Annotated in this window: 197 protein-coding genes (2 of these 197 only partly in view); 83 read left to right on the top strand and 114 right to left on the bottom strand. The window is 35.0% G+C overall.

What is annotated here, in order from left to right; translation table 11 throughout:
• The 5 genes from ybeY to VB798_RS10805 form a co-directional block, all read right to left on the bottom strand.
• A protein-coding gene (gene ybeY / locus VB798_RS10825) for an rRNA maturation RNase YbeY (protein ID WP_184136284.1) crosses the window boundary here: on the bottom strand, nucleotides 1-204 show its 5' portion. 216 nt of this gene lie to the left of the window's left edge; 204 of the gene's 420 nt are visible here — the first part of the coding sequence; its start codon is at nucleotides 202-204; its stop codon lies off the left edge, out of view.
• Between the two features lie 168 nt (nucleotides 205-372).
• The gene (locus tag VB798_RS10820; RefSeq protein ID WP_323258487.1) at nucleotides 373-3,723 is read right to left on the bottom strand and encodes a DUF4175 family protein; all 3,351 of its coding nucleotides are present in this window, start codon (nucleotides 3,721-3,723) and stop codon (nucleotides 373-375) included.
• A 166-nt stretch (nucleotides 3,724-3,889) separates the two neighbouring features.
• A complete protein-coding gene (locus VB798_RS10815) occupies nucleotides 3,890-4,654 on the bottom strand; it encodes an exodeoxyribonuclease III (RefSeq protein WP_323258486.1) in 765 nt (254 codons plus the stop codon).
• Nucleotides 4,651-4,998, bottom strand: a complete 348-nt coding sequence (locus VB798_RS10810) for a hypothetical protein (RefSeq protein WP_184136290.1) — start codon at nucleotides 4,996-4,998, stop codon at nucleotides 4,651-4,653. The genes VB798_RS10815 and VB798_RS10810 overlap by 4 nt, the downstream gene beginning before the upstream one ends.
• A 192-nt stretch (nucleotides 4,999-5,190) precedes the next feature.
• Nucleotides 5,191-5,535 (bottom strand): carboxymuconolactone decarboxylase family protein, encoded by a 345-nt coding sequence (locus VB798_RS10805; RefSeq protein ID WP_323258485.1) that lies wholly within the window; start codon nucleotides 5,533-5,535, stop codon nucleotides 5,191-5,193.
• Nucleotides 5,536-5,623: 88 nt separating this feature from the next.
• Between VB798_RS10805 and VB798_RS10800 the strand changes: the two genes are divergently transcribed.
• Entirely contained in the window at nucleotides 5,624-6,301 is a 678-nt protein-coding gene (locus VB798_RS10800; protein ID WP_323258484.1) for a ComF family protein, read from the top strand.
• Nucleotides 6,302-6,350: 49 nt separating this feature from the next.
• On the opposite strand, the gene gldJ is transcribed toward VB798_RS10800, so the two are convergent.
• From gldJ to VB798_RS10780, 4 genes are all read right to left on the bottom strand, one after another.
• Complete coding sequence (gldJ, locus tag VB798_RS10795; protein ID WP_456319143.1) at nucleotides 6,351-7,577, bottom strand: gliding motility lipoprotein GldJ; 1,227 nt, start codon at nucleotides 7,575-7,577, stop codon at nucleotides 6,351-6,353.
• Nucleotides 7,578-7,784: 207 nt separating this feature from the next.
• Nucleotides 7,785-11,144, bottom strand: a complete 3,360-nt coding sequence (mfd, locus tag VB798_RS10790; RefSeq protein WP_323258482.1) for a transcription-repair coupling factor — start codon at nucleotides 11,142-11,144, stop codon at nucleotides 7,785-7,787.
• 897 nt (nucleotides 11,145-12,041) lie between these two features.
• Nucleotides 12,042-13,691, bottom strand: a complete 1,650-nt coding sequence (locus VB798_RS10785) for an OmpA family protein (RefSeq protein ID WP_323258481.1) — start codon at nucleotides 13,689-13,691, stop codon at nucleotides 12,042-12,044.
• A gap of 58 nt (nucleotides 13,692-13,749) precedes the next feature.
• On the bottom strand, nucleotides 13,750-14,331 hold the full coding sequence (locus VB798_RS10780; protein WP_323258480.1) for an LOG family protein: 582 nt from the start codon (nucleotides 14,329-14,331) through the stop codon (nucleotides 13,750-13,752).
• A gap of 222 nt (nucleotides 14,332-14,553) precedes the next feature.
• On the opposite strand from VB798_RS10780, the gene VB798_RS10775 reads away from it, so the two are divergent.
• Nucleotides 14,554-15,630 carry an acyltransferase gene (locus VB798_RS10775; protein WP_323258479.1) on the top strand — a complete coding sequence of 359 codons (1,077 nt, stop codon included), beginning with the start codon at nucleotides 14,554-14,556 and terminating at the stop codon, nucleotides 15,628-15,630.
• A gap of 1 nt (nucleotide 15,631) precedes the next feature.
• Here VB798_RS10775 and VB798_RS10770 read toward each other — a convergent pair whose 3' ends face one another.
• Nucleotides 15,632-17,023 (bottom strand): tetratricopeptide repeat protein, encoded by a 1,392-nt coding sequence (locus VB798_RS10770; protein ID WP_323258478.1) that lies wholly within the window; start codon nucleotides 17,021-17,023, stop codon nucleotides 15,632-15,634.
• A gap of 332 nt (nucleotides 17,024-17,355) precedes the next feature.
• Nucleotides 17,356-18,261, bottom strand: a complete 906-nt coding sequence (locus tag VB798_RS10765; RefSeq protein ID WP_323258477.1) for a TIGR01777 family oxidoreductase — start codon at nucleotides 18,259-18,261, stop codon at nucleotides 17,356-17,358.
• Nucleotides 18,262-18,457: 196 nt separating this feature from the next.
• Between VB798_RS10765 and VB798_RS10760 the strand changes: the two genes are divergently transcribed.
• On the top strand, nucleotides 18,458-19,264 hold the full coding sequence (locus VB798_RS10760) for a lysophospholipid acyltransferase family protein (RefSeq protein ID WP_323258476.1): 807 nt from the start codon (nucleotides 18,458-18,460) through the stop codon (nucleotides 19,262-19,264).
• A 4-nt stretch (nucleotides 19,265-19,268) separates the two neighbouring features.
• The gene (gene recO / locus VB798_RS10755; protein ID WP_323258475.1) at nucleotides 19,269-19,970 is read left to right on the top strand and encodes a DNA repair protein RecO; all 702 of its coding nucleotides are present in this window, start codon (nucleotides 19,269-19,271) and stop codon (nucleotides 19,968-19,970) included.
• 15 nt (nucleotides 19,971-19,985) lie between these two features.
• Here the strand turns inward: recO and VB798_RS10750 are convergent, their stop codons facing one another.
• From VB798_RS10750 to VB798_RS10730, 5 genes are all read right to left on the bottom strand, one after another.
• Entirely contained in the window at nucleotides 19,986-20,354 is a 369-nt protein-coding gene (locus VB798_RS10750; protein WP_323258474.1) for a type II toxin-antitoxin system VapC family toxin, read from the bottom strand.
• A 5-nt stretch (nucleotides 20,355-20,359) separates the two neighbouring features.
• Nucleotides 20,360-20,593 carry a hypothetical protein gene (locus tag VB798_RS10745; RefSeq protein WP_323258473.1) on the bottom strand — a complete coding sequence of 78 codons (234 nt, stop codon included), beginning with the start codon at nucleotides 20,591-20,593 and terminating at the stop codon, nucleotides 20,360-20,362.
• A gap of 37 nt (nucleotides 20,594-20,630) precedes the next feature.
• Nucleotides 20,631-21,362 (bottom strand): LPS export ABC transporter ATP-binding protein, encoded by a 732-nt coding sequence (lptB, locus tag VB798_RS10740; RefSeq protein WP_323258472.1) that lies wholly within the window; start codon nucleotides 21,360-21,362, stop codon nucleotides 20,631-20,633.
• 84 nt (nucleotides 21,363-21,446) lie between these two features.
• A complete protein-coding gene (gene recJ / locus VB798_RS10735; RefSeq protein WP_323258471.1) occupies nucleotides 21,447-23,171 on the bottom strand; it encodes a single-stranded-DNA-specific exonuclease RecJ in 1,725 nt (574 codons plus the stop codon).
• A gap of 88 nt (nucleotides 23,172-23,259) precedes the next feature.
• Nucleotides 23,260-23,850, bottom strand: coding sequence for a NifU family protein (locus VB798_RS10730; protein ID WP_407654144.1), 591 nt, complete (start codon nucleotides 23,848-23,850; stop codon nucleotides 23,260-23,262).
• A gap of 121 nt (nucleotides 23,851-23,971) precedes the next feature.
• Here VB798_RS10730 and VB798_RS10725 point away from each other — a divergent pair, with 121 nt between their 5' ends.
• The 5 genes from VB798_RS10725 (at nucleotide 23,972) to VB798_RS10705 (ending at nucleotide 30,419) form a co-directional block, all read left to right on the top strand.
• Nucleotides 23,972-25,351, top strand: a complete 1,380-nt coding sequence (locus tag VB798_RS10725; RefSeq protein WP_323258470.1) for a hypothetical protein — start codon at nucleotides 23,972-23,974, stop codon at nucleotides 25,349-25,351.
• Nucleotides 25,352-25,449: 98 nt separating this feature from the next.
• Nucleotides 25,450-27,342, top strand: coding sequence for a DNA mismatch repair endonuclease MutL (mutL, locus tag VB798_RS10720; RefSeq protein WP_323258469.1), 1,893 nt, complete (start codon nucleotides 25,450-25,452; stop codon nucleotides 27,340-27,342).
• A 35-nt stretch (nucleotides 27,343-27,377) separates the two neighbouring features.
• Nucleotides 27,378-28,388 carry a M28 family peptidase gene (locus tag VB798_RS10715; RefSeq protein ID WP_323258468.1) on the top strand — a complete coding sequence of 337 codons (1,011 nt, stop codon included), beginning with the start codon at nucleotides 27,378-27,380 and terminating at the stop codon, nucleotides 28,386-28,388.
• A gap of 202 nt (nucleotides 28,389-28,590) precedes the next feature.
• Nucleotides 28,591-29,688 (top strand): glycine cleavage system aminomethyltransferase GcvT, encoded by a 1,098-nt coding sequence (gene gcvT, locus VB798_RS10710; RefSeq protein WP_323258467.1) that lies wholly within the window; start codon nucleotides 28,591-28,593, stop codon nucleotides 29,686-29,688.
• Nucleotides 29,689-29,714: 26 nt separating this feature from the next.
• Entirely contained in the window at nucleotides 29,715-30,419 is a 705-nt protein-coding gene (locus VB798_RS10705; RefSeq protein ID WP_323258466.1) for a 2-phosphosulfolactate phosphatase, read from the top strand.
• Nucleotides 30,420-30,509: 90 nt separating this feature from the next.
• Here VB798_RS10705 and VB798_RS10700 read toward each other — a convergent pair whose 3' ends face one another.
• Nucleotides 30,510-31,205: a DsbA family oxidoreductase gene (locus VB798_RS10700; RefSeq protein ID WP_323258465.1), complete on the bottom strand. Its 696-nt coding sequence runs from the start codon at nucleotides 31,203-31,205 to the stop codon at nucleotides 30,510-30,512.
• Between the two features lie 268 nt (nucleotides 31,206-31,473).
• Here VB798_RS10700 and VB798_RS10695 point away from each other — a divergent pair, with 268 nt between their 5' ends.
• The gene (locus tag VB798_RS10695; RefSeq protein ID WP_323258464.1) at nucleotides 31,474-32,058 is read left to right on the top strand and encodes a DUF4136 domain-containing protein; all 585 of its coding nucleotides are present in this window, start codon (nucleotides 31,474-31,476) and stop codon (nucleotides 32,056-32,058) included.
• A 20-nt stretch (nucleotides 32,059-32,078) separates the two neighbouring features.
• Here VB798_RS10695 and VB798_RS10690 read toward each other — a convergent pair whose 3' ends face one another.
• The 3 genes from VB798_RS10690 to parS are packed head-to-tail and all read right to left on the bottom strand — an operon-like array spanning nucleotide 32,079 to nucleotide 33,493.
• Nucleotides 32,079-32,588 carry a cupin domain-containing protein gene (locus tag VB798_RS10690; protein WP_323258463.1) on the bottom strand — a complete coding sequence of 170 codons (510 nt, stop codon included), beginning with the start codon at nucleotides 32,586-32,588 and terminating at the stop codon, nucleotides 32,079-32,081.
• Nucleotides 32,575-33,042, bottom strand: a complete 468-nt coding sequence (locus VB798_RS10685) for an RES family NAD+ phosphorylase (protein ID WP_323258462.1) — start codon at nucleotides 33,040-33,042, stop codon at nucleotides 32,575-32,577. Before VB798_RS10685 ends, VB798_RS10690 begins: the two co-directional genes overlap by 14 nt.
• A 1-nt stretch (nucleotide 33,043) precedes the next feature.
• Complete coding sequence (gene parS / locus VB798_RS10680; protein ID WP_323258461.1) at nucleotides 33,044-33,493, bottom strand: type II RES/Xre toxin-antitoxin system antitoxin; 450 nt, start codon at nucleotides 33,491-33,493, stop codon at nucleotides 33,044-33,046.
• A gap of 237 nt (nucleotides 33,494-33,730) precedes the next feature.
• Here parS and VB798_RS10675 point away from each other — a divergent pair, with 237 nt between their 5' ends.
• From VB798_RS10675 to VB798_RS10665, 3 genes are read left to right on the top strand one after another with little or no spacing between them, the layout of a single operon-like run.
• The gene (locus tag VB798_RS10675; protein WP_323258460.1) at nucleotides 33,731-34,294 is read left to right on the top strand and encodes an RNA polymerase sigma factor; all 564 of its coding nucleotides are present in this window, start codon (nucleotides 33,731-33,733) and stop codon (nucleotides 34,292-34,294) included.
• A gap of 41 nt (nucleotides 34,295-34,335) precedes the next feature.
• The gene (locus VB798_RS10670; protein WP_323258459.1) at nucleotides 34,336-34,911 is read left to right on the top strand and encodes a hypothetical protein; all 576 of its coding nucleotides are present in this window, start codon (nucleotides 34,336-34,338) and stop codon (nucleotides 34,909-34,911) included.
• Between the two features lie 26 nt (nucleotides 34,912-34,937).
• Entirely contained in the window at nucleotides 34,938-36,245 is a 1,308-nt protein-coding gene (locus VB798_RS10665; protein WP_323258458.1) for a hypothetical protein, read from the top strand.
• A gap of 27 nt (nucleotides 36,246-36,272) precedes the next feature.
• Here the strand turns inward: VB798_RS10665 and recF are convergent, their stop codons facing one another.
• Entirely contained in the window at nucleotides 36,273-37,358 is a 1,086-nt protein-coding gene (recF, locus tag VB798_RS10660) for a DNA replication/repair protein RecF (RefSeq protein ID WP_323258457.1), read from the bottom strand.
• Between the two features lie 257 nt (nucleotides 37,359-37,615).
• On the opposite strand from recF, the gene pdhA reads away from it, so the two are divergent.
• Nucleotides 37,616-38,623: a pyruvate dehydrogenase (acetyl-transferring) E1 component subunit alpha gene (gene pdhA / locus VB798_RS10655; RefSeq protein ID WP_323258456.1), complete on the top strand. Its 1,008-nt coding sequence runs from the start codon at nucleotides 37,616-37,618 to the stop codon at nucleotides 38,621-38,623.
• Nucleotides 38,624-38,674: 51 nt separating this feature from the next.
• On the opposite strand, the gene VB798_RS10650 is transcribed toward pdhA, so the two are convergent.
• The 3 genes from VB798_RS10650 to rplU all read right to left on the bottom strand — a co-directional run bounded on the left by VB798_RS10650 (nucleotide 38,675) and on the right by rplU (nucleotide 39,921).
• A complete protein-coding gene (locus VB798_RS10650; protein WP_323258455.1) occupies nucleotides 38,675-38,824 on the bottom strand; it encodes a hypothetical protein in 150 nt (49 codons plus the stop codon).
• A 451-nt stretch (nucleotides 38,825-39,275) separates the two neighbouring features.
• On the bottom strand, nucleotides 39,276-39,530 hold the full coding sequence (gene rpmA / locus VB798_RS10645) for a 50S ribosomal protein L27 (RefSeq protein WP_184136168.1): 255 nt from the start codon (nucleotides 39,528-39,530) through the stop codon (nucleotides 39,276-39,278).
• Nucleotides 39,531-39,609: 79 nt separating this feature from the next.
• Complete coding sequence (gene rplU, locus VB798_RS10640) at nucleotides 39,610-39,921, bottom strand: 50S ribosomal protein L21 (protein WP_184136166.1); 312 nt, start codon at nucleotides 39,919-39,921, stop codon at nucleotides 39,610-39,612.
• A 355-nt stretch (nucleotides 39,922-40,276) separates the two neighbouring features.
• On the opposite strand from rplU, the gene VB798_RS10635 reads away from it, so the two are divergent.
• Complete coding sequence (locus VB798_RS10635; RefSeq protein ID WP_323258454.1) at nucleotides 40,277-40,711, top strand: TlpA disulfide reductase family protein; 435 nt, start codon at nucleotides 40,277-40,279, stop codon at nucleotides 40,709-40,711.
• Nucleotides 40,712-40,803: 92 nt separating this feature from the next.
• A complete protein-coding gene (locus VB798_RS10630) occupies nucleotides 40,804-41,457 on the top strand; it encodes a thioredoxin family protein (protein WP_323258453.1) in 654 nt (217 codons plus the stop codon).
• Between the two features lie 102 nt (nucleotides 41,458-41,559).
• On the opposite strand, the gene VB798_RS10625 is transcribed toward VB798_RS10630, so the two are convergent.
• The 5 genes from VB798_RS10625 to VB798_RS10605 form a co-directional block, all read right to left on the bottom strand.
• Complete coding sequence (locus VB798_RS10625; protein WP_323258452.1) at nucleotides 41,560-44,934, bottom strand: ThuA domain-containing protein; 3,375 nt, start codon at nucleotides 44,932-44,934, stop codon at nucleotides 41,560-41,562.
• Between the two features lie 260 nt (nucleotides 44,935-45,194).
• Nucleotides 45,195-46,367, bottom strand: a complete 1,173-nt coding sequence (locus tag VB798_RS10620; RefSeq protein WP_323258451.1) for a glycoside hydrolase family 88 protein — start codon at nucleotides 46,365-46,367, stop codon at nucleotides 45,195-45,197.
• Between the two features lie 28 nt (nucleotides 46,368-46,395).
• Nucleotides 46,396-47,226 (bottom strand): 5-dehydro-4-deoxy-D-glucuronate isomerase, encoded by an 831-nt coding sequence (gene kduI, locus VB798_RS10615; RefSeq protein WP_323258450.1) that lies wholly within the window; start codon nucleotides 47,224-47,226, stop codon nucleotides 46,396-46,398.
• A gap of 178 nt (nucleotides 47,227-47,404) precedes the next feature.
• The gene (locus tag VB798_RS10610) at nucleotides 47,405-47,992 is read right to left on the bottom strand and encodes a hypothetical protein (protein ID WP_323258449.1); all 588 of its coding nucleotides are present in this window, start codon (nucleotides 47,990-47,992) and stop codon (nucleotides 47,405-47,407) included.
• Nucleotides 47,993-48,249: 257 nt separating this feature from the next.
• Entirely contained in the window at nucleotides 48,250-48,648 is a 399-nt protein-coding gene (locus tag VB798_RS10605) for a hypothetical protein (RefSeq protein WP_323258448.1), read from the bottom strand.
• Between the two features lie 598 nt (nucleotides 48,649-49,246).
• Here VB798_RS10605 and VB798_RS10600 point away from each other — a divergent pair.
• From VB798_RS10600 to VB798_RS10580, 5 genes are all read left to right on the top strand, one after another.
• Nucleotides 49,247-49,921, top strand: coding sequence for a hypothetical protein (locus VB798_RS10600; protein WP_323258447.1), 675 nt, complete (start codon nucleotides 49,247-49,249; stop codon nucleotides 49,919-49,921).
• Nucleotides 49,922-49,964: 43 nt separating this feature from the next.
• On the top strand, nucleotides 49,965-50,966 hold the full coding sequence (locus VB798_RS10595) for a hypothetical protein (protein WP_323258446.1): 1,002 nt from the start codon (nucleotides 49,965-49,967) through the stop codon (nucleotides 50,964-50,966).
• Nucleotides 50,967-51,114: 148 nt separating this feature from the next.
• On the top strand, nucleotides 51,115-52,485 hold the full coding sequence (locus tag VB798_RS10590) for a DEAD/DEAH box helicase (RefSeq protein WP_323258445.1): 1,371 nt from the start codon (nucleotides 51,115-51,117) through the stop codon (nucleotides 52,483-52,485).
• Nucleotides 52,457-53,203 carry a hypothetical protein gene (locus VB798_RS10585; RefSeq protein WP_323258444.1) on the top strand — a complete coding sequence of 249 codons (747 nt, stop codon included), beginning with the start codon at nucleotides 52,457-52,459 and terminating at the stop codon, nucleotides 53,201-53,203. Before VB798_RS10590 ends, VB798_RS10585 begins: the two co-directional genes overlap by 29 nt.
• Complete coding sequence (locus VB798_RS10580; RefSeq protein WP_323258443.1) at nucleotides 53,163-53,861, top strand: DNA alkylation repair protein; 699 nt, start codon at nucleotides 53,163-53,165, stop codon at nucleotides 53,859-53,861. The genes VB798_RS10585 and VB798_RS10580 overlap by 41 nt, the downstream gene beginning before the upstream one ends.
• Here VB798_RS10580 and VB798_RS10575 read toward each other — a convergent pair whose 3' ends face one another.
• The 4 genes from VB798_RS10575 to nirB form a co-directional block, all read right to left on the bottom strand.
• Nucleotides 53,862-54,506: a response regulator transcription factor gene (locus VB798_RS10575; RefSeq protein WP_323258442.1), complete on the bottom strand. Its 645-nt coding sequence runs from the start codon at nucleotides 54,504-54,506 to the stop codon at nucleotides 53,862-53,864.
• A 112-nt stretch (nucleotides 54,507-54,618) separates the two neighbouring features.
• Nucleotides 54,619-56,097 carry an ATP-binding protein gene (locus tag VB798_RS10570; protein ID WP_323258441.1) on the bottom strand — a complete coding sequence of 493 codons (1,479 nt, stop codon included), beginning with the start codon at nucleotides 56,095-56,097 and terminating at the stop codon, nucleotides 54,619-54,621.
• Nucleotides 56,098-56,261: 164 nt separating this feature from the next.
• Complete coding sequence (nirD, locus tag VB798_RS10565) at nucleotides 56,262-56,609, bottom strand: nitrite reductase small subunit NirD (RefSeq protein WP_323258440.1); 348 nt, start codon at nucleotides 56,607-56,609, stop codon at nucleotides 56,262-56,264.
• A 78-nt stretch (nucleotides 56,610-56,687) separates the two neighbouring features.
• The gene (gene nirB, locus VB798_RS10560; protein WP_323258439.1) at nucleotides 56,688-59,195 is read right to left on the bottom strand and encodes a nitrite reductase large subunit NirB; all 2,508 of its coding nucleotides are present in this window, start codon (nucleotides 59,193-59,195) and stop codon (nucleotides 56,688-56,690) included.
• Between the two features lie 386 nt (nucleotides 59,196-59,581).
• Between nirB and cobA the strand changes: the two genes are divergently transcribed.
• The 7 genes from cobA (at nucleotide 59,582) to VB798_RS10525 (ending at nucleotide 70,821) form a co-directional block, all read left to right on the top strand.
• Nucleotides 59,582-60,349, top strand: coding sequence for a uroporphyrinogen-III C-methyltransferase (gene cobA, locus VB798_RS10555; RefSeq protein WP_323258438.1), 768 nt, complete (start codon nucleotides 59,582-59,584; stop codon nucleotides 60,347-60,349).
• A gap of 222 nt (nucleotides 60,350-60,571) precedes the next feature.
• Nucleotides 60,572-61,801, top strand: coding sequence for an MFS transporter (locus VB798_RS10550; protein ID WP_323258437.1), 1,230 nt, complete (start codon nucleotides 60,572-60,574; stop codon nucleotides 61,799-61,801).
• Nucleotides 61,802-62,035: 234 nt separating this feature from the next.
• Nucleotides 62,036-63,655 carry an alginate export family protein gene (locus VB798_RS10545; protein ID WP_323258436.1) on the top strand — a complete coding sequence of 540 codons (1,620 nt, stop codon included), beginning with the start codon at nucleotides 62,036-62,038 and terminating at the stop codon, nucleotides 63,653-63,655.
• 159 nt (nucleotides 63,656-63,814) lie between these two features.
• The gene (locus VB798_RS10540; RefSeq protein ID WP_323258435.1) at nucleotides 63,815-65,023 is read left to right on the top strand and encodes a CmpA/NrtA family ABC transporter substrate-binding protein; all 1,209 of its coding nucleotides are present in this window, start codon (nucleotides 63,815-63,817) and stop codon (nucleotides 65,021-65,023) included.
• Between the two features lie 67 nt (nucleotides 65,024-65,090).
• A complete protein-coding gene (gene ntrB / locus VB798_RS10535) occupies nucleotides 65,091-65,879 on the top strand; it encodes a nitrate ABC transporter permease (protein ID WP_323258434.1) in 789 nt (262 codons plus the stop codon).
• 54 nt (nucleotides 65,880-65,933) lie between these two features.
• Complete coding sequence (locus VB798_RS10530) at nucleotides 65,934-66,791, top strand: ABC transporter ATP-binding protein (protein ID WP_323258433.1); 858 nt, start codon at nucleotides 65,934-65,936, stop codon at nucleotides 66,789-66,791.
• A gap of 487 nt (nucleotides 66,792-67,278) precedes the next feature.
• Entirely contained in the window at nucleotides 67,279-70,821 is a 3,543-nt protein-coding gene (locus VB798_RS10525; RefSeq protein WP_323258432.1) for a molybdopterin-dependent oxidoreductase, read from the top strand.
• Between the two features lie 107 nt (nucleotides 70,822-70,928).
• On the opposite strand, the gene VB798_RS10520 is transcribed toward VB798_RS10525, so the two are convergent.
• Nucleotides 70,929-71,327 (bottom strand): hypothetical protein, encoded by a 399-nt coding sequence (locus tag VB798_RS10520; protein ID WP_323258431.1) that lies wholly within the window; start codon nucleotides 71,325-71,327, stop codon nucleotides 70,929-70,931.
• A 458-nt stretch (nucleotides 71,328-71,785) separates the two neighbouring features.
• On the opposite strand from VB798_RS10520, the gene VB798_RS10515 reads away from it, so the two are divergent.
• A complete protein-coding gene (locus VB798_RS10515; RefSeq protein ID WP_323258430.1) occupies nucleotides 71,786-73,237 on the top strand; it encodes a rubredoxin in 1,452 nt (483 codons plus the stop codon).
• Between the two features lie 76 nt (nucleotides 73,238-73,313).
• Here VB798_RS10515 and VB798_RS10510 read toward each other — a convergent pair whose 3' ends face one another.
• Nucleotides 73,314-73,793: a hypothetical protein gene (locus VB798_RS10510; protein WP_323258429.1), complete on the bottom strand. Its 480-nt coding sequence runs from the start codon at nucleotides 73,791-73,793 to the stop codon at nucleotides 73,314-73,316.
• A gap of 26 nt (nucleotides 73,794-73,819) precedes the next feature.
• Nucleotides 73,820-74,407 carry an RNA polymerase sigma factor gene (locus tag VB798_RS10505; RefSeq protein ID WP_323258428.1) on the bottom strand — a complete coding sequence of 196 codons (588 nt, stop codon included), beginning with the start codon at nucleotides 74,405-74,407 and terminating at the stop codon, nucleotides 73,820-73,822.
• A gap of 126 nt (nucleotides 74,408-74,533) precedes the next feature.
• Here VB798_RS10505 and VB798_RS10500 point away from each other — a divergent pair, with 126 nt between their 5' ends.
• The 4 genes from VB798_RS10500 (at nucleotide 74,534) to trpB (ending at nucleotide 77,745) form a co-directional block, all read left to right on the top strand.
• Complete coding sequence (locus tag VB798_RS10500; protein ID WP_323258427.1) at nucleotides 74,534-74,917, top strand: DUF6249 domain-containing protein; 384 nt, start codon at nucleotides 74,534-74,536, stop codon at nucleotides 74,915-74,917.
• A 319-nt stretch (nucleotides 74,918-75,236) separates the two neighbouring features.
• Nucleotides 75,237-75,695: a MaoC family dehydratase gene (locus VB798_RS10495; RefSeq protein ID WP_323258426.1), complete on the top strand. Its 459-nt coding sequence runs from the start codon at nucleotides 75,237-75,239 to the stop codon at nucleotides 75,693-75,695.
• 215 nt (nucleotides 75,696-75,910) lie between these two features.
• Nucleotides 75,911-76,558 (top strand): phosphoribosylanthranilate isomerase, encoded by a 648-nt coding sequence (locus VB798_RS10490; RefSeq protein WP_323258425.1) that lies wholly within the window; start codon nucleotides 75,911-75,913, stop codon nucleotides 76,556-76,558.
• A complete protein-coding gene (trpB, locus tag VB798_RS10485; protein ID WP_323258424.1) occupies nucleotides 76,555-77,745 on the top strand; it encodes a tryptophan synthase subunit beta in 1,191 nt (396 codons plus the stop codon). The genes VB798_RS10490 and trpB overlap by 4 nt, the downstream gene beginning before the upstream one ends.
• Nucleotides 77,746-77,857: 112 nt before the next feature.
• Here trpB and VB798_RS10480 read toward each other — a convergent pair whose 3' ends face one another.
• Together VB798_RS10480 and VB798_RS10475 are read right to left on the bottom strand one after the other, a co-directional pair.
• On the bottom strand, nucleotides 77,858-78,367 hold the full coding sequence (locus VB798_RS10480) for a KdsC family phosphatase (RefSeq protein WP_323258423.1): 510 nt from the start codon (nucleotides 78,365-78,367) through the stop codon (nucleotides 77,858-77,860).
• Nucleotides 78,364-79,161 carry a Rossmann-like and DUF2520 domain-containing protein gene (locus VB798_RS10475; protein ID WP_323258422.1) on the bottom strand — a complete coding sequence of 266 codons (798 nt, stop codon included), beginning with the start codon at nucleotides 79,159-79,161 and terminating at the stop codon, nucleotides 78,364-78,366. The genes VB798_RS10480 and VB798_RS10475 overlap by 4 nt, the downstream gene beginning before the upstream one ends.
• A 135-nt stretch (nucleotides 79,162-79,296) precedes the next feature.
• Between VB798_RS10475 and VB798_RS10470 the strand changes: the two genes are divergently transcribed.
• The 3 genes from VB798_RS10470 to VB798_RS10460 all read left to right on the top strand — a co-directional run bounded on the left by VB798_RS10470 (nucleotide 79,297) and on the right by VB798_RS10460 (nucleotide 83,370).
• Nucleotides 79,297-79,983: a glycosyltransferase family 2 protein gene (locus VB798_RS10470; RefSeq protein ID WP_323258421.1), complete on the top strand. Its 687-nt coding sequence runs from the start codon at nucleotides 79,297-79,299 to the stop codon at nucleotides 79,981-79,983.
• A gap of 95 nt (nucleotides 79,984-80,078) precedes the next feature.
• Nucleotides 80,079-81,443 carry a cellulose synthase family protein gene (locus VB798_RS10465; RefSeq protein ID WP_323258420.1) on the top strand — a complete coding sequence of 455 codons (1,365 nt, stop codon included), beginning with the start codon at nucleotides 80,079-80,081 and terminating at the stop codon, nucleotides 81,441-81,443.
• Between the two features lie 505 nt (nucleotides 81,444-81,948).
• Entirely contained in the window at nucleotides 81,949-83,370 is a 1,422-nt protein-coding gene (locus tag VB798_RS10460) for a glycoside hydrolase family 125 protein (RefSeq protein WP_323258419.1), read from the top strand.
• Between the two features lie 257 nt (nucleotides 83,371-83,627).
• On the opposite strand, the gene VB798_RS10455 is transcribed toward VB798_RS10460, so the two are convergent.
• The 3 genes from VB798_RS10455 to VB798_RS10445 all read right to left on the bottom strand — a co-directional run bounded on the left by VB798_RS10455 (nucleotide 83,628) and on the right by VB798_RS10445 (nucleotide 89,249).
• The gene (locus VB798_RS10455) at nucleotides 83,628-84,944 is read right to left on the bottom strand and encodes a TolC family protein (RefSeq protein WP_323258418.1); all 1,317 of its coding nucleotides are present in this window, start codon (nucleotides 84,942-84,944) and stop codon (nucleotides 83,628-83,630) included.
• 68 nt (nucleotides 84,945-85,012) lie between these two features.
• A complete protein-coding gene (locus VB798_RS10450) occupies nucleotides 85,013-88,099 on the bottom strand; it encodes an efflux RND transporter permease subunit (RefSeq protein ID WP_323258417.1) in 3,087 nt (1,028 codons plus the stop codon).
• A gap of 97 nt (nucleotides 88,100-88,196) precedes the next feature.
• Nucleotides 88,197-89,249 (bottom strand): efflux RND transporter periplasmic adaptor subunit, encoded by a 1,053-nt coding sequence (locus VB798_RS10445; protein ID WP_323258416.1) that lies wholly within the window; start codon nucleotides 89,247-89,249, stop codon nucleotides 88,197-88,199.
• 477 nt (nucleotides 89,250-89,726) lie between these two features.
• Between VB798_RS10445 and VB798_RS10440 the strand changes: the two genes are divergently transcribed.
• Both VB798_RS10440 and VB798_RS10435 read left to right on the top strand, forming a co-directional pair.
• A complete protein-coding gene (locus tag VB798_RS10440) occupies nucleotides 89,727-90,776 on the top strand; it encodes an outer membrane protein assembly factor BamB family protein (RefSeq protein ID WP_323258415.1) in 1,050 nt (349 codons plus the stop codon).
• Nucleotides 90,777-90,939: 163 nt separating this feature from the next.
• A complete protein-coding gene (locus VB798_RS10435) occupies nucleotides 90,940-91,461 on the top strand; it encodes a transposase (RefSeq protein ID WP_323258414.1) in 522 nt (173 codons plus the stop codon).
• A gap of 61 nt (nucleotides 91,462-91,522) precedes the next feature.
• On the opposite strand, the gene VB798_RS10430 is transcribed toward VB798_RS10435, so the two are convergent.
• A complete protein-coding gene (locus VB798_RS10430) occupies nucleotides 91,523-91,657 on the bottom strand; it encodes a hypothetical protein (protein WP_323258413.1) in 135 nt (44 codons plus the stop codon).
• Between the two features lie 46 nt (nucleotides 91,658-91,703).
• On the opposite strand from VB798_RS10430, the gene VB798_RS10425 reads away from it, so the two are divergent.
• Nucleotides 91,704-93,590: an SPFH domain-containing protein gene (locus tag VB798_RS10425; RefSeq protein WP_323258412.1), complete on the top strand. Its 1,887-nt coding sequence runs from the start codon at nucleotides 91,704-91,706 to the stop codon at nucleotides 93,588-93,590.
• Between the two features lie 320 nt (nucleotides 93,591-93,910).
• On the opposite strand, the gene VB798_RS10420 is transcribed toward VB798_RS10425, so the two are convergent.
• A complete protein-coding gene (locus VB798_RS10420) occupies nucleotides 93,911-94,606 on the bottom strand; it encodes a hypothetical protein (RefSeq protein WP_323258411.1) in 696 nt (231 codons plus the stop codon).
• A gap of 601 nt (nucleotides 94,607-95,207) precedes the next feature.
• On the opposite strand from VB798_RS10420, the gene VB798_RS10415 reads away from it, so the two are divergent.
• Entirely contained in the window at nucleotides 95,208-95,684 is a 477-nt protein-coding gene (locus VB798_RS10415) for a cytidine deaminase (protein WP_323258410.1), read from the top strand.
• Nucleotides 95,685-95,724: 40 nt separating this feature from the next.
• Nucleotides 95,725-96,405: a TVP38/TMEM64 family protein gene (locus tag VB798_RS10410; RefSeq protein WP_323258409.1), complete on the top strand. Its 681-nt coding sequence runs from the start codon at nucleotides 95,725-95,727 to the stop codon at nucleotides 96,403-96,405.
• 74 nt (nucleotides 96,406-96,479) lie between these two features.
• Here the strand turns inward: VB798_RS10410 and VB798_RS10405 are convergent, their stop codons facing one another.
• From VB798_RS10405 to VB798_RS10390, 4 genes are all read right to left on the bottom strand, one after another.
• Nucleotides 96,480-97,157 (bottom strand): DUF2306 domain-containing protein, encoded by a 678-nt coding sequence (locus VB798_RS10405; protein WP_323258408.1) that lies wholly within the window; start codon nucleotides 97,155-97,157, stop codon nucleotides 96,480-96,482.
• 433 nt (nucleotides 97,158-97,590) lie between these two features.
• Nucleotides 97,591-98,487, bottom strand: a complete 897-nt coding sequence (locus VB798_RS10400) for a metallophosphoesterase family protein (protein WP_323258407.1) — start codon at nucleotides 98,485-98,487, stop codon at nucleotides 97,591-97,593.
• 221 nt (nucleotides 98,488-98,708) lie between these two features.
• On the bottom strand, nucleotides 98,709-99,092 hold the full coding sequence (locus VB798_RS10395) for a hypothetical protein (RefSeq protein ID WP_323258406.1): 384 nt from the start codon (nucleotides 99,090-99,092) through the stop codon (nucleotides 98,709-98,711).
• A 25-nt stretch (nucleotides 99,093-99,117) separates the two neighbouring features.
• Nucleotides 99,118-100,566 (bottom strand): Gfo/Idh/MocA family protein, encoded by a 1,449-nt coding sequence (locus VB798_RS10390; RefSeq protein ID WP_323258405.1) that lies wholly within the window; start codon nucleotides 100,564-100,566, stop codon nucleotides 99,118-99,120.
• Between the two features lie 211 nt (nucleotides 100,567-100,777).
• Between VB798_RS10390 and VB798_RS10385 the strand changes: the two genes are divergently transcribed.
• Together VB798_RS10385 and VB798_RS10380 are read left to right on the top strand one after the other, a co-directional pair.
• Nucleotides 100,778-101,899, top strand: coding sequence for a trans-sulfuration enzyme family protein (locus VB798_RS10385; RefSeq protein WP_323258404.1), 1,122 nt, complete (start codon nucleotides 100,778-100,780; stop codon nucleotides 101,897-101,899).
• Nucleotides 101,900-102,072: 173 nt separating this feature from the next.
• Entirely contained in the window at nucleotides 102,073-103,212 is a 1,140-nt protein-coding gene (locus tag VB798_RS10380; protein ID WP_456319144.1) for an acyl-CoA dehydrogenase, read from the top strand.
• 31 nt (nucleotides 103,213-103,243) lie between these two features.
• On the opposite strand, the gene VB798_RS10375 is transcribed toward VB798_RS10380, so the two are convergent.
• The 3 genes from VB798_RS10375 to VB798_RS10365 all read right to left on the bottom strand — a co-directional run bounded on the left by VB798_RS10375 (nucleotide 103,244) and on the right by VB798_RS10365 (nucleotide 110,689).
• The gene (locus VB798_RS10375) at nucleotides 103,244-106,429 is read right to left on the bottom strand and encodes a PAS domain S-box protein (protein ID WP_323258402.1); all 3,186 of its coding nucleotides are present in this window, start codon (nucleotides 106,427-106,429) and stop codon (nucleotides 103,244-103,246) included.
• Between the two features lie 338 nt (nucleotides 106,430-106,767).
• Nucleotides 106,768-109,602, bottom strand: a complete 2,835-nt coding sequence (locus tag VB798_RS10370) for a PAS domain S-box protein (protein ID WP_323258401.1) — start codon at nucleotides 109,600-109,602, stop codon at nucleotides 106,768-106,770.
• Between the two features lie 382 nt (nucleotides 109,603-109,984).
• Nucleotides 109,985-110,689: an MIP/aquaporin family protein gene (locus VB798_RS10365; protein WP_323258400.1), complete on the bottom strand. Its 705-nt coding sequence runs from the start codon at nucleotides 110,687-110,689 to the stop codon at nucleotides 109,985-109,987.
• A 234-nt stretch (nucleotides 110,690-110,923) separates the two neighbouring features.
• Between VB798_RS10365 and ruvB the strand changes: the two genes are divergently transcribed.
• Nucleotides 110,924-111,949, top strand: a complete 1,026-nt coding sequence (gene ruvB / locus VB798_RS10360) for a Holliday junction branch migration DNA helicase RuvB (protein WP_323258399.1) — start codon at nucleotides 110,924-110,926, stop codon at nucleotides 111,947-111,949.
• A gap of 49 nt (nucleotides 111,950-111,998) precedes the next feature.
• On the opposite strand, the gene trpC is transcribed toward ruvB, so the two are convergent.
• The 4 genes from trpC to VB798_RS10340 form a co-directional block, all read right to left on the bottom strand.
• Entirely contained in the window at nucleotides 111,999-112,793 is a 795-nt protein-coding gene (trpC, locus tag VB798_RS10355; RefSeq protein ID WP_323258398.1) for an indole-3-glycerol phosphate synthase TrpC, read from the bottom strand.
• A gap of 15 nt (nucleotides 112,794-112,808) precedes the next feature.
• Nucleotides 112,809-113,795 (bottom strand): anthranilate phosphoribosyltransferase, encoded by a 987-nt coding sequence (trpD, locus tag VB798_RS10350; RefSeq protein WP_323258397.1) that lies wholly within the window; start codon nucleotides 113,793-113,795, stop codon nucleotides 112,809-112,811.
• A gap of 32 nt (nucleotides 113,796-113,827) precedes the next feature.
• A complete protein-coding gene (locus VB798_RS10345) occupies nucleotides 113,828-114,394 on the bottom strand; it encodes an anthranilate synthase component II (RefSeq protein ID WP_323258396.1) in 567 nt (188 codons plus the stop codon).
• Nucleotides 114,395-114,505: 111 nt separating this feature from the next.
• On the bottom strand, nucleotides 114,506-115,930 hold the full coding sequence (locus tag VB798_RS10340) for an anthranilate synthase component I family protein (protein WP_323258395.1): 1,425 nt from the start codon (nucleotides 115,928-115,930) through the stop codon (nucleotides 114,506-114,508).
• An 846-nt stretch (nucleotides 115,931-116,776) separates the two neighbouring features.
• Between VB798_RS10340 and VB798_RS10335 the strand changes: the two genes are divergently transcribed.
• Together VB798_RS10335 and VB798_RS10330 are read left to right on the top strand one after the other, a co-directional pair.
• Entirely contained in the window at nucleotides 116,777-117,544 is a 768-nt protein-coding gene (locus VB798_RS10335) for a hypothetical protein (protein ID WP_323258394.1), read from the top strand.
• 119 nt (nucleotides 117,545-117,663) lie between these two features.
• The gene (locus VB798_RS10330) at nucleotides 117,664-118,407 is read left to right on the top strand and encodes a class I SAM-dependent methyltransferase (protein ID WP_323258393.1); all 744 of its coding nucleotides are present in this window, start codon (nucleotides 117,664-117,666) and stop codon (nucleotides 118,405-118,407) included.
• Nucleotides 118,408-118,495: 88 nt separating this feature from the next.
• Here VB798_RS10330 and VB798_RS10325 read toward each other — a convergent pair whose 3' ends face one another.
• Nucleotides 118,496-120,286: a MutS-related protein gene (locus VB798_RS10325; RefSeq protein WP_323258392.1), complete on the bottom strand. Its 1,791-nt coding sequence runs from the start codon at nucleotides 120,284-120,286 to the stop codon at nucleotides 118,496-118,498.
• A 53-nt stretch (nucleotides 120,287-120,339) separates the two neighbouring features.
• Nucleotides 120,340-120,984 (bottom strand): oxidoreductase, encoded by a 645-nt coding sequence (locus tag VB798_RS10320; RefSeq protein ID WP_323258391.1) that lies wholly within the window; start codon nucleotides 120,982-120,984, stop codon nucleotides 120,340-120,342.
• Nucleotides 120,985-121,040: 56 nt separating this feature from the next.
• On the opposite strand from VB798_RS10320, the gene VB798_RS10315 reads away from it, so the two are divergent.
• The 3 genes from VB798_RS10315 (at nucleotide 121,041) to VB798_RS10305 (ending at nucleotide 127,531) form a co-directional block, all read left to right on the top strand.
• Nucleotides 121,041-125,036, top strand: a complete 3,996-nt coding sequence (locus VB798_RS10315; protein ID WP_323258390.1) for an AAA domain-containing protein — start codon at nucleotides 121,041-121,043, stop codon at nucleotides 125,034-125,036.
• Nucleotides 125,037-125,204: 168 nt separating this feature from the next.
• Nucleotides 125,205-126,074: a UbiA family prenyltransferase gene (locus tag VB798_RS10310; protein WP_323258389.1), complete on the top strand. Its 870-nt coding sequence runs from the start codon at nucleotides 125,205-125,207 to the stop codon at nucleotides 126,072-126,074.
• Nucleotides 126,075-126,154: 80 nt separating this feature from the next.
• Nucleotides 126,155-127,531 (top strand): L-serine ammonia-lyase, encoded by a 1,377-nt coding sequence (locus VB798_RS10305; RefSeq protein WP_323258388.1) that lies wholly within the window; start codon nucleotides 126,155-126,157, stop codon nucleotides 127,529-127,531.
• 7 nt (nucleotides 127,532-127,538) lie between these two features.
• On the opposite strand, the gene VB798_RS10300 is transcribed toward VB798_RS10305, so the two are convergent.
• On the bottom strand, nucleotides 127,539-128,228 hold the full coding sequence (locus VB798_RS10300; protein WP_323258387.1) for an outer membrane beta-barrel protein: 690 nt from the start codon (nucleotides 128,226-128,228) through the stop codon (nucleotides 127,539-127,541).
• A gap of 75 nt (nucleotides 128,229-128,303) precedes the next feature.
• Nucleotides 128,304-129,158 (bottom strand): hydroxymethylglutaryl-CoA lyase, encoded by an 855-nt coding sequence (locus tag VB798_RS10295; protein ID WP_323258386.1) that lies wholly within the window; start codon nucleotides 129,156-129,158, stop codon nucleotides 128,304-128,306.
• Nucleotides 129,159-129,769: 611 nt separating this feature from the next.
• On the opposite strand from VB798_RS10295, the gene lon reads away from it, so the two are divergent.
• Nucleotides 129,770-132,256, top strand: a complete 2,487-nt coding sequence (gene lon, locus VB798_RS10290) for an endopeptidase La (RefSeq protein ID WP_323258385.1) — start codon at nucleotides 129,770-129,772, stop codon at nucleotides 132,254-132,256.
• Nucleotides 132,257-132,312: 56 nt separating this feature from the next.
• Here the strand turns inward: lon and VB798_RS10285 are convergent, their stop codons facing one another.
• Complete coding sequence (locus tag VB798_RS10285; RefSeq protein WP_323258384.1) at nucleotides 132,313-134,301, bottom strand: OmpA family protein; 1,989 nt, start codon at nucleotides 134,299-134,301, stop codon at nucleotides 132,313-132,315.
• A 524-nt stretch (nucleotides 134,302-134,825) separates the two neighbouring features.
• On the opposite strand from VB798_RS10285, the gene VB798_RS10280 reads away from it, so the two are divergent.
• A complete protein-coding gene (locus tag VB798_RS10280; protein WP_323258383.1) occupies nucleotides 134,826-136,895 on the top strand; it encodes a pseudouridine synthase in 2,070 nt (689 codons plus the stop codon).
• Between the two features lie 264 nt (nucleotides 136,896-137,159).
• Here the strand turns inward: VB798_RS10280 and VB798_RS10275 are convergent, their stop codons facing one another.
• Nucleotides 137,160-138,086, bottom strand: coding sequence for a helix-turn-helix domain-containing protein (locus tag VB798_RS10275; RefSeq protein WP_323258382.1), 927 nt, complete (start codon nucleotides 138,084-138,086; stop codon nucleotides 137,160-137,162).
• Between the two features lie 539 nt (nucleotides 138,087-138,625).
• The gene (locus tag VB798_RS10270) at nucleotides 138,626-139,402 is read right to left on the bottom strand and encodes an enoyl-CoA hydratase/isomerase family protein (protein ID WP_323258381.1); all 777 of its coding nucleotides are present in this window, start codon (nucleotides 139,400-139,402) and stop codon (nucleotides 138,626-138,628) included.
• 181 nt (nucleotides 139,403-139,583) lie between these two features.
• On the opposite strand from VB798_RS10270, the gene VB798_RS10265 reads away from it, so the two are divergent.
• Together VB798_RS10265 and VB798_RS10260 are read left to right on the top strand one after the other, a co-directional pair.
• A complete protein-coding gene (locus VB798_RS10265; RefSeq protein ID WP_323258380.1) occupies nucleotides 139,584-140,732 on the top strand; it encodes an acyl-CoA dehydrogenase family protein in 1,149 nt (382 codons plus the stop codon).
• 136 nt (nucleotides 140,733-140,868) lie between these two features.
• Complete coding sequence (locus VB798_RS10260) at nucleotides 140,869-141,717, top strand: LytR/AlgR family response regulator transcription factor (protein ID WP_323258379.1); 849 nt, start codon at nucleotides 140,869-140,871, stop codon at nucleotides 141,715-141,717.
• Here VB798_RS10260 and dacB read toward each other — a convergent pair whose 3' ends face one another.
• Nucleotides 141,718-143,022, bottom strand: a complete 1,305-nt coding sequence (gene dacB / locus VB798_RS10255; RefSeq protein WP_323258378.1) for a D-alanyl-D-alanine carboxypeptidase/D-alanyl-D-alanine endopeptidase — start codon at nucleotides 143,020-143,022, stop codon at nucleotides 141,718-141,720.
• A gap of 250 nt (nucleotides 143,023-143,272) precedes the next feature.
• On the opposite strand from dacB, the gene VB798_RS10250 reads away from it, so the two are divergent.
• The gene (locus tag VB798_RS10250; RefSeq protein ID WP_323258377.1) at nucleotides 143,273-144,334 is read left to right on the top strand and encodes a ferredoxin--NADP reductase; all 1,062 of its coding nucleotides are present in this window, start codon (nucleotides 143,273-143,275) and stop codon (nucleotides 144,332-144,334) included.
• Between the two features lie 167 nt (nucleotides 144,335-144,501).
• On the opposite strand, the gene VB798_RS10245 is transcribed toward VB798_RS10250, so the two are convergent.
• The 3 genes from VB798_RS10245 to VB798_RS10235 all read right to left on the bottom strand — a co-directional run bounded on the left by VB798_RS10245 (nucleotide 144,502) and on the right by VB798_RS10235 (nucleotide 146,938).
• Nucleotides 144,502-145,839: a dihydroorotase gene (locus VB798_RS10245; RefSeq protein WP_323258376.1), complete on the bottom strand. Its 1,338-nt coding sequence runs from the start codon at nucleotides 145,837-145,839 to the stop codon at nucleotides 144,502-144,504.
• Between the two features lie 20 nt (nucleotides 145,840-145,859).
• Complete coding sequence (locus VB798_RS10240) at nucleotides 145,860-146,369, bottom strand: CvpA family protein (RefSeq protein WP_323258375.1); 510 nt, start codon at nucleotides 146,367-146,369, stop codon at nucleotides 145,860-145,862.
• A 116-nt stretch (nucleotides 146,370-146,485) separates the two neighbouring features.
• Nucleotides 146,486-146,938: a GatB/YqeY domain-containing protein gene (locus tag VB798_RS10235; protein WP_323258374.1), complete on the bottom strand. Its 453-nt coding sequence runs from the start codon at nucleotides 146,936-146,938 to the stop codon at nucleotides 146,486-146,488.
• Nucleotides 146,939-147,146: 208 nt separating this feature from the next.
• Here VB798_RS10235 and VB798_RS10230 point away from each other — a divergent pair, with 208 nt between their 5' ends.
• On the top strand, nucleotides 147,147-147,872 hold the full coding sequence (locus VB798_RS10230; protein WP_323258504.1) for a pyridoxine 5'-phosphate synthase: 726 nt from the start codon (nucleotides 147,147-147,149) through the stop codon (nucleotides 147,870-147,872).
• 78 nt (nucleotides 147,873-147,950) lie between these two features.
• Here the strand turns inward: VB798_RS10230 and VB798_RS10225 are convergent, their stop codons facing one another.
• The 19 genes from VB798_RS10225 to VB798_RS10135 form a co-directional block, all read right to left on the bottom strand.
• Nucleotides 147,951-149,684, bottom strand: a complete 1,734-nt coding sequence (locus VB798_RS10225; RefSeq protein ID WP_323258373.1) for a hypothetical protein — start codon at nucleotides 149,682-149,684, stop codon at nucleotides 147,951-147,953.
• Between the two features lie 1,018 nt (nucleotides 149,685-150,702).
• A complete protein-coding gene (locus tag VB798_RS10220; protein WP_323258372.1) occupies nucleotides 150,703-152,388 on the bottom strand; it encodes a hypothetical protein in 1,686 nt (561 codons plus the stop codon).
• A 33-nt stretch (nucleotides 152,389-152,421) separates the two neighbouring features.
• On the bottom strand, nucleotides 152,422-153,114 hold the full coding sequence (locus VB798_RS10215) for a hypothetical protein (RefSeq protein WP_323258371.1): 693 nt from the start codon (nucleotides 153,112-153,114) through the stop codon (nucleotides 152,422-152,424).
• Between the two features lie 493 nt (nucleotides 153,115-153,607).
• A complete protein-coding gene (locus tag VB798_RS10210) occupies nucleotides 153,608-155,248 on the bottom strand; it encodes a helix-turn-helix transcriptional regulator (protein WP_323258370.1) in 1,641 nt (546 codons plus the stop codon).
• 439 nt (nucleotides 155,249-155,687) lie between these two features.
• Nucleotides 155,688-157,370 carry an astroprincin family protein gene (locus VB798_RS10205; protein ID WP_323258369.1) on the bottom strand — a complete coding sequence of 561 codons (1,683 nt, stop codon included), beginning with the start codon at nucleotides 157,368-157,370 and terminating at the stop codon, nucleotides 155,688-155,690.
• Between the two features lie 70 nt (nucleotides 157,371-157,440).
• Entirely contained in the window at nucleotides 157,441-158,142 is a 702-nt protein-coding gene (locus VB798_RS10200; protein WP_323258368.1) for a hypothetical protein, read from the bottom strand.
• A 130-nt stretch (nucleotides 158,143-158,272) separates the two neighbouring features.
• Entirely contained in the window at nucleotides 158,273-160,390 is a 2,118-nt protein-coding gene (locus VB798_RS10195; RefSeq protein WP_323258367.1) for a bi-domain-containing oxidoreductase, read from the bottom strand.
• 157 nt (nucleotides 160,391-160,547) lie between these two features.
• Nucleotides 160,548-161,651 (bottom strand): non-hydrolyzing UDP-N-acetylglucosamine 2-epimerase, encoded by a 1,104-nt coding sequence (gene wecB / locus VB798_RS10190; protein ID WP_323258366.1) that lies wholly within the window; start codon nucleotides 161,649-161,651, stop codon nucleotides 160,548-160,550.
• 192 nt (nucleotides 161,652-161,843) lie between these two features.
• Nucleotides 161,844-162,956: a glycosyltransferase family 4 protein gene (locus tag VB798_RS10185; protein ID WP_323258365.1), complete on the bottom strand. Its 1,113-nt coding sequence runs from the start codon at nucleotides 162,954-162,956 to the stop codon at nucleotides 161,844-161,846.
• The gene (locus tag VB798_RS10180) at nucleotides 162,953-164,086 is read right to left on the bottom strand and encodes a glycosyltransferase family 4 protein (protein WP_323258364.1); all 1,134 of its coding nucleotides are present in this window, start codon (nucleotides 164,084-164,086) and stop codon (nucleotides 162,953-162,955) included. The genes VB798_RS10185 and VB798_RS10180 overlap by 4 nt, the downstream gene beginning before the upstream one ends.
• Complete coding sequence (locus tag VB798_RS10175; protein WP_323258363.1) at nucleotides 164,031-165,377, bottom strand: O-antigen polymerase; 1,347 nt, start codon at nucleotides 165,375-165,377, stop codon at nucleotides 164,031-164,033. Before VB798_RS10175 ends, VB798_RS10180 begins: the two co-directional genes overlap by 56 nt.
• Complete coding sequence (locus VB798_RS10170) at nucleotides 165,367-166,638, bottom strand: lipopolysaccharide biosynthesis protein (RefSeq protein ID WP_323258362.1); 1,272 nt, start codon at nucleotides 166,636-166,638, stop codon at nucleotides 165,367-165,369. The genes VB798_RS10175 and VB798_RS10170 overlap by 11 nt, the downstream gene beginning before the upstream one ends.
• A 4-nt stretch (nucleotides 166,639-166,642) precedes the next feature.
• Entirely contained in the window at nucleotides 166,643-167,503 is an 861-nt protein-coding gene (locus VB798_RS10165) for an alpha-1,2-fucosyltransferase (RefSeq protein WP_323258361.1), read from the bottom strand.
• 156 nt (nucleotides 167,504-167,659) lie between these two features.
• Nucleotides 167,660-168,637 carry an AAA family ATPase gene (locus tag VB798_RS10160; protein WP_323258360.1) on the bottom strand — a complete coding sequence of 326 codons (978 nt, stop codon included), beginning with the start codon at nucleotides 168,635-168,637 and terminating at the stop codon, nucleotides 167,660-167,662.
• 177 nt (nucleotides 168,638-168,814) lie between these two features.
• On the bottom strand, nucleotides 168,815-170,071 hold the full coding sequence (locus tag VB798_RS10155; protein WP_323258359.1) for a DUF4350 domain-containing protein: 1,257 nt from the start codon (nucleotides 170,069-170,071) through the stop codon (nucleotides 168,815-168,817).
• 2 nt (nucleotides 170,072-170,073) lie between these two features.
• A complete protein-coding gene (locus tag VB798_RS10150; RefSeq protein ID WP_323258358.1) occupies nucleotides 170,074-170,631 on the bottom strand; it encodes a hypothetical protein in 558 nt (185 codons plus the stop codon).
• Between the two features lie 32 nt (nucleotides 170,632-170,663).
• Nucleotides 170,664-171,368, bottom strand: coding sequence for a DUF4129 domain-containing protein (locus VB798_RS10145; protein WP_323258357.1), 705 nt, complete (start codon nucleotides 171,366-171,368; stop codon nucleotides 170,664-170,666).
• On the bottom strand, nucleotides 171,355-172,365 hold the full coding sequence (locus VB798_RS10140; protein WP_323258356.1) for a hypothetical protein: 1,011 nt from the start codon (nucleotides 172,363-172,365) through the stop codon (nucleotides 171,355-171,357). The genes VB798_RS10145 and VB798_RS10140 overlap by 14 nt, the downstream gene beginning before the upstream one ends.
• Nucleotides 172,337-173,305: a stage II sporulation protein M gene (locus VB798_RS10135; protein ID WP_323258355.1), complete on the bottom strand. Its 969-nt coding sequence runs from the start codon at nucleotides 173,303-173,305 to the stop codon at nucleotides 172,337-172,339. The genes VB798_RS10140 and VB798_RS10135 overlap by 29 nt, the downstream gene beginning before the upstream one ends.
• Before the next feature lie 171 nt (nucleotides 173,306-173,476).
• On the opposite strand from VB798_RS10135, the gene VB798_RS10130 reads away from it, so the two are divergent.
• Nucleotides 173,477-174,202, top strand: coding sequence for an RDD family protein (locus VB798_RS10130; RefSeq protein WP_323258354.1), 726 nt, complete (start codon nucleotides 173,477-173,479; stop codon nucleotides 174,200-174,202).
• Here the strand turns inward: VB798_RS10130 and VB798_RS10125 are convergent.
• The 3 genes from VB798_RS10125 to VB798_RS10115 all read right to left on the bottom strand — a co-directional run bounded on the left by VB798_RS10125 (nucleotide 174,189) and on the right by VB798_RS10115 (nucleotide 175,907).
• Nucleotides 174,189-175,091, bottom strand: a complete 903-nt coding sequence (locus VB798_RS10125) for an AraC family transcriptional regulator (protein ID WP_323258353.1) — start codon at nucleotides 175,089-175,091, stop codon at nucleotides 174,189-174,191. The two genes, VB798_RS10130 and VB798_RS10125, sit on opposite strands and share 14 nt — an antisense overlap.
• Nucleotides 175,092-175,192: 101 nt before the next feature.
• The gene (locus tag VB798_RS10120) at nucleotides 175,193-175,387 is read right to left on the bottom strand and encodes a hypothetical protein (RefSeq protein ID WP_323258352.1); all 195 of its coding nucleotides are present in this window, start codon (nucleotides 175,385-175,387) and stop codon (nucleotides 175,193-175,195) included.
• A 76-nt stretch (nucleotides 175,388-175,463) separates the two neighbouring features.
• Nucleotides 175,464-175,907, bottom strand: coding sequence for a DMT family transporter (locus VB798_RS10115; RefSeq protein ID WP_323258351.1), 444 nt, complete (start codon nucleotides 175,905-175,907; stop codon nucleotides 175,464-175,466).
• Nucleotides 175,908-176,030: 123 nt separating this feature from the next.
• On the opposite strand from VB798_RS10115, the gene VB798_RS10110 reads away from it, so the two are divergent.
• The 3 genes from VB798_RS10110 to VB798_RS10100 all read left to right on the top strand — a co-directional run bounded on the left by VB798_RS10110 (nucleotide 176,031) and on the right by VB798_RS10100 (nucleotide 179,792).
• Nucleotides 176,031-177,332 (top strand): NCS2 family permease, encoded by a 1,302-nt coding sequence (locus tag VB798_RS10110; RefSeq protein ID WP_323258350.1) that lies wholly within the window; start codon nucleotides 176,031-176,033, stop codon nucleotides 177,330-177,332.
• 170 nt (nucleotides 177,333-177,502) lie between these two features.
• Nucleotides 177,503-178,288: a 5'-methylthioadenosine/adenosylhomocysteine nucleosidase gene (locus tag VB798_RS10105; protein WP_323258349.1), complete on the top strand. Its 786-nt coding sequence runs from the start codon at nucleotides 177,503-177,505 to the stop codon at nucleotides 178,286-178,288.
• 223 nt (nucleotides 178,289-178,511) lie between these two features.
• Nucleotides 178,512-179,792 (top strand): sensor histidine kinase, encoded by a 1,281-nt coding sequence (locus VB798_RS10100; protein ID WP_323258348.1) that lies wholly within the window; start codon nucleotides 178,512-178,514, stop codon nucleotides 179,790-179,792.
• A 50-nt stretch (nucleotides 179,793-179,842) separates the two neighbouring features.
• Here the strand turns inward: VB798_RS10100 and VB798_RS10095 are convergent, their stop codons facing one another.
• Nucleotides 179,843-180,598, bottom strand: a complete 756-nt coding sequence (locus tag VB798_RS10095) for a DUF6515 family protein (protein WP_323258347.1) — start codon at nucleotides 180,596-180,598, stop codon at nucleotides 179,843-179,845.
• A gap of 150 nt (nucleotides 180,599-180,748) precedes the next feature.
• Here VB798_RS10095 and VB798_RS10090 point away from each other — a divergent pair, with 150 nt between their 5' ends.
• Complete coding sequence (locus VB798_RS10090; RefSeq protein ID WP_323258346.1) at nucleotides 180,749-181,645, top strand: 3-keto-disaccharide hydrolase; 897 nt, start codon at nucleotides 180,749-180,751, stop codon at nucleotides 181,643-181,645.
• Between the two features lie 7 nt (nucleotides 181,646-181,652).
• Here VB798_RS10090 and VB798_RS10085 read toward each other — a convergent pair whose 3' ends face one another.
• The gene (locus VB798_RS10085) at nucleotides 181,653-181,934 is read right to left on the bottom strand and encodes a DUF2934 domain-containing protein (protein WP_323258345.1); all 282 of its coding nucleotides are present in this window, start codon (nucleotides 181,932-181,934) and stop codon (nucleotides 181,653-181,655) included.
• Between the two features lie 391 nt (nucleotides 181,935-182,325).
• Here VB798_RS10085 and rplK point away from each other — a divergent pair, with 391 nt between their 5' ends.
• The 4 genes from rplK (at nucleotide 182,326) to rplL (ending at nucleotide 184,625) form a co-directional block, all read left to right on the top strand.
• Nucleotides 182,326-182,763, top strand: coding sequence for a 50S ribosomal protein L11 (rplK, locus tag VB798_RS10080; protein WP_309914709.1), 438 nt, complete (start codon nucleotides 182,326-182,328; stop codon nucleotides 182,761-182,763).
• Between the two features lie 107 nt (nucleotides 182,764-182,870).
• A complete protein-coding gene (gene rplA / locus VB798_RS10075; RefSeq protein ID WP_309914707.1) occupies nucleotides 182,871-183,569 on the top strand; it encodes a 50S ribosomal protein L1 in 699 nt (232 codons plus the stop codon).
• A 2-nt stretch (nucleotides 183,570-183,571) separates the two neighbouring features.
• Nucleotides 183,572-184,105: a 50S ribosomal protein L10 gene (gene rplJ, locus VB798_RS10070; RefSeq protein WP_184129286.1), complete on the top strand. Its 534-nt coding sequence runs from the start codon at nucleotides 183,572-183,574 to the stop codon at nucleotides 184,103-184,105.
• A gap of 136 nt (nucleotides 184,106-184,241) precedes the next feature.
• The gene (gene rplL / locus VB798_RS10065; protein WP_184129288.1) at nucleotides 184,242-184,625 is read left to right on the top strand and encodes a 50S ribosomal protein L7/L12; all 384 of its coding nucleotides are present in this window, start codon (nucleotides 184,242-184,244) and stop codon (nucleotides 184,623-184,625) included.
• A gap of 302 nt (nucleotides 184,626-184,927) precedes the next feature.
• Here the strand turns inward: rplL and VB798_RS10060 are convergent, their stop codons facing one another.
• Nucleotides 184,928-186,091: an AIR synthase related protein gene (locus VB798_RS10060; protein WP_323258344.1), complete on the bottom strand. Its 1,164-nt coding sequence runs from the start codon at nucleotides 186,089-186,091 to the stop codon at nucleotides 184,928-184,930.
• A 342-nt stretch (nucleotides 186,092-186,433) separates the two neighbouring features.
• Between VB798_RS10060 and VB798_RS10055 the strand changes: the two genes are divergently transcribed.
• Nucleotides 186,434-186,952, top strand: a complete 519-nt coding sequence (locus VB798_RS10055; RefSeq protein WP_323258343.1) for an HNH endonuclease — start codon at nucleotides 186,434-186,436, stop codon at nucleotides 186,950-186,952.
• Nucleotides 186,953-187,003: 51 nt separating this feature from the next.
• On the opposite strand, the gene VB798_RS10050 is transcribed toward VB798_RS10055, so the two are convergent.
• The 5 genes from VB798_RS10050 to rpmH all read right to left on the bottom strand — a co-directional run bounded on the left by VB798_RS10050 (nucleotide 187,004) and on the right by rpmH (nucleotide 190,848).
• Entirely contained in the window at nucleotides 187,004-187,543 is a 540-nt protein-coding gene (locus VB798_RS10050) for a DUF2480 family protein (RefSeq protein ID WP_323258342.1), read from the bottom strand.
• Nucleotides 187,544-187,548: 5 nt separating this feature from the next.
• A complete protein-coding gene (gene tsaB / locus VB798_RS10045) occupies nucleotides 187,549-188,232 on the bottom strand; it encodes a tRNA (adenosine(37)-N6)-threonylcarbamoyltransferase complex dimerization subunit type 1 TsaB (RefSeq protein ID WP_323258341.1) in 684 nt (227 codons plus the stop codon).
• 107 nt (nucleotides 188,233-188,339) lie between these two features.
• Complete coding sequence (locus VB798_RS10040) at nucleotides 188,340-189,992, bottom strand: S41 family peptidase (RefSeq protein WP_323258340.1); 1,653 nt, start codon at nucleotides 189,990-189,992, stop codon at nucleotides 188,340-188,342.
• A 147-nt stretch (nucleotides 189,993-190,139) separates the two neighbouring features.
• Nucleotides 190,140-190,589 carry a ribonuclease P protein component gene (gene rnpA, locus VB798_RS10035; protein WP_323258339.1) on the bottom strand — a complete coding sequence of 150 codons (450 nt, stop codon included), beginning with the start codon at nucleotides 190,587-190,589 and terminating at the stop codon, nucleotides 190,140-190,142.
• 103 nt (nucleotides 190,590-190,692) lie between these two features.
• A complete protein-coding gene (rpmH, locus tag VB798_RS10030; protein ID WP_309921952.1) occupies nucleotides 190,693-190,848 on the bottom strand; it encodes a 50S ribosomal protein L34 in 156 nt (51 codons plus the stop codon).
• Between the two features lie 205 nt (nucleotides 190,849-191,053).
• Between rpmH and VB798_RS10025 the strand changes: the two genes are divergently transcribed.
• The 5 genes from VB798_RS10025 (at nucleotide 191,054) to VB798_RS10005 (ending at nucleotide 196,495) form a co-directional block, all read left to right on the top strand.
• Nucleotides 191,054-192,496: a M61 family metallopeptidase gene (locus tag VB798_RS10025; RefSeq protein WP_323258338.1), complete on the top strand. Its 1,443-nt coding sequence runs from the start codon at nucleotides 191,054-191,056 to the stop codon at nucleotides 192,494-192,496.
• 194 nt (nucleotides 192,497-192,690) lie between these two features.
• Nucleotides 192,691-193,872 (top strand): M20 metallopeptidase family protein, encoded by a 1,182-nt coding sequence (locus VB798_RS10020; protein ID WP_323258337.1) that lies wholly within the window; start codon nucleotides 192,691-192,693, stop codon nucleotides 193,870-193,872.
• 157 nt (nucleotides 193,873-194,029) lie between these two features.
• On the top strand, nucleotides 194,030-194,548 hold the full coding sequence (locus VB798_RS10015) for an NUDIX hydrolase (protein WP_323258336.1): 519 nt from the start codon (nucleotides 194,030-194,032) through the stop codon (nucleotides 194,546-194,548).
• 126 nt (nucleotides 194,549-194,674) lie between these two features.
• On the top strand, nucleotides 194,675-195,112 hold the full coding sequence (locus VB798_RS10010) for an FKBP-type peptidyl-prolyl cis-trans isomerase (RefSeq protein ID WP_323258335.1): 438 nt from the start codon (nucleotides 194,675-194,677) through the stop codon (nucleotides 195,110-195,112).
• 549 nt (nucleotides 195,113-195,661) lie between these two features.
• A complete protein-coding gene (locus VB798_RS10005; RefSeq protein WP_323258334.1) occupies nucleotides 195,662-196,495 on the top strand; it encodes a dienelactone hydrolase family protein in 834 nt (277 codons plus the stop codon).
• A gap of 85 nt (nucleotides 196,496-196,580) precedes the next feature.
• Here the strand turns inward: VB798_RS10005 and hemE are convergent, their stop codons facing one another.
• A complete protein-coding gene (hemE, locus tag VB798_RS10000) occupies nucleotides 196,581-197,612 on the bottom strand; it encodes a uroporphyrinogen decarboxylase (RefSeq protein WP_323258333.1) in 1,032 nt (343 codons plus the stop codon).
• Between the two features lie 297 nt (nucleotides 197,613-197,909).
• Here hemE and yihA point away from each other — a divergent pair, with 297 nt between their 5' ends.
• Both yihA and VB798_RS09990 read left to right on the top strand, forming a co-directional pair.
• The gene (gene yihA, locus VB798_RS09995) at nucleotides 197,910-198,512 is read left to right on the top strand and encodes a ribosome biogenesis GTP-binding protein YihA/YsxC (protein ID WP_323258332.1); all 603 of its coding nucleotides are present in this window, start codon (nucleotides 197,910-197,912) and stop codon (nucleotides 198,510-198,512) included.
• Nucleotides 198,513-198,602: 90 nt separating this feature from the next.
• Complete coding sequence (locus VB798_RS09990) at nucleotides 198,603-199,052, top strand: DUF5606 family protein (RefSeq protein ID WP_323258331.1); 450 nt, start codon at nucleotides 198,603-198,605, stop codon at nucleotides 199,050-199,052.
• Between the two features lie 140 nt (nucleotides 199,053-199,192).
• Here VB798_RS09990 and VB798_RS09985 read toward each other — a convergent pair whose 3' ends face one another.
• The 13 genes from VB798_RS09985 to VB798_RS09925 all read right to left on the bottom strand — a co-directional run bounded on the left by VB798_RS09985 (nucleotide 199,193) and on the right by VB798_RS09925 (nucleotide 213,312).
• Entirely contained in the window at nucleotides 199,193-199,483 is a 291-nt protein-coding gene (locus VB798_RS09985; protein WP_323258330.1) for a hypothetical protein, read from the bottom strand.
• Between the two features lie 109 nt (nucleotides 199,484-199,592).
• A complete protein-coding gene (locus VB798_RS09980; RefSeq protein WP_323258329.1) occupies nucleotides 199,593-199,934 on the bottom strand; it encodes a cytochrome C in 342 nt (113 codons plus the stop codon).
• Between the two features lie 151 nt (nucleotides 199,935-200,085).
• Nucleotides 200,086-200,916, bottom strand: a complete 831-nt coding sequence (gene murQ / locus VB798_RS09975; protein ID WP_323258328.1) for an N-acetylmuramic acid 6-phosphate etherase — start codon at nucleotides 200,914-200,916, stop codon at nucleotides 200,086-200,088.
• A 210-nt stretch (nucleotides 200,917-201,126) separates the two neighbouring features.
• Nucleotides 201,127-202,521, bottom strand: coding sequence for a dipeptidase (locus tag VB798_RS09970; protein WP_323258503.1), 1,395 nt, complete (start codon nucleotides 202,519-202,521; stop codon nucleotides 201,127-201,129).
• Nucleotides 202,522-202,602: 81 nt separating this feature from the next.
• Nucleotides 202,603-203,253: a glycerol-3-phosphate 1-O-acyltransferase PlsY gene (gene plsY, locus VB798_RS09965; protein WP_323258327.1), complete on the bottom strand. Its 651-nt coding sequence runs from the start codon at nucleotides 203,251-203,253 to the stop codon at nucleotides 202,603-202,605.
• A gap of 283 nt (nucleotides 203,254-203,536) precedes the next feature.
• Nucleotides 203,537-204,328 (bottom strand): LytTR family transcriptional regulator DNA-binding domain-containing protein, encoded by a 792-nt coding sequence (locus VB798_RS09960; RefSeq protein ID WP_323258326.1) that lies wholly within the window; start codon nucleotides 204,326-204,328, stop codon nucleotides 203,537-203,539.
• Entirely contained in the window at nucleotides 204,325-205,434 is a 1,110-nt protein-coding gene (locus tag VB798_RS09955; protein WP_323258325.1) for a sensor histidine kinase, read from the bottom strand. The genes VB798_RS09960 and VB798_RS09955 overlap by 4 nt, the downstream gene beginning before the upstream one ends.
• A gap of 473 nt (nucleotides 205,435-205,907) precedes the next feature.
• Complete coding sequence (locus VB798_RS09950) at nucleotides 205,908-208,460, bottom strand: DUF5686 and carboxypeptidase-like regulatory domain-containing protein (protein ID WP_323258324.1); 2,553 nt, start codon at nucleotides 208,458-208,460, stop codon at nucleotides 205,908-205,910.
• A 234-nt stretch (nucleotides 208,461-208,694) separates the two neighbouring features.
• On the bottom strand, nucleotides 208,695-209,267 hold the full coding sequence (locus VB798_RS09945) for a non-canonical purine NTP diphosphatase (protein ID WP_323258323.1): 573 nt from the start codon (nucleotides 209,265-209,267) through the stop codon (nucleotides 208,695-208,697).
• 62 nt (nucleotides 209,268-209,329) lie between these two features.
• Nucleotides 209,330-210,208, bottom strand: coding sequence for an FKBP-type peptidyl-prolyl cis-trans isomerase (locus VB798_RS09940; protein WP_323258322.1), 879 nt, complete (start codon nucleotides 210,206-210,208; stop codon nucleotides 209,330-209,332).
• Nucleotides 210,209-210,224: 16 nt separating this feature from the next.
• On the bottom strand, nucleotides 210,225-211,121 hold the full coding sequence (locus VB798_RS09935) for an FKBP-type peptidyl-prolyl cis-trans isomerase (protein WP_323258321.1): 897 nt from the start codon (nucleotides 211,119-211,121) through the stop codon (nucleotides 210,225-210,227).
• Between the two features lie 243 nt (nucleotides 211,122-211,364).
• Entirely contained in the window at nucleotides 211,365-212,231 is an 867-nt protein-coding gene (locus tag VB798_RS09930) for an FKBP-type peptidyl-prolyl cis-trans isomerase (protein ID WP_323258320.1), read from the bottom strand.
• 55 nt (nucleotides 212,232-212,286) lie between these two features.
• Nucleotides 212,287-213,312, bottom strand: coding sequence for a DHH family phosphoesterase (locus tag VB798_RS09925; protein WP_323258319.1), 1,026 nt, complete (start codon nucleotides 213,310-213,312; stop codon nucleotides 212,287-212,289).
• 224 nt (nucleotides 213,313-213,536) lie between these two features.
• Here VB798_RS09925 and VB798_RS09920 point away from each other — a divergent pair, with 224 nt between their 5' ends.
• On the top strand, nucleotides 213,537-213,956 hold the full coding sequence (locus tag VB798_RS09920; RefSeq protein WP_184136654.1) for a nucleoside-diphosphate kinase: 420 nt from the start codon (nucleotides 213,537-213,539) through the stop codon (nucleotides 213,954-213,956).
• Between the two features lie 51 nt (nucleotides 213,957-214,007).
• Here the strand turns inward: VB798_RS09920 and ftsA are convergent, their stop codons facing one another.
• The 3 genes from ftsA to VB798_RS09905 all read right to left on the bottom strand — a co-directional run bounded on the left by ftsA (nucleotide 214,008) and on the right by VB798_RS09905 (nucleotide 218,928).
• Nucleotides 214,008-215,384 (bottom strand): cell division protein FtsA, encoded by a 1,377-nt coding sequence (ftsA, locus tag VB798_RS09915; RefSeq protein ID WP_323258318.1) that lies wholly within the window; start codon nucleotides 215,382-215,384, stop codon nucleotides 214,008-214,010.
• Between the two features lie 132 nt (nucleotides 215,385-215,516).
• Nucleotides 215,517-216,272, bottom strand: a complete 756-nt coding sequence (locus VB798_RS09910; protein ID WP_323258317.1) for a cell division protein FtsQ/DivIB — start codon at nucleotides 216,270-216,272, stop codon at nucleotides 215,517-215,519.
• Nucleotides 216,273-216,519: 247 nt separating this feature from the next.
• Nucleotides 216,520-218,928, bottom strand: coding sequence for an alpha-ketoacid dehydrogenase subunit alpha/beta (locus tag VB798_RS09905; RefSeq protein ID WP_323258316.1), 2,409 nt, complete (start codon nucleotides 218,926-218,928; stop codon nucleotides 216,520-216,522).
• A gap of 307 nt (nucleotides 218,929-219,235) precedes the next feature.
• Between VB798_RS09905 and VB798_RS09900 the strand changes: the two genes are divergently transcribed.
• From VB798_RS09900 to VB798_RS09885, 4 genes are all read left to right on the top strand, one after another.
• Complete coding sequence (locus VB798_RS09900; protein WP_323258315.1) at nucleotides 219,236-219,667, top strand: DUF1573 domain-containing protein; 432 nt, start codon at nucleotides 219,236-219,238, stop codon at nucleotides 219,665-219,667.
• A gap of 135 nt (nucleotides 219,668-219,802) precedes the next feature.
• Nucleotides 219,803-220,348 (top strand): fasciclin domain-containing protein, encoded by a 546-nt coding sequence (locus VB798_RS09895; RefSeq protein WP_323258314.1) that lies wholly within the window; start codon nucleotides 219,803-219,805, stop codon nucleotides 220,346-220,348.
• 429 nt (nucleotides 220,349-220,777) lie between these two features.
• Entirely contained in the window at nucleotides 220,778-221,365 is a 588-nt protein-coding gene (locus VB798_RS09890; protein ID WP_323258313.1) for an RNA polymerase sigma factor, read from the top strand.
• Between the two features lie 82 nt (nucleotides 221,366-221,447).
• A complete protein-coding gene (locus VB798_RS09885) occupies nucleotides 221,448-222,272 on the top strand; it encodes an anti-sigma factor (protein WP_323258312.1) in 825 nt (274 codons plus the stop codon).
• Between the two features lie 197 nt (nucleotides 222,273-222,469).
• Here VB798_RS09885 and VB798_RS09880 read toward each other — a convergent pair whose 3' ends face one another.
• Complete coding sequence (locus VB798_RS09880) at nucleotides 222,470-223,801, bottom strand: DUF58 domain-containing protein (RefSeq protein WP_407654145.1); 1,332 nt, start codon at nucleotides 223,799-223,801, stop codon at nucleotides 222,470-222,472.
• On the bottom strand, nucleotides 223,801-224,214 hold the full coding sequence (locus tag VB798_RS09875; protein ID WP_323258310.1) for a DUF4296 domain-containing protein: 414 nt from the start codon (nucleotides 224,212-224,214) through the stop codon (nucleotides 223,801-223,803). Before VB798_RS09875 ends, VB798_RS09880 begins: the two co-directional genes overlap by 1 nt.
• A gap of 108 nt (nucleotides 224,215-224,322) precedes the next feature.
• On the opposite strand from VB798_RS09875, the gene VB798_RS09870 reads away from it, so the two are divergent.
• From VB798_RS09870 to VB798_RS09845, 6 genes are all read left to right on the top strand, one after another.
• Entirely contained in the window at nucleotides 224,323-225,189 is an 867-nt protein-coding gene (locus tag VB798_RS09870) for a DUF58 domain-containing protein (protein ID WP_323258309.1), read from the top strand.
• 322 nt (nucleotides 225,190-225,511) lie between these two features.
• Entirely contained in the window at nucleotides 225,512-226,327 is an 816-nt protein-coding gene (locus VB798_RS09865; protein ID WP_323258308.1) for a hypothetical protein, read from the top strand.
• 18 nt (nucleotides 226,328-226,345) lie between these two features.
• Nucleotides 226,346-227,338: a VWA domain-containing protein gene (locus VB798_RS09860; RefSeq protein ID WP_323258307.1), complete on the top strand. Its 993-nt coding sequence runs from the start codon at nucleotides 226,346-226,348 to the stop codon at nucleotides 227,336-227,338.
• A gap of 264 nt (nucleotides 227,339-227,602) precedes the next feature.
• Nucleotides 227,603-229,057 (top strand): inorganic phosphate transporter, encoded by a 1,455-nt coding sequence (locus VB798_RS09855; RefSeq protein WP_323258306.1) that lies wholly within the window; start codon nucleotides 227,603-227,605, stop codon nucleotides 229,055-229,057.
• 98 nt (nucleotides 229,058-229,155) lie between these two features.
• On the top strand, nucleotides 229,156-229,986 hold the full coding sequence (locus VB798_RS09850; protein ID WP_323258305.1) for a DUF2490 domain-containing protein: 831 nt from the start codon (nucleotides 229,156-229,158) through the stop codon (nucleotides 229,984-229,986).
• A gap of 91 nt (nucleotides 229,987-230,077) precedes the next feature.
• A protein-coding gene (locus VB798_RS09845) for a porin (RefSeq protein WP_323258304.1) crosses the window boundary here: on the top strand, nucleotides 230,078-230,686 show its 5' portion. It continues 603 nt past the right edge of the window; 609 of the gene's 1,212 nt are visible here — the first part of the coding sequence; the start codon lies at nucleotides 230,078-230,080; its stop codon lies off the right edge, out of view.

The following is a 230,686-nucleotide window of genomic DNA, read 5'->3' as shown; positions in this document are numbered from 1 at the left end:
ATTGTCGAAAGTAATAATGTCTGTATAAGTGTCGTGATCTAGGTACTCAAGATTGATTTTATGAAGGTACTCGTCAGAACAAAATATATAGTTGAGGTTTCTCATCTTAAAGCCCTCTGATTCAGCTACTTTTTTAAGCCAAGCTTTTAACTGGTTCTTCTGACCAAATTTGAAATCAATATCCTCGTTGAAAAAAACAATCATTGTGTAATAACATTGTTAAGTTTGAAATAATTCGTTTACAAAGATACAATATAAAATTCAGCTTGTGAATATCAACGACTTAGACTAGAATACGGAAATACCTTCAAACCAATCTACTGTACCAATAAAAATAAAATGGACTCAGATTTAAACCTGAGTCCATTTCGATTAATTGATTTGTTTGAAGTAACTATCCACTTGACGTTTGTAATATTGATTCAAGTTAGGAGGAACAGTACGAAGTAATTCAGTTTGCTTTTGTTTGTCTTTCACATATTGCTGAAATTGTGGCGGGACTTTCCTTGCTAAATCTTGTCGAGCAGATTCGGCTTTGCGTTTTTGCTCTTCTTCCTGTTCTTGCATCGCTTTTTCAGATTCCAACAAACGAGTCAATAATTCTTGCTGACGTTTCATCAAATTTGGATTCAGCCTTTTATTCACTAAATCAGTTTCGCTTTCTTCCATTTTCTTCATCAGCTCTTTTACTTCATTGCCTAAACTTTTTCCTTTGTCAGTTCCTTTATTATTATCCAAAAACTCTTGAAGCATTTTTCTGATTTGTGCTTGCTCTCTCGCCATCTTTGCCAATTGCTCAGAAATACCACCTTGTCCCTTTGCTCCTTTTTGCATCGACTGCTGCATTTGTTGATTCAAATCTTTTTGACTTTCGCTGATACTTTTTCCTTTCCCTTTACTTTTGGTTTTTCCTTTTCCAGAACTCTGCATCATCATTTGTTGATTTTGCTGCATTTGTTTCAAGACATCAGAAAGTAACAAAGCCAAATTATTTATCGAAGTCATCGCAAATTGTTGCTTTGAAGTTGTCATCGGTAATTTTCGTTCTTTAATCAACTTTGTGGCTTCTCCCATAAAACCTTTCATATTACTCATTTCACGAGTCACGAAACTTTCAATTTGTAAAACCCTTTTCGACAAAGCATATAAACTATCTTCAATCACTTTGGCATCATCTTGAATTTTTAATTGTTCTTGCGAAAGTTTAATAAAGCGAGGGTCTGATGGATTCATGCCTCTAAAGTCTTTCATTAGCTTTTCTTGGTTCAACGAAATCTTCACAAGATTTTCAAGAATGTCACGAAGGTCGTCCATATTTTCTTCGTTCTGTTTCATTTCTTGTTCTTGTTTTTCTTTCGCTAATTGTTGCGCCAAATTCTTCATTTGTTTCGCAGCTTGCTTTTGTTTTTGCGAAGCACCTTTATTATCACCTTTTTCAGATTTCTCTTCAGCTTCTTTTTGATCTTGAGAAATGTCTTCTTGCTGTTCTTTACCCATATCCATCTGTTCAGCATTTTTCATTTCTTTGTTAATCTTTTCAGCTTCTTTCAAATCTTTCTTTACTTCTTCAAAAGCCTTGCTGAGTTTTTCTTGTTCCTTTTTATTGGCATCAGCTTCTTTTTGTTTCTCAGCATCGCTTTTATTGGCTTTATCTAAAGCTTCATTTTTCTCAGCAAGTTTATCTTGTTTATCGGCTTGGTCTTCCAAATCTTTGATACTCTTATCTAATTTCTGTTCTAATTGTAATTTTTTGAAAAGCTCCTGCATGCGCTCCAATTCCTTTTCCATGTTACGCTCTTTGTTTTTGAGCTTATCCATTTGTTCAAGCATTTTATTATCATCAGGATTTTGTTCAAGCATTTTTTTCAATTCTTCATATAATTTCTGAGTTTCAGGATCCATCAAATCATTCATCATTTTTTGGAGTGCTTCCATTTTCTGTTGATTTTCAGGTTTCTGTTCATTGAATCTTTGTTGTTTATCGTTCAAATCTTTATTGGCTTCTTGTAGATTTTTGATTTCATTCATCAATTCAGCCTTCTTTTTGATGAGTTCTTCTGCCAATTTCTTGTCCTGATAATCCAGCTCTTTTTTGTTTTTCAGACGATTTTCCAAAGCAGCAATTTCCTTACGAAGTTTTTGTGCTTTCTCGAAAGTCTTTTCTAATTGAGCTTGGGTTTTATCAACAGAATTTTCAATTTCATTATCAATCGCTTGCTTGTCAGGAATGGCATAATTCATAATTTGTGAACGAGTAGATTTTGCACCATTCACGCCATCATTATCCCAAACTTGCACAAAGTATTCAATTCTATCAGAAGGATTGAGTTTTAAACTATCCAAATTCCATTGCTTATAAAAGCTTTGAATAGTTTGATTTCCTTGAATTGGCAAGCCAAAACTCGCATAACTTTGCTGATTATTTTGCCCGTTTCTAAGTACTTTATAAAAAACCGCAAGGCGACTAATGCCATAATCATCGGCGATATTTCCGCCTAAAACCATGAAATTATATAGTGTTGAATCTTTATATTGCTCTAAACTTAATTGCGGATATTTATCAGGAATAACGTTTAAATAGAAACTGATTCCATCTGAATTTGAAGCATATTTATTTTTCAGAAATACTTTATAAGTACCAGAAGCTTTTACTTTTTTAGTGAAATCGAAGCCACCTCTCAACAATTTTTTATCAGCATGATAAGTATTTTTATCACCCTCAAAAACCATTGTGATAGAATCTGTATTACTTACGTTAAAATCCCATTCAATAGAAGTACCTTCTGGAACAGTTAAATTGCCAACATTTTTTAAAGATTCATCAGGTTTATTAAGATATGAAGGATAGTTTACGTTAACATCAAAAAATGCCAAACTCGGTTTGTTGACCAATTCTACTTCATATTGACCAGATTTGAAGCCAGCAGCTTCAAATTGAAAATCGAAGCCATTTTGAACTTTAGAGAAAGTATAAGTATAATGACGTTTGTCATTCGTTTCCATTTTTAGCTTTCTATCATTATAAATCACATAAACAGCATCAGGAATAGTATTGCCTTGAAGACTTAGATTAAGGGTAAAATCTTCGTTTTTGAAAGCCTGTAAACTTTTGTTTTCAAGAAGAAAATTGAAAGGAGCTTCTTCTTGATATTCGTTTTTAAAATTGACAATTCGTTCTGTACTTTTTGAAAAGAAAGCAGGATAAATCATTAAAATACCAACTATCAAAATCGCTGGAAAAATGGCGAATTTTAAATATTTTCGATTGTCGTTTATCTTGATGGCATCAGCAAATTTGACAATTCCTAATTGCTGAGATTTCTGTTTGATAGAAGCAATAAGTAATTCATTTTGCTCTTTGTCGATATTTCTAGTCAGTTGAAGGGTATTGATAAGCTTATCGCCCACTTCTGGAAAGTACTTGCCAATTTGTTCAGCAGCTAATTCATTTGATAAAGGCTTTTGTTTTCCATAGAGAAAAATCAGCGGTTTTATCACCCAAAGAATTGATGAGATGATAAATGCCAACAGGAAAGAAAAGAACAAAATGGTGCGAAAAGTTGTACCAAAATGACCGAAATATTCAAGGACATTAAAAACCAAAAAAGCGGACAAGATAACTGCCGCTGAAAAAATACTGCCTTTGATAAGTCGATTGAGATAATACTTTCGTTTGTATTCTTCAATCCGCATGAGTAATGTTGCGATGGGTGAAGTAGTCATATTGTTAAGGTTTATTCCCGAAGATTTTCAAGTATTGATGAAACAAATTATTAACGAAAAAGAAGCTTGTAAATGTAGAATTTTGAAAGATATATTGAAAAGAATTATTAAAAAAAACGAACCATAAATCTTTCAAATTCAAAAATTTATGATTCGCTCATTAGTTTTACACAGAAATTTCAAGTAAAACAGGGCAATGATCTGAATGTTTAGCTTCTGGCAAAATAGCAGAACGAACAAGTCTATCAGTCATACTTTCGGTTGCGCAATGATAATCAATACGCCAACCCAAATTCTTTCCCCTTGCTCCTGCTCTATAACTCCACCAAGTATATTGATGTGGCTCAGCATTAAAATGCCTGAAAGTATCTACAAAGCCATTCGCAAGAAACTTCGTAACCCATGCTCTTTCTTCAGGTAAAAAACCAGAACTATTGGCATTCGATTTTGGATTATGAATATCAATTGGTTGATGACAAATATTATAATCTCCTGAAATAATCAGGTTTGGAATTGACTTTTTCAGTTCGTCTGAATAGCCATAAAAATCATCCAACCATTGCATTTTAAAACCTTGACGTTCATCGCCACTAGAGCCAGAAGGCATATAAACCGACATCAAAGAGAAAGTATCAAAATCAGTACGGAGTACTCTTCCCTCACGGTCGTAGTCTGGTAAACCACAGCCGAAATCAATGTTGTTGGGTTTTACTTTCGTGAGAATGGCAACACCGCTATAACCTTTTTTTTCGGCAGGAAACCAATAAACATGGTAACCCATATCCTCAAAAACAGCTTTGTCGATTTGGTGTTCTTCAGCTTTAATTTCTTGCAGACAAATCATGTCTGGATTGCTCGCTTTGAGCCAATCGATAAAACCTTTGTTGATGGCAGCACGGATGCCATTTACATTATAAGTGATGATTTTCATACAAATACTTCCCTTTCAAAATATTCTATAACTTGAGCTTTCAATAATTTTTCTTGTTCAATTACATTTACGAAAGGCAAAGGTTGAATCAATTTCCAATGTGGCCAACCGTCTTGATCAGTGCCTTCCAATTCATAAATACCGCTATAACTAAGTACTTTACAAATGGCAATGTGCATTAAATCTTGCTTTTGTTCTTTGGTAAAAAACTGATGTCCTTTTCCTAATTCTTGAACACCAATCAGGAAGAGTACTGCATTCAAATCAGCAGGCTTTTTCCCAAGAACTTGTTCTAATTTATCTAATAAAATGTCCCATTGCTGGGCGAGATTCTCTATTTCCATATTTTTTTTATTAGCTGTAAGCTTTCAGCTATGAGTAATGAGTGTTTTTGAAAATTTAGATGTTGACCAAAAATATTGATTCTTGGCATTTATAATTGTGAGTTTTGAGTTGTGAATGAGTGATTTTTAGTAAAGACTTATTTTTATAATCCATAAAATATTCAGCATTCACAACTCTTCATTCACAACTCCCTACTCCTCACTGCGAAGTTCTTCCCAATATTCAACAGCTCTGCGCAAATGTGGAATAACAATTGTTCCACCAATTAAAGTAGCGACAGAAAAAATCTCTTGCATTTCGGCATCGGTTACTCCTAATTCAAAACATTTTCCGAGGTGATATTTGATACAATCATCACAACGCAAAACCATTGAACAAGATAAACCCATCATTTCTTTAGTCTTTTCAGATAAAGCTCCTTCAGCGTAAGTATTGGTATCGAGATTGAAAATTCTTTTAATTACTTTATTATCAGAAGACAAAATTTTATCGTTCATTTTGCTTCTATACTCATTAAATTCTGCGACTAAACTCATGATTATTGTTTGATTGATGTTAAATTGTATGCAAAATACAAAGAAAAAATTGTAATCAGTTTCTAACCTTAACAACATTCCCGAAATCATGTTCAGCGCATTTATCGACCTCATTTTTCCAAGAATTTGTACAGCTTGTTTGGAGCCACTTCAACGCAATGAAGAAATAATTTGTACGGATTGTAGATTCGATTTACCAAAAACTAATCTGCATCTTGAAACCGAAAATACTTTAGCGCATAAATTTTTTGGAGAAGTACAATTAAAACATACTTTGAGCTATTTGAAGTTTGTAAAAGGAGGAAAAGTACAACGATTAATGCACGAATTAAAATACAAAGGCAATCAAGAAGTTGGTGAAATGCTTGGTCGTTGGTACGGAGCCGAATTAAGAGAAAGTGGTTTTGCTGATGCCTTTGATTTGATAATTCCTGTACCACTTCATCAAAAAAGATTATTGCTAAGAGGTTACAATCAATCAGATTGTTTTGCAAAAGGTTTATCCGAAAGCCTAAATATTGAATGGCGAAATGATATTTTAATCAGGGAAACAGAAACAAGTTCGCAGGTTAACAAATCAAGGTTAGAGCGTTATCAAAATATGGACAAGGTTTTCACCGTGAAGAATCCAGAACTTTTAAGAAATAAGAAAATTGTAGTTGTTGACGATACGCTAACGACAGGCGCAACGCTTGAATCTTGCGTTTTAAGCTTGCAAGCATTTGAGATAAAAGACATTTCTATACTCACCCTAGCAATGGCATAAAAAAAGGCGACAGAATCAAATTCTGCCGCCTTAATAATGGGTAAAAATATTATTTATTCGCACCTGCTCTAATCATCGCACATCTAAAACCAATGGTTGAAGTAGCAGAATCTTGGTCAATAAATCTACGTGTTCCTGGTGCTAACCAATAAGCAACATCTGCCCAAGAACCACCTTTGTAAACTCTTGCTTTGTTATCTACTAAAGAGTTATTATTTTTTCTATCGTAGTTTTTAGCGTTATCTAAATAATCGTTTCTACGAATTGGGTTTAAATCATTGAAATCTTCATAAGATAATGGACGGTACAAGTCATAAACCCACTCATTTACGTTACCAGCCATTTGGTATAATCCAAAATCATTTGGCGGATAAGTATAAACTTCAGTGGTGATAATTGCACCATCATTTGATTTACCTGCAATACCCGCATAGTCACCACGACCACGTTTGAAATTGGCTAACATTGAGCCTTTTTTCTTGCCTTGTGAAGCACGCATATTTGGTCCGTCCCAAGGATAGATTCTTTGATTGGTTTGATTTTCATCTTCATACTGAGTACCAATCATGGCTTTTGCTGCATATTCCCATTCTGCCTCAGTTGGAAGACGATATGCAGGCAATACTTTTCCGGATTCAATTGCTAAACGTTGACCAGCAGAATAAACTGGTGCTGTTCTACTTTCAGCTCCTTTTTTGCCTTTTTTCTTTTTCTTCTGACTTTTCATAGCGATATCGTTGTTAACGGCAGCGGTTCTCCAAGTACAGTAATCAGAAGCTTGTACCCAAGAAACACCCACAACTGGATACATTCTAAAGCCAGGATAACGTAAATATTGTTCTACATAAGAATCGTTAAAAGCTAATTCATCTTTCCAAACTAAAGTATCTGGCAAAGCAGATTCATAAAATTCTTGAGAAGAATCTTTCATTACAGAATTCAAATATTCAAGGTAATGAACGTTTCCAATTTCTGTTTCATCCATGTAAAATGACTGTACAGAAACTGTTCTTTCTAAGTTATCTCTAGAATTGACAACGTCTTCTTCCAAAGCTCCCATCGTAAAACGTCCGCCTTCTACAAAAACTAAGTTCGGACCTGTTGGTTGACCTTTGAAGGATTTATCAATCTGAAAACCTCCTTTTTTATTATAAGCAATACCAGTAGCAGTACTTGTTTTGCCGATTTTTACACTAGTTGACTTTTTCGATTTACAAGAACTTACCATTGCAAGACCTGCTAAAAGAATAGCCATTGATTTGAGAGACAACTTCATCTGTTAATTAATTTGATTGTCGTGAATAAGAATAATTTTAAAATCTTGTTTTTTCCTTTATTAGGAAGAGTGCAATTTACAGAAAAGACTACAAATTTATGCTAAAGAGTGTAAATTCTGCTGGCTTTCTGATAGAAGATTCTTCATCTTCATCATTATCAATGGAATATTACGAATAAATAAGTAAAAATCTGAACTGTGGAAGCTTTATAATTTTGTTATTTCTTTCAAAATCCACTTCAATTCTTCAATAGAAGTAATTTTATCGAAATACAACATCAATTTTCCTTTTACTTCTTTCAACGAACATTTTCGTGAATTTTGTTTTACATATTCAATAACCTTGCCGAAAACTGCTGATTTATAATACTTTTCATTCTCTGAGGGAACGAAGAAACACTTCAGATTATTATTTTTCAGCAATATTTTTTCCATTCCTAACGATTCTGCAATCCAACGAACCCGCACAATTTCAATCATATCAGACATTTCTGGTGGAATTGGTCCGAATCTGTCAATAATCATACTTTCAAATTTTACCAATTCTTCTTCTGTTTTCATATCATCTAATTGGGTGTAAAGCGAAAGTCTTTCAGAAATACTGCTGATGTATTTTTCAGGAATCAATACTCTTAAATCGGTTTCAATCTGACAATCAATTTTGAGTTTTTCGGCCGTTTCTGCTAAATCTTTTTCAAATAACGCTCTGAATTCATTTTCTTTTAATTCCTGAACGGCTTCATCCAAAATTTTATGATACAATTCATAACCTAAATCATTGACGAACCCACTTTGTTCAGCACCCAATAAATTTCCTGCTCCACGAATATCCAAATCTCGCATCGCTACTTTGAAACCATCGCCCAAATCAGAGAATTCTTCTAAAGCACTTAGCCTTTTTCTGGCTTCGGAAGTCAATAATGAAAGTGCTGGAGTGAGTAAATAACAGAATGCCTTTTTGTTGGAACGTCCTACTCTTCCACGCATTTGGTGTAAATCTGACAAGCCAAAATGATTGGCGTGATTAATCAAAATGGTATTCGCATTCGGAATGTCCAAACCAGCTTCGATAATATTGGTAGAAACCAATACATCAAAATGTCCTTCAATGAAATTCATCATTGCTTTTTCCAACTTATCGCCATCCATTTGTCCATGAGCCACACCTACTTTGGCATCTGGCACCATGCGTAAAATTAGATTAGCGATAGATTCCAACTCTCCCACTCGGTTATGCACAAAATATACTTGTCCGCCTCTTTTGAGTTCATAGCTTACTGCATCACGAATGAGTGTTTCACTGAAAATCTGTAATTCAGTCGTAACTGGCTGACGATTTGGCGGAGGCGTTGCGATGATAGATAAATCTCTTGCTCCCATCAAAGAAAAATGAAGTGTTCTTGGAATTGGCGTAGCCGTAAGCGTCAGTGCATCAATATTTACACGCATTTCCTTCAACCTGTCTTTTACTTTTACGCCAAATTTCTGTTCTTCGTCAATAATCATCAAGCCTAAATTCTTGAAAATTACATCTTTGTTCACAATTCTGTGTGTACCAATCAGAATATCAGTTTCGCCTGAAGCTACTCTTTTGAGTGTTTCTTTGATTTGTTTATCAGATTTAAAACGATTGATGTATTCTACACGACAAGGAAATTTCTCCAGACGATCACGGAAAGTTCTAAAATGTTGCATTGCTAAAACCGTAGTTGGTACTAAAATCGCTACTTGTTTTGAATCTGCCACAGCTTTGAAAGCCGCCCGAATCGCTACTTCTGTTTTTCCAAAACCCACATCACCACAAACTAATCTGTCCATCGGATGTGGTTTTTCCATGTCAGCTTTTACGTCAGCAGTAGATTTTGCTTGGTCTGGTGTATCTTCATACAAGAAAGAAGATTCCAGTTCTGCCTGCATAAAAGTATCTTTTGAAAAAGCAAAACCCGGCGCCATTCTACGTTTTGCATAGAGTGAAATCAATTCTTTGGCAATGTCTTTTACTTGTTTCTTTACTTTCGATTTTCGGTTTTCCCATTCTGGCGAACCTAATTTAGACATAACTGGCGGTCCGCCTTCTTTGCCTGAGTACTTCGCAATTTTATGTAATGAATGTATGGAAACCATCAACACATCATTGTCTTTATAAATCAAACGAATGGCTTCTTGTTCGGCATCGCCGACAATTACTCTGTCTAAACCTGCAAAGCGACCAATTCCATAATCAACGTGCGTAACAAAATCGCCTACTTGGAGTGAACGCAATTCTTTTAAAGTCAGCGCTTTTGATTTGGAATACTTACTTTTTTCTCTGAAACGATGAAAACGGTCGAAAATCTGATGGTCGGTATAACAAACAATTTTGGCTTGCTGGTCGATAAAACCTTCTCTCAAAGAAATATTCATTGCTTGAAAGCGAACATTTCTATCAATTTCATCGAAAATAGTTGCCAAGCGTTCAAGCTGTTTGGGCGAATCGGCAGAAATAATATTGGTATAATGAAAGCCTTGATTTTCACGAAGATTATCCGCCAATCGTTTGAAATCCTTATTGAAAGTCGGCTGTACTTTTACTTGGTATTGAATCTTTTCGTGGACAGATTTGAAGTAAAATCTTTTGCCAAATTCCACCGTCCCAAATTCTTTAATCAAATTCAGAAAACTTCTGCGAGTTTCAAATAATTGATTAGGTTCAGAAATCACTTTGATACCGCCACTTTTGGCAATGATTTCTTGAAAATTTGCTTCTACTTTTTCGAACGATTTTTCAATAATTTCCAAAGTCAATTCTACATCCTTGAACCAAAGACGAGTATTTTCTGGTAAAAAGTTAAAGAAAGGTTCACGAGTTTCCTGAATCAATCGACTTTGAACGTCGGGAATGATATTGATTCTGGAAATGGATTCTACCGAAAGTTGAGATTCTGGGTCGAATGTTCTGATACTTTCTACTTCATCACCAAAAAGGTCAATTCGGTAAGGCAAATCATTGGCATAACTAAACACATCCACAATTCCGCCACGAATAGAATATTGCCCAGCTTCGTAAACAAAATCAGTTTTCTCGAAATCATAGCTTGATAATACTTCACCCAGAAAAGCGGTATCTAATTTCTCAGAAACATTAATGGTAAAAGTATTTTTAGAAAGCGAACGCTTGTTGATTACCTTTTCGGAAAGGGCTTCGGGATAAGTAACAATCAAGAATCCTTCAGTACTGTTATTGAGTTTGTTGAGTACTTCAGCTCGCATCAGTACATTGGCGTTATCAACTTCTTCGTACTGATAAGCTCTTTTGTAAGACATCGGGAAGGAAAGTACACGCTCCTCGCCTACTAAATTTTGCAAATCGTTGATAAAGTAAGCCGCTTCTTCACGGTCGGAAAGGACAAAAAGGTGCGATTGTTTTTCGTCAAGTAAATGTAAAGCAGAAGCAACAACGGCATCCAAACTACCAATAAACCCTTTGATTTGGATATGTGGATAGTCTTTCGGCGTTTTAATTTGTTCGGCAATCATCTGTACAAAGCCGTCTTCACGATACAGAGTAAGGAAATCTTTTACGAGCATAATCTTATGATCAATAACAACAATAGCCACGAATCGCCAGATTCCTAAAAATCCGAGCAATTCGTGGCGAAAAATTCGATACAAATTTAACCTTAAAAAGAAGTATTTGGTTTAAATGAAAATTATTTTGTGTAAAGTGATTTTAAATTTAAAAACCTTGACCAAAAAGATGTGTATTTGAGTAATTGAAGAAAAACTTGTTAGAGTAAAGAAAATATTTAATATTTTAGGGAATTAGCCTGACTTGAGAAATAATCAAAGAGAATTCACAAGCTAGAATGGCATGTAATTAAATATATCAATATGAAAAAGCTTATAACACAGTTCTGGGAAATACAGAAGAAGTCTAAAAACCAAATTCTCTTATTTGTTTTTTTACCATTAAATAATCTAACGCTTTTCATTTATTATAAAGTTGTAATGGTTGGCAGTGGGCTAGTCCCATTATTAATTTTTTGGCTACTTATGTATATTCCTATGATTTTTATGATAGTTTTTCTTCGACCAATAGCCTATTTACAAAAACAAAACAGAGAGAATAAAGAGGGATAATAAATATCAAATGTTGACCAAAATGATAGTTTTTTGAAAAATAAGATACAAAAAAACCTCAGTGATTATCTACTGAGGTTTTTTGTATTTAATCTCTTTTACTACTCTTCTTTTCCTGTTTTGCCGCTCTTTTTTCCTTGAGGGTTTTTGTTGGTTCTTTTTTAACCTCTTTGATTGAGCCTTTATCCTTTGCCATTTTATGTTTTTTTTAGTTAGTTACAAGTTAGTTTAAAACCAACGATAATCTTATGCTTAACATTCTTTTAATTTTTTCTCGAAGATTTTCAAAGATAAATTTCAATGTTAAAATATGGATAAATATAATTTTGTGCCTAAAGCTTAAAATCAATTCTTCAAAACTTCAAATTCTACTCTTCGGTTAATCGCTTGGTTTTCAGGCGTGTCATTAGCTACTTTTGGTCTGGTTTTTCCATAACCTTTAGCTTTAATTCTCTCTGCTGGCACACCCTGAGTAAGCAAATAATTACGAACAACATCAGCACGTTCTTGCGATAATTTGTTGTTTACTTCATCCGTACCAACATTATCAGTATGTCCGCTTACTTCTGAAACTAGTTTTGTGTTTGTCTTAAAGAAATTGGCAATTCTATTCAGCTCTGGATATGATTCTGGCTGTAAAGCGGCTTTCCCAAATTCAAAGAAAATATTATTCATCTCCACCTTTGTACCTGCTTCGATAGGTTTAACCGTCATGTCTTTTCCTTCTACTTCCAAATATCTTCCTGAGATTTTACTCAAATCTATGTTTTGTGAAGTACCTATATAACCGTTGATTTTAGTGCTGATACCATAATTGGTACCATAAGGCAACACAATTTTGTAGATTCCAGTATTTGGGTCTGGCGTGGCGATGCCCAACTCTTTTCCAGTACTTAAATCTTCATAAATAACTTGTGCATTTTGTGGTACTTTCCCCGTTTTGCCATCAATTACTTTTCCAGAAACTAATACAACAGCATCTGATTTTGTGGGTTGAATTGGTTTCCTATCATCAGATTTTCTCGTTCCGCCACCAATTGGCGTTGTGCTTACGATTGGTTTGGTATCAGCTTCGATAGGTTTTGGAGCGTCTAACTTTAACCTAAAAATGTCTTTTTTGCCCAAAGAATTATTACTAGAAACAAAATACGCATAATCACCAGCCGCAGAAATGGTATAATAAGCATCATACTGGTCGGTATTGATGGGTTCGCCAATATTGATGGGTTCAGTCCAATGAATCCAAGTGTCGTCTTTTCTTTTACTTACCCAAATATCATTACTGCCTTTTCCGCCTTCTCTATTGCTCGAAAAATAAAGTGTTTTACCGTCTGGAGCTAAAAAAGGCGTAGTTTCGGTAAAATTGGTATTAATTTCATCCCCTAAATTCATTACTTCCGACCACGTTCCGTCATTTTCGAGAAAAGAAGCATAAATATCATCTTCGTCTGAATTCTTCTTTTCAGAAAAAGCCATTAAAAGTACTTTGCCATCGTTTGACAGAAAACCATATTCGTTTTTCCCTTTGCTGAGTCGTTCATACTTAGGAATAATTACCTTTTTAGGAATGTCCCAGCCATTTGCAGATTTTTTAGCAATCGAAAAACCACGAGTTTCGTATTGTCCGTTTACATAAGCTCCTTTCAATAAGATTGTTTGTCCATCAGGAGAAATACTGAGAATGGAATTATATTGATCACGATTCAAACTTTCAGGCATTCTTCTAGCAGCAGACCACGCACCCATCACATTTTCGGCAAACCAAATATCTTGCGAACCCGAAATTTGGTCTGTTCCAGCTACGCCATATTTATTTTGTGGGTGGCTTTTTCTTCCGAAGTATAATATTCTTCCATCAGGAGCAATGACAGGGTTTAATTCAGAATATTCAGAATTGACCGCAGCACCTAAGCTTTCAGGCTTATTTTGGGCCATCGTATCTGATAAACACAGAAATGAAAAGGAAGCAAAAAAGAAAAAAATGAGGTTTTTCATACAAAGAATAACACTATCAAGATTAGGTTTGGAACGAAAATTACACAAAAACATTGTTTTAAGCTTTATTAATCATTTTCCCAATGAGTTCGCCTTCGTAAGAATCATTTCTAAGCTTTTCTATTAAGGAATCAATGTTATCGTCGATAATTAAGAATTTAGCGTTAGCTTCTCTGACAAATCCTTCTGTGACCATTTTATTAAGCATTACAATTAAATCATCGTAAAAACCATTGGTATTTAATAAACCAATTGGCATTTTGTGTAAGCCAATTTGTCGCCAAGTTAGAATTTCAAATAATTCATCTAAAGTACCCCAACCGCCCGGTAAAGCAATAACAGCATCAGCCTTTTCAGCCATTAATTGTTTACGAACGTGCATAGAATCTACGACGATACATTCAGTTAAGCCTTTGTGTTGTACTTCCCATTTTTCCATAAATGATGGAATGATTCCCGTTACTTCACCGCCATTTTCCAAAACAGCATCCGCCACAACGCCCATTAATCCGCCACTTCCGCCACCATAAATTAATCTAAGCGACTGTTTTGCAAGGACTTCGCCAAGATTTTTGGCAGTAGATTTATAAATTTCATTTCGCCCGAAAGATGAGCCACAGTACACTAAAACGTTTTTCATGAAGTAATAATATTTATGCGTTGAGGATGAATGATTGATATTGCTAAAAATCCTACTTGATTTTTGTCTTTAATCAAAAATGTTTTGCGTTTGTAAAATATATATTCAATAAACTATGATAAAATAAAGTAAGACTAAACAATTTACTAATTTTATACCATCTATTACAAAATTCATAAAACCTTATTTATTAATAAACTACATTTTTAATAACCTATTTCAATGAAAAATCGAGAATCAAACATCGAACTATTGCGTATAGTTTTGATGATTATGATTATTGTTCACCATGTTATTGTTCATGGATACGCCTTAGAAAAAAACATCAAAGACTTTTCTCATGCCAATAGGACAGTCTATCCTGAACTCTTTATCAATAGCTTCGTCATCGTTGGAGTAAACACCTTTATTTTTATTTCGGGCTATTTTGGTATAAAGTTCAAACTAAGGAATTTGATTTCCATCATTTTTCAAGCTTTTTTCTATTCTATTTGTATTTCATTGGTATTTATTTTGACGAGTAGTTCTAAAATTGCTTTAGTGGACTTTGTCAAATCCATTCTTCCAATCTCAGGAAATGTTTGGTGGTATTTGGGGGTATATTTAGGTTTATACTTTATTTCTCCTTTTCTCAACAAAGGGGTTGAGTTTATTGATAATCGCCAACTCGTTTTTTTATTAGCAGGTTTGTTGTATTTGGATAGTTTTTCAGGATTTATCTTCAGGACAGTATCTGGTGATGGTTTTACGGTTTTTCATTTTATAACCATTTATCTTCTTGCCAGATTACTCCATAAATTTGACCTGAAAATCAAAACACCAATACGATACTTTATAGGCTTGGCATTGCTATTATTTGGAAGTACTTTGATTTTATTAGCCATTGATAAACCACAATTTGTCTGGAGGTTATTTGCATATAATAATCCACTGTTGATATTATCGGCAATAATGCTTTTCTATTCATTCAAAGAAAGAAAAATACAAAGTAATGCTATCAATTTAGTTTCTAGTTCGGTATTCGGAATTTACCTCATTCATGACCACCCATTTATCAGAAAAATCATTGTTTATTTTTTGAATCAAGGTCAAGGAAAAGATTCCATTTTTCTACTCATTATCAATATCTGCATCATCGTTATTATTATTTTCTTAATTGGAGCAAGCATTGAGTTATTGCGAAAATATATTTTTTACAAAATAGAATACAGCCTGTTTCAGTTTTGGCGAACCAATAGATGGATTGGTCGAAACAAAAAAATGTTACGTTCTCAAATTCGATTACAAATGAGCAAATAAATCATTCCTCCGAAGCATTAACTCCATCATCAAGATTTGGATTGAGGTGGTGTTTAATTCTAATTCCTTTCACCCATGTTTTTACCCTAGTTTCGGCAAAATGATGAATTGGGGAAACAATTGAAGCCAAAGTAACCAAACAAAGAAGTGTAATGATTGGCGAACGATTCGACAGTTTGGTAATGGAAGGTTCAAGGATGATATTCAGAAATTCAAATAATAAAAGAAGGGAGACTACTCCTATCCATTCTAAAATGGTAGGATTGACCTGACGTTTGTACAACACTACGCTCACCATAATGATGGTTAGGATAAAGATGGTAATACCAACGTATTGAACATGTTGTGAACGCTCTAAAGCTTGTTGTGATTGTGTTTCTCTGAGATGTTCTTGTCTGATAATTTCTAAGAAAGTATATTTTCCTATCTCCTTAAATTTATCCAAATTATACAAACTATCTTTTGCTGCACTCGCCATGATATGGTATTTCAAGGCAAGCCTTGCATCCGTTTTTTCATAAGCCTGAAACAATAATTGAGCTGTCTGATGAATCAGAGTATAAGATTTATGTTTTTGGGTTTCAGCTAAAGCTTTCTCTGCGAAGTAAATGGCAGAATCTCTTTGGTTACTTTTCCAGTAATTCTTGCCCATTTCAAGGTAAATTTCACCTGAAATCGGTAAGCGATGATTATTATTGAAAGAAAGCACCGATTGGAAGTAGCTTTTTGCTAATGGAATATTACCCATTTTATCATAGACTTGTCCCATCGCCAAAGCTGTAGCTGCCACACTTCTGATAGAATATCGTAAAGAAGATTGATAATTCTTATGAAGATAAGCCAGTGCAGAATCTAATTCGCCTAAATCTTTATACATAAAACCAATCATCAAATTGATAGGAATGGTGTTTTCTGGAATATGATATTGGTGAATTAAATCACGACTTTTAAGCATATATTCTAAGCCCTTACTATAATCTAATTTGCCATAAGCCAAGCCCAAAGCCATAAAAACCCTAGCTTGTAAAACTGGGTTGCCGAAGGTTTCGCTGATTTCATTGGTTTTGAGAAGTAATTCTATCGCTTTTCCATGTTGGTTCATTTCAATCAGAAGCGAACTTAAACTTACCCCACAAGAGATTTGCCCTTTGGTATAATTGATTTTTTGAGCCAAACGAAGCCCTTCTTGTCCGTAGGAATAAGCCTTTTCAGCATTTTCGAAATGATAAGCACGAGACAAGAAAATCAGAATATTTACTCTGTTACTATCTATCTTTTCTGTTTGCAAGGCTTTTAGTAAACTATCCTTTGGTGGAAATGGATACTTTTCATTTTGCGCAAAAGAAAACATTGATAAAAAAGTAAAGGCAGTCAAAAAGCAGAAGGTTCTCATGGATTGATAATTTGTATTTTAAGTGAATATAATTAAACTTTAACAATATTCACTAGCCAATATGGCTAAATACAAGTAATCAAATGTGGGTGATTCCTTCCTGCACGTTGCAGGAGCAAAAAGATGTGTTGAAATTTCTTCCCGCACGTTGCAGGAGCAAAAAGATGTGTTGAAATTTCTTCCTGCATGATGCAGGAGCAAAACATCAGGTGATAATTCCTTCCTGCATGTTGCAGGAGCAAAACATCGGATGATAATTCCTTCCTGCGTGTTGGAGCGACAAAAAACAAGTTGAAAAGCTCACAGCTCAAAACTCATCGCTCACAGCTAAACTACAATAAAGCCTCCAAAGCTTTTTTCACAGAAGTATATTGATATTGGAAAGATGTTTCCGAAGCAATTCTTTGATTCAAAACATAATTGCCTCCCAAAACGATATTCGCCATTTCTCCGAATACCAATTTCAACACCCAAGCAGGTACATTGGGCATAAAGAAAGGTTTTTTAAGAATCTCAGCTGAGGTTTTTGTCAATTCATAATTGCTGACAGGATTGGGAGCGACGGCATTATAAACGCCTGTCATCGAATCATCAGTAAGCGATTGAATAAATAATTCACACAAATCATCAATATGAATCCAAGATTGATACTGCTTTCCAGTTCCCAAAGCAGCACCTACACCAAAACGCACGGGCAACAATATTTTAGGCAAAGCACCACCTTTGGTACTCAGGACGATACCAGTACGTAATTTTACGGTTCTAATGCCTAATTTTTCTACTTCATCAGCCACCGCTTCCCACTGAATGCAGCAGTCAGCCACAAAATCATTCCCAGAAGAATGTTGCTCCATAATGATTTCGTCGCCAGTATCAGCCCCGTAAAAACCAATTCCAGAAGCTGAAGTAAAAGCTTGAATTTTATGAGGAAGTGTTTTTAAACTTTCCGTAATTAAATGAAGAGATTTTGTTCTACTCTCGATGATTTCCTTCTTTCTGGCATCCGTCCATTTTTCATCTGCAATTCCCGCTCCTGCCAAATGCACCAAGAAATCGGCTTCAAGCAAAGCTTTCTCGTCGATGATGCCATGTTGGATGTCCCAATGATAAATTTTTACTTTTCCAGTAGTATTGGTGGCTTTTCTGCTAAGATGTGAAACCGTAAAACCATTGGCAATCAGTATTTGTGTAAGGCGAGTACCAACTAAGCCCGAACCACCTGTGATGAGTACATTCATAAATCGCTATTGTTTGAAAAAACAGTGTTTTTAGCTGTTTGTAAGGATAACTCAAAATGCCAAGTAAGAGTTTAGAAAGCTTGAGGAAGAACAATTTTTTAAACAATATACCAAAAATTATCTATCTTCGATTTTGCAAATACTAGCAAATTGCTCTAAAAACTGGATGATAGTAGCGTAATAATAACCCGAAACGATGAATCAACACTTAAAAAAACTTTTACCAATGATGGATGTCTTTGGAATCTTTGAAAGAGATCCATTTGGCAATTCAATGTTAGTAAAAAGAATTATCATGATTGTGTTAGGTTGGATAACCTACTCTCGTTTAAGAGGCATCAATAAAACAAGAATCAGCGGAACAGAGCATTTAGAAGGCTTACCAAATGAAGGCGTACTATTCTTATCGAATCACCAAACCTATTTTATGGATGTGATTTGCCTTTACCATATTTTCTTTAGCGTAAAATGGGGTTTTCGTAACTCTGTCAACTTCCCGATTTACTTGTTAGCACCCCGTTCAAAAGTATTTTACGTGGCAGCCTCCGAAACAATGACAGAAGGAGGATTATTACCAAGAGTATTTTCGCAAGCAGGTGCTATTTTGGTGAATCGCTCTTGGCGAGAAAAAGGCAAAGATGTTAAGAAAGAAGTAGATACAGCCGCCGAAAGCAAAGTTGGTAAAGGCTTATCTTATGGTTGGGTAGTCAGTTTTCCGCAAGGAACCACGACCCCTTACGCCCCACTTCGCAAAGGAACAGCACATTTAATTAAAACGCATAACCCGATAGTTGTTCCAGTGGTAATCAATGGTTTTAGAAGAGCTTTTGATAAAAAAGGACTAAGGTTTAAGAAGAGAAATACGACGCTTTCTGTTACTTTCAAAGAACCTATTCGTTTTGATAAGGATATGCCGACCGAAGAAATAATGGATATTTTAAGAGATAAAATAGAACAGAAAATACCCGTTCAAAAACTGGTTTGGCTAAGAGATAAAGAGTAAAACTATGTTAAACAAAACAAGAGGCATAGTAATCAATTACATTCGTTACCGAGAAACGTCGGTAATTGTGAATATTTATACCGAAGAGTTTGGAATACAGACTTATATTGAAAATGGTGTAAGAAGTGCTAAATCGAAAAATAAAATAGCCTTGTTTCAGCCACTTACTTTATTGGATTTAGTGATTTACCAGAAAAGCAAAAATGCTGGAGCGAATAAACAGATTCATCGAATTGCCGAAATCAAATGCAATACTCCTTTTCATACTTTACCTTATGATATTTATAAATCTTCGATTGCACTTTTTATCACTGAAATTTTAGGGAAATCACTCAAAGAAGAAACGGGGAATCATTTCTTATTTGAGTTCTTACACAATTCAATCATTTGGTTGGATGAAGTAGAAGAACATTTTGAGAATTTCCATTTACAATTCTTATTGCAATTGGGTACTTATTTGGGTTTTTCTCCCGAAAATGCACATGAAATTTCTAATGAATTAAGGATTCATAATTTGCCAGTACTCAGTTTGGCATTAGAAAATCAATTAGACGTTTTGTTAAATACGCCATATCATCAATCGCCTAAAATTGACCGCCATTCACGCAATCAGTTATTAGAATCTATTATCTTATTTTACAGACTTCATGTAGATACTTTGGGGGAAATAAAGTCTTTAACGGTTTTGAAGGAAGTGATGAGATAGGAATGTGATGATTTATCAGTTAATAAATGGATTAATGACTGTCAGATTTTCAATCCAGCTAAAATCATTAACATTTCTAGTATAAAGCTCACAATTGTACAGTAAAGCTGTAGAGGCTATGATACTGTCACCAACAGACATTTTCTTTTTTTGTCGTAAATCTATGGCTAAATCCACTACACTTTTATCGATAGGAATTATGCTCAATAGTGAGAATAGACTCTCAAAATAGCTTTTATCAATGATGTTAATTTGATGGTAGCCCAAGACTTCTAACCTTGAAATTTCAGAAATATAACTTTCTGGTCTATTAATAATAGATCTCAAAAATTGAAATTCTATCTGAGAGGAGTAGATAATAATATTACTATCGAAAATTTTCATGAGTGTTAATCTCTAAATGGCATTTTTCTATCTTGTCGACTTAATTCAAAACTTTCCATAAAGCTTTTAAAATTCTCAATAGTTTTACCTCCCTTTTCAACAACATGCTGATGATGAGCAATTTCTGTTTCACTTAATTCATCAGCATGGTTAGAAATAATAACCCCAAGCCTTCTTAGTAAGGGAAGAAGTAGTTCCAAATCTTTATCATTAGGAATATCTAAAACTATCCTTGTCATATTGTTGATTTTTAATCAAATATAATAATTTTACACATTAAATCTTCCGCTTCAATTCAAAATGTTTACCCAAATACAAACGTCTTACTTGTTCATCGTCAGCTAATTCTTGAGGAGTACCTGCTTTTAAGATTTTTCCTTCAAAGAGTAAATACGCACGGTCGGTGATAGAAAGTGTTTCGTCCACATTGTGGTCGGTAATCAAAATCCCGATATTTCTGTACTTCAATTTAGCCACAATTCCTTGAATTTCTTCCACTGCAATAGGGTCAACTCCGGCAAAAGGCTCATCCAACAAAATAAATTTAGGGTCAACTGCTAAAGCACGAGCAATTTCTGTACGACGACGCTCACCACCAGAAAGTACTTGTCCTAAGTTTTTACGAACATGGGTTAACGAAAACTCTTCTAAAAGCGATTCCGTTTTTTCACGTTGTTCTTGTTTAGAAAGCTTAGTCATTTCGAGTACAGCTAAAATATTCTCTTCTACCGAAAGACTTCTAAAAACAGAAGCTTCTTGTGCCAAGTAGCCAATTCCCAATCTGGCACGTTTGTACATTGGAAGATTCGTTACTTCTAAATCATCCAAAAATACTTTTCCAGCATTCGGTTTTACCAAACCCGTAGCCATGTAAAAGGAAGTAGTTTTTCCCGCACCATTTGGGCCAAGAAGTCCCACAATTTCACCTTGAGCTACTTGGTAACTAACATTATCATTTACGACACGCTGTCCGTACTTTTTAACTAAATTTTCTGTTCTTAAAATCATGGTTTGAATCAGAAGGAAAACCCTCCTTTTAACTTTAATATTTTAGGCAAGCACAAAGCACAACTAATCACTATTTACCAATTACTAAACCTTAATATCCTTCAACATCAACTGAAATGATTTTCGTCCTTGCCATTCGTTGATTTCAATAGTATAACAAATTGAAAAAGGCTTGCCTTCTTGTAAGTCCTCAAAAAAATCTTCTACCATTCCAAAACCCACACAAGTATAAGCAGGAGAACCTTCTTGAAAAACATTGATTTTTAAATGCTTTTCTTTCATCTTCAATGGCTTGCCATGCAAGTAAACATTTTCGGAAACAAAAACAGGCGTCATATTTTGTGGACCAAATGGCGACATCTGCGACATGATTCTATGAAATTTATCTGAAATTTCTACTAAAGGTAATTTCAGGTCAATGTCAATCATGGGTGATAATTGTTCGGGCAATATTTTCCGATTAACAACCTCTTCAAATTTACGCCTGAAATTTTCTATCTCAGAGATTTCCAACGTTAAACCTGCAGCAAAAGTATGTCCGCCAAATTGTATCAAATGTTCTGAACATTCCTCAATGGCATCATACACATCAAAACCAGGTACAGAACGAGCCGAACCTGCAGCGTGTCCATGCGATTCTGTCAGAATAATCGTTGGGCGATGATATTTTTCGATACATCTACTCGCCACAATCCCAATGACTCCTTTGTGCCAATCATTTTTAAAAAGTACGGTACTTTTGGCAGATTTCAGGAAATCGTCTTCTTCAATAATGGCTAAAGCCTCGGCAGTAATGTTTGTGTCAAATCCTTTTCTATCAGTATTATGTTTGGCAATGATGTTGGCAAAGTCTGTAGCTTCTTCTTCGTTGTCGGTCAATAATAAATTGACGGCATCGTATGCGTGTTTAATTCTTCCTGCCGCATTAATTCTTGGTCCTAACCCAAAAACTACTTTAGTAATATCCATTTTACCCGCTAAACTAGCCGATTGCATCAAAGCTTTCAATCCCGTTCTTGGATTGGAGTTCAATTGTTGCAAACCGTAAAAAGCCATAACTCTATTTTCGCCAGTAATCGGAACAATATCGCAAGAAATAGAAGTAACGACTAAATCCAAGTAAGGAAGTAATAATTCCTGAGAAATGCCATGTGTTTGGCAATAAGCTTGTAATAATTTAAAACCAACGCCACAGCCTGTTAATTCTTTGTAAGGATATTCACAATCAGACCTTTTAGGGTCGAGTATCGCAAAGGCAGGCGGAAGGTCATTATCATCAGGACGGTGATGGTCGCACACGATAAAGTCAACGCCATGCTCTTTTGCCCAAGTAATTTTTTCTTTAGATTTAATCCCGCAGTCTAAACTCACAATCAATCCAAAACCCTCATTGGCTGCTTTCTCTACACCAGCTTGCGAAACCCCATAACCTTCGGCATAGCGGTCGGGAATATAAAATTCTAAAGGACAGCTTGCTGAATTTAGATAAACAACATTTTTCAAGAAACCATAAAAAGTTGCAACAGAAGTAGTTCCATCAACATCGTAGTCACCATAAATCATGATTTTTTCGCCAGAAGAAATGGCTTTCGTCAATCTTTCTACCGCTTTGTCCATATCTTTCATCAAGAATGGGTCGTACAGATGAGCTAAATCTGGGCGAAAAAAAGCTTTGGCTTCGTCAAAAGTATTAATATCACGCTGTGCTAAAAGCGTAGCAATTTCAGTTGAAACATTGATTGCTTCAGCGACTTGTTTTATTTTTTCTGTGGAAGGAATGGGTTTATAAATCCAACGTTTTTCTGTCATAAGGCAAAAATACAAAGACCTGCAAGGTTTAGGAAGCCTTGCAGGTCTAATCTATATAATTTAAGAAAAATTAAGTATTAACAGCGGATTAAACACCTTCTGCTACTACTTCTTTTACTTCTGGAACCATACGAGTTAAAAGATTTTCAATCCCTTGTTTCAAGGTCATCGTAGAAGACGGACAACCTGAACATGAACCTTGAAGTAATACTTTCACTGTACCTTCATTGAAAGAGTGAAAATTGATTGCTCCTCCGTCTGATTCTACGGCTGGACGAACGTACTGTTCTAAAACTGCTTTGATTTTTACTACTGTTTCAGAATCTTGCTCACCTCCTATTACATCGTTGGCAGCAATGGTTGCTTTTGTAAATACTTCTTTTTTCTCTTCAAAGAAACCTTTCAAAAATTGTTTCAAACCAAATAGTTCATCTTCCCATTTTGTGTCTTCGTCTTTTGTAACGGTTACAAAATTTGATGAAATGAATACTCGTTTGACAAAATCAAAGCCGAATAAAGCAACTGCCAAAGGTGAATTTTTGCCTTCTACTACTGCATCTGATGGTGTAGCGTAGTCGAACGATAGACCTTCAGGAGCTAACACAAAGTTCAAGACAAACTTCATTGAGTTTGGGTTTGGCGTTGATTCTGTGTAAATTAATATCTGCTGTTTTAACATGAGTTCTATTTAATTTGTATCTGGATTTGGTCGTATTTTAAAAATGCGCTGAATTGACTATAAAATTAGCAAGCAATCAGGAAACATTTAAAACACAAAATTAGTTTTCAGAAACGTATAAATGTCAGAATACCTTCAAAAAAATAGTGTTTGGCTACTTCCAATATCAATTGTTCTGTCTGCAATTGGTTATGTTTGGATATTATATTACTTGCCAAGAACCAATTTCAATGTTTTTATCAGTATTATCTCTTTACTTTTCGGCTTGTATTTTTTAATCGTAAAAAGTTCGCCGAAGTATTTCAATATAAAGTACTTATTGGGTATTGCTGTTGTTTTAAGGTTGCTGTTATTATCTGCAATCCCGAATTTATCGGATGATTTTTACAGATTTGTTTGGGACGGACGATTAATTGTTGAAGGCAAAAATCCATATTTATATTTACCCAACGAATTTCCCGAAAATCCTCTTTTTGCTTATTTAAATTCTCCGAATTATTACACAGTTTATCCCCCTTTCAATCAATTTATTTTTGGTCTTGCTTCATGGTTTTTTCCTGAAAACTTGCTTGGAAATATCGTTTTGCTAAGAATCATCATTGTATTGGCTGATGTTGGAGTAATAGTTTTACTTTATCAACTCAAAAAAGAAAAGGTATTAGTTTATGCTTTTAATCCCTTAATTATCATCGAACTGACGGGCAATTTACATTTTGAAGGATTGATGATTTTCTGGTTTCTGTTTGCCATTTATTTTTTTGTTCGTGGCAAGAAACAAGTTTCAGAACGGGATAAATTTTGGGCAATGATATGTTTTACATTGTCGGTTGCTACCAAATTAATCCCATTGATTTTTTTGCCTTTAATGATAAAAAAGATTGGCTTTAAAAACGGACTCTGGTTATCCTTTCTTTCAGGTTTTTTATTTGTACTACTTTGGCTTCCATTTTTCGACAGAGAAATAATCAGTAATTTCTTTTCAAGCATCGACCTCTACTTTCAAAGTTTTCAGTTCAATGCTTGTGTGTATTATATCATCCGAGAAATCGGTTTCTTGATACTCGGTTTCGATGTCGTTTGGTGGGTTGGTGGAATCTTAGGACTGTCGGCTTTGTCTATTATCCTGAATTTATCTTGGGGAAAATTTTGGTGGAAGCAAGACAATTTCAGCAATTTACTAAAAAATGAAGGGGAAGAAATGACAGAAAAAATGCTTGAAACTTTCTATGTAACGGCATTATTGATTGTAATGACGTATTATTTTTTCGCTACAACAGTACATCCTTGGTACATCGTTACGGTTTTTACTTTATCCTTACTTACTCCTTATCGTTTCGGAATTGTATGGTCTGGAATGGCGATGCTTTCCTACTTTGCTTATCGACAAGTTCCTGTTAATGAGTCACTTTATCTGATTGCTATCGAATATTCAGTCGTAATTGGCACGATGCTTTATGAGCTGAAAATAAGTCGTTTAGCGATTTATCCACACCAAAAGTAGATTTTTTGTTGGCATTCCCTGCTTTTATCACGAACTTAGAGGGACAATTCGGAGAACTCCACTGTCAAAAAAGCTAACCTAAAATACGTTTTCAGAAAATGTTAGATATCATCCAACTGCTCCCTGATTCCATTGCGAACCAGATTGCCGCCGGCGAAGTCGTACAACGACCAGCTTCTGTGGTGAAAGAGCTTTTGGAAAATTCCATCGACGCCCAGTCAACAAACATTCAATTAATCGTCAGAGAAGCAGGAAAAACCTTAATTCAAGTCATTGATAATGGATTAGGTATGTCTGAAACCGATGCAAGAATGTGTTTTGAACGTCATGCTACTTCCAAAATTCGTACTTCCGACGACCTCTTCAAAATCAGAACGATGGGTTTTCGGGGCGAAGCGATGGCATCCATTGCCGCAGTAGCACAAGTAGAAATGCGTACTCGCAGAACAACCGACGAATTAGGTGTTTTAATAAAAATAGAAGCTTCGGAGTTAAAAGCACAAGAAGCCATTGCTACGCCAGAAGGCACAAGTACTCAGGTGAAAAACCTGTTTTTTAATGTGCCAGCCCGTAGAAATTTCCTAAAGTCGAATCCAGTTGAAATGCGTCATATCATCGACGAATTTCAAAGAGTAGCTTTATCCAATCCTGAAATTTCATTCTCTTTACATCATAACGACACCGAAGTATATAATTTGCCTGCGGGTAAATTGAGCAGAAGAATTGTAGATTTATTCGGAAAAGGCTATCGTGAACAATTAGCTTCTTGCGAAGAAGAAACCTCTTTCGTAAGTGTTCGTGGATACGTTGGTAAACCAGAGTACGCCAAAAAAACTCGTGGCGAACAGTTCTTTTTTGCCAATAATCGTTTTATCAAAAACAGCTATTTGAATCACGCTGTGATGAGTTCTTTTGAAGGATTAATTCCAGAAGGTTCGCATCCGTTTTACGTACTTTTTATTGAAATCGACCCAATTCACATTGATATAAACGTTCATCCGACCAAAACAGAAATTAAGTTTGATGATGAACGAACGGTTTATGCCATTGTGCAAGCAGCTGTTCGAAAGTCTATGAGTCAGCATAATTTAATGCCTTCTTTGGATTTTGAAACAGATGTAAATTTTGCCAATAATATTTTTCAGTTCAACGGTTCTCCTTTTGAAAAAACAAAAGAAACGGCTGGCGTAAGTTCTTTCGCAAGAACGACAGAAGCAACCTTTAGAGAAAAAACGAATCTGACAAATTGGAACAAATTATATGAAGGGTTGAATCGTCAGCTTGATGATTTTGAAAGAAAAGAACCTGAAATAGAACAAACGAAAGTAGATTTTGGCGATACCACAGAAAGTACTTCGTTCTTATTGAAAAGTAAAGCGAATGATATTGGGAGTAATCGTCCGCAAAGAGCTTCGCAAGATTCTGAGGCTTCAACTTTTCAGATTCATAATCGCTATATTATTTCTCAGGTAAAATCTGGAATGCTTTTGATTGACCAGTGTGCGGCTTATGAAAGAATTTTATATGAAAAATTCTCTCAGAATTTACGTAAAAATGGTGGTGCGTCTCAACAATTATTATTCCCGACAAAAGTAAAACTTACGACGGCAGATTTTCATTTATTGCTAGAAATTCAAGATGAAATTAGGAATCTTGGTTTTGTCTTGAGCGTTGTAGAACATGATTCTTTCATGGTAAATGGCATTCCTGCCGATTCTCCAGAAGAAAATGAGCAACAAATGCTAGAAGGAATTCTGGAGCAATTCAAACAAAATGAATCAGAATTACATTTGGATAAAGCTGAAAATCTAGCTCGTGCTATGGCAAAACGTTCGGCTGGGCGCTATGGCAATCATGCTTTAACTGTTTTAGAAATGAATACTTTGGTAGAACAGCTTTTCGCTTCTTCAAACCCAAGCTATACGCCAAGTGGCGAAATAACGATGAAGATTGTTTCTTTATCAGATATGGCAAGTTTATTCTTGCGATAATCAACAATATTAAAAGAGTATTATAAAAATCAATAATGAAAACGAATCGAATAGCGCTACTCCTGTTAGCAATTTTTGTTTTTTCAGGTGTGGCAGTTTACTTTAAATCTTGCCAAACGACTAGCTCACAAGAAAGTGTTCCTCAAGAAGAAATCACACTCAATCCCACGCCAGATTTCAATGCCGATTCAGCGTATAGCTTTGTTGAAAAACAAGTAAGTTTGGGACCAAGAGTTCCCAATACCAAAGCACACAAAGAATGTGCAACTTGGTTGGTTACAAAACTAAAACAATTAGGCTGTGAAGTAAGTACACAAGATTTTGTAGCAACTACTTTTGATGGAAAGAAATTGAATGCAACAAATATCATTGGTTCAATCAATCCAACGGCTACGAAAAGAATTTTATTGACGGCTCATTGGGATGCACGCTCGGTAGCAGACAAAGATTCTGTGGATAAAAACAAAGCAATTGACGCTGCAAATGATGGAGGAAGTGGTGTTGGAGTATTGTTAGAATTAGCCAGAAGTATTCAGCAAGCGAAAACAAAACCTAATGTTGGTGTTGATATTATCTTTTTTGATGTGGAAGACGTGGGCGAACCAGAAGATTTTAAAGGTGAGCATGGACAAAATTCTTGGTGTTTAGGTTCGCAATATTGGGCAAGTCATAAACACAAAGAAAATTATACAGCTTATTATGGTATCAATTTAGACATGGTTGGGGCAAAAGGAGCGGTTTTCCCACACGAAGGTACTTCAATGCAATACGCACCTATGATTGTCCGTAACGTTTGGGACATAGCAAGCAGATTAGGTTATTCTAATTTATTTATTGATGCAGATGGCGGAGGTTTGGTTGATGACCACGTACCTGTAAATGATGTAGCGAAAATTCAAATGATTGATATTATTGAATTAAGACCAAACGACCCAAAAACTTTTGGGGCATATCATCATACACATCAAGATAACATGTCGGTGATTGATAAAAATACTTTAAAAGCTGTGGGACAAACTGTTTTAACTGTTTTGTATCAAGAATAGCTGTAAGCTTTGAGCTATGAGCTATCAGCTCATTGAATTACAGCACTGTAAAGTCTAAAACAAAAGCTCAAAGCTGATAGCTCATAGCTCTCAGCTTTTTAGAGTTCTCAAGATACTTTGTTACTTTTGTGAAATATATGACAAGTATATACTTACTAACCACATATTTTTTGGTTAATCTTTCAATTTCAATCAACATCCAATGGAACAAACAGAAGTTTTAAAATACGTTCATCTAAATGATGTTCATGTGTCGCTTGGGGCAAAAATGGTACCTTTTGCAGGATATTCAATGCCAGTTTTATATTCAAACCTTATTCAAGAACATATTGGTGTTCGTACTTCGGTAGGTGTTTTTGATGTATCGCACATGGGCGAGTTTGTAGTTAAAGGAGAACGTGCCACTGAATTTTTACAATATGTTACTTCTAATGATGTTTCGGTTTTGGTTGATGGAAAAGTACAGTACTCATGTTTACCAAACGATAAAGGCGGAATTGTAGATGACCTCTTGGTATATCGTTGGGACGAAAACGAATATTATTTAGTAGTAAATGCGTCAAACATTGAAAAAGATTGGAACTGGCTACAGCAAAATAATACATTCGGTGTAGAAATGGAAAACATTTCAGACAGATTGAGTCTCTTTGCTGTTCAAGGTCCAAAAGCGATTGATACGCTGAAAAAACTAACGGATTTAGATTTAGATTCGATGGAATATTATTCTTTCAAATCAGGAACAGTAGCAGGAATAGACGATGTCTTGATTTCTTCAACAGGTTATACTGGCGCTGGCGGTTTTGAAGTATATGTTTGGAACAAAGATGCCGAAGCGATGTGGAAAGCGATTTTCGAAGCAGGTGCAGAGTTTAATATCATGCCTGTAGGTTTAGGTGCAAGAGATACTTTGCGTACAGAAATGGGCTATTGTTTATACGGAAACGATATTGACGATAGTACTTCTCCAATTGAAGCAGGTTTAGGATGGATTACCAAATTCAACAAAGAATTTATCAATTCTGAATTCCATAAAAAAATTAAAGAAAACGGGCCAACTCGTAAATTAGTAGGTTTTGAAATGATTGATAGAGGTATCCCTCGTCAACATTATGAAATTATGGATGCTGCTGGTAATATCATTGGCGAAGTAACTTCTGGAACACAGTCGCCTACGCTTAGTAAAGGAATTGGAATGGGTTATATCACCAAAGAATACACCAAAGTAGGTTCGGAAGTATATATCAATATCCGTAACAAATATTTGAAGGCAGTAGTGACCAAAATGCCCTTTTTGAAGTAAAATGTGAATTAGATTTTTTTGAAATTATGCAAAAAATAGACGTTTGTATCAGTCCCGAGTTATTACATTTATATAATATCGAAAATTCGATTGTTGTCGTTGTAGATATTTTTAGAGCTACTTCTTGTATGACAACCGCTTTCGCCAATGGTGTAGAAGCAATCATTCCAGTATCAACGATTGAAGAATGTGTAAGTTATCAACAAAAAGGTTACTTAGCAGCGGCAGAACGTGATGGAAAAACACCAGAAGGTTTTGATTTCGACAATTCTCCTTTCAGTTACATGACTGAAAAAGTGAATGGTGCAACGGTTTGTGTTACTACAACCAATGGTACTTTGGCAATAAACAAATCGAAATCGGCGGTAAAAGTAATGGTAGGCTCTTTCTTGAACTTGGGGGCTTTAACGAATTATTTAAAAGAACAACAATACGATATTTTGGTATTATGTGCGGGCTGGAAAGGCAAACCGAATTTAGAAGATACGCTTTTTGCAGGAGCTTTAGTAGAGCGTTTGCAAGAAGAATTTATGGTAGAAGATGATTCTGCTTTGATGGCATTACGTCAATATGAATTAGCTAAAAATGATTTATTATCGTTTGTAGCATCTTCTTCTCACGTAAAAAGATTGCAGCGTTTAGGAATACAAAAAGACATCGCTTATTGTTTACAACAAGATTTGTACGATGTTTTACCTGTAATGCGTGGGAATACTTTAGTAAAAATGTAATTTCTGTAACACGAGTTTCCAACTCGTGGATTGAAAAAATTTAATTTCTGGAGAGACTATTCAAGTTCCTCCAGAAATTAAATAAATCTATTAACAATTTTCCCCATCTACATCACAAACCTCTCCCGAAATTGCCTGTACTTGTTTTTCTTGCGCTAATTTTTCAAAGATTTCTTTAAATACTTCCGAAGGTTGTGCGCCAGAAACAGCATATTTTTTATCGAAAATAAAGAAAGGTACTCCTGAAATTCCTTGTTGACGAAAATAGTGCATTTCTTCTTTTACTTCGTCAGAAGCTTCATCTGACTGTAGAATGCCAATTGTTTTTTCGGCAGACCAACCAAATTGATTCATTACTTCTGCCACAATGTTTTCGTCTGTTAAATCAACTCTGTCAATAAAATAAGCTTTCATCAAAGCTTCTTTTACTTCAACTTGAATCCCTTCTTGCAAAGCAATCGTAAGTATTCTGTGGAAAGCAAAAGTATTAATAGCTTTAGGAAGGTTTTCAAAATCAAAATCTAAGTCTTCCGTTTCAGCGGCTTGCTCAACTTGACGAAACTTTTGAGCGTAATTAACGCCAAAACGTCCTTCCATGTGTTCACTGAAGGGAATTCCTTCTTTTGGAACAGTTGGGTCTAGTTGAAAAGGATGATAGATAACTTGCAGAGTACAAGAACTTTGTGTATCTTGAATAGCTTTTTCTAACCTGCGTTTACCGATATAACACCAAGGACAAACAATGTCCGAAACAACATCTACACGAATAATTGGTTTTGTATTCATTTTTTTAAAATTATAATTCCTTACGAAAGTAGCACTGAGTAATAAACAGAAAGCTATCAGTCATATTATCAGATAGTTAAACAATTAGCTTTAAAATCTATTATATACACAGATTAACACACCACTAAAGAGACTATTCTCAAATTTTTACGTATTCATTATTAGAACCGCTTTTTGCGATTGAAAATTCAATTTCGATTTTAGATTAAGTAAATCAACTAAAAATCAAATAGTTATAAGTTTCAAGTTTTAAATTAATTTTTACGTTATGAAAAAAATCTATCTTTTTGCAGTGGTTGCACTCCTTGCTTTAGCGTCTTGTAATCGTAACAGTTTTCAAATTGGTTCTGCTTGTCATCGAGAAATCGAAGATGAAGTATTTAAACCCAATTATCAATCGTTCACAACCGTAGAAAAACAGTTTACGATGATTGATACCACCTACAAATTTCAGGCTGTGATTGATGAAATCGGCAATCAAATGAAATTAAGAGGCTATGAAGATTCAAAAGAACGCCCCAACTTAATTGTCTTTTATGCTCTTTTTCCTACAGATGTAAATCTTTCTGTGCTACAACGTTCTTTCAGAGGACTAGGCAAAGAAAATATGAATGAGGAACTAAGAAGAGTAAAACTCAGAAAAGGCACACTTCTTTTACAATTTGTTGAAAACGATAGTAATCGCCCTATTTGGATGGGTTATGCTGCGGGAATTGCTGCGCCAGAAACACATAATATTGATGAGAAAGCATTGAGAATAGCGACTCGTCAAATTTTTGATAATTACAGAATTTTTGCCAAAGACTACATTGCTGGAAAACCTGTTTCTGCGCAAACAATCGCATTGAAATAATGGATAGACAAGCAATATTCTTAATAAGTAAGCATTGTTACAATGTCCTCATGTTGAGGAAACATTTGTAGCAATGCTTTTCTGTCTTTCATTTCAAAATCTTCAAAGTCAAAACCAGGAGCAACAGTACAACCTACTAAGGAATAAGTATTTTCTTCGGCAGGTTTTGACCCAAACCATTTTCCTGCAGCAACCACTGCTTGGAATACTTCTCCACGGTCAGGATTATTACCGAGACGAATAATTTCTAAAGTACCATCTTCATCTAAAACATAAATATTTAAAGCCGTACCCGCATAGAAATGCCACATTTCATCAGAGGCAATGCGATGTAATGCTGAAATATGATGGCTTTCCAACAAAAAATAAATGCCTGTTGAAAATACTCTTTCTCCTTTAAAACGTGCTGGTAATGCCGTTTGGGCAATACTTTCACTCGCACGGTAGGTTTCTATAAAGTATCCACCTTCAGGATGAGTATTCATTTGATAATTTTCAATCCAAAATTGGGCAGTTTTAGTCGATGACATCTTTAAAAAATCTTTCGTCAAAAGTGAATTTTTCAATATTTTTAATCTTCACATCCTGAAAATCTGGGTGTAAGGGATTAATCAAATAATTAGTTTCTTGAGGAACAATCGCAGAAGGTACTCCTAAAGCGATAGATTGCTCTGTTTTCAGCCAATGGTCTGTAAAAGAAGCTAACACGCCAGCATCAAATATTTTAGCCCAGTCTTTAGGTAAAATGGAAGCATCCAAAGAAACAATTTGATTCTCTGGAATATCTAAAGTGATAATGGCGTAATCGTCTTCTGGGTAGTATTCTCCGATATGCACTAATACTTCTAATAAAGCCAAAGACCGATGCGAAGCCGTGTAAAGTAATGAAGTACCTCTCCTATTCCAACGCTGACCTTTTAAACTTGCTCCAAAGCCCGATAAATCTCTAGCTCTTTTAAATTTACTGATTCTAAAAACGTCCATTTTAAGAGAATAATCCGTGTTCAATATAAATTAATTCTCTTTCAATGATTTCATAGCCCAAAGAAGTATCTAGTAGTTCCGTAGGACGTTTTCCGCCCAAAGCAGGTACACGAGAGTGCATCCAGCCGTTGAAGCGTTCAAGGCTTCCAAATGTTTCCTGCCCTAATTCATATAGTTTTGCCAAGCGAATCAATTTTGCAGAAGCATCTTTGTCTAAACGTTGGTCGTCTCGATAGCGTTGAATCGTTCTTTCTGAAATATTCAATACTTCTGCCATTTCTTTGTTAGAAAACGCAATTTGCTTTGCTAAACTATCTAAAGCTTGTTTAGGTAAGCCTTCTTTGGCAATTTCTATCAGGTCAAAATCATGTCTGATTTCTCGGTTGATGATTGCTTGTCCACCCAACAATACAATTAAAGTTGGAATGGGTAATATATTTTGTGTTTTCATCTAAACCTTATCTTGTAAATATGTCGTAAATATAACGACAATTGTCGCAATTGCAAAATAACAATGGAATGATATTTTAGAGAAGTATTCCAAACGATAATTTTTTTAAAATATTTTAAGAATTTTTAACAAAATGCAACATTCGTAAATGAGCCTGTGTCATTAGTTTGAATTTAAGTTATTGGTTGTCTAATAGATGAAAACTTTTTAACTTGAAGGTTAAGAAGTTTGAACACTATGAATCCTCAACCTTTAGCACTGGAACAAACACATTACATAGACAAACATTTACCACTCGTAGAGGCTTGCCGTAGGGGCGAACGCAAGGCTCAATACGAGATTTATAGGCTTTATGCAAAGGCTATGTTCAATGTTGCTGTCCGAATTGTAAATCATGTTGGCGAAGCAGAGGACGTCCTGCAAGATGCTTTTTTGGATGCTTTTCAGAAAATTCATGATTTTAGACAAACAAGTACTTTTGGTGCTTGGTTGAAACAGATTGTCATCAATCGAGCGTTAAATCATTTACGCAATAGGAAAGTACAATTAATTGATATTGAAGAAGCAGGCGAAGTTCCAGACGAAGCAGCCTATGATGAGGAAGGAATAGAACTTAATATTCAGAGAGTACAAAATGCCATTCAACAGTTACCAGATGGTTTTAGAACAGTACTTTGTTTGTATTTATTAGAAGGTTATGACCACGAGGAAATCGCTGAGATTTTGGGTGTGGCAGAATCTACTTCTCGAACACAATACATCAGAGCCAAAAAGCGATTGTTGGAAATTTTAAAACAATAAAGACCTATTCTCTTTTTTATTGAGAGGAGGCTTAAAGCGTTATGAAAAAGACAAAAACAGAAAGATTCATTCGTGACAACCGAGAAAACTTTGATCAATTTGAAGTGCCTGCTGGTTTGTGGGATAAAATAGATAAAGGCTTAGGGAATTTAGATACCTTTCCGGGAGAAACATCCTTTGTAGAAAAGAAAAATATTATCGTTTTCAAACAAAAATATTGGGCGATGGCAGCAAGTCTTGCTTTGCTCATAGGTTGTTTCTTTGTGTATAATCTTGGTTTCAAATCACAAAATACGGATAAAATTATTGCTACAGTAAGCCCCGAATATGGTGATAAAATGGTTCAGTATGCAAGTTTGATTGAAACAAAGCGTGAAGAAATCAGGCAAATTGAAACAGAAGATCCAGTATTATATAAAGAATTTGCCGCAGAAATCGAGAATCTGAACAAAGACTATCAAAACCTGAAAGCAGAATTGCCCCAAACGCCCAATCAGGAAGAATTAGTTAAAGCCATGATTCAGAATTTACAAGTACAGTTAGATATTTTAAATAGGCAATTGTCGATTATTCAGAAAATTAAAGATTATCAGAGCAATCCGACAAGAAGCATTTGAGGTAAACAGTTTAATCGAAGCATGTCATGAAAAAGTTATTGAATATATTAGCATTAAGTGTTTTAGTCATTAATGGCACCTTTGCACAAGAAGTAAGAGTACACATAAGTGATTCAACAGAAAGTAAAACATTCGAGAATCATTTAAGAGCAAGTATTGCCACAACGAGGAATATTGCTGTTCGAACAATTAATGGTGTAACCGCAACGCTAAGAAATATCGAATGTCAACCTTTGCCACAAGCAGCACCAGACGTCCAAAATTATGCTTATGGTGAAGCCATCATTCAAGAAACAGCTACGGTAGAAAAGAAAAAAGTAATCAGTAAATCTTTCTCAGTAGATGCCAAAAACTTTTTAAACATCAATAATCAACACGGTGAAGTAAAAGTAGAACTTTGGAATAAAAACGAAATCAAAGTAGATATTACCATCATTGGTTACGGTAAATCTGACGCTGAAGCACAAATGTTGATTGATAATGTAGAAATCATTGAAAGAAAAGAAGGCGATAAAATAGCTTTTAAAACAATGATTGATACCGATGAGAAAAGCAATGGAAATGGTAATTGGAGCTGGGCGAATAGTTTAACCAATAGTTTTAACTGGAGTAGCAGTAAAAAAACGATGGAAAAACGTGGTGTAGAAATTAACTACATGATTTTTATGCCAAAATCTAATTCCTTGACGGTGGCAAATAAATATGGGAAAACAATCATTCCCCAGTTTTCAGCGCCGTTAAAGATTACTTCTAATTATGGTAGCTTTGTTTCTGATAGATTGACGGGTGGAGGAAAAGACATCTTCGTACAATATGGTTCTGGTAATATCAAACAAATGGACGATGGTGATTTGCACATTGCTTATTCAAAACTAAATATTGAAAAAGCAGATAATTTAAAACTTACCAATAATTATGGGTCGATGATTCTGGACGACATCAATCATTTAGATGGAATAATTCAGTACTCTAGTGGAAAAATCGGTAAGATTAATCAGACAGGAAAATTGTCAATCAGTTATTCAGATGGAGTTCAATTGGCAGAATTATCAAAGACATTGAAAACCTTAGATATTCGTTCTAATTACACAGCCGTAAAATTACCTGTAACGGGCGATTGCAACGCAGATTTTGAAGTGACGACAACTTATGCCAATTTTAGGTATCCAGAAAATAAATGTACTTTGACGGTGAACCCTGATAATAAAGAAGACGAAGAACGTAGAATGGGCATACAATCAACCAAAGTTTATAAAGGTAAAATTGGAAAAGGCTCTGCTACAAAAATTACGATTAAAACGAATTATGCTGGTGTAAAATTCACTGAAAAATAAATAGAAAAGCCTAACGAAATGAAAACGTTAGGCTTTTTTAATGTCAAAATATTGAATATCAACGGTTAAGTTATCCAGCAATTGTCGTGTCCTTTCAGGGCGAGCATCGGTAATAAATACTTGATTGAATGTTCCGTCAGTCATCATATTGATTAATTGTTGAATTCTTCTATCGTCAAGCTTATCGAAAATGTCATCTAAAAGTAAAATCGGAGCAAAACCTTTTGAAAGACTTAACATTTCAAATTGAGCCAATTTAAGGGCAATTACAAAAGATTTTTGTTGACCTTGCGAGCCAAATTTTCGAAGTGTAAAGCCATTAATTTCAAAAATAAAATCATCTTTATGGCTTCCCATCGTTGTGCGCTGTGCTGCTAAATCTCGCTGTCTATTTCTACGAAAAACAGTAGTGAAATCGTCACTTCCTACTTCCGATTCATAAATCATGTCAACGCTTTCTCTAGCATCAGATAATACTTCATAATGCTTTTTGAAAATGGGTAGAAACGTATTGGCAAAAGCCAAGCGAGCATCATATATCTTTATGGCTATTTCTACCAAAGGGTCGGTATAAATATCAAGTAATAAATCATCCACATAATTGCGTTCAGCAAACTGCTTCAGTAAAGAGTTTCTTTGAAGTAACAAGCGATTGTACTGCAAGAGGTTTTCTAAGTACTCAGAGTCTAATTGAGACATCACTCCGTCGAAGAATTTTCTTCTTTCTTCACTCCCATCACGAATCACATCTGTATCATTTGGCGAAAGTAATACGACAGGAAATTTACCGATGTGTTCTGATAATCTTTCGTAGGCTTTTTTATCGTGCAAAACAGCCTTTTTTTGTCCTTTTTGTAAGGCAATCGTAATTAAAGTAGATTTTATATTTTCAAAATCTCCTTCAATCATCATAAAATCAGCGTCATGATTAATGCTCAAGTTATCTTGATTAGAAATAGCACTTTTGGTTAAAGCCAAAAAGTAAATAGCATCTAACAAATTAGTTTTTCCACTTCCATTTTCGCCAACAATACAATTTATCCGAGGTGAAAACTCGAAAGAATCGTAATCGTAGCTCTTGAAATTGGTCAAACTAAGTTTTTGTAAATACATGAAAAGAAAATAAAAACGTATTGAATTGAAAATTTGAGCGTAAAAATGAGCAAAACCTGTATTTAAGTATCAATGAATAATACAAAATACTTTGTGTGTTCTTTGTTTTGTACTAATTTCGTAGTGCAAATTAAAGACTGTTTGATGGGATTGCAAATCACAGGCAGTTTAGCATCGGATTTATCTCCGAATAAGCAGTGTTAAAGTGAAGCTTACAATTCACTTATTCACAAATCACTCATTCATAATTGTAGAAAATGGCAAAGAAAGCTGAAAACAAAGTAAAATACTCGAAGGAGACCTATATGTACTGGTACGAGTCGATGGTACTTCAACGCAAATTTGAAGAGCGTGCTGGTCAGTTGTATGGACAACAAAAAATTAAAGGTTTTTGTCACCTTTACATCGGACAAGAAGCTTGTTCGTCAGGAGCAAGATCTGCATTGAAAGACGGCGACAAGTACATCACTGCATATCGTGACCACGGTATTCCTTTAGCTTTAGGTTCAGACCCTAATACGGTTATGGCTGAGTTGTTCGGAAAAGCTACTGGTATCTCTAAAGGTAAAGGTGGTTCGATGCACATTTTTGATAAATCTGTAGGTTTTGTAGGTGGACACGGAATTGTGGGTGCTCAAATTCCATTAGGAGCAGGTTTAGCTTTTGCTGAAAAATATAACAAAACAGGAAACCTTGCTATTTGTTATTTTGGTGACGGTGCTGTTCGTCAAGGAGCTTTACACGAAGCTTTCAACATGGCAATGACTTGGAAACTTCCTGCAATTTTTGTGGTAGAAAACAATGGTTATGCAATGGGTACTTCGGTTTCTCGAACTTCTAACGTAACTGACCTTTATACAATTGGTGAAGCTTATGATATGCCTTCAGAAGCAGTTGATGCAATGAGCGTTGAAGCTGTTCACGAAGCGGTTTCTCGTGCGGCTGACCGTGCTAGAGCAGGTGAAGGACCAACTTTCTTAGAATTTAAAACGTATCGTTATAGAGGTCACTCAATGTCTGACCCTCAAAAATATCGTACTAAAGAGGAGGTTGAAGCATACAAAATGCGTGACCCAATCGAACAAGTAAAACAAGCGATTTTAGAGAATGAAATTGCTACAGAAGAAGATTTAGCAGCGATTGATGCAGCGATTAAAGTAAGAGTAGAAGCTTCAGTTAAATTTGCTGAAGAATCTCCTTGGCCAGATCCAGCAGAGATTTTTACAGATGTTTATGTGGAAGAATACCCTTTCCCTGTAGAATAAGCAATTGAAATACACAAAAAAGCCGTTCCAATTTTCTTTGGGACGGCTTTTTTAGTTTATCCAGTCGAACGATACTCTATCGTGTTCAGGATGTGCAACTTCTGGAGTTTTTTTGTTATTTACATTTTTTCGATTGACGTTTCGTCTTGTCTGAAAATCTCTCCAATCGTTACGTTGGAAAATGGCTAAGCTTTGCCTCATGTTATTGTTTGTTTAAAATATTGAAATATTACTATACAAAAGTATAATCAATGTTTAAAATAAATATTAAACGATTGATTATATGATTGTTAACAAGTTTGCTCATTGAATGGGTTCAAAGAATAGTACAAAAAAACGCCATTCTTATAAAGAATGGCGTTTAATGCTAAATTCCAAATAATTTAAAGGTTTGGATTCATATTGGTGAATTTTTTAAAAGTCTCGCTATGACAAACAAAAAAACCATTGCTTATAAACAGCTAAATGTTTACAGGTCAATGGATTGATAGATTGTTTCGCCGCAAATGTAAAAGACTTTACTAAGAAAGTAATATTAAATTTTACCTTTCTACAAAACCTCTAAAAAGAAGAAGAGATTAACTTTGAATAAATTCAATCGTTAATCTCTTCTAAAGAATTATAATGGAATAACCTTAGTTATTTGCCACTATTAAGCAGGAAGAACTTCTACAAAAGAACGTCCTTTAAATCCTTTTTTAAAGTGAACAGTACCATCAATTAAAGCAAATAAAGTATGATCTTTACCAAGACCTACATTTTGACCAGGATTGTGGGCTGTACCTCTTTGACGAACAATAATGTTCCCTGAAATTGCAGGCTGACCTCCAAAAATTTTGATTCCAAGACGCTTACTATGCGACTCACGACCGTTTTTCGAACTACCCGCACCTTTTTTGTGTGCCATTGTTTTGTTAGTTTATCGATTTAACGTTTTAATTTTCGTTTTGAAGAAACTCTTAACGAATAAAATTAATCATTAAATACTAAAATGAAATTCCTTCAATTAAAACTTTAGTTAAATTCTGACGGTGACCGTTCTGTTTTTGGTATCCTTTACGACGTTTCTTTTTGAAAACAATTACTTTTTCTCCACGAACGTGAGCTAAAATTTTACCTGTTACAGTAGCACCTGCTACAGTTGGAAGACCAATTTTGATGTCTCCGTCATTATCGACAAGAAGAACCTTATCGAAAACCAGTGCAGCGCCTTCCTCGCCCGCCAAACGGTGGGTGTAGAGGAAAAGGTCTTTCTCAACTTTAAATTGCTGACCAGCGATTTCTACGATTGCGTACATTTTATTATTAGTTATAATTTTATTGGGTCGCAAAGATACGTATTTTGTTTTGAAAAGAGAAAGGATTTTTCTATATTTATTATAAATTATTTAACAAATGAGCAAGGATAATCTATTTCGTAATAATCTAATAGTAAGATAGTTATGGATAAAGCTAAAATGTGGAAGTATTCGTTTTCAACAATAATGCGCTAGAGGTACATAATTTATAAAATTATACGTTAGTTAATTAGCATCAATCTCATTTGTATAAGATAATAAAATGCGAAGTAGAAATTTAGTAATACGAATTGGAATAATTTTTGTCTGTTTAATTTATAGCTCATGTTTTAAGGCTTATAGCCAAAACAGAAAAGTGGAGATTGTAAAGTTTGAGCATCTCCAAAAAGTATTGAATCAAGTATCAGATACAACTGTTGTTTTGCATTTTTGGGCAACTTGGTGCAAACCTTGTATGGAAGAATTACCTTTTTTTGAGCAACTTAATACAGTATATAATCCGCAAAAAATAAAGTTTATCTTAGTGAGTATGGATTTTGTGAAAGATGCCGAAACAAGCCTGAAAAATGTATTAGAACGAAATAAAATTAAATCTAAAGTAGTATTATTGGATGAACCAGACTATAATTCTTGGATAGATTTGATTGATAAAGAATGGTCTGGAACGATTCCTGCAACGTTGGTTCTCAACTCAAATTTGAGGAAAAGAAAGTTTTATGAAGGGAAAGTAAATATTTCAACATTTAGTGATGAACTAAAAAAAATGTGTCCTGTTACCATACAAAACTGAATACTATAATAATTAACAAAAATTATATTTAAATATTAAAACGGAGAAAGCGTTAACTTCTAAATGATTAGATACTTAAAATATATCAGAAGATGAAAACACACATAAAGAATATAAAGACGATTTTTTTACTAGGAATCATCTTAACGAGTTTGTTGGGATTTACACAAAGTGGGGAAGAAAACAGACAGAAAGCAGATAAAGGATATGCAATTGGCGATGTTGTTACTGATTTTAAACTAAAAAATACTTCTGGCAGTTATGTTTCAATGGCAGATAATCGTTCAGTGAAAGGTTATATTATTGTTTTTACTTGTAATCACTGCCCTTTTTCTAAAGCTTATGAAAGTAGAATTATGGCTTTAGATAAAAAATTTGCGTCACAGGGTTATCCAGTAATAGCCATTAATCCAAATGACCCAAGTGCTTATGAGGAAGATTCTTTCGAGAATATGCAAGTAGTTGCTAAAGCCAAAGGATATACTTTTCCTTATTTGCAAGACGAAAGTCAGTTTACTTCAAAGGCTTTTGGTGTATCAAGAACACCTTCTGTTTATGTAGTAAAAAAAGAAGGCGATAAATTTATTTTACAATACATTGGTGGAATTGATGATAATACGCAAGATGCCAATGCAGTTACAAAACGTTATGTTGAAGATGCTGTTAATAATCTTTTAGCTGGAAGACCAGTCGTTGGAAATTTCACCAAAACGGTTGGCTGTGCTGTTAAATGGAAAGGAGTTTAACATAAATTTTTCAGAGACGATTTGAGGTTTGTTTATATACAAAAAGAGGCTACCAATTGGTAGCCTCTTTTTTGTTTGTACAGGGATTTACTTAATCCGTAATTACTTATTTGCTGTAATATCAGTTAAAGCAAATAATGGTTTTCCTTTCGCTTCTGGATTTTTGAAGACTAAGTAAAGATTATGCGAACCCAATAATGGAGTTTTTAAGGAAATATTAATAGCAGATGGTGAAGATTTACTTACTTCTCCGCTACCTATTAATTGTCCAGTTGGGCTGTCTAAACGAATTTCAATAATACCACCGACAGTACGTTCGTCGCTTGCAAAAGCGGCTAAACTGAATGCTTTAATTCCTGTAAAATCAATATTATTAAAAGAAATATATGAATTGTCTGTCGTAGCAATAACTGCTTCACCGAGTCCATCAATCGTATATTTCATTGTTTCTTTTTGCGTATCAAAAGAATTCGCTTTGAACTTTGCACTTCTCAAGGTTAGACTAGTCGCACCTGTTAAAGAGCCTAAGTTATTGCCACCTTTGTCAGTATAACTTGCCGAGAAGATATAAGTACCCGCTTTACCATTGTCTTTTGTGAGGTATTCACCTTTTACGGGCTTGCTTGCTTTTTTATCATCAGCCAATGAAAGAATGTATTTTACCATTTCTTTCGTGTCATCTTTCGTCAATTGTGGGTGAGCGGCCATTACTTGTTCTCCCCAAACGCCACCACCACCTTTGATGATTTTTTCCACTAATTCACCTAAAGCTCTGCTATTGCCTTTATACTTTTTAGCAACTTCTTTATAGCTTGGTCCGATAGATTTCTTGTCGATTGAATGGCAAGATTTGCAATCAGATAATTCGATTAAACGTTTGCCCGTTGAAACGCTTAAATTAGCTTGATGTCCTTGAGCAATAACTGTTTTGTCAAACCCTTCTAGGTAATCAATGTTTACTTGTACTTCGTCTTCTTTGATTTTTTTGTTTGCTAAAGAACCATCTTCTTTGTCTGAAACATTTACTTCATAAGCAATTTTTTCGTCGTTCCAGTAGAAAGTTTTGTTGCCTTTAACTGCTAATACTACTTTCGGAATATCGTTTCCAACTTTTACTTCAAGAGTCGTACTTGTTACATTTCCTGCCGAATCTGTTACTTTCAAAATTGGCTTATAAACGCCTGCTTTTGTGAAAGTGAAGCTAGGGTTCGCTAAGTTACTTTTAGCACCTTTAGCGAAAGTCCATTCATATTTCAGTACATCATTTTCATAATCCATTGTTCCTGCTGAAGAAAAACTTACTTTTAATGGCAGTGCACCCGCTTTTTTATCAGCATTAGCAATTACTACTGGACTACGATTTCCGGCATTGAAAGTAATGTGTGAAAGACGAGCGTCGTCGTTTTGAGCAAACCAGTTTTGTCCATATTCCAATAAATACAAAGAACCATCTTTCGCAAATTGCATGTCCATTGGATGACTGAATTTAGTGTTTGGCATAAAACGTTCCATCGAAATAAAATCTCCGTTTGGTTTCATACTTACTAAGTTAATCCAATCACGCATCCAGTCATAAGCAAAGAATTTTCCATCTAAATATTTCGGAAATTTCACTTTAGAGTTTGCATCAAAATCATCGAAGTAATATACTGGTCCACCCATCGCATTACGTCCACCTTTGCCAACAATTGCACCAAATTCTGGAGAATCAGCATAAGGATAATAAATAAATGCTTTTTGGGCTGCTGGTAATTCACGTAAACCAGTATTGTGAGGAGAATCATTGATTGGATGCGCTGCGTCAAACTTTGTCCAAGTACTGTCTTTATTGAAATCTCTTTGATTATAAGCACGGTTATCGGCTACAAAAAGTGGCCAGCCAAAGTAACCAGCTTTACGAGCTTGGTTTACTTCATCGTGTCCACGAGGACCATATTTTGTTGAATTTTCACCAGCATCTGGTCCTACTTCGCCCCAGTATAAAAATCCAGTTCTTTGGTCAACAGATATTCTGTATGGATTTCTATTGCCCATTACATATATTTCAGGACGAGTTTTATCGGTACCAACTGGAAATAAATTGCCATCAGGAATAGTATATGAACCATTAGCAGTAGGCTTAATTCTTAAAATTTTACCTCTTAAATCATTTGTATTAGAGGAAGTATAACGAGCATCCCAACCTGAACGACCAACTTTATTATCAATCGGCGCATAACCTTGTGAAGCAAAAGGATTGGTGTCGTCACCAGTAGAAAGGAATAAATTTCCTTTGCTATCCCAAGCAACTGAGCCACCAGTATGGCAACATTCAGTACGTTTTACAGGGACACGCAATACTACTATTTCGGTGCTAAGTAAAAGGGAATCTTTTACATCATCATACACAAAACGAGATAAACGATTGGCAGTATCAGTGCCTACTACTCCTACTGATGGAGAATAGAATAAGTAAATCCATTTATTTTTATTGAAATCGGGGTCGATATTTACACCCATTAAGCCATATTCAAATTTTGAATAAACACTTAAATCTGCCACTACTTTTGTCGCATTTTTCTTTGGGTCATAAACTTTTAGTAACCCTTTTCTTTCACCAAAAATTACTTTACCGTTGTCTAAAACAACCAATTCAGTAGGTTCGTCTAATTTTTCATCTAAAACAGTTTTTACAAAACGGTTTTCATCTGGAGGCAAAACACTTTTTACTTTAGAGTAATCTAAAGCTGGACCATCAGCAGCCCATTGCAAAGCACCTAGAATGTGTTTCAAAGGAATTTCTTCTGAAAAAGTCTCATGAGTATGTCCCCAGTTAGTATAAAATGCTCTTCCGCCATCAAATTCATGGTACCAAGCCATTGGGTGAAAATCTCCCATTTTACCTTCTTTGAAAGAATTTTCATCAACAGTATATAAAACATGAACGTCTGTATTGAAATTCTTGAAGCTATAAAATTCGTCTTTACGCTCTAAACTTTCAGGCATAAAATTGGTAGAAATGTGAGTGCGGTCTTTGATGATGAATTTGCCATTTTGCACATTTGATACATTTTTACCCGGATGACCATTAAAATATCCGCCAACCAATTTACCATACCAAGGCCAGTCGTATTCAGTATCCGAAGCCGCATGAATACCCAAAAAAGCACCACCTGCTTGAATATAACGTTCGAAAGCAATTTGTTGTGGTTCTGTTAATACATTGCCAGTTGTACTGTTAAATACAACAACGCTGTATTTTTTTAGATTGGCTTCGTTGAAATTGTCAGCATTTTCAGTGGTATCTACAGAAAAGCCATTATCAACACCCATTTTTTGAATCGCTTTCGTACAGAAAGGAATAGAGGAATGGCGGAAACCTGCTGTTTTGGAGAAAATAAGTACCTTTTTCCCTTTTAGAGAATTGGTATTTTGGGCAAATAAAGCACTTGTACAGAAGCACAAAAACAGTATAAATGCCTGAAATTTAAGTTTCATAAGTAAAATAAATTAGGACTGGATGAATTAAATAAAATTGAGCTTGAATCAGCGTAGAGAATACGCTTATGTATTGATAATAATTGATAAAGATAAGTTTTTGTTGGAATTTTATTATCACACCCTGTGAGGATAAACATAGACAAGTATAGAACAGTTAAGGGAAATAATAAACGATATAGATTATTTTCTTAAAGAATAATCTATATCGTTCTTGGAATCATTGCTTTTTGGAAAGGCTTATGTTTAATGACTGATATTTACTTTTTCTTTTTTGAAAGTGATTGGTATCTTAAAAGCGCTTCTAAATAATAATAATCAGCATAAACCAAAGGCACATCAATTTCTGATTTTAGAGGCTTCGCTCCTACACTGTGCTTCAAAATAAAATGATTGTTTTCTCCTAAATTAGCTTTATACTCAGGGCTTGAAAGACTCGTCAACATCGTTTCAGCAGCTTTGAAGTACTCTTTGCCTTTTTTACCTGTATAAGTCGATAATTCTAACAAAGCTGAAGCCGTAACGGCACCAGCCGAAGCATCACGTTCTTCATTTGGAATATTTGGTGCGTTGAAATCCCAATATGGAATTTTATCAGCAGGCAAGTTCGGATTGTTCAAATAGAAATTGGCAATTTTTTCAGCCATATCTAAGTACTTCTTTTGTTTGGTTTCACGGTACATTACGGTATAACCATACATTGCCCAAGCTTGTCCTCTTGCCCATGCCGAAGCATCTGAATAACCTTGGTGTGTTATTTTTGCCAAAGGTTGCCCTTTTTCATCGTAACAAATTACATGGAAACTACTGCCATCTGGTCGGAAATGATTTTTTAAAGTACTGTCTGCATGTGAAAGGCATAAATTGTACATCTCTTTATTTCCAGAAGTTTTAGCTGCCCAAAACAAAAATTCAAGGTTCATCATGTTGTCAATAATAACAGGATAGTTATACTGTTTTAATTTATTCCATGATTTAATTAAACCAACATTAGGGTCGAAACGAGTTGCTAAAGACTTCGCTCCTACTAACATGATGTCTTTGTATTCAGCATTTTTGGTAAGACGATAGCCATTTCCAAATGGACAATACAACATAAAACCCAAATCGTGCGTACCAGTATTGAACTGTTCCTTTTTTACAGCCATCGACCAATTGTGAGCAACTTCTTTCCAAAAAGGACTTTTTGTTTCTTCAAAAATATACCAAAGTGAACCGCCAAAGAAACCGCTACACCACCATTCTGTAGGCATATCTCTTGGACTACCATCTTTATTGGTTGATTGTGGCGTTTTGCTGTAATCTGGATGTGCTTTTAGCATGCCTTCATATTGTTTGGCTGCAAAAGCAAATTCTTTTTTGACATCAATTTTTGATTGAGCCGAAGCTCCAAATACACAGCAAGAGAGTAATAACAAAAGAGTTTTTTTCATAGTTGAGAGTATTAATTGAGATAAAATATTATCGTAATTCAGAAATTTGAACAAAATCCATATCAGTAAAATCTAAATTTTCGCCAGCCATTGCCCAAATAAAAGAGTAATTAGAAGTACCAGCACCAGAGTGAATAGACCAAGGTGGCGATAAAATAGCTTGATGATTTGCAACAACTAAATGACGAGTTTCCTGTGGTTGACCCATTAAATGGAATACTCTGTGTTCAGGGTTCAAATCAAAATACAAGTAAGCTTCCATTCTTCTATCATGAACGTGTGCAGGCATTGTATTCCAAACGCTACCATTTTTCAAAACGGTTAGTCCCATTACTACTTGACAACTCTGAATTCCCCCTAAATGAATATACTTATAGATGGTTCTTTCGTTGGCAGTTTCTACTGTACCTAGGGAAACGGGAGAAGCCTCTTCTTTTCCCATTTTTTGAGTAGGAAATTTTTGATGGGCAGGAGCTGATAACAAGAAAAACTGCGCAGGACTATCAGCATCATTACTTTTGAAAATGACCGATTTCACGCCTTTACCGATATAAAGAGCATCTAGTTTGGATAATTCATAGCTTACACCATCTGCTTCAATCGAACCATTTCCGCCCACATTAATGATACCGATTTCTCGTCTTTCTAAGAAATAATCCGATTTCAAATTGTCATAAGTCTGCAAAGTAAGTTCATCTGTAGTTGGCATTGCTCCGCCTAGTACTACTCTGTCGTAATGAGTATATACAAAATGTATCTCATTCGATTTAAAAATACTTTCAATTAAGAAGTTCTCTCTTAATTGCGTTGTGGTAAAGGTCTGAGCCTCTTTTTCACTAATTGCTTGATAGATTTTCATGAAAAAAATAGAATTGATGTAATGTTGAATATTATGTAAACACAAAGAGTCGAACTTTTTGGATTTATACTGTTTAATTAACATTATATTTTAAAATATTATAAAAATTAAAAACCCCAAGGATAAGTAGTTGATTACCTTATCCTTGGGGTTTTAGCTAGAATGTTATTTGTCTTGATTACCAATCTCTTCCACGGTGATGTCCGTGTCCACGTCCAAAAATCGGAACAGTTACCACAATTACTGGACGAGAAGGTCTTCTTACTCCTCTATAAACCACTCGTTCTTGATAGCGGTTACGGATATCATAAGGATTGCGAGGGTCTAAAGGATAATATCTACTTGCCCAAGCTCTTCTGCTGTCACAAAAATCAAAAGGGTCAGCATTACTGCGGAAATCAATTTCGTTCCAACGGCTATGGCGGTATGGGTCATAGACAGGGCGTGGGTCAAACGGATTACGAGGGTCATAATTAGGGCTACGAGTATCGAATGGATTACGTCTGTCAAAATCATAATTTCCATAACGATTGTTATCACATCTTGCATAAACATCGTAATTATTATTGTTACGATTATCGTATCTATCATCGTCTCTATTATCTCTGTTATCACGGTCTCGGTCAGGATAATTTTGTTGTTGATTATAATCCCTGTCACGGTTTTGGAAATCTCTATCTCTGTTAGAATAGTTACGATCTTGAGCCATTGCAGTATTTGCCAATCCAACTGTGAAAATTAGCAAGCTAAATAATTTGATAGTCATGTTCTTTACGGTTTTATGTGATTACACCAGCTTAGTTTTAGAAATACTCTTTTTACCATTTTGATGATATATTGATAAAACGCAATTATTCGAATCGCTATTTTAGGGCAACGTGTTAATGATATGTTAATGTTTTTTCGCTCTTAAATACAAAAAAGCCGTGATGCGATATTTGTTCGCATCACGGCTTGAAAGATAAATTTAAATTTAAGATTTAGATATTAAAGAGATTTAAACAGATTTGAGGTTAAACGAAATTAGTTTAATGAAATAAAACGGTCTTGATTAACAGGTTCAGGATTTTTAGTACCAATGTTTACGTTTTTCACAATTTTGCTTTCGCCATCAGTGATTTCAAAGCTATAAGCACCATCTTCCAACTCGCTCAAATCAAATTTACCATGATATTTCTGGCTGTTTTTACCTACTCTTTCTTTGTGTAACACATCCCCTTTTTCATTTTTCAATGAAATATATAAGTTCTTGCTCGTCGTTTTCTCAATCAATACGTTCATTTTCATGGTATTGATAGTTTGGTACATTCCTACAGCAAATGATTTTTTACTGTTTGCTGGCTCGTTTGTGTTAGTAGCGCTTGCTACAAATGACATTACTGATAATACTGCAATTGCGAAAGATTTAATGAAAGTTTTCATTTTTTTAAGTTGTTTAGATTTTAAAATAATTTTTATAAGAAATAAAAGTTTAGAAATTACACACTTTGATTTTTACTGATACTCATAAGATTTTTATGCCATAATTAATAAGTGTTTGTTTTTCAATTAGTTAAAAAGGTTATTAAGATTTAGAGGTGTTCGTTTTTGTTACAGTTGTTGTTCGGTTTAGTACGTTTTCAATTTTTAGAGCATTTTGTTGTTTCCTTGTTTTTGATGTGTCAAAGTTATGGGTAAAAGCCAGTACCTTGCAATACAAAATACCATAATCGGTCGTTTATCTTTGTGAATGGTAAATGCTCCTGATATTCAACAGATTTTTGGTTTAAGCGGATGCTTTAAAATTGATGAGTGTTTTAACTCAGAAAAGAACTGTTTTTCTGAATCTCAGACATAAGATGCAGGCAACAATTATAATGTTGCACGTAAGAAAAAAAATTATCATAAATTTTTATATGATTATCAAGCTCCGCAACCACTCTTACTTCTGCATAGACATTCCCAATAAAAGCGTATTAATATTGTAATAGCCTCAAACAAGAAATTTCAGAAACATTTTAATTCAAAATACATTATTCAAATGGCAGCAGAAGAAAAAAGTATCGGAAGAAAATTATTGAGTTTCTTTATTACTGAAGAAACTGCTCATCCAACAAATACAAGTAACACCGTTCCAGCTCCTCAAATAGTAAAAGAGGAGGCTGTTGTAATACCAAAATCCGTTGAAAATGGCGTAATGGATAAAAAATTTATCGACCATTTTGTGCAATTACTTGAAAATTCCAATTTAAAAGGACCAGATTATTTTGAATATATGCAAGCTTTGAAAGGTTTGTCGGGCTTGGGGCTTTCGGAAGAAAAACAATTTCAAGCCGCTTGGGCAAGTTTTAAAGCAATGGGCGGTATGACAGATGTACAAGTACTGACAAATACTGCAAATCAATACATTGGAATATTGGATGCCGACCGACAAGCTTTTTTGAAAGATGTAGAAGTGGCAATCAGCCAAAAAGTTGGCGGTTTGAAAAGCGAACTGAAAAAGACAGAAGACGAAAACGAAAATATCGCCAAACAAATCGTTGAATTACAACGAAAAATGGAAGAAAATCAATCGAAAGTAAAAAAGTTGACTGGAGATATTGAGGAACAAAGTGAAAAAATTACAATCAATAAAAGTAATTATGAAACAACTCATCGTTCTTTCGTTGAACAAATAAAAGGAGATATCGCAAAGATTGTCGCTTATTTGAAATAACACTATTCTAAATCAAACATTTAAAATTTAAACAACCAAAACAATGACAGATTTATCACAAATCGGAGGAAATCAACCGACAAAATCATTTTGGAGTAAGCCAGAAGGCATTACTTCATTATTCTTCTTGGCTGCAATTGGCGCTTTCGGCTTGTATTACTTTAATATCATTCTTGAATTCTTGATAAAAGTAACATCAAATACGCTTTACCTTGGTGGGCTTTTAGCAATATTGGGTTTCTTTATTTTTCTAATTACCAGTAAAGACGTTCGTACAGCAGTTTTCTTTTTGTTTAAAATGTTGATGCGAAACATTACAGGTATCGTCGTTCAGCTTGACCCAATTGCCATTATGAAAATCTACATTTCTGATTTACGTGAAAAACGTGAACAAATGTCGAAACAAATAGATATTCTGGCTGGTCAATTGGTGAAATTGAACAAGAAAATTGGCGAAAACAACGAAAATATTAAAGCTAAATTCGGCGAAGCGAACAAAGCAAACAGTATGACCGATAAACCTGGCATGAAAGAAGCTGCTTCTTTGGCAAGTATAGAAGCCGCAGGTTTGCAAGAAATGAATGAGAAACTTTTGCCTTTGCAACGTAACATGAAAACTATTTTAGGTTTCATGGAAAAAGTACAGTCTTCGGCAGATTATATCATCAAGGAAACTGAAATCAAAGTAAAATTGAAGGAGGCTGAATACGAGATTGTAAAAAGTAGTTCGAATGCCTTGAAAACGGCAATCAGCATTTTCAAAGGAAATCCAGATAAGAAATTCTACTTCGATGAATCCATGGAATACATTCAAGATGATATGAGTAAGAAATTGGGCGAAATGAAACGTGCGATGGATTACTCAATGGATTTTATCAATTCAGTAGATATTCAAAATGGCATATTGACAGATAAAGGTCAATCAATGTTGGATGCTTACAACAAAGGCGAATTCAGTTTGATTACTTTAGATAGTCCTTCAGATACAGGTAAAAAAGAAATAAATCCTTCAAAAGACTCTTCTTATAAAGGTTTATTAGATTAAAAAATCCTTCTCTAAATTGTAACTCAAAGTAAATCTTTGGGTTACAATTTTACATCTCATAAGTGATAAACTTTATTTTCGTACCTTTGTAAATGTTTTCAGGAAAAGCGATGTACCGCAATCCGATGACAAATAACATTTATAAATTATGACTTTCGAAGATTTTCAACTCAATCGCCAATTATATAATGCCATTGAAGAAGCTGGCTATCAAGCACCTACGCCAATTCAAGAGCAAGCCATTCCATTAGTAATGGGTGGACACGACGTACTGGGAATAGCCCAAACAGGTACAGGAAAAACCGCCGCTTATTTATTACCAATTTTGATGAAAGTAAAGTACGCACAAGGCAAAATGATGCGTGTACTTATCCTTGCTCCTACTCGTGAATTGGTGATGCAAATTGATGAAACCGTAAAACAATTAGCAAAATACACAGACCTTCGTCATATCGCTTTATTTGGTGGTTTAGGGCCTAAAACACAAATTGAAGCCTTGCAAGCGGGTGTTGATATTGTGATTGCCACCCCGGGAAGGTTTTTAGATTTATATTCTAAAGGTGAAATTGGCGTAAAAGAATTAAAAACCTTAGTGTTGGACGAAGCCGATAAAATGATGGATATGGGTTTTATGCCTCAAATCCGTAATATTTTAGAAGTAATTCCTTCGAAGAAAAGACAAAACTTATTGTTTTCGGCAACTTTCCCTCCAAGAGTAGAAAACCTTTCGCACGAATTCCTAGAGTTTCCTCATAAAGTAGAAGTAAGTCCGCAAGCCACAACAGCGGATATGGTAAAACAACGTTTGTTCGAAGTACCCAATTTCATGACCAAAATTAACCTTTTGGGAATGTTAATGCGTGACCACGAAACGTTTAACAGAACCATTATTTTCTGTAGAAGTAAAGAAATTGCCGACAATATTTTTAAATACTTAGGAAGAAAAGTCGTTGGAGAAAACAAGATTCGAGTGATTCATGCGAATAAGGGGCAAAATACCAGAATCAATTCGATGGAAGATTTCAAAGAAGGAAATATTCAAGTATTAGTAGCGACTGATGTGGCTGCTCGTGGAATAGATATTCAAATGGTAAGTCACGTAATTAATTTTGACGTGCCTTTGATTTACGAAGATTATGTTCACAGAATCGGGCGTACTGGTCGTGCTAACAACAAAGGTGAAGCCATTACCTTTATGACCGAAGCGGAGGAATATCACATCGGCAAAATTGAGAAAATTATCAAAATGCCAATTCCACGTGAGGCACTTCCTGTAGAATTAGAAGTATTACAAACACCATTTGTTGAAAAACAAATTATGTTACGTGAAATTGATGAACAGAAAAAGCGTGAAGACCCAGATTTTAAAGGTGCTTTCCACGAGAAAAAAGACCGAAAAGTAAAAGCTAAAGAAAAAGAAGTAAAGAATAAAAAACAGCACATTACAGCAGGAAAAGACGCTCGTAAAAAAACATTTGGCAAAACAAAACGTGAAGACCCAAGACGAGGAAGAAGATAATAAGAAAGATTTTGGAGTAAAATTCAATGCAATGCTTACACCACAGTCGCAAAGCTTTATAGCACATACTGAATTTGAGGAGAAGGTAAAAAAGATGTTCAAGATTTTTGAACATGATAAAACCTTGTTCTTTACAGTTAGTTATTTAATTCTTACGGCTATCGGAATGATTTTTAGTGGAGCATATTTCCTTGTGTTTGATATTAATATTCTGGATTACTCTCAAATCAGTGACTTTATTCTGATTGCCTTCAAAGACCCTTTTTACTTATTATTTAGTGTATTGACGGTCATTTTAACCATTTTGATTTACTATTTGAATAAATGGTTAATGACTAAATTTCCTAACTATTTCCTCAAACAAGAGAAAAAAAGGTGGAATAAATGGTTTAAACAAACTGGGAATTATTACTTCTGGGGCTATATGATGGTTCTTTTGGTGTATATTCCAGAGTCTGCATATTTTTATGCACGATATAAAAGCAAAGAAATAAAAACAGGAAAAGGACAAGTAGTACAGGTATATTATAATTCGGACAACAAAAGTGTTAAGCCACCTTTTCCTACTTTAGTTGGTACAACAAGCAACTTTATTTTCTTGTATCATCCCGAAACAAAAACGACGGAAATCGTCCCTTTCAATAGTGTTAGTAAAATAGTCATTGTAGATTCAAGTCATGTTAGCAAAGCTCAAACAAGCACTCCTAAACCTCGCTAAACCAGAAAGAGCTATACAAACGGCTCGTTTTTTCAAAACAGGCGAAGGGCAATACGGCGAAGGCGATATTTTTATCGGCATTACCAATCCCGAAGTAAGGACTTTGGTAAAAGAGTTTTGGAAAGTAATTACACTTGCTGATATTCAGATTTTATTAGACGATAAAATACATGAATTTAGATTTACAGGCTTGATGATTTTGGTAGAACAATTTCAAAAAGCAGATGAAGAGAAAAGAACAGCAATCGTTGAATTTTATCTGAATAACCTTCCCCAAATTAATAATTGGGATTTGGTTGATTGTTCATGCTATAAAATTTTAGGAGAATATTTACTCAATAAAGACCGACAAGTACTTTATCAATTAGCAGAAAGTAAACATTTGTGGTCAGAGAGAATCGCCGTAGTTTCTACAATGGCTTTTATCAGAAAAGGTCAGTTTTTAGATTGTTTTAAGCTTTCTGTACTTTTCCTCACTCATCCACACGACTTGATGCACAAGGCCTGTGGATGGATGTTACGTGAGATTGGGAAAAGAGATGAATTGGCTTTGGAGGAATTTTTAGAAGAAAACCTCACAAAAATGCCAAGAACGATGCTTCGTTATGCGATAGAAAAAATGGATGAAAAGAAACGGTTATCTTATTTGAAACGATAATTATCCAATCGCCATTTTTACTAAATCTGCTGTATTTTTTGCTTTAGTTTTCTTCATCATGTTCGCACGGTGATTATCAACAGTACGAATACTTAGGAATAGTTTATCCGCAATTTCTCGACTATTGTAGCCTTGTACGATATGTTCTAAGATTTGTTTTTCTTTCGGGGTGATTTTTTGGAAAATCGGTCTGCTCGTATCAGGTTGATTTCCCGTTGTTTTTGAAAGAAGTTCGTCGATAATTACTTCTGAAATTTCAGGTGGAAAATACTTTCTTCCTTCCGAAACAACATTAATCGCACGCATTAGTTCTTCTTTACCAGTATCTTTTAACAAGTAACCACTAGCACCATTTTCAACAGAATTGATGATATATTCACGGTTGTTGTGCATTGAAAAAATAAGAATGCGTACTTCAGGGTATTCTTCTGAAATAATTTTGGCAGCCTCAATGCCTGTCATTTTAGGCATGGTCAAATCCAAAATAACAACATTGGGTGACAAAGCTTTTACTTTCTCGATGGCATCTAAGCCATCAGAAGCTTCTCCGATTACTTTCACGCTTTCTTCGTCTTCCAAGAGCATCTTCATCCCTTTTCTGACAACGTCGTGATCATCTGCTAATAATACTGTAATTGGGTTCATAATTTTTGTTGATTATATACAGAGAGTAATTATAAAATACTTATGTACCAGAAATTGCTAATGCTTTTAATGTTGAATTTATTAATTTTTTTTAAGATATTCAACTTAAGTACTAGGATACTCTTTCAGTATTTTTTCTCCGCTTAGTAATTAGTTTGTTGTTTGTGGCAATCGGAATGTTAACTAAGATACTAGTCCCCTTTCCTGTTTTTGATTGAATTTTACAAGTACCATTTAATAATTCGGCTCTTGTTTGCATATTTTTTAGACCGCTACCGCCCAAAGATTTTCGGATGGCTGGCAAGTCGAAACCAATTCCATTATCAGAAATAGTTAATCGAATAGAACCCTCATTCTCTGCTATTTCTACTTTTATTTTTTCCGACTTTGAATATTTTACTGCATTATGAATCGCTTCTTGTGTGATTCTATAAAGACATACTTCTACTCCTTCTGGCAATCGTTGAATTTTCTTTTCTTGAAATTCAATACTGATACCCGACATTTTGCCTACTTGTTCCGTCAAGATTCTGATGGCTGGCGTTACGCCAAAATCACTCAGTACAGAAGGCGCTAAATTAAATGCCACAGTTCTGGTAGCTTCGATGGTTTCTTGTATCAGTTTTTGTAATTCATCAAATGATTTATCTTGTTTTGGATTGATGAATGAAAAGCTTTTTACTTTTTCTCCATGTAATCGCAAACCCGTCAACATTTGTCCGATTCCATCGTGTAATTCTCTGGCTAATCTTTTACGTTCCATTTCTTGCCCTTCCATCAAGGAGGCAGAACGTACTTTTTCTTCAGCTAATTGTAGTTTAAACTTCTCTTCTGTAGCTTGTACCAAAGCTTGCTGAGTTTTGAGAAGTGTTTCATTGGTTTGGCGCAATTCACTTTCCGAATCTGTCAATTTTTTGATGACAAGTCGAATATAATTGGCAATCGGACGGAAAATGACAAAACCTTCTAAAATAAGAATACTGAACAAAATGATGAATAAAATCAATTCAATTCGTTTCGTCGTATCAACTCTTGCTCTTGATTCAACATCGTACTGAAAAACGATTTTGTTCATCATTTTCAGAAAAAGCCTTTCGTTTACTAATACTTGATGTAATGCAGCACGCATGGTTTCGTCCTGATTACTCACAGGTTTATTGATGCGCTCACTGATTAATTTAGCATTTGATAAAATGGTTTGAAAAATAGGATCTACTTCTCGAAACATGCTATCAATTTTAGGGCTATTTCTTACGGTATAAGTTTTACCGTCGGTTTTTAAATCTTTGTTTTTTAGTCCTTCATGGCTTTGTCCCCACAAAGTGATAATTTCTTTAATATCTTCCGAATAATGCTCGGCATCGGCTTGAAAAATATCTGGACGACACAACAAAATGGCTGTTTTAGAAAGCCTTTGGCTCAACATCCTTTGGCGCCCTGCAATATTGACAACATGTGAATCATCAATCAACGAATTCAGAAATACTTGAATAATAATTTGTCCAGACATAGAAAGCAACGCCACCATCGTGAGGGCTATCACATAGAGGCGAGTAAGTCTGTGGAAAATTTGACTATCAAGTGGCTTCATAACTTGAAATATACCAAACTTTCGGAAAAAATCATTTATAGTTTTCAAGTAATTTGCTGATTGTGAGATTGTTGAAAATTTTTCTTTGAAAAATCATGTAATGGGATTTTACAAACTGATAATTCGCAAGTTTTTGTGAATATCAATTTGTAAAATCTTTCTTGCTAGACACCCACAAATACTTGCCCATCTTCTACTTTGACTGGGTAAGTCTTAATCGTGTATTCATCGCCGCTTAAACATTCTCCAGTTTGTAATGAAAATGTTTTTTTGTGGAAAGGGCAAGCTACTTTTGGTTCATTGTCCGCACCAGTCGAGCCAATCATTCCTCTCGATAACGCCATTTGTTGGCGGTGTGGGCATTGGTTTTGCGTAGCATACCATTCGCCACGACGAGTAAAATTATAAATGGCAATTTGTTCGCCTTCAATCAAAGCGCAAGCGCCTCCGTTTTCTGGAATATCTTCAACACTGCATGCTACATGCCAAGTGATTGTTTGTTCTGCTATCATTGTTGTAATTATGATTGAGTGAATTGAGAATGAACTTTTGAAGATTAATTACCCAAAAGCTCATTCAATTAAACTATTTTACTTCCATTCTGCGGCCTTGATTTGATCACGCATTGGTTCAAATTTGGCATAAGGGTCTTTCATTTTTGGAGCATTCACAAAGTGTGTGAAACGCTTACGAAGTTCTGGATTGGTTACTACTTCTTTCCATTCGCATTTGTAAGCTTCTACCAAAAACTGCATTTCTTTTTCAAATTGTTCGTTCATTCCTAAAGCATCATCAATAATTACTGATTTCAAATAATTGATGCCGCCTTCCATTTTATCTAACCAAGGGGCAGTACGAGTAAGTGGCTCTGCCGTTTTGATATAGAACATCAAGAAACGGTCGATGTACTTCAAACAAGTGGCTGAGTCAATATCAGTAGCTAATAATTCTGCGTGACGAGGTTTTACACCACCATTTCCACACACATATAAATTCCAACCTTTTTCTGTAGCGATGATACCAAAATCTTTTGATTGTGCTTCGGCACATTCACGAGTACAGCCTGAAACCGCTGATTTTAACTTGTGCGGAGAACGTAAACCACGATAACGCTCTTCAACTTCAATAGAAAACGATACAGAATCTTGTACACCAAAACGGCACCAAGTAGAACCTACGCAAGATTTTACAGTTCTTAAAGATTTTCCGTAAGCGTGACCAGACTCGAAACCTGCATTCACTAATTCTTCCCAAATGTCTGGCAAGTCGCTTACGTGTGCACCGAATAAGTCAATTCTTTGTCCGCCCGTGATTTTAGTATATAGATTATATTTCTGTGCAACCTGTCCGATAACGATTAATTTCTCAGGAGTAATTTCTCCACCCGGAATTCTTGGTACTACCGAATAAGTACCATTTTTTTGGATATTGGCTAAGTAGCGGTCGTTAGAATCTTGAACGGTAGCGTTACCTTTTTCCAAAATCATTTCGTTCCATAAACTTGCAATGATTGAAGCCACCGCAGGTTTACAAACTTCGCAACCATCTCCTTTTCCTAAATTATCTAAAGCTTCGTCATAAGTTTTGTAGCCTTTGATTTTTACTAAATCAAATAATTCCTGACGAGTATAGTCGAAGTGTTCGCAAAGGACGTTTCTTACAAAAACACCTTGCGATTTCATCGTTTCATTAATCAAATCTTTCACCATCGGCACACAACCACCACAACCAGTACCAGCCTTTGTGCATTTTTTGATGCCATCAAGTGTTGTTACTTTATTTTCGATGATTTCATGACAAATTCCACCTTTGGTTACTGCTTCACAAGAACAAATCAAGGCTTCGTCTGGTAAAGACAATACGCCAGAACTTGCATGTTCACCTCCACCTCTTGAACCCAACATCAAATCTTCTGGGTCGGCAGGTAAAAGCACTTTGTTTTTAGTGTTTTGCAACAACATATTATATTGTTCTGCATCACCAACCAAAATACCACCTAATAAGTACTTGCCATCGTTTGAAATATTGATTCTTTTGTAAATACCTTTTGCAGTATTTTCAAATACGATAGTTTGTGCATTTGGTTCTTGAATGAAAGCATCACCAAAACTTGCTACGTCGATACCAATCAATTTTAATTTGGTTGACATATCAAAAGGTTTAAACTCTTTTTCGCCACCAATGATTGAAGTTGCTACAACGTCGGCCATTTCGTAACCCGGCGCAACTAAACCATAAATCATGTGATGTGCCAATGCGCATTCACCGATTGCAAAAATATTTGGATCTGATGTTTGAAGTTTATCATTTACGATAATACCCCCACGAGAACCTACTTCTAATCCAGCAATCTTGGCAACTTCGTCACGTGGTTTAATACCAGCAGAAATTACTAACATATCTACATCAAGCTTAGAGCCATCAGCGAAACTCATTCCTTCGATGATGCCATCTCCAACAATTTCCTGAGTATTTTTATTCAGATGAATCTGTAAACCTAATGCTTCTAACTTTGTCTGAAGTGTTTTTGAACCAGCTTCATCAATTTGTCTTGGCATTAATCTTGGTGCAAATTCAATTACATGCGTTTCTTCTAATCCTAAATCTAATAAAGCTTTTGCTGCTTCTAATCCTAATAAGCCACCACCAATTACTGCCCCTTTTTTGGCAGTTTTAGCGTGTGACTGCATCAAATCTAAATCCTCAATAGTTCTATATACAAATACGCCATCTTTTTCAACACCAGGAATCGGTGGCACAAATGCCGCAGAACCTGTTGCTAATACCAAGTAATCGTAATTAAGAACGATTCCATGATGAGAGCGTACCGTTTTAGCATCTTTATCAATATCAACAACTGGGTCTGAAAGATAAAGTGTAATACCATTCTCTTTGTACCAGCTGCTTGGTGCCATTGTCAAATCGTCTGCGGTTTTACCAGCAAAGTATTCTGACAAGTGTACACGGTCGTAAGCGGGGCGAGACTCTTCGCCAAAAACGACCAGATCAAAACTTTTAGACACATCTTTTGAAATAAGTTTTTCACAAAACTTATAACCGACCATGCCGTTCCCCACTACGACAATTTTCTTTTTCATAAATGATACAAGATTATGATTGACACTTTTAATGATTAATACTTATACAAAATGACTTGATGTTTTCTAATGACTAAGTATTTATTTGAAAACCTTAAATCAGTATTTGTATTTGTATGAAAATGAGTATTTATAACTATTTTTAGAAAAAATATAAATTTTAATAATTGTACTTTAAATATAAACCACTTTTTCTTAAAAATGCGTAAAAATGCTTATTTCATGTTCAAATTTAAACCTATTTTTTGTGATTTTGCAAATTTTTTGAGAAAATTAATAATTTTTGAATCTTTTATTTTGATTATTAACAATTATGTGCCATGTTTGTATCGAAATCACAACTGAGTATTTATAATCATCATTGTTCAAGTATAAAATACTAAAATATGAATATTCCAAGATTAACTTTAATTGGTGCCGGCCCGGGAGACATAGAGCTCATCACTGTAAAAGGGATTCGTGCAATTAAGTCGGCGGATGTAGTATTGTATGATGCGCTTGCAAATGAAGAGTTATTAGAGTTTGCTCATCCAAAGGCACTTCGTATTTATGTCGGAAAACGCTTAGGAAAATATGTTTATACACAAGACGAGATTAATCAAAAGATTGTTAGTTTGGCTTTAGAGTATGGGCACGTTGTGAGATTGAAAGGTGGTGATCCATTTGTATTTGGAAGAGGTTTTGAAGAGATAGAATACGCAAGAAATTTTAATATAGAATGCGAAGTAGTGTCAGGAGTTACTTCAGCGATTGCCGCACCAGCATCTATCGGGATTCCAGTAACAACGAGAGGTTTTTCAGAAAGCTTTTGGGTAATTACAGGAACAACAAAAGCTGGGGAGTTATCAAAAGATATAACATTGGCAGTGCAATCTACAGCAACGGTGGTTATTTTGATGGGAATGAGTAAGTTGACTCAAATCTGTGAATTGTTCGCAATGAATGGAAAAAGTGAAACACCCATCGCAATTATACAAAACGGTACTCGTAATAATGTGAATTTCGCAATCGGTACGGTATCTACTATTATTCCAATTGTTAAAGAACAGCAAATTTCAAATCCTGCTGTGATTGTTATCGGTGAAGTGGTGAGTTTGCATCCTTCATTTATTGAAAAGTTTAGTGATGAATTGGCTTTGAGCAACAAGCTATAGTAAGTAAACGAATTTTATTATTAATAATTAAAATTTACACAATCAGTTTTTTTCTTCCCTTCAGCATCCGTTGAAAAAAGTCTATCGTGGGGGCGATAGATTTTAACAAATCGGAGAAATTCACAGAAGATGATTTCTCTGTTTTACAAAAAGGTTATGAAAAATATTAGTACAAACAAGCCGCTTGATTCATTGAATGTATTTTCATTCAAAGGAATTCAAATGCAAACTTTTCACATTACTTGGATTACATTCTTTTTCTGTTTCTTTGGTTGGTTTGGTATTGCGCCATTGATGAAAATCGTAAAAGACGATTTAGGCTTAACAAAAGGACAAATTGGTAACATCATCATCGCATCAGTTTCTGCAACGATTTTTGCCCGTTTAATCATCGGTCGTTTATGCGATACTTTAGGGCCAAGACTTACTTATACTTGGTTGTTGGCAATTGGTTCAATTCCAGTAATGACAATCGGTTTAGCGAATAGTTACGAATCATTTTTACTTTTCAGACTAGCAATTAGTGTAATTGGCGCATCGTTCGTTATCACGCAATATCATACTTCTGCAATGTTTGCTCCAAATATTAAAGGTACAGCCAACGCAGTAGCTGGAGGTTGGGGGAATCTTGGCGGAGGAATCACAAACATGGTAATGCCCTTGGTTTTTGCAGCTTTCGTGGGCGCTGGTTATGTAAATCATGATGCTTGGAGATATGCAATGGTAATTCCGGGTGCTATTTTATTAGTCATGTCATTTGTTTACTACAGATTTACACAAGATACTCCTGCTGGAAATTATGCTAATATTAAAAGAGAAGCCGTACAAAAAGGTTCTTTCTTTTCAGCAGCATCTGATTATCGTACTTGGATATTGTTTTTAGCTTATGGCGCTTGTTTCGGAATTGAAATTACATTTGATAATGTAGCAGCATTATATTTTACAGAAAACTTCTCTTGCGATTTGAAAACAGCAGGACTTTTAGCTGGAGCATTCGGATTCATGAATCTTTTCGCTAGAGCAATCGGAGGAATTGTTGCAGATAAAGTAGGTAAAACCTATGGTATGAAAGGAAAAGGCTGGTTATTAGCTGGTTTATTAGCGATGGAAGGCTTAGGTATCATGTTATTTGCACAAACAGGTTCAATTGGTTTTGCAGTAATGGCGATGTTAGGTTTTGCAATGTTCTTGAAAATGGCAAACGGTGCTACTTATGCTATCGTGCCTTTTATAGATTCAAAAAATGTAGGTTCAGTAGCAGGAATTGTTGGTGCAGGAGGAAATTTAGGTGGAGTACTTGCTGGATTTTTATTCAAATCAGAAACGATTACTTATGCTGAGGCATTCATGTATATTGGAATAAGTGTAGCTGTGATTGGGGGATTAACAGCACTCATTAAATTCGACAGAAAAGCATTACCAGTAACAGAACAAACGTTAGAAGTAGCTTAACACCTCTTTAGACCAAACTTTGCAAGCAGAAGTGCTTGCAAATCCATCTCAAATTTTTGAGGAAAAGTTATTTGAAATATTGTGCTATTAACCATTCTAAAATGATTAGAATTTTGAAACGATAGTGGGGGCTATCGACTGAAAAATAAAGAAAAACCCGAACGAGATGGGGGTCTCAGTTCGGGCGAAATTGCGTAAACTCTGTTAAAATTTTTCACAATCAATCACAAAAGTATGAAAAAATCTTACATTTTTAAACTTGCTTTGGTCTTATTTTTGGGTACTTCTACCCAATTCATCGCAAAAGCTCAGTTCACTTTGCAAGGGCAAATGAGAACTCGTACAGAAGTACGAAATGGTTTGGGAAATTTAGTAGTAAACGATGCTAAATCGGCTGCTTTTACTTCTCAAAGAACAAGATTAAACTTTGGTTATAAATGGGACAGAGTAACTTTTGGTGCTGCTGTTCAAGATGTTCGTGTTTGGGGACAAGATGCTTCTTCTATTTCAAATGCTGATGGAGCAAAATTGATGCTTCATGAAGGTTGGGCAGAAGTAACTTTAGCTAACAAAGCTGATACTACGATTAAATTCAAATTAGTTGATTTATTGAGTATCAAAATTGGTCGTCAAGAATTGATTTATGATGACGTTCGTTTAATTGGTAACCTTGATTGGTTACAGCAAGGTCGCCGTCATGACATGGTTTTACTAAAAGGAGTACATCATGGATGGCAATTTGATGTTGGTTTGGCTTTCAACCAAAATGCTGATGCTTTTGGTATTACTGGAACAGGTTATGTACCAGCCAATTTAAGCCCAACAACAAGAACTTCAACTGGCGTTTTAGTACCAACACCTGCAGGCATTATTCCATTGACTGTAGGCGGAGGAATTGGAGCTAATTCAGTAAAAACAGGTGGTGCTTTGGCATGGATTAACCCTCCATCAACCAATGGCGCTTCTCAAGATTATAAGTCTTTCAAAAGTGTTTATATCAGTAGAAAGTTTAACCAAACTAAATTCTCTGGTTTATTTTTCCAAGATGATTTCAGTGCTTATCGTTTAGATTCAGTTGGAAGTGCTTCTACAGGTTACGTTTATGGTAGAAGGTTCGTTGCTTCTGGTGCTACTGATGCTTTCGATTACGGACAGTCACGTAGTCGTACAACGTATGGTTTGATGATTAATCACACGATTGGGAATGCTTCAGGTTTTGGAAAAATCGCTTTACAAGGAGCTTATTACGGACAAACTGGTAAAGACCGTGAAGGAAATGACATGGATGCGTATCACTACACATTGGCTGCTACTTATCAAAAAAGTAGATGGGCATTTACTTTAGGATACGATGTGCTTTCTGGAAACGATGGTACAAGTGCGACGAACAATTACAAAGCTTCAACTGGAAAAAATAATCGCTTCGACCCACTTTACGGAACGCCACACAAACACTGGGGATATATGGATTACTTCTATGTAGGCACAAACTCGCCTGCTGGAGGTTTGAATAACGGATATTTCAAAGCAAAATATACAACAAACACTGTAACAGTTGGTGTTGATTATCATTCATTTGCATTGAACAAAGCAACAACAAAAGGTGATGGAACATTGGTAGGAACAGATTTAGGGAATGAAATAGATTTCATATTGAATTACAATATGAATAAATTCACAAACCTTGAATTGGGCTATTCTGTTATGATGGCAACCGCCAATATGCCATTTGCAAAAGGACAAGCCACTACCGATGTTGCAGCTAATAACTTTAACAAAACTGGAACCTGGTTTTATGCCATGATTAACATTCGTCCAGATTTCTTTTACGCTAAACCAGTAGCGATTAAATAATTTAGTGAGTACTAGTGTGAATTGTGAATGGTGAGGTGTGAATATTTTTTAGTAATCACTAATTCACTCAATCGCTAAATCACTCAATAATATAATATAGCTTCTCAATTCGATGGGGGTCGAAACGAGAAGTATTCTTAAATAAAAAAACAAAAAAATATGAAAACTCTGTTAAAAAACTCAATTGCTGTAATCTGTTTGATGGTATTTTCCATTGCAGTTTCAGCATCACGAATGAATCCACCAGCTAGAAAAATTAAATTAGGATTTATTCCACTTACCGACTGTGCGCCACTTGTAGCTGCAAAAGAATTAGGTCTTTTCGCAAAATATGGCGTTGATGTAGAACTTTCAAAAGAAGCCTCTTGGGCAAATATCCGTGACAAAGTATTGAATGGTGAATTAGACGGTGCACATTGTTTATTTTCGATGCCACTTTCAGTTTATACAGGTATTGGTGGAAAAGCAGGCTCAGAAATGAAAATCGCTATGGTCTTGAACAACAATGGTCAAGCCATTACACTTTCAAAAGATTTCTGTGGTTTGGTTGGTTATAAAGAAATGAACAAAGTAGCGGCAGCCATCAAAGATGTTAAAACTAAAAAAGAAGTAACATTTGCGATGACTTTCCCGGGTGGAACACATGATATTTGGTTAAGAAACTGGTTAGCAGCAGCAGGTGTAAATCAAAAGTCGGTTGGTATTATCACTATCCCACCGCCACAAATGGTTGCCAATATGCGTGTTGATAATATGGAAGGTTTTAGTGTTGGTGAACCTTGGAATGGTGTTGCGGCAGCACAAAATGTTGGTTTTACACACATTGCTTCACAAGATATTTGGCAACATCATCCTGAGAAAGCTTTGGTAGTAAATTCGAAATTTGCAGCTGAAGAAAGAGAAGATTTGAAAAAAGTAATGAAGGCGATTATCGAAGCTTGTAAATGGTTAGATAATATGGGAAATCGTAAAAAAGCAGCAAGCTGGTTAACGAAACCATATTATGTAAATGCTCCATTACAAGTAATTGAGGCCCGTTTATTAGGCTCAAGTGATTTAGGTTGTGATTTAGGCGTTCAGAAATACAAAGGAGATTACATGACTTTCTATAACAATGGTGTTGTAAATACTCCTCGTAAATCTCACGCTATGTGGTTTTTGGCACAATATGTTCGCTTTGGATATTTAAAAGCAGAACCAAGTTATAAAGCCATTGCTGAAAAATTGATTCTTGATGATTTGTTTGCAGAAGTAGCTAAAGAAATGAGTGTTCCAGTTCAAGTGGATATGAAGCCTTTCAAAACTACTTATGATGTTGTTTTCGACCCAGCTAATATTGACGATTACTTAAAAGCAACCAAAAAATAAAGTTTGTCAGCGATTATCGGTTAATATTTTTAGTGTTAACCGATAATTGATAACAAGCACCAAGATTATGAAATCAGTTTCAATTAAAGATATAGCCATCAACTTTATATATTTTGTGGCAAGCATGATAATTCTGCTAGGTATCTGGCATCTAATTTCAGTCATCACAAAAGCCGAAATTCCTAATCCAGCTTCAACTTGGATTGTCTTTAAAGAACTTATTGCAGATCCATTTTATGATTATGGACCAAACGATAAAGGAATCGGAATTCAATTATTAAGTTCATTAGGAAGAGTATCAACAGGTTTTGCTTTAGGAAGTTTAATTGCTATTCCAATGGGATTGCTAATGGGTTCAACAAAGATTGGGATGAAATTATTAAACCCAATTGTACAAATCCTTCGTCCAGTATCGCCTTTGGCTTGGTTTCCTTTAGGGTTATTAGCATTCAAAGCTTCTGATGGAGCAACGATTTTTATCATTGCTATTACGTCTTTATGGCCAACAGTGATTAATACAGCTTTTGGAGTATCAAGTATTCCAGATGATCATAAAAATGTAGGAAAAGCATTCGGCTTTTCGAAATGGAAGTATTTAACGAGAATTATGTTGCCTTTTGCTATTCCACACATCATTACTGGTTTGCGTTTATCAATCGGTATTGCTTGGGTAGTAATTGTAGCTGGCGAAATGCTTTCGGGTGGTGTAGGTATTGGTTTTTTTGTTTGGGATAGTTGGAATGGTCTTTCTTTGGAAAGAATTTTGGTCGCAATTCTTATTATCGGAACAGTTGGTTTATTGTTCGATAAAGCATTCAACGGATTACAAAATGCTTTTTCTTGGGATAAAAAATAAGCCGAAGAAATCATATTTTGAATATTCATTCAAACATCAAAATCATTATTTCCTATGACTAACATCGTAAATCCAAGTCAATTAGCTGATTCAGCTAACGACTTCCATAAAATAAATAACCGTGAAACTGCTATCGATATTAAAGACGTTACGGTAGCATTCAAAGGTTCAAAAGGTACTTTTACTGCGGTAAAAGACATTAGTTTAGAAGTAAAAAAAGGTGAAATCGTAGCCTTGATTGGTCACTCTGGTTGTGGAAAATCAACGTTGATGAATACCATTTCAGGAATGGTAACGCCATCGTCTGGTGAAGTAATTGCCAACGGGAATATCGTAAAAGGACCGGGTCCAGACAGAGGAATCGTTTTTCAAAACTACTCTTTATTGCCTTGGATGTCGGTTTACAAAAACATCTATGAAGCAGTTGATTCTGTTTTCAAAGATAAAAATTCTAAAGAGAAGCACGAGATTGTAGATCACTATATCCAAATGGTGAATTTAACACCACACAAGGATAAGTTGCCAGGTCAATTATCGGGGGGAATGAAACAGCGTGTAGCCATTGCTCGTGCTTTTGCCATCAACCCAAGTATTCTTTTGTTAGATGAACCATTCGGAGCCTTAGATGCCCTTACGAAAGGTTCAATGCACATTGAATTATTGAAACTTTGGAATTTAGATAATCGTAACAAAACAATTGTAATGGTTACGCACGATATTGAAGAAGCTATTTTCTTAGCAGATAAAGTTGTTGTAATGAACAATGGTCCAGCTGCAACTATCAAGAAAATTGTTGACATCAATTTACCAAGACCAAGAAACAAAAAAGATATTACTCATGACCCTGAGTACATCAGAGTTCATGACGAATTATTGAGCTTGTTGTTTGATAAGTTCTCTATTGAAGACTAAATAAAAAATCCCGAAGTGTTGAACTTCGGGATTTGTCCCTAAACCTTGGCGGAGGCATCTAGGTAATGAGATTTTGGAATGGTTAAGTATTTTATAAATAGCTAAATCAAATTCCAAAACAGCTTTTTCAAAGCTATATTGTATAGCGTTTTGAGATAAACGTTAAACAAATCTAAGTAACATCGACCAGTTTTACAAAGAAAAAATTTAAAAAAACGCTGATTTTTTCATAAAACTGATTTTTTAAACCGATGAGAGCTTTTTATTGATGATTGATTAAGAAAAAATGTTTGTTGTGCGGAAGAATTTGTTTTCCGAATGTTTTTACAAGGAATAAAATATAATTATAAAAATTAAAAATTTGACTATGTCGATACCTTTAAAGATAAAGTGCTTATAAATAGCGTGTTAAGCATTCTTTCCTTAGGCTTATACTGATAATAGTAAAATTGGAAATTGAAATAAATATTATAAATCGTCAAAAGAAATGAGCAGTAAATCAAATCTTAAAAAGTATAAATCTACCTGCTCGTATTGTGGGGTTGGTTGTGGTGTGGAAGTAACAGATTTAGGCAATGGTAGGCTGCATCTTGAAGGAGACAAAGATCACCCTTCAAGTAAAGGAATGTTATGTTCAAAGGGAATGAATCTGCATTATACAGTAATGGATCAATCAGATAGATTGCTGTACCCAGAAATGAGATTCAACCGAAATATGCCATTACAACGAGTATCGTGGGATACTGCCCTCGACCGTACTGCTGCCATTTTCAAAACATTTATTCAAAAATATGGTCCCGACTCTGTCGGTTTTTATGTTTCTGGGCAATGTCTTACAGAAGAATACTACGTAATCAATAAGCTTATTAAAGGCTTTATTGGTTCTAATAATATTGATACCAACTCTCGTCTTTGTATGTCATCGGCGGTGGTTGGTTATAAGCTTACTTTGGGGGAAGATTCTGTTCCTGTTTGTTATGATGACATTGAATTAGCAGATTGTTTTTTTGTAACAGGTGCTAATCCAGCGTGGTGTCATCCTATTATCTGGCGAAGAGTAGAAGCGCACAAACAAGCGAATCCGAATGTAAAAATCATTGTAGTTGACCCAAGACGTACTCAAACGGCTAGTCAAGCAGATTTACATTTACAAATTCATCCCGGAACAGACATTACTTTGACTAATGCCATTGGTAGAGTATTAATCGAAAAAAATTGGATAGACCAAGATTTTATCACTAACAACACTGACGGGTTTGAGGCATATCAAGCACAAGTAATGCAGAAATCGCTGGAAGAATCTGCTTTAATTTGTGGGGTTACGCTTGAAGAAATAACATTAGCGGCACAATATATTCACGAATCAAAGGGATTTTTATCGATGTGGACAATGGGCTTGAATCAGTCTGTTATCGGAGTGAATAAAAACCTTTCTTTGATTGATTTACATTTAATTACGGGTAAAATTGGTCGTGAAGGAAACGGTCCTTTTTCATTGACTGGTCAGCCCAATGCAATGGGCGGTCGTGAAGTAGGCGGTTTGGCTAATATGTTGCCAGCGCACAGAGATTTATTGAATCCAGCACATCGTGATGAAGTACAAGCTTTTTGGGGAGGCACAAAAATTTCGGATAAACCGGGTTTCTCTGCCACAGAAATGTTTGAAGCTTTGGCAGATGGACGTATGAAAGCGATTTGGGTAGTTTGCACCAATCCTTTAGTAAGTCTGCCAGATGTTACTTTGGTTGAAAAAGCCTTAGAAAAAGCCAAATTCGTAGTTGTTCAAGATATTTCAAATCGTTCAGATACTATCAAATATGCTGATGTTGTACTTCCTGCGGCTGCATGGCTAGAAAAAGAAGGAACAATGACTAATTCTGAAAGAAGAATTACACATTTACCTAAAGTGCTAGACGCTCCTGGCGAAGCAAAATCAGACACTGAAATTATTAACCTTTTCGCTAACAAAATGGGCTTTGGCGAAGCCTTTAATTACACTTCCCTTTCTGAGGTTTACGACGAACATTGTCGTTCAACTAAAGGAACAAATATTGATATTTCAGGGCTTAATTATGAGATTTTAAAAGAGAATAGAAGTATTCAATGGCCATATCCTGCCAATGCTGAATCTGTGGAAAAATCTTTTAAGGAGTCAGGAACAAGACGCTTGTTTACAGACGGCAAGTTCTACACCTTCAATCAAAAAGCAAAAATTCATGCTGTGCCAGACGAAAACCACTCTGAAAGCATGAATGAAGATTTCCCTTTAGTAATGACTACTGGTCGTATCCGTGACCAATGGCATACCATGACCAAAACTGGGAAAGTCAATAAACTCAATCAACACATTGCTCAACCTTATCTGGAAATTCATCCAGAAGATGCCCAAGAAAGACAAATTTCCGATAATCAAATTGTTGAAATTGTTGGTCGTCGTGGAAAAGCACAAGTAAAAGCCAAAGTTACTACGGATGTTAAAAAAGGCGTTTGCTTTATGCCGATGCACTTCGGTAGAATTTTAGGAAGCGATTTTGGTAGAACAAACAATTTAACCAATAGTTTGTACGACCCACGTTCAAAAGAACCAGATTTTAAATTCACGGCTGTAGAAGTAAGAGCTTACGTAAAACCACACGAAAAAATTATCATTATCGGTGCGGGTTCTGCGGGTTTAGGCTTCATTAAATCTTATCGTGAGCTTAATCAAACAGATGAGATTCACGTTTTCTCAAAAGAAATCCATCCTTTTTACAACAGAGTAATGTTGCCAGATTATATTTCTGGCGCTCAGGATTGGTCGCAATTGGTAAAATTACGTGAAGATCAATTCACAGAATCTAACATTCATGTTCATAAAGGCATTGAAGTCGTAAATATCGACCGTAAAAATAAAACCATTGTTGACTCAGAAGGAAACGAGCATACTTATGATAGATTGATTCTAGGAATGGGTTCAAGAGCATTTATGCCACCTTCTATTCCAAAAATTCCGGGAATTTTCAATATGCGTTCTCGTATTGATGCCGATAGTTTAATGCCATTTTTAAAACAAGATAATCCACATGCTTTAATTGTTGGTGGAGGTTTATTGGGGCTTGAATTGGCAGCTTCTTTGCGTGAAATCAATGTAAAAGTAACGATTGTTCAACGCATTAGCCGTTTTATGGATAGACAATTAGACCCACTTGGCTCTGAATTGTTGACCGAAGAAATATTAAACTTAGGCATTGATGTTTATTTCAATGATGAAGTATCAGCTTTTTATGGTACAGATAAATTTGAAGGCGTTCGCTTAAAGTCAGGTAGAAAAATTGATGCACAAGTAGCCGTTTTTGCCATTGGTACTTCTCCAAATGTTGAAATTGCTCGTGCGGCAGGCATTGAAGTAAATCGTGGAGTTGTGGTGAATGATTATCTTCAAACATCCGACGAAAGTATTTTTGCCGCAGGGGAAATCGCTCAATGGCGTGGACAAATGTGGGGAATTACAGCTGCCGCCGAACAACAAGCAGATATCATTGCAAAATATATTGCAGGCGATTTTGCTAGTTATTACAAAGGCTCGCTTTCGATGAACATCATGAAAATACAAGGAGTACAATTATGTTCTTTAGGAATGATTGATACGCCTAAATCACCTGATTACGAGGAGATTATTTTCATTGATAAAGCAAAACGCTATTATAAAAAATGTATCATTCATAATGATAAATTGGTTGGAGCGATTTTGATTGGCGATAAATCTGAATTCTTAGAGTTTAAAGATTTAATTGCCAATGGCATAGAATTATCCGACAAACGTTTAGAATTATTAAGAAGTGGTAAAAAAGCTGACCCAGTAATGGGAAAATTGGTTTGTTCTTGTAATAATGTAGGCGAAGGAAATTTGAAAACTACCATTGCAAGCGGTTGTAAAGATTTCACAGCTTTGTGTTCACAGACGGGAGCTGGAATGGGTTGCGGAAGTTGCCGACCAGAAGTAAGAGCTATTTTAGAGAATGCTTTAAAAGAGGCTTTGGTAGAAGCTTAATTTTAAATTTGACATAAAAATAGGGAAGTTATCGTTAGACAGACTTCCCTAAATTCATTGTACAGAGGTTAAAAAACTGTTTTGCCATAGTCGTTAATGTTTAAAGATTAACGGATAGCTACAACAACGTCACGGTTTGTGATAAGATTTGTTTTGATTTCAAAAGATTTTGATTCAACAACATTCACATTTTGGCTGATAACTTCGATAGTATATTTTCCATCTGCTAAGCTAGAGAAATCGAAAGTTTTAGCGAATTTACCACCTTTAGTATCAACATATTCACGGTGAATTTCGTTTTTGTCAGCATCTGTAACTACAACTACAACTTTTTTGCTTGCTACGTTGTCAACCCAAACATTGAAGCTTAATGAGTTATTTACTTGAGCAATTTTGCTTTTTACAAGGCTAGCTGATTCGTCGAAGTTTGAAGCGAAAGTATTTACGTTTGATAAGCAAACCATAGTAACTGCTACGATAAATGCTTTAACTGTGTTCTTTTTCATGACTTTATTATTTAATTGTTATTAATGATGAAATTTATTAAAAGGATAATTTGTATTTTTCTAAGAATTTATTTTTCTGTATTAAAAGTATTTTCTATTTGGACGTCACTTAATAAAAGATGCTTTCGTTTGAAAAAGGAAATTGATTTTAATTTTCAACTCAGCGCTTAGAATTTTATCCGTGTCATTCGTTTGACGATGTAAACTTAGAAAAGGATTTTGATATGTCAATCATGAAGAAGCAATTATTTTCACTTTTTCAAGAAAGTTCCTCTAAAAAAAATCATATTTATAGGAATAATACAATTTGATAAATCGCATTTATATAAAATATTAAAATAGTTATACGAAGATTTTACCTATAATACGCATTTGATTTTCAGTATATTAAGTATAAATCACTATGATGTTACGCTAATTATTTATATATTTGATAAATTATTTAAATGATATTCAACATGAAAGATTACTCACTACTTAAAATAAATCTAACTGGTGGAATTGTTTCGCCAGGCACTTTACAAAGTATTCTTTTAGCAGCAAAATCAGCAGGAGTTAGAGAAGTAAGGTTCGGAGCAAGGCAACAATTGTTGATGTATGTTAAATCAGAAATTGTTCGAGGAAGTAGTATATTAGAATTTAAGAAAAAATTGTACGAAACTAATATTTCTTTCGAAGAAGATACAGATAAAAAACCTAATATTATTTCTTCGTATTGTGCAGAAGAAGTTTTTCCGACAGGACAGTGGATTTCAGAAGGAATTTATAGAGATATTTTTGATGGTTTTGATTACGAACCTCAGTTAAAAGTCAATATTTCAGACTCTCAGCAATCTTTCACACCATTTTTTACGGGTAATTTGAATTTCATCGCCTCAACCATTCAGAATTTCTGGTATTTGTATGTGCGTTTTAAGCAATCGAACAAAGTTTTTCGCTTTCCGATTTTGATTTATACTTTAGAAATTCCCAAAGTATGTAAGCGCATAGAAGAAGTAATTTTGAATGCTGGCGAGATGGACGAAAATGAAGTTTATGAAAAAGTAATTGCTAAAGGAGAAATTATTTCACAAGTAATCCTTGAAGAGCTAGTATTGCCTAAATTTTCATTACCTTATTACGAAGGCTTTAACCGTTACGGAGAAAAAACTTGGTTAGGAATTTATAGAAGAAATGAAACCTTCCCAATAGAATTTTTATCTGAAATTTGCGAATTATGTCTTGAAACCAAAGTTGGTCAAATTTGTACAACGCCTTGGAAATCATTGATTATCAAAGGAATTGAAAATAAACATAGAAACCTTTGGGACAAACTATTAGGTAAGTACGGCATCAACGTTCGTCATGCAGCTAACGAATTGAACTGGCAAGTAGAAGATTTATCACCAGAAGGCTTATCATTGAAAAAAGCCATTATTCGTGAATTTGATGATGAAGATGTGCGTACTTTTGGTTTAAGTTTTGCAATTCAGACACGTTCAAAGTCGGAAGTATTTGGTTCGGTAGTTATTAAGAAAAGAAAGATTTTTGCTGGAATTTCTCATGTATTTGATATTTATCATACGGTTGATTTTAACCCGAACAATCGTACTTTAACTTTATTTGAGAAAGGAGTAAACAGAGCGCACGTTCCTGAAATTTTGCAACGTTTATCAAAACGCTTCTATGCAGTTAAGAAAGTAGATACAACAGTAGTGAAAAAGGCAACTTTAAATAAAGAAGAAACCGAAGTAGAATTACATCAATGTAAAACTTGCTTTACCATTTATGATAGTCGTTTTGGTGATGCTGTCAATGGTATTGCGGCAGGAGTAAAATTCTCCGAATTACCAGCTGATTATTGTTGCCCAATGTGCGAAAGCGAAAAAAGTGAATTTGAAGCAGTGAAAGCAGATAAGTTATTGGTGTAAAGTATTTTAGTATAAAAATAAACGTCGTCTTTGTGTTGAACAAAGACGACGTTTTATGAAAATATGAAGCTAAAACTTAAAAACTCCCAACATGAAAGCGTTTTTCAAAATAAGGTTTCAAGAATTTTTTGTCGATAAACTTTAGAAAAACCAATGTGTTAATCGTCAATAATCCATTGATAAAAAATTTATTTTGAAGAATATTCAAAACAGGATTCAAATTAACTTTCATCGTAGAAGGACTACTCAAAGAAAACACCATCATTAATGAAAGGACAAGTACAATGCCAGCGCCAGTCAAAAAGTAAAAAGGTAATTTACTCGTCTTTCTTTCAAGTACTTCTGCTTGCGCCAATTCCCATTTATCCATTAATTTATCGGTAAAATTAACGGCAGTTTTTTCAACAGGTATTGCTTCCAACAAAGCATGCGTTTCTGCATACTCTTGAAAAAGAGAACGATAGGCTTCGTCGCTTACCAATAGATTTTGATGGCGGATAATTGTTTCCTCAGAAGCAATGCCATCAAGAATGTCAAAAATCTCTTCGTCTTTCATATTATTGTTCGTTTGAAAAATCAAACTTAGATTAATGTTCTTACTTCACTTCCTAAAATCCTTTTCATTTCTTCTGCTAATCGTTTTCTGGCTCTGCAAAGTTTTACTTTGGCTGTTTCGGCAGAAATTCCAACGATTTGAGCGATTTCTTCTAATGATTGTTCTTTCAAATAAAAGAGTGTTATCATCGTAACATCGTCGGCAGAAAGCTGGTTCAAGGCTTTTTGAATGTACTTTTTTTGTTCGTTTACTTTTAAATTATCGCTTGTATCAGCTGGTGCTTGTTGGGCAGCTTCCGAAATACTGATGTCTTCTGCCACAATAATTTTTTTCCGTTTAAACATCAAAGCAGCATTAAATACAATTCTGTAGAACCAAGTAGTGAATTTTGCTTCTTGATTAAAACTCGGCAAAGCATGAAAAGCTTGCATAAAAGCATCTTGAGAAACCTCTTCGGCATCCTCACGTGTGCCTACAATTTTGTATGCAACCGTAAAGGCATAGTCTTTATGGCGATTGGCAAGCTCTCTATAGCCCGACTGGTCGCCTGTTAATATGCGTTGGATGATTTGATTATCTGTTTCCTTGGTTTTCACATGGATAGGATGCAACAATAGTTGAAAAGGTTACAACAAGATAAACATTTTTATTTTTAAAAATAACTGTAACCTCAAACAAGTTTATTACATCATATCGGCAAGATTTTAAAAATTCACGAAAACAAAAACTTTTTTTATAACATGGAAAATTTAGATAGCTTAGTTCCAATTGTAGGAATTATGGTGCCAATTGTAGCAATTATCAGCACCTTCACAATGATAGTATTTTTACGTAAATACGATAATGACGAAAAAATGGCAATGATTGCCAAAGGAATTGCTCCACCTGAAAAAAGCACTAAAAACTATAATGTAAACCCAAGCCATTCATTACGTTGGGGCTTTGTATTAATTGGTTTTGGTATTGGTTTATTGATGGGAAGCCTGTTGGAAAGCGTATTGAATGTTGATGATGATGTAGCACACTTTTCAATGATTTTCATTTTTGGAGGTTTGGGTTTGTTGGTTTCTTACTTCTATCAAATGAAACTCAATCAAAAAAACTTACCTGAGAATAAAGAGTAAAATCTAATAATTTTCTTTCCCAAGGTCCTCAAAATTCAATTTTGGGGACTTTTGTTTTTGTCAAAAACATTTTAACATTTCATTAACAAGTTTTAACATTTTATTGAGAAATACCATCAAGTTTTTATCGTTATTTTGACACAACAAATCAGCAATAATACTTTGATTATCAATAAAAGTACATTTTAACAGCAGCACTCAGATTCGAACTTTTAGCCTCTAGCAATATGGAGCCTCCAACCTAAGGGAACGGAGGCTTTTTTATTGTTCATTCAAAAGCCGTAAATTGTGGGCATCATGTTCAACTCAAATATTCACAATGGTAATTTTTAAAGACCTTCAAGCGCTAAAAAATAGCATCGGTACAGAAATAGGAACAACCGAATTTACAACGATTACTCAGGAAATGATTAATGATTTTGCGAAAGCAACGCATGATTTTCAGTGGATTCATGTGGATGAAGCTATGGCAAAGAAATACTCTCCTTTTCAGCAAACTGTAGCGCATGGTTTTTTGACTTTGGCATTAGCACCTAAATTTATAGCAGAGCTTTTCAAAGTAGAATCTGTAAAAATGGGTTTGAATTATGGTGCTAATAAAATACGTTTCACGGCTGCTGTTCCTGCGGGAAGTAAAGTAAGTATGAAGGCTAATATTTTGGAAGCCGAAGAAGTACAACCCAAAGGTTTGAAAGTAACGATGAATTGTATTTTTGAAATTGAAGGACAAACAAAACCTGTCTGCATTGCCGAGTTGATTTCTGTATTTTATGAGTAATCCATACAGAGAAAGTGAATGCGGAAGTTTAGAAGAAAAGAAAAACCTTCTTGATAAACACTGAGTTTCGGTATTATAATTCAAGTTTATGCGAAAAAACAGATGAATGTTCTGTGATTCTCTTAATTTTTGAATAACAAAAATCCCTGATTTTCACTAACTTTGTTATTAATCAAGCATAAATAGAATAATAATTAATTGACCACTTCAAAGATATGAGACTAAAAGTTTGTGGAATGCGTAACTCTGATAATATCAAAGAGTTATTAGAACTAGGACCCGACTATATGGGTTTTATTTTTTATGAAAAATCAAGCCGTTTTATAGGAGAAGAATTAGACGAAGAATTGCTAAAATCATTTCCACATACGGTAAAAAAAGTAGGTGTTTTTGTGAATGCAACGCAAGCATATATTTTAGATAAAGTAAAAAAATATGCTTTAGATTATGTGCAGTTACATGGTGAAGAAATGCCCGATTTTTGTAGAAACCTCAAATTTAAAGGAGTAAATATCATTAAAGCTTTCTCGGTCGATAATCAATTCAATTTTGGTAAACTACTCAATTTTAAACCCTATTGCGATTACTTTTTATTTGATACCAAAGGGGATTTGAAAGGAGGCAACGGTATTACGTTCGATTGGTCGGTTTTACGCCGATATGATAACGATAAACCATTTTTTTTGGCCGGGGGCATAGATTTAGATAATGCCGCCCAAGCTAGGGAGTTAGCAGGCTTAAAGATTCATTCGCTGGATGTAAACAGTAAATTTGAAATAGCACCAGCGTTGAAAGACATAGAGAAATTAAGTGAATTAATGAAAATAGTAAAACCAACAGAAGCAATCTTAACATCAATATGATAGCACCAGAAATATATAACGTAAACGAAAAAGGATATTACGGACAATTTGGTGGAGCATTTATTCCTGAAATGTTGTATCCCAACGTGGAAGAATTAAGAGTCTCTTATCTCAGTATCATGGAAGAGCCTTCTTTCAAAGAAGAATTTAATGCTCTTTTGAAAGATTATGTAGGGCGTCCTACTCCTTTATTTTTGGCAAAACGTCTTTCTGAAAAATATAATACAACGATTTATTTAAAAAGAGAAGACCTTTGCCATACGGGTGCTCATAAAGTAAATAATACCATCGGGCAAATATTAATGGCAAAGCGTTTGGGCAAACATAAAATTGTTGCTGAAACAGGTGCTGGTCAACACGGAGTGGCAACTGCTACGGTTTGTGCTTTAATGGGCTTAGAATGTATCGTTTACATGGGGGAAATAGACATTCAGCGTCAGGCACCAAACGTGGCACGTATGAAAATGCTAGGAGCTAAAGTAGTACCAGCAACTAGCGGTTCAAAAACATTAAAAGATGCTACCAACGAAGCCATGCGTCACTGGATTAATAATCCTGTTGATACGCATTATATCATTGGTTCGGTAGTGGGTCCTCACCCCTATCCAGATATGGTTGCTCGTTTTCAGTCGGTGATTTCCGAAGAAATTAAATGGCAGTTAGAAGAGAAAACAGGTAAAACAAATCCAGATTATGTAATTGCTTGCGTAGGTGGAGGTTCTAATGCAGCGGGTGCGTTTTATCATTTCTTACACGACGAAGAAACAAAATTAATTGCCGCAGAAGCAGCAGGTCATGGTATTAATTCTGGCATGTCGGCAGCGACTACTTTCTTAGGAAAACCAGGAGTTTTGCATGGAAGCAGAAGTATTTTAATGCAAACGGAAGATGGACAAGTAGTTGAACCACATTCTATTTCAGCAGGTTTGGATTATCCGGGAATTGGACCAATGCACGCTCATTTATTTGAAAGTAAAAGAGCTACCTTCTTTGACGTTACAGACCAAGAAGCAATTGATGCAGCAATGGAGCTTTCTTTATTAGAAGGAATTATTCCAGCCTTAGAATCAGCCCACGCTTTAGCAGTTTTACCAAAATTAGGAGCAAAACCTAATGAAGTAGTAGTAATTAATCTTTCTGGGCGTGGTGATAAAGATTTAGAAACGTATCAAAAATATGTCAAGTAATTGATTGATAATTTGTTAGTATTAAAAAGGCTTTCTCTGTTTTCAGGGAAAGCCTTTCTAATTTATTAATTCATATCGCTCAAATCTCATCACTCATAGCTACAAGCTAATCCTAAAACTTCAACCACTCTCCTTTTGCACGCATTACTTGTTCAATAACATCTCTTACAGCACCTTTTCCTCCTTTTTGTGGAGAAACATAATTGGCGATAGATAGAATCTCTTCACAGGCATCAGCAGGGCAAGTAGCAAAAATATCTGGACGAAGCATTACTTCATAATCGGGTAAATCGTCGCCCATGTATAAAATATTCTCTTCTGGAATTTCTACATTAGCAAGCCAATCTTGATAAATCTGTAATTTACTTTTTCCGCCAGAACCCATAAAGACATAGTGAATTTTCAGGTTCTGTAATCTTTTGCGTACACCTTCGTGTTTTCCGCCAGTAATCACACAAATACGATAACCAGCCTGTACCGCTCGTTCGATGGCATAACCATCTCTGATATGGAAAGTACGATAATGTTCGCCAGTTTCAAGTACGTGTACCGAACCGTCGGTCATAACACCATCAATATCAAAGACGAAAGTGGTAATTTTTTTAAAAGCTTCTAAATTCATTTGTCTCTTTGATGAGCAATCCCTTCGGATAAAGCTCGATAAATATGTTGATAGTCGGGCTGTTGTTTCAAGAAAAGTAAATGTTGATTAAGAATTTTTTGATCACCCCGAACGGCAGGCCCTGTTTGTACTTTAAAAATGCTCTTAGCATCTATGGCTTTTTTGAAAGTTTCTTTAATCAACGGTTTTAATAATTCAAACTCTAAATCGTTTTCTTCTAGTAGTTCTTGAGCAATTCCTAAGAGGTGATTGGTGAAGTTACAAGCAAATACTGCTGAGACATGAAGTATCCTTCTTTCTTCTGAATTAACAGCATAAGTAATGTCTGAAAGTTCTTGACCAAGAGTTATCAACATGTTTTCCACAGCCTCATTTTCTGATTCAATACAGATAGGAATTGTATTAAAATCCACGTGAAACGTTTTAGAGAAGGTCTGAACAGGGTAAAATACTCCAGTTTTGATAGGAATATCGCTATAAACACGGAGTAATTCATCCATGTCGTGAAGCGACTTACTCCCAGAAGTGTGGATAAGTATTGCATCTAGTGGAAGCATCAAATGTTTAATAACTTCGGCAATAGCATCATCAGAAACGCAAAGAAAAAATAATTGAGCATTGGAATTTCTAAAGTCCAACGAATCATGGGCGTTTGCATTGTAAAGCACTTTTGTAAGTGCCTCAGTATGTTTAGGGTTACGGCTATATACTTCCTCTACACTATGACCTATGTTTTCAAGTGCTTGAGATAGATGCCAAGCTACGTTTCCAGAACCAATAAATGAAATTTTCAAGATATGTTATTGTGATTAGTGTAGTAGTTGGCGGTTATACTACAGTCAATTAGATAGACAACTCATAATTTAACACAATATTAATCAAGGAAATCCTAAAAAAACTCAATTTTCAAGGTTTATCTTTGTAATACCATGAAAAAAATAGTTGTCATTATTCCTGCTTTTAACGAAGAAAATGCGGTTGGGATTGTAATTCGTGAAATTCCTAAGCACTTGGTCGCTGAAATCATTGTTGTAAATAACAATTCTAATGACCAAACTGCCCAAATTGCCAAAGAAGCCGGAGCAACAGTGTTAAACGAAAACCGACAAGGTTACGGCTGGGCTTGTTTGAAGGGAATTGACTATTGTAAACAGCAAAACATCTTGCCAGATATTGTGGTTTTTATGGATGCTGACCATTCTGACTATCCAGAAGAAATGTCGGCAGTAATTAAACCTATTATCGAACAAAATTTTGACATGGTCATTGGTTCGAGAGCTTTAGGAAAACGAGAAAGAGGCTCAATGACTCCACAACAAATTTTTGGTAATTGGCTTGCTACCAATCTGATAAAAATATTTTACGGGGTTACTTATACAGATTTAGGTCCTTTCAGAGCGATTACTTTTGAAAAGCTCATCGCCATGAAAATGCAAGACACTACTTATGGCTGGACGGTAGAAATGCAATTGAAAGCCGCCAAAATGAAGCTAAAAGTGGTTGAAGTACCCGTTAATTATCGCTCAAGAATTGGAGTTTCTAAAGTTTCTGGAACGCTGAAAGGGACAATCATGGCGGGCTATAAAATTTTAAGTTGGATTTTTAAGTATCTATAATTTTGGACAAACTCATCATCATCCTCTATACAATTCCCCTCTTATTTGTTTTCTGTTATAGTCTCATACAGCTTGATTTAGTACGCTTATATCTTTTGGCACATCGGAAAACACAAAGTATTTCAGCAAACAATCAGTCTTCCCAACCATTTATAACAATTCAATTACCCATTTTTAATGAGCTTTATGTCGTAGAACGTTTGATTGATGCCGTTTGTGCAATCAACTATCCTAAAGAATGCTTAGAAATTCAAATTTTAGACGATTCTACCGACGAAACCACTGAAATAATCTCAGAAAGGATAAAATACTACCAAAATTTGGGTTTTGACCTTGTGCATATCAGGCGAAATAATCGTGTTGGATTTAAAGCAGGTGCTTTGGCAGAAGGATTATTGATTGCCAAAGGTGAATTCATTGCCATTTTTGATGCCGATTTTCTACCTGATAAAACCTTTTTGGAAAAGACAATCCCATACTTTCAAGATGAAAAGATTGGAATGGTACAAACACATTGGACACACCTCAATCGAAGCTTTTCGATGATTACCGATTTGCAAGCTTTTGGTTTAGATGCACACTTCAGTGTAGAACAAGTGGGGAGGAATTTTGGTGGGCATTTTATCAATTTTAATGGAACTGCTGGTGTTTGGAGAAAAAATACCATCAATGATGCAGGCGGATGGTCGGCAGATACCCTTACAGAAGACCTAGATTTAAGCTATCGGGCGCAATTGAAAGGTTGGAAATTTCATTATTTAGAAGCATTAGCCTCTCCCGCAGAATTACCCATTGAAATGAATGCCCTGAAAACCCAACAAAGACGTTGGTCGAAGGGTGCGGCAGAATGTGCTCGCAAACATTTATGGAATGTATTGAAGGCTACAAATATTTCATTCACTACTAAAATTCACGCTTTTTTTCACCTCTTGAATTCAGCCGCTTTTATTTGTATGTTGACCTTATCGGTACTAAGTGTAGCTATTCAAAGCATCGTTAAAAATTCAAATCAATACCATTTTTACTTTCAGTTGATTGGCTTTTTCCAGATAAGCTTAGTGTTTTTAGCCATTTTTTATTGGTTTGGAAACCGAAAGTTTGTCCATTTTACTGTCTTTTTGATAAAATTTCCTTTGTTCCTATCTTTTATGATGGGGCTTTCGCTGCATAATTCTTTAGCAGTACTAGAAGGCTATTTTGGTAGAAAAACACCATTTGTGCGTACTCCTAAATTTAACATTGTCAACCAAAGTACATCGTGGACAAGTAACAAATATCTATCAGGCACAATCAGCAGTTTAACCATCATAGAATTGTTTTTGATGTTATTTTTCGGCTGGGCATCTTTTCGAGACGGGCAATTTCAGGACTATCAATTAATGTTTTTCCACACCATGTTTACCTTCGGTTTTGCTTCCGTAAGTCTGTTTTCTATTTTCCATCAACTCATCCGAAAATAAAAAGCTTAAAACCCAAACCTACTATTCCTACAAACCTTAGCCAAAGTTATCGCTTTTTGCAAGGATGTAAATAGCTCCAATTTCCTCTTATTTTAATTTGCGGTTTTATACGGAAATTGCGTTAAAAAGATAGCTTGTTGGTTCTTTTTGATGGATTTGGCTATGAAAAAGATAGATTGGTGGGTTTCTTAGACTTTTTGTTTTTTACAAAGACAACTCCGTCAGGAGTAAAATATCGCTAGGAAATTAATGATATAATCCCATCAGTGTTCCGTAGGAACATTATATTTCGTTCCTACGGAACTTGGGGTTCAATCGCTGTTTTATCTATATTACCAATATAGAATCCCTACAGGATGGATGAGTTTATAGTTGTTACTAAAACCATCAGTATTATTGAGTACTAATCTAAAATTCTATCTTTACAAAAAAGGTCAGATAGACTTAAAAAAACATCGATATTGAAGGCTTATCCAATTCAATACAATTATAAAACAATAAGTTTATGAACATTAATCGAAGAACATTTATCAAAGCTTCGTCTATTGCAAGTGCTGGTTTACTGGCAAATTCTCCCGTTTTTGCCAATGAATATCCTACCGTTCGTGTGCCATTGAGCCAAAGAAAATTTAGCAGTCCAATCATTGAAGCAACCATCAAAAGAATGAAAACCAGCATCAAAGATGCAGAGGTAGCTTGGATGTTTGAAAACTGTTTTCCGAATACGTTAGATACGACGGTCAATTACCAAATCAAAAACAATCGTCCTGATACTTTTGTCATAACGGGCGATATTCATGCGATGTGGTTGCGTGATAGTACGGCGCAAGTTTGGCCTTATATGCCTTTAATCAAGGAAGACGAACAATTAAAAGCATTGATTGCAGGCGTAGTAAACCGCCAAACGGAATGTATTTTGATTGACCCTTATGCGAATGCTTTCAACGATGGACCAGGGAAATCTGAATGGCTTTCAGACCATACAGATATGAAACCTGAATTGCATGAAAGAAAATGGGAATTAGATTCATTATGTTATACCGTTCGTTTGGCTTTTCATTATTGGAAAACAGCAAACGATACCAGTATTTTTGATGAGAAATGGTTGAAAGCAGCCAAATTGATTATTGCTACTTGTAGAGAACAACAACGTTTTCATGGAAAAGGACCATATCATTTTGGAAGAACTACTTCTTGGTCAACTGATACTGTGCCGGGGAATGGTTATGGAAACCCAACAAAACCAAATGGTTTAATTAATAGCATTTTCCGTCCATCTGATGATGCCACTACTTTTCCATATTTAATTCCTGCTAACTTATTCGCAGTCGTTTCTTTCCGTCAGATTGCGGAGATTGCTACGAAGGTTTATAAGGATACAGTTTTTGCCAAAGAATGCACAGGTTTTGCTAGTCAAGTAGAACAAGCAGTGAAGAAGCATGCCATTATTACGCATCCTGTTTATGGACAAATGTATGCTTTGGAGGTAGATGGATACGGAAACCGTTTATTGCAAGACGATGCCAACGTACCAAATTTAATGGCTTTACCCTATTTAGGAGCCTTGAAATTATCTGACCCAATTTATCAGAATACTCGCAAGTTTATCTTTAGTGAAAACAACCCTTATTTCTTCAAAGGGAAGGCTGCCGAAGGTGTTGGTAGTCCGCATACTTTAATTGACCAGATTTGGCCTATGAGTATCATCATGCGTGCGATGACTTCCACAAACGACCAAGAGATTTTAGCCCAATTACGTTTCTTGAAAAAGACACATGCCAATACTGGTTTTATGCACGAGTCTTTTGATAAAGACGATGCTACTAAATTTACCCGTAAATGGTTTGCTTGGGCAAATACTTTGTTTGGCGAACTAATGTTGAAAATAGAAAAGGAAAGACCGCATTTGTTGGGTGTGAAATTGTAGAAAAAAGAGTCATATCGAATTTAAAAATTAAAAAAGCGGTCGAAAAATTAATTTCGACCGCTTTTTTGTGATTGATGGGCAACGAATTCCTACTGTTTGAGCGGAGCGAGTTTAGGAATTCTTGATTTTTTTGTTACTTTTTGCATCAAGGCAAAAAGTAAGGACGAGAACAAATCCAAAAATCTCTAAAATCCTTTAAAACTTACTATTTCAAGAGAAAATTAGGGCTGCCCCGTATTTTCAATATCAATCAAAAATTAATTACCCAACTGACTAGCAATTTGCTTTAAAGTAATCTCTGCTATTTTGGCTGTGTAGCTTAAATTATTCAGGCGATAGCCAGAGTTTTCAAAACTTTGTTGTGCTTGTTTTACATCAATAATGGTGGCTTGTCCTAATTGAAAACGTTGATTCATTAATTTCAATAATCTATCTGCCAACTCATAATTTTGTTTTTCCGATTCAATCAACTGCAAAGTATTGCTATAAGCTTCCCAAGATTTTGCCGCAGTATTCTGAAAATTCTGAGCAATTACTTCTTTCTGTAAACGAGCCGTTTCTGTGTTAATCTTGGCAACTTGTACTTGGCGAGTATTTGCTGTTCCTGCATATATTGGAATACTTGCGTTTAGTCCTAAAAATGGTCCATAAGTCTGGTTTAATAAAGTAAAACCTGCACCACTTTGGTTACGTCCGTAGTTATAACCAGTATTCAAATTGACTGTTGGGTAACGTCTAGCATTGGCTTCTCTTTCTAACAAAAGATTTACATTAATTTGTGCTTCTGCTGATAAAATACTTGGATGCTTTTTGATATTAGTTTCTATGCTTTCCCATTGAAGACTTTTATCTAATTCAATTGTATCTGTAATCGTAATTACTGTTTTGGGATTCAACACCAAGCTACGAAGTAAATCTGCTTTGCTTTGTTCAATCACAATTTTTTGTGTTTGTAAAGCTTGCGTCTGTGCATTCAAATCTAAACTCGCCTGTAAGAATTCTGCTTCGTTTGATAAACCAACACTTTTACGAGCTTCAATCAATGAAAGTTTTTGTTTTGAAACTTCAATAGATTGGAGTAATGTAGCAACAAAATTTTGCTGTTGTACGACTGCAAAATACTTCAACATCACATCTGCAATGACATTCTGGACACTTGTATTGACCTGTTCTTGACTTTGCTTTTGCAATTCTTCCAAACGCTTTTTAGTAGCCATTACTCTACCCCCATTATACAACATCATAGTAGCCGTAACACTCATATTGGTATTGTTCGACACCACGCCTGTTCTGTTGGTACTTGTTCCGTTACTTAGTTCTTGGTTCAAACCAGTTACTTGTTCATTTGTATTGAAACTCCCAGTAACCGTTGGCAAACCGCCTGCAACACCAATATAATTATTGACAGTATTCGCAGAAAGCGTATTCTTTGAAATCTGAATATCCAAATTGTTTTTTAAGGCTGTTTCAATCGCTTGGCTTAGTGTAATTTGTTGCTGAGCCACAATCGTATGAATGCCTGTAACCAACAAACAGAACGCTAAAGGAACAGTATATTTAAGAAATATTCTCATGTTTTTCGTTGATTTTCAAATTATTAGCCTATCATGTAAGCCTTTCTTTTATTAGGTTAAACCATTGCTTAACCTAATTCTTCCGCTAATTTAGATTCTTCCGTTTTGTAAGTTTTATTAGAGATAAATGTGTAAACGGCTGGAATCACAATTAGAGTAAGGATTAAAGAGAATAAAATTCCGCCAACAACTACAGTTCCTAAAGGAATACGGCTTGTTGAAGCAGCTCCTAAGCTCAAGGCAATTGGTAATGCTCCTAGTGAAGTAGCCAAACTTGTCATCAAAATCGGACGCAAACGTTGCGTGGCAGCTTCTACTACAGCATCAATTCTTGACAGTCCTTCGGCACGTTTATGGTTGGCAAATTCTACAATCAAAATACCGTTTTTCGTTACCAAACCAATCAACATAATCATCCCGATTTGCGAGAAAATATTCAACGTTTGTCCGAATATCCAAAGACTACCCAATGCACCTGCCAAAGCCAAAGGCACCGTAATCATGATAGTGAATGGATCTTTGAAACTTTCAAACTGTGCGGCTAATAGCAAGTAAATCAAAGCCAAAGCTAAACCAAAAGCAAAAGCAGTGTTTGAAGAACTTTCAGAATAATCTCTTGAAGGACCACTCAATGCCGTTTGGAAAGATTTATCCAATACTTTATCGGCAATGGCTTGCATGGCTTTTACGCCATCACCAATTGTTTTTCCTTCTGCCAATGAAGCCGAAATCGTAGCCGATTTCAAACGGTTAAAGTGAAATAATGTTGAAGGATTACTACTTTCTTCCAATTTTACCACCGCACTCAAAGGAATTCTTTCACCACGAGCGTTAGTTACAAAAAGGTTTTCAATATCTGTAGGTTCTTTTCTTTCTTTACGTTCTACTTGTGCAATTACTTCGTATTGACGTCCATTCATCGTAAAGTAAGCTAACCTTCTACCACTGAATGCACCTTGAACAGCACTTACAACATCTTGTGTGGTTAAACCTAAATCCTTGATTTTAATGCGGTCGAAAGTCATTAAAATTTCAGGTTTGTTGAATTTCAAGTTTACGTCAACGTTTTGGAAGGTTTTATCATTACGAGCTTCGTCCAAAAACTTAGGAATCGCTTCTTTAATTTTCGCAAAATCAATGTTTTGTAATACAAATTGTACGGGCAAACTACCTCTTGAACCCAAACCTACTGAAATGGTTTGTTCTTGGATACCAAATACACGAGCGTTGTTAAAACGGCTCATTTTTTTGTTCAATAACTTCGTCAATTCATCTTGGCTTCTTGTTCTTTGGTCTGGGTCAACCAAACCAATACGAGCCGCAGAAGAGTTTGTTCCGCCATTTCCACCAAAACCCGGCACAGCATTAAACACAAAGTCTTTTTCAGGAATAGAATCATTCAAGAAATTCGTTACTTCATCCGAAACCTTTTGAGTAAATAAATAACTTGAACCTTCGGCAGTGCTTACCGTAAAACGGATACTGCTTTTATCTTCCATCGGTGCAATTTCACTTTGTAAGTTTTTGCCTGCAAGCCAAATTAACACACCACAAGCCACTACAATTACCCAAGCTACCCAACGAACTTTCATGAAGCCTTTCAAAATGTTTTTGTAGCCACTTTCCATACCCGTAAAGAATGGTTCGGTTTTGTCGTAAAGCCAACCATGCCCTGCTTTTTTACGAGTTAAATAAACATTCAGTACAGGCGTAATGGTTAGCGAAACAAAGGCTGAAATCAATACCGCACCTGCAACTACAATACCAAATTCACGGAATAAACTTCCTACGAAACCTTCTAAGAAAATAACAGGAAGGAATACCACCGCAAGGGTTAATGAAGTAGAAATTACGGCAAAGAAAATCTCTTTACTTCCTTCCAAAGCCGCTTTTCGAATCGGTAAGCCTTGTTCTAATTTTCGGAAAATGTTTTCTGTCACAACAATCCCATCATCAACTACCAAACCTGTTGCTAATACGATACCAAGTAATGTCAATACATTAATCGTAAATCCGCAAAAGTACATGATAAAGAAAGTAGCAATCAAAGAGATTGGAATATCAATCAATGGACGAATCGCAATTAACCAATTTCGGAAGAAGAAGAAAATTACCAAAACCACCAAGCCAAATGAAATCACCAAAGTTTCTTCTACTTCTTTCAAAGAACGACGAACGTTTTTGGTGTTATCAATTAATAATTTAAACTGAATATCAGATTTGTTTTCTTTCTGAATTTCTTCTAAACGTTTATTGAATTCATCTGCAATTTTAATGTAATTCGCTCCGGGCTGAGGAACAACCGCCAAACCCACAGAGTAAACGCCATTGTATTTCCAACTTTGTTCAAGTGTTTCAGGACCTAATTCTACGTCTGCAATATCACCCAAACGCACAATACCAGTAATACTTTCACGGATAATTAAATCACGAAATTGTTGTTCAGTCGTTAATCTTCCTAAAGCACGAATCGTCATTTCGGTATTACTACCATAAATTTTACCTGCTGGTAATTCAACGTTTTCACGAGCCAAAGCCGTTTGAATATCTGTGAACGATAAGCCATAAGCATTCATGCGGTCGGTTTTCAACCAAATACGCATGGCATAACGTTTCTGTCCTAAAATATTTACACCACTTACATTATTGATGGTTTGGAAACGTTGCTGTAAAACGTTTTCTGCATAATCACTCAATTCCAGCAAACTTTTACTTCTACTTTGAATAGCCAAAAGCAAAATAAAATCACTGTTAGCATCTGCTTTAGAAACTACTGGCGGAGCATCAATATCTTGGGGCAAGCTTCTTACGGCTTGTGCTACTTTATCACGCACATCACTAGCTGCCGCTTCCAAAGGCACATCTAAGTTGAATTCCACCGAAATAGAACTACTTCCTAAAGTACTTGATGAAGTAATTGAACGAATACCCGGAATACCATTAATTTGTTTTTCGAGCGGTTCAGTAATTTGGTTTTCAATAATATCAGGGTTCGCACCAGTGTAGGAAGTCCTTACGGTAACAATGGGCGGGTCGATGGCAGGGTAATCCCTTACTGCCAAAAACGAAAATCCAACTACCCCAAAAAGGATAATCAAGACGTTCATCACCGTGGCAAATACGGGTCTTTTAAGAGATAATTCTGAAATATTCATGAATAATGCTGATTAAATTAATACAGGCTCTACTAAAAGAGTGATTAATTTTATGAAATCTTTTGAATGATGATTTTGAACGAAGAAAGTAAAAGACTTATAAGTTTTTTACGCCTCTTACTTTAACAGGTTTATCTGGACGAGCAAATAAAACACCATCAACCACTACAGAATCGCCTTCACTCAATCCACTTGTAATTTCAACAACATCTTCTTGTCTGAAACCTGTTTCTACTGTTACGTAGCTTGCTTTTCCATCTTTAACAACTACTAGTTTTTTAGATTTATCATCAGGAATAATAGCATTTGTCGGAATCAAAATACTGTTTTGGGCAGCACCAGCACTAAAATATACTTTTGCGAAAGTTCCCGGATTGGCATTGCAATTTGATAACAAAGCACGTACCAATAAATTACGAGTAGTTTGGTTGATTTGTGGCTCACGAGCAATTACAACTGCTTTGCAACGACCTGCTTTTTGTCCTTCCACTTCTACTTCCACAACTGTTCCTTTGCGGATAAGTTGTGTGTATTCTTCAGGAACGGTAAAATCAACTTTTAATTTATTGACTTGCTGAATGGTAGCAATAATTGTAGTAGGTGAAACATAGGCTCCTTGACTGATTTGACGTAAACCCAATACGCCAGTAAACGGAGCTTTCAAGACCGTTTTTTCAATTAATACTTGAGTATAAGCTAAATCTGCCTTTAAACTATTTACTTGGTTTAAAGCAGTATCGTATTCACCTTGACTAATCCCATTAATTGATAAAAGTTTAGCTAAACGTTTTTCTGTTTTTTCAGCTAAATCAAGTTGAACTTTGGTTTTATTCAACTGAGCTTGCAAATCAGCATCGTTGATTCTTGCCAAAACTGTTCCTTGGTTAACAGTAGTGCCTTCAGCAATATTCAAATAAGTAATTCTTCCGCTAACTTCTGTATGAAGTTCAACGAATTCATTAGCAACAATAGAACCATTGGCTTCAACATCCGAGCTAATGCTTTGTTTTTTAGCAATTACTACATCGACGATAGCAGGTTGGTCTTCTTTTTTATTATTGTCTTGAGGCTTCTTACTGTGGCAACTAGCCAAAGCTAAACAGATTGATGCCCCAACAGATACCATTGAGAGCGTATTTTTTTGCTTCATATTTACGTTTGTATGAATAATTTTCTTGCTAAATTTCTATAAAGGTACTTTATAAAGAATAACCTTTTGTCCCGATTTACTTCGTAATCTTAATATATTTCGACTAACTTATCATTTCTATAGATAAGTGGATTAAATATGCCAATTAACTACCTAGTAATGAGTAATTCTTGCTCCTTGAAGGTTCAAAATTTGAGGGATAAAAAAAGTTAGGTTTAGACTTGATGAAGATTGCGTTCTTAGAAAGCAACGCCTAGTCCGCAACGGCTAATGGTATAATGAGTACACAATTATAAAATGCGTTGCATTTTTGCAATGTAACATTGCAGAACACAAGACGTAGTGTAGAACAACTACGCCAAGCGAGGACTTCTTAATAAGAAGTGATTTAATAGATACTGCCCCAGATACAATTGCTGATGCCTTTATTAATTATTTTGATGATAATACAAATTTTTCTAAAATCTTTTTATTGAAATGAAATTAAAAAATAAAATAAGCCGTGTATTTAAATTCAGTGTTTTAGATAAAGATACTGTTGCGTATATTTCAGATGATAAACTTTTTGTAATAAAAAATCAAAAACAGATAGATATTAAAACTCCGAAAGTTTCTAGAATATTATTTAAAGTAGGCAAATATCTTTTTGTTTCAGAGTCGGAACCAGATGGAATGTATGTATATGACTATCAGAATGAATTCACTTTCTTTTTATTGGATTTTATTCTAAATATTCCAATATCGCTTGAAAATAGGAGAACTCAAAAGTATTTTTATCCAAATGTTAGTAGGAAAGATATTGAAGCTATTACAGGAAAAATGGATATAGTTACCCCTAATAATCTAGCTTCAACTTATCCAATTAACTATGGTGGCAATGGTGTTTGGCTTGTTTTATCTGAAAGATATTTCCTATCACTAAAAAATCCCATATTAAAATGCTTACATTTTGAAACAGGAAGCATAAAGTGGGAAATAGACTTTTCGGAGATTGGTGCTTCAATGAAATATGATGGAAGAAAAATAGAAGGGGAAGTAACCAATCTTTATCACACCAGTGATGAGGTTATTGTTGTTGAATTATCTCAAAAAGGAATAGCTGGTGTATCGGCAGACACAGGTGAAATTCTTTGGCAAGTTAACAAAGATGTTGAACCAGTTGAGCCAACTTTATACAATGGCGTATTTTATGGCTTTGCAGAGTTTTATTATGAAATTGATGGTGTTACAGGCAAGCTGTTAAGGCAAGAAAGTTATAAAGAAAGTTTTGCTCAAAATAGTTTTAGAGATTATTGGTTAACAGTTCCTTGTGTTACAGAGGATTTAATAGCCATAACCTCGCATTACGACAACGCTATTTTATTATTAGATAAAGCTACCTTAAACGTTATTCAAAGAATTCAAATAGAAGGGAGTAAAAACGGGTTAGCATTAAGAAATAGTCCGCAAATTCATGGCAATAGTTTATATCAACTAGATGGAGATAATACGCTTCATATTTTTGATATAAGCACTGTTTTAAACTAGATACCACATACCTCATATGAAAAAAGTTTTACATCATTGGGTTCTATCCAATAGCAAATGCTATCTTATTGTTTGCTTTATGGTTTTTTGCCCTCGTTGGAGTTATCTCCAACGAGACGGGCGTCAGCAACGAACCAAGCTTTAATGCAATAAACATAATTTTATGTATCAACACTACATACAGTTTTTTACAGCTACAATTCTATGGTGGAAGCCTTTGCTCAAACCTGATAAGTATAAGCAAATCATCATTGATAGCCTCAAGTTCTTGGTTGAAAATCATCGAGTAAAAGTATATGGTTTTGTGATTATGCCAAATCATATTCACTTGGTCTGGAAAATCAATGAAAACTATTTATTGAAAGATGTACAAAGAGATTTTTTGAAATACACAGCTCAACAAATTAAATTTGATTTGATAAAGAATCACCCTGCTGTTTTACCTCATTTTGAAATGAATCTAAAAGACAGACAATATCAATTTTGGGAAAGAAATCCTTTGAGTATAGATTTATATTCACGGAAAGTTATTGAACAAAAACTATCCTACATTCATGCCAATCCATTGAAAGGAAAATGGTTGTTGGCAAATAGCCCTGATAAATATTGGTTTTCTTCTTATCGTTTTTATGAAATAAATATTGATGAGTTTGGTTTCTTAACTCATTATCTTGAAGATTGTTAATTGGTAAGTTGCTGACGCAAGGCTTGTTGGTGAAAAACACCAACAAGTGCGAAATACTGTATTAGAACTCCCTTCGACGTTCTTTTGCTAATGCCAAGCGAGGGCTATAAAGTCTCCTAAATCCATTTAAGCCTGCCCCAAACCATTCTTCACAAAACGGAATATTTTTATTCGGTTTTCTACAAATTTGGTTCATGAACTTAAGCATCTGAGTTCAAAAATCAACCAAAACATACACAACAATGAACATTCCTATTACCACCATTATCAGCATAGCAATTCCTGTGCTTTGTTTAGTTTTCTACAAATTTATTTTTCGTTTACTGGGCATTATCATTATTCCAGAAGACAAAATCGGTTTAGTTACCAAAAAGTTCGTACTCTTTGGTGATAAAAAATCTCTCCCAGAAGGACGTATCATCGCTACCGAAGGCGAAGCGGGTTATCAAGCTAAGCCTTTAGCTCCGGGTATTTATTTTTGGTATTGGATTTGGCAATACGATATTACGCTTCAGCCACTTACCATTATTCCAACTGGTAAAATTGGCTTAATCTTGGCAAAAGATGGCAAAGAACTTGAAACAGGTTCTATTTTAGCTAGAAAAATCGAATGTGATGGTTTTCAAGATACGGAATCTTTTTTAAAAAACGGCGGAAGAAAAGGACGACAAACAGCAGTAATTACAGCGGGTTCATACAGAATCAATACTTTTTTGTTTGAAGTTGTCATTACTGATATTACTGAAATCCATGAAAACATGGTTGGGATTATTACCACGATGGACGGTGCTTCTATTGAAGCAGGACAAATTGCGGGTAAGTCGATTGACGGTCATAATAATTTCCAAGATGCTGATACTTTCTTGAATAGAGGAGGAAACAAAGGTTTGCAACAACAAGTAATTTTAGCAGGTTCGTACAACTTGAATCCATGGTTTGTGAAAGTAGAAGAAATTCACATGACTGAAATTCCGATTGGGAATGTAGGCGTAGTCATTTCTTATGTCGGCGAAGAAGGTGTTGATATTAGCGGAACGGAGTTTAAACACGGAAATATTGTTTCAAAAGGCTACAAAGGCGTTTGGGCAGAAGCTTTTGGACCGGGGAAATATCCAGTAAATACTTATGTTCAGAAAATTGAAGTTGTGCCTACAACCAACTTAGTATTGAACTGGGCAAGCGCAAGGTCGGAGTCGCATCAATTGGATAAAAATCTGTCAACAATTACCGTTCGCTCAAAAGACGGTTTCCCTTTCAATTTAGATGTTTCACAGATTATCCACATTCCAAATTACGAAGCTCCAAAGGTAATTGCTCGTTTTGGTAATATGAACAATCTTGTCAGCCAAGTACTTGAACCAACGATTGGTAATTACTTTAGAAACTCAGCTCAGGATTCAGACGTAATTTCTTTCTTAGGTTCAAGAAAAGAGCGTCAAGAAACAGCTAGACGCTACATTGGGGAAGTACTTTCACAATATAATGTAAACGCTGTGGATACTTTGATTGGTGATATTGTTCCTCCAGAATCGTTAATGAAAACTTTGACCGATAGAAAACTAGCCGAAGAACAAAAGGTTACTTATGAAACCCAGAAAATGGCACAGGAAACTCGCCAAGCTTTGGAAAAAGAAACAGCAATTGCTGATATTCAAAAAGATATTGTAAAAGCCGACCAAGGTGTTGTGATTGCAGAAAGAGTAGCCGATGCTTCGGTGAAAAAAGCACAAGGTGAAGCCCAAAGTTTGAAATTGCAAGCAGGAGCAGAAGCCGAAAGAGTAAGAGTTCAAGCAAGTGCTGAATCTGAAAGAATTAAGTTAATTGCCAATGCCGAAGCTGAAAAAATCAGTAAAACGGGTACTGCCGAAGCTGAGAAAATTTTAGCGATTGGTAAAGCTGACGCAGAAGCCTACAAATTAGCTGTTTCAGCAATGGGCGAAGGCAACTTTACACAATTGAAAATCACCGAAAGCATTGGTAAAGAGAAAATAAAAGTAATGCCTGACATTTTAATTACAGGTGGTTCTAATGACCAAAATGGTGCATTAAGCGGATTATTGGGACTACGTTTGATGGAAGAAGTAAGTAAAAAAGTAGAGAAAGTAGCTACTGAAAGCCCAAAAGAATAAGAAGAATAAATCAGAACAATATTCCCCAAAACCCGTGAGAATTTCTTGCGGGTTTTGTTTTTGTAGGTTTCGATGAAAACAATGATTGTCTGTAAAACAGTAGGACGAGTTTCCAACTCGTATATACAATTGATAATTTTTTACGAGTTGGAAACTCGTCCTACTTTTCAATTTCATGCCATCGTCAGAGTGTCAAAATCTAATGGTATGGAAAGTACACAAATAAAAATTAAATGCCTTGCATTTTTGGAATGTAACATTGCTTACACATTGACGTAGTGCAGGAACACTACGCTAAGCGAGGGGTAGTCTTTTTTGAGTCAAACGAAATCATCTTCAGTAAGTAAGTCGTTAAAAACCTTGTCATCTTGCACTGAATAATAGCAGTGTCGTTGATATTCTTTTATCCCAAACTTTGTGTTGTCTAACCATTTACACGTTTTTGAATATTCATAAATACTGTCATTCCAAAACCAATTCTTCTTTTCAATCAGAGTTTTGTTTATATTTTTTCCACCGGATGATATTTGTATACTTAAAATTGACTTGTCCTCACTTTTCGTAAGTAAAACTTGCCCAGTAGATTTCCTATCTCTTGACGTTTTTTTTGGATAAACTCTTTCAAATTTGAATCGATTTGAAATTATGTGGTTGTAGGAATTAATGAAAATTGATTTGTCCCAACCATAAGTTTCTGATAACTCCAATATCGCAAAATGAAGTAAGTCAAGAATATACTTGTACTTTTCATGTTTTGATAAGCTGAGATATTTTTCTTCATCAATCATTTTGTCGTAAATACAAATTGATCCAAAATATCTTGGTTCTGTCAAACTAATATTTGGTCTAAGATGTAAAGTTATTCTACTTGTTTTTGGTGGTTTATATCCGTTTAAAAAATTATGGTAAAAGTCTGAAATGTAGTTTACTGTTTTACGAAACTCCAAGTCCTCGGATGTCTTTTTTAATACCGTTCCATGATAGTAAATCGTAATGTCAGAAAGAGGTCGTCCCATGCTATGTGTTTTTTAAAGATTACCGCCAACGAATATATAATCACCATAACACCCCGTTTTTTATAGCTAATAGCGGTTACCTTCCATATCTCTAAACTCCTCAGCAAATTGCTATTTAGTTCAGACTTGTTTTAAAACTAAGTATTTATTTCTAAATATCAAAGATAGTTCTGTCATCAAAAGAGTCTTAACTCGCTAAAACTGTATTGTAACTCCGATTTTCTGTATTAGCTTACAGATTTAGCGAGTTGGAATACTGAAAATCAGAGTTAAAGTTCGCCAAAACGGTATCGAAGCTCTGAAAATCTGAGTACTAGCTCACTCCAACTGAGTCAGTACTCAATAGATGCGAGTTAAAGCTCAGTCAAACTGAGTTGATACACAGAAAATCTGTATTAGAACTCAATTCTTGTGTATTGGTAGATTTATGAACATTTTCGATGCTCCTTGGCTAATGCTAAGAGGGATTTTTTATAAGTATTAATACCAATTTTCTTTCAGCCAATCATCTTTTCAAAAATATCATGAACTATTCCAAAGTATTTTTTCGTTATAGTTTTCCCCATCTAAAAACTAATGAAAATATACCGAATAAACTGATATGCAGAAACTTAATTTAACAATCACCCTTGAAACATACAATAACGACACTGAGCTGTCGGTATTAGAAAATAAATTATTAAACGAAGCTCGCAAAGCTACTTACAAATCGTATGCGCCTTACTCTAATTTCCATGTAGGTGCTGCCATTTTATTAGACGACAACGAAATCATTACTGCCAATAACCAAGAAAATGCGGCTTTCCCTTCGGGTTCTTGTGCTGAACAATCGGCAATTTTTTGGGTTGGAGCGAATTATCCAGAACGAATCATTAAAGCGATTGCAGTAATTGCTCGTCCCGGGAAAGAAGATATTTTCAGAGGTGTTCCGCCTTGTGGAGCTTGCCGACAAGCGATGTTGGAGTACGAAGTCAGACAAAAATCACCAATTCGTTTTATTATGGTGGGAGCAAATCAGCAAATTTTGATTACCGAATCTGTGGGTGATTTACTTCCGATAAAATTTACAGATTTCTAAGTTTTTTGTAGAATGCTATTAAGGCATCTATCTTTGTACAATGTTAGATTTCCTCCAGAAAAATACTTTTTCAATAGTTTATACTTTCTTTTTAGGCTTAATGCCCATTTTTGCTAGCTCCAGTATAAGCTATTGGCTCATCATGCACGAGGAGGAAGTCCGACATTTTACATTACTTCAATGGGTTTTGGTTTACGTGGCTTCATGTTTTAGCATGGCTTTTGCCCTTACTCCTACTACTTTTATTGCATTATTGAGTGGCTATTTCTTGGCTTGGAATGCCTTCGTTCCTATTGCCATTAGTTATTGGTGTGCTTCATACTTGGGTTTTAAAGTAGCGAAATTGATAGATGGCGGAAGGTTTTTGACTAAACTTTCAGAAAAACCTAAAGTAAGGCAAGTACTGGATAATCTTCAACAAGACGAATTCAAGATTATTTTATTAGCTCGTCTTTCGCCTGTTTTGCCATTTGCCGTTACCAATGTGCTGTTTTCTTTCTCAGGAACGAAACTGAAAAACTTTCTGACCGCAGGTTTTATCGGAATGCTTCCAAGAACTATTCTATCAATTTGGTTAGGAACACAAGCACAAGAAATTCGTAAACTGATAGAACACCCAAGTCAAGGCAGTGGCATTCAGTTTTTTGTTTTTGGCTTAATCTTAGTGTCAATGTTGGGTTTGGGATATTTTATTAAGAAAGCTGTAAGTGTTAAGCTGTAGGAAGTTGCGAGCTAAAAAGTTGTTCGTGAGACACGAACAACGGCAAGAAGAGCTCAAAGCTCACGGCTCATAGCCTAAAGCTTACTTTTAGCCTTCTCCATATAATACCTACGAGTTCTGCCAATCATCATTCCGCCGATTACTCCCGGTGCAATCCAAACTACTAAACCCGGAATATAAGGTGGATTATTCACAACCAAAAATGCCGTTACTGTAGCAATATAAGCTCCGCCCATTCTGGAAATATGGTTTTGAAACCAATATCTCGCTTGGAAAGGAACAGTATTATCAATTACTTTTTTGCCTGAGAATACTCTTAAATCTTCTGTAGCCATCAACAACGAAAAGATGCCAAAAACATTAAATAAAATGGCATAAAAAGTAATCCCTTTTTGATAAGCCAATACTCCAAAAGTCATCATTGCTAAAGCACTGATTATGGTTAAAATAGCACCAATCCAATCAATTAATTCGGGTGCTAAATTTTTCTTCATCCGCACTAATCTTGCACCTGTGAAAGTATTATAAAAGCTAAAAACAGCAATTCCTGCTAAGAATATCAATCGAAATTCCATTTTGAAGCGAATCAAAGCCGTTAAAGCTACTAAGAACATCGCCCAATAAAATACATTGCCCCAAAACACATGGGCTTTTCCTCCTTTCTCGGCAAACATGGGTACTAAACCGGCAGTGAGTGCTGTAAAACCTGCTGCGATATGCACATACAAAGCTATTTTTAAAACTATTTCCATCTGAGTATTCGTTTTGTGATTTACGTTTAGATTTTTGTTTTTTGAATGGCTCAAAGGTAGGGCTACCTCACAAAATGGTAAAATACTTGGGGAAATGAACAAGAGATTGGGATGTTTGACAAAGTGGAGGGACTTTGAACAAATTTGGGACATTTGACAAAGCAAAATGGAGGAAAATTGGAGGAGAGGAAGTATTAATACCTTATAAATTATTCCGAATTTTCGTAAGGATGTTTTAAATGAAATAGCCTCATAGAGTCGAAATATCGGTAGTCGTATTATAAACAAATTCCCTTCCAAACCCCATCGGGGCGAAACATTTCGCCCCGATGGGGTTTGGAAGGATTAACAAAAGCTTTTCTACCAATATTCCGTTCCTAGCGGAACTATAAACTAATCAAAAAGACGAGATAACTTATAACTTCCCCAACCATCAATAATTAACATATTTTTCTTCAAAACTACCATCAGCATATAAGTCTAATAGCCCGTAACCCGGAGCAGTTTGCTTGTTGTTGCCTTTCCACCAAGCACCACTTACGGCACCGTTACAGATATAGGTCACGTTATTATACTCAACTTTATCTCGTAAATGCACATGCCCGCTCAAGCAAATTTTAACATTGGGATGTTGATAAAATAGATTGATAATTTTTGCGGTATCGGTGTGCATATCGCCTCCTAACATTTCCCATCTGTTTACCACTTTTTCTTTAATCATCAAAGTAGCGGTAAGGATTGGAATATGCGATAATACAAGAATCGGTGTGGATGGATTGGTGTTCTTTAGCTCCTTTTCAAGCCAAGTAAATTGTTCATCTCCCAATTTACCAATGTACCAAGTATTATCAACATCGAGATGTACGCTATCGAGGATGATAAACTTCCAACCATTTTTCTCAACACTGTAATAAGGTTTGGCAAGGCTCAATTTATCTAAAGTATATTGTTTCCCATAAACAGCTTGTCCTTTATTATTTTCACTCCACCAAACATCATGGTTTCCTAAACAATAATGTGCAGGAATAGAACTTTCTGCTTTGATGATGTCTTCTAATAATTTCCATTGACTATTGATGTTGCTCAAATTTTCTTTGTTCATATCAAAAACAATATCGCCCCCATTCAAGATAAAATCTACTTTAGGACTTTGTTGCTGAACGTGATGCAGACATTTAGCAAATTTTGCAGGAGCGTCTAATTCATTTTTTAAATGAACATCGGTAAGATGCGCTACTCTTAGTACTGGCTTTTTTCCTTTCAAGAGAGGGCTTAAAGCTGGCGTTAAAAATAAGCCTCCAATATTTTTAATGACGGATCTTCTTTCCATTATTTTCCTTGTTTGATTGTTTTTTTGAGTATCATTCTGACAAAAGTAAAGCCTTGATATATACTTTAGATGTTGGTATTGTCATGATTATATTAAGAGTTGATAAAGCATAGTCCTCATCATTTAGTAGCTAGGACGAACTTTAAAATTTGAAGAAGATAAAGGATACAATGTAGTACTGTATTGAGTAAATAGGGGTGATATTCGGTGGATTAAAGGAGCTATTGATTAACATTGCCTCGTTGAATGATAAAATTTATTACTTCACTGAGATATATACCTTTGGCATTTAGATTTATTAGCTTGGCTTTTAGATATATACCTTTGGCATTTAGATTTATTAGCTTGGCTTTTAGATATATACCTTTGGCATTTAGATTTATTGGCTTGGCTTTTAGATATATACCTTTGGCATTTAGATTTATTGGCTTGGCTTTTAGATATATGCCTTGGGTAATTAGATTTATTAACTTGTCTTTTAGATATATGTCTTGGACAATTAGATTTATTAGCTTGGCTTTTAGATATATGCTTTGGGTATTTAGATTTATTATTTTGGCTTTTAGATATATGCCTTGGGCAATGATACTAAAAAGGGAGAACAAGTTAATTTGCCCTCCCTTCTTTATACTATAAATTCCAACCTTGACGGTACTCTCTCTTCACAAACTGATTTGCTTCATCGAAATTGGTAATTTTCATCTCTTTTCCATCCCAAAGCAGTTTCTTTCTTCCATTATAGTCATATTCTTGTAACCATTGCTTGTCTTTTTTAGGAGAACGGAAGAAGTAACTTCTAATCGCTAAATTCCCCATCAAAACAGCTTCCGACATTGGTCCTGAGTAATCAAAAGAAGAACTTAAAGGCTTATGTTTTCCGTAACCATCTCTACAAGCTTGTAACCATTGTTGATAATGTCCCGCACCATCTGAACCGACTACTCTTTCAATTGTGATAGGCAGTTTTTCGCCTTTTGCTTTCAAGCTTTCGCTTCCCCAAAGCGTAGGATTCGAACCATACACACCGCACATCATTACGCCTTTTGTGCCAAGCAATAATACTCCACCACTCCAGTCACCTAATTTTACATCAGCAGGGATTTCTTCTGGACGTTCAGGCATCAATCCGCCATCATACCAAGTCATTTTTACATCAGACTTTCCTTTTCTTGGAAATTTCAAATGAATCATTGAAGCAGCAGGATAACTTTCAGGGAAATATCCTTCTTTGAAAGGACCTGTCCAAGCGGTATTGGCAATACTACATTCCACTTCTGAAGGATAACCCAAACCTAATACTCTATAAGGTGGATCCATCATGTGGCAAGCCATATCGCCCAAAGAACCCGTTCCATAATTTACCCAACCTCTCCAGTTGAAAGGATGATAGGCTGGTTGATAATCTTCCCACTCGGCAGGACCAAGCCATAAATCCCAATCTACTTCTTTAGGAACTTCTACTTTGCCAGTTGGTTTAGCAATACCCTGTGGCCAAACTGGTCGGTTTGTCCAAACGTGAACTTTAGATACTTCACCAATCAATCCCGCTTTATACCATTCTATCATTCTTCGTACACCATCACCCGAAGAACCTTGATTTCCCATTTGTGTCACTACTTTTTGCTGAACAGCAGCTTCAGTCATTTTACGAACTTCGTAAATATTATGTGCCAAAGGTTTTTGTACATATACATGTTTTCCTAAACTCATCGCCGCCATTGCTGAAACATAGTGCGTATGGTCGGGCGTAGAAACCGTTACGGCATCAATGTTATCCTTTTCTTTTTCCAGCATGATACGGAAATCTTTGTACTTATTAGCACTAGGAAACTTCTCGACAGACTGCTTCATTTGGCGGTCATCAATATCACAAAGTGCTGCAATGTTATTTCTTCCACTATCATAAGCTCCAAGAATATCCGACCAACCTTTACCTCCGCAACCGATGGCAGCGATATTGAGTTTATCGGAAGGAGCAATAAAGCCTTTTCCGCCTAACACATGGCGAGGTACAATGTAGAAACCCGCTACTGCCAAAGAACTTTTCTTGAGAAAATCCCGTCTTGAATTATTTTCCATATTTAAAAACTCCTTTGCCCAAACAGGAGTGGTTTAAAGCTTTTACTGATTCGAATGGGCAAATGAATCAGTTTGGTTTGCTAATGATTCTTGAATATAAGAAGTTTATTGATTCGTTACTAAAGATATACTTGTTGAAATTAGCTTTTGTACTGTGATATGAGGAATTGATTATGTTATTTTGAGAAAGAATTCCAAACACTTCACTCAAATGAAAATTGAAACATTAGCGATACAGTCCACCCAAATGCACGATGCCAACGCTGGTGCTGTCACTTCGCCCATTTATTTATCCACCACTTTTGAAAGAGAGACAGACGGCTCATACTCACACGGATATATTTATTCAAGAGCCAATAATCCAAATCGTCAGCTTTTAGAAAAAAGTATTGCTTTACTCGAAAACGGAGCTGTCGGATTAGCTTTTGCTTCAGGAATGGCAGCGACAACGGCTTTATTTCAAAGTTTAAAATCAGGCGATCATATCATTACGCCAGACGATGCTTACTTTGCTACGAATGTATTAATTACAGAAGTATTCGGACAATGGGGTTTATCTATGACGACTGTGGATATGACAGATTTGGAAGCCGTAAAGTCAGCGATTCAACCCAATACCAAATTGTTTTGGATAGAAACGCCTTCCAATCCACAATTAAAAATTGCCGACATTCAAGCCATTAGTGAAATCGCAAAAGGAATAAATGCTTTAGTTGCCGTTGATAATACTTGGGCAACGCCCATTTTACAAAGACCTTTAGATTTAGGAGCTGATATTGTGATGCACTCAACCACGAAGTATTTTGGTGGACACAGTGATGTTTTAAGTGGAGCATTAATTATTAAAGAAGAAGGAGAATTATCGAATAAATTAAGAACAATTCAGAAATTAACGGGCGGAGTTCCTTCGCCTTTTGAATCTTGGTTGGTGGCAAGAGGTATTAAAACTTTAGCTTTAAGGGTAAAAGCACAAACAGAAAATGCTGGAAAATTAGCTGATTTTCTGAGTACTCATCCACAAATTGAAGCGGTGCATTATCCCGGTTTAGCAACACATCCACAACATGAAATTGCTAAAAAACAAATGCTTGGTGGTTTTGGAGCGATGCTTTCGGTACAAGTAAAAGGAGATGCTAAAAATGCGATGGCATTAACGGGGAAACTCAAACTCTTTACAACAGCAACCAGTTTAGGCGGTGTTGAAAGTTTAATCGAACATAGAAAATCAGTAGAAGGGACAAACAGTCCAACGCCCGATAATTTACTTAGAGTATCGGTAGGTTTAGAAAATATAGAAGATTTAATTGATGATTGGTCGGCAGCATTGAAATAAGTTTTGATGGAGGTTTCGCAAGAGCCTCCTTTTTTGATGCAGTTACTATAAATTTATACTTGGATAAAAATAAAATTGCAATTTTTGTTATGCAAGCATACTATTTTATATATTTGAGTAATAATCTCAATATAAAAACTTGATTTAACATGAGTGATTCAATCTTTCAAGGCTTGAACTTTCAATTATCGGAAGAACACCTTGCCGTACAACAAGCAGCTCGTGATTTTGCTCAAACAGAATTACTTCCAGAAGTAATTGACCGTGATGAAAAAGAATTTTTTCCAGAAGAATTAGTGCGAAAAATGGGAGAGTTGGGCTTTCTGGGCATGATGGTTTCGCCAGAATATGGAGGAGGAGGAATGGATACGGTTTCTTATGTATTGGCGATGGAGGAATTATCAAAAGTTGATGCTTCTGCTTCGGTAATGGTTTCTGTGAATAATTCTTTAGTTTGTTATGGTTTAGAAGCCTTCGGAACGGAAGAACAAAAACAAAAATATCTTGTTCCTTTAGCACAAGGAAAAATCATCGGGGCATTTGCTTTATCAGAACCCGAAGCGGGTTCTGACGCTACTTCTCAGCATACCACTGCCGAAGATATGGGCGATTATTACTTATTAAACGGCACAAAAAACTGGATTACTAATGGCGGAAGAGCGAGCGTATATCTAGTAATGGCACAAACACATCCAGAATTAGGTCATAAAGGAATTAATTGTCTGATTGTAGAGCGTGGAATGGAAGGTTTTCAAGTAGGAAAGAAAGAGAAAAAACTAGGAATTCGAGGTTCTGATACACATTCATTAATGTTTACAGATGTGAAAGTGCCCAAAGAAAATAGAATTGGAGCAGATGGTTTTGGCTTTAAATTCGCCATGTCAACGTTAAATGGTGGCAGAATTGGCATTGCAGCACAAGCATTGGGCATTGCTTCTGGTGCGTATGAATTATCTTTGAAGTATGCACAGGAACGTAAATCTTTCGGAAAAGCAATTGCTGAACATCAGGCAATACAATTCAAATTAGCAGATATGGCGACCAATATTGAAGCGGCAAGATTACTTTGCGTCAAGGCTGCTTTTGATAAAGACCAACACAGAAGTTATGTACAGTCGGCGGCGATGGCAAAATTATTTTGCTCGCAAGTAGCGATGGATACAACCATTGAAGCCGTACAAATTCACGGAGGCTACGGTTTTGTGAAAGAATTTCACGTAGAAAGAATGATGCGAGATGCCAAAATCACGCAGATTTATGAAGGTACTTCTGAAATTCAAAAAATGGTTATTGCTAGGGAAATCCTAAAATAAAAATTGGAGGCTTTTAGGCCTCCAATTTTTATTACTCTTCTTCAAGTACTCTTTGTAATACTTTCACAGAATAGTTTGCTATTACTTCTAATTTAGTGAATTCAGATTTAATAATTGATATATCGACCATTGTTTTCGCTTTATCTTCAATTGATTTCAACAATCCATTTTCATTGACACCCATTGAAGAAAATGAAGACTTTAATTTATGTGCCGTTGATTTCGTTAGCACATAATCAACAGCATCAATTGCCTTTCTGAGTATGTCGAAATCAATAGGCATTTGGTTCAAATATAATTCAATAATTTCTTGTTCAAACTCTTTGTTTCCGTCAGATAATTCCCTCAAATAGGATAAATCTACGATTCCTTCTAGGTTCTCTTCCATGTTACTTTCGTTGTTTTGACCATTTATTTCTGCATAAGTGATAATTTTATCAAATAATTCTTGAGGTACAAAAGGTTTTGGTATATAATCGTTCATTCCGATTACCATACATTTTTCCTTTTCACCTACCAAGGAATGCGCAGTCATAGCAATAATTGGCGTGTTAATTTTTAATGTTCCTCTAATATATTCTGTTGCTTGATAACCATCCATTTCTGGCATTTGTAAATCCATCAAAATTACTTCATATTGGTTTTCCTGAACTTTTTCAACGGCAACTCTCCCATTTTCAGCTAAATCAGCAGTGAAGCCAAATTTACTAAGTACTTTTAAAGCTAACTTCTGATTTAATGGATTATCTTCTACCAAAAGTACTTTTACTTCACGTTCACTTTTTAAGGCTGTCGAGTTTTTAGCGTCATTTTCGTTGTTTTTATCTTTCACGTCAATGCCAAAAGGTAAACTCACATAAAAAGTTGACCCTTTCCCTGGCGTACTTTCTACCCATAACTTTCCGTCTTGAAGATCTGCCAAAGATTTTGAAATGCTTAAACCTAAGCCAGTTCCTCCATATTTTCTAGTCGTATCGCTATCTGCCTGTGTAAATCTATCAAAAATAGAATCTAATTTATCAGCAGGAATACCAATTCCCGTATCCATTACACTAAATAAGATTGAACATTCTGTTGATGATTCTTTCAGAAGTTCAACCAAAATCTTTACTCTTCCTTTTTCGGTAAATTTAATCGCATTATTGGTCAGGTTGAGTAAAATTTGATTTAAACGAGTAGGGTCACCGATAACAAACGTTGGAATATTTTCATCTACGATACTGCTCAATTCCAAACCTTTTTCTTGGGCTTTGTGATTTAAAACAGCTTTTGCATTTTTTAGTAAATCTTTAATATTGAAAGCAATTTTTTCAATAACAATATGCCCTGATTCAATTTTTGAAATATCTAAAATATCATTGATAATCCCTAATAAATTTTCGGAAGCAATATTGATATTTGATACATAATCACGTTGCTCTTCTTCTAGCTCTGTATCTTTTAATAAATTAGAAAAACCAATAATAGCATTCATAGGAGTACGAATTTCGTGGCTCATATTTGCCAAAAAGGTATCCTTTGCAAGAGCATTTTTCTCTGCATGTTCTTTTGCTTTTATCAATTCTTTTTCCATCAATATTCTGTCGGTTATATCTACAGCATTACCAATTATATATTGTTGTCCATTTATCAATTCCGAAAGTACATTATTGTACATCCAAGTTCTGGGCGAACCATTTTTATGGATTACTCTCATCAGTCCTTTACTGCTGCCTTTATGAAGAATTTCATCAAGGTAGGCTTTCACGCCTTGGACAGACGATTCAGAAACGATATCAAACAAACTTCTTTGTAAAATTTCTTCTTTGGTATAACCCACCAATTCAGCTCCAGCAGGGTTAATTGTCAAGAAATTTCCATAAATATCATGTGTACACATCAGCCCTTGCGTATTTTCGAAGAAGCCTCTATGTCTATTTTCACTAATGAGTAATTGATTTTCCCAAACTTTTTTCTCTGTTATATCCTTTGCAATCCCCATAAAGCCTGTAATAACATTATCGTTATTTCTCAAGGAAGTAACAGAAAGTTCTACAGTTAATCTTGATTTATCTTTTCTAATATAAGTCCACTCATTGCTATCTGCAACGCCTAACCTTGCTTTTGCATGAAAAACTTCATGTCCCGGTTCAAGCGTAATTCCTAATTCTTGTGATAATATTTCGGCTCTTTTTACGACTTCTTCTTTATCATGGATGATTTCAGGCGTTACTTTTCCAACGACTTCATCGGCGAGATAACCCAACATTTTTTCAGCACCACGGTTGAATGTCTTAATCACGCTGTTGGTATCAACTGAAATAATTGAGTAATCTGTTCCGTCCAAAATGATATTTTGAATCTCCGAAAGTTTTTCTACTTCTACTTTTAGGCGTTTGTAATCTGTAATGTCTCTGGCAATCGCATAAAGTGTTCCAGTTGTAGCATCGGGAGTAGCTACCCATTCTAAAAATTTATAATCACCTGATTTCGTTCTGAAACGATGCGTAAAATTTAAAGACAATACTTTATTTCCTAGACTTTCAACTTCTTCTTTTGTTTCTTTAAGATCATCAGGATGTAAAAAATCGTAAAAAGATTTATCAATTAAATCAACGTCATCCCAACCCAAAGTTTTGCAAAAAGCAGGATTTATCTTTTTGAAAAGACCGTCCGTTTTTGCAATACAAATCATATCTTTTGATTCTAAGAATAGTTTTTCATAATTCTTAAGAATCGCTCTTTCTTTTCGAGCTACAATTTGTGCGGCTACTTCTTTCCCTAAAATTCTTAAAGCTAATTGTTGTTCTGCATCTAATTTTTTGGCTTTAGTATCAATTACACAAAGCGAACCCAATGCAAATCCATCTGGGTCGATAAGTGGGTATCCTGCATAAAACCGTATTTCAGGTGCATGCTCAACTAATGGATTATTATGAAATCTTTCATCAAGCGTTGCGTCCTCTACTTCAAAAATATCTTTCCCAACGATGGTATATTGGCAAAATGAAATATCTCTAGCTGTTTGAGTGCCATCTAAACCAACATTAGATTTAAACCATTGTCTATCTTTATCAATCAATGAAATCAAAGAAATTGGTACACCACAAATTACGGAAGCCAATTTTGTTAGCCTATCGAATTCTTCCTCAGGTAAAGTATCAAGTATATTATACTCCTCTAAAGCTTTTAATCGCAAGTCTTCATTCTCTGGTATTGGTAAATTCTTTTTCTCCATGATTGAAGTATATTAAAATAAATAAGGAGCCGCCAATTATGGATCTCACAAATCAACAAGTATCAAAATTTAGTAACAATTACTCAAAAGTAATAACAATTCCAGTCAATGACTTAGTATTTATCAAAGATTTTTACTCTGAAAAACAAAACATTCATCATTGTTTTCATTCCCCAAATTGATATTAATTAAGTGGCTATTTTTGTACTCCTTATGAATTATGTTATCATTTACCTATTTGCTTTATTTAAATTTTTGCATTATATAAAAAATCGAAATTATATAAAGATAAATTTATTTTTTTCGGATTAAACCTATCGCCTTTTTGCTACATTTTTCTACTTCAAAACCTCTACAACTTGTAAATTTTCAGCTACTTGTATGTTGATAAAACTCGCTATTTTATTGAACAAATCTTTAGGTGAAAAAGGTTTAGTAATGTAATCATTCATTCCAACAGCCATACATTTTTCTTTTTCCCCAATTAGTGAATGCGCCGTTAAAGCAATGATTGGTGTATTATTTTCAAGTTTTTTCCTGATAAATTGTGTTGCCTGATAGCCATCCATTTCAGGCATTTGTAAATCCATCAGAATAACATCATATTGTTTTTCTTGTACTTTCAATACCGCTATTCTTCCATTTTCAGCAAGCTCTGGAAAAAAACCAAATCGCTCTAATACTTTCATGGCAAGCTTCTGATTTAAAGGATTGTCTTCTGCTAATAATATTCTTACTTTTTTATGTGGGTCGATTGGTAAAAGATACGTTTCTTGTTTTTGAATGATTTCTCCTTTTACTTTTTTAAAGGATAAATTAAAGTAAAACGTAGAACCAACGTGCTCTTCACTTTCTACAAAAATGTTCCCCTGTTGTAATTCTATCAATAATTTTGAAATACTTAAACCCAAACCTGTTCCACCAAACTTTCGGGTAGTATCTGAATTAGCCTGTGCAAAACGGTCAAAAATAACCATTAATTTATCTTGTGGAATACCAACTCCAGTATCAATAATCTTGAATAAGATATTGTACTCATCCTCATTCTCACTTTGTAAATCAAGTACAATTTTCACAGAACCTGCTTCTGTAAACTTAATGGCATTATTGGTAAGGTTTAATAAAATCTGCGTGAGGCGTGTTGGGTCACCTAATATCGTATGAGGAATACTTGCTGAAATTTGATAATCTAACTCCAGGTTTTTACCAAGTGCCTTATAAGTAAGTACCGATTTTATGTTTTTGATAACTTCATACAGATTAAAAGGCACAGATTCTATCACCAAATGTCCTGACTCAATTTTAGAAAGGTCAAGAATATCATTAATAATTCCCAACAGATTTTCGGCAGCAGTATTAATGTTTGATACAAACTCTTTTTGCTCAGAATCTAGTTTAGTTTCTTTCAATAAATTGGCAAAACCTGTAATCGCATTCATTGGTGTGCGAATTTCATGGCTCATATTTGCCAAAAACACATCCTTAGCATGGGCATTTCGTTCAGCTAATACTTTAGCACTGATTAATTCCCGCTCCATCTTGATGCGTTCTGTCATATCGACGGCATTGCCAATTACATACTTTCTACCATCTAATAATTCAGAAAGTACACTATTAGATAGCCAAGTTCTAAACGAACCATTTTTATGAACAACTTTCACCAAACCTTTATACGAACCATATTTGGCAATCGCCTCAAGATAACTTGTCATTTTATCTTGTATTCTTTGAGGAGTAATATCAAAAAGATTTTTTGATAAAAACTCTTCGGTTGTATAACCAAGTAAAGCGGCTCCAGCAGGATTTACTGTTAGAAAATTCCCTTCAAGGTCATGCGTACACATCAAACCTTGTGAGTTTTCAAAAAAACCTCTGTGCTTTTCTTCGCTTAATAACAGTTTCCGTTCCCAAGTTCTTTTAGCAGTAACATCTTGTACTTGCCCAATTACATTTAAAGGTTTGCCTTTATGGTCTCTGACGATGGTTGCTACCAATTCAACCCAAACCTCTGTATTATTTTTGGTGATGTAGCGATTTTGAACCGTTATTACTGATGATGCGCCTGATAATAATTTGAAAAAATAATCATCACTCATTTTTAAGTCTTCTGGATGAATTAAATCTCTAAGACTTAAAGATAAAAGTGCTGTTTTATCGTATTGAGTAATGCTAGCAAAGGCTTCATTTACTTCTATAAAAATACCTGTAGCAAGTTGGGCAATAAACATCCCTGTAGCTGCATTATCAAAAGTTTGTCTGAACCTTTCTTCACTTAAAGAAATCTGTTTGTCTTTGATTCTTTTCTCGTGAATATCCTGAAAAGTACCATATAACCGTACACATTTTTGTTGCTCAAAAGTAGTTTTTCCAGTTACTCTTACCCATTTTTTGAGTCCTTGATAGGTAATAATTTGTACTTCTATATCGAATGGTTTTCCAAGTTTTATGGCATTTAAAATTGCTCTTATAACAGCCTTTCTACTTTTTCCATCTCTGAAAAAATGTAAGGCTTCTTTGAAACTTGGATTAGAGTCGTTCGGTACTTCATGTAATTCACGAGTGACATCCGACCAAAAAAAAGTTTTCTTTACTAAATCTATTTCCCATCCACCAACACGAGCCACACTGTTGATTTCCTCTAACATTTCAGTAAATCTTGATACACTTACTGTTATTTCTTGTAATTTGTTAAAGTCTTTTACAAAGGCTTTTAATGCTTTTTTAGCAGAAAGTTTATCAGCAATTTCAGCAACTACATTTTCTAAAGCATTGATTTCTTTAGTTTTTAGTGTTTTGGCTTCATTTCCTAATAATGAAAGTACGCCAATAGTTTTTCCTTCGGGATTGACCAAAGGAAATCCTGCATAAAAACGAAATGAAAGTTCTGAAAAGAAAGAAAGATAAGAATTGGAAGTTTGCTCTCTTGAAATATCGTCAAGAATAATGAATGATTTTGAATTGACTACTTCCTGAGTAAGTAATGATAGATTTGAAACGAATGGTTGATCTTCAATCACTGGAATTGTTGTAATCCATTGTGATTTTTCGTCTAAAAGAGAAATATATGTCAGAGGGACGTCGCAAAGTAAAGATGCCAAATTTGTAAGACGGCTAAAGCCATCCTCAAAAGAAATCCCTTTAATAGCGTTGCTTTGTACTTCTTTTTTTAACATCGTTTTCCTTTTATAGAGACTGGAGTAAAACAATCTTTAGGCGACAAAGATTATTTACTTTCAAAGAATATCTGTTGATTATGTTGTAAACAGGGAACAAATACTGAAAGTGATATTGAACCCAAACAAATTTTCATTTGAATACGCAAGATATATGATGTAGTATTTCTATAGAAAATTTTATACAGTAAGTTAGTACTTTTTTATGAATCTTGAACAAAACTAAAGTATAAGGACACAAAAAAAGATAAAATTTTGATTTAGCTATCTACTAACTTATCAAGATTTTATCTTATTAAAACTGCTTCTAAATAACAAATTGTCTCAACTTGTTAAAATCTAATTTCAAAACTCAACATTATAAAGCAATTATATTTTGATTTTACTGGATAGCATTTAGCACTAACGCTCCTAAAACTGCCCCTAAAATAGGACCAACTACTGGAACCCACGCATAAGACCAGTCTGAAGTACCTTTACCTGCTATTGGCAAAATGAAATGAGCAATGCGTGGACCTAAATCTCTCGCAGGATTAATGGCATAACCTGTTGCTCCGCCCAAAGAAAGCCCAACAGACCAAACTAAAATACCAACAACAAAAGGTCCTAAACCTGTTTCAATACTCCCAAATGAACCTAATGCAATAATGGCAATCGCAGTGGCAAGTAATTCGGCAAGTACATTGGAAAAAGGATTTCTGATGGCAGGCGCAGTACTAAAACACGCCAATTTTAGCCCTTTGTCTTCTGTAATTGCCCAATGTGGCAAATATTGCAACCAAACTAGCGTTCCTCCGAGTGCTGCTCCCAAAATTTGAGCAATGATAAATCCTAAAGCGTTTGACCAGTCTCCTGACTTTACAGCTTCGGCAATAGTAACTGCTGGATTTAAATGTGCTGCGGGGCTTCCAAATTTGGTAGAAACAAAAATACCCATCGTAACGGCAAAAGCCCAACCTGCTGTGATGGCAATCCAACCACCGTTTTCACCCTTTGAGCCTTTTAATAATACTGTAGCAACCACGCCATTGCCTAAAAAGATTAATACTGCTGTGCCGACAAACTCGCCTAATAGCGCTGAATTCATAGTTGGTTAGATATTTAATGGTTTAATAGTTTTTTATTGAGAATTAATTGTACAAATTAAAGCAAAATTTCTAAATATAATGTTGTAGAAATGTTAAAAGCGAAAGCCTTTTCAGAATGTTTTTATCAGACTAGAAAATGGCGTATTTTTGAACACTCAGAACGAATCAAAAAGAAATGATATTGAATAAGGATTTGATACAAATTCCGCTTTTCAGTTAATTTTCATCAAAATATGCGAGAAGATTATTTAAAAGGAAATAAAGAAACGCTTTCTCCCGTAGAAAAGGAAATCGAAAGAGCGCTCAGACCGCTCTCTTTCGATGATTTTGCAGGGCAAGACAAAGTACTAGAAAACTTACAAGTATTTGTAACGGCGGCAAGGTTACGTGAGGAAGCACTTGACCATGTACTTTTGCACGGCCCTCCAGGTTTAGGAAAAACCACGCTTTCAAACATTGTAGCCAATGAATTAAAGGCAAATATCAAAATTACTTCTGGCCCAGTACTGGATAAACCTTCTGATTTGGCAGGTTTACTTACGAACTTACAGCCTTTTGATGTGTTGTTTATTGATGAAATTCACAGATTGAACCCCATCGTTGAAGAGTATTTGTATTCGGCAATGGAGGATTATAAAATTGATATTTTGTTAGATTCGGGTCCAAACGCCCGAAGTGTACAAATTTCATTGAATCCATTTACTTTGATTGGTGCAACTACTCGTGCGGGAATGCTGACTTCGCCTTTAAGAGCGAGATTTGGGATTAATTGTCGATTGGAATATTATGATGCAAAATTGTTGACAAGTATTGTAAAACGTTCGGCACAAATTTTGAACACGCCAATTGACGAAGCAGGCGCTTTTGAAATTGCACGTCGAAGTAGAGGAACGCCTCGTATTGCCAACAATCTTTTGCGAAGAACTCGTGATTTTGCACAAGTAAAAGGAAAAGGAGTCATCACAATCGAAATTGCAGAAATGGCTTTGTTGGCTTTAGATGTTGATCAAAATGGATTAGACGAAATGGATATTCGTATTCTTACGACCATTGTAGAGAAATTCAAAGGTGGACCTGTGGGTTTATCAACGATTGCAACAGCTTGTGGCGAAGAAGCAGAAACGATTGAAGAAGTATATGAACCTTTCTTGATTCAGGAAGGATTTTTAAAGCGTACTTCTCGTGGACGAGAAGCCACAGAACGTGCCTACGTTCATTTAGGAATTGTTCCAAAGTATCGGAACGGAGAGTTGTTTTAAAGTAAAAAAGCCCTTGAACCGTATGATTCAAGGGCTTTTTTATGTGCTTTTACTTACTTACTTCATCAATAAAATTCTTCAAAGCTTCCGCAGGGTTTTCGGTTTTCATAAAGGTTTCGCCAATTAAAAAGCCTTTATAGCCAACTGATTTCAATAATTTAATAGTTGCCGCTTCTGAAATACAGCTTTCTGAAATCTTGATACATTCTGCTGGAATTTTCTCTGCTAATTCCAAAGAAGCATTTACATTTTGTTCAGCAAAGTTTTTCAAGTTACGATTGTTCACGCCCACAACGTCAATGTACTGATTCAAACTACGATTTAATTCTTCTTCGTCATGGATTTCTAAAAGCGTCTCCATACCTAATTCTTTCGTCAGCTTACCTAAATCTTTGATGCGCTGTGGTGTTAAATTTGCCGCAATCAATAAAATTACGTCTGCTCCCAAAGATTTCGCTTCGATGATTTGGTACTCATCAATCATAAAATCTTTACGAATCATCGGAATTGTTGGATTCGTGCGACGAGCCTTTAAAAAATCTTCACTAGAACCACCAAAGAATTCAAAATCTGTTAATACCGAAAGGCAAGCCGCACCAGCTTTTACATAACCAGCGGTTACTTCTTCTACCGTCACATTTCCGTTGATGATGCCTTTTGAAGGCGATTTTCTTTTAAATTCAGCAATGATTCCAGAAGAAGCAGGATTCAGTAAACTTGTCTTTAGTGAATTATTAGTTTTAGCAAAAAAGCCACTTTTTTCTAATTCTTGAACAGAAACTTTTTCTTTACTTTGAGCTACTTCTTGTGCTTTATGGGCAATGATTTTATCTAAAATTGTCATTTCTCTTTGAGTATTTTACTGAATAAATTGCTTAAAACCTGCCAAAGCCTTGCCACTTTCTAAAGACTCTTTGGCTTTCAATACGGCATCCGACAAACTTAAAGTATCGTCGGCACAATACAATGCCACAGCTGCATTCGCTAAAACGGCTTGAGTTTGGGCTTGCGTTCCTTTGTTTTCAAGAATATTGATTAATATTTTCGCTGATTCTTCAACCGTATTCCCTCCGTGTAAATCTTCTTGCTTACATCTTGTGAAACCTAATTGTTCGGGCGAGTACGTTTCTTCTCCTTTTATGGTAATCAATTTAAAATCAGAAGTAAGAGAAATTTCGTCGTAGCCGTCTAAAGCGTACACTACGCCAAAATGCTTATACGATTTCTGCAACAGCTCGCCATAAAGTTTCAAAACGTCTAAATTATAAACTCCAGTGATTTGCTTTTGCACCAAAGCTGGATTTAAGATTGGACCAAGCATATTGAAAAAGGTTTTCATGCCTAATTCTTTACGAATTGGACCCACAAAACGCATTGCTGGGTGAAACAATGGAGCATGTAAAAAACAAATACCCGAAGTTTCTATTTTTTGACGAAGATAAGCCGCATCATTACTAAATTTCACGCCCAAGTACTCCAACACAGTTGAAGAACCAACCGACGAAGATACGCCATGATTTCCATGTTTAGCAACTGCCTGACCAGCACCTGCTACCACAAAAGAAGCTGTCGTTGAAATATTAAAAGTATCTTTTCCGTCTCCACCCGTTCCGCAAACATCCATTGGATCGTAGGCAGAAAGGTCTATCGTTAAGGCTAATTCCAACATGGCATCTCTGAAACCTGCCAATTCTTCCGTCGTGATGGGCTTCATCATGTAAGTTGTTAGAAATGCCGCAATATGACTGTTATTGGCTTCGCCTCTGGCAATGATTCTCAAGGCTGCTTGGGCTTCTTCTTGCGTTAGGGCATTGCCTTCTGTTCTTTTTTGTAAGTATTTTTTCATTTTCGTGTTCGGTAAGTAGCGTTTTTGTTTTACTAGATTTTCACCCAGTTTTCTACCATTTTCACACCGTACTCTGTTAAATACGCTTCTGGGTGAAACTGAACACCTCTTACATCATATTTACTATGTGCTTCTGCCATTACGTAACCTTGTTCGTCGAGAGCAGTTACTTTTAATTCTGCGGGCATGGTATCTTTTACGACTGTCCATGAGTGATAGCGACAAACGTTTACTTCATTCGGCACGCCTTGGAAAAGTACTTCTGTTGGGTCAGTGATGATACATTTGGTTGTTACTCCATGTAATACATCGCCCATGTTGTGCAATTTTGCTCCGAAGGCTTCGCCAATGGCTTGGTGACCCAGACATACTCCAAAGATAGATTTCGTAGGGGCATACTCACGAATTACATCTAATAAAATACCTGCTTCTTCTGGAATTCCAGGACCGGGCGAAAGCAAGATTTTATCATACTTGCCTACGGCCTCTAATGAGATTTTATCGTTGCGGAATACATCCACTTCATTGCCTAAATCTTTCAAGATATAGACTAAATTATACACGAATGAATCGTAATTATCAAGGACTAATATTTTCATGGTTGTATCTAGCTGTCAGCTTTGAGCAATGAGCCTTGAGCTTTATTAATCATTTATATTTTAATTTGACAGAATGATGATAATTTTCAGCTCAAAGCTGATAGCTATCGGCTAAATGCTTTCTGCCATATCCAAGGCTTTTCTTAAAGCACCTAATTTCAATTTGATTTCTTGCATTTCGTTTTCAATCACCGATTTGGCTACTACGCCCATACCTGCTTGGTAATAAAGCGTATTATTTTTACTCATAAAAGTACGAATTGCAATGGCATGATTAAAGTTTCCGACAAAATCCATATAGCCAATCGCTCCGCCGTAAATGTGGCGATTTACGTTTTCTAAACGGTTGATGATACTCATTGCATTATGTTTTGGCGACCCCGAAAGCGTTCCCGCAGGGAAAGTATCTGCCACCAATTGCAATGGATTCGTTCCTACAGTCATTTTGCCTGTTACTTTAGAAACCAAGTGAATCACGTGTGAATAAAACTGTACCTCTTTGAAAGTCTCTACTTTTACCACATCCGAACTTCTTGATAAATCGTTTCTGGCTAAGTCAACTAACATCACGTGTTCGGCTGATTCTTTGGGGTCGGCTAATAATTGGCGAGCCAATTCTGCATCTTTTTCATCATCGCCAGTTCTTCTAAAAGTACCTGCAATGGGGTGAATTTCAGCCATTCCATTTTTGATACCGATTTGTTTTTCGGGCGAAGCTCCAAATATTCTATAATTTTCGTAATCAAAATAGAACATATAAGGCGATGGATTGATAGACCGTAAGGCACGATATACTTGGAAATCATCGCCTTCGAAAGTACGACTAAAACGACGAGAAGGTACAATCTGGAAAACATCGCCACGCAAACAGTGTTTGATACATTCCTGAATAATCACACGCATTTCATCATCCGTATAATTGGTCGTTTCATCGCCCGTCAATTTGAATGATTTCGTTGCATAATGTGGCATATCCAACAACATCTCAAGTACTTCTAAGCCTTTTACTTTGTCTGCCTCTTTTTCTTTTTCTCCAGTATATTGATGCTCATACAAGTACAATTCATCTTTGAAATGATTGATGGCAATCACATAACGATACACATGATAAATGATAGAAGGCATTTCTGTGTTTTCGTTTTTCTCCTGAATTTCAATGTCTTCAAAATATTCAACGGCATCATAAGCGATATGACCAAACATTCCGTTTGCCATCGGAGCATAATCAGGCTGACGTTCCCACTCAAAGCGTTTGGCGAAATCCATTAAAGCTTTTACGGCATCTTTGCGATGTGCCAATGTAAAAGTTTCGGTAGTTCCATCGGGAAAAGTCTGCGTTACGACATCTTTATCGATAACAATACTCGCCACTGGGTCGCAGGCGATATGGCTATAGCCATGTTCTTTTCCGTGATAATCGGCACTTTCTAGGATAACCGAATTTTTGAACTTATTACGCAATTTCAGAAAGATTCCAACGGGCGTAATGGTATCTGCTAAACGTTTCTTCTGGGTTGTTTTTACTGAAAAAGTCATGCTGATTTTTAGTGATTTTTAAAGAGCAAAGAAAAAGGCTTACTGGTTGAACAGTAAGCCTCTTCGTGAAGAAATATATCTTTATCGAAAATACATTATAATGCTGTTCAACGGACGCTTGTCAGTTGCCACCACCATGCTGTATTTTTGAAATTGTTTGTCATTGTCTGATTTTTATTTGCACAAACTTAGTATTAAAAAATTAGATTCAAAAAATATTGCAGAAAAATTTCCCGAAAGGTGTTTTTTGGAAGCTTGATGAAGGTGAAACCTCCCTTCAATGTGGTGGAACACAATATTTTTTGTATCCAATAAATTACTGTTAGAAACAGCATAAAAACATCTGTATCTAATCATTTCCTATATGAAACAGTATAGAAACATTTGTATCTAATCATATTCTGTAAGAAACACTATAGAAACATTTGTATCTAATCATATTCTGTAAGAAACACTATAGAAACATTTGTATCTAATCATTTCCTACATAAAACAGCATAGAAACACTTGTATCTAGTCATTTTATACATGAAATAGTATAGAAACATTTGTATCTAATCATTTTCTACATAAAATAGTATAGAAACACTTGTATCCAATCAATTCCAATAAGAAATAGTATAGAAACAAAATGATTTGCTTTAAATCAATTTGAAGCAAAGAATCTCTTAGGCATTTATTGACTGCCACATAATTTTCATAAAAGAGTTCGGTGATTTTTTGGGGAATTGAGTGAATTACTGCTAATTGAAGTTTTTATACACTATCCTAAATTTGGAAAACTTTCCACCAACGAGTTACTAAAACTTTCGTATAATAGCTTAGTTGGTGGTTAAAACAAATAATATGCGAGCCCTACTAACACTCTTTTGTTTTACTATTTTAATTCAAGGATTTGGTCAATCTTCTCAAATTAATAAAATAGAGAGCGAGATTAAAAAAAATGCAAACGATAGGACGTTTGAGAAGCAAATTATTGATTTAAACAATGATGGAAAAAACGATATTATTTACTTATATGGATGTGGCGAACCAAACTGTATTACAGTATTTTTAAACATGGATGGACAATACAAAGAGCAACTACATGAACAATGTAATTCTTATGTTTTATGGAATATTGACAATAAAAAAATGTTGTATGTAAGATTGACACACTGTTGTGGAGAGAGTCCTTATTTGTCAAATAGAGTATTTGAGTTTAACGAAAGTTCTGCAATTATTAAGGAAAATTACGTTTTGACCAATAGCTCTTATACAGAAAACACGCACCTTTTAGAACCTTTTATTTATTTTACAAATACTTTTTTTGTAAAAGTTACCATAGACAATTACAATTTGCGATTTTCACCAAGCATTGATAAGCTAGAGGGAAAAGTAAAAGAAACATTTACCTATGCTTGCGAAGATGGAACTAATATTATTGCTAAAATTAAAATAGCATCAAAAATTAAGGTTCTATCTGAAATCATAGAAAAAGATAGGAAGTGGCTGTTTGTTGAGGTAGAAAATAACACTATTGCAGGAAAAGAAGAATGCAATCCAATAAGTTTTGAATTCAAAAATCAGAAGCTAAGAGGATGGATAAGCGATAAGTATGTGACGAGAGAATAATTATAATTGAATTAAAATAACTCAAATATAATATTACTTAGGAAGGTTAGACTTAGATGATAATTCAACACAAGCCAAACGTCTAAGAAATCGTAAGCTCCCGACTAAATTAACAAGAGATGCCTAAAGATAATTTCTCGACACAAGCAGCACTTTATGCTAAATTTCGTCCTAAATATCCTGCTGAATTGTATGACTTTGTTTTGACAAAGGTGAAAAACTTTGAGGCTGCTTGGGATTGTGCCACTGGCAATGGACAAGTGGCGTCGCATTTATCAACAATATTTCAAAAAGTTTTTGCGACGGATATTTCGCAAAAGCAGTTAGATAATGCTCATCAGGCGGATAATATTCATTATTCAATTGCTCAAGCTGAAAAGACGGAATTCCCAGCAAATACTTTTGATTTAATAACGGTTGGGCAAGCCATTCATTGGTTTGATTTTGAGCGTTTTTTCCAAGAAGTACATCGTGTTGCTAAGCCAGAAGCCATTTTTGCGGCTTGGGGTTATGGTACTTTGACGATAGATAATGAAAAAGCCAATGCGCTATTTCAGGATTTTTATCAAGAACAAATTGGTGAATATTGGGATGCGGAACGTAGGTTTATTGATGAAGAATACAGAAGTATTCCATTTCCTTTTGAGATGATAGAAAGTCCAAAATTTGCGATGAACTATCAATGGACGCTTGCTGAATTGGAAGGATATTTGAATACTTGGTCGAGTGTACAGAAGTACATCAAAATTCACCATGAAAATCCTGTAGATGGTTTTATAGAAAGTTTAAAAGCTATCTATAAAAGTTCAGATATTTTCAAAGTGAATTTTCCTGTTTTTATGAAGATGGGAATTGTAAAATAATATTTTACTCTTTCACTCATGGCATGACTTGGAGTCATGCCATGAGTAATTATCAGTTTTAAATACTAATCACTAGTTAAGAAATAGCTTACATCTCAATCCCAATCCTCTTCATTAGTTGACTCGCATTAAAACTATGGCAAACACCTTTGCGAAGTTTATAATCGAATACCAAATCGTCGTTGACTACTTCGGATGAAAAGCTATAGTTTTTTACAAAATCTTGTTCATCAAATTCATCACCTAATTCTACGTCGTGAGTAGAAATAAAGCCAGAAGCTGAGGTTTTATGCAATTGCAACATCAAAGCTCTTGCTCCTTCGTGGCGGTCTTTTGAGTTTGTTCCTTTCAGAATTTCATCTAAAAAGTACAGTATTGAAGCTTTGTTTTGCTTGCCTGTTCCTACTTCGTCAATCAATTGCTTCAAGCGTTTTAGTTCGGCATAAAAAGATGAAGTACCTTCTTCTAAAGAATCATTGCTTCGCATACTGGTGAATACTTGTAAATAAGAACATTCAAAACTTTCTGCACAAACAACGCCACCCGTCAATGCCAATACTACATTTATGGCAACTGTTCTTTGGAAAGTACTTTTGCCCGACATATTCGAACCTGTAATGATAATGGTTTTTCCTCCGCCAATCAGTTCTATATCATTTGCAACTCTTTTATTATGGCGAATCATCGGGTGACCCAAAGCTTTTGCTTTTAAAAATACTCCGCCAGCTACAATACTAGGTTGAATAAAAGTAGGATTGGCAAAACGATAGCCCGCCAAACTATTCAAGGTTTCAAATTCGGCAATGACAGCCAACCAAGTAGGTAAATTTTCACGATGGTTTGCTTTCCAATTTTCTAATTTGATAAAATATTGAATATCCCATAAAGTTGGAATGCCCACTACAAAAGCGAAAAAAGGATTCGTTCTATTCGCCATTTTGTTCAGAATATCTTCTAAAGCAAGAATGGCGGGACTAGCCTCAGCAATTTTGCTTTTTAAATTTTGTAGTTTTTCTTCTTGAAAATCTTCAAGAACAATCAATTCAGCCAAGGCAGAATATGCTTTCATCGCACCAGCAATGCGATTGGTTTGATCGAGCGCAACGGTTACTTCTGTAAATATTTGTTTTAAAATCAAACCATGAATTCCCATCAACACCAACACTATATAGATAGGTACAAAACCCAAAATCCAAGCCAAAATCACAGGAATGGTGATATAAGGCAAAAAGCGAGCAATTTGAAATAAAGGTTGTTGGATTTTCTGATTAGCTGGTGCATCGTTCCAAGCCAATAATTGATGAGTTGGCTCGGATACTTCTTCAATCAACATGGCGGAGGCTTCTAAATCTTGTCGCCAATCTATTTTCTCTGATAATTCTTGAATAGCTTTTTGTCGATTGAGAATTTCAGTCGTTTCTGCTGGATGCAAAAGCCAATTTGCCAACATTTTCGCCCCCCCAAAAGTATGCGTGCGATTCAGTAATTTATAAAGAGATTGCTTCCCGAAAATATCTAAATCACTTGCATAAAAGTGGTTGTCTTCTGCAAATACTTCGCCTGTTTCTGTACGAGTAAAACGATTTTCTAAACGTTGAATTTCGTCTTCATTCAGCGTGCTTAAAGTTCTATTTTTATCTCTTAAATACTTTATTTTTAAATGTTTAGTTACGGAAAACAAAAACAAGGCAATGCCAATAATTAGTACTAAAAGCGTGTAAGCAAAATCATAAAATTCATAGCAGAAATAGCCAATCGCAGCAACAGCCACAAACAAAATAGCCCTAAAAACAGCCCATTGATTATATTGTTTTTGGAATTGCTCGGCAAGGTTTTGGAAATGAATTTTTCTGGATTGAAAAGTTTCGAGTGGTGTCATAAACGGTATTTTTTTCAACAAAGATACAGAAAGAGCTTTGAACATTCTCAAGCTTATAATGCTTGCAACTCATCCGATTCAAAGAAATGCACGCCAGTCAAACCTTTACTTGCCAATACTTGCATCGCTTTGGCGATTTGGGCGGCTTCAATTCCTCTGTATTTTTTCAAACTTCCAATTAAAAGTGGTGAAATTGCTTTGGCTAAAACAATCCCTATTTTCTCCCCCAAACGAAATTCTTGTCTGTCACCTAAAATAAAAGAAGGACGAACACTGATGAAGTTTTCAAAGTCAAGTGCTTTAATTTTCTGTTCTAAATCGCCTTTTGTTCTCAAGTAAAAGCTATTGGAATTGGCATCCGAGCCAATGGATGAAACCAAAATATACTGTTTTACACCGTTGGCTTTGGCAATTTTTCCGAATTCATAAGGATAAGTACAATCAATTTTATATTGCGCTTCTTTAGAACCCGCTTTGCGCAAAGTTGTTCCCATCGCACAAAATAATTCGTCGCCCATAATTTTTGTAGCATCAGGTTTATCGAAATCGACGATTTCTTGTTGCAATTTTGGATGTTGAATCTCCAATGGTTTGCGAAGTAGCAACGTTACTTTTGAGTAATTGGGGTTATCAAGTATTTGTTTGACCAATGTACTGCCTACCAAGCCAGTAGCACCGATGATTATAGCTGTTTTCATATTAATTTCCAGATTTTCCTGTAAATTTGAATAAATCTGTTCATCTAATAAGCATCGTGGAAGAAAATACTTTACATTCTATCCTGAAATCATATCAAAAAAGACTTACTAACCTGAGTACTAGGAATAAGTCTTTGCTACTTTCATCAGCAACTGAGCAGTTTTTAGATGTTCACGAACTTGATTTTCTTCAAAACACTCCTTCTTTTCAACTTATCGAGCAGTTAATTGCTCAAAAAAATACGATTACGCTTTGCGAAAAACATGATCCACGTTTTGAAAAAGTAAACGAAATCAGCAAGAAACTACGAAAGATTTCAAGGCATGAAAAACTGATTGAAGAAGAGCGTGGTTCGGAAGATTTATACATTGGTTATCCGATTGTAAAAGGTAAATTTTCAGATGGAACAGTAGTTCGTTGTCCTTTACTTTTTTTTCCTGTTCATCTCGATTGCGTGTTGCTTCCTCAGAAAAATACAGGGACAGATGAGTCTTTGAGCGAAATCTGGCAAATAAAACAAAGAGACGAAGTTATTTTCAATAGAAGTTTTTTGCTGGCATATTCTTACTTCAACGAGATTCAAATCTCAGATGATTTTTTAGATAATTCGTTGGAAGATTTTTCGAAAAATGCCCTTGAATTCAGAACGCAATTGTATGAGTATTTGAAGAATTCTCCCTTAAAAATCAATTTCAATCAAGATAATTTCACGAATCAATTAACGCATTTTGAAAAAATTGCTAAAACGACTTTAGAAAGTACCGAACGCAACGGCGAACTTACTTTATTTCCACAGGCGGTTTTAGGAATTTTCCCGCAAGCGGGTTCTTTTTTAGTGCCAGACTATCAATTTTTGATTGATACTTTAGCCAAAAATGAAGATAAAACGGTTGAAAATCTTTTCCCGAATGATTTTGAAGAAGCAATTCAGATTAGAGAAGAACAATTATTAACGCCTTTTGAAATTGATATTTCTCAGGAAAAAGCTTTGCGAGAAGTAAAAGCTGGACAATCGTTAGTCGTTCAAGGCCCTCCAGGAACAGGAAAATCTCAATTAATCTGTAATCTCGTTGCCGATTTTACGGCAAGAGGCAAAAAGGTTTTGGTGGTTTGTCAGAAACGAGCGGCTTTGGATGTTGTGCAAGAACGCCTCGCAAAAGTTGGAATGCGTGCTTTTGTTGGCAATGTGCACGATTTTAAAAATGACAGGAAAGCACTTTATGAACAAATTTTGCATCAGATTGAGCAAGTCGATACTTATCAAAAGCAAAATCAGAGTTTGGATGCTATTTTTATCGAAAGAAATTTCAGTCAGCAGAGTAAACAAATTGATAAAACTTCTGAAGAATTACAGACTTTTAAAGACGCTTTATTTGCCGTAAATGAATGTGGAATTTCTGTCAAAGAACTGTACTTGACAAGCTCTGCAAATGATACTTTTGTTGATTTAGAAGCGTATTACAAATATTTCAATTTCACCGAAATCAAGGATTTTGTTGAGAAATTTAAGTTGTACTTCGCTTATCAAGAAAAGTTGGGGAATAATGACGCCAGTCTTTTTTGGCAAAATCGACTTTCGTTTCAGCATCGTCAGCCAGTAGATATTTCACTGATTGCCAAGACTATTAAAGAGTTGACGCTTTTTGTGCAAGAAATAGAAAATCAATCTCAAACAATACTTGACAAAAAACTGTCATTAGACTCTCTCCAGAAAATTTCACTTGAAAAAGTAAAGCTACAAAATCTGTTAAATGGTATTTCAACAGACAAAATCTATCAACTTCTTGCCAGAAATTTGTCACAAAAAATCAAGACTAATACGACTAAAATTTCAAGTTTAGAAGCAGAAGTTGCTCAGTTTTTTGCGGGGCAAGGCATAGAAATTACTTTGTCAAGTGCAGATTTATTGACGTTTTCTGGAAAAATAAGCAAAGCTATCCATGCCAAAAGCAATACTTTTGAGAGCATTTATTGGTCGCTGTTTTCAAAAGAGAAAAAAGAAATTCAACAGCTTGCTATCGCCAACGGACTAAGTATTGGGCTAGAAGATTTGAAAAAACTGCATGAAAGAATTCAGAACAGAATAGGTTTAGAAAAATGGTGGAAAGAATGGGCTTATTTATTTGGAAATGAATTTTCAAAAAATGCAGAAAGTAACGAAGAAGTTACTTGGTTGAGAAAAGGCTATCGTTGGTTCGAACGTCATTTTCAAATGTTGTACCAAATAGCCAAAGCAGAAACGATTTTTAGAAGTATTAAAAATGTTCCGCTGAACGAATGGACGAGTTTTTCTTGGTCAGATTTTCAGCAAAAAGTAAAATTTCTAATTGAAAAGTCAATCCAATTAGAAGAACAACAAGCACTTTGGCAAGTAAATTTATCAGTGATTCAAATCAATGAATTAGCCCATTTACAGCACGGAACTTTGGTGATAAAATACTTGCAAGAACATTTTGACGATATGCAAGAATTGGACGCTTTGAAAGCCGAGTGCAGTCACACTGAATTAGCCGTAATCCATTTATTTGTTGAAGAAAAAAAACCACTTGATAGCTTTCTGAATAGTTTAAAACTGGCTTGGATAAAAGATATTGAAATTAAAAATCCGATTTTAAGAGGAGTAAGTTCTTTGAAAATAGGTCAATTAGAAAATCAATTACAAGAAGCTGTACTTCAAAAACAGCAGTTGAGTAAAGAGATTTTATTGCTAAAATTACGAACACTCAGCTATCAGAACTTAGAGAAAAATCGTTTGCAAAATGTAGTTACTTATCGTGATTTAAAACATCAAGTAGCCAAAAAAAGGAAATTATGGGCTGTTAGGCGATTGATTGCGGCTTATTCAGATGAAATTTTCAGATTAGTTCCTTGTTGGTTGGCTTCGCCCGAAACGGTTTCAGCTATTTTTCCGATGGAAACTGAAAAACCATTTTTCGATTTAATCATCTTTGACGAAGCCTCACAATGTTTTGCCGAACAAGGAATTCCTGCGCTGTTCAGAGGAAAACAAGTAGTGATTGCAGGCGATTCAAAACAATTACAACCGAATGATTTATACAGACTAAAATTTGAAAATGATACGGATGATTCGCCAGCATTAGAAGTAGATTCTTTGTTAGATTTGGCTTGTCAGTACTTGCCACAAACACAGTTGCGTGGGCATTATCGCAGTCGTTCCTTGGATTTAATTGATTTTTCAAATGAGTACTTCTACAATAATACTTTACAGCTTTTGCCCGATTTTTATGAAATCAACAAAGCAGAACCTGCGATTCGATACTTAAAAGTAAATGGCATTTGGGAAAACAATAGTAATCTTGAAGAAGCCGAAACGATTATTAATTTGGTCGAAAACCTCAAAAATGATTTTCCACAAAAATCAATTGGCATTGTTACTTTTAATTTTAAACAACAAGGCTTGATTCAAGATTTATTAGAAACAAAGGCTTTTGCGTTGAATCATTCTGCTGAAAACATTGCGCCAATTTTTGTAAAAAACATCGAAAATGTACAGGGAGATGAACGAGACATCATCATCTTTTCAATTGCTTATGCACCAGACGTGAACGGAAAAATGAGTATGCAATTTGGTTCGCTGAATCAGCAAGGAGGCGAAAATCGTTTGAATGTGGCGATTACTCGTGCCAAAGAAAAAATACTGATTGTCAGCAGTATTTTGCCACATCAATTAAATGTTGGCGATACGCTCAACGAAGGTCCAAAATTATTGAAAAGTTATTTAGAATATGCTTTGTCGGTGTCGGAAGGAAACTATAAACCGAAACCGTTTTCTTCAACCAATTATCAAGCAGATTGGTTATTGAAAGAGCAGATTGCAAAATACAACCAGCAAAATGTAAAAGAATTGCCATTTGCAGATATTACGGTAAAAACAGGGGAAAAATACGAATCACTTATCTTGACCGACGATGATTTGTATTATGAACATATTTCTCCGAAAGAGACTTTTGCCTACATTCCTGCTGGTTTAAAAGCCAAAGGCTGGATTTTTGAGCGAATCTATAGCCGTAATTTCTGGAAAAACACTTGATGATTTTGGATTTGAGATGTTAGATTTCAGATTGATGATAAAATATAAAAACCGTAGCGGCAACTCTCGCAGTTAACGACGAGAATCAAGAAATTTACAGATTATGTTCAGTTGGAATATTAAAAATCACTCATTCACTAACTCGCTTAATCACTCAATAATCGAAGTATGAAAAATATTCTTTTGCATCTCAGGATTCCATTTTCTTTTTTCCTCATGCCCGTTTATTGGTTTGCTTTAAGCCAAACAAATCATGTAAACACAGGAATCAGCATTGGCGTTTTCGTACTTCTGCATTTACTGATATATCCAGCTTCAAATGCTTACAACAGTTATTACGATAAAGATGAAGGTTCAATTGGTGGTTTAGAAAACCCTCCGCCTGTTAGCAAAGAGCTTTTTTACGTAGCTTGGGCTTTAGACATTTTAGCAATAATCATTGCCTACTTTCTTTCAGGTTGGGTTTTGGCTTTGGCTTTGTTCATTTATAGCAGTATTTCAAAAGCGTATTCTAATGATAAAATCAGACTCAAAAAATATCCTATTCTAAGCTGGATTACGGTTGGTATTTTTCAGGGAGCTTTTACTTATTTAACCGTTATTCAAGCGATTGATAATGTTTTGATAAGTGATTTAATGCAAGAAAAATACTTGTTTCCTGCTGTGTTAAGTAGCTTTAATCTATTAGGGTTTTATCCGATGACACAAATTTATCAACACGAAGAAGATGCCAAAAGAGGCGATTTAACCATGAGTAGATTATTGGGAATCAGAGGTACTTTTCTATTCACTGCGGGCATTTTTCTACTGGTTACTATTGGCTTTTTCTTCTTTTTTCAGGAAAAGGAAATCTTTAATTTTTCAGCTTTCATTGTTTATTTACTTGTAATGTCTCCAGTCTTAATTTTCTTCAATGTTTGGTTTTTGAAAGTATTAAAAAATGAACAATTAGCTGATTACAAACACACTATGCAACTCAACTTTTTGGGTTCAATTTGTCTGAATCTGTTTTTTATATTACTGTTTCTAAGCAAGTAATAAACGTAGCTGATGAACAGACTCCAGGATTATTAAAAAGATGTATATTTAACATCAAAATTCAATACTTCAACAAACTTATGTCTTCTCAAGCGATTACTACTTCCATTTTTGATTTATTCAAAGTTGGACCTGGACCATCAAGCTCACATACGATTGGTCCGATGAAAGCATCTTTTGACTTCCTGAAAGAAATTAATCTTTTATCATCGTCAATAACTTCCGAAAACCTTAACATTGAAATACATTTATACGGCTCGTTAAGTGCTACAGGCAAAGGACATGGCACAGACAGAGCAATAGTTGCGGGATTGTTAGGTTGGAAACCAGATGCTTGCGACCCTATTAAATTTCTGAAAATTCTCAAAAATCCTGCTGAAAAATATCCAGTCAAATTCCATGAATACATCATTGAAGTAAATGCAGATAATTTTTTCTTTCACAAAGGAAAATACGATTCTCCGCATGCCAATACGATGGTGTTAAAATTGAAAGATGGAGAGCAATTGATACTTGAACATGAATATTATTCAATTGGGGGTGGATTTATTTATCGAAAAGGAGAGAAACAAAATACTAAAAGTACTGTGACACTTCCTTTCCCATACACCAGTATGAAGGAATTAAAAGCGCATTTAAGTCGTGAAAAAATTACTTTAACAGAACTCATGTTGGCAAATGAAATGGCTTTGACGGGTGCTTCAAAAAAAGAAATCGAACATAAAATAGATACCATTTTAGATTTTATGCACAAAGCCGTAAAACGTGGCTTGAAGGATAATCGAGTATTACCTGGAACCATTAAACTACGTAGAAAAGCTCCCTTACTTTATCAAAGAGCCAAAAACTTGGCGATTACGAGCGATAGTTTTTTGATTTTTTTAAATGCCTATTGTTTGGCTGCTTCCGAAGAAAATGCAGCTGGAAATATTGTAGTTACGGCTCCAACTTCGGGTGCATCTGGTGTAATTCCCGGCATTACTTATTTGATTAAAAATCATTTTCATTATGCTCCTTCTTTAATGAGAGATGGTATGTGGGCGGCAGCGGCAGTTGGTTTTTTGGTAAAACATAATGCGAGTATTTCGGGTGCTGAGATGGGTTGCATGGGCGAAATCGGTTCAGCATCGGCAATGGCTGCTGCGATGCTGACTTACTGTGCGACAAAAGATATTAACGCTATGGAATCGGCTGCTGAAATTGGCATCGAGCACCATTTGGGCATGACTTGCGACCCAATCGGTGGTTATGTTCAGATTCCGTGTATCGAACGCAATGCGATGGGAGCAGTAAAATCTTATAATGCTTTTTTACTAGCAACTGCTGGCGATAGTTCTTTACAGAAAATTTCGCTGGACAGCGTCATTAAAGTAATGAAAGCAACAGGAAAAGATATGTCTAAAAAATACAAAGAAACTTCAGAAGCTGGTTTGGCTCTGAGTGCGACGGAATGTTAGGATAAAATTAAAACCTATATCCTACTGCCCATTCAAAGCCACCAATATCATTTATTTTTGGTCCATCAACATAATCTTTCAATCCATTATCAAAAGGGTCATTTGGTTGAAACTTATCATATAAATACAAATTTTGTCGCTCTTGTTTAGAAAAGCCTTTGTAATATCTCAATTCAAAATTCAATGGAATTTTCTTTAAGCCATATACTAATCCCAGATTTATTCCATAGTCAATTTTTGAGGTACCAAGTGTAGAGCTGTCAAATTCTTTAGCTTTATCTCTCAACCAGTCATTATCCCTCATCCCACTTTTCAAAAAAAGCGTTCTTTTTAGTGAATAACCAATATATGGACCAGCTTTTAACGAAAAGCCAGTGTTCGGGTTATTGCTTTTGTTAATATGAAGTTTCAAATGTACTGGCAATTCAACAAAGGAATTAACTATTCCTTCATCTTCATAAGCTAAAACCCTACCTATCCCATCTAAATAGGTTACTTTAGCAATATGCCCTCGCACTGTTCTATTTAACTCAGTACTTAGTGATAATTTGTTAGTTAGTGGTATTTCATACAAAAAACCGATGTTGGGAAAACTAATAATTTGGTCAGAAAAACTGAATCCAATTCTTGCTCCAAATTTTTGGGAAAAAGAAAATGTACTTTGTAAAAGTAGTAGAATCAATAGAAGCTTTTTCATGAAAATGTATGTGTAAAATGTTATAGAAATAATAATGTAAACAAGGTAATTATCATGTTGTAGATTTCCAAAATCTCATATAAAAACACTCCAGCTTTCTTGAACAGCTTTTCTGAAAGCAGATAAATTTAGTCCTAAATCAATTTGTTGATTTTCGAAAAAGTCAACCAAGTTTTGGGTGTTGATATTACCAACTAATTCATCTTCTGCCATTGGACAACCGCCAAAGCCTCCGATGGCTCCATCAAAACGAGTACAACCAGCCTCATAAGCCGCTTGTATTTTGGGTAACCAAGCATCAGCACTGGCATGAAAATGTCCGCCAAATTCAATATTCGGATAAGCTGGAATTAAAGTATTGAAAATTGATGAAATAATTTCAGCATTTGCCAAACCAACAGTATCCGAAAGCGCAATAATTTTGATGCCAAGATTTGCCATCTTTTCAGCCCAATTCGCTACAATTTCAACATCATAAACATCTTGATAAGGATTCCCAAAAGCCATTGAAAAATACACAACCAATTCTTTATCATTCTTCAAACAAAGTGCTTGAATGGCTTCTACTGTTTTAAAAGCTTCTTCAACAGAAATATTCGTGTTTCGTTGTTGAAAAGTTTCTGAAATAGAAAATGGAAAACCTAAGTATTTGATTTTTTCGAAAGTAATCGCCTTTTCTGCTCCACGTAAATTAGCGATGATAGCTAATAATTTCGTTGGAGAATTACTTTCTTCCAAAGCACGATACACTAATTCTGTATCTGCCATTTGAGGAATCGCTTTTGGTGAAACAAAACTACCGAAATCAAGCGTGTCAAAACCAACTTGTAATAATTGTTTGAGATAAGTAATTTTTTGTTCCGTCGGAATTTGCCTTTCCCAGCCTTGCATGGCATCTCGTGGGCATTCTATCAGTTTAATGTTTTTCATGTTTTAAGGTTCATTATTGAATTATCAACAATGATTTTAGATTGTTTTTGAAGTACCGAATTACTCTCTAAACTTAGCCTTTTTCTGATGAAAAACAAAAATCCCGACCATTGCTGAATCGGGACTTTGTAAAAGTGGTCAGGTAATTATTTCAAATGAATGGAATCCCAAACATTTCAAAATCATCTTCATAGTAAATAGCATAAGATGTTCAACATAAAACCACTACTTTATGGGTGAATTAAAATAATCAATGTGAGATTTTAAATGATTGTTTTTTGTTTCAATCATAACGAAAGGATTTTGTCTTTAGTCTTTCAGCATAATTTTTAACAAAACGGAGTAAAAAGAGTAAAAAACCTTTGTACATCCTATTAAACACATGTCAATATGTCAATTGGCATAAGGTTTGACCGTTTAATAAATGAAATTTGTTTGTATAATTTTTAAGTGTAATTTTATAACTTCTGTCATTGTGGCAGAACAATTCATTTGAATTTGGAAATAGTCTTTACTAAATTTCAAACTATTCTCCACTTAAATTAAATCGTGTTTAGCCAGCTTAGCTACATCATCACATTACATATTTCCAAATTTGCATAATACATAATATGAGTCTAGATAAAAACTTTTTAAATAACCTTAAGCTTGCCGAAATTTCTGATTTCGATGGCATTGAATTAATTCCTCTTGGTTCAGAAGGAGTTGATGATGAAAAACTTGGAAAACTTACTGACGAATTACCAATATTACCTATTCGAAATGTTATTTTATTCCCCGGAATGGTAATTCCAATTACCGTTGGAAGACAAAAATCTGTTCGACTTGTCAAAAAAGCTTACAAAGGAAATAGAACCATTGGTGTAATCACACAAGCCAATCCGAATAAAGAAGAACCCGTTGGTGAAGATTTATACAAAGTTGGAACGGTAGCGCATATCATTAAAATGATTGTTTTACCGGGCGGAAACACTACGATTATTGTTCAAGGACGCAAGCGTTTTGAAGTAGATAATTATATCAAAACAGAGCCAAACCTTATTGCGAAAGTAAAATATTTAGAAGATAATTTGCCTTCTAAACTCAATAAAGAAAACAAAGCTTTGATTCAATCTTTGCGAGAAATGGCTACAAGGATTTTATTCTTGAACCCAGAAATTCCTCGTGAAGCACAAATTGCTTTAGATAATATTGAATCTCCAAACTTTCTGATTCACTTCCTTTCTGCCAATGTCAATGCTGAACTAGCCGAAAAACAACAATTGTTAGAAACAATTAATGGACTTGAGCAGGCTAGAAAATTACTTGAATTGATGATGACCGATATTGATTTATTGGAAATCAAGCGTGAAATTCAAAGTAAAGCAAGTAGTGATATTGATCAGCAACAGCGTGATTATTATTTGCGTCAGCAAATTAAAGTTTTGCAAGAAGAATTGGGCGTTGATAGTCCAGAAGCCGAACTTGATAAAATCAGAGCAAAAGGAGCGAACAAAAAATGGAGTAAGGAAGTTGGTGACCATTTCCAAAAAGAATTAGCCAAATTACAACGCACCAATTCGATGTCGGCAGAATATCCGATGTTGATGAATTATGTTGAATTATTGGTTGATTTACCTTGGAATGAAATCACGAAAGACAATTTCGACCTCAAGAAAGCCCAAAAAGTACTTGATTCAGACCATTTCGGACTAGAAAAGGTAAAAGAAAGAATCATAGAATACTTAGCCGTATTAAAAATGAAGGGCAATATGAAAGCTCCAATTTTATGTTTATACGGCCCTCCAGGCGTTGGTAAAACTTCTCTAGGGAAATCTGTTGCCAAAGCTTTAGGTAGAAAATATGTAAGAATGGCATTGGGTGGTTTACATGATGAATCTGAAATCAGAGGACATCGTAAAACCTACATCGGTGCTATGCCGGGAAAATTAATTCAAAATATTAAAAAAGCAGGTTCAGCGAATCCAGTTTTTATTTTAGACGAAATTGATAAAGTTGGTTCAGACCACCGTGGCGATCCTTCTTCGGCTTTGTTAGAAGTACTTGACCCAGAGCAAAACAATGCGTTCATGGATAATTACTTGGAAATTGAATATGATCTTTCTAAAGTATTGTTCATCGCTACGGCAAACTCTTTGGATAGTATTCATCCAGCACTTCGTGACCGTATGGAAATCATTGACATCAGTGGTTACACAATGGAAGAGAAAGTACAAATTGCCAAAAAACACCTTGTTCCAAAACAAAAAGAAGAACATGGTTTAGAAAATAAAACCTTGAATATTACGGATGCTGCTTTACAAAAATTAATTGAAGGCTACACTCGTGAATCTGGTGTTAGAAAACTAGAACAACAAGTAGGTAAATTGATTAGAAAAGTAACGAAATCAATTGCCATGCAAGAAGAATATCCAAAGGTGATTAAACCAGAGGAGGTTGTGAAGTTATTGGGACAAGAGTACTTCGATAAAGATTTGTACGAAACAAACGATACCGCAGGCGTAGTGACAGGTTTAGCTTGGACACCCGTTGGTGGCGATATTTTATTCATAGAATCAATCTTGAATCGTGGGAAAGGTGGAGTTACTTTATCGGGTCAATTAGGTGATGTAATGAAAGAATCTGCAATGGCAGCGCTTTCATATTTGAGAGCCCATGCCGATGAATATGGTATTGACTATCGTATTTTCGATTATTATAACCTTCATATTCACGTTCCAGCAGGTGCAGTTCCTAAAGATGGACCATCGGCAGGGATTACGATGACAACGTCGATTGCTTCGGCTTTAACACAGCGTAAAGTAAAGCCTAATTTGGCTATGACTGGCGAAGTAACCTTGCGTGGTAAAGTATTACCAGTTGGTGGTATCAAAGAAAAGATTTTAGCCGCTAAACGTGCAGGAATTCAAGAGATTATTTTGTGTCATAAAAACAGAAAAGACATCGAAGAAATCACGCCGTCTTATATTTCAGATCTAACTTTCCATTATGTAGATATGGTAGATGAAGTACTGAAAATTGCCTTGATGGAAGAAAAGGTTTCAAAGCCAATCAATTTTATTTTTCCAGAAGATAAGCGAGAAGTAATTTTAAATTAGTCATAAAAAAAGCGGAAGATTTAGGTCTTCCGCTTTTTTTATTTATGTGTCAGTTATTACTTCACCGATAATACTTTAAACTCTGTTCTACGATTTAGCTGATGCTCTTCTTCGGTACAATTCACACCGTCAGCGCATTTGTTTACTAATTGACTTTCACCATAGCCTTTAGCGACAATTCTGGCAGAAGAAATTCCTTTTGAGATAATATAAGCAACTGCTGCATCTGCTCTTCTTTGCGATAATTTGGCATTATACTCTGTCGTCGCTCTTGAATCGGTATGAGAGCCTAATTCCAATTTAATGGTCGGATTATCTTTTAATATCTGAACAATTTTATCTAATTCTGGTGAAGCGTCACTTCTAATATCTGCTTTATCTAAATCATAATAAATCGGAGCGATTTGAAAGATTTTTGTGATTTCTTTCCCTACTTCTGGTTTATCTAATTTAATACTTGCATAAAAAGTAGTATCCGTTTCCGCTTTTGTGAGAAGCTCTAATGGAACCGATTTTCCAAGCATCGTAAAAGGTTCACGTTTGGTGAAATAACCATTTTTTTCAGTGACAATCGTATAAGATTTATCTTCTTCCATTTTCACTTTGCCAAAAGTACCTTCCGATTTTGTGTAAATTTCCTCAATGGCTTGGTTCGTTGAGTTATCAATAATTGCCACTTTTACTTCATCCAATGGCTGATTATTCATATCAGTAATACTTCCTGCCAAAAAGTAACGAATAATTTTCTTTTTAGGCGTTTCCTTAGCAATTACTGGAACATCGTACTTTTTATCTGGCTGAGTATTCTCGAAATAATAAATATCGTCATCACCTTTCCCAGAATCACGATTTGAAGCAAAATATCCTTTGGTAGAATCTATCGCAACCAAACCAAAATCATCAAAACGAGAATTCAATGGAATCCCTAAATGTTCTACTGAAATTTCTCCATTTTTACGAGTTGCCACAAATAAATCTAAACCTCCTAAACCTGCGTGTCCATCCGAAGAAAAATATAATTTTCCATCTGCTGAAACATAAGGGAACATTTCATCGCCAGCGGTATTAATGTCTGCTCCTAAATTAATAGCTCTGCCGAATCTACCCGCATTGTCAATATTGGCACGATACAAATCTATACCACCTTTTCCACCTGCACGATTTGAACCAAAATAAAGGGTTTTATTATCGGCAGAAAAAGATGGACAACCGTCCCAAGCCAAAGAGTCTGATACTGAGATGATTTCTGGTTCTGTCCAAACGCCATCAATATTTCTTGAAATGTATAAATCAACATCTGGAGATTCATCTGAACGTTTTCCTGCATTTCCTCTAGCAAAAACCATCATTTTGCCATCTTTTGAAAATGTTGGCGTTCCTTCATTCGCATTATTTTTGAAGATTGTCGTGCTGAAAAGTGTTGGATTACCCAATTCTGTTGGACTATTCAAAGCCGCTCTGTATAAACCCAAGTAAGGTAAACCGTTATTTTTATAGATAATGTCTTTGCGTGAAGCCGTAAAAATCAAATCGTTTCCTTGAATAATCGGAGCAAATTCAGCTCCAGTAGAATTGATATTCAAAGGTTTTAATTCGATGTACGTTTTTTTATTGGCCAAAGCTTCTACTTCTTCTAATTGGTCGATTTCAGCTTGGGCTTTACTTTTGAATAATTTACTTGGCACTCCTGAAAGATACTTCTCTAAATTTTGAGCAGCTTCTTGATATTTCCCTTGCATTTTTTGCGTGGTAGCCAAGTGATAACGCAAATCATTTTCTCTGCTTCCCGCAGCTAATGCTTTTTCATAAAATTCGCCTGCTAAAATGCTACGATTTGATAATCGAAACGATTCGGCAAGTAAATAATTCGTTTTAGCCAATTCATAATTTGCTGCAGATGCCTTTTTTAATTCTTTAATGGCTAATTCGTATTCACCATTGTCAAATTTTTTCTGACCTTTTTTAAACGATTGAAGTGCTGAATTACAACTATTCAACAAGATTATCGCTGAGAAAAGAGCTATAAGTTGACGAAATTTTTGCATAGTTTTCTTTAAGAGAATTGATTTGATTAATCTGAGTAAGCTAAACTTACCTTTTCACAAACCTTTAAAAGGAGTAAAAATTACTCAGAATACGGTAAATATAACCAATTTATAAACGAGTTTTGGCGTAAAATGATTGTACTTGATAGATTTTAATTTAGTCTTAAAATTCAAACAAATCTAAATTGATAAAACAGGGAGTTTTTAGGATGCTATTTTACCGCATTTCGAGAAGCTTCGAGTTAGTAAAATCAGACTTAATAAACCAAGAAAAAAATATTTGAAAATTTGTACTTTAATAAGTATTTAAAGTTTAAAATATATTGTACCTTTGCGAGCCTTTTGCCAAAAGGTAATTTTTAAGTTTCTGAAAGTGAATAACTTATTTTTAATTATTCAATAAATTATTTCGCTATTCAGCCATTTGAAAATTTTATTTTACAGCAGTGATGTTGCAATATTTTAACTAAGACATCTGCGATTTAGAAACAGATAATTTTCTGGAATCGTCGATAAAATTAACAATGAGAAAGCGAATCGAAAAAGAAGATTTGGGCTTCGAGAGAAGACAACAAACTCGTGAAAGAAAAGACGAGTTAAGCCGTGAATTAGGACGTGAAGTGCCTGCAAGAAAGACTTACGGAGGCGAGAGACCTCAAGGAGAAAGAAGAGAATTCAACTCAGGCGAACGTCGTGACTTCAAACCACAAGGCGAAAGAAGAGAATTTAACTCAGGCGAGCGTCGTGATTTTAAACCACAGGGAGAAAGAAGAGAATTTAACTCAGGCGAGCGTCGTGATTTTAAACCACAGGGAGAAAGAAGAGAATTCAACTCAGGCGAACGTCGTGATTTTAAACCACAGGGAGAAAGAAGAGAATTCAACTCAGGCGAACGTCGTGATTTCAAACCACAAGGAGAAAGAAGAGAATTCAACTCAGGCGAACGTCGTGAATTTAAACCACAAGGCGAAAGAAGAGAGTTTAACTCAGGCGAACGTCGTGAATTTAAACCACAAGGAGAAAGAAGAGAATTCAACTCAGGTGAACGTCGTGAATTCAAACCACAGGGTGAGAGAAGAGAATTTAACTCAGGTGAACGTCGTGAATTCAAACCACAAGGCGAAAGAAGAGAATTTAACTCAGGCGAACGTCGTGATTTCAAACCGCAAGGCGAAAGAAGAGAATTCAACTCTGGCGAGCGTCGTGATTTCAAACCACAAGGAGAAAGAAGAGAGTTCAACTCTGGTGAACGTCGTGAATTTAAACCACAAGGCAAAAGAAGAGAATTCAACTCTGGCGAGCGTCGTGATTTCAAACCACAAGGAGAAAGAAGAGAGTTCAACTCAGGTGAACGTCGTGAATTTAAACCACAAGGCGAAAGAAGAGAATTCAACTCAGGCGAACGTCGTGAATTTAAACCACAAGGCGAAAGAAGAGAATTTAACTCTGGTGAACGTCGTGATTTCAAACCACAAGGTGAAAGAAGAGAATTCAATTCAGGTGAACGTCGTGACTTCAAACCACAAGGTGAAAGAAGAGAATTTAACTCAGAGCGTCGTGACTTTAAACCACAAGGTGATAAGCCAGCTTTTGAACGCAAAGAGTTTGTAGATAAAAGAAAGCCTGTAGGCAAGAGATTTGATAAAGGTGACTTTAACAAGCCTCGTCCAGATGCAGGAAGTTTTGAAAAAAAAAGTAGAAGCGAAAGACCCGAAAAAACTTTTGGTTCTGCCAAAGCAAATTTCGGAGGAGAGAATCTTTTTAAAGCACACAGACCAGTAGAACAGTCTGATAAATGGACTCCGAACTACAAACTTGATAAGTACAAAGATACTGCGCCAAGAAAGGTTCAGAAATTGATTGAAAAATCAGAGCATAAATCTAATTCAGATGTACGTTTGAACCGTTATATTGCTAATTCAGGCGTTTGTTCTCGTCGTGAAGCTGATGATTTAATCAAAGCGGGAGCTATTAAAGTAAATGGCGAAGTCGTTACTGAAATGGGTTATCAAGTAAAACCTGGCGACATCGTTAAGTACGGAACGAAGAAATTGAATCGTGAGAAAATGGTTTATGTTTTGGTAAACAAACCAAAAGATTTTATCACCACGACTGAAGATCCGAACGACCGTAAAACAGTAATGGATTTAGTGAAAAATGCTTGCGAAGAACGTATCTACCCAGTAGGTCGTTTAGACAGAAACACAACTGGTCTTTTATTATTGACGAACGATGGTGAATTAGCCGATAAATTGACTCACCCTTCTAACGAAATCGAAAAGTTATACCAAGTAGAATTAGACAAACCTTTGACAGAAGAACATTTCGAGAAAATCAAAGCGGGCGTTACTTTAGAAGACGGTGAAATCAAAGCAGATGAACTAGGAATGGTTACGCCTGATGGAATGGTTGTTGGTATTAAAATTCACTCAGGTCGAAATAGAATTGTTAGACGTATCTTTGAATCATTAGGTTACGAAGTATTAAAATTAGATAGAACTACTTTCGCAGGTTTAAGCAAAAAGGATTTACCAAGAGGAACTTGGCGTTTCTTATCTGAAAGAGAAGTGGTGAAATTGAAATTTTTTAAATAAGCTATCAGCATTGAGCAGTAAGCCATGAGATTTTTTATATAATTTAAAGTCTTGAATCTTTTCTCTCAATCCATTTTATAAAAAGCTCCGCAGGATTTATTTCTGCGGAGCTTTTTTACTTATTTTTAATCGAATAAACATTCATTTGACTATTAGAATGTAAAAAAATCAAAAAAGCCACTGAAATTCAGCGGCTTTTCTAATATCTAAACAACTTTATAAACATAATCTCGAAGCTCATCGCTCAAAGCTAACAGCTGCTAATTACAAATTCATTAACGATTCTCTACGTCTCATTTTTCCTGCAGGAATACCAAACATCATTTTGAAACGACGACAGAAGTATGCAGTATCTTTATAACCTACATCAGCACCGATAGCACGAATAGATTTCTTAGAAGTTCTTAACAAACCTACAGCCGCTTCCATTCTTTGATATTCGATATAATCTTGAGGATTAATACCTGTCAACATTTTGAAATACTGACCAACGTAGTCTTCAGAAACGTTTGCAACGTTTGCTAATACTTTATTCGATAAATCTCCACCGATATTATCTTTGATATATGCAAAAATATCAATCAAGCGTGGATCTTTGAAATAAGTACTGTTGGTTGCTAATTGTTCAACAAACAAACGGTTTTTGATGATGTAACGAATAATTTCGATAACAATCTCTTCCGTTTTAATTTTGATGACACGACCTTTACCAAGAATATCCGTCATATCTTCTTTCAAAATCTCCGCTAGCATGTGGGCTAGTTTATCGTCTCTTTTGATTAAGAATGGTGGAATATCTAAAGAAGTAAAGAAGTTTACCGAATCAAAAACTTTTGCCTCAAAAGCAACCATACCAAATGAATTCTCCATTTGCCCGATTCTTGAAGGCTCAAGGTTATATTCAAAATAAGACTCTCTATGAGTCATAAATTCCTCATTTGATATAGCTTTTGGTTTGTCAGCATTACCATAGGTTATCGAAAGCATTTTTCCACCAGGGATAAAAAGCATGTCTCCAACCTCAGCATGGATTGCTTCCTCGCCAAAAGAAACCTCGCCGTTGTACAAAATCAAGAGTGTATTTTCTACATCATAAAAGTTTTTGATACGGATAGGTTGTAATATTCTAATGTTACGTGACTTGATAAACTTCACGCCTAGCGATTCAATTATCTTATTATAATCTTCCATTTTGCATCGTAATTTGGGTAATTGGAATTATAGAGCATTTAATTTTGGACAAAACTAATAAATCCATGTAAAATTCCAAAATTAAATGTAAAAAAGTGTTATATAATTATTTAACGGTAAAATACTTCCGCCATTCAAATTTATTGTAATATCCTAAGAATTGAAAATTTGGTAGATTTTTTTTTGAAAATTTAATATTTGGAGTTTTAGGGGATTTTCGCCAATTCAATTATTTTTTCACAAAAAAAGCCTCTTAAAACTCTATTACGATAGAAAGAATCTGCTGTTATTGACGGCTAGGAAGTCATACTCTTTCTTTTAATATTACAACTTTTCTGCTAAGATGCAAGGGAGATTTGAGTAATTATTTTTACAAAACACAAAAGATTCTCCTGAGTAATATTTCTCATCTCGAAAAATAGATACTAAGTATAAAACTGAGATAAGTAATGACTATAAATATGCTTCGGTTATATATTACTTCTTAAAATTAAAAATGCGCAATTCAAACTGAAAATGTTGCAATTTGAAACAAACTTCTATCCATTCTTGGCTTTAAAGGCTTGTAAAGTTTCTTTAGTAAAATTACTTAGCACAAGCTTTCCACTAATTTCAGCTCTCTCAAGCAAGAGTGAATCCCAATGGTCAGTGTTTTTCCAGAGTATTCTTTTGAGTTCCTTCAATGCTTCTGGATTATATTTTGATAAACTTCTTGCCAAACTAAGAACGGCTTCGTCCATTTCTGTAGTTGTTTCAAACATTTCCATGTACAAGCCTTTTTCTTTTGCCCAATCAGCAGTAAAAAATTCTGTTGCTTTTAAAGCAAGTACCGAAAATGAGGAAAGTCCAATTTTACGTTCCACTGCGGGTTCAATCACAGCAGGAATGATTCCGATACTTAGTTCGCTTAATTTGATAGCCGCAAATTGGGTTGCAAAACAATGATCTGTTGCTGCCGCCAAGCCAACTCCGCCGCCAATGGCTTTTCCTTGAACTCTTCCTATTATTATTTTAGAAGATTTTCGACAAGAATTTATCACTTTGGCAAAGCCAGAAAAAAATATTCTACCAGACATTGTGTCTTCAATTGCCATCAATTCTGTAAAATCTGCTCCAGAACAAAAAGTTCTATCACCTTCACTTTGCAGAATAATGATTTGTACTTCTTCTTGTTCTCCTAATTTTTCTATGGTCATTGCCAATTCTTCCAAAAGTACAATAGACATGGCATTTGTTGGCGGATTTCCAAATACTAGCTTTACAATACCTCCTTCTAGCTCTTCCAACCTGATAGTATGTCTTTGAGTATCTTGCATAATAAAATTATTTTTAGATATTACAGTATTATTTTGATTTTAATAACATTAAATTACAAATAAATAAAAGAATAATTTTATAAATAGCTTTCATTTAATGTATTGAAAACAATCAAAAGAATGAAGAAAATCTATTAATAAAAGTAAATTAAACAATCTCAACAAACAATTCAACTTAAAAATGTACAAATCAGAACAATTAACCTTAGTCCGACAAAGTGCTAAAGAGTTTGCCGAACGTAAAATTCGTCCTCATGTAATGGAATGGGACGAAGCCCAAATTTTCCCGATAGATTTAATGAAACAATTGGGCGAACAAGGCTTTCTAGGCGTACTCGTACCAGAAGAATATGGCGGGGCAGGCTTAGGATATCATGAATACGTGGCAGTTATCGACGAAATTGCACAGGTTTGTGGTTCAATCGGTTTATCGGTTGCGGCACATAATTCATTGTGTACCAATCATATTTTACAATTTGGTTCAGAAAATCAAAAACAACAATATTTACCCCAATTGGCTTCGGGTAATTTTATTGGAGCATGGGCTTTAACAGAAGCCAATACTGGTTCGGATTCTGCCAGAATGCAGTGTGTAGCCCACAGAGAAGGCGACAACTATATCATCAATGGTTCAAAATGCTGGATTACTCATGGAAAATCAAGTGACATTTTGGTTATTATGGCAAGAACAGGAGCATTAGGAACAAGAGATAATGCCACGGCTTTTATTGTAGAACGTTCAAATACTGGTTTGAAATTTGGCAAAAAAGAAAATAAATTAGGAATGCGTGCTTCTGAAACGGCAGAAGTAATTTTAGAAGATTGCGTTGTGCCTGTTTCGGCTCGTTTAGGAAACGAAGGAGAAGGCTTTAAACAAGCCATGAAAATTTTGGATGGCGGACGTATTTCCATCGCAGCACTTTCTTTAGGAATTGCCAAAGGGGCAATGAAAGCCGCTGCTCGTTATGCGCAAGAGCGTCAACAATTTGGACAAGCCATCGCTAATTTTCAAGGAATCAGCTTTAAATTGGCTGAAATGGCAACAAAAATTCATGGAGCTGAATTGATGACGCTTCACGCAGCCGACCTTAAAATGGAAGGAACGCATCTTACAAAAGAAGCCGCCATGGCAAAATATTATGCGTCGGAAGTGGCAGTAGAAGTAGCAACGGATGCTGTTCAGATTTTTGGAGGTTATGGTTATACCAAAGATTTTCCTGTTGAAAAGTTTTATCGAGATGCAAAACTTTGTACCATCGGAGAAGGTACTTCTGAAATTCAGAAAATCGTAATTGCGAGAGAAGTACTAAAAGAATATCCAATCTCTTAAAAATAATCCTCAGCATAAATTTATGTTGAGGATTATTTTTTGAAGTATTCTTGCATTCATTTTCTTATTTCGACTGGCTTCTTATTAATTTCGTGTGAACCAATTGTATGCTAAACAAAAATTGGCTTTATCACAAATGCTAAAAATACTTCAACAACCTTATCCACATAACGATTCTACTCGTCGAAAACTTTTTCTTTCATTCACTGCGGGTATTTTTATTAGCGCATTTTTAATGTTTTTTCAGCCTTTTGGTATTGCTAATTGGCATGATGATTCAAAAGTTCTCATCTTAACAGGATTTGGTGTCATTACTTCTGCTACCATGCTTTTTATTTATTTCGGTGTTCAAAGGCTTTTCTCCAGTTACTTCCAAGAAGAACGGTGGACGGTTGGCAGAGAAATGGGAATGGTTGCCTTGAATGTGCTTTCAATCATGGCAATCAATGTACTTTATACTCAATATTATATCGCAAAAGGTTTCAATATGCTGAATCTGGTTTCTATGGTAATTTATACACTCGTGTTGGGCGTATTTCCAGCCACAGGCATTATTTTAATCAACTATATTTTTTACTTAAAACAGTACAGTAAACCGCCTCAGCCAAGCCATTTTCCAGAAAAAAATATTGAAGAAGTATCAACAACAAACGAAATAATATTAATTGCCGAAAACGGGAAAGACACCATTACTTTATCGCCCAATTCATTTTTTTACATAGAATCAAGTGATAATTATTCGACTGTTGTATTTCTGAAAGAAGATATTTTTCAAAAAGAATTAATCAGAAGTAGTTTAACAAGGCTTGAAGGGCAGATTGCTCAAACACAAATTGTTCGTTGTCATCGTTCATTTATCGTGAATCTTGATAAAGTTGACAAAGTAACGGGCAATGCACAAGGTTATAAATTACACTTGAACGAAAGTGATTTCGTAATTCCTGTAGCCCGACGATATTCTGAAATTGTGTATGAATTGAAGTAATTAGTTTTTCTCATGCACTTCCGTCAAAATCTTCGTTACTTCTTTTCTGATTTCTGACATTGGTTTCAAGAAACTATTGTTCATAATGCTGAAGATTAACACTTTCCCTTTTTTAGTAATCAAGTAACCGCTAAGGTTATAATTATTGCTAAAAGAACCAGATTTGGCAAAAATAAAAGTTTCTTCGCTGGAAGGTAAACTCTTTAAAATGCCAGATTTTCCAGCCGCAGGAAGTAATTTAAATAGTCTTTCTTGCGGAACTGTTTGGTAAATATTTTGTAAAAGTTTCACGATACTTCTTGGCGTAAACAAATTATAGCGTGAAAGCCCAGAGCCATCCACCCATCTTGAGGCATCTGGTAAATCACTCATCAACTGTTTTTTTGCGGCATCAATTCCTTTACTAACATTCAATTCGCCCGTTAAAATATCGGCATTTAATAACATTAAATGTTCGGCAATCATGTTATCGCTGACGTGCAACATTCTTTTGTATAAACTGTCTGCTGGCAAACTATAAAATACTTTGGCTGATTTATCCAGCGCTTTATTAATCATCGTTACTTCTTTTTTCAAAGTATCGCTTAATAAAGCAACGGTAATTTCGACGCCAGTTTTGAAAGGAACATCTTGTACAAAATTTGCCTTCATTTTTTGAGTATTGGGATGACTAAATAAATTGGCTCCTAAATCTCGCTGAATGGAAAAATTATTCTCATTCGACCATTCATAAGCTTTATTCTCGAAAAGTCTAGGCGTGACCGACAAAGTTTTTTGTGTATTTGCTTTGAATCGAACTACATTTCCATGAATTGGAAATCCTGAAATTTCTGCCGCATAATAATCATTGTAATCGTCCCAAGCCCAACCTTGTCCGAAGAAAGTTCCTGTGAAATTATCATTCGAGAAATAGATTTTTTCAGAACGATTTTTCAAAAAATCATAGACTTTACTTTTCGCTAAATCTGGATTTAGAAAAGACGGGTCACCAGTTCCCCACAAAATCAAGGAATCACCCGATACTTTATAATGAAAAGCAGGAATAGAATCGCCCAAAGTTTTCAAACTAGCATAAAAAGTAAACAATTTTGTATTGGAAGCAGGCATGAAGTAACGATTTGCTTCTTGTTCAAAAACTATTTTTTGTTCAGCAATATCATAAAAAACAATTCCTGTTTGGTTCTGAGCAAAGGTTGTTGATTGCTGAATTAATTTAGCCGTAGATTTCATCGATACTTTATTGGTATTGCAAGACGAAAACCCAAGTACCATCAAAAACAAGAAAGGAGTAATAATACGCATCATAAATATCCAATAATTTTAAATGAAATAAGGATTCAATTCAGTAAATCATCGAAAAATACGCATTTTTCCTACACCAAAATCACAAAATAAGATATATTGTTTTGCGTGAATCTCAAGTCGAAACGTGTCCAAAAGTATTTTCTTCATTACCTTTGTGTCACTATAACTAAGCTTTTGTAAAACTCAAAGGCTAAACTTTCGTTATCTAATTAGATTTATATCATTCCATAAAATATTTCGTAATCATAAAATGTCTGTAAAATATTTTCATCTCACAGTAAAAGAAATCATCGACGAAACGCCCGATACAAAAACCTTTACTTTTTGGCATCCAGTACATCAATCTGTAAGTTATAAAGCTGGTCAATTTCTTACCTTAATTCCAGTAATCAACGGACAAAAAGTACGTAGAAGTTACTCAATGTCGAGTTCGCCCAACAAAGATGCTTCCATTGCTGTAACCGTAAAAAGAGTACCAAACGGATTAGTTTCTAATTATTTGTGTGATTCTGTAAAAGTAGGTGATGCCATCGAAGTAATGGAACCGATGGGACATTTTGTACTTGAACCCAACCCAATGAAAGAACGTACCATCGTATTATTTGGTGGTGGTTCAGGAGTTACACCTTTGATGTCAATCTTAAAATCTGTTTTACCAGTAGAACAAGGCTCGAAAGTGTATTTGATTTATGGTTCAAGAAGTGAAGAAGATATTATTTTCAAAAAACAATTAGTCGAGTTAGAATTAAAATACGAAGGTCGTTTCAAAGTATTACACGTATTGACGAAACCTTCTTATACTTGGACGGGCTACAAAACTCGTATCAATCAAGCATCAGCCGTAATTTTCTTGAAACAAGATTTTGCAATTGATATTGCCAAAGCAGAGTATTATTTATGCGGACCAGAAGGAATGATGGAACAAGTAGAAAGTGCTTTGAAAATGTTTAATGTTTCGACGGATAATATTCATAAAGAACATTTTGGTGGAAATACTTCTCATGAAATTCATGTAGAAGACGAAGATGATTCTATCAAACCACAAACTGTAACGATTCAATACGAAGGCAATGAGTACGAAGTATTGGTAAAACCGCATGAAACCATTTTGGAAGCGGCTTTGCGTGAAGATATTGATTTGCCTTATTCTTGTCAGGCGGGAATGTGTACTGCTTGTTTAGGAAAATGTGTGTCAGGAAAAGTACACATGGATGAGGAAGACGGACTTACCGACAAAGAATTACAACAAGGTTATATTCTTACTTGTGTGGCGCATCCTAAAACGGCAGGCGTTGTGATTGAGGTAGAGTAAGTTATTGAGATAAAATAATTTAAAATGGTGGTTTTGGAGATTTCCAATATCACCATTTTTGTTTTTACCCGCTTATTCCCTACAATTGCTGTCCCTGTCTCACGAACAAATTTAAAAACTGTAAGCTCAAAGCTCATCGCTCAAAGCTTACAGCCCAACGCAAAACCTTATCTTTCAAACAACATTCTTTTACCAGTCACACTTTCGTCGAAAGTACCATCTTGGAAAGCTACATGTCCTGAAACGATTGTATGTGTGATTTTTGAATGCAAAGTTTGTCCTTCTAATGGCGACCATCCGCATTGATAATAGACATTCTCTTTGGTAACAGTAGTACTTTCGTTCAAATCTACCAATACTAAATCTGCCCAGTAGCCTTCACGAATGTAACCTCTTTTAGAAATCTGAAAACAGTCTGCCACAGCGTGCGACATCTTTTCGGCGATTTTCTCTAACGTAATTTTTCCTTCTTTATAAAACTCCAACATTAAGTTTAAAGGATGTTGTACCAAAGGCAAACCTGATGGCGAAGACCAATAAGGATTTTGCTTTTCCGCCCAAGTATGTGGAGCGTGGTCAGTTGCAATTACGTCGATTTTATCATCCAACAATGCTTGTAATAATTGTTGTTTGTGTCCGTCGGCTTTTACAGCAGGATTACATTTAATTTGGTTACCCAACGTTTCATAATCACGAGCATCAAACCAAAGGTGATGTACGCACACTTCAGCCGTAATTTTCTTTTCTTTCAAAGGAATATCATTGCTGAATAATGCTGTTTCTTCGCCAGTAGTAATGTGTAAAATATGCAAACGAGCATTGTGTCGTTTAGCTAATTCAACCGCCATTGACGACGATTTATAACAAGCCTCCACATTTCTAATTTCTGGATGTACTCTCGGATGTGGATTATCACCAAAACGTTCTTTATAGATTTCTGAATTAGCACGAACCGTAGCTTCATCTTCGCAATGCGTAGCAATCAACATCGGACTTTTCGAGAAAATATTCTCTAAAGTTTTCTCATTATCCACCAACATATTTCCCGTAGAAGAACCCATAAAAACCTTGATACCACAAACATTTTGGATATTGGTTTTTAGTACTTCTTCGATATTATCATTAGAAGCTCCCATGTAAAAAGAGTAATTCGCCAAAGAAGTACGAGCCGCAATGTCGTATTTATCAGCCAATAATTCCTGATTCAAAGCATTGGGAACAGTATTGGGCATTTCCATAAAAGAAGTAACACCACCAGCCACACCAGCACGAGCTTCTGAATGAATACAAGCTTTATGAGTAAGTCCGGGCTCACGGAAATGCACTTGGTCGTCGATTACACCTGGAAAAAGATATTTTCCAGCAGCATCAATCACAGTATCGGCTGTTAAGCCAGAGAGATTTGTACCAATTTTTTCAATCAAACCGTCTTTTACAAAAACGTCTGCCGATTGAATTTTGCCTTCGTTGACTACTTGGGCATTTAGAATGAGTATTGTTTTCATGCTTAAATCAGACTCAGAATTTACTTCCTTAACTTGTCAATTTGTTTGGGTACGATGTCAATCGCTCTTTCAACTACTTTCGGAGCGAGCGGTTGAACGAGTGGGTAAAGATATACTTTTTCAGAATCACTTTCGGGAATTTTGATACCGATTGCCGTAATTAACCAAATGAAAATACTGATGCCAAAAGCCCAAGTAAAAGCCCCAACGACAGCACCAGCAAAAGAATCAAAATTGCCTAAAACGGTATAACGGATAGATTTTCGTAGAACCCATCCTAATTTATTGATGAGGTAAACGATAGGGAAAAATACAGCACCAAAGCCAATATAAGGCATGATTTTATTGGTGACAGTATTACTCATATATGGCGAAGCCAAATCGCTGGCAAAACCAAGCGTTTTGAAACCGATAATGACAGAAAGAACGAAAGCGATGATAGAAATGATTTCAATAATAATGCCTCGTTGATAACCAATGTAAGCTCCCCAGAGGGTAGGTAGCAGTATAAAAATATCGATTGGTTGCATAGAAAAGAGATATGTTACCTCATCCCCCAGCCCCTTCTCCATTTGAGAAGGGGAGAAAAGCTTTGAGTTCAAATCTCCCCTCTCAACAGGAGAGGGGTTGGGGGTGAGGTGAATAACTAACTCAAAATGGCTTTCACCATTGCAGAAACTACTTTGCCATCAGCTAAACCAGCTAATTCTTTCGTAGCAACGCCCATGATTTTACCCATGTCTGATGGAGCAGAAGCACCCACACGTACTTTAATTTCTTCTAATTTAGCACGAAGTTCATCTTCTGTTAATTGTTTTGGTAAGAACTCTTCGATGATTGATAATTCGATTTGCTCTTTTTCAGCTAAGTCTGCACGACCTTGAGTTGTGAATATATCTAAAGAATCTCTTCTTTGTTTAGCAGCTTTTGTCAATAATTTTAATTCAACATCGGCTGATAAATCACCACTGGCATTGTTTCCAGAAGTTTCTTCTAACAAAATGAGTGATTTTATAGCACGTAAAGTACGAAGACGGTCTTGGTCTTTAGCACGCATGGCATCTTTAATGCCGCTTTCAATATTGGTTTTTAATGACATGATTTTATTTGAGATTTTGAAAATATGTAATTTTGAAAATGATTCTTTTTCAAAATACTTATCTTTGAAGCTTCTAAAGAACAAAGGTCTTAATAGAAATGTTCTTTTTACAAAGGTAAAAAACAGTTATCAGGAATTGTTTATCATTTATCAGTATTTTGAAAAAATGAGAAGACTAATCAAGATTGACTTTATCAATAACAGCGTTATGACTAAATTAAGTGTAAATATTAATAAGATTGCTACTTTAAGAAACTCAAGAGGAGGCGACAATCCAAATGTTGTAAAAGTAGCCCTAGATTGCGAGCGTTTCGGAGCAGAAGGAATTACAGTACATCCACGCCCTGACGAACGCCATATTCGTTACCGTGATGTATTCGATTTGAAAGAAGTAGTAACGACAGAATTTAATATTGAAGGAAATCCATCAGAGAAAAAGTTTGTAGAATTGGTTTTAGCCAACAAACCGACACAAGTAACTTTAGTACCAGATGCTTTAGGAGCAGTTACTTCTAATGCAGGTTGGGATACTGTAAAATACAAAAGTCTTTTGATTGATTTAGTTGCTCAGTTCAAAGAAGCAGGTATCAGAACTTCTATTTTTGTAGATGCCGATGTAAGAATGGTAGAAGGAGCAAAAGAAACAGGTACAGACCGTATCGAACTTTATACAGAACCTTATGCCGAAAACTATTTCAAGAATAAAGAATTAGCTATCCGTGATTTTGTAACGGCTGCCACCAGAGCCAATGAATTAGGTTTAGGCTTAAATGCAGGACACGATTTGAGTTTAGATAATCTACGATACTTTCAACAAAACATTCCTAATCTTTTAGAAGTATCCATCGGTCACGCATTAGTTTGCGATGCACTTTATTTAGGCTTAGAGAATACAGTACAGTTGTATTTGAGAGAGACGAAGGCAGTAGATTAAAAAGAATCAATTGTATTCAATTAAAAATCCCCAATTATTCGCTATTTGAATAATTGGGGATTTTTAATATGTTGAAACCTACTTACAATTAGGCGTAAAAGTACCAGTAATATTTAAGGTATTGGTTCCAGCATTATAAACCGAATTTCCAACAATTCCAGTACCCGCAGGAAGAGCAAAATTGTTTTTATTAAGGGTAAATAATCCCGAAGAATACCAAGTGTTATTGTTCCAAGAATAAACCATGTATTGATGTCCATTTACTAATTCAATAGTAAGTACTCCGTTATTGTTAGTAATCTTAGAGCCATAACTGAAATTGATGACACCATTGACTAAATACAGGTAAGTCCAAGGGTTTTTACCCGCCATCGCATCAGTGTTATCATAAAGATAGAACCAACCAGAAGGCAAAATTTTAACATTTTTATTACTACACTTTCCGCTAATATTTATGTTTACCTTGACAATATCAGGAGTAGCTGGTGCGCCAAAGATAATATCTATCGCTCCCTGTGCACAAGGGTTGAATAGATTGGTTTGTGCTAATATTGGCAGTCTTGGATTTAGGTATAAGTTAAAAGATGATATAACAATTTTTGCTTGTGGTATTTGTGCCACATAAGGAAAGGTTACTCTCATTCCATCTGTTAAATATGCCCCATGCAATGCTGCCAAGTATTGGTTATTAGGCGTAACCAATGTTACATCAAAATATCCGCTTTTCCCCGGACCAATACGTAATGTTACCGTTAAGGGTCTATTGCAAGTTCTTATGCCATACCAATACCAATCAAGGTTAAAACAAGATAAGTGTTTAGTTTCAAAATTAGCGATAAGTTTACCATTCGAATTGGTTGTGACGGTTACATCTCCTTCACTTTTCCATTGACCAGTTTGTTCATTTAAACTCCAAAGTGGTACCACATCACCAACTTTAATGTTTTCGCCAGTATCAAAATTGGTTGTATTGGCATTGATTTCCATAGAAACCTTTACTGGAGAAGAAAACTGTTTTACATCAGTATTGCCAGCTTTCATATTAATAGCCACTAATCCTGCCGAAACAAAATTAATTCCTTCACCATTATTGATAGGCTGACCGTTTTGGTCCACCACATTAGTTGGGTTAAAACCTCCCGGAAATGCGCTATAAGAAGTAGGAGAACTAGGACTAAAATGAACGATATTTGATGTTAGTTGATTGGCATTAATTGCTACTCCGTTTGCATCTAACACTTTTGTTCCAGCAGGAATTGTAACGGTGGTTGTTTCAGACATTGTGGCACTTGTACCAGTCTTAAAATTATCACCATTTGAAACCCCATTGGTTAAAGTAGCTTGACTAACCGATACCGATGTTCCATCAGCTGGGTTGGCGTACTCTATCGCAGTAATATCAATTACTTTTACAGAATCCGAAGTAATGGTAACCGATTGTGTAACAGGAGCAAAACCCGGTATTTCTGCATAAACATTGAATTTTACAGGATTGGTTGTAGATGGATTAGCTGTATTAACAATGTATAAAGGTAAAAGACCATGCGATGCTTGAAAATTGGTGCTACCACCATCCATTTCCACTAAATTGGCATTTTTGCCACTTATTGTAACATTAAAATCTCCTGGTACGTTGGTCGATGAACTATTAGCATTGGCAAAATGAATCAGGATAGGAGATTTCGTTACATCGTTGTTTACAGTTAGCTCAACTTCATCTAAAGGATTTAATTTGCTACATGAAAAGGTTAAATAGAATCCAATGAATACCAAAAGCATTGGACGAAAGATTGATAGAAAATTTGTTTTCATTTGATTAAGAAAAGTTTTGAGATTGTTTTTGGTCACAGAAATAGATACTTCAAAAAGAGAGAGAGAAGGTTAAATAGCCCAACAATTAATATTTTCAGACTTACCGATTACCTATGAGGTTATATATCAACACAGAAAGAAACGATGACTTTCACTATGAATCATAGATAAAGTCATTTTTACGAGCATTAAAAATCAATGCTTAGCCTAACGAGAATACTTGCAACACTATACGGTTCATCATGAACAAATAATGTCCTAAAATTTAAGCAACAGAAATAGTTGAACGAAAAAGCATTAGCGTCACCTTTTTACTTAAAATAATTATTGGAGAAGGAATAAAATTAAGTTTAAGTAATTAAAACAGCCTTAATACATAGATACTTTGAGTGTATTACCCAAGAGCCAAGACAAACACTGACATTGGTCAGTTCTAAATTTCTAAAAAATAAAAACTTTAGTTGTAATGATGAAGTATTAAACGTGCTTTGGCTAAAAGAAGAAATTAAAGTCATCTTTTTAGCTTTATGGGAGGATTAGGATGAATATGCTGACAAACATATAAATAAATTGCAATATTTTATAATAATATTTTAATTTATATTTTGTCTATAAAAGAGAAGTAGTATTAAAATCAAAATTTTAAATAACATTACTTTATTTAAGATACAGAAAAGCTTGATAAGAACGGTAAATAGAAGTTAGTCAAGTATTTATAGTATATCCAGAACCCAAAGGAATCTTTACTTAGGACTAGAAAATAAACATGAGTCATCCCGAATTTTCTCCTAAAATAGCTAGTTTTAGAAGATTTAAAAGTTTTTTGGATTTGTTCTCGTCCTTACTTTTTGTCTTGATACAAAAAGTAACAAAAAAATCAAGAATTCCTAAACTCGCTTCGCTCAAACAGTAGGAATTCGTTGCCCATCAATCACAAAAAAGCGGTCGAAATTGGTTTTTCGACCGCTTTTTTGTGATTTTAAAATTCGGGATGACTCATGTTTGTTAAATGCTATTTTTATTTACAACTATTAAGCGGATAAACAAGCGTCGCATCTACTTCTCCTGAGGTTGGATTAACTGGAAAAGAACCTGTTAAGCCTACCGAAGAGACTATGGTTGCTGTGCCATTGCTGATAGTAACTTCTCCTGAATAGTTAGTTCCATCATAAGTGGTTGTTATTGTATATTTTACATTTTTCTTCATGCCAAGTGTTGCCTTACCTTCTACTACATTTACTAATTGTTCTACTCCTGATGCATCGACTAACTTCACCCAAACTGTTGGTTTAATATTTACGCTTTTGTTAGTACATGCAGCTGTAAAATTTAAGTTAACTTTAACAGCATCAGATTCAGTTTCAGCTGCGTCGTCAGGAGTATTTGGAGGGACTACTACTTCAGGTTCCCTAACTGTCAAACTAATTTTTTTATTGTTACAAGCGTTAAATGTGCTACTTCCAATAACAACACCATTAGAACGATACACAACAATCCTTGTTGAATATCCTTTTGGTACTTTTTTGGCTTTAAACTTTACTGTTGTACTATTAGATATTTTAAATGAAGGGTATCTTTTGGTATATCTAGCTCTGCCACTTTTTATATACGATACCGTAGCATAATACTTTGATGTTGAATTTCTGATATTGGATTTAATGCTTACAGTATAAGTTTTACTTCCGCAAGTTTTACCTTTATACTTCCAAGCAATCGTCCAAGTAGATAAATGAGGTACTTTAAAATTGGCAATTAAATTTCCGTTCGCATCTTTAGTAATGGTTGCATCATCTTCTTCTGTCCATTCGTCTTTGTCTCTATTATAGCTAAATACTGGAATTTGGTCACCTACTTGTACAGGTTCTTCTGTATCAGGATTAACTAAATCAGGATGTAAAGAAAGAGACATATCTAAAGGCTTTGAAAAGCTTTTTACACTTTTCCCACCCGCTGTCATATCGATATCCACAAAACCTGCTGTAATAAATGAAGCTTCATCGGTAGTTCCATCTTTAAATTTAACGGTGTTTGCTTCGCCTTCATTCGGGAAACTATTGAAAGCATCTTCTGTACCAGTTCCGTACTGAATGATATTACTGTTTACACTTGTAGCATTGATTATGGCTCCAGTTTCGTCTTTTACTTGTGTGCCAGCAGGAATAGTAATTTTTGCAACTTCAGGTTTGTCGGTACTTGCAGGAATCACGATGGTTTCTCCTGTAGCCAATGATGTTGTTTTTGCAACTGATTTTACTCCATCAGGCAGAGCCGAGAGGTTAGTTAGTGCTACTCTATAAGTAGAACTTAAAAAATCTACAATGGTAATAGTGTAATTAGTCGGGGCATAATTCGGACCTTTTACCGACACCGTAAATTCAACAGGAGCGCTTTCTGATGGGTTTACATTTTCGGCTAAAACCAAAGAAAGTAAATTTCCTGCAACCTTGAAATCTTTTCCTCCCTGGTCGTTCAAAACAAGGTCTTTGTTCGGACCTGAAATAGTCACAGTTAAATCCTTTGGGAGAGTAGTACTGTTGCTGTTGGCATCAACAAACTCAATAAGGATTGGAGCTTTATAGATATTACTGTTGACGGTTAAATCTACGCCTTCAAATGGGTTGATTTTCTGACAAGCAAAAACAAGGGAAATCCCTAAAGAAAAAAGTATTACTGGACGTAATATGGAAGTAAAAAAGTTTTTCATCTTTTAGAATAAAGTTTAAATGACATTATTGAATTAGTCGAGTCTTACGGCTAATCTCAAATTAACAATTGGCCAATACTGCCAATCTTTCATATTTTCTTGTACTTTAGCTTGTTGTTCACTCATACTACTCAATCTTTTTTCACCCGTTAAAGTAACTACTGGCGACTGTGTATAATAAGTACCTACTTCAAATCCAAATCCAATTCTACTTTTAGGAATAGTCCTTCCAAATCCAATTCCAGCGAATGGTGCAATTTTCTTTCCATAGTCAACCGAAAACTTGACATTACCAATCTCATCAGGAGTAAAAGTAGTACTTCCAAAAGTGTAAGTTCCAGTAGGAGTTACAACCACCGATACTTTTCCTTTGTCGATATAAGATGCTCCACCAAATAATTTAAAGCTACTTTTCTTGAAAGGGTGATATTCAAAAGATAAACCAGCCATTGCCATATCAACGTCGCCAGCCAAATTTACTTCTTCGTCAGATGTATTTGTGGTAGAATTTACATTGTACTTGAAATAGCTAAATCCCAGTCGAGCAGTGATTTTAGGACTCAATCCATAAGCAATGTCAATTCCTGGCGTTGTGCCAAGATTCAGTGCAAAGCCTAATTTATGAGGCGTATTAACCAAAGTTGAGTCTTGCCCAAAAGTTGTATAGACGCAATTAATGAAAAATGTACAGAGAAGAAATAAACTAAGAGTAGTTCTTCGTTTCATGAATTTGTATTTGTTTAAGTTTAAAATTTAGTTATACAATAGCAGTACATATATTAAAACGCAATGTTAGGTTTTAGCCAATTGATTTAGGTTTATGATAATTGTTGACAACTACCATAAACCTTATTTAGAAAAATCCATAGGTTTAACGATAAGACAAACCTTTAAATAAAATGCTTTGATTCGAACCAATACAAAATAATTATTGCGATAAGTAATTGTAAAGCATTTGGATGTGTTAGAGATTCAATATAACAAAGGCGAATTGTTCACAGGATTAATAATAGTATAATCAGATTGATAAATACTAAGCGTGTTGGAGTTTAAAACAGCCTATTCAATCCTTTAAAAAGAAAGAAAAATAGACAAACAGAAATATCTGCATTTGACCCTACAAAGGTTGCGAGAGAAATAAGAGGAAAGCAAAAAAAAGGCATGACAAAAAGATGACAAAATTGTAAAGTATTAATAAATAAGTCTTTGTGAGTAGTACTTATACTCTATCATTTGTTTTTCGGCGTAAGCGTAGCCTTGTTTGGTGAATGGTATTCTTGTTTACACCAATCATATTGGCCATTTCTTGAGCACTCAAATCTAGTTTTTCAAGCATCAATAAACGTGTTTCAGCATTGGTGAGGTCGGGATATTTTTCTTTTTGTACTTGAATATAGCCGGGATGAACTTTTTCAAACATCACCTTGAAGTTTGTCCAGTCTTCATCAGTCAAGATAGTCGATGATATGAGTTGTTCTAAGTACTCATTTTGATTATCATTGGTAATGAGTTTTTCGTTCTCATGGCGGAGGTTTTCTGCTAAATCCGACATTTTGCGGAAATGTTGTGTCAATGAATTGAGGTCGTACTGGGCATTTGCCAATTCTTTTTCCTTTTGGCGATGTTTATGGTGTAAGCGTCTGAGATTAACGTAGGCAAATCCTACAACCAACAAGAGGATGACAAGTACGGCATTGCGTAGGTATTTCTGTAATTGTTTCTCATTCTCTATCATTTTTAAATGTCCAGCATACTTTTCTACTTCATAACGAAGCTGCATTTGCGATAATTTTTGGGCATCGTTACGTAGATTGAGGCTATCTTGTAGCTTTTGAGCAAGATGTGTGTAATGTAATGCAGCCGCAAAGTTCCCTTGTTCTTCCTGATATTCTGAAGAATATTTATAGAGTTTGAGGGGCTTAAAATAGTCTAATAAACCTTTGGGACTTAAATTGTTTTTGATTGTTGTAGCACGTTCTAGTAGCGTATTAACCTCGTGGGTCTTACCCAATTTTAATTTAATTGGAATAAGTACCATCAAAACATCAAACTCTGCTTGCATAGAAACAATAGAATCTAATGAAAACTGTGTTTTAATAAGTTGGTAACCTTTGTTTGCATAGAATTCTCCTTCCTTAATTTTTCCTTGTTCAATAAGTAATGAAGCAATATCAAGAGCAGAAAAATTCAACCAGAAGCGATTCCAAAATTTTTGTTCAAGCTCTTCTACTTGCAAATTTTGGTGATAAACCAAGATTTTTTTAGCATAGAAGATAGCCTTATTGTAATCTTTCTTTTTTTGCCAATAGGTTTGTAGATAATTCAATACTTGTGTGTAATGAAATCCACCTTCAACAGTTGGTTCAATAAAGCGTTCAGCTATACTTAAGTATTGGTATGCTTTGTCTAAATCTCCTAAATCCCAAAGACATTTACCAAAATTAAAAAGTAACCCTGCTACATTATAGTCTTTGAATTTTTCAAAACCAACACGTTGAAGCTGTTCAAAACAATGTTGAACATCCACATAATATTGTTCTTTAGATAATTTTTGACCTAAGTATAAGTTGTTAGTTAAATAACAAAATGCCACAACGTCCTCTACTTCGTAGCCTTGTTGAGTGGCAATTTTTTGCATTTCAGTTAAAACGTCATTTGCATTTTTACCTTTTGGTATTTTAAATCCAACTTTCCCTGAAACCAAAGAGGTGTAATATTTTAGAGCAAGTTCGCTATGGTAATCTTTTTTTTCGACAGCAATACCAACCATTTGCGTAAGAATAGTCGATAGTTTATTTGCATCATATACTTTCCAAAATGGGTAATCATGAACAAAGCGATAACGTTCCTTTGCCGTCATGTTTCTGAAACTCCCTTCATTGAATGACGGCTGTGAAAAAGAAGTATTCGAGAAACCGCATGCAAATAATAAAGCAACAATGAGAAACAAGGATGATTTTTTTAGTGGTTTTATCAATGATAAGCAATGTCTCATATTAAATTTTCTGGACCATAGCATTCTAAAGTCGCTTAAATCTATTTTGTCAGGAAAGTTTTAGATTTCTCAAAAAACTTTCACACAAAGCATTTTGATTGAAATTATTTCTATAAAATTACAAAATTGATTTTACAGATTTTTATCATTTTAATAAACTTATCATTTTCAAAGTCTAGTAATAAAAAGAGAGAAGTGTAAAATGAAGAATTGAATAGAAAATAATGATAACTTAGTATCTATCAATCAAAAAAGGGTCAAAAAATTATTTTTGACCCTTTTTTGATTTTTAAATTGCTTGTGTTTATTTACAATCATTTGTTACATAACTTGCCACGACTTGAACTCTGCCAGTAGCTGCGTTATATGAGGTAGTTCCAGTAATACCAGTTCCAGTAGAAGTAATAATTTTTGAACTTGTTTTACTAAATGTTACCTTTCCTGAATAATATTTTCCACCATAATAAGCACCAAAAGTATATTCTCGACCCTCGTAAACAACAATTGTTGCTTTTCCACTTCTCATATAACCATCTATATAGCGCTCATAATAAGTTCGACCAGTAGGGTCATATAAACTTACCCAAGCAGATGGTTTAATATTAACACTCTTGTTTTGACATTTAGCTGTAAAATCAACATCGACTATAATTGGTGTTGGCGGTGTTGGAGCATTAATCGTAATTGGAATTTGATTATTTGCACATGGATTAAATATGCCAGTTGTTCCAATTTTAGCATTGTTGCTATAAGCATACACATCAATTCTTACACGAGAGCCATTTGGCGTATATAAGCCCACGTACTGATTTAACTCCCCATTTTTAGCATTAAAACCGTAAGCTTGATAAACGTATTGGAAGTTATTAGAATTGGCAGGTGCCCAATAAACTTTTGCATAATAATTACTAGAGACAACATTTGTAAGTAGGTTTGATGTAACTTTCAAGACAAAGCTTGGTCTGCATCTTGGAAGATAATAAAACCAGTCAATGTTCCAGTAAGATAAGTGTGATGCCTTGAAGGTTGCTGATAATTTACCGTCACTCCCTTTCACAACAGTTGCTACTCCTTCTTCTTTCCATTCACCTGTAGAACTTTCAAAACTCCAAGTAGGAATTTGGTCTCCTTCTTTTACTTTTTGGTCAGTTTCAGGATTAAATAATTCTGTATTGATTCCTACATTTACATCAATCGGTTTTGTAAAACTTTTAACTTTTTTTCCGCCAGCTTCCATGTCAATAGCAACAAAACCTGCTGATACAAATGTTCCAGCAGTGGAAGCACCAGTTTGTAAAGTAACATTTTCTGGAGTGAAACTTCCTGGGAAGCTGTTTAATGACTCCTCATTACCAGTACCATATTGAACAACTTGAGCATTAACAGTATTTGAAGAGATAACATTTCCTGTTTCATCTTTTACTTGAGTACCTGGTGCAATAGTTATTGTAGCAACTTCTGGTTTATCAGTTGTAGCGGGGACTGTTAATGTTTGTCCAGTTGTTAATGAAAGCGTTTCCGTTTTAGCGGCTGTACCTTCTGGTGTTGCGGCTACGTTTGTCAAGGGAACGGTGAATTCAAGAGATTTTGTGGGATCTGTGATAGAAATAGTTTGGCTAGTTGAAACATAGCCAGGAGCAGTTACAGAAACGGTAAATTCAACTGGATTAGTTTCTGTTGGTTTTACATCTTTATCTAATACTAATGATAGTACGTTACCTGCGACAGCGTAATCTTTTCCTCCTAAATCATCAAAAATTAAATTTTTCCCAGGCCCAGAAATAGACACAGTGATATTTTCAGGCAATTTGGTAGCATCGACATTTGCATCAAGGAAATGAATTATAATTGGAGCTTGATAAATATCAGTATTCACCGTCAGCTCTACATCTTCAAAAGGATTTATTTTCTGGCAGGCAAATACAAGTGAAAGCCCAAGAAATATATATATTATTGGACGAAATATAGAAGTAAAATTTGTTTTCATTTTTTTAAATTAAGTTTAAATGATTGATTTAGAATTGCTTATGTTAGATCGTTAAATACACAATTATCCCTTAGTCTAATCTTACGGCTAATCTCAAATTAACAATTGGCCAGTACTGCCAATCTTTCATATTTTCTTGTACTTTAGCTTGTTGTTCACTCATGCTACTCAATCTTTTTTCACCTGTTAAAGTAACTACTGGCGATTGTGTATAATAAGTACCTACTTCAAATCCAAAGCCAATTCTACTTTTAGGAATAGTCCTTCCAAATCCAATTCCAGCGAATGGTGCAATTTTCTTTCCATAGTCAACCGAAAACTTGACATTACCAATTTCATCAGGGGTGAAAGTAGTACTTCCAAAAGTGTAAGTTCCAGTAGGAGTTACAACCACTGACACTTTTCCTTTGTCGATATAAGATGCACCACCAAATAATTTAAAACTACTTTTCTTGAAAGGGTGATATTCAAAAGATAAACCAGCCATCGCCATATCAACGTCGCCAGCCAATTTTACTTCTTCGTCAGAAGTATTTGTGGTAGAATTTACATTGTACTTGAAATAGCTAAAGCCAAGTCGAACGGCAACTTTTGGACTCAATCCATAAGCAATGTCAATTCCTGGCGTTGTGCCAAGATTCAAAGCGAAACCTAATTTGTGTGTTGTTTTTACTTTAGTTGGTTTAGCTAGTGTAGTGTCTTGACCAAAGCAGATACTACTTATTAAACACAAACAAAAAAGCAATAAACTGGAGGTAGTTTTTGTTTTCATTATAGTTTTATTTTAATCGGTTATATTTTACTGGGGCAAAAATATTGATTAGCGCATAATATTACATTTAATATTGAAATTATTATAAAAAACGTCAAAATTTTTGTATTCAAACTTGAAAAAATAATCATTAGACGTTCATCCAAGTATTTTTCTGTAATGATGATAATGCACAAATACTTGCTTGAGAAGTATTTATCATTTCATCAAATGAAATGATTGTCTCTCCCCCATTTTTTAAGCTTTCTAACCATAATTTAAACTGCTGAGAATGCCCCTTATCTTGTGTTTGCGAGAATCCTGAGTTTTTAAAACCGAAGTATTCAACTTTCCTGAAATTATCAACAACAATCGTTCGTCCTTGAGAGTAAATTTCTATACGCTCTTTTGAATAACTTTTATGACCATTTGAAAAATAATTGATTACGCCTGTCGAACCATTTTGATATTTCAATAAAATGGTAGCATTATCAGTATTCAAACTGGGCGATTGTTCCATGGCATTCATCACCACACTTTCTACCAAACTGCCTGTTAGAAAGGTAATTAAGTCAATTAAATGACAAGCCTCTCCAATAATTCTTCCCCCACCAATACTCATATCTTGCGTCCAATGCGAACTGGGAATAAAACCAGCGTTCATCGTAGCAATTACATTCATCGGTAAATGATTATTGCCCAATTGCTTTTTAGCATCTTGCATAAAAGGTGAAAATCTTCGGTTAAAACCAACAGTCAATGTTTTGCCAGATTGCTGATATACTTCAATGATTTCCTCAATTTCTGCTTGAGTCAGTGCCAAAGGTTTTTCTACAAAAACATGTTTTCCTGCTTTCAAAGCCTCAATACAAAGCTTTGCGTGCGTATTATGTTGTGTGGTGATAATAACTGCCGATACTTCTGGGTCATTAAAAATGATTTCGTTATTACTCGTAGCTTTCGTAATGCCAAATTGTTGGGCGACAAGGCTTGCCGATAAACCATTGGAAGAAGAAATGTACTTAATTTTTGCCTTTAGCTTTTTAAAATTGGGTAATACAGTACTTTTTGTAAAATTACCAGCCCCAATAATGGCTAAAATATCATTACTTTTTTCAAAAGTATTATTCTGAAACTGAACTGTGTCTTGAAGTGAAAAACTCTTTTCAGAATACTCCAAAATTGACGCAATTGCATTGCTTTCTCCCATATTGGAGTAAATTTCTTGAAAATTTTCAAAAGCTACTTTTTGCGTAATCAAGGAATTTACTTGTAGTTTTTTCTTGGTAATGGCATTTAAAACAGCTTCAAAATTGCGTTTTGCTGTCCAACGCACAAAGCCAATCGGGTAATCTTGTCCATTTTGCTCATAATTTGTCTCATAGCGACCCGCTCCATACGAACACGAAACTTGAAAACTCAATTCTTTTTCATAAAAATCTGCTCGCTGAATATCCAAACCAATTACGCCTACTAATACAATCCTTCCTCTTTTTCGGCTCATTTGGGCAGCTTGGGCAATTACTTCATTAGATTTTGTGGAGGCTGTAATGATTACGGCATCTACGCCAATTTGTTTTGTTAAGGTTTTAGCAATCTGCAAACTATCGTCTTTTTCCCTTACTTGGAAAGCTTTTATGCCTTTTGAAATGGCTAAATCAACTTTGCTTTGTTCAAAGTCAAAGGCAATAACTTCACAACCATTGGCTGATAATAATTCTGCCGTTAGTTGCCCGATTAAACCTAAGCCAATTACTGCAACGGTTTCTCCAAAAGTTGGGTTAACTAAACGAATACTTTGTAAAGCAATCGCTCCCACAACTGTAAAAGTAGCTTCTTCATCAGAAACCTCGTCTGGAATTAAGGCGACCAAATTTTTAGGAACACAAACTACTTCTGCATGATTTCCATTAGAAACTACCCTATCGCCAATTTTAAATTCGCTTACTTCCGCTCCAATGGCAATTACCTCGCCCACATTGCAATAGCCCAAAGGAATGGGTTCATTCAATTTTCGTCTGACGGCATCAAAAGTGGGTTTGAAACCATCCGTTTTAATTTTTGCTAAAACCTGCTTTACTTTTTCGGGTTGTTGTTGGGCTTTTGAAAGAAGATTTGATTTCCCGAATTGAACTAACATTTTCTCTGTCCCCAGCGAGACTAAAGAACGATTAGTTTTGATGAGTACACAACCTTTGCGAACTTGCGGAACTGGCGTTTCAACCAAAGTAGTTTCACCAGTTTGTAGATGCTGGATGATTTGTTTCATGGAAAAGGATTTTGAATAAAATTTGAACTATTAGCTTGATAATCATTAAGATAAATATACTAAAAAAGAGTAAACGAGATTTTAAAAATCTTCATCTACTCTTTTTATTTACTCTTAATAGCCGAAATCTGAAATCCAACATCCGAAATCCCCAAACCTATTTATCCAACTTTTCAATCAAAATATCCGCAATTCGTTCAGAAGTCTGTCCGTCCCAAAGGGGGGGAATTTGTCCTTTTTTTGTTTTTCCTGCTAAAATTTCTAATAATTTTTCATGAACCGTCACAGGATTTAAGTCAGCCAATAACTGATTTGTACCAATTTCAACCGTAATTGGTCTTTCCGTAGAATCTCTGAAAGTCAAGCAAGGAATTTGCAAGAAAGTAGTTTCTTCCTGAATTCCTCCCGAATCAGTAATGATAATCGACGCATTTTGCATCAATTGCAAAAATTCTAAATAGCCTTGCGGTTCAGTCAAAATCAAACCTTCAATTGCTTCTAATTTTTCAGATAAACCAAACTTCTTAAAATTATTCGCCGTGCGTGGGTGAATTGGCAGCACCACTTTTTTATAGCGAGTAGTGTCGGCAATGATGTTCAAAATCGCTTCCAAACCTTCTGGCGTATCCACATTGGCAGGGCGGTGCATCGTTACTACGGCGTACTCATCTTTTTGTAAGCCAAAATCTTCTAAAACGCTGGTTTCACGAGCTTTTTCTAAATAATGTACCAAAGAATCAATCATCACATTGCCCACAAAAAACACCTTTTCGTCTGGCACACCCTCATGTTTCAGGTTATCCACGCCCGATTGTTCAGTAATAAATAAGTACTCTGCAACGCTGTCTGTTAAAATTCTGTTTAATTCTTCGGGCATGGCACGGTCGCCACTTCGTAAACCTGCTTCTACGTGAGCCACAGGAATATGTGATTTTATCGCCACCAAAGTACAAGCCAACGTAGCGTTTACATCGCCAACCACTAATACCAAATCAGGTTTTTCTTCCAACAAAACTTTTTCAAATTCAAGCATCGTCTTCGCCGTCACTTCTGTATGCGAACCACCGCCAACACCTAAAAAATAATGCGGTTTAGGCATTTGCAATTGCTCAAAAAAGACATCGCTCATTTTTGCATCAAAATGCTGACCAGTATGTACAATTTTTGATTCAATTTCTGGACGTTGTTCAAAAGCACGGTGCAAAGGTGCTACTTTCATAAAATTCGGTCTTGCCCCGACGATGTTCAAGATTTTTATCATAATGATATTTGTGGAAGCGTTGAGCTTTGTTTTTGTTTAAATGTCAAAAATTTGAAGGAAAAAATAGAATTTATCTTAAAAAAGATAGCCAATTTTAAAAGTAAAAACTTTCAAATCATCAAATTTCCAAATCTTCAAATCAATTACAAAGTTCAATCATTTTTCAGAACAGGCAAGGCAAATTTCAATTTTCTATACTTTTGCCATTTTTTGAAGAAAAGTAAAAGTTTCATCCGCACAGCGTTGCCAAGAATATTGCTGAGAATTTACAAAGGCTTTTTCTGCTTTTTCAAAACATTTTTCGGGAGAAGTAAGCATCATTTTCAAGCTTTCATAAATAGAATTAACATCTAAAGGGTCAAAGTAAAAAGCTGCATCGCCCAAAATTTCGGGCATTGGGCCATAATCAGAAGAAGCAATTGGCAAACCTGCTCGCATGGCTTCAACAAGAATATTCGGCATGTTTTCGCAAGTAGAAGCAAATACAAAAATGTCTGCTTGTTGGTAATAAGTAGCGATTTTCTCAAAATTGACTGCTCCGTGAACCCTGACAAAATCTTTTGAAGCTGGGAATTTTGCCAAAGAACGTTTCAATTTTTGCCAAGCAGGTGGATAAAAATCGCCAATCAAGTCAAGATTCACTAAAAAACCATCTTCTCTAAGTTTTGCCACAGCTTCCACCACATTCCATTGATGTTTGTAAAGTGAAATCGTAGAAATGTACAAAAGTCGAATCGTAGCTTTTGGATTGATTACTTTTGGCTTTTGCGAAAATCTATCCGCAACGCCATGATAAATGACGGGAAAATCTGAAAAGTCTTTTCTCAAACGTTGACCAATATAATGTTTCGCATACTCCGAAATAAAAATAATTCCCTTCGCCTGCTGAAATGACAGCGTTTGTAAAGCTGATAAAAACAAATAACGAAACCAATTGAAGTGAAAACGAAAGCGGTCACGTTCTTTTTTCTCGAAAACCAACATATTTTGTGACATCGAAACGTAAGCCATTTTTGTACTAAAAAAACTTCCGCCGAGTGAAAAAAGTAAATCACAATGCTTTCGAGCGATGTTTGGAAAAAAGAACATTCTTTGAAAAAAAGCTTCAAATGGCTGTTGTGTTTGTGGAAAAATAGCCGTTTTCAACCAATCGAAATTGGGAAGTAAAGCCAAGGTTTCGGCATTTCCCCAAACAATTACTTGCTCGAAACCATAACGCTGAGGTTGTGCAACTTTGAGTAATTCGCTGATGTGCGAAAGTCCACCACCTTTTTTGATATTCGTTAAGTCGATGCCTAAAATCATAGCCAAGTAGGTTTAGGTTTTTGTAGATGAGGATTCAAGCAAAAGTCAATACATTGACCAAAGTAGCTTGAAATTGATTTTGTACTAATTTTTTCAGCTGTTTCGCTTAGTTTTTCAACTATTTCAGTTTTTGCTTTTTCTGATAGATTCATAAAATGCTGCAACTGACTAAGCAAAGAATAAAGATTTCCAGCTTGAAAAATAAAGCCATTTTGATTGTTTTTTATCAGCGATGCAGCACCGCAAGCATCCGAAACCAAAACGGGTGTTCGACATAAAATAGCTTCATTAACAACCATTCCCCAACCATCGAAATCAGAAGGAAGAATCAATAAATCTGCTTGTTGAATAAATTTTGGTACTTCATCAGCAGGAATTGTTCCGAGTAATTTTACATGATTTTGTAATTGATAATACGTTATTTTTTCAAGAATTATAGTTTCAAGTCTCCCAGAACCAATAATTGTTAAAGAAAAATTCTTAAAATCCTGTTTCAAAGCAAAAATCGCATCAATCAGCAAAGCGATTCCTTTGCGTTCAATCATTTGCCCGACGAAAATTAATTCAATTGTATTCTTGTGGATTTTTTGCTTTTGACCAAGACTTAAATTCCTAAAATAGCCAAAAGGTAAAATTCGATTTTCATCAACGCCCAATTTTTTAAAGAAATCTTCCCCACTTTTTCCAACAGCCAAGCATCCTTTAGCATCTTGAAGGAGTTTGCGAGCGATAAATTTGAAGCCATTTTGTAGAAAAAATCGTTTTAAAACACTTCGCTTTTTATTCGGAATCGGAGCTTCGGAATAAATCAAGTAATTCGCTTTCAACCATTTTAGCAAGAGCAAAGCCATAAAAAAGTACTTTTCTGCCCAAATTCCACCGAAAATATGCAAAGCATTTTTGTGTTGATAAATGAATTGAAAGATTTGGAAAATACTTTTTTCCGAAAGATAACAGTAAGAAAAATTCATGGAATTTTTACTAAAGTCCCAACCCTGCTGTACTCTTTCAGCATTTATTTTATGAGCAAAAACTACGAATAATTCAAAATCAATAGAGATTTCATTCAAAAAATCATTTTGATGAAAACTCGGAATGTTCATCCAAAAGATAATTTTCGTTTTTTTCATAGAACAGTTTCTCTTTCAAAACACTAAAAAGCCAAATCAAAAAACAAGGAATATTATAAATCACGATAAAAGTAAAAACCGAAACCAAGCCATCTCGATAAACCTGTACCAAAACAGAAATCAATAAAAAGTACAAAAAAACAAAAGCCGAATCAGGCGGACTTCGGAGTACTTTGAAATAACAACGAGCCGTAAATCGAGCAAAAAGAAAAGGTATCAACACAATTCCAAGGTAACCAAAATTGGCATAAGCTTCGCCATAAATCGAACAAACTGCTCCCAGTTTGCTAATGTCACGTTCTGGCACAGAAATATCCAGCGTCCATTGCATCAACGAAGGTTTTTCAGTCCAGAAATTTCTTGGAATCGGCGAAACTAAAATTGGAAAAAAAGTTTTGCCATAATAATACGAACCCGCTTCATCCACAAGCGTCATTGACACCGCATACATATCCAAAAAAGCCAAATCTGCATTACTCCCATCGCCACTTACTTCTTGGTATTCCGTGAAAAAATCTGAAAAATCTTCCAGCGTCGCTCCTTCTTGCACCAATTTCCCTATGTACTTCAAAGGCAAAAAAAGTAAAAAACAAAAAATCCCGATAAGCCAATAGCGTTTGGGCATCCACTTTTGTTGATGCCGATACAAATACAACGAACCTAAAAAAATCAGCGGAACAATTACTCGATAACGATGATAGCCTTGCAAAGCCAAAATCAGTAGAAAAATCACAACTATTGCCAAGTACATTTTCTTGAAACCATTTTTAAAAATCAAAGCCATCATACTTAACACCACAAAGTTTTGAGTATTCGACAAATACGAAGAGCGTTCCCAATCGCCAAAATCATGTTCTGATTTACCAAGCATCGGAATATATTGCTGAGAAAAAATGCCCCAAATACCCAAAGGAATCGTCACAAAAAAAATCGTATTCAGTACTTTCCCATCAATCAAAATACTTTGTTCTGTTTGGATAAAATCGTCCTCATTTTTCTGTGCTTCCAAGAGCCAAGCAAGCGTCATTGCCAGAAAACCCATATCTGCCCAGAAAGCAGCACGACTAATTTCGTGGTTTTGCGTACCCAAAAAATAAGTGCTATTACTCAAGAAAAGTGCTGCTCCGTTATTAATGGCAAAAAGTCTAAGCGTAAAAATCAGAAAATGAAAAACCAAATAAATCGTAGCAGGATGATAAGCCGACAACTTGCCATAACGCCACAAAAGCGAAGTGCATAGCAAGAAAACCGATAAGTCGATGACCAAAGAAATCAACAGATTATCCCACATAGGTATTTTTTCTAAGAAAGTATAGCGATGATAAAAGGGCTAAATTTTTGGTAATTCCTGTTAAAATAAAAGCAATGACGATTCCCGAAATGCCGAATTTGGGAATCAGTAAAATATTGGCAACAACCGAAACCAATGCCGTAATGAGATTTGGAATGAATAAAGTTTTGGCTTGTCCTAAAACGTTTAATAAAAAACTGAGTAAATGTCCCAATTGAAAAACCATCCAAGCAAAACAAAGCCAGATGAAAAGCTCTTTTTGTTCAAGAAAGGCTTTGCCTAAGAGTAATTCCAGTAGAAAATCTTGCAATAAAAAAATAAATAAAATTTCAATGGAACAGATAAGTAAATAGATTGAAAATAAGGATTTTACATTTTTGATAAATTCAGGTCTTTGAGATTTGTCTGCAACATTTTTGTATAAAAATGGACTAAATTTCGCCATCAATAAACCCGAAACAATACTAAAAGGATGAATTGCAAGCTGAGAATACGAACTGTACAAACCCGTTTCGGAAGTACTCAGAAAGCCACTCAGTAACCAGCGGTCGAGCCAAACTTGCACCCAAGCAAAAGTATTTACGAGCATCAGCCAACGTGAAAAACTATTAATTTCCGTCCAAGAAGGATTTTCTTGCACATTATTTTCGGGAAGAATTGCTTGCTTGAAATTGTATTTTAGATAAAAAAGACTCAACAAAGTACTTATCGACCAAGCTCCCCAAACAGCGTGTAGGCTTTTTGAAAAATGAACAAAGAAAATCAGCAAAGCGAGGCGAATACCAAAGTAAAGTGTAACGGCAATAGCGATTTGTTTGCGTTGTTGGAGTAAATGCAAGCGAGTTTTATAAAATTCATGCTGCGATTCCAGTATGGCAATTGGAATTAGCCAAAGGCTTAGGAATAAGTATTGAAATTGTTGAAGATAAAATGACCCAAGTATAAAGACAAAAACTGCCAAAACGACCAAGCCATAAACCCTGAAAAATTGAGGATTTAAGTATAAAAAAATATGATTTAAACTTTGAAAACGAAAAGCGAAAGTACTGGCAGTTTGCGTAAAGGATGCAAAAAATATCATCGAAAAGAATTGTAGCGAAGCATTAAAAAGGCTGATGATACCGTATTCTTCGGTAGAAAAAATACTGGTTAAATACTTGATAATACTCGCATTCAGGCAGATCTGAGTGAAAGTATAAACCAAAAGCCAAGCTGAGTCAGCATTTATTTTTTTTGTGAATATGTGTAGTGTTTTTTGCATGACTTTAAATAATTCTTTCTAAAACCTCTTTCGACAGAATCGGTACTTCATCCAAAACATAATAATCCAAACCAGAAAAATCATTCAAATAGCCTTTTGGTTCTGGAATCAGCAATATTTTATTTTCCATAAAACTTGCCCAAGCTGAAAAAGTAGAATTTGAACCAATAATAAATTCACATTTGGATAAAGCCACGAGGTCTGCAATCGCAGATCCAAAATGTGTATTTTGGATTCTTTGTGAATAGCTTAATAGCTGTATCAGTTCTTCGGGGTTTCCATCTGAAAACAGTAAAAATTCAAAACTGTAATTCGTATGTAAATCAATTTGACGGATAATTTCTAAGTACCAATCCAAACTTTTTTGTGCCGAAGGATGATAATCTCCCAAACGAATATGAATTCCAATTTTTCTTGAAAAAGATAAATTATGCACTTCTTTCAACTGAAAAGGATGAATGAGTTTTAGCACATTTTCTACAATAAAGTCCCGTTCAGTAATCAAATCTTTAAAATATGGCTGAACGCCTTTTACTTCAACAATGAGATTTTCGTGCTTGGAATATTCAATTTCTGATAACTCATTTTCAGAAATTCTTTTTAAACAATGCAACAAAAAGTACTTTTTCCAGCCAGAAATTCCTGCTTTTTTGAAAATGTTGAAGTAATGTCTTTTATCAGATTCTTGTCGTAAGTACGGCCCAAAATTGAATTGTTCCCAAGTTGGAGCAATCATTTGGGCATTTAGCTTTTTCGTCAAACATAAAGCTCTGGCGTAAACCAACAGACAATTTGCCAAACCCATCCCTCCGATTCTGATGCCAATGTCTATTCTGGAACGAAATTTTGGATAAACGTAAATCATTTTTAGGCATGAGTTTGGTGTTGAAAATGTGGAGTATATTTTGTCGTAGTCTATATTCTTTGCCTCAAACGGTAGCAATTTATAGCAAAGTAAAATTTAGAAGAATCAGACTCTAATGATTTGTTCAATGAGTAGAAAATCAATGACAATTCACAACTATCTCGGTACTTCTATTTTTTGTAAAATCTGAGCAATTACGTCTTCTGGCGTTGAGCCTTCCATTTCTTTTTCTGGCGTCAAAATTATTCTATGACGAAGTACTGATGGAGTAAGTTCTTGTACATCCTGTGGCGTTACAAAATCTCTCCCACGAATCGCTGCTAAAGCTTTTGAAGCATTCAACAAAGCCACGGATGCCCTTGGTGAAGCGCCTAAATAGATGAATTTTGAATTACGAGTTTCATGAATAATCTTGGCGATGTACTCCAAAATCTTAATATCAACAATAGATTTACGTACCTTTTCTCTTAAAGTACTGAGCTGTAAAGGCGTTAAAATGCTATGAACTAAATCGACAGGATTGTTAGATTCTGCACTAGAACGTCCGTGATTTCCTTGAAGAATTTGTACTTCTTCCTGATAAGATGGATACTTGATGATAATTTTAAAAAGAAACCTGTCAAGCTGGGCTTCTGGCAAACGATAGGTTCCTTCTTGTTCAATTGGGTTTTGGGTTGCCATTACCAAGAACGGGAATGCCATCGGATAAGTAGTTCCCGAATTGGTAATTTGTCGTTCTTCCATTACTTCAAACAAAGCAGCTTGTGTTTTGGCGGGAGAGCGATTTATTTCATCAATCAAGACAATATTTGAAAAAATTGGACCTTTCTTGAAATCAAATTCTGCTGTTTTAGGATTAAAAATGGCTGTTCCCAACACATCCGAAGGCATCATATCTGGCGTAAATTGAATACGACTAAAATCAGTAGAAATAGTTTTTGCCAACAATTTTGCCGTAAGTGTTTTGGCAACACCTGGTACACCTTCTAACAAAACATGACCATCTGCAAAAATGGCAGTAAGTAATAAATCAATTGTATTTTGCTGACCTATGATGATTTTCCCAATTTCTGCACGGATATTCGCTACTGCTTCTTGTAAATCGCTAAGGTCTATTCTTGATTCAAATTCCATCGTTTCTTAATTGTGAATTGTTAGTGATATTTGTAAGTCCTTTTAATGTGTTCAAATACAGTGAGTTAATTAGAGCTTATAAAGTATTCAATGTTATTGCGTGATTTAAAGTATGTATGATATATCAGTGCTAAGCTCACAATTCATCACTCATAATTCACAACTCATAACTCTTAATCAGGTCTTTTGATAAAAATCTTCAATATACTTATTCAGTTTGATTAAATCTTTTTCTGTTACTTTTTCACTGATTTGGATATTTTCAACGTAGTCAAAAAGTTCGTTGATTTCTGAAATTGTTAGATTACTTTTTCTACTTAAATCTTCTCTGAATTCTTGGTCAATTACTGTCGTTTTCAGGTGAAATTTATTTCTGATATATGCCAACAAGTAAGCAATTTTCTTTTCAGAAATAGCTTGATGGTCTTTCTGATTATAGTACAAAGCACCAATTGTTTCTACGAAAGCTAATGAAGTATTTTGTGGCGTTTCGATGATTGGAATAATTCTTTGTTTCCGTTTTCCTTCAAAAATCAAATAAATACACAAGGATGCTAAAGTAATAAAATAAGCCCATTTCAAGGCTGGCTGACTTACAATAAACTTGAAGGGAGAAGTATCAATGTCGTCGTCTTCACCTTTTGCATTTTTAGCTTTCAAAATACTTCTGTTCGTTTTCCCAAATCCAACGATACTTACGTATTCATCCCAAAAAACTTGGTTTTCGGGCAAGTACGAAAGTGCCTTGAAAGCATAATCTGCATTATTATCTTTCACCAAATAAAAATTTGAAAAAGCTTTAGGAACTGTGCTTAAGTAAAAAGCTCCTTTACCAAAATCTATTTTGATAAAATTGGGTTTGCCATCGTAGTTTTTACCCAAGATTTTAGCATTAGTTTTTATGATTACTTTCTTCAAACTATCTTTTGGTAAATCAAGTAAAAAGTAGCTTCCTATTGATTGATGATGATAAAGATAAGGCTTATTGGGCTTGAGAGCTGGGTTTTCGAAATTGATATTGACAGAATCTTTTGTGAATTTCTGAAGGTAAGCTGTTTCAAAATGTAGCGTATCGTTTAGTCCATAGAAATCTTCTGCAGCAATAAAAGCATGATTGCCTTCTTGAACATATTTTAACAATTTAGACAAGTTGGCTAAATCTGCTCTGAAATACTGATAAACGTAGATATAATTACTTTTTCTATTTTTCCATTCATCGCTTTTATGATAAATCGGTACTTTGCTATCGGATATTTGCTGATTTCTGAATACTTGTGGAAGCAGTTTATACAATAGTTCGCAACCATAAGGAATTTTGTCCTTACTTGAATAAGTCTGTGTCCAATCGATGGGTTTTGGTTTGTAGATTTCTACCAAAACGAAGCCAAGAACGGTTGAAAAAAGGATTAGAAGATACAAACGGTGTTTTTTCATGCTTACTCTTCTGAATCGCTACCATCGTCGGTGATGGTTGTTAGGCTAATAATTTTATCGTTTTGAACGGTAATTTCCAGAAAAGAATCACTTGTTCCGAATCTTATGCTTACTGTTGTAATCCAATCTTCAACAGAATTATCAACGTCACGAAGTTTGTATGATTTTGGAAAACGTTTTTTTACTTTCGCCATCGCATCGCCAACTTTCAAATCTAAATTATCGATTTTGAATTTTGGTGTTTTCAAATCAAAACCACTAACGGTTTCATCCATCACAAAGAAAGTGTCTTTTCCGTAGAAATACATTTCAAAATGATTTGATAGTTGCGCATCTTGGGTCTCCTCTTTTGTTACTGAATCTGGCGAACCTAATTTGTCTAAAATTACGCCATAATTACTCGCTAATTTAATGCCTGAAACACTCATTGAGTAATAGTCGAGTGTATCATAATCATCGCCTTCATCTTGAATATTGTTAGTTTTTGAAGATGGTTTGAAAGATGAAAATGCAATAAATACCAAAATTGAAAAGAAAGTAACTGAACCTAGATATTTCATATTTTTATGTACGATTTAGATTGTGAATCGTATTAGTTAATTTGATTACTGAATGTTAAAAAGGAATCACGAATCTCTAAGAAATGCGCTTCATCAATCTGGAAATCACCGTACCAAGTATATTCAAATTGGCGTGTTACCTGATTAAAACTAGCATTAAGTTGAGATGATTGTAATTCATAAACGTAAGATTGATTGGTTTTATTGATTTGCCAATGAATCAAACCTGCATCACTCAATTCTTTTAAAGCCTTTAAATAATATAACCTTACGGCTAAACGATAATTTTTTTGAAGTACTGCCTCAGCAATGGCTTCATTAAAATCTATTTGATGAATATCTTCTTGAATGGTTTGATAAGGAATATTGTATTTAGATTTCTTCTTGAAAAGTCCATCGAAATCAACGCCTATCAATTTCAAAATAATAAAAACAATGACTACAGCTACAAAAAAGTAAGCAACAGCTTTCCACATATCGGGATTTCCAACAGCTGAAAACCTTTCTGAAAACCACTCAAAAAGCTCACGCAGAAAACGCCTCCACCAAGTATCTACATAATTTACTTGTTCTGTTCCGTATTGATAATCTTTCAGTTTTTTGAAAGCACTCAGCTGGCTTTCGCTTGGTTTTCTCACAATTACTTTTGTAGAGTCTGCAAAAGTATTGAAGCCAAAGAAAGCCGAAAGGAATATTAAATTTATAAAAATGTGATAATACAATCTAATATTCTTCATCTTCATTTTCAAATGTTTTCTTCTGACCAATGTCTGAAATCTGAGATTTTAAAGAGTTTCCATCTCTTCTTTCCACCAAATTAAAGTATTGAAAACTTAGTGCCACATAAGTTAATGAGGAAATTAATACACGCCCAATGGTAGCAAAAATTGTTGAAATAATAATTGGAATGTTTCCTGTACCGCCAGCACCTACTTTAAATATTTTCAGAAAAGTAATAATGATAGATGGTGCTGAGAAAACTAAAGAAAGAAAGTAATTGATAATCGCAAAAATTATCATTAGTCCAAAAGTTGACCACCACTTTTGTTGAATCAAATAATTGGCTCTGCTGAAAGCTTCCCAAGTGCCAATTCTTTCAAAAGCTATAATTGGTGTATTTAAAATAAAGATTATTCCTAAATACAAAATCGTGATAAAACAGAGCATTCCTGTTAAGAAAATAGACAAATTCGCTCCAACACCAGAACCCGCACCTGAACTGATGATACTTATAAAAAGAACAAAAGCTAATACAATAACCAATAATGCGATTGTAACACTCAAGATACTGGCAAGAATTGGCAGAAATAAACCTTTTACTCGCTCCCAAACCATTGGAACAGTAATGTTTGTTGGGTCTTCCGATTCTTGATATTCGATAAAAAAAGCATAAACCGTAGCCGCAACCATAATTGTTGCTAAAAAAATAAACAACAAGGCAAAAAAGTAATTCGCTGACAATAAGTAAGCTGTATTTTTACCAATGATTTCTCCGAAAATCTCTGCTGGATTTGTACCTTCTGGACTTTGTCCTTGCGCAAGTCCGCCTACTTCTAAAGCTGCAATTTGCACCAAACCACTAAAAATACCACCAATCAGTACCAATGGACCCGTTAAATACAATAAAGACAAACATAAAGGCTTAAAATTGGCAGTCACAAAATTGAAAGTGATATTGATTTTGTCACTGAAATCACGCTCTTGTTCAAAGACTATTTTTGATGAATTTTTCATTAGAAAAACGGTTTAATTGTATAGGATAAACTACAAAATACCAGATGATAAACAGTGCTGAAGGCAGAATAATCATCATACTTGGTATCAGAGAAAGATGTTTACGAGTAAGAAAACTTTCGATAAAACCAGCAGTAATAAACAAAGGAACTAAGCCAATGATAATTTTTAAGCCTTGTTTGGCTCCTTTTTTAAAAGATTCAAGTCGGGTAAAAGTTTTAGGAAACAATAAACTATTGCCCATTACCAAACCTGCGCAACCTGCAATTACGATGGAAGAAATTTCAAGTGTACCATGAAGCCAAATTGTCAACAAAGAGGTTTCTAAAAAACCGTGTTGATAACAGAAGTATTGAAAAACACCTACCATGATTCCATTGAAAATCAAAAAATACCCTGTACCAACAGAGAAGAAAATTCCCATTACAAAAGTGATAAACGAAACCCTGATATTATTGATGGTAATGAGAAAAAACATTGAGATTTCATCTTGATTTCCATAAACAGCCAATGGATCGCCTTTTTCTACATTTTCTAAAGTTATTTCTACATATTCATTTCCTAAAATTAAACGAGCAAAGGAATCATCGTAAGCTGCAGAAACTGCACCAATCAAAGCTGAAATCGTGAAAATAATAAATGAGAAAAGTAATTGTTTCTGAGATTGATAAAACAAAAAAGGCAGTTCTACTTTCCAGAAAGTAATAAAGCGATTAGCCTTTTCACGTTTATTCGCATAGATTTTACTAAAAAGACTTGATGTTAAACCATTCAAATATTTTGTAGTAGGAGAATCTGGGTAGAAAGTACGAGCATACGAAAGGTCGTCTGTCAATGCTATAAATCTTTCAGAAAGTATATCAGGATTGACATTGAGAGCGTCTTCCTCAAATTCCTGCCATTTGTCGAGGTTATGCTTTTTAAATAGGGCTTCCCGCATGAAAGTAAATTAGGGCTTATAAATAAAATTTGTTTGAAATGCTTCTCTCTGCTAACTTTCGGAAAGTTACAAAACTTTCTGAAAGTTGCCACACTACTAGCTTTTTTGCATCGAAAACTTTTCTTAGTTTTAGGTAAATTAATACATATTCTCAGCCTTAAAAAATTAACAATGAGTAAAATACGCATTCAAACCACACAAAATGTTGCTTTAGACTTTACACCTGCAAGTGTTGGCGATCGTATCTTAGCTCATATTATCGACTGGGTTATTTTTTTTGCTTGGGGAACATTATACTTACTCGTCTTTTCTGGCTTAGATGCTTCTTTTGATGATAATATTTTAGGCATCATCATTTTATTTGTCTTTCTTATCTTACCCATCATGTGTTATGATTTACTTTTTGAAGTATTCATGAATGGACAAAGTATTGGTAAAAGAGCCATGAAAATCAGGGTAATTAATCTTGATGGAACACAACCTACTCTTGGTGCTTATTTGATGCGTTGGCTTTTTAGATTAGCCGACACTATGATTTTTGGCTCAGTTGTGGCATTGGTTGTAGCTTCTGCTAATGGAAAAGGACAAAGAATTGGTGATATCGCCGCAGGAACAGCCGTTGTGAAAATCAAGCCATTAGTAAGTTTAGAACAGCTTCGTCAAGAAAGTATTGCTGAAAATTATCAAGTAATGTTTCCAGAAGTAAGTATTTTATCTGACCAAGATATTATTACTTTGAGAGCCGTTTTGAAAAAGGGAGAACACAATCATCAATTGATTGAAGAAGCGACTGAAAAAGTAAAAGAAGTAATGGGTATTAATACTGATTTGAACGATGCTGATTTTTTGAAACAAGTACTAAAAGACCACACTTATTTAACCACTATTGAGGGCTAGCTTTCACCCATCTTTCACTTCTGATAAAAGCGGCTTTTGCTAAAAATACTTTTCTGTAACCAAGTGGGCTTTGTCCAGTTACTTGTTTGAACTGCTTGTTGAAATGTGAAATATTTCCAAAACCACTTTCAAAGCAAACTTCGGCTACTTGTTTTTCAGAATTAGCCAATAAATTACAAGCGTGTTTGATACGATATTCGGTTACTAAATCTAGGAAGGTTTTCTTGGTGATTTTCTTGAAGTATCTACAAAAAGCCGTTTCTGTCATACTCGCTAAATGAGCGGCTGTTTCTAAATGAAGTTCTTGCGTGTAATTTTCGATGACATAAGCGTAAATTTTATTGATTCTATCTAAATCCACAGCCGACATTTCAAATTGCTTTGGTTCACTTTCAATCAATTTTAAATCATTAGAAATGGCAATTGTATTCAATAAATCTAGCAAACCAAGCATTCGTTGAAAAGGAGGAACGTTCAAAAGAAAAACCATTTCTTTTGCAATTCTGTCTCTCGTTTTTCCTGTAATTTGTAATCCTTGTTTCGCTTTTTCAAGAAGTATTCTGATGGGTTCTGTTTCTTGATTTTTAAAAAACATTTCGCCCCAAACTTCTTCTTTAAATTGTATGACGATAGCCTGTGATGAATCTTCAGGACCAATTCCATCGTTTTTCCAACAATGCGGAACGTTTGGTCCTAACAAAACCAAATCACCTGCCTGAAAATCAGCCACGTTCGTTCCTACAAAACGTTTTCCCTCACTTTTTACAATCAAAGTAAGTTCAAATTCTGGATGAAAATGAAAAGGAGCATCGAAATAAGAATAACTTAATTGTTTGAAGAAAATTGAGCTATTCGATGAATCACTCAATTGTTCAAAAGAAGCTTTCATTTATTGTAAATTTATCGAATTGATTGAAAACCAAAGTTTTAAGGTAAAAATGCACATATTTTACTAAAAAACCATAAAAAATCAATCAAATTGAAAAATGATTAATGCTTCGGACAGCCGCAATCTTTTTTCTTGAAGATTCCCCAAAGAAAGCCTTTTTTGCGACGACGCTTAGTTTTTAAGCTCGAATGTGATTGACTTTCAGCAATAGTAGTTTTTGTAGCACTTGTAGTAAATGCTTCACTTTCAACTTGTACACAAGAGAAAAGAACGGTAAGAAGAATTAATTTTTTCATCAGTGACAATGCTTTAATGATTTTAAACACAATGCTATTTCAACGAAAAAAATAGCAAAATCGGTATCAAAACAGTTTAAAACTTGCGAATTAACACAACAGCGATGATTAATAAAATAGCTCCAATAATTTTTCCAATCGAAATGTGCTTTACTGGTAAATCAAACAATCCGAAATGGTCTAAAGCCATAGAAATTGCCATTTGTCCCGCTACAATTAAGCCGAAAGTAAATGCTACGCCCAATCTTGGAATCAAAATTACGACTGTACTCACATAAAAAGCACCCAGAATTCCTGCAAACCAAACATACCAAGGTGCATTTTGTGCATGAGTAATTTGTTTGAGAGGCACTTTAGTAATGATAGCGTAAATGCCCAAAGTAATTAAACCCGTCAAGAATGATAAAAACGCCGCTAAAATTGGGTTTTCAACAATTTTAGTCATTTTTCCATTCAAACCAGCTTGTATCGGAAAAACCACTCCGCAAAGAAAAGCCAAAAACATAAAGAAGTATTGCATCGTGAAATTTAATAAAAATAATTCATTGAGTACGTTTTTCGCAAAATCATATTTAAAGTTTGATAGTTCATTCTTATTGTCTTTCTGATGAACAATCCCTATTTTTAGACAAAAACCATTTATATGTCACCAACAACTAAAAAAACTGAAATACTTGCAGGCATAAGTTCATTTTTAGCCACGATGTACATTATCATCGTCAATCCCTCTATACTTTCTCAAGCTGGAATGCCTTTTGATGCCGTGCTGACAGCCACCGTTTTGCTTTCATTCTTTTGTAGTTTGATGATGGGCTTGTATGCGAAAAACCCAATTGTGGTTGCTCCGGGCATGGGAATGAATGCGTTTTTTACATTCACAGCCGTAAAAGGCATGGGGATTTCCTATCAAGTTGCTTTGGGAGCAGTGTTTTGGGCAGGTGTTTTTTTCTTGCTTTTATCTATTTTTAATCTGCGTACTTATATCGTAAAAGCGATTCCTAAACCACTTCGTTTCGCTATTTCTGCGGGAATTGGTTTGTTTATCAGCCTTATCGGTTTTGAAAATGCACATTTTATCGTTTCAAATCCTGCTACTTTGGTGAGCATTGCCAGTTTCCATAATCCGATTATCATTACTTTTTTAATAGGTTTATTATTAACTGCGATTTTGATTGTCCGTGAAGTAAAAGGAGCAATTATTATCGGTATCATTATTACTACTTTGTTGGCAATTCCTATCGGAAGAATTTGGGGAGATGCTTCAGCCATTAATTTCGGACAAAAAACTTTAGTCAATTGGAACGGACTTATCGCTTCGCCAGATTTTAGTTTACTTTTTCAATTAGACATCATTGGCTCTTTCAAATTTGCGTTGTTTCCTATCATTTTTGCTTTTGTGTTTACTGATATGTTTGATAGCCTTTCTACTTTTGTGGGTTTGGCAGAAGCTGCGTACTTGTATGATGAAAATGGCGAACCACGAAATATTAAACAGTCTTTATTGACCGACGCTGTCGCTACTTTATTGGGTGGCATTTTAGGAACAAGTCCCGGAACGGCTTATATAGAATCAGCAGTAGGCATTGAACAAGGCGGACGGAGAGGTTTAACCGCTATTACGGCTGGGATTTTGTTTTTGCCTTTTATGTTTCTATCGCCTTTATTGTCGGTGATTCCTTCCATTGCTACGGCTCCCGCTTTAATACTTGTTGGAGTATTTATGATGAAACCCATTACTAAAATCAGTTGGTCTAAAATGGATGATGCCATTCCTGCTTTTTTAGCTTTGGTACTGATTCCTTTTTCTTATTCCATCACACAAGGAATTATTTGGGGCTTTCTTTCTTGGACAATCATCAAAGTATTCACAGGAAAACACAAAGAAGTCTCAACCGCACTTTGGGTGATTGATGCCTTTGCAATCTTGTCTTTAGTGATAAGTTAGCGGTGAGCTATAAGCTTTGAGAAGAAGGAGTAAACTTTTTAAGAAGTTTATATTCCAAATTCATATTGATTTAATTTCACTCATGGCATGACTCTAAATCATGCCATGAGTATTCATTTTAAGCATACATTTTCAAATCAACATACTTTCAAATTTTCAAATTACTTCCCATGAAAAAATTACTTTTATTTCTCTTCATCAGTTTACAAATTCAAGCTCAAAAGCCTTTAACGGCTATTTTGGGAGCTTTTAGTCAGGAAGTAAAATTATTGGAAGATTCACTGAGCAATAAAAAGGAAGTAAATCTAAAAGGCATTCGCTTCTTGACGGGCGAATTACGTGGACGTTCAGTTGTGGTAGCTTTAACGGGCGTTGGTAAAGTAAATGCCGCTATGACGACAAGTATTTTATTGATGAAATGGAATCCTGAACAATTGATTTTTACAGGAATAGCAGGTGGGATTCATCCAGATTTACAACCGGGCGATATTGTAATCGCAAAAGCTACTTTTGAACACGATTTTGGCAAAATAGATTCTACAGGTTTTACCTTGCGTGCTACTCGAAATCCTGCATATATTGAATTAAATCCGATTTACTTTCCTGCGGATGAAATCTTACTGAAAAAAGCACAAAGTATTTCCAACGAAACAAAGTATAAAATTGTAGGAAACAGAAACCTAAAAGTAATGACAGGAACAATTGCCACTGGCGATGTTTTTGTGAATTCCAATCAAAAAGTAGAAGAATTAAGACTGAAATATGGCGCAGATGCTACCGAAATGGAAGGTGCTGCTGTTGCACAAGTATGTTATCAGCAAAAAATACCTTGTTTAGTCATCAGAAGTATTAGCGATAATGCCAATTCAAAAGCACATTTAGATATGAAAACCTTTGAATTTGTGGCAGCATATAATTCGGCTAGTTTGGTTTTAGGTATTTTGGGAAGTTTGTAAAAGTTAATGATTGTTAATAGAAAAACTATTTTTGTTGGGAAAAGCGTTCTTTCTTTTTAGATGTTAGAAGCAAGAGACAAGACTGTAGGCTTGAGGAATTTAGGACTGGAGGAATTTGGAATTTTAAAAACAAGATTCAAGATTTTAGGATTTTTGACTTAAATTATAAATACAAGAAACAAAAAAGCTAAAAGCTCATTACTCATAGCTCAAGGCTAATAATATGAATTCAAAAACACTCAGAATATTCGTTGCACTTTCTGTACTTCTTTTGGGAGGAGTAATTATTGTACAGTATTATTGGTTTCGTCAGGCTTATGATATACAAGACCGTGATTTTGACCAGCGAGCAACTTCCGCTTTGCGAGTAGTGAGCAAACGACTGTTGGATTTCAATAAAAATCCCAATAATAAATTGATTGACCCTGTCGAGCGAATTACTTCAAATTATTATACCGTTCAGGTAAATGATACAATCAATCACATGATTTTGGAGGAGTTTCTAAAACAGGAATTTGCTCATAATGATATTCGCCTCAATTTTGAATTTGGCGTTTATGACTGCTTGAAAGATGACATCAATTATACTTCTTTTGTTTGTCATTCTGAAAATTGCGACCGTTCAGATTCTACCAGTAATTACCATTTTCCAGATTTGAAAATTCATAATTATTACTTTGGTGTTCATTTCCCTGATAAAAAATTATTTCTTTTAAGTGATCTCGACAATTGGTTTGTTTCTTCGGCAATTTTGTTGGTTGTGATGGCTTTTTTCGTGTATGCTTTGATGCTGATTTTCAAACAGAAACGACTTTCTGAAATTCAGAATGACTTTATCAATAACATGACACATGAATTCAAAACGCCAATTTCGACCATTTCTATTTCCAGTGAAGTACTGATGAAACCAGAAATTGTGAATACTCCTGAACGATTATTAAGCTATGCAGCCATTATCAGGAAAGAAGCGGCTCGTCTGAAAAAAAATGTAGATACCGTTTTGCAAACTGCCAATATTGCTCAGAAAATTGATAAACTTAATTTTGAAGAAGTAGATATTAATGAATTAATTGAAGATTTGTCTATCAATTGTGAGCCGTTATTTAAGGAGAAAAACGGAGAACTAATTGTTGAATTGAAAGCCCAAAATGCTTTAATCAAAGCCGACAGATTACATTTTACTAATATTATTCACAATTTAATTGACAACGGTGTTAAATATTGCGAACGAAAACCTCTTATTAAGATTTCTTCAGAAAATATTGGTAACAACTTGGTGATTTCTATTAAAGACAATGGCATTGGGATTTCGGATAGAGACCAGAAACAGGTATTCAATAAATTTTTTAGAGTACATACAGGCGATGTCCATAATGTGAAAGGCTTTGGTCTTGGTCTTTATTATGTGAAAGAAATGGTGGAAGGTCATAAAGGAAGAATAGAATTGAAAAGTAAAATAGGAGAGGGTTGTGAGTTTAGATTATTCATTCCCTACATTGTTTAAATCAATAAAGGTATCGACAAATGCCGATACCTTTCTGAAAACCTAAACACCTAACTAATGATTTTTATTACTTCGTACCAGATTTCTCCGTTTTGTAAAACTGCTCTATATTGAACCCCATCAACGATATAATACGTATCACCATTGATTTGTAATTTCTCATAACCATCAGGAATACTTTCAACCAAAGCACCGATTGGAGGAGGAACAACTACGTAATCGTTGTTTTGATATTCATAATACGCTCCGTTATAATAATGATAAGGACGATTATAAAGATTAAAAACTCTGTGTTCACGTGGTAAATATTGTACTCTAATACCTATCGGTGCTGGCGTAACCATGTATGTGTTTTGGTACGGTCTGTAATAAACACCGTTGTTATAACGGAAATTTATTCCTCCGAACGAAACAGAAATAGAAGTACTCGGTGCAACATTTACTACCGTGTTACGTCTTGGTAAAGAAGCATAACGCCAGTTTGGAGTACTGTTTCTATAAATTACAGTTGTTTGTGGTCTTCTGTTAACAACTACTTTACGGTTATCGTATCTGTCGCCACCACGGTTATTGTCGTATCTGTCATTACCACGGTTATCGTCTCTGCCTCGTCCATGATTTCCATTGTCGTGTTTTTCTTTTTTGCCTTTGTCGTCTCTTCCTCTATCACCATGTGGATTTTGAGCGTTACTAGCAAAAGAACTACCAAGCCCTATACTTGCCATCAAAATAAGCGTGGCTAATGTGATTTTACTTTTAGAACCAACTTCTACTGAAGTGTTAGGTTGAATGTGCATTGCTTTCATAATCGTGTTTTTTTAATTTATGTCGTTTAGATTGGGTATGATTTTAATAGTTTAGTCTATATCATTTCATTAACAATCATTAACATTTGAGTAAATTGAGCATTTATTGGCTTAAACAAAATCATTTAAACCCTTCTAAAAAAATAACAGATGAGAAAGTACCTTATTTTAATCTATTTATTAAACGGTTGTTTTTTTTCAATCTTCGCTCAAAAAAAAGCTGATAAGCAAGAATGGATAAAACTATTTAACGGTAAAAACTTAGATGGCTGGGACATCAAAATTGCTGGTGAAAACCTCAATGTAAATTATAAAAATACTTTTCGTGTAGAGAACGGCATGATGCGTATTGCTTATGATCAATACAAAACTTTTGATGATAAGTTTGGGCATATTTATTACAAAACGCCATATTCTTATTATATCATTCGCTTTGAATATCGTTTTCAAGGAGAACAACTGGCTGGTGGTGCATCATGGAATGTAAGAAATAGCGGTGTAATGTTGCACTCTCAATCAGCTAAAAGTTTATCGAAAGGGCAATCTTTCCCTGTTTCTTTGGAATTACAATTATTAGGTGGTTTAGGAAAAGGTGAGCGTCATACTGGAAATTTATGTACGCCAGGTACCGAAGTATATATGAATGGCAAAATAGTAACTGACCATTGTACAGATTCACATTCAAAAACATATAACGGTGACCAATGGGTAAAAGCTGAGGCAATTGTATATGGCGATTCGTTGATTCATCATATCATTGAAGGCGACACAGTATTGACTTTCGAAAAATTACACATCGGCGGAGGTTTTGTTAGTCCTGATTATGATTGGAAACAAGCTAAGATTGATAATGGAGCAGAATGGATTAAAAAAGATGGACAACCATTGAAAGGTGGTTATATCGCAATGCAAGCAGAAAGTCATGCCATTGATTTTCGTAATATAGAATTGCTGAATTTAAAAGGATGTACCGACCCAAAAGCAACCAATTACAAATCTTATTATAAAGAATCTGACAATAAAAGCTGTACTTATCGCAAAAAATAATGACGTTTTACTTGTTCCATTTTTCAATACATTCTTGTTCGGCTTTTAGCCAATGGTCGAGCGCTCTGCCACGTGGGCGACGCTCTTCAAGATAAATTTCGTAAGCACGCAATTTTATTTGTTCAAAACGCTGAACATCTTGCCAGAAAAACTCACAAGTATTTTGTTCAACATCAAAAGGGGGATTAGGGAAAAAATCCTGTCTCCCTTCAATGTCTGCTGTATGTCGATAGCAAAGGTGTTTCTTAGGGCAAGCCTCTCCTTTACACATGGTTATATCGTATAGCATTATTTTGACATTAAATAGAAATATTGTTCGCTCAATAATTTCAACATAATTTATTGAATTTCGCTGGATTATCTTCTTTAAATTAATTTTACTCCGTCTTTTATCAAATTATTCCGACAGATATTGTCTTTTAAAACACTTCATTGAAAAAAACTCGTCAAAATCTTTCATAACTATTTGTATATTAAGAAGAAAGCCGTAATTTTGCAGTCCGTTTCATAGACCAGTTAGGTAAAAAGTATGAATAAGTACTTTCAAATGACTGTGAATCAGATTGTTTAGTTACAAAATAATCTACATGAAATAGACCGAGGATTTTCAGGTAAGGAAGCTTCCACCCTTATTGGCAGAAAATTTTCAATAACTCAAACGATTTTAAATTTTTACCATAATGGCAAAAGAAATAGCAGGCTACGTAAAGTTGCAATGCAAAGGTGGTGCCGCTAACCCATCACCCCCAATTGGTCCAGCCTTGGGTTCTAAGGGTTTGAATATCATGGAGTTCTGTAAGCAGTTCAATGCTAGAACACAAGATAAACCAGGTGTTATTCTTCCAGTTTTGATTACTTACTACAAAGACAAATCTTTTGATTTCGTAGTTAAGACTCCTCCTGCACCAATTTTGTTGTTGGAAGCAGCGAAAGTAAAATTGGGTTCTGCTCAACCAAACTTGAAAAAAGTTGGTTCAGTATCTTGGGATCAAGTTCGTACTATCGCAGAAACAAAAATGCCTGATTTAAACTGTTTCACCATCGAATCAGCAATGAGCATGGTAGCAGGTACAGCTCGCTCAATGGGCTTGAACGTAACAGGAGAAAAACCTTTCTAATTTGAAGATTAGATAATTTGAAAATTTGAAGATTGATTTTAATCAACTTTAATTTCAATATCATTTTCGAATTAGCTCATTTTCAAATTTTCAAATTGAAAAGAATAATGGCTAAGTTAACAAAAAAGCAAAAAGAAGCTCAATCAAAATTTGACGCAACGCAATCGTATTCACTTACGAAAGCTGCTGAAATTTTGAAAGAGATTTCATATACGAAGTTCGACTCTTCAGTAGATATCGACGTTCGTTTGGGGGTTGACCCTCGTAAAGCTGACCAAATGGTTCGTGGCGTAGTTGCTTTGCCTCATGGAACAGGAAAAGAAGTACGAGTTCTTGTACTTTGTACGCCTGATAAAGAGGAAGAAGCAAAAGCGGCAGGTGCTGATTTTGTTGGTTTGGATGAATATATCCAAAAAATTGAAAAAGGTTGGACTGACATTGATGTAATCATCACAATGCCAACCGTAATGGCTAAGTTAGGTCGTTTAGGTCGTGTTTTAGGACCTCGTGGCTTAATGCCAAATCCAAAATCAGGTACTGTTACCTTGAACGTTGGACAAGCTGTTACAGAAGTGAAAGCTGGTAAAATCGACTTCAAAGTTGACAAAACTGGTATCATCCACACTTCTATCGGTAAGGTTTCATTCACTCCTGAGAAATTAGCTGAAAATGCTCAGGAACTTATCAACACTTTGTTGAAATTGAAACCATCTTCAGCCAAAGGAACTTATGTGAAGTCAGTTAATTTGTCTTCTACAATGTCTCCGGGTGTTAAAATTGACCAAGGAACAGTTAAAGGTTTGTAATCATGACAAAGGAAGAAAAAGGTATAATTATCCAAGAGTTGAGCGAAAAGTTCGCTGCTACTCCTTACTTCTATATTACAGATACCGGTGGTTTAACTGTTGCAGAAGTAAACGCATTTAGAAGAATGTGTTTCCAACGTGGTTTTGAGTACCGTGTCGTTAAAAACACGCTTATCGCAAAAGCATTGGAAACAACTGGAGTAGACTATACTTCATTTAACGATACAGTTTTCAAAGGTTTATCAGGAATCATTTTCTCTCCAGAAAATCCTAAGACACCTGCGAAATTGATCAAAGACTTCAAAAAAGAAGCAGGTAAAGATAAAATTAAATTCAAAGGTGCTTCTATTGAAGGAGGTTTATACATCGGAGAAGATCAATTAGCTGCTCTTGAAAATGTTAAGTCTAAACAAGAGATGATTGGCGAAATCGTTGGATTGTTACAATCTCCTGCGAAAAATGTTGTTTCTGCTCTTCAAAGCAGCGGTGGCAAATTAGCTGGTATCATCAAAACTCTTTCAGAGAGAGAAGGTTAATTTTCAAACTTGATTCTGATTGCAATAATCATTTTCAAATTTTTAAATTAGCTTATTTTCAAATTGAAATAGGCTTCCAAGTACAAAAACATATAGTAAATTAATAAAATCGTAAACAATAAAAAATCTTAATACAATGGCAGATTTAAAAGCATTCGCTGAGCAATTAGTGAACTTAACTGTAAAAGAAGTTAATGAATTAGCAGCAATTTTGAAAGATGAGTATGGTATCGAGCCTGCTGCTGCTGCTGCAGTAGTTGTAGCTGGTAACGCTGGTGGTGGTGACGCTGCTGAAGCTCCTGCTGAACAAACATCATTTGATGTTATCTTGAAATCTGCTGGTGCTAGCAAATTAGCAGTAGTTAAATTGGTGAAAGACTTAACAGGTCTTGGCTTGAAAGAAGCTAAAGATTTAGTTGACGGAGCTCCAAAAGCTGTTAAAGAAGGTGTATCTAAAGACGAAGCTGAAGGTTTGAAAAAATCTTTAGAAGAAGCTGGTGCTGAAGTTGAAGTTAAGTAATTAGCTGATATTTTAGAATAGAAAAAGGGTTGCAACTTAGTTGTAACCTTTTTTTTGTTTTAAAGACTAATCGGCTGATTTTAAAGGATTTAGGATAGTTGTCAATCCCTTGTCACTAGAAAAAAGAACTCTTCCTATTAGAGGGTGACTTAAGTCGCCCTCTAATAGGAAGAGTTCTTTTTTACATAATGTTTCCTTAAAAGGGGAAACAAATAATAAACATTGCTGTCTTTTTATATACTCCAAACGGTAGCCGCAAGGGTTACAGCTACATTTTAAAAGGAATCATTGGTTTGATTTAATTAATAAACAAACTCTCCAAACTCAGATTGTATCGTTACTTGTTTACCTTCAAAACCTTCTACTCTACCAATGATTTGTGCATCTATTCCGAATGATTTTGAAATATCAATCAAAGTTTGAGCATATTGTGGGCTGATATATACTTCTAATCTATGCCCCATGTTGAATACTTTGTACATTTCTTTGAAATCAGTATTGCTTTCTTCTTGAATCATTTTAAACAATGGAGGCAAAGCAAAAAGATTATCTTTGATAATATGTACATTATTTACAAAGTGTAACACCTTCGTTTGTGCGCCACCAGAACAATGTACCATTCCATGAATTACAGGTCTTAATTCGTTTAATATCGCCTTTACAACGGGTGCATAAGTACGAGTTGGCGAAAGGATTAATTGACCTACGTTTAATGGTGCTCCTGCTACTTCATCTGTCAAGCGTTTTGAACCACTATATACTAATTCTTTCGGTACTGCAGGGTCAAAGCTTTCAGCATATAAATCTGCTAAATAATGACCAAGTACATCATGACGAGCAGAAGTTAAGCCATTAGAACCCATTCCACCATTATATGTTTTTTCGTAATTCGACTGTCCGTCGGAAGCCAAACCAACAATTACATCTCCCGCCTGAATAGTATGGTTAGAAATTACGTCTGAGCGTTTCATTCTAGCAATTACGGTAGAATCTACAATGATTGTTCTTACTAAATCTCCAACGTCTGCTGTTTCGCCACCAGTACTCCAAATACCAATGCCATTATCTCTAAGCATTTCTAATACTTCTTCAGTACCATTGATGATTTCAGCAATTACTTCACCTGGAATAAGGTTTTTATTACGACCAATCGTACTTGATAACAACATATTATCTGTTGCACCTACACAAATTAAATCATCGGTATTCATTACCACGGCATCTTGAGCAATACCACGCCAAACAGAAACATCGCCTGTTTCTTTCCAATAAAGATAAGCTAATGATGATTTAGTACCCGCACCGTCGGCGTGCATAATATTGCAATAGGTGTCGTCGCCACCTAACATATCTGGAGAAATTTTACAAAATGCTTGCGGAAAAAGCCCTTTATCAAGTTTTTCGATGGCTTTATGTACGTCTTCTTTAGAGGCAGAAACACCTCTTTGCATGTAACGATCGGTCATTATGCGGTTTACTGTTTTCGTTTGGTTAATCAATGATACAAAGTTACGCTTATCTAAACAAAAAACTTCATTTATAGCTTTACTAAAGAATGCTTCTCTATAAATTTCTTAAAAAGAGGTAAACCCATCTGAATTCAGGGCTGTTTTTAATGCTTCTATAAACTTCTGATTAACAAAAGATTAAGTGCAACAAAAAAGTATAACAAGACGTTATTTTTTCAAGATTTATCAGTAATTTACCAAATCATTAAATATACCTGTTAAAAACACATAAATCAGTAAAAATTTACAAAAGCAATCACGAGTTCAAGTATATTCTTTCAACATTAAAATTTAAGGATTATGGGTCGGAAAGTTTTAGTTTTAAATCAAGATTATAGTGCTTTAACCGTTTGTTCGATTCCTAAAGCTTTTTTACTAGTGTTTCTAAAAAAAGCTGATTTAATATCTGAGTCTGCTACTGAGCAACTAAGAAGTGTCTCGCAATCTTTTCCAATGCCTTCGGTGATTCGCTTACATCGTTATGTGTATTTACCTTATAAAGGTGTGATGTTATCAAGACAAAATATCTTTAGACGTGACGGCGGGCAATGCCAATATTGTGGAAAACCGGATGATTTAACGCTTGACCACGTATTACCTAAATCAAGAGGTGGAAGAACTTCGTGGGATAATCTCACAACGGCTTGTAAAAGATGTAATTCAAGAAAAGGAGACCTTACTCCTGAAGAAGCAGGAATGCCTTTAAAAACCAAACCTTATAAACCTTCTTTTGTGATGTTTTTAAGAGATTTCGGAGGAAGTATAGAAGATAGCTGGTTGCCTTTTTTGGGGAAGAAAAAAGAGAAAGTAATGATATAATAATAAATTAAAACGAGGTCGCTCAGCAATGGGCGACCTCGTTTTAATTTATTATTGATTCGAAGAAAGACTCTGCCTAACCATCGCTTTTTTATAAAGTGGCACAGTACTACAAGGCTCGCCAAACATTAGTGATTGTACATAAGGTTTAAATAACCTTGTGATTTCTATGTATGCACTGGTTGGTACAGGTACTTTTGAACAGCCTTTTATCACGACTTTCGCTCCACGGTAATCTTCTGGATTAATTTTAGCAAGTGCCTCATAAAAAAGCTTATCTTCCAACGCTTTTAAATCTCCGAAAACGAGACAGTTGGCAAAGTCCTGAAGTTTCAAGGTCAATAACATATATGCCCAAGTAGGAATTACAGCATCTTCAGAACAAATTACAGCCACATTTTTACCTTCATACTGTGACCAGTCATGATTTTTTAGGAATTCTCTAAAGTCTTTTTCCTTCAAAATCATTCCCATAAAAAGGTTATCTTTCAAATCATAGACTACTCTTTCGCCTTGATGATAAAGTTCTTCAAGGTCGAATGAGATTAACCCACTGCTGGCTACTTTATTGATGATAATATTTTCTTCCATTTTGATTATACTTTTTTAGGTTGTGTTCCTACGAAGTCTTTTAAATAAAAAGGTTCAAAGCTCACTACGTTTTCAAACAACGATTCTTCAAAAGATTTAGTTGCCAAAATACCAATGGTTTTGGCAGAAGGATGAACAGTATTGTCTAAAAAAATGGCATTTTTATGTGAAATGGCTTCACGACATTTTTCTGCTCCGTCGCCGAAGAAAACAATGGGCTGTGTATTTAGCAAATCAAGAAAAGAATATTCGTCAATAATTTTAGCTTCAGTTTCTAAAATATTGTGATGCTTTTTATCCCAAATACTACAATATACCTCCATTCTTCGAGCATCAATCATCGGACAAAACAAGTAATTCTCAGGAAAGAAATCACTTATTTGCATTATCATCGCTTCTAAAGTATTAACCGAAATCAATGGTTTATCCAACGCAAAACAAAAGCCTTTTGCTGTAGAAACACCAATCCGTAAACCCGTATATGAGCCTGGACCTTTGGCTACGGCAATGGCATCTAACTGATTCAAGCTAAAACCAGAATGATTAACAATATTTTCGCAAAGCGTGGTAAGCATTCCTGAATGAGACTTTTCTGTATAAAGCTCACTACAAGCCAAAATTTTGCCATCTTGATGAAGAGCAACCGAACATACTTTGGTGGAAGTATCTATGCTAAGGATTAATGCCATTGGGATATTGATAATTTATTTCATGCAAAATTACATCCAAGCTATGGCAAATAAAAATGGCGATAGATTTCTCTAACGCCATCTTGTTTTTATACTTGTATAATTTGCTAGTTACCTTTCAAAATTGATTGATAGCGAGGCATATCAGTAAACAATTTCAAGGCTTCCTGAATTTCTGGGTCTTTAGCAAACGATTGTTCACGAGTACCTTTTTGTAAGTAATAATGAACCACAATTTCTTGTTCTAAAGCTGTTTTGATTTCATCCTTAAACTTCATAATATCAGCTTCTTTACTGTGTGAAAGTTTATTTCTTAAAGCTTTCAATTGTTCAGAAATATTTTCGAAATAACGTTCTCTTTTCGCTGAGGCTTCCAATAGATTAAGGTCTTTTTCCGCCTGCGTGGTATAATCAAAATCTTGCGTTACTGCCCATTTTACAAAATCATTGTATTCAGCATTTGTCAATTCAAAATCTTTTGCAGGTTTGATAGCAGGATGTTCAAAATGATATTTGATAGCATAATCAAACAAAATAAACTTGTTAGACAATGCCAAAGTAACCGCCGCTGGATATGGTTTATCTACTTCAATATCTGGTAAAACACCACCGCCATCATACACTACTCTTCCACTTTTTATGGTTTTAAATGGTCTGCGCAACGAATCTGGCAATTTACCAACACTTCCATCTGGATTACGGTGACTGTAATCAATTGCCTGAATACAACGTCCACTTGGAATATAATACTTTGCTGTTGTTACTTTTAGTTTCGTATTGTAAGTTAAATCACGAGTAATTTGAACCAAGCCTTTTCCGTAACTACGTTGTCCGATTAACACGCCACGGTCATAATCTTGAATTACTCCTGCAACAATTTCAGCAGCCGAAGCACTTCTTGAATTAGTTAAAACAGTTACTGGAATTTCTGTATCCATGGCCGCATTTAAGCCAACATAAGTTTTGTTCCAGTCTTGTACTTTACCTTTGGTTGAAACAATTTCGGATTCTTTTGGAAGAAAAATGTTACAAATATCAACCGCCATGTTCAACAATCCTCCCGGATTTTCACGTAAATCCAATACTAATTTTTTCATGCCTTTACCTTTCAATTCGGTAAATGCAGTACGAACTTCTTTGGAAGCAGTACTTGTAAAATCTTTTAAATCGATATAACCAACTTCGTTATTAATCATGCCGTAATAAGGCACATTTTTCATTTTTACGACATCACGAGTAATTGAAAATTCTTCTAATTTATCCGTTCCATAACGTTTTACGGTGAGTTTTACGGCTGTGCCAGTTTGCCCTTTGATGAGTTTTCCAGCATCATTGATTTTTCTTGCGGCTAAATCAATGCCATCGACTTTTACAATTTCATCACCAATGCGTAATCCTGACTTTTCAGCGGGTGTTCCTTCATCAATAAGCATGACTACAATTTTGCCATTTCTATTGCTGGTAACAATGCCAATACCATTGTACTTGCCCGTTGTCATGGTCATATAATCTTCGATTTCATCTTCTGCATAATATACAGTATATGGGTCGAATGATTTCAACATGGCATCAATAGACGTTTTGATGGTTCTATTGGGATTGATTTCATCTACATAATAACGGTTCAATTCCTTGAAGAGCGTTGCATAAATGTCTAAATTTTTGGCGATTTCGAAGAAACGTTCGCCCGGGTCAGTAAATGAAGCCAACGAAAAGCCTACCACAGTAACAGCTGTGATTATTAATGACTTAGCAGACATTTTTATATTCATTTGTCAGAAAATGTTAAAAAGAAAATTCGTAAAGTATGAATGCTTTACTTGATTATACAAAGAACCAAACGAAGAAGTTTGTAGAAGTATTTCATGGCTTTGTGTTATTTCTTAGCTGATTGAAACACCAATTGGCTATACCATTTTCTTGAAAATCGCTTTCATCGATTTTTCAATTTTGGCATAATCTTCTATCGTCTTTGCAATATACACAAAAGCAATATAAGCTGGAATCTGTGAAGAAGGTTTTTCCATCAAAAGATGTTTGTTCAAACGATAAGCTTCACGAGTACGTCGCTTGATGAGGTTTCTGTCAACAGCATGTTTGAAGTAACGTTTTGAAACAGAAATTAAAATAGCAGTATTAATTGTTGGTGTATTTTCTGTAGAAGTTTCAGTTATAATGTCAACATCTACATCAGTACTCTTCATTGCAGAAGTTAAACTTGTATCATCGAGAATATAAGAAACACGAAAAGGGTAGAGAAAAACCGAGTTGATTTTTTCACTACCCTTTCTATCGAAGAGCCTATCTATAACTTTCTTAGAACTGAGACGTTCTGACTTTTTGAAAGTAAACTTCATGCTTTAATTTGTTAATTTGAAGATTTGTTCGCTTGAAAATGTCATTAAAACAAAGTTCAAACGCTACTCATTTTCAAATTTTCAAATTGTTCACATTCTTAGACTATTTACCTCTTTTCTCGTCTGAAACTGTCAATTTGTGTCTTCCTCTTGCACGACGAGCAGCCAAAGTACGGCGACCGTTTGGAGTTGACATTCTTTCACGGAATCCGTGTTTGTTCTTTCTTTTTCTTACAGAAGGTTGAAATGTTCTTTTCATGGCATTATATCTTTATAATTCTTATATTTCTAAAACAGGACTGCAAAGGTACAGAACTTTTTTGAAGTTGCAAATTCTTTCTGAAAACTTTCTGATACTAAGGCAATGATAATGAGTATCTTTGATGAAAATTATTAGAAAATTAGCCCTAAATGCCTATTCAATAGGTTAGTTTTTTGTTAGTCCGAAAAAGCAAAATAAGAATATGAATTATAAAATTGATGTTAAAGAACCGCAAAGCCGTCTCTTAAATATAGAAATGCTTATTGAGAATATTCAGTCGGAAACGATTGAAATTCAGTTGCCTGCATGGCGACCGGGGCGTTATGAATTACAAAACTTTGCTAAAAATATTCAAAGTTTTGAAGTATTTGATTTAGCAGGAAATCTACTTGATTTTAGCAAAATAACCAAAGATAGATGGAAGATTAATGCTACTGATATTCAGTCAGTTAAGGTGATTTTAAATTATTTTGCAAATGTACAAAATGCAGGAAGTTCCTTTGTGGATGATACCGTGATGTATATCAATTTTGTGAATTGTTTGCCATACTTAGAAGGTAGAATGGAGGAAGCTTGTGAAGTAAGTATTTCTTTGCCAGATGATTACAAAATTGTATGCGGTTTATCCAATAAAGCAAATGAAGCACATACTTTATTGGCAACAAATTATTATCATTTGGTGGACTCGCCAATGCTGGCAAGTCCGTACTTGCAACATCAAAAATATCGTGTAGCCGATACTGAATTTTTTATCTGGTTTTTGGGAAATTATATTCCAAACTGGGAAAAAACGTTGGCTGACTTCCAACAATTCACCGAAAAACAGATTGAAGTAATGGGCGATTTTCCTGAAAAGGATTATCATTTCATCAATTGGATGTTACCTACCTCTTTTTATCATGGTGTAGAACATCGCAATTCTACCATGATAGTTTTAGGACCAGCTTCCGAAGGCGACGGACTTTATACAGATTTATTGGGCATCAGTTCACATGAATTATATCATGCTTGGAATATTTGTAAAATTCGTCCGATAGAAATGTCACCTTATGATTTTACCAAAGAAAATTACTTCCCAACAGGTTTTGTGGCCGAAGGAGTAACTACCTATTTCGGCGATTTATTCTTGGTACAATCAGGAGTATTTACTTTAGAAGCCTATTTAAAAGAATTAGAAACGGTCATTAAACGCCATTTTGAACAAGACGGAAAGGCTTTTCAATCATTAACAGAATCTTCATTTGATTTGTGGTTGGATGGTTACTCACAACCAATTCCCAACCGCAGAGTATCAATTTATCAAAAAGGAGCAGTTGTTGCTTTAATTTTAGATTTACTGATTCGTTTGAAGTTTGGTCATAGCCGTTCATTAGGCAATGTGATGCAATTGATGTGGGAACGTTTTGGGAAAATAGGAGAAGGTTATTCGATAGAAGATTACCAAAAGATATGCGAAGAAGTATATGCAGGTTCATTAAAAGTGTATTTTAAAGACTGCATTTACGGCAATATACCTTTGGAAAGTTTAGTAAATGAATTACTCCAAGCTTTTGGGATCAGTATAGAATGGAACGAAAATGGCAAAATACATTTGGAATTATTAGATTCAGAGAATGAAAACCTAAAGTTGTGGTTAAATTTGTAAACTAATTTTAAAGAAAGAAAAAACTTGAGTTAGCATTTTCTGAAATTCCGCTGTTTGAGCGAAGCGAGTTTCGGAATTTCTTGATTTTCTTTTGTTACTTTTCTTGTATCAAGACAAGAAAAGTAAGGACTCGAAGATTAACTACTATAATATCGCTCTCAATACTTTGAAGAGATAATCGGACAGATTAAGATATGAAAGATAAAATAAAACAATTAGCCAATGCTTTGGCTGGAGAATTCGTTGCAAATCGCAGACATTTGCATCAAAACCCTGAGTTGTCTTATGAAGAATTTAAAACTCAGCAATACGTTGCCGCACGTTTGAAGGAAATTGGTATTACGCCAACAGAAATTGCGAATACGGGTTTAGTGGCAACGATTGAAGGTAATAATCCTTCTTCAAAAATTGTGGCTTTGCGTGCTGATATGGATGCTTTGCCGATTGTTGAAGCAAACGACGTACCTTATAAATCATTGAATCAAGGGGTAATGCACGCTTGCGGACATGATGTGCATACTGCTTCTTTATTGGGTGTGTCTAAAATTTTATACAATCTTCGTAATGAATTCGACGGAACGGTGAAATTGGTTTTTCAACCTGCGGAAGAAAAAGCACCGGGCGGAGCTTCGGTAATGATTGCGGAAGGAGCTTTGCTAAACCCTGCACCAAGTAAAATGCTTGGTCAGCACGTTGCACCGAATATTCCTGTGGGTAAAATCGGCTTCCGTGAAGGGATGTACATGGCAAGTGCGGATGAGTTGTATTTTACAGTAAAAGGCAAAGGCGGACACGGTGCTATGCCCGAATTGGGTATCGACCCTGTGTTGATTACTTCGCATATCATTGTGGCTTTGCAACAAATCATCAGTCGAAATAGAAATCCACGTTATCCGTCTGTTTTGACTTTCGGGAAAGTAATTGCCAATGGAGCTACCAACGTGATTCCAAACGAAGTATATGTAGAAGGTACTTTCCGTGCAATGGACGAAGTTTGGCGTGCGGATGCTTTGGCTCGTATCAAGAAAATGGCGGAAGGCATTGCAGAATCGATGGGTGGAACTTGCGAAGTATTTATTCAGAAAGGGTATCCGTTCTTGAAAAATGAACCAGAACTCACTCGCAGAATGAAAGGTGCTGCGATTGATTATATGGGCGAAGAAAACGTAATTGATTTAGATATTTGGTTGGCGGCTGAAGATTTTGCCTATTATACCCATCATGTGGATTCGTGTTTCTATCGTTTAGGAACTCGTAACGAAGAAAAAGGTATTATTTCGGGTGTGCATACACCTACTTTTGATATTGACGAAAGTGCTTTGGAAATCGGAGCAGGGCTGATGTCTTGGTTGGCAGTGAGTGAATTGGCTTTATAATCATTCGATAATTCAATAAAACCCCTTGACCTTTACGGTCGAGGGGTTTTGTTTTTGTAGAATACTTTTGTGATTCACTTGACACAAAATGTTCATTCATTGATAAACAGTTTTTAATGATGACGGAATAGAATTCCGTATTACGATTAATGTAAAAATGGCGAAAATGAATTTTTGTCCACAATGTGGAAAAAGCTTGATTATCAAGTTTAAAGATGATAGAGAAAGAGTACTCTGTGTTGATGAAGAAGACTGTGGTTTTGTGCATTGGAATAATCCAACACCCGTTGTCGCCGCCATTGTTGAACACGAAGGCGATATTATTCTTGCTAGAAATGCAGCTTGGCCAGAAGGCTGGTTTGCTTTAATCACAGGCTTTCTGGAAGCAGGCGAAACACCCGAAGAAGGTATTTTACGAGAAGTAAAAGAAGAATTAAATCTTGATGGCGAAATCGTAGAATTGGTAGGTTTATACGAATTCCACAGAATGAATCAATTGTTGATTACTTATCATGTTCGGGCTAGAGGAACAATACAATTGAGTCCTGAATTGGTAGCATATCAACGTAAAAAAGACTATGAAATTCTTCCTTGGGCATCAGGAACTGGTAAAGCTGTAAAAGACTGGCAAGCTAAAAGAGGAATTTTTAATGAGGTGATTGAGTTTAAGAAATAAGACTGACTCATTTACAATTTATTCAAACAACACTAATTTTGAACCAAATAAGATTTAAAAAACGTTTCAACCAAAATAAGTAAAAGGCTTTAGTCTATCATAATTTACAATAAACAATCATATCAAATGAGTTTTTCAGATACACGTCAAGCACAAATGCGTGAAATTTTAGCAAACGAAATCGCTAGAGGCGAAGCATTTTTAGCAGAAAACAAGAAAAGACCTGAAGTTATTGAAACTGAAAGTGGTTTACAATACGAAATCTTAGTTCAAGGTGATGGACCAAAACCAAGCGGACCAAGAAGTAAGGTATTGACACATTATCATGGTACAACTATCGACGGTAAAGTATTTGATAGCAGTGTATTGCGTAACGACCCAATCAGTTTTGGCTTAAATCAAGTAATTACGGGTTGGACAGAAGGTTTGCAATTGATGCCAACTGGAAGTAAATATAAATTCTACTTACCACATCATTTAGCTTATGGTGAACGTGGTGCAGGCAGAGATATTCCAGGGGGAGCAACTTTGATTTTTGAAGTAGAATTATTGAAAACGAACTAAACGTAGTTTACCTTTTAAATAGGTTTTCAATATTAATTTCTATACATAATCCACTCATAATAATGGGTGGATTATTCATTTTATAAGCCCTTCTTCTGCATTACTTTCAATTGTTCATTAAACCAGCCAACCTATCTTTCCCATTGACAAACCCATCAAAAAGAATCAAGAATCCATCTCTGAGATAGCTCGTCCTATCATTTTTGCGGTTTTTTGCGTGAAAAAGATATGTCATCCTATCTCCGAGATAGGTTTGTTCGTCTTTTTTACGCAATTTTCCGTATAAAAACGAAGAAACCTGCAATTTTTATGTAGTCATTGGTTAGCCTCAATAACACTCATCTTTTATTAGTACACCAGAATATTGGCTAGACAATGCTCTTTGCCCTTTCAGAAATATTTTTCGATTCAAAACCATCTTTGTCTATCTTGTGTTAACCTCATGTACGTACATGAACACTGTCTTTGTTCATTATTGACTGTCCCCCAATGATGAACCGTTTAAACCAAAAACAAATACTCCATCGGGGATTGGAGGTATCTATTTCGATGAAAAAACTATTGACTACTTTGGCTTTCACAACTCTTTCGTACTTTGGTTTTTCACAGAGTTGTTGTTCATTAACAAAAGATGACATGCAATTGATGGCATCTACTAAAGAATTTCAGGCAGCTCACCTTTCGCCACTTCCTTATACGCACGTAAGTACTGTTGGTGGAACGATGATTGAATTCAAAACGCCAGATGGCAAAATGGCAAATGCTTATCTGATTAAATCTGCAAAGCCTTCTAATAAGTATTTATTTGTATATCAAGAATGGTGGGGCTTGAATGATTATATCAAAAAACAATCAGAAGTATTTTATGGTGATTTGAAAGATGTAAACGTACTAGCAATTGATATGTACGATGGAAAAATAGCAACAGACCCTAAAGACGCTGGTGCATTAATGTCGGGTGCTGACCCTGCTCGTTTACAAGCTATCATTAAAGGTGCTTTGGCTTATGTAGGTCCTAAAGCTAAAATTGCTTCGGTGGGTTGGTGTTTTGGCGGTGGACTTTCGCTAAAATCAGCTATTTTAGAAGGTAAGCAAGCGGTAGGTTGCGTAATGTATTATGGGATGCCAGAAAAAGATGTTGAGCAATTGAAAACATTGAAATGTGATGTATTAGGATTGTTTGCAGGAAAAGAACAATGGATTTCTCCAGCAATTGTTGCACAGTTTGAGAAAGATATGGCAACGGCAGGTAAATCTGTAAAAGTAAAATCTTTTGATGCAGAACATGCTTTTGCCAATCCATCAAATCCAAAATTTGACAGAGAAGCATCAGAAGAAGCATACTCTTTAGCTATTACTTATTTGAAAGATAAATTGAAATAAGGGAGATTGAAGTAACACTATTTATCAAAAAAGCACGGCTCTATTAAAGTCGTGCTTTTTTGATGTTTGATAAGTTTGTTAAAACCTACAAACTATATTCCTTTACAGTATCGATAAAACATTTTACTTTTTCAGGGTCAGTATCTGGATACACACCATGTCCTAAATTGGCAATGTATTTTTGTCCACCGAATTGCTGAATCATCGAGCGAGTTTGTTTCTTGATTTCATCAAAAGAACCGTACAATACACATGGATCAAGATTTCCTTGTAATGTTTTGCTGTCGCCAATTAATGTACGAGATTCAGCAATGTCCATGTTCCAATCTAAACCAATGGTTTCGCAATTTAATTTACCCATTTCTTCACGAGCAAAGAAAGCGCCTTTTGCAAAGACCGTCACAGGTACTTCTGTAATGGCATCACAAATCTGAGCAATATAAGGCAATGAATAAATACGGTATTGTTCTGGAGAAAGGATACCCGCCCAAGAGTCAAAAATCTGAACAAGGTTTGCACCAGCCGCTACTTGTGCTTTTAAATAAGCGATGGTACTATCGGTAATTTTCTGTAAAAGAGCATGCGAAAGTTCAGGTTCAGAATACAAGTATTTCTTCGCTTTCGAGAAAGTCTTTGAACCTCTTCCTTCAATCATGTAGCAAAGTAAAGTGAAAGGTGCACCTGCAAAACCAATTAAAGGTACACGTCCATTCAATTCTTTTTTTACAATTCTGATGGCATCTAATACATATTTCAATTCCACTTCTGGGTCTGAAACGATTAATTTATCCACATCAGCCATTGTTTTTATTACTTCTGGGAAGATTGGACCAACTTTTTCTTCCATCAAATAAGGCAAGCCCATTGCTTCTGGAATAACCAAAATATCAGAGAAAATAATGGCAGCATCAACGCCTAAAATATCAACGGGTTGAATCGTTACTTCGGCTGCTAATTCAGGATTGGTTGCTAACTGAATAAAACTTCCTGCTTTCTCACGAACGGCACGATATTCAGGTAAAATTCTTCCTGCCTGACGCATCATCCAAACGGGTACACGTTCTACTTGTTCGCCTCTAGCGGCTCTTAACAATAAATCATTTTGTAAAATTTCCATATAAACTACACGATTTCTAGAATCGTTTGTGGTATTGATAAAAGCGAATGCGTGAAATCGCTGTAATTTTCACAAAGATACGATTGTTTCATCAGACTGGATTTTCATAGAGAAAGAAATCATCAGATTATTCATAAGTATCAGCTTTTACAGACAGTAATCGACTCCTAAACAGCGCCATACGTCGAGTAAATTTCCAAGAAGCAAGAGAAGTCCTAAATCTTCCGTAAATTTGTAAAAGTTTTAAAAAGACGTATTTCATTTATAGAAAATGAGTAGCGTTTCAACATCAGTTTTATGAAAGTCTCAGAAGCAATATTTTTACAGAGTAATACAGAATACGAAAAATGCCCAAAACCTGATAAACCAGAATATGCGTTTATTGGTCGTTCGAATGTGGGTAAATCGTCTTTAATCAATACCATCGTTCAGAAAAAAGGCTTAGCGAAAACTTCGCAAACGCCTGGGAAAACCCAATTAATCAATCACTTTTTGATTGACCAAAAATGGTATTTGGTAGATTTACCAGGTTATGGTTATGCCAAAATCAGCAAAACAGAACGTGAGAAATTTGAATCAATGATTCATAATTATCTTTCAAATCGTGAAAATTTACTTTATACTTTTGTATTAGTAGATATTCGTCACGAACCCCAAAAAATTGATATGGAATTTATCAATCGTTTGGGTGAAGAAGGGATTCCTTTCTGTTTAGTTTTCACAAAAGCGGATAAATTATCGAAAACAGCAGCCGATAGAAACGTGGCATTGTATCAAGAAAAACTCCTTGAAACATGGGAAGAAATGCCACAATTTTTCGTGAGCTCTTCCGTTAATGGCTCTGGTAGAGAAGAAATCTTGCGAACAATCAATGAATTGAACATTGAATTTAAAGGTTAAAAGCACTTAGCAACTAGGAATTCAAGCCTTGTACTATTTTGCTAAGAACTTATTGAGTAATTTTGCAAAAACAAATCATTAAAATAAAACATGGAATTATTAAAAGAAATAGCCAATATTTCTGGCCAAAGTGGTTTATACAGAATTTTAAAACCAACACGTACAGGAGTAATTGTTGAAAGTTTGGATGGAAAGAAAACACGTTCGGTTGTTGGAGCGAATGCACGTGTATCAGTATTAAAAGATATTTCAGTTTATATTGAAGATCATCAAGATGCAGCGATGCCTTTAGCGAATATTTTCTTAAAAATCAGAGAAACACACGGCGAGAAGGTTGAATTAAATACAAAAAATGCTACTGAAGCTGATCTTTTTGATTTCTTAGCAACAGTAGTTCCAAACTTCGACCGTGAACGTGTTCATGGTTCTGACGTGAAAAAAATGATTAGTTGGTATAATATCATTTCAGCAAATTTACCAGAAGCATTTGTGGTTGAAGTTGTTGAAACAGCAGAAGAAACAAAATCAGAAGAAGCTTAAAGATATTTTTTTATAAGTAAAAAGCCTTGAACGTTATTAGACATTCAAGGCTTTTTTATGTTTGAGCTTGATTTTTATCAATTTATTGAAAGACAAACTATTAACAGATTTCAGATAACTGATAACTTGTACGGAAGTACTTAATTCATTAACATTTTAGGAAAACGATACGATTGTGAGTCATAAACCATCAATTGATCTATTTCTAATTCAAAGTATTTGTACAAAGGCGAACGCTGCAGATATTTATGAACACTTTCCTTACTTTTAGCATTGACAATTATCCATCCACGACCTACTTCCGCCGAAATAGCGTAAGAATCTATTACTCCTTTCAGAATTAAATCATTAATAATACTGCGATGTTCAGGAACGAGTGTCATGAATTCTTGATCAACACTAAAATAAACAGTTACTTGGTATTTGTTCATATCAATAAAAATTGTGGCTCGATTAAAAATACTAATATTGAGCGAACAAAAAAAATACCTTGACAGTTCGTTACCGATGTCAAGGTATTTTGATAATGTTTAATCGCTCTTAGCTTTTTTTAGCTTTACCTTTTGATTTTGCCGCTAATGAATTAATCCATCCTGCAATTTTCATTGCATCTTCTTTAGGTACTTTTAAAGCAGCCATTGGAGGATAACCTGGCCAGTTAGAAGGCTTCGGAGCACCGATTAATTCTACAATTTTCTCATTAGTATATTTCTTTTTTGCCACATCTGTATAAGCAGGACCAACAAGTCTAGCATCAACTTTATGACATGCAGTACAAGCGTACTTCGTTACAAGTGGCTTAATATCCTCTGGGAAGTCCTGAGCTTTTGCATTAATTGCTAAACCTGCAAGCAATAGTGCGCTAAATATCGTTTTTTTCATAATAAAGAAAAGAAAGGGTTACTGATATATTGATTAAATCTTATTTGTTCGGATAATTATAATTAGCAATAAGACTTGTTTATGGTTTAAGTAATTTCACTTATAACGACAAACATAGTTGCTTGTTTTAATACTTGATGTTAACAATATGTTAATGGCTGGCTCTGTAGGCATCTACTGAAGCTCTAACACTTCCGTGTTTTTGCAATAAGCTTTCTGCTTCATCACGAGTAATTCCTAATTCTTCCATCACCATATTCTCTGCTCTGACAACCAATTTATTATTGCTCAGTTGCATATCAACCATTCTGTTTCCTCTTACTCTTCCCAATTGAATCATCACCGAGGTTGAAATCATATTTAGAATTAACTTTTGAGCCGTCCCTGATTTCATACGAGTACTTCCGGTTACGAATTCTGGTCCTGGAATGGCTTCAATTTTAAATTCAGCCGCTTTTGATATTTCACTATCTTCATTACAAGAAATAGAACCCGTCAACAATCCATTTTCACGAGCTTTGTTTAAACCGCCGATAACATAAGGCGTTCTTCCAGAAGCAGCAATACCGATTACTGTATCTAATTCATGAATATCATAAGCTTCTAAATCTTTCCAAGCTTGTTCAATATCATCTTCTGCATTTTCAACTGCTTTACGAATAGCGCCATCACCCCCAGCAATTAAACCAATGACCAAATCAAAAGGTACACCAAAAGTTGGTGGACATTCTGAGGCATCTACAATCCCTAAACGTCCGCTTGTTCCAGCTCCGATATAGAAAAGTCTTCCTCCTTTTTTCATTCTAGGAACAATCTCTGCAACTAGTTTCTCTATTTGGGGAATGGCTTTTTCTACAGCATAAGGTACTGTTTTGTCCTCATTATTAATACCTTCTAAAATCTCACGTACTGACATTTCATCAAGGTTATCATACCGTGAGGATTCTTCTGTTGTAAGAGCTTCTAAATTAATTTCGGTCATGATGATTATAATTCAATTCTTTCAGAAAAGGCAAAAATCAACACTTATACCTCTCTTTAATCTTTGTATTAAGATATTTTATTACGTAGCAACGCTTCTATCTTTTTTGCAAATATAACAATTTGCCTTTTTAATTAAGCACAGTCCTGTCTTGACTGTAATGGTTTTACTATAAAATACAGCAGACATTTTCTATATTTTACTGAATCTTTATGATTCTGCGTAATATTTAAAAAATAAAGGTATGGTTTCTATTCCCTTGTAAAAATTAAATAAACCGTAATGCTCATTCGGCGAGTGAATAGCATCTGAATCTAATCCAAAACCCATTAATACAGTTTTTAAGCCTAATTCTTTCTCAAATAAAGCCACAATCGGAATACTTCCGCCCCCACGAGTAGGCACTGGTTTTTTGCCAAAACTTTCTTCCATTGCTTTTTCAGCAGCTCTGTATTCTTTAGAATCTGTTGGGGTAACATAAGGTTCACCACCATGATGTGGACGAACAGTTACTGTTACTCCTGCTGGTGCAATTGCTTGAAAATGCTTTGTAAACAATTCAGTAATTTTATCTGATTGTTGGTTTGGTACCAATCTCATTGAAATTTTAGCAGAAGCTTTTGAAGGCAATACTGTTTTTGCGCCTTCTCCGATATAACCTCCCCAAATACCATTCACATCCAAAGTCGGGCGAATAGATGCTCTTTCTAAGGTTGAATAACCAGCCTCGCCTCTTACATCATCTATGGCTAAATCTTTTTTATAGGCTTCTAAATCAAATGGCGTTTGTGCCATGGCTTCACGCTGAGCAGGTGTTAATTCAACCACATCGTCATAAAAAGTAGGAATCGTGATATGATTATTTTCATCATGCAATGAAGCAATCATTTTACTCAACACATTGATTGGATTCGCTACTGCGCCACCATATACCCCAGAGTGTAAATCTCTGTTTGAGCCTGTTACTTCTACTTCTAAGTAACTCAAACCTCTTAAGCCAACATCAATTGATGGAATATCATTGGCAATAATCGCCGTATCAGAAATCAAAATAACATCAGCAGTTAATCTTTCTTTATTGGCTTTTACAAAAGTACCCAAGTTATCAGACCCAACTTCTTCTTCCCCTTCAATCATGAACTTTACGTTGCAAGGTAAAGCATTGGTAGCCATCATCGTTTCAAAAGCTTTGATGTGCATATATACTTGTCCTTTGTCATCACAAGCACCACGAGCATAAATTTTTTCGTCTTTTACGACTGGCTCAAATGGAGGAGAATCCCAAAGATTTAATGGATCAGCAGGTTGTACATCGTAATGTCCATACACCAAAACCGTTGGTAAAGATTCATCTATTATTTTTTGTCCAAATACAATTGGATAACCCGCCGTTTCACAGATTTCTATGAAATCAGCACCAGCAGATTGAATTTTATCAGCAATAAATGCAGCAGCTTTTCTAACATCATCTTTGTATTTGCTATCAGCACTTATTGATGGAATTCTTAATAAATCAAGTAATTCAGCTAAAAAACGCTCTTTATTTGCTTCAATATAGTTTTTCATGTTGTTGTGATTGTGTAATGATGAGCCATTATTTTGTATTTGATGCTCAAATATTCAGTCAAAAAAATACCTTCCGTCAATTTTCTGACAGAAGGTACAAATATAATATCTTCTAACGATTTAAACGGATTCTTTCTTCGGACGAAGGTAAATTCTATTCTCTTGTCCTTTGAACAATCTCACTACATTTTTACGATGAGTAATCAGGATAAGTAAAAATAAAATAAAACCGAAGATGATGACTAAATCGTTTTCTTTACCAAAAGTCTTTAATAAAAGTAATATAGGAAACGATAGCGAAGCGATGATAGCCCCCAATGAAACATAATGAAAAGAAATAAATACTAAAAAGAAAATCACCATGCAAACTAAAGCAGCTTCTGGATGTACCGACATCACCATTCCTAATAAAGTTGCTACTCCTTTTCCACCTTTAAAATTAGAAAACACAGGAAAAATATGACCTAAAACCGCTGCAAAACCAAAAAGTAATTTAAGATTCTGGCATTCAGACCATTCAATGAGATGCCCATAATAAATCATTAAAGCTAAAGACGTTGCAATCCAACCTTTGATAGCATCAATTAATAATACGATTGTTCCTGCTCTTTTTCCTAGTACTCTAAAAGTATTGGTAGCCCCTGCATTACCACTTCCATGTTTACGAATATCAAAACCAAAATAAGCTTCACCATACCAAATTGCTGTTGGAATAGAACCAAGTAAATATGCAGCAATTGTGCAAGAAATTATAAGTACTAAAATTGACATTGATTGAGTATTAATTAATGTTAGGTAAACAGTGCTATATTTATTTTCTCTAAAACAAATATAAATCAAAATTTATTAAAACACGAAAGCCCCACAAAGTTCTTCAAATTGTACAAATTGGCTCTTTTAAATGTTTTATTTTTGAAAAACAGCTAAGATTCTTGCCTTGTTTAAGGTCTTTAATAAAATAACATAGCACAGTTCCGTAATTTTCAAAAACATAAAGCCTTGGCAATTTACATATACCAAGGCTTTATAATACTTAAAATGTCTCTTCGATTTACTATTTGTCTCCGCCGATTTTTCTATAAACTAAAGTAGCACTATCTTTTTCTTTATAGTAAATACTTCCTTCAATGGCTTTCGTAAATTCATCAGCATAAGTATCTCCAACAGGGATTCTCACTACTTTATCAAGGATTACTTCGTCGCCTTCAATACCTGTGATTTTTTCCGTTGAGATGATATAAGAACGATGAATTCTCATAAAACGATCAGGCGGTAAACGCTTTTCTAAATCCGAAAGCGTTAGATTCGTCGTAATACGTTCTTCCTTCGTATAAATAGAAGCATAGCTTTTTTGAGCTTCCATATATACCACATCTTTGTAAAGTACTTTATGGAATTTCCCTTTTACATCTACTTTTACAAAAATAAATTCTTCTCTTTTAACGGGTTGTTCTGGAGCTGCCTCAACAGATTTCGTTGGGTCATCAACCAATGTCATACTAAATGGCATTTTATTAACAGCCTTCAAAAACCTTTGATATGAAAATGGTTTAACCAGATAATCTAATACTCCATATTCAAAACTTTTCAAAGCATATTCCTGATAGCCCGTCGTCATTACGAATTTTACTTTATTTTCGAAAAGACTTACCAAATTCAAGCCATTCATCCTTGGCATTTGAATATCTGCAAATACCAAATCAACCTCCCTAGATTGTATAATACCAACAGCTTCCATAGGGTTGGTTGTCGCAGCCACTAAGTTAAGGAACGGGGTATCATTGATATAATCTACCACAAGATCTAAAGCAGATTGTTCATCATCTACTACAACACAATTAATCATTTCTTCAGAAGGTTAAAATTTACTGTAAATACTACTGTATAGTCCTCTTCGCTATCAATTATTTCTATACTATGCGCTTCGGCTGGGTATGTTGTTAAAAGTCTTTTTTTAATATTTTTAATCCCAATACCAGTTTGTCCAGCATCTGCAATAGCATTAGGATATGGATTTTTCTTGTTTGTCGCCGTGAATACAAATACCTCATCCATCAAAGTGGCTCTTATTCTAAAAGCAATTTCTGGTTCATCAAAAACACCGTGTTTAATGCCATTTTCAACAATGGTAATCAAGACCATCGGAACGATTCTATGATAAGAGAAATCTCCATCTTCCTCAAAATCAATATAAACTTTATAATGAAATCTTTGTAAATGTAATTCAATATATTGTTTTACAAAATCTAGTTCACCTTCTAAATCTACTTCATCCTCTTGCGACTTGGTACTAGTTGCATAACGTAACATTTCAGCAAAAGCTAGAACAATATCACCAGCCTCACGAGAAGCCTTTCTTACCCTTTCAAAAATCATATTAAGGGTATTATACATAAAGTGCGGATTAATTTGGGCTCTTAAAAATGCCATTTCCGCCAGAGCTTTTTCTTTCGCTAAGATAGCTATTTCCAATTCTTGTTTAGCAATTTTCGCTTCCTTTTCTGCAATGGCAATTTTTTGTTCAGCTATTTCTTGATCTCGAGCCGCAATTTCTATCTGTTGATTAATTGATTTTTGTGCAAAATAATAACCTAAAGCGTAAAAAGTAAAAATCTGGGCACTCCAAAAATTACGAGTTAATCGTTCTTGATTAATCTCCGCTCCGGGATAATCAGGAAAAAAAAATACAATTAAATAAGCATTAATAATTGAAAAAATAGAAACGGTTAAAAAAACTAGAACAATGACTACGATATATCTTTTTGCTATTAAAAATCTTGGATAAATAAATAATGTACAGCAATAAAATATCATTATCCAACAAGCACAATTTAACAAGATTACTATACTTGTAGCTAAATCAAACTTTAGTGATACAATTATATAGCTTAGTTGATAATAAATTACATACAAAATCCAAAGGATGATATGCACCTTGCTTTTTTTATTCATTTTTTAAATACTTTAAAAATTTCTAATATCAACTTAATATGTCATTGATTAATAGACATATCCATTATCTATCTATTCAAATCTATAATAGGGCTTTTGGGACTGATAATATGTTGATTAAGACAAAGTGCCATTTTCTCGTGCATTTTCTTTGCAATTTTGAATCAACAAAACGATAATACAAAAAAAGAAATTCAAACAATTAAATTATAATAAAATGAAAACTAACAGATTAAATCTTTCGAAAAAAACTATTTCTAGCTTCTCTAACACTAACAAGTTTTCTGGTCTAAACGAGACCAATTCATCACTAATGCCAAACACAACATCTTCACTAGACATTTTTGGTCTGTAATTAGTAAATGTAATATTTAATAAACGTAATTTTATGTTATAAGCAACCAAAAAAAATCCCACCTCACAGCTATATATTCTGTAAAGTAGGAGCTTTTTGTAAAACTAGTAAGTTTGTCTTAAAAAGAGAAATGTACAGACGCTTTTAATGCAAAAGGTCTTGGACTTTTCCCTGATGGTGAAAGATGGTCTAGGTAAGAAAGGCGATGAAATGCCTGAATCCTAAATATCTTAAAGATGTTATCAATACCGTATCCAACTTCTATATAAGGTTTGTTGGGGTCTAGCCCTGAAAAACTATACCTTGGCTGTAATTCTCCTTTGGTATGTCTTGGATTAATTACTGGTATCGCTTCTTGCATCAGTTCTTTATTCTCAGCTCTTTGGCTTCCTAGAAGTACATTCGCTGAAGCAATCAAACGCCATTTTAATTGACGAATGGCAGGAATACGGTTAAAAAGTAATCCATCAAAATTGTGATTATAATTTAACGAAACGTATTTGTCACTTACAAATTCAAAATAGTGCATAGTATTGAATGCTGCACGATTATAAAAAAAGGTTTCGTTCCCTAAATGTGGGAATAAAAGCGGTGCTGGCAAAGCTGTTGGAATATAGCCTGCCTGCAAAGTATAATCTGAGCGCCCAATTGTTCCGATACGAAACGATTGAAATACTTTTGCCATAAACTTATCATAACGAAAATCTCCATTGAGGACTTTCATTCCATGTTGATAAGTTAGTGTAACCGTAGGAGTACGTTTACTTCCAAGCGTTATGCGTTCATTACCATCCATTAAGAATGTTTCATTCTTTGCGAAGCGTGCTTCAACAGTAAAAAAAGTATCATTGTAATTATCTATCGTAGGAGAATTCTTTCCTTCGTCTGGTCTTGTACGGTATTGAAACTCAAAAAGTGGATCAAATCCTCTTGTCGTGAGTGAACCTGTAAAACTTATGCCTTTTGTTGGCTCTGTTTTATAGAATACTTCACTTTCTCTTCTGTAGAAAGCACCAGAAAATGCGCCCCAGCGGGTAAAAGCATAGAATATTTTATTGTCGCCAATTAATTCTGGTGTCAATCCGATACGTTCTAAGTCATAGCTGTGCTTAATACCAGCAACAGTCCAATGTCTGCGAGAAATAATATAATCTACTTCACCACCATATTTAAGTACTAAATCTTTGGTGCCAAATCCTGCCCAACCTTTTAAAATCCATTCTTTACTAAAATCTGAATTCGTTTTAAAACCTAGTCTTGTTCTAAAACCTTCAATTTTGTTGGCAGAAAAAAGTGTAATGTATGGACCTACTCCAAATTTATTAAATCTTTTATAGCCACTTGCTATGATTTCAGCGATTTCCACATAAGTCTTCACGATTGGAACATTTCTAACTGTATCAATTAATTTTGAAGCGAGAATATCTTGTGCTGAGAGTGATTCATGTCTTGCTTCAAGCCAAAATTTCGGGTCAGGCTCTTTTGAATTTTCTGCTACGTCTATTGGTAAATCATAGAAACTTAATTCTTTAGGTTGATTTACGACAAAATCTTTATTTGAAATATACATTTTCAACAACATCCCCGCCGAATTTTTAGTTAATTCTGCAATGTCAATTAAAAAACGTGTTTTTGCTGGTAACCAAGCACCTTCAGCCGTTTGCTCTAATTCCTGAGATATTTTTATTTTATCAATAAAGTTGATGTTGGCTTCTTTTCCAACGGTAGCATCAATTTGTACTAAAGCGTACGAAGTAGTATCAATATAAGCTTTCCCTATAAAAACTAAATCCTTATCATTTTTAGGGTCAAATTCCATTCCATAACAAATATGCCCATCAACATTTGTTGTATCAGATAAAAACCATTTGTATGTTCCTTTCCAGTTATCACCAAATGGAGAAATAATATCTTTCCCTAAAAATGGCACATAATTATCGTAGAAATTATAATTGGCAAAAATGTTTCCACCAACCAATTGAGAAACAAAGCCTCCTTCTTTTACACCAATACCTTTGATGTTATTTTTCAAGATAACTTCTTTCTTTCTTGAAGGACTTTCACGGAAGTAATATTTTGAAAGCGTTTCTGAAATAAAAGTTGGAATAACAGCTTTACCATCTTCGCCAGCTAATTTTTCAAACTTTTCAATAGCACCTTGTATTTGCTTCATTACCTTTCTTTCTTTAAATTTTTCAGAAAGGTTATCCACATCCAATTCCATTTTAGAATAAGAATTATACTCAAAAGCATTTAGGCGCTTTCTATCATTCTTAGCTTTATTTTCACTAAGTTTTCTAAGAATTTTAAATGCAGGATTTTCACCAGAATACACCACTACTTCGTCCAATGATTTGGCTTCTCCTTGTAATTGAAAATCTATCGTTTGCGTGAGTGCTTTTTTATCAAGAGCTTTCATTCTCTTTTTATAATTCACAGTACTGACATAGATAGAATCGGAAAGCACTTTTGTTTTGATGACATAGATGCCTTCAAAATTTGTTTGTGCTCCTACATTCATGCCTTTCAAGCCAACTGTTGCAAAAGGTAAAGGGTCTCCGTTTTTGGCATCAGTTACAACTCCAGTGATAGTGTATTGGGCATTGGTATTTTGATAAGCTAAAGCAATGATTATAACAATTAGCAGTTTTAAAATTTTTGGGTAAGTCATTCTCTTTATGAATGTTAAAGAAATTAGCATTTTCTATTCGAATTTACATGATTTAGAGGCAATATCAAATTTGCTCGCAGAATACAGACATTTCATCTATGCAAAACCCCCATTGAATGTATAAATCTTTAAAAAAACACATATTTTGAAACAATGATAACTCATAAAGCAAGATAGCCACAAGACTAAGTGATTGTTACTTAGTCTTGTGGCTATTCATCTGGTTTTTAATATTTACTTTAAAAAGCTAATTAATTTTTCAACAGCTTTTGCACGATGCGAAATTTCACCTTTTTCTTCTATACTCATTTCAGCAAATGTTATTTCATAGCCTTCTGGCATAAAGATTGGGTCATATCCAAAACCTTCGCTTCCTTTTAATTCTTCAATAATTTTACCTTTAACAATTCCTTCAAACTGATTTACTTTTCCATCTAAAATCAAGGTAATCACAGTTCTAAATTGTGCTGAACGGTCTTCTACTCCCGATAAGTTTTTTAAAAGTAAAGCAATATTATCGGCATGGCTTCTTTGCTCTCCTGCATATCGAGCAGAAAACACTCCTGGTTCACCACCTAATGCTGTTACTTCCAACCCTGAATCATCTGCGAAACAATCTACCTGATAATGGTCAAACAGATATTGAGCTTTTTGTAAAGAATTGGCTTCTAAAGTATTTCCAGTTTCAGGTAATTCTTCTTGACAACCAATTTGATTGAGCGTCAGTAACTCAAAGCGCTGTCCTAAAATAGCTTGAACTTCTTCTACTTTATGAGCATTGTTCGTTGCAAAACATAGTTTTTTCATGATAAAATAAATAAAAAGCCTCCTCATTACTACGTGAGGAGGCTCTTAATGAAAATATGAATTTATTTAACCGCAGTTACTTCTATTTCAAAATTTAATGGTGAATACGGAGGAATTGTATAAGCTCCTGTCGAGTTATCAAGACTACCCGTTTTACTATAACCTAATGATGATGGAAAAACAAAATTTCCTTTATCTCCAACTTTTAGTTTTGAAACACTTTCTTCAAAACCTGCTACGGTTGAACCCTGTCCTAAAACAAAGCTGAAACTTCCAGCATCGAATTGTTCATTATAAACATAAAAACCGTTACTATCTCTTTTTTTCGTTGGGAAAAGTAATTTCCCTGTATAAGTAACGGTAACAGTTTGTCCAGTTTTAACCAATTCTCCAGTAGAGTTTGATTTCGTAATTACATATTGTAAGCCTGTACTGGTTGAATTCACATTTAATCCTGCAAATTTACTTTGAACGAACTCTCCAATTTGTTCCGTTTCATTACGAGTTGAAATCAATTCAATACTTAAAATTGTTGGTTCTGTATATTGACTTGTTTCTGGAAAAATAAATACTCCTTTTTCGCCTTCTTTCAATAAAGCAACTGGAATATTTAAAATAGTATTGTAAGTATAATAAGGAAAACCTAATGGTACTGAAGTTGTGCTATCAAGTAATGTTCCGTCTAATTTTCTATATGTATAAAAAACTTTTACTAATTCTGTTTCCTTAGGGCTTCTTCCTGAAGTATTTGGAGTAGTTACTGCATAATAAGTGCCAGAGTTAGCTTCTTTGGTAAGTGTCAGATTGTTGGCTTTGCCGTATTGAATTACTTTATTTTCATTCTCGATGTATCTTTGGCTTGTATCTTCAAGTCCACTCGAACAGGCACTAAGTAAACCCACAACGCCAACCAACATTACCCAAAATATACTTTTATTCATTGTTTTGTATTTATTTTTATTGATCTTTCATTGCTACTATTTCTAATTCAAAAATAAGGGGTGTGTATGGTGGAATTTTCCCTCCATCTCTTGAATCTCCAGTGGCTCCATAACCTAGTGCTGATCTGAAAATTATGGTTGCCTTTTCTCCAAGTTTCATTTTATTCGCTCCTACCATAAAACCTGTTACAAAGGAAGCCGCTGTAGAACCCACGGTTAAACTCAACGAATCTGTTTTATTTAGATTGGTATCGAAGATTTCACCATTTAAGAATTTACCAGTATATTTTATCTTAGCTACTTTTCCAGCAATTAAGTCAGCAGAACCATCTCTGGTTTTGATGTATCTAACTCCTTCTGTGGTTTTTTCTGTAACTGTAATATTGTTTTTGGCGATATAATGATCAATATCTGCTTCTTCGCCGAATGTGTAGAAATAAGATATATCACAACGAACAGGTTGGTTAGCCGCTAAATTAGGGAAAGCTACTCCTCCGCCCACTAATCTTGAAGGTAAAATAAACGTACCTTTTTCTCCTTCATGCAATAAAGAAAGGAATTTCAAAAAGATATTGGTATTCGCACCGTTGTGATAAAACGTAAAAGGCTTCTTAGTTAGTACCGAAGAACTATCAATTTTAACACCGTCGAGTCTGCTAATGACATAATGCAAACGGATAGTATCACCCAAAAGCATTTGGCGACCACTTGCATTCGACTGAGTAATTGTATAATAAACCCCATTTCCAGCTTTTTGCATCGTTAGGCCTTTACTACTGATATATTGCTGGATTTGTGTTTCGTTTTGTTGGTCGATTACATTTTCTTCCAATACAACCGAAGAAAGACATGAACTGAGCAAACTCACTACCGCCCCAAACACTAAAAGGTTTAATAATTTGAACTTCATCATTACTGACTGTTATTTGATTATCAGTTATTCGTTAAAATTATAACGAAACTAAACTCTTATTTGAAACGCAAAATAACGAAATCCATTGTTGAGAATTCGTTAAAAACTGTTAAAATGGCAGAAAACCAAAAAGGTAAGTAAAAAAATACAACAAAATCTTAGAAATAAATAAATTCAAACCTGTTTAGGCTAAATTATTTACTTATTCATTTTATTGTCTTCTTCACTTACCTTCTGTGAAATCTATTGTCCGCCTTTTTTGAAATCTACTACTTCAACATCAAAAACTAAAGCAGAGTTTGCTGGAATTGGTCCTTGAGCAGCCTCTCCATATCCAATTGTTGGAGGAATCAAGAAAGTACCTTTTCCACCTTTTTTCATCATTAATAATGCTTCATTGAAACCAGGAATCATACCTCCGATTGGCATATCTAATGGACTTGGGCTTTGGTCAAATACTTTTCCATCCAAAAATTTACCTACATACATACATTTACAAACATCGCCAGTTTTAGGAGTTTCGCCTGTTCCTTCTTTCGTGATTACATATTGTAAACCAGAAGCAGTAGTTTTAAATGTTAAGCCTGATTTTTTAACATAATCAGCCATCATTTGAGGCAATTTAGTTTTACGTTCTTCAGCATCAGCTTTTGCTTTTGCTTGTTCAGCCGCCATATCTTTCTCAAATTCAGCTTTCGACTGTACTTTCAAAATCTTAACTGTATATTTTAAATCTGTTCCTTTTTTGATAAATGGAGGTAATTGCTGACCACCTTTTGCCAAAGAATCTACAGGAACATAAATTGTTGCGCTATCACCAAGAGAAAGTAAACGTAAACCATCTTCAAAAGAACCTTTGAAACCTGATAAACCAGCTGGTTGTAACATAGCACGTGCTGGTTGTGAAGCTGGCGACTCTTGAAGTACTGAGTCTGTAGAATTTTGAATTTTAGCTGTAAACGAAATAATATCTCCGTCTTTTAATTTTCTTGCTTTGTCATCGTGACTATGAATTTGGATTTTCACACCGTCTTTTACTTCTACACGATTCTTGTTACATGCAACCATCATGCTGGCAGCAAACAATACAACACTGATTCTTTTGAACATTTTTGTTTGATTTTATTGATTTTATTTTAGTTTTTTTGCTCGATGAGCGTTTATATTAAATGGGTACTGCCAATAATTCTTCCTGATATTCTGGTAAAATACTAATGAATTTTTCTACCGTTGCTTGTAAACCAATGCCTGATGTTTTGCCACCTGAAGCATTTTTATGTCCGCCACCACTGAAATACTTTGAAGCAATTTGATTCACTGCAAATTCTTCGACTGAACGGAATGACATTTTTACTGCTTCTGGGCGGTCAACAATGATTACAGACATTACAACACCTTCAATTTGTAAACCGTAATTGACAATTCCTTCGGTATCGCCCGTTTGTGAATTAAAACGTTTGAGTTCTTCTTCTGTTACAGTAAAATAAGCTACTCTATATTCTGGTAAAATGACTAATTTTTCAGAAAGAACATATCCTAAGAAATTTAACCTTTCAGCAGTTGTACTATCGTAAATTCGGCGATGAATTAAATTTGTATTCACACCAATTTCCATAATATCAGCTACAATTCTGTGTACTGCTGGTGTGGTACTTGGATGACGGAAAGAACCTGTATCCGTCATGATTCCAGCATATAGACATTCGCAAATTGGAACATCTAATAAAGATTCATCTCCTAAAAGTACTATTAGTTGAAATATCAATTGCGCTGTAGCTGCTGCTTTGGTATCATGATACGAAAATTGTGCAAAATCTTCAGGGAAAGTATGATGGTCAATCATTACTTTTATTGCATCCGATTGCCTAACTGGCTCTGCCATTGCTTCAATACGAGACAAAGCTGAAAAATCTAGGCAAAAAATCACATCTGCCTCAGCAATTAACTTATTAGACTTTCCTCTTAATTTATAATCTTCATAATTAACAACCTCCTCATTATTAGGCATCCAGAACAAGAATTTAGGATAGTCGGAAGGAGTTATAACCGTAATATGATGTCCCTTTTTTCTTAAATATCCTGCTAAACCTAATGAAGACCCAAGTGCATCTGCATCGGGTTTAAAATGGGTTGTAATTACAATTTTTTTGGGCGTATTAATCAACTCACGAAAGGCTTCAAGATTTTGCATTATATACGATTGATTATCAGGATATTATGTTTTATTCTAAATTTGAATGGCAAAGTTAGCGAGAATTCTCCACAAAAAAAGCTGCAAGGTTTCTAAAACCTTACTGCTTTGTCGTAATTTTACATAAATAATCTATTTAAATGGCGTTTTAGTTGCTTTTTGATAAGCTTTAAAACTATTTAGCTCAAAGAAATCACATTCCACACATTTCATAAATTCAAAATATGGCAACTAACAGAACTTTTACAATGATTAAACCTGATGCAGTAGCAGAAGGTAACTCTGGCGCAATTATTAAAATGATTGAAGAAGCGGGTTTCCGTATTGTAGCCATTAAGAAAACGCTACTTACTAAGGAAAGAGCTGGAGAATTTTATGCAGTTCACGCTGAAAGACCTTTTTATGGTGAATTATGCGACTATATGTCGTCGGGACCAATCATTCCAATGATTTTGGAGAAAGAAAATGCAGTATTAGATTTCCGTACTTTAATCGGAGCAACAAATCCAGCTCAAGCAGCTGAAGGAACTATTCGTAAAGTGTTTGCTAAATCGGTGCAGGCTAACGCAATTCACGGTTCTGACTCAGATGAAAATGCTGCTATTGAAGGATTTTTCTTTTTTGCTGGTGTAGAGCAGTTCTAGGAATGGTGCTATGCAGCAATATGAGTAGTAATATGTAATGTAAACATGCTACTACTCATATTTATCGTTATCGCCTAAATCTTCTCCAATAATTCTACTTGCTGCTTGTTTTAGTTTTCCAAAGAATCCTAAAGAGCTTTTCTTACCATTGGTTTCCGCAGATTTTGTATTTTCTCTACTACTCTTATTAATTGTTGTATTAACTGGTACAACTGGAATAATTACTGGAGCATCTTTTCTAAGGATTTTATAAGCCTCTTCACGCTCATCAATATCTCTAATTCCTCTCCAAACCAAACCAACAGCTGTTGAATAAGTAGGATTTTTAATCTCTTCTGTAAATGTTTTTCCTAAATTTTCGTTTGGATAACCAATTCTTACATCTCTTTGTGCTACTCTTTCAAAAAGCTGATCAATATAAGGCATTTGCGCAGTTCCACCAGTAATTACAATTCCACAGTTAATTCTATTTAAATAACCAGAACGTGTAATTTCAGCAACAACTAAAGCCATGATTTCTTTCAATCTTTCCTCAATAATAATCGCAACATTTTTTACCGAAACAATTTTAGGTTTACGCCCATTTGCACTTGGAATCGAAACAACCTCTTCAATGGCTACTTCATCAGCAATGGCAGAGCCAAATTTTACTTTTAATTGTTCCGCTTGTTCAATAGATACACCACAGCCTTGTTCAATATCTGTTGTGATTGAATCTCCAGCAAATGGCAATACGGCTACGTGTCTTACAATGTTCTTATAATAAATTACAATTTCAGTAATGCCACTTCCTATATCTACTAAGGCTACGCCAGTTTTCTTTTCTTGTTCGGTTAATACAGCTAAAGAAGCGGCTAAAGGTGAGTACACTAATCCACCTTCAATCTCCATTTTATCTTTAGAGCGTTCGATACAGCGTTTGGTTTTATCCAATTCTGCTTGAGGAGAAATAATCATTAAAAACTCTCCCTGCAATTTCAAACCACTGATTCCTACTGGTTCTTGAATTCCATTGGCAGAATCTACAGAATATTCCTGAGGTAAATTGTGCACAATCGCATTACCCTGCGAAATAAAAGTTCGCTGAGCATCATTAGCAACTTGATCTACATCTGTAACCGTTACTTCTTCTCCACGAGTTTGTCTGGTAATACCAGCCTTATGTTTTGAACTATGAATGTTCGGTCCAGCGATACTAGCCACAACACCTCTAATATGAATATTGGCTTGGTTTTCAACTTGCTCGATAGCAGACTGAACAGCTTCTATCGTTTTATTGACATTCAAAACGACACCCTTAGAGACTCTTCCAGTGGTATCGGCTTTACCCAAACCAAGAATCTCCAACTTGCCTAAACTGTCAAGTCTGCCAGCAACTACACTTACTTGCTTACTGCCTATGTCAAGTCCAACGATTATTTCATTCATGGAAGGTAGAATTTAGGAAACTTGGGATTAAGAATTTGCAACATACAGTTTTATTAAAATAAACCGCCAATATAAGTACTCTTATTGGATAATCGTTTACCGTTTAATAAAGTCTATCTTGAAACATCATCTTTACTCACAAATAATCTGATTTCTGTATTTTACACTTACTTTATGATAGGTATCCCAGCCTTTAGCAGGCAGAATATCTTTATAAAAAATTTTAATTTTCTTAAATTTAGATTCAATATCAATTCCCATCCCAAACTCAATCACATGATTTCCTACTTCGGGCACCATGGTAATACCTCCATCTTTCTCAACGATTAACTGGGTTATTTGCGCTTTCCAAAAAGGATCGTCATTGATAGCATTGATTAGTTCTAAGATAGGTTTACTTCTCACTTCTTTTAAATCCTGTATTTTATCAAAATACTTTCCCGAGAGTAATAAAACTCTGGGAGTAAAATGTTGAGAAATACCGATAAAATCGCCTTTCTCTGTGACGTAACTATCTGAACTTTTATTATATAATACTCGGGCGAGTGGTGTGTGTTCTACAATATCAATTGTCATTTCTCCGCTTAAATCACGATGAACTTGACATGACTTTACTAATTTATTTAAACAAACTCTTTTTTCAATTTTTTTAAAGTCAATCTTATCAAAAGGTTTTCCTTCGGGACTGTCAACAACGTTTGGACTAACAATCGCTAAAATCTCATCAGCAGTAACTAATTCATTTTCGTTAGCACCTTCAATGTTTACCTTGATATTCTTACATTTCTGATGATGATGAACACTTTCAGCATAAATTACAATCGACAGTAAAACTATAGTTAGTACCGTCGGCCAAATCCATTTCTTAATTTTTCGTAAGGGGTTCAATGTAATTTTATTAAAGATATTGTTTTCAAGCAATTAGAAAAAGCTTATTCACATACCTATGAAACTACTCATTATACTAATGAACTTTCTAAAAGTTTGAAAAAACCATACGAAATTAAAAAAAATAACTTAAATCCTTAGCATTATTTACTAAAAGGCAATTAAGTACATAAAAAAATAGAAAAAGTTTCAATTCTCAACACATTTAAGGCTGAAAAAATATAATCTTAATATTAACTCATTCTTTTTAATAAATTGCTGGAAACTTTATCGGATAGCATTCAGACATTAGTTGATAAGCCGTATCTACAACATTCTCTGCATTTGGTTTTGAAAAATAATCTCCATCAGAACTATATGCTGGACGGTGAGGAACCGCTGCCATACATACAGGTTTGGCATCTAAATATCTATAGGCATTTTGTTCATCCAATACTTGTTGCATCATATATGCTGAAGCTCCTCCTGGCATATCTTCATCTGCAAAAATTACTCTATTCGTCTTCTTAATTGATTCTACTATACTGTGTGAAATATCAAAAGGCATTAGAGTTTGTACATCTATCACTTCTACCGAAATATCCATATTTTCTAATTGGCGAGCCGCTTCCATCACAATTCTACACATCGAACCATAAGTAACAATGGTAATATCTCTTCCTTCTCTGATTACCTCTGGCATTCCTAATGCTACTCTTGTTTCATGTAAATTGGTTGGCAATTTCTCTTTCAATCGATAACCATTCAAACATTCGATGACAATAGCTGGGTCGTCTGAATTCAATAAAGTATTATACATTCCAGCGGCTTGCGTCATATTTCTTGGTACGCAGAGATGAATACCTTTTAAACCACCTAATAAAACAGACATTGGCGAACCCGAATGCCAAATCCCTTCTAAACGATGTCCTCTGGTTCTAACAATCAATGGTGCTTTTTGTCCACCTACTGTTCTATATTGTAAACAAGCCAAATCATCCGATAAAGTAGCGAATGGGTAAAATATATAATCTAAATATTGAATTTCAATAATTGGTCTTAAGCCTCTCATCGCCGCTCCAATTCCTTGACCAACAATCGTCATTTCTCGAATTCCAGTATCAGTTACTCTTAATTCCCCAAATTTATCTTGTAAACCTGCTAATGTTTGGTTTACATCCCCAATTTTCCCCACATCTTCTCCTAAAATAAAAATTCTAGGATTTGTACTGAATAAATAGTCGAAATTTCTATTTAATATTTCTCGTCCATCTATTATTGGGGAATTCGCATCATATTCTGGCTGAACAGCCTGTACTTTTAACGGTGAATATTTTGAGATACTAAACTGATGCGAGTTAAATCTTTTATCATTAGCAGCATCAGTTTGTTTTAACCATTTTTTTAATCCTTGTTTGGCTGATGAGTCTTCAGAACGTAAAACTCTTAGTACTTTTCTTGCCGCTACCACATTTTCATGATGAATCGGATTAATGGCTTTGCGTAATTCTTCTGCTATTTTTTTTACTTCTGCTCCATTTTCGGTTTCAGCGGCTGCTTGATATAATAATGAAAGTAAATCTTCTCTTTCTGGCTTGATTGAACTCATGTAAGCATTCCAAGCTGCTTTTTGACAAGCCTTTGCTTCTTTAACGGCTTCTTCGTCAATGCTTTTTAGTTCTTCTTCAGTAGCCAAATCTTCTGCAAGAATCCATTCTCTGAATTTTATATTACAATCATAATCTAATTCAAATTGTAATCTTTTCGCAGATTTATATCTTTCGTGTGAACCCGACGCTGAATGTCCTTGCTGTTGTGTTACTTCTTCTACGTGAATTAAAGATGGAATATGATAGTCACGAGCTAAAGTCGCTGCTTTTTGGTAAGTTTCCATCAAAGCCACATAATCCCACGCTTTTACTGTAAAAATTTCTATGCCAGCGCCATCTTCATTTCTTTGATAGCCTGCAAGCGCTTTTGAAATAGAAGATTTTGTGGTTTGATATTCTGAAGGAACTGAAATGCCGTAACCATCATCCCAAACAGACATCACCAAAGGAATCTGCAAAACACCCGAAGCATTTACACATTCCAGAAACATGCCTTCTGAAGTAGAAGCATCGCCGATGGTCGAGAAACATACTTCACTGCCGTTACGAGTAAACTTTTCTGAAATTTCTTGAAGATCAGGTAATTGTCTGTATAATTTAGAAGAATAGGCTAAGCCGACTGCTCTTGGCATTTGTCCAGCCGTTGAAGATACTCCAGCCGCAGAATTAAATAATTTTGTTTGGTCAACCCATTCTCCCTCTTCGTCTAACCATCTAGTAGCATGATGATTATTCATTGCTCTTCCGCCAGTGTGTGGATCGAAATTAACGTCTGGATGTCCGTAAAGTTGTGAAAAGTATTGCATCCAAGTCATATCACCGACAGCCGCAACAATGGTTTGATCACGATAATATCCTGAAATAAAGTCTCCAGCTTTCATGGCTCTTGCCAAAGCAAGTTGGCAGAGTTCTTTTCCGTCTCCGTAGATTCCAAACTTAGCACGACCAGCAAAAACTTCTTTCCTTACAAGGAGGCTACACTCACGACTCATGCGAGCAACCCGATAATCAGTCAAGACTGATTCTTTGGTGAATACAATAGTTTCTGACAGAAGTGTGTTTTCCAAGACAGTGAGAGGGGTATAAATGAACGATAAAATATAAGTTTCAGTACCAAAAATAACAAAAATTAATTAGGGTAACAAATATAGATTCTCGAAGCAAAGAAATTGTGCTCTTGTTAATGATTTGTTAAAACCTATGAAACATTTTGCGAAGCATCTACAAGACTTTACTTTTGTTTTGTGAATTAAGGGTATTTTTTATTAAATTAAACGAAATTTTAATTTTAAGGCATCGTTTAAAACTTTGTTCTGATTATAATATTTTTACAATTATCTTAAACATCATTAAAACAAAACAATTAAATCTAATATGAAAAAGTTATTTTTCGTTTTCGCATTGGTATTTGTTGCTTCTTTTGCCAATGCGCAAGGAGTAATTAAATTCAAATCAGAATCTCATGATTTTGGTAAAATAGAAGAAGGCGTTGTGGCAACTCACGTTTTTGAATTTACAAATACAGGTACTGCACCAGTTGTTATTTCAAATGCTTCGCCTTCATGTGGTTGTACTACTCCTGACTGGACGAAAGAGCCAGTAATGCCAGGAAAAACTGGTAAAGTAACGGCAGCATTTAGTTCGGCTGGTCGCCCAGGTGGTTTTTCAAAAACAGTTACTGTAATTAGTAATGCAGAGACACCACAAATTATCTTATCATTCAAAGGTGAAGTTGTTCCAAAAGGTACTCCAATTGAAACACCTGCTCCAGCGAAAGCTCCAGCTAAGAAAAAATCAACGAAATAATATTTCTTAAATAGTTCAAAGAAAGGCGTAGGCAGCAATGTTTACGCCTTTCTTTGTTTTTTATCAATATCAGCAATCCAAAACTTTATTACTTCCGTAAATCTGTTTGAAACGATATTTAAACAATCAAAAAAGATGAAAAAGGTAATATTAGGATTAGCATTTTGTGCAATGGCATTTACGAGTAATGCCCAAACAGTAACTGTAGGAAATGAAGCGATGTTTCCTGCAAAAAACATTGTTGAAAACGCCGTTAATTCTAAGGCGCACACTACTTTGGTTGCCGCAGTAAAAGCAGCAGACTTAGTAAGTACTTTACAAACCAAAGGACCATTCACAGTTTTTGCTCCTGTAAATGATGCTTTTGAAAATCTTCCAGCAGGCACTGTTGAAACTTTATTAAAACCAGAAAACAAGGCAACCTTAGCCAAAGTTTTAACGTACCATGTTGTAGCTGGCAAATTAGATTTCGATGCTATTGCAAAAGCCATCAAAGCGGGTAATGGAACAGCTACTTTAAATACAGTAAGTGGTGGAAAATTATATGCAATGATGAATGGCTCTCATAACATCATGTTGAAAGATGAAAATGGTGGAACATCAAACATCAGTACTTATGATGTTTATCAATCAAACGGTGTAATTCATGTGTTGGATGCCGTAGTATTACCTAAAATGTAATTCACCCAAAAGGGTATGAAGTTAGTTATCAATACTTTCTTCACGCCTAATAGACAGGTGTGGTTTAATAATGGGTAATGTACAAAGGGCTTTCTCTTTGTTGGAAAGTCCTTTGTTTTTAACGCTTATTTTACTCCGCCATTTGAACAAATAAGTTTTTAAATATAATTTTCAAAAATAGTACAATCGTAAAAATCTCTTTAATACTTCTTATTTATAAATAACATATTATTAAACCTCCTTCTCCTTAATTTTATAAACACATAGTATTTCAATTATAAATTATTGGAATTATCCCATTATCTTTATTAAGCCCTTTACCAAGAAGGTAAAATATGAAAAAACTTATTTTAAACATAACGTTGCTTTGGGCGTTGTATTAAAAAGTTATTCATTCATCATCTTACATTCATTGAGAAGAAAACACTCATGTCTAAACGCAAAACCATTATAGCTGAAGAAGCACTCGTGTCCTTATTGCAAAGTAAGGATGAGCGAGGGTTCTCCATCTTGTATGATAATTATTCCTCAGCACTTTATGGGGTTATTCTGAAAATTGTTCGTTCAGAAGAAGTCGCTGCTGATGTCATGCAAGACTCTTTTGTGAAGATTTGGCGAAATATAGAAGGCTATAATCGCACAAAAGGTACATTATTTACTTGGATCCTAAACGTGGCTAGAAATACAGCCATTGATAGAATTCGTTCACAAGAATTCCAAAATTCTCAGAAAAATCACGACCTCGATGACCATGTAAATTTCATCGATAGCCAAGGAGGAAGTCAGTTTGACATTGATGCCATCGGCATAAAAAAGGTTATTGAAAACCTTCGTCCCGAACATCAGCAAATTATTGATTTACTTTATTTCAAAGGTTACACACAAGCGGAGGTTTCTGAAGAATTTGGTATTCCACTAGGAACGGTCAAAACAAGAGTAAAATCTGCTATTGTACAATTAAGGCAGTATTTTATTGAACTCGGATTGATTTTCCTCTCTGGATTTTTTGATTTGTAATTGAACGATTGATGATTGCTCAATTTAAGCAAATCAGAAATCACTCTTTCACAAACATCAACCATGATTAACGTTTAAAAAAATGAACATTCAAGAATACATAGAATCTGGTATTTTGGAGAGCTACTTGCTAGGAGCTACCAATACTGCGGAAACCGCAGAGGTAGAACGCCTTGCAGAAGAGTATCCTGCCATTCAGATGGAACTGATGGCTTTACAGGGTACGCTTGAAAATTATGCACTTCAATTTCAACAGGAACCTCCAGTTGCTCTCAAGGATAGAGTGATGGAAGCCCTTAAAAAAGAATATACAAATACTGAAAATACAGGATGGCAAACGCTAGAAATACCAACAGCCATCAATCCAGAAAATAATATCAAGTCGCTGAAAACAACTAATACTTGGCGAATGGCAGCTTCATGGGTACTTTTGGCTTTAAGTATTGCAGGAAATGTTTGGTTCTTTAGCAATTGGCAAAAATCTGAGGATAAATTACTTGCCTTAGAATCTCAAAATCAAATTTTAGCACAAGAAGGACAAACCTTAAAAGCTAATTATCAAGAAGAAGTAGCCATTCTTCAAAACCCTAATGTGAAAGTAATTCCTTTGGCGGGACAACCTGATTTTCCAAATGCGAAGGCTTTGGTTTACTTCGACAAAACCAGTGAAGCTGTTTACTTATCTGGGCTCAATTTGCCAAATGTGCCTTCTGGCAAACAATATCAACTTTGGGCAATTGTTGATGGCAAACCTGTTGATGCTGGCATGATTGAAGGCAATGCAAGTATTTTGAAAATGAAATCTTTCTCTAATGCTGTTGCTTTTGCTATTTCATTAGAAAATACTGGCGGAAGCACTACAGAAGCTGGACCAAAAGGAGCAATTTATGTGATGGGAGCAGTTTAGAGTAGTTAAGAGTTGTGAATTGTGAGTGAGGAATGCTCTGCCGTTGTGATTGAGAGCCGTCTTCCGCTGAAGTTTAAATATTACACTACTTAATTATCAACAAAAAAAGCCTAAAAGTATTTAAAATTCACTTTTAGGCTTTTTTGTTTCTCGTCGAGTTGTTTAGCTGATATCAGAAATCCGATACCTGAGTACCCCTATATCATTCCTCTTGATTTAAGTTCTAAATACTTATTTACGGTATTCACGGTTAAATTTTGCGGAGCAGTTAATAATGCTTGAATACCATATTGAGCTAGTTCTCGTACAATTTGCTGTTTCTCGTAAAAATACTTTTCCGCAATCGTTTTATGATATATTTCTTCTGTTGTTTCGGCTGGTTTATCTAACAATGTTTTCAATGCTGTATTTTCAAAGAAAACAACCATCAGTAAATGGTCTTTCGCTAATTTTCTAAAATAAGGCAATTGCCTCCGCATAGAAGCCACCGTTTCAAAATTTGTGTACAATAACAAAAGACTTCGCTGACGAATATGCGTTTTGGCATGAATATACAAAGCTTCATAGTCAGTTTCCATATAACGAGTTTTTTGTTTATACAATAAATCCAAGATTTTGGTCATTTGCCCAGCCTTCTTATCGGCTGTTAAAACCTGTCCGATTCTATCCGAAAAAGTAATTACACCTGCTTTATCTTGTTTATTTATCGCAATGTTCGATAGAATAAGCGTGGCATTGATGGCATAATCTAGCAAAGAAAGTCCATCGAAAGGCATTTGCATTACTCTTCCTTTATCAATCAAACAATAAACATTTTGTGATTTTTCTTCTTGATAAGCATTCACCATCAAATCGTTTCGGCGAGCGGTAGCTTTCCAGTTGATACTCCGCACATCATCCCCTTGAACATACTGGCGAATTTGTTCAAACTCTTGGCTTTGTCCAATTCTACGAATTTTCTTGATGCCCAATTCCGTCAATCGGTTTGAAATTGCCATCAATTCGTAAGCTCGCATTTGTAGAAATGATGGATACACTGCCACCATTTTATCTTGAGAAAACTGAAAACGACGCTGTAATAAACGAATGGGACTTTTTACATAAACATTTACTGAACCGAAACTGTACTCTCCTCTTTTGGTTGGACGAAGTTGATATTCAATAATTTGTTGTTCCGCAGATTTTAGGGAAGTATGAAAAAGTAAATCTCGTTTCTGAAACTGAAAAGGAATTTCATCAATAATTTCAAGTAAGATTGAGAAGCTATAATGATTTTCTATAAAAATTGAAATCGGATTTTCATCACCATTTGAAAGCCTTTCTGGCACATCTCTTCTGCAAAAAATACCTTTTTTAGCCATGAAAAGAATAATGCCGTCTGCCAACAAGAGTAATATTAAAATCATAAAACACAACTGTGCGATTCCCAACAACCAAGGAAACACAAAAGCAAACACAAACAAAACGACAATCCCAACGACGAAGTGAAACACCACTTTTGAAAAATATAAGGATTTGAAAAGATGTATCATGGTTGTTTTACAGGTTGGCTAACGGTAGCTTTCGTTGCTTTTTTTAACGTATCACGTTTAGCCACTTTAGGTTTAACTGTTTGTACAGCTTTTCGTCGGTTTTCTAATATTATTTTTACATCCTCGTACATTGTTTTAAAAGCAGGTGGATGCGTAATATAATACTTCAAACTTACTCTAAAAGTAGCGGTATCGGTTTGATGTTGCTTCATGATTTTCCATCGCAAACGTTGATATGCCAACAAGGAAGAATCTTGTCCGCCCAAGTGCATATTATTGACACGAGCTTCCGCTTCATGAACATCTGCCAAGATTTTTGACATTTTATCTTGCTCTATCAAATTTGCGGGCTTATCTTCCGAACCGCAAGCTATCAACAAAGTTGCTAACAACAGAATTATTAATCTCATATTTCAAATTTACAGGGAATTTGGGTAGTTTTAAACTTGTGAAAGTTTTTTAAGTAAAATTATGAAATGATTTTTGTTTGAAGGAAGCTTCGACGAATGAACCAATAGATGACTCCCAACGAATTTTTAGCCAAACTTTATAAATACGAAATCAAAATCCGCAAGGCTGTTACTTCACAGATGCGGGGAAATTTTCATTCTATTTTCAAAGGTTCTGGGCTAGAATTCAGCGATTTACGCCAATATCAGTATGGTGACGACGTTCGTTTGATTGATTGGAATACTTCAGCAAAAGGACACGGAACTTATGTGAAAATCTTCAAAGAAGAAAAAGAACAATCGGTGTTTTTTGTGGTAGATGTAAGCGCTTCGCAAGATGTGGGTCGGTCTGACCGTTCAAAATTAGATACAACCAAAGAAATCTGTGGGGTTTTAGCTTTATCGGCAATCAAGGAAGCCAGCCATGTTGGTTTACTTTGTTTTTCTGACCAAAAAGAAAAATACATCAAACCTGCCAATACTTTAAAACATGGCTACCAAACCATTTTAGAATTATTTAAACTCAAAACAGAATCTACTGGTACTAATTTGAAGAAAATGATTCTTTTTACTTTGGATGTTTTAAAAAGAAGAAGTTTGGTAATTTTGGTTTCTGATTTTATTGATACTGGTTATGAAGAAAACCTAAAAGCCTTGGCTCGAAAACATGATTTAATCGTGATTCACTTATTCGACCAACGAGAAACGAATCTTCCACGTTTAGGAATCATTCCTGTTTATGATACCGAAACTCGAAAAACAATTTGGGTAAATGCTTCATCAAGTTGGTTTAGAAATCGAATGAAGATTTTGTTCGATAAAAACTCACAACAAGTAGAGCAGGTATGTAAACAACACCGAGCAAACTATTTAGCCATTGATGCTTCGGAAGATTATGTTCCTAAATTGATAAAATTATTTAAAGTAAGAAAGTAGTGCTTCTGTCGCTCATTAAATTTTATGAAACCCTTTTTTAATGAAGTCCACAATCATCAAATTTTCTGATTCATTAAAAGAAATATCTGTACAGTTTCGTTCCTGCAAAGTTTCAACAACATTACAGGTAAAAATCTGTAGCTTAAAGGTTAGCTTAAGGCAAATTTCATCTCATATTTCTTATTTCCTCATTCACCAACTAAGCTTAAAATCTTATATCTCAAATCTTATATCTTGTATCTTATATCTTGTATCTTTTCTTTTCTTTTCATCCAATATCAATGCGCAGAATCAGAATTGGCAACCACCCAAAGGACAATTTTTGAGTGATAGTTTAAAAGTAGGTTTACCGATAAAATATGCTTTGAGTTATCGTCACAAACCTACTGCCGATATTTTCTTTCCAGATTCAACTTATAATTTTGCGCCTTTCGAACTTGTTTCGAGAGAATACTTTCCGACAGTTACCAATCCCAAAGGTAGCCTTGATAGTGCCATTTATACCTTAATTTCATTTGAAGTATTGTCAGTTCAGGAACTTAGCTTGCCTGTTTTTGTAAGAGATAATCTTGATTGTACTCGTGTTTTTGCACCGATAGATTATGTTCGTTTGCAAGGTACAATTTCAGCAAGCGGAGAAATGGACACAATGTCTCTGAAAAAAGATACCCAAGTAATTCCTTTATCGCAACAACCCAATTATCCTTTAATTTTTTTATTTATTATTGGTTTAAGCTTTTTGGGCGTATTGACTTTCTGGTTTTTTGGTACTCCTATCAAAAGACAAATTAAATTATTCAGGTTTAAACGTCGTTACGATGAATATCTAAGACTTTTCCAAAGATTAAGCAGAGCTACCGACGACAAGAAAAAAGGTTTGGAAAATGTAGAAAAAGCAGTAATTCTCTGGAAAAAATATGTAGAGCGTCTTGAAAACAAGCCGTTTACTACTTTTACCACAAAAGAAATTTTAGATAATTTACAAGATAACCGCTTGTCGGATGCCCTCAGGGAAATTGATGCCACTGTTTATGGAGGTATTTACTCTAAAACAACAGCAAGTTCTTTGAATATTCTTCAAGAACTCGCTGAAAGCCTTTACAGAAAACACAGACAAGTATTAGTACAAAGCACTTGATGAGTATCAAGCAATTTTATGGAAGATTGGTTTATAAAATATTGGTTTTTACCATCTACCCTTTCAAGTTTTGATTGGGCAAATCCTTTCTTTTTATATAGTTTACCCATCATTCCGCTATTGTTTTTAATCAGAAGTTGGTTGCGTGGCAATGCTATTCAAAAATTAAACATTGCTTTTCCTGCCAACGATATTCAATCTAACTGGATAAGTTATTTACGATTTGTACCCGCTATCTTTTTGTTATTATCAATTACTTCAATGTTTTTAGCCTTGGCTCGTCCGCAAAGAGTAGTTTCAGAAACGGAAGAATTTTCAGATGGAATTGATATTATGTTGGCTTTGGATATTTCAAAATCAATGGACAGCAAAGATATTCCGCCAACAAGACTTGCAGTTGCACAGCATGTAGCGAAGAAATTTATCGGTGGCAGATTGTACGATAGAATCGGAATGGTTATTTTTTCTGGAGAACCATATTCCCTTTGTCCACTTACGACTGACTATGAAATGTTACAAGATTATGTAGATGAAATTTCTTCTGATTTGATTAAAACATCTGGCACAGCCATTGGTAATGCTTTGGGAATGTGTATCAACCGTTTGAGAGAAATTGATTCAAAAAGTAAAGTAGCCATTCTGATTTCTGATGGAGACAATACCGCTGGAAATCTCGACCCAGTAACATCGGCACAACTCGCCAAAGCTTTTGGCATTCGGGTTTACACCATTGCAGTAGGAAGTAATAAGAATGTAACCGAAAAAGTTGATGAAGGGACACTTCGTGAAATTGCGAAAGTAAGCGAGGGGAAATTTTTTAGAGCAAAAGATGCCAAATCTTTAGAAACCATTTTTGAAGAAATTAACCTTTTAGAAAAAGTTGAAATCAAGCAAAATAAATCTAGAAATGTTCGTGATTTCTATCATCCATATTTAAGATGGTCAATCGCTTTTTTACTTTTATCCTTTGCTTTTAAGAATACTTTTATGGGAAATATTTTAGAAGATTAGGCTAATCAATTCATAATCATTACAATACACAACACCAAAGTGCTATAAAAACTATGATAAGTATAAATATAGGCGATTATTATTTGTAAACACTAGATTTAATAATTCCTTAACATTGCGATAACTAAGTATTTATACCTTTGTGGCGAAATTACCAATATGAAAAACCACGATAATTGAAGATTTACTTATTACTGTAAAAGTTTTTGTAAATTTTCATATTAACATTAGAGTGATTCGTCGCTCTTCAAATCAATAAAAATAATGTTCGGATTAGAAACTTCTCTATTCATTTTACTTTTCCTGTGTTTGTTTTTGGCTTGTGCCTTTGAGTTCGTCAATGGCTTTCACGATACAGCAAATGCCGTAGCTACAGTAATTTATACAAATTCATTAAAACCTACACAAGCAGTAGTTTGGTCTGGATTTATGAATTTCTTAGGATTACTTACTGGTGGTGTTGGTGTTACCATGTCGATTATTGGTTTGCTGCCCACAGAGCTCCTCATCGACCCCAATGTTTATCATTCCATGGCAACAGCATTAGCGATGTTGATTACTGCTATTCTTTGGAATTTGGGTACTTGGTATTTTGGTATTCCAGCTTCTTCTTCGCATACATTAATTGGTTCTATTATTGGTATTGGTGTAGGTTATGCACTTTTACCTGAAAATAAAGCAGGTTTAGAAACCGTAAACTGGGACAAAGCCATCGAAATCGGTAGAGCTCTTTTATTATCTCCATTATTCGGTTTTGCAGTAGCAATCGTATTAATGTATATCATGAAAAAAGGTATCTCTAATAAAGATATTTTCAAAGAGCCTAAAAAAGATACTCCTCCACCAATGTGGATTCGTGTGATATTATTTACTACTTGTACTTTAGTAAGTTTTTTCCACGGTCGTAACGATGGACAAAAAGGAATAGGTTTAGTAATGATGATTTTGATTGCTTTTTTACCGGGCTATTTTGCCATCAATACTGATGTTGATCCATTCAAATTGCAAGCAGAAGTAAATACTGTTCAACAAGTAATTACTAAAATTGATACTACGAAATTATCAGCAACAGAGAAAGAAGGTTATCATAAAATCATTAAAGCAACTACAGGTTTAACTACAATTTTAGAAGATAAAACACTTACAAACGATAATTTGACGGTTGAGAAAAAATTAGAAATTCGTAAAGATGTTTTATCAATCAATAAATACGCTAAAAAATTATCTGAAAGTGACGCAGTTAGTTTGAGTAAAGACGATAAAAGTGCTTTGAAAAAAGCAACTGCTGGTTCTTCTCCTGCTTTCTTTACTTTTGGAAATTCTGGTTCTGGTTTATCATCATTAACAGACTTTGCTCCGACTTGGGTAATGTGGATGATTGCTCTTTCTTTAGGTTTAGGAACAATGATTGGCTGGAAACGTATTGTAGTAACTGTAGGTGAAAAAATCGGGAAACAACATTTATCGTATGCACAAGGTGCTTCTGCTGAATTAGTTGCTTCATTTACCATTGCATTATCTACTATTTATAAATGGCCTGTATCAACTACGCACGTACTTTCTTCGGGTATTGCAGGTTCGATGGTAGCTTCAAAAGGTATTAAAAACTTACAAGGTGGTACTGTTAAAAGTATCGTAATGGCTTGGGTACTTACTTTGCCTGTTACGATTTTAGTATCTGCTACAATATTCTATTTACTCCGTACAATTATCGGTTAGTATTAAAATTTCAAGAGGGCGTATGGAAATAATTTCATACGCTCTTTAAGTACCCGCTTACATTGCAATTACCCCAACTACCAATATAGAAAATCCAAATGAAAAACGTTATTCTGTCTGCAATTTTATTGCTGACCTTGTCAAACTCGTCCTTTTCTCAAAGTCCACGACAGTATTATCATATTGCTAATGGTTGGACAGACATCAATATTTCAGGAAAAATTGCAGGGAAATTCACTTGGCAATTAGAAAATCAGCATCGTCGTGAAGACATGCAAGGAGATTATAATTCCCAAACAACAACTGGAGACCCTTATAATAATCTTAATCAGCATGTTTTTCGTCCTTGGTTGCATTATCAATTCAATCCAAATATTCGTTTTTCTTTAATGCCTTTAGGCTGGATTGGTTCAAACCGTTTTAAAGAGGGTGAGCCGTATGCTTTCTTTTCAGAAATCCGTGTTTCTCCACAAGTAATGTTAACGCAAAATTTTGGAAGAGTACGTATAGACAATAGATTGCGCTATGAATTTCGTTGGTTCGGACAAAATCAAGATGTAAACAACAAAAGCTTTTTGTATGGTGGCGATTTTTCTACCACTACTTTCAAAGAACGTTTTCGTTATCAATTAAAAGTAACTGTGCCAATCAACCATGCTAAAATGGATGATAATACATTGTATGCCCAAACGTACAATGAACTATTTGTAAATACAGGCGAGCAAGTTGCAAATACAAATTTATTAGACCAAAACAGGGTATTAATTGGGCTTGGCTATAAATTCAACAAATATCTAGCCGTTGAAGCAGGCTATATGCAACAAACAATTTTCAAGTTTAACAATGCTACCAAAAGTAATGTTGACATCAATAATATTATTCAGCTAAACTTAGCTGTCAGTAATTTCGAACAGTTATTTAAGAAGTAACCTTTAAATAATTGCATATTGAGACAACCTCATTTATCAATATCTGATATTGCGGCTATCTCAGCTACCATTATAGATACTCCATAAATCAATGAAAACTTTCAAGGGACTTTTTGTTCTAATGACTTGCTGTGTCATTAGCTCAGTAACTTTTGCCCAAAATTTCTCGAGTGATTCAAAAAAAGAAGCACAAGCTCCTAAAAAATGGTTTGAGAAAATCTCATTAAAAGGTTATGCACAGGTTCGTTATAACCGTTTGTTAGAAACAAATGATAAAGTAAAATGTGAACAATGTGATAAATCTTGGGGCGAAAATGGTGGATTTTTTATCCGTCGTGGACGATTAATTTTTTCAGGAGATATTTCTGATAGATTATATATTTATATTCAGCCAGATTTTGCTTCGAATGTCAATAATTCATTTCAACACTCTTTTCAAATTCGTGATGCTTATTTTGATTTAGCACTTGATGCTAAAAAGGAATCTCGCCTTCGTATTGGGCAAAGTAAAGTACCTTATGGTTTTGAAAACATGCAATCTTCACAAAACCGTTTAGCTTTAGACCGTGCTGACCCAACAAACAGCCCAGTTTCAAATGAACGAGATTTAGGAATTTTCTTTTATTGGGCAAAAGCGGAAATTCGTAAGCGTTTTGCTTATTTGGTTAGCTCAGGTTTGAAAGGAAGCGGTGATTATGGC

Origin of the sequence: Arcicella lustrica (genome assembly GCF_034930985.1) — a bacterium.
GTDB lineage: Bacteria > Bacteroidota > Bacteroidia > Cytophagales > Spirosomataceae > Arcicella > Arcicella lustrica.
Note: the sequence above shows the minus strand (reverse complement) of the source record. Positions and strands in the feature narration are given on the sequence as shown.

Coding starts and splice junctions, on each gene's coding strand:
- VB798_RS10820 (WP_323258487.1), bottom strand. CDS start 3,723: ATGACTACTTCACCCATCGCAACATTACTCATGCGGATTGAAGAATAC.
- VB798_RS10815 (WP_323258486.1), bottom strand. CDS start 4,654: ATGAAAATCATCACTTATAATGTAAATGGCATCCGTGCTGCCATCAAC.
- VB798_RS10810 (WP_184136290.1), bottom strand. CDS start 4,998: ATGGAAATAGAGAATCTCGCCCAGCAATGGGACATTTTATTAGATAAA.
- VB798_RS10805 (WP_323258485.1), bottom strand. CDS start 5,535: ATGAGTTTAGTCGCAGAATTTAATGAGTATAGAAGCAAAATGAACGAT.
- VB798_RS10800 (WP_323258484.1), top strand. CDS start 5,624: ATGTTCAGCGCATTTATCGACCTCATTTTTCCAAGAATTTGTACAGCT.
- gldJ (WP_456319143.1), bottom strand. CDS start 7,577: ATGAAGTTGTCTCTCAAATCAATGGCTATTCTTTTAGCAGGTCTTGCA.
- mfd (WP_323258482.1), bottom strand. CDS start 11,144: ATGCTCGTAAAAGATTTCCTTACTCTGTATCGTGAAGACGGCTTTGTA.
- VB798_RS10785 (WP_323258481.1), bottom strand. CDS start 13,691: ATGAAAAACCTCATTTTTTTCTTTTTTGCTTCCTTTTCATTTCTGTGT.
- VB798_RS10780 (WP_323258480.1), bottom strand. CDS start 14,331: ATGAAAAACGTTTTAGTGTACTGTGGCTCATCTTTCGGGCGAAATGAA.
- VB798_RS10775 (WP_323258479.1), top strand. CDS start 14,554: ATGAAAAATCGAGAATCAAACATCGAACTATTGCGTATAGTTTTGATG.
- VB798_RS10770 (WP_323258478.1), bottom strand. CDS start 17,023: ATGAGAACCTTCTGCTTTTTGACTGCCTTTACTTTTTTATCAATGTTT.
- VB798_RS10765 (WP_323258477.1), bottom strand. CDS start 18,261: ATGAATGTACTCATCACAGGTGGTTCGGGCTTAGTTGGTACTCGCCTT.
- VB798_RS10760 (WP_323258476.1), top strand. CDS start 18,458: ATGAATCAACACTTAAAAAAACTTTTACCAATGATGGATGTCTTTGGA.
- recO (WP_323258475.1), top strand. CDS start 19,269: ATGTTAAACAAAACAAGAGGCATAGTAATCAATTACATTCGTTACCGA.
- VB798_RS10750 (WP_323258474.1), bottom strand. CDS start 20,354: ATGAAAATTTTCGATAGTAATATTATTATCTACTCCTCTCAGATAGAA.
- VB798_RS10745 (WP_323258473.1), bottom strand. CDS start 20,593: ATGACAAGGATAGTTTTAGATATTCCTAATGATAAAGATTTGGAACTA.
- lptB (WP_323258472.1), bottom strand. CDS start 21,362: ATGATTTTAAGAACAGAAAATTTAGTTAAAAAGTACGGACAGCGTGTC.
- recJ (WP_323258471.1), bottom strand. CDS start 23,171: ATGACAGAAAAACGTTGGATTTATAAACCCATTCCTTCCACAGAAAAA.
- VB798_RS10730 (WP_407654144.1), bottom strand. CDS start 23,850: ATGTTAAAACAGCAGATATTAATTTACACAGAATCAACGCCAAACCCA.
- VB798_RS10725 (WP_323258470.1), top strand. CDS start 23,972: ATGTCAGAATACCTTCAAAAAAATAGTGTTTGGCTACTTCCAATATCA.
- mutL (WP_323258469.1), top strand. CDS start 25,450: ATGTTAGATATCATCCAACTGCTCCCTGATTCCATTGCGAACCAGATT.
- VB798_RS10715 (WP_323258468.1), top strand. CDS start 27,378: ATGAAAACGAATCGAATAGCGCTACTCCTGTTAGCAATTTTTGTTTTT.
- gcvT (WP_323258467.1), top strand. CDS start 28,591: ATGGAACAAACAGAAGTTTTAAAATACGTTCATCTAAATGATGTTCAT.
- VB798_RS10705 (WP_323258466.1), top strand. CDS start 29,715: ATGCAAAAAATAGACGTTTGTATCAGTCCCGAGTTATTACATTTATAT.
- VB798_RS10700 (WP_323258465.1), bottom strand. CDS start 31,205: ATGAATACAAAACCAATTATTCGTGTAGATGTTGTTTCGGACATTGTT.
- VB798_RS10695 (WP_323258464.1), top strand. CDS start 31,474: ATGAAAAAAATCTATCTTTTTGCAGTGGTTGCACTCCTTGCTTTAGCG.
- VB798_RS10690 (WP_323258463.1), bottom strand. CDS start 32,588: ATGTCATCGACTAAAACTGCCCAATTTTGGATTGAAAATTATCAAATG.
- VB798_RS10685 (WP_323258462.1), bottom strand. CDS start 33,042: ATGGACGTTTTTAGAATCAGTAAATTTAAAAGAGCTAGAGATTTATCG.
- parS (WP_323258461.1), bottom strand. CDS start 33,493: ATGAAAACACAAAATATATTACCCATTCCAACTTTAATTGTATTGTTG.
- VB798_RS10675 (WP_323258460.1), top strand. CDS start 33,731: ATGAATCCTCAACCTTTAGCACTGGAACAAACACATTACATAGACAAA.
- VB798_RS10670 (WP_323258459.1), top strand. CDS start 34,336: ATGAAAAAGACAAAAACAGAAAGATTCATTCGTGACAACCGAGAAAAC.
- VB798_RS10665 (WP_323258458.1), top strand. CDS start 34,938: ATGAAAAAGTTATTGAATATATTAGCATTAAGTGTTTTAGTCATTAAT.
- recF (WP_323258457.1), bottom strand. CDS start 37,358: ATGTATTTACAAAAACTTAGTTTGACCAATTTCAAGAGCTACGATTAC.
- pdhA (WP_323258456.1), top strand. CDS start 37,616: ATGGCAAAGAAAGCTGAAAACAAAGTAAAATACTCGAAGGAGACCTAT.
- VB798_RS10650 (WP_323258455.1), bottom strand. CDS start 38,824: ATGAGGCAAAGCTTAGCCATTTTCCAACGTAACGATTGGAGAGATTTT.
- rpmA (WP_184136168.1), bottom strand. CDS start 39,530: ATGGCACACAAAAAAGGTGCGGGTAGTTCGAAAAACGGTCGTGAGTCG.
- rplU (WP_184136166.1), bottom strand. CDS start 39,921: ATGTACGCAATCGTAGAAATCGCTGGTCAGCAATTTAAAGTTGAGAAA.
- VB798_RS10630 (WP_323258453.1), top strand. CDS start 40,804: ATGAAAACACACATAAAGAATATAAAGACGATTTTTTTACTAGGAATC.
- VB798_RS10625 (WP_323258452.1), bottom strand. CDS start 44,934: ATGAAACTTAAATTTCAGGCATTTATACTGTTTTTGTGCTTCTGTACA.
- VB798_RS10620 (WP_323258451.1), bottom strand. CDS start 46,367: ATGAAAAAAACTCTTTTGTTATTACTCTCTTGCTGTGTATTTGGAGCT.
- kduI (WP_323258450.1), bottom strand. CDS start 47,226: ATGAAAATCTATCAAGCAATTAGTGAAAAAGAGGCTCAGACCTTTACC.
- VB798_RS10610 (WP_323258449.1), bottom strand. CDS start 47,992: ATGACTATCAAATTATTTAGCTTGCTAATTTTCACAGTTGGATTGGCA.
- VB798_RS10605 (WP_323258448.1), bottom strand. CDS start 48,648: ATGAAAACTTTCATTAAATCTTTCGCAATTGCAGTATTATCAGTAATG.
- VB798_RS10600 (WP_323258447.1), top strand. CDS start 49,247: ATGGCAGCAGAAGAAAAAAGTATCGGAAGAAAATTATTGAGTTTCTTT.
- VB798_RS10595 (WP_323258446.1), top strand. CDS start 49,965: ATGACAGATTTATCACAAATCGGAGGAAATCAACCGACAAAATCATTT.
- VB798_RS10590 (WP_323258445.1), top strand. CDS start 51,115: ATGACTTTCGAAGATTTTCAACTCAATCGCCAATTATATAATGCCATT.
- VB798_RS10580 (WP_323258443.1), top strand. CDS start 53,163: ATGTTAGCAAAGCTCAAACAAGCACTCCTAAACCTCGCTAAACCAGAA.
- VB798_RS10575 (WP_323258442.1), bottom strand. CDS start 54,506: ATGAACCCAATTACAGTATTATTAGCAGATGATCACGACGTTGTCAGA.
- VB798_RS10570 (WP_323258441.1), bottom strand. CDS start 56,097: ATGAAGCCACTTGATAGTCAAATTTTCCACAGACTTACTCGCCTCTAT.
- nirD (WP_323258440.1), bottom strand. CDS start 56,609: ATGATAGCAGAACAAACAATCACTTGGCATGTAGCATGCAGTGTTGAA.
- nirB (WP_323258439.1), bottom strand. CDS start 59,195: ATGAAAAAGAAAATTGTCGTAGTGGGGAACGGCATGGTCGGTTATAAG.
- cobA (WP_323258438.1), top strand. CDS start 59,582: ATGAATATTCCAAGATTAACTTTAATTGGTGCCGGCCCGGGAGACATA.
- VB798_RS10550 (WP_323258437.1), top strand. CDS start 60,572: ATGCAAACTTTTCACATTACTTGGATTACATTCTTTTTCTGTTTCTTT.
- VB798_RS10545 (WP_323258436.1), top strand. CDS start 62,036: ATGAAAAAATCTTACATTTTTAAACTTGCTTTGGTCTTATTTTTGGGT.
- VB798_RS10540 (WP_323258435.1), top strand. CDS start 63,815: ATGAAAACTCTGTTAAAAAACTCAATTGCTGTAATCTGTTTGATGGTA.
- ntrB (WP_323258434.1), top strand. CDS start 65,091: ATGAAATCAGTTTCAATTAAAGATATAGCCATCAACTTTATATATTTT.
- VB798_RS10530 (WP_323258433.1), top strand. CDS start 65,934: ATGACTAACATCGTAAATCCAAGTCAATTAGCTGATTCAGCTAACGAC.
- VB798_RS10525 (WP_323258432.1), top strand. CDS start 67,279: ATGAGCAGTAAATCAAATCTTAAAAAGTATAAATCTACCTGCTCGTAT.
- VB798_RS10520 (WP_323258431.1), bottom strand. CDS start 71,327: ATGAAAAAGAACACAGTTAAAGCATTTATCGTAGCAGTTACTATGGTT.
- VB798_RS10515 (WP_323258430.1), top strand. CDS start 71,786: ATGAAAGATTACTCACTACTTAAAATAAATCTAACTGGTGGAATTGTT.
- VB798_RS10510 (WP_323258429.1), bottom strand. CDS start 73,793: ATGAAAGACGAAGAGATTTTTGACATTCTTGATGGCATTGCTTCTGAG.
- VB798_RS10500 (WP_323258427.1), top strand. CDS start 74,534: ATGGAAAATTTAGATAGCTTAGTTCCAATTGTAGGAATTATGGTGCCA.
- VB798_RS10495 (WP_323258426.1), top strand. CDS start 75,237: ATGGTAATTTTTAAAGACCTTCAAGCGCTAAAAAATAGCATCGGTACA.
- VB798_RS10490 (WP_323258425.1), top strand. CDS start 75,911: ATGAGACTAAAAGTTTGTGGAATGCGTAACTCTGATAATATCAAAGAG.
- trpB (WP_323258424.1), top strand. CDS start 76,555: ATGATAGCACCAGAAATATATAACGTAAACGAAAAAGGATATTACGGA.
- VB798_RS10480 (WP_323258423.1), bottom strand. CDS start 78,367: ATGAATTTAGAAGCTTTTAAAAAAATTACCACTTTCGTCTTTGATATT.
- VB798_RS10470 (WP_323258421.1), top strand. CDS start 79,297: ATGAAAAAAATAGTTGTCATTATTCCTGCTTTTAACGAAGAAAATGCG.
- VB798_RS10460 (WP_323258419.1), top strand. CDS start 81,949: ATGAACATTAATCGAAGAACATTTATCAAAGCTTCGTCTATTGCAAGT.
- VB798_RS10455 (WP_323258418.1), bottom strand. CDS start 84,944: ATGAGAATATTTCTTAAATATACTGTTCCTTTAGCGTTCTGTTTGTTG.
- VB798_RS10450 (WP_323258417.1), bottom strand. CDS start 88,099: ATGAATATTTCAGAATTATCTCTTAAAAGACCCGTATTTGCCACGGTG.
- VB798_RS10445 (WP_323258416.1), bottom strand. CDS start 89,249: ATGAAGCAAAAAAATACGCTCTCAATGGTATCTGTTGGGGCATCAATC.
- VB798_RS10440 (WP_323258415.1), top strand. CDS start 89,727: ATGAAATTAAAAAATAAAATAAGCCGTGTATTTAAATTCAGTGTTTTA.
- VB798_RS10435 (WP_323258414.1), top strand. CDS start 90,940: ATGTATCAACACTACATACAGTTTTTTACAGCTACAATTCTATGGTGG.
- VB798_RS10430 (WP_323258413.1), bottom strand. CDS start 91,657: ATGAACCAAATTTGTAGAAAACCGAATAAAAATATTCCGTTTTGTGAA.
- VB798_RS10425 (WP_323258412.1), top strand. CDS start 91,704: ATGAACATTCCTATTACCACCATTATCAGCATAGCAATTCCTGTGCTT.
- VB798_RS10420 (WP_323258411.1), bottom strand. CDS start 94,606: ATGGGACGACCTCTTTCTGACATTACGATTTACTATCATGGAACGGTA.
- VB798_RS10415 (WP_323258410.1), top strand. CDS start 95,208: ATGCAGAAACTTAATTTAACAATCACCCTTGAAACATACAATAACGAC.
- VB798_RS10410 (WP_323258409.1), top strand. CDS start 95,725: ATGTTAGATTTCCTCCAGAAAAATACTTTTTCAATAGTTTATACTTTC.
- VB798_RS10405 (WP_323258408.1), bottom strand. CDS start 97,157: ATGGAAATAGTTTTAAAAATAGCTTTGTATGTGCATATCGCAGCAGGT.
- VB798_RS10400 (WP_323258407.1), bottom strand. CDS start 98,487: ATGGAAAGAAGATCCGTCATTAAAAATATTGGAGGCTTATTTTTAACG.
- VB798_RS10390 (WP_323258405.1), bottom strand. CDS start 100,566: ATGGAAAATAATTCAAGACGGGATTTTCTCAAGAAAAGTTCTTTGGCA.
- VB798_RS10385 (WP_323258404.1), top strand. CDS start 100,778: ATGAAAATTGAAACATTAGCGATACAGTCCACCCAAATGCACGATGCC.
- VB798_RS10375 (WP_323258402.1), bottom strand. CDS start 106,429: ATGGAGAAAAAGAATTTACCAATACCAGAGAATGAAGACTTGCGATTA.
- VB798_RS10370 (WP_323258401.1), bottom strand. CDS start 109,602: ATGTTAAAAAAAGAAGTACAAAGCAACGCTATTAAAGGGATTTCTTTT.
- VB798_RS10365 (WP_323258400.1), bottom strand. CDS start 110,689: ATGAATTCAGCGCTATTAGGCGAGTTTGTCGGCACAGCAGTATTAATC.
- ruvB (WP_323258399.1), top strand. CDS start 110,924: ATGCGAGAAGATTATTTAAAAGGAAATAAAGAAACGCTTTCTCCCGTA.
- trpC (WP_323258398.1), bottom strand. CDS start 112,793: ATGACAATTTTAGATAAAATCATTGCCCATAAAGCACAAGAAGTAGCT.
- trpD (WP_323258397.1), bottom strand. CDS start 113,795: ATGAAAAAATACTTACAAAAAAGAACAGAAGGCAATGCCCTAACGCAA.
- VB798_RS10345 (WP_323258396.1), bottom strand. CDS start 114,394: ATGAAAATATTAGTCCTTGATAATTACGATTCATTCGTGTATAATTTA.
- VB798_RS10340 (WP_323258395.1), bottom strand. CDS start 115,930: ATGACTTTTTCAGTAAAAACAACCCAGAAGAAACGTTTAGCAGATACC.
- VB798_RS10335 (WP_323258394.1), top strand. CDS start 116,777: ATGCGAGCCCTACTAACACTCTTTTGTTTTACTATTTTAATTCAAGGA.
- VB798_RS10330 (WP_323258393.1), top strand. CDS start 117,664: ATGCCTAAAGATAATTTCTCGACACAAGCAGCACTTTATGCTAAATTT.
- VB798_RS10325 (WP_323258392.1), bottom strand. CDS start 120,286: ATGACACCACTCGAAACTTTTCAATCCAGAAAAATTCATTTCCAAAAC.
- VB798_RS10320 (WP_323258391.1), bottom strand. CDS start 120,984: ATGAAAACAGCTATAATCATCGGTGCTACTGGCTTGGTAGGCAGTACA.
- VB798_RS10310 (WP_323258389.1), top strand. CDS start 125,205: ATGAAAAATATTCTTTTGCATCTCAGGATTCCATTTTCTTTTTTCCTC.
- VB798_RS10305 (WP_323258388.1), top strand. CDS start 126,155: ATGTCTTCTCAAGCGATTACTACTTCCATTTTTGATTTATTCAAAGTT.
- VB798_RS10300 (WP_323258387.1), bottom strand. CDS start 128,228: ATGAAAAAGCTTCTATTGATTCTACTACTTTTACAAAGTACATTTTCT.
- VB798_RS10295 (WP_323258386.1), bottom strand. CDS start 129,158: ATGAAAAACATTAAACTGATAGAATGCCCACGAGATGCCATGCAAGGC.
- lon (WP_323258385.1), top strand. CDS start 129,770: ATGAGTCTAGATAAAAACTTTTTAAATAACCTTAAGCTTGCCGAAATT.
- VB798_RS10285 (WP_323258384.1), bottom strand. CDS start 134,301: ATGCAAAAATTTCGTCAACTTATAGCTCTTTTCTCAGCGATAATCTTG.
- VB798_RS10280 (WP_323258383.1), top strand. CDS start 134,826: ATGAGAAAGCGAATCGAAAAAGAAGATTTGGGCTTCGAGAGAAGACAA.
- VB798_RS10275 (WP_323258382.1), bottom strand. CDS start 138,086: ATGGAAGATTATAATAAGATAATTGAATCGCTAGGCGTGAAGTTTATC.
- VB798_RS10270 (WP_323258381.1), bottom strand. CDS start 139,402: ATGCAAGATACTCAAAGACATACTATCAGGTTGGAAGAGCTAGAAGGA.
- VB798_RS10265 (WP_323258380.1), top strand. CDS start 139,584: ATGTACAAATCAGAACAATTAACCTTAGTCCGACAAAGTGCTAAAGAG.
- VB798_RS10260 (WP_323258379.1), top strand. CDS start 140,869: ATGCTAAAAATACTTCAACAACCTTATCCACATAACGATTCTACTCGT.
- dacB (WP_323258378.1), bottom strand. CDS start 143,022: ATGATGCGTATTATTACTCCTTTCTTGTTTTTGATGGTACTTGGGTTT.
- VB798_RS10250 (WP_323258377.1), top strand. CDS start 143,273: ATGTCTGTAAAATATTTTCATCTCACAGTAAAAGAAATCATCGACGAA.
- VB798_RS10245 (WP_323258376.1), bottom strand. CDS start 145,839: ATGAAAACAATACTCATTCTAAATGCCCAAGTAGTCAACGAAGGCAAA.
- VB798_RS10240 (WP_323258375.1), bottom strand. CDS start 146,369: ATGCAACCAATCGATATTTTTATACTGCTACCTACCCTCTGGGGAGCT.
- VB798_RS10235 (WP_323258374.1), bottom strand. CDS start 146,938: ATGTCATTAAAAACCAATATTGAAAGCGGCATTAAAGATGCCATGCGT.
- VB798_RS10230 (WP_323258504.1), top strand. CDS start 147,147: ATGACTAAATTAAGTGTAAATATTAATAAGATTGCTACTTTAAGAAAC.
- VB798_RS10225 (WP_323258373.1), bottom strand. CDS start 149,684: ATGAAAACAAATTTTCTATCAATCTTTCGTCCAATGCTTTTGGTATTC.
- VB798_RS10220 (WP_323258372.1), bottom strand. CDS start 152,388: ATGAAAAACTTTTTTACTTCCATATTACGTCCAGTAATACTTTTTTCT.
- VB798_RS10215 (WP_323258371.1), bottom strand. CDS start 153,114: ATGAAACGAAGAACTACTCTTAGTTTATTTCTTCTCTGTACATTTTTC.
- VB798_RS10210 (WP_323258370.1), bottom strand. CDS start 155,248: ATGACGGCAAAGGAACGTTATCGCTTTGTTCATGATTACCCATTTTGG.
- VB798_RS10205 (WP_323258369.1), bottom strand. CDS start 157,370: ATGAAAACAAATTTTACTTCTATATTTCGTCCAATAATATATATATTT.
- VB798_RS10200 (WP_323258368.1), bottom strand. CDS start 158,142: ATGAAAACAAAAACTACCTCCAGTTTATTGCTTTTTTGTTTGTGTTTA.
- VB798_RS10195 (WP_323258367.1), bottom strand. CDS start 160,390: ATGAAACAAATCATCCAGCATCTACAAACTGGTGAAACTACTTTGGTT.
- wecB (WP_323258366.1), bottom strand. CDS start 161,651: ATGATAAAAATCTTGAACATCGTCGGGGCAAGACCGAATTTTATGAAA.
- VB798_RS10185 (WP_323258365.1), bottom strand. CDS start 162,956: ATGATTTTAGGCATCGACTTAACGAATATCAAAAAAGGTGGTGGACTT.
- VB798_RS10180 (WP_323258364.1), bottom strand. CDS start 164,086: ATGAAAAAAACGAAAATTATCTTTTGGATGAACATTCCGAGTTTTCAT.
- VB798_RS10175 (WP_323258363.1), bottom strand. CDS start 165,377: ATGTGGGATAATCTGTTGATTTCTTTGGTCATCGACTTATCGGTTTTC.
- VB798_RS10170 (WP_323258362.1), bottom strand. CDS start 166,638: ATGCAAAAAACACTACACATATTCACAAAAAAAATAAATGCTGACTCA.
- VB798_RS10165 (WP_323258361.1), bottom strand. CDS start 167,503: ATGATTTACGTTTATCCAAAATTTCGTTCCAGAATAGACATTGGCATC.
- VB798_RS10160 (WP_323258360.1), bottom strand. CDS start 168,637: ATGGAATTTGAATCAAGAATAGACCTTAGCGATTTACAAGAAGCAGTA.
- VB798_RS10155 (WP_323258359.1), bottom strand. CDS start 170,071: ATGAAAAAACACCGTTTGTATCTTCTAATCCTTTTTTCAACCGTTCTT.
- VB798_RS10150 (WP_323258358.1), bottom strand. CDS start 170,631: ATGAAATATCTAGGTTCAGTTACTTTCTTTTCAATTTTGGTATTTATT.
- VB798_RS10145 (WP_323258357.1), bottom strand. CDS start 171,368: ATGAAGAATATTAGATTGTATTATCACATTTTTATAAATTTAATATTC.
- VB798_RS10140 (WP_323258356.1), bottom strand. CDS start 172,365: ATGAAAAATTCATCAAAAATAGTCTTTGAACAAGAGCGTGATTTCAGT.
- VB798_RS10135 (WP_323258355.1), bottom strand. CDS start 173,305: ATGCGGGAAGCCCTATTTAAAAAGCATAACCTCGACAAATGGCAGGAA.
- VB798_RS10130 (WP_323258354.1), top strand. CDS start 173,477: ATGAGTAAAATACGCATTCAAACCACACAAAATGTTGCTTTAGACTTT.
- VB798_RS10125 (WP_323258353.1), bottom strand. CDS start 175,091: ATGAAAGCTTCTTTTGAACAATTGAGTGATTCATCGAATAGCTCAATT.
- VB798_RS10120 (WP_323258352.1), bottom strand. CDS start 175,387: ATGAAAAAATTAATTCTTCTTACCGTTCTTTTCTCTTGTGTACAAGTT.
- VB798_RS10115 (WP_323258351.1), bottom strand. CDS start 175,907: ATGCAATACTTCTTTATGTTTTTGGCTTTTCTTTGCGGAGTGGTTTTT.
- VB798_RS10110 (WP_323258350.1), top strand. CDS start 176,031: ATGTCACCAACAACTAAAAAAACTGAAATACTTGCAGGCATAAGTTCA.
- VB798_RS10105 (WP_323258349.1), top strand. CDS start 177,503: ATGAAAAAATTACTTTTATTTCTCTTCATCAGTTTACAAATTCAAGCT.
- VB798_RS10100 (WP_323258348.1), top strand. CDS start 178,512: ATGAATTCAAAAACACTCAGAATATTCGTTGCACTTTCTGTACTTCTT.
- VB798_RS10095 (WP_323258347.1), bottom strand. CDS start 180,598: ATGAAAGCAATGCACATTCAACCTAACACTTCAGTAGAAGTTGGTTCT.
- VB798_RS10090 (WP_323258346.1), top strand. CDS start 180,749: ATGAGAAAGTACCTTATTTTAATCTATTTATTAAACGGTTGTTTTTTT.
- VB798_RS10085 (WP_323258345.1), bottom strand. CDS start 181,934: ATGCTATACGATATAACCATGTGTAAAGGAGAGGCTTGCCCTAAGAAA.
- rplK (WP_309914709.1), top strand. CDS start 182,326: ATGGCAAAAGAAATAGCAGGCTACGTAAAGTTGCAATGCAAAGGTGGT.
- rplA (WP_309914707.1), top strand. CDS start 182,871: ATGGCTAAGTTAACAAAAAAGCAAAAAGAAGCTCAATCAAAATTTGAC.
- rplJ (WP_184129286.1), top strand. CDS start 183,572: ATGACAAAGGAAGAAAAAGGTATAATTATCCAAGAGTTGAGCGAAAAG.
- rplL (WP_184129288.1), top strand. CDS start 184,242: ATGGCAGATTTAAAAGCATTCGCTGAGCAATTAGTGAACTTAACTGTA.
- VB798_RS10060 (WP_323258344.1), bottom strand. CDS start 186,091: ATGACCGATCGTTACATGCAAAGAGGTGTTTCTGCCTCTAAAGAAGAC.
- VB798_RS10055 (WP_323258343.1), top strand. CDS start 186,434: ATGGGTCGGAAAGTTTTAGTTTTAAATCAAGATTATAGTGCTTTAACC.
- VB798_RS10050 (WP_323258342.1), bottom strand. CDS start 187,543: ATGGAAGAAAATATTATCATCAATAAAGTAGCCAGCAGTGGGTTAATC.
- tsaB (WP_323258341.1), bottom strand. CDS start 188,232: ATGGCATTAATCCTTAGCATAGATACTTCCACCAAAGTATGTTCGGTT.
- VB798_RS10040 (WP_323258340.1), bottom strand. CDS start 189,992: ATGTCTGCTAAGTCATTAATAATCACAGCTGTTACTGTGGTAGGCTTT.
- rnpA (WP_323258339.1), bottom strand. CDS start 190,589: ATGAAGTTTACTTTCAAAAAGTCAGAACGTCTCAGTTCTAAGAAAGTT.
- rpmH (WP_309921952.1), bottom strand. CDS start 190,848: ATGAAAAGAACATTTCAACCTTCTGTAAGAAAAAGAAAGAACAAACAC.
- VB798_RS10025 (WP_323258338.1), top strand. CDS start 191,054: ATGAATTATAAAATTGATGTTAAAGAACCGCAAAGCCGTCTCTTAAAT.
- VB798_RS10020 (WP_323258337.1), top strand. CDS start 192,691: ATGAAAGATAAAATAAAACAATTAGCCAATGCTTTGGCTGGAGAATTC.
- VB798_RS10015 (WP_323258336.1), top strand. CDS start 194,030: ATGGCGAAAATGAATTTTTGTCCACAATGTGGAAAAAGCTTGATTATC.
- VB798_RS10010 (WP_323258335.1), top strand. CDS start 194,675: ATGAGTTTTTCAGATACACGTCAAGCACAAATGCGTGAAATTTTAGCA.
- VB798_RS10005 (WP_323258334.1), top strand. CDS start 195,662: ATGAAAAAACTATTGACTACTTTGGCTTTCACAACTCTTTCGTACTTT.
- hemE (WP_323258333.1), bottom strand. CDS start 197,612: ATGGAAATTTTACAAAATGATTTATTGTTAAGAGCCGCTAGAGGCGAA.
- yihA (WP_323258332.1), top strand. CDS start 197,910: ATGAAAGTCTCAGAAGCAATATTTTTACAGAGTAATACAGAATACGAA.
- VB798_RS09990 (WP_323258331.1), top strand. CDS start 198,603: ATGGAATTATTAAAAGAAATAGCCAATATTTCTGGCCAAAGTGGTTTA.
- VB798_RS09985 (WP_323258330.1), bottom strand. CDS start 199,483: ATGAACAAATACCAAGTAACTGTTTATTTTAGTGTTGATCAAGAATTC.
- VB798_RS09980 (WP_323258329.1), bottom strand. CDS start 199,934: ATGAAAAAAACGATATTTAGCGCACTATTGCTTGCAGGTTTAGCAATT.
- murQ (WP_323258328.1), bottom strand. CDS start 200,916: ATGACCGAAATTAATTTAGAAGCTCTTACAACAGAAGAATCCTCACGG.
- plsY (WP_323258327.1), bottom strand. CDS start 203,253: ATGTCAATTTTAGTACTTATAATTTCTTGCACAATTGCTGCATATTTA.
- VB798_RS09960 (WP_323258326.1), bottom strand. CDS start 204,328: ATGATTAATTGTGTTGTAGTAGATGATGAACAATCTGCTTTAGATCTT.
- VB798_RS09955 (WP_323258325.1), bottom strand. CDS start 205,434: ATGAATAAAAAAAGCAAGGTGCATATCATCCTTTGGATTTTGTATGTA.
- VB798_RS09950 (WP_323258324.1), bottom strand. CDS start 208,460: ATGACTTACCCAAAAATTTTAAAACTGCTAATTGTTATAATCATTGCT.
- VB798_RS09945 (WP_323258323.1), bottom strand. CDS start 209,267: ATGAAAAAACTATGTTTTGCAACGAACAATGCTCATAAAGTAGAAGAA.
- VB798_RS09940 (WP_323258322.1), bottom strand. CDS start 210,208: ATGAATAAAAGTATATTTTGGGTAATGTTGGTTGGCGTTGTGGGTTTA.
- VB798_RS09935 (WP_323258321.1), bottom strand. CDS start 211,121: ATGATGAAGTTCAAATTATTAAACCTTTTAGTGTTTGGGGCGGTAGTG.
- VB798_RS09930 (WP_323258320.1), bottom strand. CDS start 212,231: ATGTTCAAAAGAATCAGTGTTGTATTGTTTGCTGCCAGCATGATGGTT.
- VB798_RS09925 (WP_323258319.1), bottom strand. CDS start 213,312: ATGCAAAATCTTGAAGCCTTTCGTGAGTTGATTAATACGCCCAAAAAA.
- VB798_RS09920 (WP_184136654.1), top strand. CDS start 213,537: ATGGCAACTAACAGAACTTTTACAATGATTAAACCTGATGCAGTAGCA.
- ftsA (WP_323258318.1), bottom strand. CDS start 215,384: ATGAATGAAATAATCGTTGGACTTGACATAGGCAGTAAGCAAGTAAGT.
- VB798_RS09900 (WP_323258315.1), top strand. CDS start 219,236: ATGAAAAAGTTATTTTTCGTTTTCGCATTGGTATTTGTTGCTTCTTTT.
- VB798_RS09895 (WP_323258314.1), top strand. CDS start 219,803: ATGAAAAAGGTAATATTAGGATTAGCATTTTGTGCAATGGCATTTACG.
- VB798_RS09890 (WP_323258313.1), top strand. CDS start 220,778: ATGTCTAAACGCAAAACCATTATAGCTGAAGAAGCACTCGTGTCCTTA.
- VB798_RS09885 (WP_323258312.1), top strand. CDS start 221,448: ATGAACATTCAAGAATACATAGAATCTGGTATTTTGGAGAGCTACTTG.
- VB798_RS09875 (WP_323258310.1), bottom strand. CDS start 224,214: ATGAGATTAATAATTCTGTTGTTAGCAACTTTGTTGATAGCTTGCGGT.
- VB798_RS09870 (WP_323258309.1), top strand. CDS start 224,323: ATGACTCCCAACGAATTTTTAGCCAAACTTTATAAATACGAAATCAAA.
- VB798_RS09860 (WP_323258307.1), top strand. CDS start 226,346: ATGGAAGATTGGTTTATAAAATATTGGTTTTTACCATCTACCCTTTCA.
- VB798_RS09855 (WP_323258306.1), top strand. CDS start 227,603: ATGTTCGGATTAGAAACTTCTCTATTCATTTTACTTTTCCTGTGTTTG.
- VB798_RS09850 (WP_323258305.1), top strand. CDS start 229,156: ATGAAAAACGTTATTCTGTCTGCAATTTTATTGCTGACCTTGTCAAAC.